Origin of the sequence: Streptomyces sp. NPDC048018 (genome assembly GCF_043202995.1) — a bacterium.
In the GTDB taxonomy this organism is placed as follows: Bacteria; Actinomycetota; Actinomycetes; order Streptomycetales; family Streptomycetaceae; genus Streptomyces.
The window spans coordinates 1-224,881 of sequence record NZ_JBIDBK010000002.1 but is presented as its reverse complement, the minus strand read 5'-3'; the positions used below and the strand labels follow the sequence as shown (position 1 = coordinate 224,881).

Here is a 224,881-nt window from a genome sequence, read left to right as displayed (position 1 = left end):
GGGCGAACTCATGCCCCGCCAGTGGCAGCTGCACAAGGGCATCGACGCCGACACCATCGCCGCCATCCACGACGAGCTCTACCGCCGCACCCTCCACGGCGGCTGGCCCGACGCCGTCCTCACCCCCGGCGTCCGGGTCCGCACCGCCGGCCGCGTCGCCACCACCAAGGTCGAGCTGCACCTGGAACACCTCCAGCAGTCCACCCGCTCCCGGCTCACCACCGACGCCGTCGTCCTCGCCACCGGCTACCGGGAGCGCCCCGTCGACCGCATGCTCGCCGGCCTCGACCCCTACCTCCGCCACGACTCCGCCGGCCGCGCCCGCATCGACGCCGACTACCGGCTGGTCCTCGACCCGTCGGTCACCGGATCGGTCTACGTCCAGAACGCCGAACGGCACACCCACGGCGTCGGCGCCCCCGACCTGGGCCTGGCCGCCTGGCGCAGCGCCGTCATCCTCAACTCGGTCACCGGCAAGGAGACCTACCCGCTGCCCCGCCGCACCGCCTTCACCAGCTTCGGCCTCGACGCGCGAGAGGCGCCCGGCATTCCGGCCCAGGGCCGGAAGCTGACGCCTCTCGCTCGCCACCTGTGACGCCCGCGCGCCACCCGTGACCCCTTGGCCCGGTCGTCGGAATCCCGCCTGCCCCGCGACGACACCTGACGCCGCGGGGCCGCCCTCCGGGCAACGACGGGAGTGTGACGACAGGACCTAGAAGACCGGCACGCCGTCCCGGGTCAGCTTCCAGTCCACCGACGCGAACGCGCCCGGGTCGACCGTCCCCTTCGCCTTCACCCACTGGATGATGGTGTTGCGGATCTCGTCCGAGTTCGCCCACAGCTGCTGCGCCTTGGCGACGTGCGGGAACGCGCCGCCACCACTGGCCCGGTAGTTGTTGACCGCGAGCACGAACTGCGCCGCCGGGTCCAGCGGCCTGCCCTGGAAGGTCAGGTTCGCGATCCGCTGACCGGCCGGCTTGGCGATGTCGATGTCGTAGGACAGACCCGACACCGCGTCGTAGTTGTAGTCCGGCGTGTTGTCCGCGTTGGTGAGCTTCGCGGTGTCCACGGGCGCGCCCGCAGGGGTCTGGACGTAGTACCGCGCCGAGTACTCCAGGTAGTCCCTGAGCTGGGCGCCCGTCATCAGACGGGCCTCCAGGGTGTTCTCGAAGGGATAGAGACCGGCGGCGTCCTTGATGGAGACCGCGCCGGCCGGGATGCGGGCCGTCCGGGAGAAGCAGGAGGCCTGCGACAGCACCGGCAGGTTCGCGTACGCACCGCCCGCCAGGGCGGCCTTCACGGTCTCGGCCTGGACGACGTTGATCAGATCGATGATCGGCTCGTCCTTCCACGGCGCGTCGGCCGTGGTCATGGCCGCGGTGGAGGTGCCGATGACCTGGTTGACGTACGCCACGACCTTCTTGTGCTCGTCCGCGAGCAGCCCGGTGATCTCCGGGTCCTCGGCCACCGTGTTGGAGTTGAGGACCGTGGCGCCGGCCTTCTCGACGACCCAGCGGCCCTTCTCCCACACCAGCTCGAAGTCGAAGAGGGTCAGACGCTGGCCCCACTTGAGCGGCTCGGACAGGACGACGTCCTTGCCGGTCGCCTTGTTCGTGACCCGGTACTCGGGGATCTCGGTGTGCGCGTGACCGACCAGGATCGCGTCGATGCCCGGGACCTGCTCGGCCACGAGGGCGGCCGCGTTCTCCACGTACGGCAGCTGGTCCCCGTACGAGGAGGTGCCGCTGGAGCCCGAGTGGGCGGACACGATCACCACGTCCGCGCCCATGGAACGCAGCTTCGGCACCCACTTCGCCGCCTGCTCCTCCAGGCCGGGGAAGACCATCTTGCCGGAGACGTTCGCCTTGTCCCAGATGGCGATGCCCGGGTTGGTCAGCCCGAGGACGGCGACCGTCACGTCCCGCCCGTGCGGGGTGCACAGGCGGTGGAGGCTGAACGGCGGGAAGGCCGGGCGCAGGGTCTTCGCGTCGAGCGCGTTCGCGCCGAGCAGCGGGAAGTCGCACTGCTGCTGGAACTTCCGCAGCACCGGGATGCCGTAGTTGAACTCGTGGTTGCCCAGCGCCGCGGCGTCGTAGCCGATGGCGTTCATGGCCTGCGCCATCGGGTGGACCGGGCCGCCGGCCTGGGTGATGGGGTCGACCTTGGCGTAGTAGTAGGACAGCTGGGTGCCCTGGATGGTGTCACCGGCGTCGATGAGCAGGGTGTTGCCCTCGCCCTTCGCCGCGCGCACCTGGTCGACCAGGGTGGAGATCTTGGCGAGGCCGACGTCGTTGTGGGCCTTGTCGTCGAACTCCTTGTCGGTGAAGTAGTCCCAGTTGAAGACGTTCCCGTGCAGGTCGGTGGTGCCCATCACGGTGAAGGAGTACCGCTTCCGCGGGTGCGGACGGCCGGCGCCGGCGGTCTGCTCGGCGGCCTCGGCGGGGGCGGTGACGGCCCCGGCGAGGGCCACACCGGCCCCGGCGGCGGCCGAGCGCTCCAGGAACGTCCTGCGGTTCAGCGGCATGAGTGTTTCTCCCCTTTTGTTCTGTGGCGCAGGCGCGTTCGTCGGCGCACAACGCGCGTAGATTCTGGCTCAGACCGCGCGGTCGCAACAGACCTTTCGAGTTACGGAGTGGGAAAGTGTTCGGTATGACGCAACAGCACCCCACCGCCGAGGCCCCCCAGGTGACGGTCCGCGGCGAGGGCCGCCTGGAGGTCGAACCCGAGCTCGCCCGGATCGGGGTCGCCGTGCGCGCCAGGGGCACCGACCGGAACGCGGTCCTGGCCGCCCTGACGGGCCGTAACGCCGAGGCCATCGCCCTCGTGAAGTCCTACGGCGACGCCGTCGCCGCACTGGAGACCGGCGCCCTGTCCGTCACCCCGGAGCCCGCCCGGCACGGCCGCGGCGAGCGGGCCCGCGGCTACCAGGGCTGGGTCCACCTCACGGCCGAACTCACCGACTTCACGGCCCTCGGCGAACTCGTCACCCGCCTCGCCGACCTGGAGTGGACCCGCGTCGACGGCCCCTGGTGGGCCCTGCGCCCGGACTCCCCGCAGCACGCCGAGGCCCGCCGACAGGCCGTACGGGAAGCCGTGCGCCGCGCACGCGAGTACGCCGAGGCGCTCGACACCTCCCTGGTGGCGCTGCTCGAACTCTCCGACACCGGACTCGGCCCGGGCATGCCCGCGCCGGCCGGCGGCATGCGCATGGCCTTCGCGGCCGAGACCGCGGAGGCGCCCGCTCCGCTGGACCTGGAACCACAGCGCCAGACGGTCACCGCGGAGGTCGCCGCACGCTTCACGATGGCCCCTCCCGCACTCTGAGACGAACGCCTATTCGGCCCGTCACGCGCTCATCGGAGCAACCCGGCGCACAAATTCAATACTTGTCAACAACCTTTCACGGAAAGGTTGTTGAGTAGTCATGCCCGGCCCCTTCGCTACCCGCTGGTAAGGCCTAGGCTCGTCCTATGCGCCGAGCAAAAATCGTCTGCACCCTAGGGCCCGCCACCGACACATACGACCAGATCAAGGCGTTGATCGAGGCCGGAATGGACGTCGCCCGCTTCAACCTCAGCCACGGCAGCTACCTCGACCACGAAGTGCGCTACCAGCACGTCCGCAAAGCCGCCGAGGAAACCGGCCGCAGCGTCGGCGTTCTCGCCGACCTTCAAGGTCCGAAGATCCGCCTCGGGCGATTCCGCGAAGGCCCCGTACTCCTTGAACGCGGCGACAGCTTCACCATCACCGTCGAACCGGTGGAAGGCGACCGCCACCAGTGCGGCACCACCTACGCCGGCCTCGCCGACGACGTCACCACCGGCGAACGCATCCTCGTCGACGACGGCCGCGTCACCCTGGAGGTCACCTCCGTCGACGGACCCCGCGTCCACACCCGGGTCGTCGAAGGCGGCATCATCTCCGACAACAAGGGCCTCAACCTGCCCGGCGTCGCCGTCTCCGTCCCCGCCCTCTCCGAAAAGGACGTCGACGACCTCCGCTGGGCCCTGCGCACCGGCGCCGACGTCATCGCCCTCTCCTTCGTCCGCAGCGGCCGCGACGTCGAGGACGTCCACCGCATCATGGCCGAGGAAGACCGCCGGATCCCGGTCATCGCCAAGATCGAGAAGCCGCAGGCCGTCGACAACATCGACGACATCGTCGCCGCCTTCGACGGCATCATGGTCGCCCGCGGCGACCTCGGCGTCGAAATGCCCCTGGAACAGGTGCCGATCGTCCAGAAGCGGGCAGTCAAACTCGCCAAGCGCAACGCCAAGCCGGTCATCGTCGCCACCCAGATGCTCGACTCGATGATCGACAACTCCCGGCCCACCCGCGCCGAGGCCTCCGACGTCGCCAACGCCGTCATCGACGGCACCGACGCCGTGATGCTGTCCGGCGAGACCAGCGTCGGCAAGTACCCCATCGAGACCGTGCGCACCATGAGCCGGATCGTCGAGGCGGCGGAAGAAGACGTCCTCGCCAAGGGCCTCCCGCCCCTGACCGACCGCAACAAACCCCGCACCCAGGGCGGCGCCGTCGCCCGCGCCGCCGCCGAGATCGGCGACTTCCTCGGCGCCAAGTTCCTCGTCGCCTTCACCCAGTCCGGCGACACCGTCAAGCGCCTCTCCCGCTACCGCTCCCCGATCCCCCTCCTCGCCTTCACCCCCGACCCGGCCACCCGCTCCCAGCTCAACCTCACCTGGGGCGTCGAGACCTTCCTCGGCCCGCACGTGGACTCCACCGACGCGATGGTCGCCCAGGTGGACGAGGAACTCCTGCGGATCGGACGCTGCAGGAAGGGGGACATCGTCGTCATCACGGCGGGCTCGCCCCCCGGCGTCGCGGGCTCCACCAACCTGGTCAGGGTCCACCACATCGGCGACCCGGTGGCCAACTGACGCTCAGTACTCGGGGCCGACGCGGTCGAGGGCGTCGGTGAGGAGCCGGATGATGTCGGCGGACGAGGTGGTGAAGAAGGAGCGGGGGTACTCGTACCGCTTCCGCTCGTGCCGTACGCCTGTTCCATGGAAGTGCATGCAGCCACTCTGTGTGATCCGATGTGGCTGCATGTAGCAAAAAGCGAAGACTCACGCGAACGTGAGCCTCCGCCTTCCATCGCTGTGCCGGGTGCGGGATTCGAACCCGCAAGCCTTTCGGCGCGGCCTTTTGAGGGCCGTGTGTATGCCGATTCCACCAACCCGGCAACGTTGCTTGTCGGAGTGTACCCGGTGACCGGCGCTTCCCTCAGCTGGGTAGGCTGCTGGCAGCAGCAGATCTGCCCTGGAACGAGGAGCCCCCGTGACCGCCCCCGAGTCGCCCCAGCCCGACGCCGATGACGCCGCCGCGTCCCACGTCCCGCCGCTGACGACCCGTGTCGTCATCGCCGAGGACGAGGCCCTCATCCGTCTCGACCTCAAGGAGATGCTGGAGGAGGAGGGCTACACCGTCGTCGGTGAGGCCGGCGACGGCGCCACGGCCGTGGAGCTCGCCCGGGAGCACCGTCCCGACCTGGTCATCCTCGACGTGAAGATGCCCGTCCTCGACGGCATCTCGGCGGCCGAGAAGATCGCCGGCGAGTCCATCGCCCCGGTCCTGATGCTGACCGCCTTCTCCCAGCGCGAGCTCGTCGAGCGGGCCCGGGACGCCGGGGCCATGGCCTACCTGGTGAAGCCGTTCAGCAAGAGCGACGTGGTGCCGGCGATCGAGATGGCCGTGTCGCGTTTCGCCGAGTTGCGCGCTCTGGAGCAGGAGGTCGCCGATCTCTCCCAGCGCCTGGAGACCCGCAAGCTCGTCGACCGTGCCAAGTCGATCCTGCAGACGCAGTACGGCCTGACCGAGCCGGCGGCGTTCCGCTGGATCCAGAAGACGTCGATGGACCGTCGCATGTCGATGCAGCAGGTCGCCGAGGCGGTCATCGAGGACGCCGAGGAGAAGAAGGCGGCCAGGGCCAAGGAGCAGTAGGAGGCTCCGTCCCGGACCGTGGCCCCGTACGCGGCGGTGACCCGCGGACACGGCGAAGGCCCGCCCCACGGCTGTGTGGGGCGGGCCTTCTGCTTGCGGGGTGGGGCTACTCCTCGCCGAGGTAGGTCTTGCGCACCTCGTCGTCGTGGAGCAGGTCCTGGCCCGTGCCGGACAGCTTGATCTTGCCGACCTCGAGCACGTAGGCGTGGTCCGCGAGCGAGAGCGCGGCCTGTGCGTTCTGCTCGATGAGCAGGATCGTCATGCCTTCGGACTTGAGGGTCGAGATGGTCTCCATGATCTTCTGCATCATGATCGGGGAGAGGCCCATCGACGGCTCGTCGAGCATCAGGAGCTTGGGCTGGGACATGAGTGCCCGGCCCATGGCCAGCATCTGCTGCTCTCCGCCGGAGAGGGTGCCCGCGGCCTGCTTGCGACGCTCGCCCAGGATGGGGAAGAGGTCGTAGGCCTTCTGGACGTCCCGCTCGATGCCGTCCTTGTCCTTGCGGAGGAAGGCGCCGAGCTGGAGGTTCTCGGCGATGGTGAGCCGGGGGAAGATGTGCCGGCCCTCGGGCGAGTGGGCGAGGCCGAGCGAGACCACCTTGTGGGCCGGGATGCCGTTGAGCCCCTGGCCGTCGAAGCTGATCTTGCCCGAGGTGGGCTTGATGAGTCCCGACAGGGTCCGCAGGGTCGTGGTCTTGCCGGCGCCGTTGGTGCCGATCAGGGCGACGACCTGGCCGGCCTCGACGGAGAAGGAGATGCCCTTGACGGCCTCGATCTTGCCGTAGGCGACCCTGAGGTCCTCGACCTCCAGAAGTGCGGTCACTTGGAGTCTCCTTCGGTGGTGCTGTCCGCTTCCGGGGAGGCGGGGGTCGCGGCTGCCTCGGCCGCGGGTTCGGGCTCACCCTCGCCGTCGGCGGCAGCCTCGGGCTCGGCTTCGGCAGCGGCTTCGGCGTCCGCGTCGGCCTCGGGTGCGGCCTCCGTGTCGGCGTGGGCCGCGGTCGCCTCGGCGTGGGCCTCGGCGGCCTCCACCTCGGCGAGCTCCTCGGCGCCCGGCGCGTCCTCGTAGGGGGTGCCCAGGTAGGCGGCCACGACGCGCTCGTCACCCTGGACGACCTCGGCGGTGCCCTCGACGAGCTTCTCGCCCTGGACGAGGACGGCCACCCGGTCGCACAGCTTGAAGATGAACTTCATGTCGTGCTCGATGACCAGGACGGCGATGCCGCGGTCGCGGATCGCGAAGACGAGCTCTTCGGTGGTGCGCGTCTCGGCCTGGTTCATGCCGGCCGTCGGCTCGTCGAGGAGCAGCAGGCCGGGGTCGCTGGCGAGCGCGCGGGCGATCTCCAGCTTGCGCTGTTCGCCGTAGGGCAGGTTGCGCGCGAGGTGCTCGGCCTTGGCGGCCAGGCCGACGAACTCCAGGAGTTCCATGGCCCGGGCGCGGGAGGCGGCTTCGGCCTTCTTGAAGCCGGGGCCGCGCAGCAGCGCGGACCACAGGCCCTCCTTGGTCCGGGTGTGGCGTCCGACGAGGACGTTCTCCAGGACCGTCATGTTGGAGAAGAGGCGGATGTTCTGGAAGGTGCGGGCGATGCCGGCCTGGGTGACCAGGTGCGGCTTCGGCGGCAGGACCGTTCCCTTGTAGCTGACCTGGCCCTCGGTCGGGACGTACAGACCGGTCAGGCAGTTGAAGAAGGTGGTCTTGCCGGCGCCGTTGGGGCCGATGAGGCCGACGATCTCGCCCTCGCGGACGGTGAGGTCGACGTTGCGGACGGCGGTCAGGCCGCCGAAGCGCATCGTGACGCCGCTGGCCTGGAGGACGGTGGCGGCCGTGGCCGTCGTGGTGCTGGTTTCGGTGGTGGTCGTCATGGCGTTCACGCCTCCGCCTTCGCCGTGCCGATGCCCGACTCCGCTTCCGCGGGCTGTCGTTGCTCCGGTACGTCGACCTGGTCGTCGTTCTCGTGGAATTCCAGCTTGGCCCGCTTGTTGGCGATGAGGCCCTCGGGGCGGAAGCGCATCAGCAGGATCAGGGCGATGCCGAAGCCGAGCAGCTGGTAGTCCTGGAGGAAGGAGAGCTTGGCCGGGATCAGGAAGAGCAGGGCGGAGCCGACGATGGGGCCGGAGATGGTGCCCATGCCGCCGAGGATGACCGCTGCGAGCAGGAAGGCGGAGTTCGGCGGGACGGGGCCGGCGAACACGTAGTTCTCGGGGACCACGGTGGTGTTGACGTGGGCCTGTACGGTGCCCGCGAGGCCGGCGAGGGCCGCGCCGAGGGCGAAGGCGACGAGCTTCACGCGGAAGCCGTTGATGCCCATGGCGGTGGCGGCGGTCTCGTCCTCGCGGATGGCGACCCATGCGCGGCCGATGCGGCTGTTGCCGGCCCGGGAGAAGACGACCACGACGAGCGCCATGATGAGGATCATGAGCAGGTAGTAGTTGGCGTAGGCACCGAGCTCGACACCGAGGACGGTGTGGGACTCGCCGAAGTTGTAGCCGAAGAACTCCAGCTGCGGGATGTTCGGGATGCCGTTGGGGCCGTTGGTGATCTGCGGGCCGGAGGTGCCGTCGAGGTTGCCCATGGCGATGCGGAAGATCTCTCCGAAGCCGAGGGTCACGATGGCGAGGTAGTCGCCGCGCAGTCGCAGGGTCGGGGCGCCGATGACGACACCGAAGACCAGGGAGGCGGCCATGCCGGTGAGGGCGGCGGCCCAGAAGGGGAACTGGACTCCGAAGGCGGAGGAGGTGGCGCCGGAGACCAGGGCCGCGGTGTAGGCGCCCACGCCGAGGAAGGCGACGTAGCCGAGGTCGAGCAGACCCGCGAGGCCGACGACGATGTTCAGGCCGAGGGCGACGGTCGCGAAGATCAGGATGTTGACCGCGATCAGCGTGTAGGTGTCGCCGCTCTGCTGGATGAACGGGAAGGCGATCGCCATGACCAGGCTGGCGGTGACCGTCACCTGGCGGTTGCGCGCGGTGATCTGGGAGAGGCGGGCGGTGAGACCCGACTTGACCAGCGCGGTGGTGGCGAAGGCGACCAGGATCAGGTAGGCGATGAAGAGCTGCGGCTCGGAGTCGTCGGTGTCGATGCCGAAGGTGACCACGAAGAGGCCCAGGGCGAAGACGGCGACGATGATCAGGACCTCGGCCCAGGACGGCAGCTGCTTGGCCGGGGCGGCCTTGCGGGTGTCGTCGGGCACGTTGTACGCGGCGACGGCCGGGACGGCGGCGGCGAGGACGGCGATGCCGGCGCCGGGCTCCAGGTCCACCAGGGCTCCGAGCTCCACGATGATCGAGAGCGCGGTGAACAGGGTGGTGGCGAAGGTGCCGAGGGCCAGGATCCACAGGGCCTTGCGGGAGCCGGTCGGGGAGAGCCAGCCGAGGCCCTTCACGCCGAGCGCGGAGAGCGCGTACAGCCCGGTGAGGACGGCTCCGACCAGCGTGAGCAGCTGGAGCGGGGCGGGGTTGCCGTAGATCGTGAGGTTGCCGGGGAAGGCGGTGGTCCACGTCCAGGCGAGGAAGGTGGAGGCGGCGGTCGCGACGGAGCCGGCGACGGCCGTCCAGAGGAGCCCGGTGGGGGCGCCGGAGGTGGTGGCCACGGTCTCGGTGGCCTCGGTGGTGAGGGTCTTCTCGCTCATGGTGCTCACGCCCTGTCCGCGACGCGCTCGCCCAGCAGGCCCTGTGGCCTGACGAGGAGTACGAGGATGAGGAGGACGAAGGCCCACACGTTGGACCAGGCACCGCCGCCGAGCTGCTGCATGCCGGGGATGTCCTCGATGTAGGCGATCGAGAGGGACTCGGCGATGCCGAGGACGACGCCGCCGACCATGGCGCCGTAGATGTTGCCGATGCCGCCGAGGACGGCCGCGGTGAAGGCCTTGAGGCCGAGGATGAAGCCCATCTCGAAGTTGATCTGGCCCTTGTCGAGGCCGTAGGCGACCGCGGCGACGGCGGCGAACGCGGCACCGATGGCGAAGGCCATGACGATGATGCGGTCGGTGTTGATGCCCATCAGCTTGGCGGTGTCCGGGTCCTGTGCGGTGGCCTGCATGGCGCGGCCGCTGCGGCTCTTCGAGACGAAGATGCCGAGGGCGAGCATGCACAGGGGGGCCAGGGCGAGCACGAAGGCGTCGGCGCGCTGGATCTGGAGGCTTTCGGTGATCTTGAAGGCCTCGCCCTTGAACTCGGGGAAGCTGACGGCCTTCTTGGCGTCCGGGTAGAACTGCCACACCAGCTGCTGCAGTGCGATGGACAGGCCGATCGCGGTGATCAGGGGGGCGAGCCGGGGCGCGTTGCGCAGCGGCCGGTAGGCGAACCTCTCGGCGGCGGTGGCGACGGCCACGGAGGCGATCGCGCCACCGACGATCATGAGCGGGATCGCCACCAGAAGGGACGTTCCGCTCGGCAGAGCGGTGTAGGTGGTGAGGGCGCCGAAGCCCCCGATCATGAAGATCTCGCCGTGGGCGAAGTTGATGAGCTGGACGATGCCGTAGACCATGGTGTACCCGATGGCTATGAGGCCATAAAGGGCACCGAGGGCAAGGCCGTTGGCCAGCTGTTGCGGCAGTTCGTGCACCGCAGGCCTCCGATGAGCTTGTCGGATAAGACTCCGCGCGAGGGCGCTGTTTGCGCCCTCGCGCGGCTGTGGTTCAGGTGGTGCGGGGCTCCCGGCCGGTGGCCGGGGGTGTGCTTACTGGTTGAAGGTGTCGCTCTTGACGTCGACCCACTTGCCGCCCTGGACCTTGTAGACCGTGAGCTGCTTGTTGGTGGTGTCGCCGTACTCGTCGAAGGAGACCTTGCCGGTCACACCGTCGAAGGAGACCTTGCCCAGGGCCTCGGTGACCTTGGCGCGGGCGTCGGTCGGGACCTTGCCGCCGTTGGCGGCGACGACGGCCTTGACGGCCTGGATGATCGCCCAGCCGGCGTCGTAGGAGTAGCCGCCGTAGGCCGCGTACGGGTCCTTGTAGCCGGCCGCGCTGTAGTCCGCGATGAACTTCTTGGCGGTGTCGAGCTTCTCGACCGGGTAGCCGATCGAGGTGGCGAGGTCGCCCTCGTTGGCCTCGCCGGAGGCGCTGATGAAGGCCGGGTCGTAGATGCCGTCGCCACCCATGACCGGGACCTTGGCGCCGGTCTTCTTGATCTGGTCGGAGAGCAGGCCGCCCTCGGGGTACTGGCCGCCGAAGTAGACGGAGTCGGCGCCGGTGCCCTTGACCTTGTCGGCGGTGGAGGAGAAGTCGGTCTCCTTCACGGTGACGTGGTCGGTGCCGACGACCTGGCCGCCGAGGCGCTTGAACTCGTCGGTGAAGATCGCCGCGAGGCCGGCGCCGTAGGTCTGCTTGTCGTCGACGACGAAGACCTTCTTCTTGCCGGCGTCCTTGAAGAGGTACTGGGCGGCGAACTTGCCCTGGACCACGTCGGTGGCGGCGGTACGGAAGTAGGTCTTGAAGGGGCGCTTGAACTCGCCCTTGCCCCAGTTGTCACCCTGCGACAGGGAGGGGTTCGTGTTGGCGGGGGAGACCTGCGCCAGGTTGGCGGCCGCGAAGACGCCCTGCATCTGCTGCGAGACGCCGGAGTTCAGCGGGCCGACGACACCGACGACGTCCTTGTTGCCGACCAGCTTGGTGGCGTTGGCCTGGCCGGAGGCGGGGACGGCCTGGTCGTCGAGGGCCTCGATCTTGAAGGTGACGCCCGGGACTTCCTTGTTCTTGTTGGCGGTCTGGACCGCCAGGTCCACGGAGTTCTTGATGCCCTGGCCGAGAGCGGAGAGCGAGCCGGTGAGCGGGGCGTCCACGCCGATCACGACGGTCGTGCCGCCGCCGGCGTTGTCGCCGCCGTTGCCCTTGTCGTCGCGCGAACCGCAGGCGGTGAGGGTGAGCGCTCCCGTGGTGAGCACGCTGGTCAGGATGAGCAAAGAACGGTGTCGCACGAAAAATCCTTTCCCTGGCGCGGCCCCCTCAAGCTGAGGCGGTGCCGTGAAGCTGTGTAGCTAGAGGTGCCGTTTTCGATGCCGGGCCGTACTGGTGGAGCAGGGCCGTGCAGAGGAAGCGCCCGGCGGCGCGGTGACTGGCCGTGACTCTAGGCGCAGCCGGGGAAGGTGGGGGAGCGCCCAGGTCAGGATGTGACTGTCTTGTTATGCCGACGGGGGGAACCGGTGTACGACCCATGGGCAAACCGGGTCATATGGGTCGGCAGTGCGGTGTTCACATAGTGAGAACGCCCAGTTCCGCTAAGGGGCTTGGGTAGATCATGGTCCTGACGAGCACGTCGAAAGGGTCTCCGGATATCGGACACATGCCCCATTGCCAGCGGACGGAGGGGGTGGCCGGGGCAGGCTGCCCCGACAGGGCGTGAATGTCACTCAGTGTCACGGCGAGGATGGCTGGGATCCGCTGGTAGGAACTCTCTGTTCGCTGGGCGGGCGCCAGTTCTCCGAACTGCCGGTCGCCCCCTTCGCCGCCTCGCAGCGCCGCCGCGTCTCCCGGTCGGTCAGTGCGAAGGCCGCCTCCCGGCCGTCGCGCCGCTCCTCCGTCCGGGCCGCGACCAGCACCTCGTCATGGATCGCGTACTGCTCGTTGGACATGCCCTTCTGCTCCCAGTCGAGCCCCGCCCATTTGCTGCCTTTCAGGGCCTCTTTCACCCAGTACGACACGAGATCGGTGCACACGTCGGCCGGTGTGCTCGCGCGCGGACCGGGGTCCCGCGGCGCCCCCTCGCACCCGGTGGCCAGGGCGAGGATCGTGAGGAGAGCGACCCCGCCCACCCCGATCCGCTTGCATATCACGGGAGTTGGGCGTACGTCCGGAGAAAGTCGCGGGCACCCGGCGTATCCAGCCGGTACGCCACGTTGGTCGCGTAACAGGGCGTGTCCCCGGTGATCGTGGTCGCCACGAGGGTGAACCGCCCGTCGACGGCCGCGAAGTTCGGGCCGCCCGAATCCCCGTAGCAGGCACCGCCGTTGCCCTGCGGAGCGGTCATGCCGAGCCGGATCCAGGACGGGTTCAGCGCATGGAACGTGACGGGCGCCTTCATCCGCACACCGCCCCCGGGATGCGTGTGCCCGCCGGGTCCGCGGCGCGCCTCCTGGGTGCCGTATCCGGCGACGAGAAAGCCGGTGTCGTCCAGTCCCCGGGGCACCGGCGCGTCCAGCGCACCCGCCTTCGGCAGCGAGGCCGGCGTGAAGGACCAGCGCTCCGCGATCCTCGCGGCAGGCAGTTCGATCACGGAGATGTCGTGCGAGTCGGAGGCGGGTCCCGGATACGCGGGGTGACTGTGGGCCGTGCCCTCGACGGCCACGGCGCGGGCCACGGCATCCGGCCGCCCGGGATACGCGGCGGCCGCCCGGTCGAGCTCCCCCTGCACGTCCTGGTCGAGCGACACGAAGAAACGCACGTTCTCCGGCCAGTCCGTCGTGCAGTGCGCCGCGGTCAGGAAGGTGTCCGCGTCGATCATGGTGCCGGAGCAGACCCAGTCCACCCGGTCCGGCGTCCCGGGATCGGCGTCGTCGTCCCAGGTCGCGACCAGGGCGCCCACCTCGGTGCGCTCGGGTGCGGGGGCGGCGTTGTACGAGTTGATCGCCGCTGACGGCGTCGCGGTGGCGAGCACGGCGGCGCAGGCGGCGGCGACCAGGATGGTGGCGCGTGGCGCGGTCACGGATGTCCCCTCGCTGTAGGAGTGGAACGTTAGTGAACCGGTTGGCCTCCGGGGCGACAAGAGGCCTGAAGGAAAAGGGAGTTGTGCCGGGGGAGAGGTGCGGCTTCGTCCGCTGCGGAGCGGGGGCCGGGGAAGCCGGTGGTGGGTGCGGCTCCCCCTCGGGGGCAGCCGGGCGCGGCGGGGACGGCGGGGACGGCGGGGACAGCCGGGCACGGGGCCCGGGGCGCAGTCGAGGTGAGGGGCGCCCGGAGGTGGCGGCGATCCTCTCGACCGGAGCCGGGGGCCCGCGGTCCCGGATCCCCGTCCCGGCGGAGGCCCGGGACCGCGCACACCCGCGGGTTCTCCGCGTCAGGCCACGCCCGCGCTGGCAGGCCGGGCCGATCCCGGGACGCCGGACCGGGGGTCAGGCGCCCTCGGCCCGGCCCGCGGCCGGCAGGCCGGGGGGTCAGGCGCCCTCGGCTTGGCCCGCGGCCGGCAGGTTGTCCGCGTCCTTGGCGCCGATCTCCCGCAGCATGCAGGTCAGCCGCGCCGAGCAGACCCGCTTGTCCTGCTCGTCCGTGATCACGATCTCGTACGTGGCCGTGGAGCGGCCGCGGTGCACCGGCGTGGCCACCCCCGTCACCAGACCGCTGCGGGCGCCCCGGTGGTGCGTGCAGTTCAGGTCCACGCCCACGGCGATCTTGGACACCCCGCCGTGCAGCATCGAGCCGATCGACCCCAGGGTCTCGGCGAGCACCGCCGAGGCGCCGCCGTGCAGCAGCCCGTACGGCTGGGTGTTCCCCTCCACCGGCATCGTGCCGACCACCCGGTCCGCCGACGCCTCCAGGATCTGCACACCCATCCGGTTCCCCAGGTGTCCGGCCGAGAAGAGGGCCGGCAGGTCCACACCGAGCGAGGCGTACTCGTCGATGACCTCCTGCGGGAACTTCACATGCTGCTGCTCACCCATGGCCCGGCTCCGTTCGTCTTCGTACGGCTGTCGATCACTGTCTACCGCCACCGCGCACCCACGCGCCACCACGGTGCTGAGCAAGCGCTTAGGCGGACGGCTTCGGGGATTCTTCCAGACGCACGATCACGGACTTGCTGGCGGGGGTGTTGCTGATGTCGGCCGTCGACCCCAGCGGCACGAGCACGTTCGTCTCCGGGTAGTACGCCGCAGCGCAGCCCCGGGCCGTCGGATAGTGCACCACCCGGAAGCCCGGCGCCCGCCGCTCGACGCCGTCGGTCCACTCGCTCACCAGATCCGCGTACGACCCGTCCGCGAAGCCCAGCGCCGCCGCGTCCTCCGGATGCACCAGGACCACCCGTCGCCCGCCGGTGATGCCCCGGTAGCGGTCGTCGAGACCGTAGATCGTGGTGTTGTACTGGTCGTGCGAACGCAGCGTCTGCAGCAGCAGCCGCCCCTCCGGGACCCTCGGGAACTCGACCGGCGCCGCCGTGAAGTTGGCCTTGCCCGTCGCCGTCGGGAACCGGCGCTCGTCCCGCGGCGCGTGCGGCAGCGCGAAACCGCCCGGACTGCCCGCGAGCCGCGCGTTGAAGTCCTCGAAGCCGGGGACCACCCGCGCGATGCGGTCGCGGATCACCGCGTAGTCCGCCTCGAAGTCCTCCCACGGCGTGGCCGAACCCTCGCCGAGCACGGCCCGCGCCATCCGCGCCACGATCGCCGGCTCGGACAGCAGCTGCGGGCCGGCCGGCGGCAGGTTGCCGCGCGAGGCGTGCACGAGGCCCATGGAGTCCTCGACCGTCACGAACTGCTTGCCGCTCTTCTGCACGTCCTTGTCCGTGCGCCCCAGCGTCGGCAGGATCAGCGCGCGCCTCCCGGTGACCGCGTGCGAGCGGTTCAGCTTCGTCGACACGTGCACCGTCAGACGCGCGTTGCGCATCGCCGCCTCGGTCACCTCGGTGTCCGGGGTCGCGCCCACGAAATTGCCGCCCATGGCGAAGAACACCTTCGCCTCGCCGTCGCGCAGCGCCTCGATCGACCGCACCACGTCGTAGCCGTGACGGCGCGGCGAGGTGATCCCGAACTCCTTGTCCAGGGCGTCCAGGAAGGCCGCCGCGGGCCGCTCGAAGATGCCCATCGTCCGGTCGCCCTGCACGTTGGAGTGCCCGCGCACCGGGCACACCCCGGCGCCCGGCCGGCCGATGTTGCCGCGCAGCAGCAGGAAGTTGACCACCTCGCGAATGGTCGGCACCGCGTGCTTGTGCTGGGTGAGGCCCATCGCCCAGCAGACGATGGTCCGCTCCGAGGCGAGCACCATCTCCAGGGCCCGCTCGATCTCCGCCCGGGAAAGACCGGTCGCCGCGAGCGTCTCGTCCCAGTCGGCCGCCTTCGCCGCCGCCGCGAACTCCTCGTACCCGTGGGTGTGCGCCCCGACGAACTCCTCGTCGACCGCCCCCGGCGTCTCCAGCACCAGCTTGTTGAGCAGCCGGAACAGCGCCTGGTCGCCGCCGATCCGGATCTGCAGGAACAGGTCCGTGAGCGCGGCGCCCCTGAGCATGCCCTGCGGCGTCTGCGGGTTCTTGAACCGCTCCAGGCCCGCCTCCGGCAGCGGGTTCACCGAGATGATCCGCGCCCCGGCCGCCTTCGCCTTCTCCAGGGCCGACAGCATCCGCGGGTGGTTCGTCCCCGGATTCTGCCCGGCGACCACGATCAGGTCGGCCTGGTGCAGGTCCTCCAGGGAGACGCTGCCCTTGCCGACGCCGATCGTCTCGTTGAGCGCGGAGCCCGAGGACTCGTGGCACATGTTGGAGCAGTCCGGCAGGTTGTTCGTGCCGAACTCGCGGGCGAACAGCTGGAGCAGGAACGCCGCCTCGTTGCTCGTGCGGCCCGAGGTGTAGAACAGCGCCTCGTCGGGCGAGGAGAGCGCGGTCAGCTCCTCCGCGATGATCGAGAACGCCCGCTCCCAGGAGACCGCCTCGTAACGGTCGGCGCCCTCGGGCAGATACACCGGCTGCGTGATCCGGCCCTGCTGGCCCAGCCAGTAGCCACTGCGGGTCGCGAGGTCCGCCACCGGGTGCGCGGCGAAGAAGTCCGGCGTCACCCGGCGCAGCGTCGCCTCCTCGGCGACCGCCTTCGCCCCGTTCTCGCAGAACTCCGCCACATGCCGCTTCTCGCCCTCGGGCCAGGCGCAGCCGGGACAGTCGAAGCCGTCCTTCTGGTTGACCTTGAGCAGGGTCCGCGCGGTCCGCCGCACGCCCATCTGGGCCTGGGCGATCCTCAGCGTGTGCCCGACGGCGGGCAGCCCGGCGGCCGCGTGCTGCGGCGCCGCGACCTGCGGCGCGTCCTGAACCGGATCGCCGACCGGCGGCTTGCTGACCATCGCGCTCTCCCTTGAGCGGTGAAGACCTCGTACGGCCCGATCCTGTCACGCCCCACCGACAACGGACCACGCACCGTCGGCCGACCGTCCCGCGGACCCTCCGTCAACAGGCGGCCGCTCGCGGTCACGGCCGGGGCGGGCGGAGGAGAGGAGTGGACGGGAATGTCGGTGGCGCGTGGCAGGATCGTCCCGTGGCCGAGACAGCAGCGAAGAAGACCGATATGACCGAAGAGAACCGCCCGCGCCTGCTCCTCATGGACGGGCACTCCCTGGCGTACCGGGCGTTCTTCGCGCTCCCCGCGGAGAACTTCACCACCGCGCTGGGGCAGCCGACGAACGCGATCTACGGATTCGCGTCGATGCTGGCGAACACGCTCCGCGACGAGGCGCCCACGCACTTCGCCGTCGCGTTCGACGTGTCCCGCAAGACCTGGCGCTCCGACGAGTTCCCCGAGTACAAGGCGAACCGCTCCAAGACCCCGGACGAGTTCAAGGGGCAGGTCGAGCTGATCGGCGAGCTGCTCGACGCCATGCACGCCCCGCGCTTCGCGATCGAGGGCTTCGAGGCGGACGACGTCATCGCCACCCTCGCCACCCAGGCCGAGGCCGCGGGCTTCGAGGTCCTCATCGTCACCGGCGACCGCGACTCCTTCCAGCTGGTCACCGAGCACACCACGGTGCTCTACCCCACCAAGGGCGTCTCCGAGCTGACCCGCTTCACCCCGGAGAAGGTCCAGGAGAAGTACGGACTCTCGCCCTCGCAGTACCCGGACTTCGCCGCCCTGCGCGGCGACCCGTCGGACAACCTGCCCGGCATTCCCGGCGTCGGCGAGAAGACCGCCGCGAAGTGGATCAACCAGTTCGGCTCCTTCGCCGAGCTGGTCGAGCGCGCCGAGGAGGTCAAGGGCAAGGCCGGACAGAACTTCCGTGACCACCTGGAGTCGGTGAAGCTCAACCGCCGCCTCACCGAGATGATCCGCGACGTCGAGCTGCCGAAGACCGTCCAGGACCTGGCCCGCGAGCCCTACGACCGCACGGCCGTCGCGCTCGTCCTCGACACCCTGGAGATCCGCAACCCGTCGCTGCGCGAGCGGCTCCTCGCCGTCGACCCCGGCGCAGCCGAGGAGGCCGCGCCCGCCCCGGCGCCCGGCGTCGAGCTCGACTTCACCGTCCTCGGCTCGGGCGAGCTCGCCGGCTGGCTCGCCGAGCACGCCGGACAGCCGCTCGGCGTCGCCACGGTCGACAGCTGGGGCCTCGGCACCGGCAGCGTCGCCGAGATCGCGCTCGCCTCGGGAGACGGCGCCGCCGCCTGGTTCGACCCGTCGCAGCTCGACGAGGCCGACGAGAAGGCCTGGGCCGAGTGGATCGCCGACCCGGCCCGCCCCAAGGTCATGCACAACGCCAAGGGCGCGATGCGGGTCTTCCCCGAGCACGGCTGGAGCGTCGCGGGCGTGACCATGGACACCGCGCTCGCCGCGTACCTGGTCAAGCCCGGCCGCCGCTCCTTCGCCCTGGACGCGCTCTCCGTCGAGTACCTGGGCCGCGAGCTCGCCCCCGCGGCGGCCACCGACGGCCAGCTCGCCTTCGGCGCCGACGACACCGCCGAGGCCGAGGCCCTGATGTCCCAGGCCCGGGCCGTGCTCGACCTCGGCACCGCCTTCGAGGAGAAGCTGGCGGAGGTCGGCGCCAAGGAGCTGCTCCACGAGGTCGAACTGCCGACCTCGGCCCTCCTGGCCCGCCTGGAGCGCCTCGGCATCGCGGCCGACCGGGACCACCTGGAGGCCCTGGAGCAGCAGTTCGCCGGTGCGGTGCAGCAGGCGGTGAAGGAGGCGCACGCCTCCGTCGGCCACGAGTTCAACCTGGGCTCGCCCAAGCAGCTCCAGGAGGTCTTCTTCGGCGAGCTCAACCTGCCCAAGACGAAGAAGACCAAGACCGGCTACACGACGGACGCCGACGCGCTCGCCTGGCTGGCCGCCCAGACCGAGCACGAGCTCCCGGTGATCATGCTCCGCCACCGTGAGCAGGCGCGTCTGCGCTCCACCGTCGAGGGCCTGATCAAGACGGTCGCGGCGGACGGACGGATCCACACCACCTTCAGCCAGACCGTGGCCGCCACCGGCCGCCTCTCCTCGACCGACCCCAACCTGCAGAACGTGCCGGTGCGGACGGACGAGGGCCGCGCGATCCGGCACGGCTTCGTCGTCGGCGAGGGCTTCGAGGCCCTGATGACCGCCGACTACAGCCAGATCGAACTGCGCGTGATGGCCCACCTCTCCGAGGACGAGGGCCTGATCGAGGCCTTCACCTCCGGTGAGGACCTGCACACCACGGTCGCCTCGCAGGTCTTCGGCGTGGAGCGGTCCGCCGTCGACGCGGAGATGCGCCGCAAGATCAAGGCCATGTCGTACGGCCTGGCCTACGGCCTCTCCGCCTTCGGGCTCTCGCAGCAGCTCAACATCGACCCGGCCGAGGCCCGCGGTCTGATGGACACCTACTTCGAGCGCTTCGGCGGCGTGCGCGACTACCTGCGCCGCGTCGTCGACGAGGCCCGGGCCACCGGCTACACCGAGACCATGCTCGGCCGCCGCCGCTACCTGCCGGACCTCAACAGCGACAACCGCCAGCGCCGGGAGGCGGCGGAGCGCATGGCCCTCAACGCCCCGATCCAGGGCACCGCCGCGGACATCGTCAAGGTCGCCATGCTCGGCGTCGACCGCGCCCTGACCGAGGCCGGCCTGGCGTCCCGGATGCTCCTCCAGGTTCACGACGAAATCGTCCTCGAGCTCGCCCCCGGCGAGCGCGAGCAGGTGGAGGCCATCCTGCGTGAACAGATGGCCAACGCCGCCGACCTCCGGGCCCCCCTGGACGTCTCGGTAGGCGTCGGCCCCAACTGGGACTCGGCCGCCCACTGACCGCCGGAGCCCCCGGCCCCGCGAAACGTCCGCCGGGCCGGCGGCCCCGCCCCGCCCCCGGTCGTCCCCCTGCCCTCCGCCACCACCCGGCCGGGGCCCGGTCTTGCGGGGGGCCGGGGCGCTGTGTGCGCCGGGCCCGGGCCTCCGGGCGGGCCCTGGGCCCTGCCGGGGGCCTGCGCCGCGGTTCTGCCGGGGCCAGGGCTCTGAGCGTGCCCGGGTCCTGCCGGAACTCCGCTTCCCTTCCCCCGGGGCCCGGTACCGCGGAAAGCCAGACCTCTGGGCGTGCCCAAGTCCTGCCGCGAGCCAGAGCTGGGCCTTCGGCCGGTCAGACTCCGCACGGCTTGGGCCGGTTGGACCAGTAGCGGGGCGCCGGGCGGGAAGGCGTCCTGACACTGGCCCCATGCCCGTGATCATGATCCGCCGCCCCCGGCTACGCGCCCTGGCCCTCACCGGCGCCCTCCTCGGCACCCTCGGCGCCACCGGCGCGGCGGCCCCGCCCAGCCTCCCCGCGGCGTCCCCACGCCCCGCTCCCGCGGCCTCCCCGGCATCCCGTACCGCCGGGGTCAGGGCGATCGCGGCGGGCAGGCCCACCACCGTCACCGGGGCGGCCACCACGGGCACGGCGAACGCCCCCGCCCCCGCCCTCTGCACCTCACCCCGCGACCCCACCCTCGCCGCCCGTCTCTCCGCGGACATCCGCGCCGCACTCAAGGGCCGCGACAGCACCGTCTCCCTCGCGGTCCACGACCCCGGACGGGGGCTGCGCTGCGCCCTCTCCGACCGGCGTCCCCACGACTCCGCCAGCATCGCGAAGGTCCTGATCATGGAGGCCGTCCTCGGCCGGACCGGGGAACTCGGCCGCGCCCCCACCCGGCAGGAGTCACAGCGACTCGAAGCGATGATCACCCGTTCGGACAACAAGGCCGCGACCGAGCTGTGGTCCGGTCTCTCCCGCGCCCGGCTGCGCCGTGTCCTGCGCGAGGCCGGCGCCACCGACACCGTCCTCGGCCACGACCGGTACTGGGGCCTGACCGCCACCACCGCCCGCGACCAGCTCACGCTGCTCGCCGCCGTCGCCCGCCGCCCCGCCGCCCTCGACCTCATGGGCCGGGTGGTCCGCGGGCAGGCCTGGGGGGTGACCGCGGGCGCCCCGCGCGGCGCGAAGGTGCACCTCAAGAACGGCTGGCTGCCCCGCGCCACCCACGGCTGGCGGGTCCACAGCCTCGGCATCGTCCGCGGCGGCGGCCGTGACTACCGGCTCGCGCTGCTCAGCCACGACAACGGGACCATGCGCTACGGCGTGCGGACGCTGGAGGGGATCGCGCTCGCCGTCCACCGGCGCCTCGGCGGCGGCCCGTCGGCGCGTGACTTCACGCCGGCCGAGCGCATCAGCGAGATCCCGGACGGGAGCGTTCCGGCGCCCGCCCCGCACCCGGCTCCTCCGAGCGGCCGCCCGGCTCACGCCTCTCCTCCGCGCGCCCTTCCGGCCGCGCCGACCACAGCCGGGCGCGCAGACCGGCCCCGTACAGCACCACCCCGAGGAACAACCCCGCGCCCGCCCCGAAGCAGAACGTCGGGATGATGTCCAGGGGCGTGTCGATCCTGCCCCAGTACGCGTACCAGCGCAGCACGCGATGGGCCGCGCCGGCCAGGACGCACGCCCCGATCACCGCGGCCGCGAGGCGCAGTCCGCGCCGGTCGAGGACCGGGACCGCGGCCGGCGGCGGCGTGTCCGCGGGCGCCGCGCGCAGCGCCCGTACCGTGCACCAGGCGAGCAGGAGCAACGCCAGCGCCGAGCCCCCGTACTGCGCGTACAGATAGACGGGGAGGCCGCCCACCACCTCGCCCAGGACCGGTATCAGCCGCGTGCCCCACCGGTCGAGGTGGGTGAACGCGTCCCACACGACGTGCGTCGTCGCCCCGATCACCGCCGAGACGCCGAACCAGGCGCCGAGCACCGCCGGACGGCGATCCCGCCACGGCCGCCCGCGGACGATCGCGTAGACCCGGCCGCGCCACCGGCGCGGCAGCAGCGCCACCAGCGGCTCACGCACCAGCAGCCACAGTCCCACCATGGCGGCCGTGATGATCACGTCGACGGTGACGACCCCGAGAAAGGAGTGCGTGACCTTCCCGAAGAACATCGCGTCGGGCACGGCCGTCGCCGCGAAGTACGTCATGTCGGGGGAGAAGGAACCGGCGACCAGCGCAGACGCCACCAGCGGACCGCGGGCCGTCCCGTTCCGGCGAATGCCCGGCAGGACCGCGGCGGCATGGCTGAGCGTGAACGGCACGAATCTCCCCCTCGTCCGATGTGCCCGGAGTGCGTCCAGTATTCAGGACGCACGGGCGGCGAACGGCCGGACGGCCAAGTGGTGACGAAACCGTGAAACACGGTCAGGACCCGGTGCCGGGGTGACGCGAGTTGGCATAGGGTCAGCAGTCGTACTCGCGCGGGGAGCGCGGAGGCGGGACATGGGGAGGGACCACACGTATGGCAGCGCACTTGGGCCGTCGGCTGCGCAGGGGAGCCACCAGCGGCGCGGTGGTGGCCGCGGCCGTCGCCGCGCTCGCCGCCTCGCAGGCGCCGGGCACGCCGCCGCCCGCGGACAACGCGAGCGGGGACCTGCCGATCGGCGCGGGTGACACGACCACGCCCCCGGACGGCTCGGCCTCCGGCGACACGCCGTACTACACCGACCTGCCTCCGCTGAACACCCCCAACAAGCCGGGCGCTCCCACCACTCTGCCCCTCATCACCGGCCCCGCGCAGGCCGGCATACCCGCGAGCGTCCTCGCCGCCTACCAGCGTGCCGAGCAGTCGATACGTTCCACCGACCCCGGCTGCAACCTGCCGTGGCAGCTCCTCGCGGGCATAGGCAAGGTGGAGTCCGGGCAGGCCCGTGGCGGCGCCGTCGACGCCAACGGCACCACCACCTCCCCGATCCTCGGTCCGGTCCTCAACGGTGTGGGCTTCGCCAACATCTCGGACACGGACAAGGGCGCCTACGACGGCGACGCCGTGCACGACCGCGCGATAGGCCCGATGCAGTTCATCCCGTCCACCTGGGCCACCTGGGGCCAGGACGCCAACGGCGACGGGAAGAAGGACCCGAACAACATCTACGACGCGGCCCAGGCCGCCGGTCTCTACCTCTGCGCCAACGACCGCAATCTCGCGGTCAAGGCCGACCTGGACCGGGCGATCCTCAGCTACAACCGCTCGACGGAGTACCTGAACACCGTCCTCTCCTGGTTCGAGTACTACAAGCGCGGCACCCACCAGGTGCCCGACGGCACGGGTGTGCTGCCCGGCGACCGCAGCGACAACCGGGGCGTCACCCCCGGCCGGACGACTCCGTCGCCGACGGCCCCCGTGAAGCCGGCGCCGGCGCCGAAGCCCACCACCCCGGCCAAGCCCAAGCCGACGCCGACCCCTCCGCCCGTCACCGACCCGGCGGCCAAGGTCGTACGGATCAAGAGCGCCACCGCCGGCACCCTCACCGCCACCGCGGGCCGTACCTTCGCGGACCGGCTCACGGTCCAGGCGCTGGACCTGGCGGGCAAGCCGGTCGCCGGCGTTCAGGTGCGCTTCCGGATCGAGGGGGACGGCGACACCCGCTTCTCCGTCGGCGCCCGTGAGGTCACCGCCGTCACGGCGAGCACCGGCAAGGCCGCCGCGCCGACCCTCAAGGCCGGCGAGCGGACGGGTGCCTTCAAGGTGAGCGCCACCGTGGTGGGCCGCAGCCTGACCGCGGTGTCCTTCACCGTGAACGTCACCGAGCGCGCCGCCGACACCCTCACCCGCCTCGACGCCAAGGACCTCGCGGCCACCACCGGCGGCGACTTCGCCGACGCGGTCCGGGTCAAGGCCACCGACGGCGGGACGATCGCCTCCGGCGTGGCCGTCACGGCGACGTTCGTCACCTCGGCGAGCGACCCGAAGCCCGCCACCGACGGTCCCTTCTTCAAGGCTGCCGACGGCACCGCGGTCCGCACTCTCACCGTGACGACCGATGCCGACGGTCTCCTCGTCCTGCCGAAGATCTTCGCGGGCGACCAGGCCGGCACCTTCACGCTGCGGCTGACCGCTCCCGGCGGTGGCACGGTGACCGTGGAGCTGAAGGTCACCACCCCGGAACCCGAGCCGACCCCGACGCCTTCCCCGTCCGGCTCGACCTCGCCGGACCCCTCGACGTCCGCCTCCACGCCGGCGGCCACGCCCTCCGCCTGACGTCGCCCTTCGGCGACCGCCACGTCCCGCCGCCCCCGTTCCCCTCGGACCGGGGGCGGCGGTGTGTTCTGAGTGCAACGTGTTCTCATCTCGCTGTCGCGTTGCTACGGTGCCCCCGTCCTGACGATGTATCAGATCGAGTCGCACCGGGAGGCCGGCCATGCGCGCCCTTGTCGCCGCCGTCATCGGACTCGTCCCCGTCCTCCTCTTCGTCCTGCTCGTCTCCCTGGTCGATCTGCCGCCGGACGGACCCACCTCGCCCAGGCCTCTGCTGACCGCCGATCCCGGCCCCAAGAAGTGAGGGACCGAGCCATGCGCCGCCGAGCCAGCCTCGTCCTGCTCGCCTTCGCCGTCTTCTTCGCCGCGATGGCCCCCACGATGCGCTGGTACGCCTTCCCGCGCCTCGCGAAGATCCCGCCGAACCAGTACCAGGAGACCGTCCTGGAGGCGAAGCCGGCCATCCTGCTCGACTACTCCACGCTGACGTCCGAGAAGGTCGACAAGATCACGATCGTCCAGACCCTCAAGGGCAACGTGGAGGAGTCGAAGAAGATCGAGGCCGACGCCGGCCGCGACGTCGTCGTCTGGGACTCCCTCTCCTACGTCCTCGGCCCCGACGGCAAGATGGTCTCCAAGATCCCCGAGCGCTACATCTTCGACGCCCACACCCAGGACCCCGTCCACGCCACAGGCGAGCAGGTCGACGGTGACCCGGTCCGGCGCGAGGGCATCGAGTTCAAGTGGCCCTTCCTCACCGAGAAGCGGGACTACCAGTACTTCGACGCCCAGACCCGCACCTCCGCCCCCATCCACTACCAGGGCACCCGCACCTTCCGCGGCCTGGACGTCTACTACTTCGAGCAGACCGTCCCCTGGACCAAGGTGCCCATGCCCAAGACGATGCCCGTCCAGGGCATCACCCCCGACGTCCTCGCCAAGACCGGCCTCACCCGCTGGTACACCACCAAGCGCATGTTCTGGGTCGACCCCGTCACCGGCGCCCCCGTCAACGGCGAGGAGATCCACAAGGAGGAGCTCCGCAACGCCCGTGCCCTCATGGGCAAGGACACCGTCACCGTCTTCGCGGGCCACGTGAAGATGCGTGAGGACTACATCACCTCCGTCGTCGACCTGGTCAAGAGCAACCGCCTGATGGTGCTGATGCTCGTCTCCTACCTTCCCTGGAGCTTCACCGTCCTCGCCCTCCTCCTGCTCGCCCTCTCCCTCTGGCTCGAAGCCCGCTCCCGCCGCCCCGCACCCGTGACCGGCACCGGCCCCGGTCCGACGGCCGGGCCGGTCCCGGTCAGCGCACCCGCCTGAGCCGGGCGCTCCGGCCGCCCGTCACCCCTCCCGCCTGAGCCGGGCGCTGGTGTACCGGGTGGGCTCCGCCGCCGACGGGTCCTCCGGCCACGGGTGCCGGGGATAGCGCCCGCGCAGCTCCGCCCGCACCGCGCGATACCCGTCCCGCCAGAACGAGGCCAGGTCGGAGGTCACCGCGGCCGGCCGCCCGGCGGGAGACAGCAGGTGCACCAGGACCGGCACGCCCGCCACCCGGGGCGTCTCGGCGAGTCCGAACATCTCCTGGAGCTTCACCGCGAGCACCGGTCGCTCCTCCTCGTACTCCACCCGTATCCGCGAACCACTCGGCACCTCGATCCGCTCCGGCGCCAGCTCGTCGAGCCGCGCCGCCTCGCCCGTCGCCCACGGCAGCAGCCGCCGCAGCCCCTCACCGGCGTCGATCCGGCCCAGATCCGCACGCCGCCGCGCCCGGGACAGCTCCGGCTCCAGCCACTCCCCGGCCCGCGCGAGCAGCGCCTCCTCCGACACGTCCGGCCACGGCTCGCTCAACTCCCGGTGCAGGAAGCCCAGTCGTCGCCGCAGCGCCTGCGCGTCCCGGCTCCACCGCAGCAGCGCCGTGCCCTCCCGGCCGAGCCCGTCGAGCAGCGCCTCGCGGACGAGCGCGGGATCGGCGTCCTCCCGCAGCGGGCGGACCGTGAGCTCCACCGCCCCCAGCCGCTCCACCGACCGCGCCACCACGTCCCCGTCCTCCCACTGGACCTCCTCACCCGTGCTCAGCAGATGGCCCGCCGCCCACCGCGCGATCCGCTCGTCCACCACCGCCGCCAGCCGCACCCGCGCCGTGGCGCTCTGCGCCGTCCGGTCCGCCACCGCCACGGCCAGCCACCCGCCGGCCGTCCCCAGCCGCGAGCCCTCGGCAAGCCGGGCCCCGGTGCCCGACACCATCAGATACCCGCCCTGCTCCCGGGCCCGTGCCACCCGCTCCGGGAAGGCGAGCGCCGTCACCAGACCGGCCACCGCGTCGTCCCCGGCCGTCGCGCCCACCTTCCGGCCACCCGCCCCGGGATCCCCCGTGGCGTCGCCGGGGCGCCCCTCCCCGGCCGACCGCTCCAGCCGCCGCACCTCCGCCTTCCAGCGCCCCGCGTACCCGTCGGCGCCCCGGCGCGCCTGGCGCAGGGCCGCCGCCAGATCGTCCCCGTACTCCCGCGGCGGCTCCTCGCTCAGCAGCGCCACCACCTCGGCCGCCCGCCGGGTGCCGACCTCGGCGGCGCCGTCGAGCAGCGCCCGGCCGAACCGCGGATGCAGGCCGAGCCGCGACATCCGCACGCCCCGGTCCGTCGCCCGGCCGTCCGCGTCGACGGCGCCGACCGCCGCGAGCACCGCGCGGGCCGCCGCCATCGCCCCGGCCGGCGGCGCGTCCAGGAGCGCCAGCCCGGCCGCCGTCGGATCCCCCCAGCAGGCCGCCCGCAGCGCGAAGTCGGTCAGATCGGCCACCTTGATCTCGGGGGAGGGGAACCGGGCCTGGCGCGCGTCCTCCGCCGCCGACCAGCAGCGGTACACCGTGCCGAAGCCCTCACGCCCGGCCCGGCCCGTGCGCTGCGTGGCGACCGCGACGGACACCGGCACCGTCGCCAGCGATCCGAGGCCCCGCGCGTGGTCCATCCGCGGCTCCCGCGCGAGCCCCGAGTCCACCACGATCCGCACCCCCGGCACGGTCAGGCTCGACTCCGCCACCGAGGTCGCCAGGACCACCCGCCGCCGCCCGCCGGGCTCCGGGCCCCGCAACACCGCGTCCTGCACCGCCGCCGGCGCCCGGCCGTGCAACTGGAGCACCTCCGCGTCCAGATCGGCGAGCAGCCCGGCCGTCCGGGCGATCTCGCCCGTCCCCGGCAGGAAACAGAGCAGGTCGCCCTCGTGCCGCTCCAGAGCCTCGCGGACCGTCGCGGCGACGTGGCGCAGCAGCGCGGGATCCACCCAGGTGCCGTGCGCCGGCCGCACGCCGGACGGCGGCGGGGCGAAGTGGATCGTCGAGCCGTGCATCCGGCCCTCGGCCCTGACGACGGGCGCCGGAGCCGCGCCGCCGTCCTGGAGCGTCAGCAGATCGGCCCACGCCTTCGCGTCGCTCGTCGCCGACGCGGCGATGAGCTTCAGCTCCGGCCGCAGTGCCGCCCGGACGTCCACCAGGAACGCCAGTGCCGTGTCCGCGTCCAGATGCCGCTCGTGGCACTCGTCGAGGAGCACCACGTCCACCCCGGCGAGCTCCGGATCGCGCTGGAGCCGCTGGAGCAGGACACCGGTGGTCACCACCTCGACCCGGGTCGCGGGCCCGGCCCGCCGCTCACCGCGGACCGAGAAGCCGACGGTCCCGCCGACCTCCTGGCCCAGCAGCCACGCCATCCGCCGCGCCGCCGCCCGCACCGCCATCCGGCGCGGCTCGGCCACCAGCACCCGGCGCTCCGGCCCGTCCCCTATAACGCCCGCGAGGGCGAGCGGGACCAGCGTGGTCTTGCCGGTGCCGGGCGGGGCGTGCAGCACCGCCGTGCCGCGCTCCTCGAGAGCGGTCAGCAGCTCGGGAACGGCATGGCGGACGGGGAGACGGTCGAGTGCGTCGTGTCGGATCACACGGCAAGTCTCGTACGCCGGGCCGACCCGGTGCGTCCCGTTGTCCACAGCCCCCACCTGTTCATATGACTAAAGGGGGACGTGGTCGGCCGGGAGGGCTGCCGGGCGTCCGTCAGTCGTCCGTCCGTTCGCAGACGAAGATCGCCGTACCCGGGATCAGGTTCCCCCGCAGCGGTGACCAGCCGCCCCACTCCTGGCTGTTCCAGGCCGGCCATTCCGGCTCCACCAGGTCGAGCAGCCGGAAGCCGCCGGCCACCACGTCCCGCACCCGGTCCCCGACGGTCCGGTGGTGCTCGACGTAGACCGCCCGGCCGTGCTCGTCCTGCTCGACGTACGGCGTCCGGTCGAAGTAGGAGGACGCCACCGACAGTCCCTCGGGGCCCGGCTCGTCCGGGAAGGCCCAGCGGATCGGGTGCGTCACCGAGAACACCCACCGGCCGCCCGGCCGCAGCACCCGGCGCACCTCTCGGAAGACCCGGACCGGATCGGCCACGAACGGCACCGCGCCGTAGGCGGAGCAGGCCAGGTCGAAGGAGCCGTCGCGGAACGGTAGGGCCCCCGCGTCGGCCTCCACCAGCGGCACGTCGCCGCCGATCCGCAGCGCGTGCTGCAGCTGCCGGTGCGAGAGGTCGAGGGCGACCGGCCGGGCGCCCTGGGCCGCCAGCCAGCGGGAGCACTGCGCCGCGCCCGCGCCGATCTCCAGGACGTCGCGTCCCTTCAGCGAGCCGGCCGGCCCCAGCAGCTCCGCGTCCGCCTCGTCCAGACCCTCGGGTCCCCAGACGAACCGGTCGTCCCCGAGGAACGCTCCGTGCTCGCTCTGGTACTCGTCCGCGTTCCTGTCCCACCAGCCCCGGCTGGCCCGGCTGCTCTCCGCGTCCCCGGCAGCACGCCGGGTCGCCTCCGCATCGTCCTCGGAGCCGTCTTCCTGTTCGTACTCTTGGTTCATCTCGCCCGTCGATGTAGTTTGCGCTCAGTGCCGCGCGCGGAGATGCGCCGCGGTCGCCCAGGATGGCCTGGGAGGACACGAGTTGTGCCGGGTATGCGGCGATCCGCCCCGGGTGTGCGCTTCGCGCATTGACCCTGTCCGGCCGTCCCCGTATGCTAAAGGTTGCGCTGCGGGCCTGCGCGCCTCAGACGGAGTAGGTCGCGCTCGCATCTGTTGTATGTCCCCTCGGTTTTCGAGGCGCTCCCGGTATTCGGGTCAGGTGCTTCTTTGGCTGTCCGGCTTCTTCAGCTGCGATACGGGTTCTCGGCGTAGCAGTACCTACGACTTCATGTCCGTACCGGAGCCCTTTCCCACATGACGAGCAGCACCGAGACCACCGCCACCACCCCGCAGGTTGCGGTCAACGACATCGGTAACGAGGAAGCCTTCCTCGCCGCGATCGACGAGACGATCAAGTACTTCAACGACGGCGACATCGTCGACGGCGTCATCGTGAAGGTCGACCGGGACGAGGTCCTGCTCGACATCGGTTACAAGACCGAAGGTGTCATCCCGAGCCGCGAGCTCTCGATCAAGCACGACGTCGACCCGAACGAGGTCGTCAAGGTCGGCGACGAGATCGAGGCCCTGGTTCTCCAGAAGGAGGACAAGGAAGGCCGCCTGATCCTCTCGAAGAAGCGCGCCCAGTACGAGCGCGCCTGGGGCACCATCGAGAAGATCAAGGAAGAGGACGGCATCGTCACCGGTACCGTCATCGAGGTCGTCAAGGGTGGTCTCATCCTCGACATCGGCCTCCGCGGCTTCCTCCCGGCCTCCCTGGTCGAGATGCGTCGCGTCCGCGACCTCCAGCCCTACGTGGGCAAGGAGCTCGAGGCGAAGATCATCGAGCTGGACAAGAACCGCAACAACGTGGTCCTGTCCCGCCGCGCCTGGCTCGAGCAGACCCAGTCCGAGGTTCGCCAGACCTTCCTCACGACCCTCCAGAAGGGTCAGGTCCGCTCCGGCGTCGTGTCCTCGATCGTCAACTTCGGTGCCTTCGTGGACCTGGGTGGCGTCGACGGCCTCGTGCACGTCTCCGAGCTGTCCTGGAAGCACATCGACCACCCGTCCGAGGTTGTCGAGGTCGGCCAGGAGGTCACCGTCGAGGTTCTCGACGTCGACATGGACCGCGAGCGTGTCTCCCTGTCGCTGAAGGCGACCCAGGAGGACCCGTGGCAGCAGTTCGCCCGTACCCACCAGATCGGCCAGGTCGTTCCGGGTAAGGTCACCAAGCTGGTTCCGTTCGGTGCGTTCGTCCGCGTGGACGAGGGCATCGAGGGTCTGGTCCACATCTCCGAGCTGGCCGAGCGCCACGTGGAGATCCCGGAGCAGGTCGTCCAGGTCAACGACGAGATCTTCGTCAAGGTCATCGACATCGACCTCGAGCGTCGTCGCATCAGCCTCTCGCTGAAGCAGGCCAACGAGTCCTTCGGTGCCGACCCGGCCTCGGTCGAGTTCGACCCGACCCTGTACGGCATGGCCGCGTCCTACGACGACCAGGGCAACTACATCTACCCCGAGGGCTTCGACCCCGAGACCAACGACTGGCTCGAGGGCTACGAGACCCAGCGCGAGGCCTGGGAGACCCAGTACGCCGAGGCGCAGCAGCGCTTCGAGCAGCACCAGGCTCAGGTCATCAAGTCCCGCGAGGCCGACGAGGCCGCCGCTGCCGAGGGTGGCGCCGCCGCTCCGGCCGGTGCCCCGGCGGGCGTCTCCGGTGGTTCGTACTCCTCGGAGTCGGACGACAACTCCGGCGCCCTGGCGTCGGACGAGGCCCTGGCTGCCCTCCGCGAGAAGCTGGCCGGCGGCCAGAGCTGAATCCGGCTCTCCGCTGAGCTCCAGTAGCCGGCACTGAGGCCCGCCTCCCTTCGGGGAGGCGGGCCTCAGTCATGTCCGCCGCGCCCTCCACGGCGGCATCTCGACGGCCTCCCTCGGTGCTTTCCCCTCCGTGGTCTTTTCGCCGCGGAGGCGGGAATGGGCGTGCGTCGGCCGACGTTGTGCTGGAAGAACGCGAGGAGGAGCGGAAATCGTGCTTGATCCCCAGGATTTGTACGAATGGGACCAGAAGGGTCTGGCCGTGGTGGACATGGCCCTGGCGCAGGAGTCGGCCGGGCTGGTCATGCTCTACCACTTCGACGGCTACATCGACGCAGGTGAGACCGGCGAGCAGATCGTCGACGGCCTGCTCGACACGCTCCCTCACCAGGTCGTGGCCCGCTTCGATCACGACCGGCTCGTGGACTACCGCGCCCGCCGCCCCCTGCTGACCTTCCGCCGCGACCGCTGGACCTCCTACGAGACGCCCTCCATCGAGGTGCGGATCGTGCAGGACGCCACCGGAGCCCCCTTCCTGGTGCTGTCCGGACCCGAGCCGGACGTCGAGTGGGAGCGGTTCGCCGCCGCCGTGCGCCAGATCGTCGAGCGCCTGGGGGTCCGCCTCGCGGTCAACTTCCACGGCATCCCCATGGGCGTCCCGCACACCCGCCCCGTGGGCCTCACGCCGCACGGCAGCCGCACCGACCTCATGCCCGGCCACCGGAGCCCCTTCGACGAGGCCCAGGTACCCGGCAGCGCCGAGTCGCTCGTCGAGTTCCGCCTCACCGAGGCCGGCCACGACACCCTCGGTGTCGCCGCCCACGTGCCGCACTACGTGGCCCGGTCGCCGTACCCGGACGCCGCGCTGACTGCTCTCGAGGCGATCACCGCCGCGACCGGTCTGGTGCTGCCCGAGGTCGCGCACGCCCTGCGCACCGAGGCCCGGCGCACCCAGACCGAGATCGAGCGCCAGATCGGCGAGGGCGACGAGGAGCTGACCACGCTCGTCCAGGGCCTTGAGCACCAGTACGACGCCGTCGCCGGCGCCGAGACCCGGGGCAGCCTGGTCGCCGAGCCCGTCGACCTCCCCTCCGCGGACGAACTGGGCCGCGAGTTCGAGCGCTTCCTGGCCGAACGGGAGGGCGACGCGTAGCGGCCCGGGAGCGGGATCTAAGCTGCCGCTCATGCTGAAGGTGGGTCTGACCGGTGGAATCGGCGCCGGCAAGAGTGAAGTGTCCCGGCTGTTCGTCTCGCACGGTGCCGTACTGATCGACGCCGACCGGATCGCCCGCGAGGTCGTGGAGCCGGGCACGCCCGGTCTCGCGGCCGTCGTCGCGGAGTTCGGCCCCGGGATCCTCACCGCAGAGGGCACCCTCGACCGGCCCAGGCTCGGCTCGATCGTGTTCAACGACCCCGACCGCCTGGCGGCGCTCAATGCGATCGTCCACCCGCTGGTCGGCGCCCGCTCCGCCGAGCTGGAGGGCCTCGCGGGCCCCGGGGACGTCGTCGTCCACGACGTCCCCCTGCTCGCCGAGAACGGCCTCGCACCCCTTTACGACCTGGTCGTCGTCGTGGACGCCGCCCCGGAGACGCAGCTCGACCGGCTCGTCCGGCTGCGCGGCATGACCGAGTCCGAGGCCCGCGCCCGGATGGCGGCCCAGGCCACCCGCGCGCAGCGCCGAGCCGTCGCCGATCTGATCGTCGACAACGACGGCCCGCTGGAGGACCTGGAGCCCCAGGTGCTCAGGATCTGGGCGGAGCTGCGCGAGCGGGCCGGGGAAAGCCGATAGTCAGGCGCCGGTCGATCGCCGTCCGGGCTGGGTAGGGATCGCAGAGGGCCGGGCGGGTCCGTGCGCCGTACGGAATACAGCCACAGGGCCCGACGTTGGACCAGCGCAGCGACGGAAAGGATGCCCGCGTGGCCGAGTCGAACCCGGAGACCCACGTCATCGCCTTCCGCGCGGCCGAGCAGTTGCTCGATGCTCGGGACCCGCGGGGCGCGATCAAGCTGCTCGACTCCGTCATCGAGGCGCACCCGGAGAGCGGCGCGGCGCGCCTGCTCAGGGCACGTGCGTACTTCGCGTCCGCCCAACTGCGCCGGGCCGAGCACGAGTTCCAGCACATCGTGGACCACGAGCCGGACAACGCGTTCGCGCACTTCGCGCTCGCCCGCACCTTCCAGCGCTCCGGCCGCCCGGACCAGGCCGCCCGCCACTTCCGCCTCGCCGCCGCGCTCGACCCGAAGCCGGAGTACCTGGAGGCGGCCCGGTTCGACACGACGGGGGAGTGAGCCGCCGCCGGCCGCGTCGAGCCCCGCCGTCCCTCCTCAGGGCCGGGGGCCCCGGCCTCCGCGTCCCCCGTGATCCGGCTCGTACGGCGGGATGTCACGCCCCGGCTGCCAGTGCGGACCCTGCCGGATGTGGCGGGTGACCAGCACCAGGTCGGTGGCGGCCACCACGAACAGCACACCGCACGCCGCCGCCCAGCCCGGCCGCTCCACGAGCGCGAACACCGTCGTGCCGAAGGCCGCCCACAGCGCCCCCCACAGGCTCAGCCAGAACCGCAGCCGCAGCGCACTGCGCGCGGTCGCCGGTTCACTTCCCGTACGCATGACGCCGCTCCCGGGTGCCCCCAGAGACCTCAGAGGGCACCTCCAGGATCCACCCACGGCGCGCGATCCGAAAGGCCCGCCGGCGGGGGACGGACCCGGGTGCCGGCCCGGCCCGCGACGGCCGGCGGGCGAAGCCCGTCAGTGGATGAAGCCCGTCAGTGGATGAAGCCGGTCAGTGGATGAAGCTGTAGCTGCGCCAGGGCAGGGTGCCCCGCGCGATCTCGTCGGTGGTGTTGGTCGCCACGTAGATGGGGTTCGGGTCGCGGCAGTCGCGGGTCCGGTAGAGCTGGAGGTCCACCAGCGTGTGGTTCTCGACCCGCGTCGCCCCCGTCGGCGCCAGGCGGTGGCATCCCTTCACGGAGGGGCTGGTCACGCTCACCACGAACTCACGCCCGGTCTCGTACGAGACGGGACCCACCGCGGTGCGGCCGAGACCCGAGCAGCCCGCGACCGCGAGCGAGAGCAGGACGGCCCCGGTGGCGGTGGTGAGACGCCGGTGAAGGGACATGGCGGAATCCTCGTCTTTCGGGCGTGGGCGGCCGCGACGCGATCGCGGCCGAAGCCTGTTCCCCGCCACAGTGCCGCCTCCCGGTGCCGCTGTCATGTCCTGTTGGGCCGGTCGGGGGAAGCGCCGGACAGGGCCGTTGTCAGACCCCACCCGTAAGGTCGGAGATCCAGTCGGAAATCCGTCGCGGACCGGGAGGTGAGCAGCGACGTGACATCTGCCCTGTTCGGCGCCGCCGTCTTCCTGCCCGCCGCCCTCCCCCGGGAGGGCCGGGTCGCCTTCTGGTCCCCCGACGGCGGGCCGCTGCCCGGCACGGGGCCGGGCCGGGACGCCCTGCCCGGCGCGGCCGAGCCGGGCGAGCTGACCGTCGTGCGGCGGCACGGCAGCGGGGTGCGCACCCGGACCGTGCCCGCCCTCCTGCTGCCCGTCGCGGAGGCCCTGCCCCACCTGGTCGCGGCCCGGAAGCACCCGGCCGCGCATCCCGCGGCCGCCTGCTGGGGCGCCGCCGCCCTGCACGCCCTGCACCTGATCGCCCGCGGCCGCCTGCTGCCGGGGCTCACCGCCGAGGACCACGACGCCTGGCGGGCCGGGCCGCTCGACGCCGACGACATCGCCCACCTGCGGGCCATCGCCGCCGCCATGCCGTACGAGGCGCACGCCGTGCCCGTTCCCGGCAGCGGCCCGCTCCGGCTGCCCGAGCCGGAGGCCCTGGTGCGCGCCTTCCTCGACGCCGTCGCCGACACCCTGCCCCGTACCCCCGCGGCGCCCCACGCGGCCGGCGCGCCGTTCGCCGCCCGTGAGCCCCGGCACCTGCCCCGCGCGCGGGCCTGGGCCGCCGAGGCCGCCGCCGGCATGGACGCCGGCGTCCGGGTCTCGATCCGACTCGACCTCTCCGGCTACGAGCTCTTCGACGTCTCGGCCGACGGCAGCGGCGCGGAGCGGCAGGCCGCCGCCGCGCTGCTCCAGGTGCACAGCCTCGCCGATCCCACCCTCGTCATCGACGCCGCCGCCCTGTGGGCGGGGGACGGCGAGGAGCACTTCGGGCCGCGCGCCCGTGTCGACGCCGTCCTCGCCCTGCGGCGGGCCGCCCGTGTCTGGCCGCCCCTCGGCCGCCTCATGGAGCGGGACGTGCCCGACGTCCTGGCCGTGTCCGAGGACGAGCTGTACGAACTGCTCGGTCCCGCCGCCACCCGGCTCGCCGACGCCGGGGTCGCCGTGCACTGGCCCCGGGACCTCGCCCGCTCCCTCACCGCGTCCGCCGTCGTCCGGCCCGCCCGCCCGGCGCCCGGCTCCGCCACCGACGGCACCACCTTCTTCGACAGCGAGGAGCTGCTGCGCTTCAACTGGCAGCTCGCCCTCGACGGCGACCCCCTCACCGCGCGTGAGATGGACGCCCTCGCCGAGGCCCATCGGCCCGTCGTCCGGCTGCGCGACCAGTGGGTGGTCGTGGACCCGGACCTCGTGCGCAAGGCCCGCAAGCGCGAACTCGGCCTTCTCGAACCGGTCGACGCGCTTGCCGTCGCCCTCACCGGCACCGCGGAGGTCGACGGGGAGACCGTGCCCGCCGTGCCCGTCGGCGCCCTCGCGACCCTGCGGGACCGGCTGCTCGCCGACCCCGAGGACATCCCGCCGCCGCCCGGCCTCGACGCCACCCTGCGCGACTACCAGCTGCGCGGCCTGGCCTGGCTCGACCTCATGACCTCCCTCGGCCTCGGCGGCTGCCTCGCCGACGACATGGGCCTGGGCAAGACCGTCACCCTCATCGCCCTCCACCTGCGCCGGGCCCGCAGCGCGCCCACCCTCGTCGTCTGCCCCGCCTCGCTCCTCGGCAACTGGCAGCGGGAGATCCGGCGCTTCGCGCCCGGCGTGCCCGTCCGCCGTTTCCACGGCCCCGACCGCACCCTGGAAGGCCTCGACGGCGGCTTCGTCCTCACCACCTACGGCACCCTGCGCACCAGCGCGCCCCAGCTCGCCGCGCAGGAGTGGGGCATGGTCGTCGCCGACGAGGCCCAGCACGTCAAGAACCCCTTCTCGGCGACCGCCAAGGCGCTGCGCACCGTCCCGAGCCCGGCGAGGGTCGCCCTCACCGGCACGCCCGTGGAGAACAACCTCTCCGAGCTGTGGGCGCTCCTCGACTGGACCACCCCGGGTCTCCTCGGCCCCCTGAAGGCCTTCCGCTCCCGGCACGCCCGCGCCGTCGAGAACAGCGAGGAGATCGAGAACGAGGAGGCGGTGGAGCGGCTCGCCCGGCTGGTCAGGCCGTTCCTGCTGCGCCGCCGCAAGTCCGACCCCGGCATCGCCCCCGAGCTGCCCCCCAAGACCGAGTCCGACCACCCCGTGGCCCTCACCCGCGAGCAGGTCACGCTCTACGAGGCGGTCGTGCGCGAGACGATGGCGCAGATCGAGGGCGCCGAGGGGATGGCCCGGCGCGGACTGATCATGAAGCTGCTGACCTCGCTCAAGCAGATCTGCAACCACCCGGCCCAGTACCTCAAGGAGCAGCCGCCCGGCACCCGTGCCCAGGCCGGGGCGCGGGCCCTGCGGCTCGCCGGCCGCTCCGGCAAGCTCGCCCTCCTCGACGAGCTCCTCGACACGATCGTCGCCGAGGACGGCTCCGTGCTCGTCTTCACCCAGTACGTGACGATGGCGCGGCTCCTCGCCGCCCATCTGGCCGCGCGGGGCATCGGCGCCCAGCTCCTGCACGGCGGCACGCCCGTCGCCGAGCGCGAGCGGATGGTCGACCGATTCCAGGCCGGCGAGATCCCCGTCTTCCTGCTCTCCCTGAAAGCGGCGGGAACCGGCCTCAACCTCACCCGGGCCGGACACGTCGTGCACTACGACCGCTGGTGGAACCCGGCGGTCGAGGAACAGGCCACCGACCGCGCGTACCGCATCGGGCAGACACAGCCCGTCCAGGTCCACCGCTTCATCGCCGAGGGCACGGTCGAGGACAGCATCGCCGAGATGCTGCGCGCCAAGCGGGCCCTCGCCGACGCCGTCCTCGGCTCCGGCGAGGCCGCCCTCACCGAACTGACCGACCGCGAGCTGGCCGACCTGGTGTCCCTGAGGAGGCCCGCATGAGCCCCGACGGCCCCGGCCTGCCCGGCCGCCCCCGTACCGCCCGGCTCCGCGCGGGCGGGGCCCGCGCCGCGCTGCCCCGCCACGACGACCGCCGCAGGACCTTCCCCCAGCTCCCCCCGCGCGAGGAGCCCGACGGCCGCTTCGCCGCCACCTGGTGGGGCAACGCCTGGGTGGACGCCCTGGAGGACACCGCCCTCGATCCGGCCCGGCTCGCCCGCGGCAAGGCGTACGCCCGGCGCGGCCATGTCGACGCGATCACCGTCACCCCCGGCCGCGTCGTCGCCTACGTCCACGGCAGCCGCCCCCGGCCGTACCGCACGGAGATCCGGCTGCGGACCCTCGGCGACGCCGACTGGGAGCGGTTCCTCGACGAGGCCGCCGCCCGGCCCGAGCACATCGCGGCTCTCCTCGACAAGGACGTGCCGCACGCCCTGGAGGCCGTCACCGGACTGCTGCCCGCCCCCGGCGACCTCGTCCCCGACTGCTCCTGCCCCGACGACGGCTATCCCTGCAAGCACGCCGCCGCCCTCTGCTACCAGTCCGCCCGCCTCCTCGACGAGGACCCCTTCGTCCTCTTCCTCATGCGCGGCCGCGGCGAGCAGGAGATCCTCGCCGACCTCACCCGGCGCAATGCGGCCCGTTCCGCCGCCGAGGGCGCCGGCGCCGCGCCCGCCCTGCCCACGGTTCCGGCCCGCGCCGCGCTCGCGCCGCTCACCGGCGGCCACGCCCTGCCGGACCTGCCTCCGCCGCTGCCCGCTCCCACGCAGCCGGGACGCCCCGCCGTCTTCCCGGCCGATCCCGAGGCGCCCGACCCGCTGGCCCTCGACCTGCTCGCCTCCGAGGCGGCGGCCCGCGCCCACACCTTCCTCACCACCGGGCACGACCCCGTGGCCGCCCTCACCCCCTGGCAGGACGCGGTACGGCTGGCGGCGGCGCATCCCGGCTCCGGTCTCACCGCCTCCACCCGCGCCCTCTACCGGGACCTGGCCTACGCCCTGGACCGCACCCCCACCGACCTGGCCCGCGCGGTCGCCGCCTGGCGCCAGGGCGGTGCCGCGGGGCTCGCGGTCCTGGAAGAGCCCTGGGATCCGCCCGCCGGTCCCTTCGACCGGGCCCGCCCTGCCCTTCTCGCCGCCGACCTGCCCGCCTTCCGCCCCTGGCGCAACCGCCTGTCCAGCAGCTCCCTCCAGCTCCGCTTCGGCCGCGACGGGCTCTGGTACGGCTACGAGTCGGACACCGACCGCGAGGACTGGTGGCCGCGAGGCACGCCGGACGCCGATCCGGTCGGTGTGATCACCGACCTGCTCGGAAGATGACCGAGAGGCTGGACGACGGACGACCGCCCGGGACGACCTGCTGCGCGCCGAACGGGACGGGGACGCCGCGGCCGTGGACGCGGCCCGGTCCGAGGCCCGCACCGAAGGGCGCGCCCGGATGCGCCGCAGCCTGCGCGCCGACCCGCCGCCGAGGAACTCCGGCCGTTCCTCGCCGAGTTGGCCGACGAGGACCGGGCTGCGGCGCCGCAGCCCGCGACGGGCGTCAACAACGGCATCGACGGAGGGGCCCAGGGCTTCGCCCTCCAGGTCGGCACCGTCGGCCGGCTGCGGATCCAGGGGGCGGTCGGACCCGGCGCCGCGGACGGCGGCGGGTCCCCGGACGCGCCGCGCCCCGATCCACGCCCGCCGCTGCCCGCGCCGTGCGGGAACGTGGCCAACTTCCCCTGTAGTGAACTGACTTCCCCGCCCCATGCGACGGGGCGCGAGATCCGCGTCTTCCTCCCGGGTCGGATCGCCCGCCTGCTCCTTCGGCGCCGACGGCGGCCGTGCGCCGCCCGGCACCCGCTTTCCGGCCGGCCCGGGCGGGGCGCGAACGCCCCGCGCCGGGGCGGGATCCGCTCCCGCACACTCCCTCGATGGAGTGAAACAGCCCGGTGGTCGGATCCGGCCGAGTCATGGATGGCGTTGTTTCGGGTACGGGCGAGTGCCCGTGAAGACATCCGGAAGGCAGGAAGCCATGAGGCACATTCGCCGAAGTGGTCTGGCCACACTGTTGGTCACCGGCGGCGCGCTGGCGCTCTCGGCGGGCGCCGCCCACGCCGACTCCGCGGCACAGGGCGCCGCCGTCGGTTCGCCGGGGGTCGGCTCCGGCAACACGGTTCAGCTGCCGGTGCACGTGCCCGTGAACGTCTGCGGCAACACGGTCAACGTCGTCGGCCTCCTCAACCCGGCGGCCGGCAACACCTGTGCCAACCGGTCCGCCGCGCCCGCCGGGCACGGCGCCGAGGGCCGCGGCCCGACCCACAAGGACCTGCCGGGCACCCCGCGGGGCGGCGGCTCCTCCGCCAACGGCTCCCGGGGCGGCGCGACGGCGGAGAGCCACACCTCGGGTTCCCCGGGCGTGCTCTCCGGCAACGGCCTCCAGCTGCCGGTCGACCTGCCCGTGAACCTCAGCGGGAACTCGGTCAACGTCGTCGGCATCGGCAACCCGGCCATCGGCAACACCTCGGTCAACGAGTCCGAGGAGGAGTGCGAGCACCCCGAGAACCCCACGCCGCGCCCGCAGCCCCCGGTCCGCCACCTGCCGCCCGCCTCCGCCGAGGCACCGCGGCCGGCCCCGCAGTCCAGCTCGGTCTCGCTCGCCAGCACCGGCTCCGACGCCGTCGGCTACGCGGCCCCGGCCGGCGCCGCGCTCCTCCTCGGCGGGGCGCTCCTCTACCGCCGTGCGCGCCGCACGGGGGGCGAGGCCTGACGCGGGCTCTCCGGCGTGCGGCCGGACGGCGCGTGCCCGAGCCCGCACGCCCCTGGTCCGGGCGGCCGGACGGCGCGTGCCCGAGCGCGCACCCCCCTCGTCCGGGCGGCCCGACGTGCACACCCCTCGCGGCACCCACCCGCGGTGCCCGCTGACGTGACGGCCAGGGGCCGGGGGGCCGAGGACACGACGCCCGCGGCGGCCGGCAGCCACGGGCACGGACACCATGCTCGCGGACGTGACGACCGGCGTGACCCGCGCCCGGGGCGGCGCCGGACGCTCCTCAGTCCGCACGCCAGGCCCGGAGCACCGCCTCGATGGTGGGGGCGACCCTCGCCCGGGCCTGGTGACGCGGCACCCCGGTCATGAGCAGCGTGTCGTACTCGGTGTCCACATGGCGTACGGCGGCGCGCACCGCGGCCGTGACCGCACCGCGGTCCAGTGCCCGGCCGGCTGCCGTGCGCCCCACCCGCCCGGTGCCCTTGGCCGAGGCGTGCGCGGCGATCCGTACGGCCCGATCGGCCGGGCAGCCCGGGAACAGGCGCAGGATCTCCTCCTCCAGGGCGGCCGTGACGGCGGCGTCCCGCTCGGCCCGGCGCGCCGCGTCCCGCGCCCGGCGCCTGGCCCGCGCCTCGGCGTCCGCGAGGCAGGCCGCCTCCGCCCGGGCCAGCGCCGGCTCCTCGACCAGCAGACCCTGGCGCTCGTAACGGGTCCGGCGCCGGTTGTGCCGGACCACCACGGCCCACAGTGAACTGCCCTCGCGTGCGCGGCGGGTGAGGGCGGCGTCGCCGCGGCGCAGGAAGACGAGATGGCCGAGATCGGCGCAGTCCAGACAGACGGGCGCGTTGAACTCGACGATCATCCGCTCCAGTGGCCCCTGGTGGCATTCCGAGCAGCGGCGTCGTCTGAGCGGTTCGACCACGACCGGGGCGACGAGATCCACGGCCCTGTTCTACCCGTGCGCGCCTCAGCGCACGCCCGGCGCGGCGGCCGCGACGAACCGGGCCAGGGCCTCCTTGGCCTCGTCCGAACGCCGTGCCCGGTCGGTGTCGTCCGCGGCCTCGTGCAGGCAGTGGGTCGTCTCGAAGGCGGACTGGGCGAGACCGCGCACGCGCGCGTCGTCGCAGACGAGCTGGACCCGGAAGAGCGCCTGGCGGGCGGCCGTGCGCTGCCGGTACGACGCGTGCCGGGACGCCTCCGCCTCCTCGGAGCCCGGTTCGAGCCGGGCTCTGAACCAGCGGTCGTTCTGGCTCTGCCGGTAGTCGACGACCGCGCCCGCGAACGCGCTGTAGATCGCGATCCGTTCCTGGCGCAGCTGCTCGGTCCTCGCGAGCGTCGCGGTGCGTTCGGCGGCGCGCCCCTGGAACCAGTGGGTGGCCACCACGCCCAGCAGGGTCCCCACGACGGCTATCAGCGCCGCATCCATGACGCATTCGCTCCTCGTACGCTCAACAGGCAGGAAAAACAGTTCGATTCGCCGGGCTCCGGCCTCTAGGGTCGGTGGCGTGGCAACGAAACTCAATCAGATCATCGCAGTCGAGAAAGGCGTCAAGTCCCGGGCGCATCAGGACCTGACCACCGCCCATCACGGGCTGCAGAAGCCCGCCCTGCTGGCCGGCATCGCCCGGACGTACCAGCCGAAGGACGAGGAGGGCGAGCAGCTGCCGCCCGAGTCGACCCTGGTGCAGGTGAAGGCCGAGGACGTGCTGCGCGACACCGCGCGGACGCTGACCCGTCTCTTCGACGTCACCGCCACGAAGGACTGGGCGAACTGCGAGGCCCGTGCCGACGTCACCGTCGACGGACGGGTCCTGGTGAGCGACGTGCCGGTCGCGTACCTGCTCTTCCTGGAGAAGCAGCTGACGGACATCCTCACCTTCGTCCGCAAGCTCCCGGTGCTCGACGCCGCCGAGTCGTGGACGCAGGACCCGTCGACGGACGCGTGGAAGACCGAGCCGGTCCGCACGGTGCGGACCAAGAAGGTGCCGCGCAACCACGTCAAGGCGGAGGCGACCGAGAAGCACCCGGCGCAGGTCGAGGTGTACTACGAGGACGTGCCGGTCGGGTACTGGACGACCGTGAAGTTCTCCGGCGCGCTGCCCGCCCGGCGGGTGAACGAGCTGACGGAGCGGGTCGAGAGGCTCCAGCAGGCGGTGAAGTTCGCCCGCGAGGAGGCGAACGGGAGCGAGGTCACCGACCAGCGGGTCGGCGACGCCGTCTTCGGCTACCTTTTCGGGTAGTCCCATGAACTCCCCGGCCGCGAGCGCGGCCGGGGTGCGCGAGGAGCGCAAAGCTGAAGCTGAGCCTTGTCGTGAAATCCGCGGTTCCAGTGGAGGTTCGAGTCCTCCTCCCGGCACTCGTCGTGCCGGGGTAGCCCAACCAGGCAGAGGCAGACCGCGATCAATCTCAGACTATTGCTCCAGATTCAGCATGCGCCGCTCATCGCCGGATCGACCGGGCCCGGGCCCTGGTGCGTCGAAATGCCAGTTCGAATCTGGTCCGCCGAGCTTTCGATCGGCGGTGGTCCAATGGCAGGACGCGACGCAATGACGACTGACCCGGGTCCTCAAGTGCGCCGGCGTGTGAAGAGGAGCGGCATCGACAGGGTCCGGGGGCAGGCTACGCCCTCGGACCCGCTGCCGTTCCGGGGCGATGCGGGCATCGGCCGCCGCCGCTCGGGCCGGGCCTCCCCGGGTCGTCGCCGCCCGGGCCGCCCCTGTCCACGCCCGCCCGCTCAGGCAGCCCTGGCAGGGCCCTCGGTCGGGCAGCCCCCGCCCCGCCGCTCCGCTGCGGGCTCCGTTGCTATTGCCGGTAGCCGCTCAGGAAGCGGCCGATGCGGCTGATCGCCGCGTCGAGATCGTCCGCGTACGGCAGGGTCAGGATGCGGAAGTGGTCCGGTCGCGGCCAGTTGAAGCCAGTGCCCTGCACGACCTGGATCTTCTCCCGCAGCAGCAGGTCGAGGACGAACTTCTCGTCGTCGTGGATGCGGTGCACGGCGGGGTCGAGGCGCGGGAAGGCGTAGAGCGCGCCCTTGGGCTTCACGCAGGTGACGCCGGGGATCTCGTTGAGCTTCTCCCAGGCCCGGTCGCGCTGTTCGCGCAGGCGGCCGCCCGGGGCGGTGAGCTCGTGGATGGACTGGCGGCCGCCGAGGGCGGCCTGAATGGCGTACTGGGCGGGGGCGTTGGGGCACAGCCGCATGGAGGCCAGCATCGTGAGGCCCTCCAGATAGCTCTTGGCGTGCTCCTGGGGGCCGGTGACGACCAGCCAGCCGGAGCGGAAGCCGGCCACCCGGTAGGTCTTGGACAGACCGCCGAAGGTGAGGACCACCAGATCGGGGGCGAGGGTGGCGACCGGGTGGTGGACGGCCTCGTCGTAGACGATCTGATCGTAGATCTCGTCGGCGAAGACCATCAGACCGTGCCGGCGGGCCAGGTCGAGGATGCCCTCGACGATCTCCTTCGGATAGACCGCGCCGGTGGGGTTGTTGGGGTTGATGATGACGACGGCCCGGGTGCGGTCGGTGATCTTCGCGGCCATGTCGTCGAGGTCCGGGTACCAGTCGGCGGACTCGTCGCACAGGTAGTGCACGGGCCGCCCGCCGGCCAGGGTCGTGACGGCGGTCCACAGCGGGTAGTCGGGGGCGGGGATGAGGACTTCGTCGCCGTCCTCCAGCAGGGCCTGGGTGGCCATGGAGATCAGCTCGGAGACGCCGTTGCCCAGGTAGACGTCGTCGACGTCCACGTCCGTCAGGCCCATCGACTGGTAGCGCTGGGCGACGGCGCGGCGGGCGGAGAGGATGCCGCGGGAGTCGGTGTAGCCGTGCGCCCTGGGGAGCATCCGGATCATGTCCTGGACGATCTCCTCGGGCGCCTCGAAGCCGAAGAGCGCGGGGTTGCCGGTGTTGAGGCGCAGGACGCTGTGGCCTGCCTCCTCCAGGGCGTTGGCGTGCTCGATGACCGGGCCGCGGATCTCGTAGCAGACCTCGCTCAGCTTGCTCGACTGCCGGAACTCCATGCGCCGACCTCCCCAGAAGTGTTGATGCTTGGTTTTACCAAGTTCAAGCTTGGAAAGTCCAACAACTTGTCTAGACTGCGTCGCATGCCACCTCAGTCACGCCAGGCACGTCAGTCCCGCCGCCGGAGCTACGACCAGTACTGCGCCGCGGCGCGCGCCCTCGACGCCGTCGGGGACCGGTGGACGCTGCTGATCGTCCGTGAACTCCTCGCGGGGCCCCGGCGCTACACCGATCTGCACGCCGACCTCCCGGGCGTCAGCACCGACATGCTCGCGGGCCGGCTCAAGGACATGGAGGGCGCCGAGCTCGTCACCCGCCGGCGGCTGCCGCCGCCCGTCTCCGCCGCGGTGTACGAGCTGACCGAGCGCGGCCGGGCGTTGCTGCCCGTCCTGCGCGCGCTCGCCGCCTGGGGCGCGCCCGCCCTCGACGAGCCGCGGCCCACCGACGCCGTCCGCGCGCACTGGTTCGCGATCCCGCTCCTCTCCGCCCTGGAGGGACTCGGGGCACGGGTCGTCCAGGTGACCCTGGACGAGGGGGAGTTCCACGTACGGTCCGGCGCCGGCGGCCAGGTGGCGTACGGGGACGGGCCGGCCGCCGACGCCGAGGTGCGGCTGCGGACCGACGCGGCCACCTGCCGCGCGCTCGCCGTCGGGGAGCTGACCCTGACGGAGGCGGTCGACTCCGGCCGCGCCGTCCTGGAGGAGCCGGTCCGCACGTCCTGAGCGCGCCGGCCCCGGGGCGCGCCGGGCCGGTCAGTCCACAGCCGGACCGGCCCCGGACGACGCGGTGCCGAGCGCCCCGGCAGCCGGCGCGGCGGGATCCCGGACCTCGGTGACGCACGGTGTGCCAGCCGCCGCGGCGGCTTCCCGGCGGGCCGCGGCGCTCGGTGTCCCGTCCTCCGTGCCGGCGGGGGAACGGTCCTTCGCGGTGTCAGCTGCCCGGGCTGTCGTGGCGGCTTCCCGGCGGGGCGCGGCGCTCGGTGTCCCGTCCTCCCTGCCGGCGGGGGAACGGTCCTGCGCGGTGTCAGCTGCCCGGGCCGTCGTGGCGGCGGCCAGGGCCGCGGCGAGCCGGTCCCGGGCCGCCGTCTGCGCGGCGATCCGCGCCTCCAGCACCGCGAGCCGCTCCCGGGCGATCTCGAGCCCCCGGGCGGAGGGCGCCGCCGCGGGGGCGTCCCCGTCGAGGCAGGCGGCGAACACCGCGACGTCGTCGAGGGTGAGACCCGCACCCAGGAAGGAACGGATGTTGGCGACACGGACCACGGCCCCCTCGTCGTACACCCGGTAGCCGTTGGCCGCGCGCACGGACGAGATCAGCCCCGCCTGCTCGTAGTGGCGCAGCGCGCGTGCCGTCGTCCCCGTCCGCCGGGCCAGTTCACCGATGCGCAAGGGCCCCCACCTCCTCGCGCAGTCGTATCACGAGACCAGGGCACCCCCGTCGACGGGAAGCACCGTGCCCGTCAGATACCCGGCGTCCGGTGCGGCCAGCGCGGTGATCGCCCAGGCCACCTCCTCCGGGCGGCCGATCCGTCCCAGCGGGATGTGCGCCAGCTGCCACTCCCGCAGCGCCTGCCGCCGCTCCGGACCGAGCCCCATGTGGTCGGCGATCGGCGTCTCGATCGCACCCGGCGCGACCGCCACGACCCGTACCCCGCGCGGTGCGAGCTCCACCGCCCAGCAGCGGGTCAGCGTCTCCAGGGCGCTCTTCGTCGCCGGATAGACGGAGTTGCCGGGCCAGCCGCGCTGCCCGACCGTCGTCGTCACGTTGACGACCACGCCCCCGGAGGCCTCGAGGGCCGGCACCGCCGCCTGGGTGAGCAGGACCGGGGCGACGAGGTTCGTCTCCAGAAGCGGCCCGATCACCTCGCGGCCCAGGGTGCCGAGCGGGCCGCCGCCGGCGATGCCCGCGTTGTTCACGAGGACGTCGAGCCGCCCGTACGTGTCGACCGCCGTGCGCTCGATCTCCTCGGGCGCGCCCGGCGCCGTGATGTCCGCGACCAGTGGCCGGATGCCCGGGAAGCCGGCCGCCGTCCCGTCGAGCGGCTCCGGCCTGCGCCCCACGGCGAGGACCGTCGCCCCCTGCCGCGCGAAGGCGCGGGCCGTGGCCCGGCCGATCCCCGTGCCCGCACCGGTGACCACGACGACGCGCTCGGTCCGACCGGTGCCCTGCTGCTGCGTGCTGGTGTCCATGCGCAGATCGTCGAACCCTGCCGTCAGTGGCAAGGTCAAGCCGGTGCGGCAGGATGGACGGATGCGATTCGAAGCGATCAGCTGGGAGCGTCTCGCCGAGGCCGTGGCAGACCGTGTCGACCGGGACGTGCCGGGCGACGGGAGCGACTGGCTCAAGGTGGGCGTCGACGGCGCGCCCGCCGCGCCGGGCGCGGAGTTCGCCGACCGGATCGCGGACGCGCTGAGGCTGCGCGGGCGGTCCGTGCTCGTGGTCGCGACCGGCGGCTTCCTGCGGCCGGCCTCGTTGCGCTTCGAGCACGGCAAGCAGGACCCGGACGCCTTCTACACCGACTGGTACGACACCGGGGCGCTGTGGCGGGAGGTCTTCGGCCCGCTGGAGCCGGGCGGCAGCGGGAAGGTGCTGCCCGACCTGTGGAACCCCGTCACCGACCGGGCCACCCGCAGCCCTGCCGTACCGCTGCCGCCCGGCGGGGTCCTCGTGGTGCACGGCCCGTTCCTGCTGGGCCACTGGTACCCCTTCGACCTCACGCTGCACCTGCGCCTCTCGCCCGGCGCACTCGCCCGCGGCACCGACCAGCCCTGGACCCTTCCAGCCTTCAGGCGCTACGAGCAGGAGGTCGGCCCCACCGATACGGCCGACGCCGTCATCCGCGCGGACGACCCGAGGCGTCCCGCCTGGACAGGGTTCGACCAGTAGGGGGTGTCCTCCGGCCTGTCCTCCGGGCGAGACGCCGGAGCCGGGGTGGGATCCCGTCACGGAGAGTGCCCTGTCAGGGTGCTGCTGCGCGCCGCGTACCCGCTTCCCGTCCGTGATCTGCTCACAGCGCCCTCAGCGCCGCGACTCCCGACGAGGACGGCGGCGAGGTGCGGCGCGACCTGATGGGTGAGGGTCGGCTTCAGGGTCCGCGTCGCCCGGCGGTGCCACTGCTTGAGCCGGTCGACGCACCGCTGCACCGCGTCGCGCCGCCGGTGCGCTGCCGCGCCGGACCCGGCGGTGGCCGCCGGCCCGCCTCGCCGCAGACGGCGGCCCACCAGCCCCCAGCCCCCGGCCGTCCGGCTCGACCCGGGCCCGGACCCGCACGCCCCCTAAGGCCGCCCGCCCACCCGGGTCACTGCTCGGGCGCCGGCACGGCAGCCCGACCGCGCTGCCCGGACGGGGTCCGCGCCCGCCACGCGGGCGGCCAGGAAGGCGCCGGTGAAGGCGTCGCCCGCGCCCGTGGAGTCCACCGGGCGGGCCGGCGGGGCCGTCACCCGGGCCGTCACGCGTCCTTCGCCGGCGAGCACGGCGCCCTCCGCGCCCAGGGTGACGGCGACCAGCGGGAAGCGCCGGCTGAGGGCCGCCGCGGCCTCGGCCGGGTCGGCGAGGCCGGTCAGGAAGCGGGCCTCGTCGGCGTTCGGCAGAAGGCACTCCGCGCCGTCCACGGCGGCCAGGAAGGGGGCCGCGCCCACGTCCGCGAGGAAGCCCGCCGAGGCGGGGTCCACGCTCACCGGGACCCCCGCCGCGGCCGCGTCGCGCAGCACCCGAGCGGCCGTCTCGCGGCTGGGGGCGGCGAAGAAGAGGTAGCCGGAGAGGTGCACCCGGGCGACCCCGTCGAGCAGTTCCGGCTTCCAGTCGCCGGGAGCGAGCCGCAGCGCCGCGCCGCTGTCGGTGAGGAAGGTGCGCTCCGCGTCCGCGCCGACCAGGGCGATCACCGACGCCGTGGGCGCGTCCGGATCGGGGACGAGCACCGGCCGGACGCCCGCGCCGCGCAGCGCCCGGTCGTGCCAGGAGGCGGAGTCGGTGCCCACCCGCGCCAGGAGCCGCACGTCCGGGCAGCCCGAACGCGCCGCCCAGCAGGCCACGTTCGCCCCGGCACCGCCCGGCAGCGTCCGGATCTCCGCCGCCGTGTCGGTCGCGGGCGCGAGCGCTGTGCGGTGCCGGGCGACGATGTCGGTGACGACGTCCCCGACGACCAGCAGCGCGCCGGGCCCCGTCACGGGCGGCCGCGGTCGGCCGCGGCGATGCGGGCCGCGAGCCCCACGTTGCCCCGAACGGCCGCCAGGTTCGCCTCCAGCGACGCCCCGCCCGTGTGCACCGTCAGGTACTCCAGCAGGAACGGCGTCACGGCCTGCCCCGTGATGCCCTTCTCCCGCAGCTCCGCCAGGCCCGCCGCGAGGACCCGGTCGTGGAGCGCGGGGTCGAGCTGCTGCCCGGCCGGGACGGGATTGCCGACGATCAGCGCCGACCGCGGTCCGCCGAGCGCGTCCCGGGCGCGCATCACCCCTGCCACGTCCTCCGGGCTCCCCACGGTCCAGTCGACGGGCTCGCCGGAGGAGGAGAGGTAGAAGCCGGGGAACCGGTCCGTCCCGTAGCCGATGACGGTCACGCCCAGGGTCTCCAGGCGCTGCAGCGTCGCCGGCACGTCGAGGATCGACTTCACGCCCGCGCACACCACCGTGACGCCGACCTGCGCGAGCAGGCGCAGGTCGGCGGACTCGTCCTGGGTCTCGGCCCACTCGCGGTGCACCCCGCCCAGGCCCCCGGTGGCGAAGACCCGCAGGCCCGCGGAGTCGGCGAGCCAGGCCGTCGCCGAGACGGTGGTCGCCCCCGTCGCCCCGGTCGCGAGCGCCGGCGCCAGGTCGCGGTGGCCGAGCTTGCGCACCGTCGGGTCCTCGGCGATCCGGGTCAGCCCCGCCTCGTCCAGGCCGATCCGGGCGACGCCGTCGAGGACCGCGATGGTCGCGGGCACGGCACCGCCGTCCCGCACCAGGTCCTCCAGCTCGCGGGCCACCGTGAGATTGCGCGGGCGGGGCAGGCCGTGGGCGATGATCGTCGACTCGAGCGCGACGACGGGCCGGCCCTCGTGGAGCGCCTCCCGTACCTCTTCGGACACCTGTGTGGACATGGGGGATCTCTGGCGCGCCCACCCGTCCCGCAAACCTCACCGGCGGACATCAGCCGCAGTGCGGCAGCCCGGGCAGCCGGGCCGCGTCCACGACCTGGATCACCGGCCGCGCGCCGCTCGCCTTCGCGTTCCCGAGGCTGAACGCGACGGCCAGCGCGTTCCCGGCGGCCGTCGCGTAGCCGTAGGCCGGCGTGATCCGCGCGTACGCGCCCGAGTCGAGGTCCAGCGCGTACGAGGTCTCCGGGGTGCGCCAGGTGACGAGCCGCCCGGCGATCCGCAGCTGGTCCATGCCGTCCACCGCGGGGGAGCCGGTCACGGCGGCCGTGGGCCGGGCCTCGCCCGTACGCCACACCATGAGCCGCGGTGCCGTCTCGCCCGCCACCCACGCCCACGTGGTGCCGTCGGAGACGAGGGCGCGGATGTCGCGCAGGGCGGCGATCGGCGGCGGCAGCGCGGCCGGGCGCCCGTCCCGCAGGGACACCGCGGCCGGCCGGGTGTGGTCGCCGTCGGCCTCCCGCCACACGAGGAGGCCGCCCGTCGTGAACGGCGTGTCGAGGACTCCCGTGTGCCACGTGCGCGCGGGCCCGCCGCCGGCCGGGGCGGCGAACACCGTGGCCTTCCCGGCGCCGGTGCCCTGCGCCCACAGCACGGTGCCGTCGTGGACGACCGGGCGGGGGAGCGGACCCGGCCGGTCGGCCCGGGCGAGCCGCCGGGTGGTGCCGCCGGTCAGGTCCGCCACGTACAGGCTCCACGGGCTGTCGAGGGTCCGGCCCTCAAGGACGGCGAACGCGGCCCAGCGGCGCCCGTCGAAGTCGGCGGCGAGCAGCTGGTGCTCGACGGGGTCGGCGAACCGCAGCAGCGTGCGCGGGGTCGGTTCACCGCCGCGGACGAGGACGGCGCGCCGCCCGCCGGAACCGGCGAGCCCTTCGGAGCCGGTCAGCTGGAGCGCCGTCCAGCCCGGTCCCGCGTCCGTGAGCACGGCGCGCTCCCCGCCCGGCGGACGGTACTCGCCCGTCGCGAACGCGGAGCGCCAGGCGGCCGGCAGGGCCACCTCGCAGGCCGCCGCCCGCGCCGGGGCACGGGTGGGCGCACGGCTCGGCGCGGGCGGCCGGTCGGTCCCGCCCGAGGAGCACCCCGCGAGCAGCAGGGCGCTCGTCAGGAGCGGGACCGGGAGGAGCAGGGCCGTCCGGAGACGCCGGCTACCAGACGTACCCACGGCCGCCCATGATGGTCGTGATGGTGTCGGACGAGATGTGCGCCGACTTCGGCACCGAGCCCGCCCACGAGATGACGCCGGTGCTCACCCCGCCGACCGGGTCGAGGTAGTTGACCTGCGCCGCGGCCGTGTCGGTGTTGTAGCCGTCGATCGCGACCCAGTGGAAGATCTCGATGTTGGGGTGTCCCACGAGGTGGGGGCCGCCCGGCACCTCCCAGGCGTTGCCGGCGATGGCGTAGTCGTTGTCGGTGTCGTGCGTGACGTGCTGCCGGAAGGTGGCCTTGTCGGCGGCCGTCGGGGTGTAGGCGAGTGCCCTCGGCACGTAGCCGGCTCCGGGGAGCCGGTAGTTGAGGGCGTCGGCCATCGGGTATCCGGTCGGGCCGGGCACGTTGATGTCGACGCCGTACCAGGCGGTGCCGCTCGTGTTCGCCTTCAGCAGCGTCGCCGCGTCCTGCTGCGAACGGCCCCCGACCCCGTCGTGGGCCGACTGGGTGATCACCAGGGTGGCGGGGCCGCACCAGTAGGACGTCTTCTGCGACTGGTGGATCGCGCCGGAGAGCTTGTATCCGGTGAGGGCGTTCGCGGTGCCGGGCGCGACGGCCCGCTCGTAGGTTCTCCGCGCCTCGGATTCCTTGGCGGCGGTGGTTCTCCACTGGCCCGGAGTCAGGCGCTGCGGCCCGAGGGTGTCGTGGGCGGCCTTGTAGTCGGCGCCGGGCGCGGGCTCGGGGGCCACCGCGGTCGCCGGGGCGGTGGCGGCGGGCGAGGCCGAGGCGGCGGGCGCGGTCGCGGCGGCGGCCAGCAGGGCGGCGGCGCCGAGGACGGCGGCGCGGAGGCGGGTGGGGGTGGGGGGCATCGCACTCTCCTGTCCGGACGGGGTGGGGAGGGGAGGAGCGGGAAGAGGTCCTGCGGTGGTGCGTGCGGGGAGTGTGACGCCCCCGCGGCCCGCCTGTCAGCGGACGTGACGCAATCCCCGGGACCGACATTGGGCCCACCAAAGGCGCTGCCCCGGAGCAGCGGCTTTGTGTCAGGGCGACACCCGGGCGGGGGACGGTTTTCGGCACATCGAGTGACGGGCATCGCGTCCGGATGGCCGAATCCGGTTCCCCGTGCGGTCGGGCCGGCGTTCCGTACGGCGGAATCCGTCCGGGCGCGCGCGACGGCCGGACGGGTGCGGAATCGGTGCCTCGCCGCCCGGTTCCGCGTCCCCGGGCGCCCGTGTGCGCGGCCGTCCGGCCGCAAAGCCCTCCTGCGGATTCCGTCGCGCCGAGCGGGCGGGAGAAGTGGCTGGTCGGGGCAGGAAACGGAGCTCAACGTTCCGTCGGGTCCCACCCCCGTACGAGGCCCCCCGGCCCGCTACAGTCACCGCCCATGACCACTCACGCGCAGCCCTCGTTCGCCGTTCACATCCCCGATGCCGAGCTCGAGGCCGAGCCGCTCGACCCCGCCCAGATCGTCTCCGGCACCCCCGAGGTGACGGGCAAGGTCCTGTGGGAGTCCGAGGACGGCAAGCAGGTCCGCGGCATCTGGCAGATCACCCCCGGAGTGGTCACCGACACCGAGGCCGACGAACTCTTCGTCGTTGTCAGCGGCCGCGCCACCGTCGAGGTCGAGGGCGGCGCGACCCTGGAGATCGGCCCCGGCGACGCCTGCGTGCTGCGCGAGGGGGACCGCACCACCTGGACCGTGCACGAGACGCTGCGCAAGGCCTACCACATCAGCCTCTGAACCCGGCCCGGGAGAAGGCGGGTTCGAGGATCGCCGGGAGGTGTCCGGCGGTACGCGCGGAGGTGCCGCCGACGCCGCGGCGGACGGCGCGGCGGACGGCGCGGCCGAGGGCGCCCGGGGTCTGGTAGGAAACTTTCCTGTCAGCTAGCATCCCGGGCGGCGGCTTGGCGCGGCGCCCGTTCCCCGCTCCCCCGGGGGAGCGGGCGTGACGCGCTCAGCGAGAGCTCTGACCCGGCCGCCGTGCACGCGCACGCCCCGTGGCGCCCGCCGTCACGGGGCCGGCCCGCGCTGCCCGCACCGGTGCCCAGCTCTCACCGTTCCCAGGCAAGGGAGTCACAGGTATGCACCCGCACGCCTCCGCCCCACCGCGCCGCACCACCACCCTGTCCCTGCTCCTCGCCGCCGTCCTGCTCGTCACCGGCGGCCTCGTCCTCGCCTCCACCGGCCACGCCGACGCGGCGGACCAGCTCCTCTCCCGCGGCAAGGCGGCCACCTCGTCCTCCGACGAGGACGCCACCCTCACCCCCGCCAAGGCCTTCGACGGCGACCCCGCCACCCGGTGGGCCAGCGCCGAGGGCTCCGACCCCCAGTGGCTGCGCGTCGACCTCGGCGCGACCGCCGCCGTCTCCCGCGTCCGGCTCTCGTGGGAGGCCGCCTACGGCAAGGCCTACCGCGTCCAGATCTCCGCCGACGGCGCCACCTGGACCACGCTCGCCACCGAGACCGCCGGCAACGGCGGCACGGACGACTGGACCGGACTCGGCGGCAAGGGACGCTACGTCCGCGTCTACGGCACCGCCCGCGGCACCTCGTACGGCTACTCCCTCTACGAGATGGAGGTCTACGGGACGCCCGACGGCACCACCCCGCCCACCACGCCGCCGCCCACGACCCCGCCGCCCACCACGGGCGCCTTCAGCGTCGTCGCCGCCGGTGACATCGCCGCGCAGTGCACCGCCTCCAGCAGCTCCTGCGCCCACCCCAAGACGGCGGCGCAGGCCCAGCGGATCGCCCCGAAGTTCTACCTGACGATGGGTGACAACCAGTACGACGACGCCCGGCTGTCCGACTACCGGAACTACTACGACAAGACCTGGGGCGCCTTCAAGGCCAAGACCCGGCCCGTCCCCGGCAACCACGAGACGTACGACCCGGCCGGCCCGCTCGCGGGCTACAAGGCGTACTTCGGCGCGATCGCCTACCCCCAGGGCAAGCCCTACTACAGCTACGACGAGGGCAACTGGCACTTCCTCGCCCTCGACTCGAACTCCTTCGACGACCCCGCCCAGATCCAGTGGCTCAAGGACGACCTCGCCCGCACCACCAAGGGCTGCGTCGCCGCCTACTTCCACCACCCCCTCTACTCCTCCGGCGGCCACGGCAACGACCCCGTCTCCAGGCCCGTCTGGCAGATCCTCTACGCCGCCAAGGCCGACCTGGTCCTCAACGGGCACGACCACCACTACGAGCGCTTCGCCCCGCAGGACCCCGACGGCCGGGCCACCGCCGACGGCATCGTCGAGATCGTCGGCGGCATGGGCGGCGCCGAGCCGTACCCCATCGAGACCGTCCAGCCCAACAGCCAGAAGCGGATCAGCGGCCCCTACGGCGTGCTGAAGCTGGACCTCACCGACACCACCTACACCTGGCAGTACGTCGGCACCGACGGCCAGGTCAAGGACACCGGCCCGACCTACACCTGCCACTGATGTACCTCGCGACCACCGGTCGCCGGGAAGCGCCGCCCGCCCCCACCGGGGCGCGGCGGCGCGTCTCCGCCACCGTCCTCGCCCTCGGCACCGTCAGCCTCGTCACCGACGTCTCCTCCGAGATGGTCACCGCCGTCCTGCCGCTCTACCTGGTCGTCGGCCTCGGTCTCACCCCGCTCCAGTTCGGCTTCCTGGACGGGCTCTTCACCGGCGCCACCGCCCTCGTCCGGCTCGTCGGCGGCCACGCCGCCGACCGCGGCGGCCACCACAAGGCGGTCGCCGGGACCGGCTACGCGCTCTCCGCCTGCTCCCGGCTCGGGCTGCTCCTCGCCGGCGGCGCGACCGGAGGGATCGCCGTCGCCCTCGCCGCCGACCGGCTCGGCAAGGGCATCCGCACCGCCCCGCGCGACGCCCTGATCACCCTCGACAGCCCGCCCGACGGCCTCGGCCGCGCCTTCGGCGTGCACCGCGCCATGGACACCACCGGCGCCCTCCTCGGCCCGCTGGCCGCCTTCGCCCTCCTGTGGGCCACCGCCGACGCCTACGACGCCGTCTTCGTGGTCAGCTTCTGCACCGGGCTGCTCGGGGTGCTGCTCCTCGTCGTCCTCGTCCCCGGCGGACGGCGCACGCCGGTCGGCGGCACCACGCACCGGGTGCGCGACCTCGCCGCCCCGCTCCGGCTGCCCGCCGTGCGCCGGGTCGTGCTCGGCGCGGCGCTCCTCGGCGCGGCCACCGTCGGCGACGCGTTCCTCTATCTGCTCCTCCAGCAGCGCACCGACCTTGCGGTCACCTGGTTCCCCTTCCTGCCGCTCGGCGCCGCCGGCGCGTACCTGCTGCTCGCCGTGCCGGCCGGACGGCTCGCCGACCGCGTCGGGCGCCGCCGCCCCTTCCTCTACGGGCACGGGGCCCTGCTCCTCGCCCTCGGCCTGCTCCTGGCCCCCGTGCCCGGGGCGGTGCTCCTCGTCGGCGTCCCCCTCCTGCTCGGGGTCTTCTACGCCGCCACCGACGGAGTCCTGATGGCACTCACCGGACCGCTCCTGCTGCCCGGGCGCCGGGCGAGCGGACTCGCGCTCGTCCAGACCGCGCAGGCCCTCGCCAAGGTGGGCGCCGCGGCCGGTTTCGGTGCCGCCTGGACCCTGTGGGGGCCCAGGACCGCGCTCCTCCTCGCCCTCACCGGTCTCACGGCGGCCCTGTGCGGCGCGAGCCGCCTGCTGCCGGCCGGGCGGACACCCGGATCCGGGCGGCCGCCTGCGGAGTCGGACGTCTCCGGAGGGTCCGAGCCGCCTTCGGGTTCCTCGTCGTCCTCCGGCTCCGGGCCGGTTCCGGACCCCGGGCCGGTCTCCGGCTCCGGGCCGGTTCCGGACCCCGGGCCGACCTCCGGCTCCGGGCCGACCTCCGGCTCCGGGCCGGGCCCGGATCCGGGGACGGCCTCCGGCTTCGGGCCGACCTCCGGCTCCGGGCCGGTCCCCGGACCCGGGACGCACCCGGATCCGGGGTCGGCCTCCGGACCCGGGCCGGGCCCGCTTTCCGAACCGGTCAGGGGACCCGGGCCGATCTCGGGTTCCGGGCCGGCTCCCGGATCCGCCTCGCAGAAGGAGTCCTCCGCATGACCGCAGTCACCGCCCCCGGCCGGCGCCGCCTCTGGGCGCTGGTCCTCGGGGTCCTGCTCCTCGCGGGCGGGGCCACCGCGTACACGCTGAGCGCCGCCGCAGGCCGCCACGACACCGCAGGAGTGGCCGCCGACACCGGTTTCACCCTCGACGGCGGCTCCCCGGGCGCGCTCTGGTTCCGCGACACCGCCACCGGTCGGGTGGCCCGCCAGGAGCCCGGCGCGCCCGGAGGACGGGTCGCGCTCGGGCCCCGCTGCGACCGCTTCCACGCGGCCGGGGACACCGCGCTCTGCCTGCAACTGCGGCCCGGGGTGCCGACCCGGTCGTACGTCCTCGTCCTCGACCGGAAGCTGCGCGAACTGCGCAGGATGAGCCTGCCGGGGATCCCCAACCGGGCCCGGGTCTCCGCCTCGGGCCGGGTGCTCGCGTGGACCACCTTCGCGAGCGGCGACTCCTACGCCACCTCGGCCTTCTCCACCCGGACCTCGATTCTCGACCTGCGCACCGGCTACCTGATCAAGAGCATCGAGCAGATCCCGCTCACCCTGGACGGGCGCCGCCACCACGCCCCGGACGTCAACTACTGGGGCGTCACCTTCGGCCGCGACGACAACCGCTTCTACGCCACGGTCGCCACCCAGGGGCGTACGTACCTGGTCGAGGGCGACCTGAGGAAGTGGACGGCGCGGGCGCTGAAGGAGAACGTCGAGTGCCCGTCGCTGTCGCCGGACGGCACCCGCATCGCGTACAAGAAGAAGGTCTCCACCGATCCCCGCGCCCCCTGGCGCCTTCACGTCCTCGACCTCTCCACCCTGCGCGAGCACCCGCTCGCCGAGGCGCGCTCCGTCGACGACCAGGCGGCGTGGACCGGCCCCGGCACCGTGGCGTACGCGTACGAGGGGGCGGTGTGGAGCGTGCCGGCCGACGGCACGGGAGCCCCGCGCCGAGTGGCGGCGGGGGCGACGTCCCCGGTGGTGCCACGGTGAGGGGTGCCACGGTGAGGCGATCCGGGCCGGCCTCGAATCCCGGGCCCGGAATCCCCGGGCCCGGGGCACGGAATTCCCGGGACCCCGGACCCCGGACTCCAGGCCCGGACCGGACCCCGGACTCCAGGCCCGGACCCGGAGCTCAGGCCCGCCGTACCGCGCCCCGCACCGCCAGCAGGGTCATCGGGAGCAGCAGGCAGGCCCCGACCACGTTCAGCCAGCCGTATCCCGCCTGGGAGACGATCAGGCCGGCCGCGAGGCCGCCGATGCCGGCCGAGGTGTTCATGATGAAGTCCGAGAGGCCCTGGACGGCGGCCCTGGCCGCGGTCGGGACCGAGTCGGTGAGGAGGGCCGAGCCGGAGACCAGCCCGGCCGACCAGCCGAGGCCCAGGACGAAGAGGCCGAGGGCGACCTGCCCGTGGCTCGCTCCGGCCGTGCCGGCGAGCAGGGCCGCCAGGGAGATCAGGGCCACCGCAAGCCCGATGACGGTGAGCCGCCCCAGGCGGTCGGAGAGCCAGCCCATGACGGGCGAGAAGGCGTACATGCCGGCGATGTGGCCGCTGATCACCAGGCCGATCAGCCGGATGCCCGCGCCGTGGTGGCTGAGCGCGACCGGGGTCATCGACATGATCGAGACCATCGCGGTGTGCGAGCCGGCCACCGTCACCAGGGCGAGCCGCGCGCGGGAGGAGTCCCGTACCGCCCGCATGCCGGCCTTCAAGGAGCGCCCGTCGGCCGCGGTGGCCTCCTCGGGGCCGGCCAGCTCCCGGGCGGTGAGCAGCGGGTCGGGCCGCAGCAGCAGGGACACCATGACGGCGGAGACCACGAACACCCCGGACGCCCAGACGAAGGGCCCGGCCGCCGCCGGGATGCCGAGACCGGACACGCTCTCGCCGGCCGGGGCGGCCACGTTGGGGCCGAGGACGGCGCCGATGGTGGTGGCCCAGACCACCGTGGAGATCGCCCGGGCCCGGCGGTCCGGCTCGGCGAGGTCCGCGGCGGCGAACCGGGCGGCGAGATTGGCCGAGGAACCGGCGCCGAAGCCGACGAGGCCGACCAGGAGCAGCGGGAAACTGCCGAGGACCGCGCCGAGGACGACGACCCCCGCGCCGAGGGCGCCCACGAGATAGGCGAGCACGAGTCCGGCGCGCCGGCCGCGGCGGGTCATCAGGGAGGCCAGCGGCATCGCGAGCAGCGCCGGTCCCGCCACGGCGGCCGTGGACGCCAGGCCCGACAGCGCCTCCGTACCGCTGACCTCCTTGGCGAGGACCGCGGCGAGCGCGATGCCGATGGCGATGCCGAGGCCGCCGAGGATCTGGGTGGCGATCAGCACCGCCTGGATGCGGCGGCGCAGGGCCGGCAGCGCCTCGGGGGAGACCGGGGCGGATATCGCGGTCGACAGGAGAGCGTCAGGAGCGTCGGGCGTGTGGGTCACTGACGCATAGTGCCAGCCGTCCCCGCAGGTGGGAACGTCCCGACCGCACACGTCCGCTCCGCCGGCCCGCCCCGCACGGGATCAGAACAGCGGTTCCGGCAGGACCCCCTCCAGGGCCAGGAGCCGCCGCTTCGTCTCCAGGCCGCCGCCGAAGCCGCCGATCCCGCCGTCGCTCCCCACCACCCGGTGGCAGGGCACCACCAGGGGCAGCGGATTCGACCCCATCGCCGCGCCCACCGCCTGCGCGGCCGCGGGCTGCCCGACGCGGCGGGCCAGGTCGCCGTACCCCACCACCGAGCCGTACGGGACGCCGTCCGCCAGCTCCCGCAGCACCTGACGGTGGAATCCGGTCACCAGCGTCCAGTCCAGCTTGACGTCGAAGCTCCGCAGCCCCCCGTCGAAATACGCCGCGAGCTGCCTGATCGGCTCGGCGAGCCGGCCCGAAGCGCTCTCCACGAGCTCCCCGCCGAGCGCCGCGGCCAGCCGCTCCAGCGCCCGCTGCCGCACCCGCTCGTCGGCGTGGAAGACCACGCTCACCAGACCCCGGTCGGTCGCGGCGAGCAGCAGCGGCCCGATGACACTGGGCACCACCGCCCACTCCACCCGGCCCGCCGGCCGCTGCGTCCCCGGCTTCTCATGCTCCATGCCGTCACCGTACGACCCGGCACCGACAACCCGGCGGACCAATTCCCGGACCCCATGGCCGGAGGGCCGCGCCGGGCGCCATAATCCGGTAGCACTACTCAGCGGTACCGACTGTTTTCGGACGACGTTGCACCAGGGGTGGAGGACAGACGCTCATGCAGGGCACGGTCGACGGATTCAGCTACGGACTCGTCACGCCGGTGGCGGCCTTCCTCATGGCCTGCCTGGGCGGGGCGCTGGGTCTGCGCTGCACCACCAGATCACTGCGCCATGACGACACCTTCAAGGCGGGCTGGCTCGCCCTCGGCGCCACCTCCATCGGCACCGGCATCTGGACCATGCACTTCATCGCCATGATGGGCTTCTCCGTCCGCCAGGCCCCGATCACCTACGACCGGCCCATCACCTTCGCCAGCCTGGGCGTCGCCGTCGTCATGGTCGGCATCGGCATCTTCATCGTCGGATACCGCGGCGCGACCGCGCTCACCCTGGTCACCGGCGGCACCATCACCGGCCTCGGCGTCGCGACCATGCACTACCTGGGCATGGCCGGGATGCGCCTGCACGGGCAGATCGAGTACGACACCCTCACCGTCGCCCTGTCCGTCGTCATCGCCGTCGTGGCCGCCACCACCGCCCTGTGGGCCGCCGTCTCCGTCCACGGCTTCCTGGCCAGCCTCGGCGCGAGCATGGTGATGGGCCTCGCGGTCAGCGGCATGCACTACACGGCCATGGCGGCCGTCGACGTCGAACTGCACGGCCCGGCCGCCGCCACGGGTACCGGCGACAGCGCCACCTCGCTGCTGCTGCCGATGCTGGTCGGACCGGGCGTCTTCCTGCTGCTCGCCGCCGTCGTGGTCATGTTCGACCCGCTGCTGGTCATGGGCGAGCCCGACTGGCAGAAGCCCAGCGTCCGCGGCGGCTACCGCCACGGCGCCCCCGGCGTGCCCGCTCCGCGCCGTGCCCCGGCCTACGGGGAGCCCGCGAACTGGTCCTCCGCCCGGCCCGCGGCCCGCGCCGGCCGCAGGGCCGCCCACCGCGACGCGTACCGCTCCCAGGACTGGTGAGCCGGCCGGCGGACCCGGCGCCGGGCCCATCACCCTCCGGCTGTCAGTGGCGGGCCGTACGGTGGGTGCATGCGGCCCGTTTCCCACATCGAACGTACGGTGGCGCCCTTCGAGGTCGTCAGTCCCTACCAGCCCAGCGGCGACCAGCCGGCGGCCATCGCCGAGCTCGACCGCCGCATCCGCGCCGGCGAGAAGGACGTGGTGCTGCTCGGCGCCACCGGCACCGGCAAGTCGGCGACCACGGCCTGGATGATCGAGCAGCTCCAGCGCCCCACCCTGGTCATGGCGCCGAACAAGACCCTTGCCGCCCAGCTGGCGAACGAGTTCCGCGAGCTCCTGCCGAACAACGCGGTCGAGTACTTCGTCTCGTACTACGACTACTACCAGCCCGAGGCGTACGTCCCGCAGTCGGACACCTACATCGAGAAGGACTCCTCCATCAACGAGGAGGTCGAGCGGCTGCGCCACTCGGCGACCAACTCGCTGCTGACCCGCCGCGACGTGATCGTGGTCGCGTCCGTCTCCTGCATCTACGGTCTCGGCACGCCGCAGGAGTACGTGGACCGCATGGTCACCCTCAAGGTGGGCGACGAGATCGACCGCGACCAGCTGCTGCGCCGCTTCGTCGACATCCAGTACACGCGCAACGACGTGGCGTTCACCCGGGGCACCTTCCGGGTCCGCGGCGACACCATCGAGATCTTCCCGGTCTACGAGGAGCTCGCCGTCCGCATCGAGATGTTCGGCGACGAGATCGAGGCGCTCTCCACCCTCCACCCGCTGACCGGCGAGGTCATCAGCGACGACCGCCAGCTGTACATCTTCCCCGCCAGCCACTACGTCGCCGGCCCCGAGCGCATGGAGCGGGCCGTCAACGACATCGAGCGCGAGCTGGAGCAGCGGCTCAAGGAGCTCGAGAAGCAGGGCAAGATGCTAGAGGCCCAGCGGCTGCGCATGCGGACCACCTACGACATTGAGATGATGCGCCAGATCGGCTCCTGCTCCGGCATCGAGAACTACTCGATGCACTTCGACGGACGCGAGCCGGGCTCCCCGCCGAACACCCTCCTCGACTACTTCCCCGAGGACTTCCTGCTCGTCATCGACGAGTCGCACGTCACCGTCCCGCAGATCGGCGCCATGTACGAGGGCGACGCCTCCCGCAAGCGCACCCTCGTCGACCACGGCTTCCGGCTTCCCTCGGCGCTCGACAACCGCCCGCTGAAGTGGGAGGAGTTCCAGAAGCGGATCGGCCAGACCGTCTATCTGTCCGCCACTCCCGGCACCTACGAGCTGTCCCGCTCGGACGGCTTCGTGGAGCAGATCATCCGTCCGACCGGCCTCGTCGACCCCGAGGTCGTCGTCAAGCCCACCGAGGGCCAGATCGACGACCTGGTGCACGAGATCCGGCTGCGCACCGAGCGGGACGAGCGGGTCCTCGTCACCACGCTCACCAAGAAGATGGCCGAGGACCTCACCGACTACTTCCTCGAACTGGGCATCCAGGTGCGCTATCTGCACAGCGACGTCGACACCCTGCGCCGCATCGAGCTGCTGCGCGAGCTGCGGGCCGGCGAGTACGACGTCCTGGTCGGCATCAACCTGCTCCGTGAGGGCCTCGACCTGCCCGAGGTCTCCCTGGTCGCCATCCTCGACGCCGACAAGCAGGGCTTCCTGCGCTCCGGCACCTCGCTCATCCAGACCATCGGCCGCGCCGCGCGCAACGTGTCCGGCCAGGTCCACATGTACGCGGACACCGTCACCCCGGCGATGGCGCAGGCCATCGACGAGACCAACCGGCGCCGTGAGAAGCAGGTCGCCTACAACACGGCCCACGGCATCGACCCGCAGCCGCTGCGCAAGAAGATCAACGACATCGTCGCGACCATCGCGCGCGAGGAGGTCGACACCGAGGAACTGCTCGGGACCGGCTACCGCCAGGGCAAGGACGGCAAGGGCGCCAAGTCCCCGGTCCCCTCGCTCGCCGCCCACGCGCCGAAGGGCAAGGGCAGGAAGACGGGGGCGACCGTCGAGCTGGGCGACCGCCCGGCGACCGAACTGGCCGGGATCATCGAGGAGATGACCGACCGGATGAAGGCCGCCGCCGCCGAGCTGCAGTTCGAGGTCGCCGCCCGGCTCCGCGACGAGGTGTCGGAGCTGAAGAAGGAACTGCGCCAGATGAAGGAGGCCGGGCTCGCCTGACCCGCCCACCCCACGCCCCGCGCGGACCGGCCCGGTGTGTTGCAAGAACGACACAAAACCGGGCCTGTCCGGGCAGGTTGTCAGTGCCCCTGCGTAGGGTGCTGCTCACACCGATGAGAGGGGCAGCGCGTGACGGTCAACATGACCAAGGGGCAGGCCATCAGCCTGGAGAAGAAGGACGGGGGGAGCCTGACCTCCGTGCGGATGGGTCTCGGATGGCAGGCGGCGCCCCGCCGCGGCCTGTTCGGCTCGCGCACCCGTGAGATCGACCTGGACGCCTCCGCCGTCCTCTTCGCCGACAAGCAGCCGGTCGACGTGGTCTTCTTCCGCCACCTCGTCAGCGACGACGGCTCCGTCCGCCACACCGGCGACAACCTGGTCGGCGGCGCGGGCCAGGGTGGTGACGACGAGTCGATCCTGGTGGACCTCCAGCGGATCCCCGTCCACATCACCCAGATCGTGTTCACGGTGAACTCCTTCACCGGCCAGACCTTCCAGGAGGTGCAGAACGCGTTCTGCCGTCTCGTGGACGAGACCAACGGCCAGGAGCTCGCCCGCTACACCCTGGACGGCGGCGGTCAGTACACGGCCCAGATCATGGCCAAGGTGCACCGGGCCGGCGCCGGCTGGCAGATGACGGCCCTGGGCAACCCGGCCAACGGGCGCACCTTCCAGGACCTCATGCCGTCGATCCTCCCGGTCCTCTAGCAGGACCCGGAACGGGGGCCCGGAGCGGGCCCGTTCAGCACAGGAACGCGTACGGAGAGACGGAGCAGATGACCGCCGAGCTGGTCCGGGGGCAGAACCGCCCCCTGCCCCACACCCGCCTGGAGATCCGGGTCTCGGCCGGTCATCCGGTCGTCGCCGCGGCCACCCTGGGCGACGAGCAGGGCCGGATCGCGGGCGCCGAGGCCTTCGCCCACCCCGGAGCCGCCGCGCTGCCGGGTGTGGAGGTGTCCCGGCAGGCCGCCACCGAGCACCGGCTCGCCGTCGACCTGGAAGCGGTGCGGGAGACCGTCCACCGCGTCTCCGTCCTCCTCGCGCTGCCCGTCGGTGTGGACGGCCCCACCCGCTTCGGGACCTCCGACGCGCCCGTCGTCACCGTCACCGGGACCGACGGCGCCGGCATAGCGAGCTACACGATCACCGGCCTGGACCGGGAGTCCGCACTGATCGCCCTGGAGCTCTACCGCCGTCAGGGCGCGTGGAAGGTCCGGGCCGTCGGCCAGGGCTACGAGGGCGGGCTCGCGGCGCTCCTCGCCGACCAGGGCCTCGACCGGCCCGCCGAGCTGGCCGGCTCCGTCCTGGACGCCGTCGCCCGGGGCCTGGCCCGCTCGGTCGCCACGCCGCCGCCGAAGGTCCCCGACACCGACCGCGCCCGCCGGCCCGCCCCGGCCCGGCCGGCGGCCCCGGTGCAGCCCACAGCCGCGGCCCAGCCCGGGCCGACCCCGCCCACGGCTTCCGCCGGCGGGCCCATCGACTACACCCACCCGAGCCGCCGCCCGGCCCCCGCCGCCGCTCCGCCGCCGGCACAGGACCCCGCCCCCGCCGCGTACCCGGCACCCGTCGCCGGGGACGCCACCGGCTGGTCGATGGACGAGCGGCTCTACAACCAGGTGTGGGGCATGTTCGAGGACCTGGCCCGCAGCGCCGCCGCCTATCGCAGCGCCTGCCAGTTCGCCGAGTCCCGGCTCGACCAGGAGCTCGACCGGGTCCTCTCGGACCCGCGCAGCAGGATCGGCGGGGCCGGCGACGCCGCCCGGGCCGAGGCGAGGGCCAGGCACGACGAGCTCACCGCCCGGGCCCAGGAGGCCCTGGACCGCGACCTCGCGCAGCTCGCGGCCGAGTCCGAGGTGGTCGAGCCCGCGCTGCCTCCCGCCTACGCCCGCTGGGACAACCCCGTCTGGCAGGCCTACCGGGTGCCCACGGAGGCGCCGATGGCGGTCCGGCTCGGCGATCTCCACCTGCCCGAGCGCACCGGGCTGCGCATTCCCTTCCTGGCCCGGCTGCCGCTGAGCAGGGGCCTGTGGGTGGACTCCGGGCGCGGCCACTCCGAGGCCGCCGGACTGCTCGACGACGCCGAGCTGCGCCGACTGGCGCTGGACAGCGCCGTCGCCCACGCGGTGCGGCTGCTCGCCGCGCACCCGGTGGACACCTTCCGGGTGCGGGTCGTCGACGCGGCCGGCGCGGGCGCCGCCGCGTTCGCCCCGCTGGTCGAGGCGGGCGTCCTCGTGGCGCCGCCCGCCGCCGGAGCAGCCGGGGTCTCGGCCGTCCTCGCCCAGGTCACCGAGCGGGTCGACCTGCTGCAGATGGCGCTGCGGGCCGGTGCGTCCGAGGACCTCCCGCCGGGTCTGGACACGGCCGAGGAACTGCTGATCGTGCACGACTTCCCGCACGGCTTCGACGACCGCTCGGTCAACCAGCTGCGCTACCTCGCCGACGAGGGGCCGGCGGTGGGCACCCATCTGCTGATGGTCGCCGACCGGGAGGACGCGTCGGCCTACGGGCCGGTGCTCGACCCGCTGTGGCGTTCCCTCATGCGGCTCACCCCGGTGCCCGACGACCACCTCGCGGATCCGTGGGTCGGCCACGCCTGGACGTACGAGCCGCCGGCCTTCCCGGCGGGGAGCGGCGTGCTGGGACAGGTGCTCGCGCGACTGGCCGAGGCCCGCGGGCCAGGGCGACCGTATCGCCACTGACCTGCGGTTTTGGCCTCGCTTTACCTATCTCTTTACCTTTTCTTGGTTCTTCGGGTAGTGTTCTTGGTGCGGAGGGGAGTACTCCCTATACGCGGCGTACCCGTCAATACGGACAGGTCAGACACCTGATCCCGGGGCGTCGGCCCGGACCCTCCCGGGTGGAAGAGACCTCCGGCAACGACGAGGCTGATCTTCAGCCGTACGACGCCGGAGGCGCAGTGGACGTTTCTGTGACCCTGTGGGTGCTGACCATTCTCGGTCTGGGCGCCCTGATCGCGGCCGACTTCTTCATCGGGCGCAAGCCCCATGACGTGTCGGTCAAGGAAGCCGGCATCTGGACCGTGGTCTGGATCGTTCTGGCCGTGCTGTTCGGACTGGGCCTGTTGGTCTTCGGCAGCAGCCAGGCCTCGGGCGAGTTCTTCGCCGGATTCATCACCGAGAAGTCGCTCAGTGTCGACAATCTCTTCGTCTTCGTCCTGATCATGGCGAAGTTCTCGGTGCCCTCCCACCTCCAGCAGCGCGTGCTGCTCGTGGGTGTGCTCATCGCCCTGGTGCTCCGCGCGATCTTCATCGCCGCCGGCGCCGCCATCATCGCGAGCTTCTCGTGGGTCTTCTACCTCTTCGGCGCGTTCCTGATCTACACCGCCTGGAAGCTCATCCAGGAGGCGCGCTCGGACGAGGAGGAGGACGAGTTCGAGGAGAACCGCCTTCTCCGGTCCATCGAGAAGAAGTTCGGGGTGGCCGACCGCTACCACGGCACGAAGCTCTTCATCCGTAACAACGGCAAGCGCGTGCTGACCCCCCTGATGGTCGTCATGCTCGCGATCGGCACCACCGACGTGCTGTTCGCCCTCGACTCCATCCCGGCGATCTTCGGCCTCACGCAGGACCCGTACATCGTCTTCACCGCCAACGCCTTCGCCCTGATGGGTCTGCGGCAGCTGTACTTCCTCATCGGCGGCCTGCTGAAGAAGCTGGTCCACCTGAGCTACGGCCTGTCGGTGATCCTCGGCTTCATCGGCGTGAAGCTGGTCCTGCACGCCCTGCACGAGTCCGGGGTGCACGTGCCCGAGATCTCCATCCCGTTCTCGCTGGCCGTCATCTGCGGTGTCCTGATCATCACCACGATCACCAGTCTCATCGCGTCGAAGAAGCAGGCCCAGCGCGAGGCGGCGGAAGCCGCGGAGTCCGCCGGGGCCGCGCGGAGCGGCGAGACCGGCGAGCCCGAGAAGGACAGCGTCGGGGCCTGACCCCCGGCCGCGAGGGCCGGTGCGGGCGGCAGACAGCCGCCCGCACCGGCCCTTCGCCATGCCGGCTCCGGCTCCGTCATGCCGCGCCGACCACCCGTCCGTCACCCCGGTTGCGGGGGCGCTCGGAGGCGCCGGGGTCATCGCCCGCGCGCGGAGGTCACCAGCCGCGCTCGTGCCACGCCGCGAGGTGCGGGCGCTCGTCACCGAGCGTGGTGTCCTTGCCGTGGCCCGGGTAGATCCAGGTCTCGTCCGGCAGCACGGCGAAGAGCTTGGTCTCCACGTCGTGGATCAGGCTCGCGAAGGCCTCCGGGTCCTTCCACGTGTTGCCGACGCCGCCGGGGAACAGGCAGTCGCCGGTGAAGACGTGGGGGTGTCCGTGCGGGTCGTCGTAGATCAGCGCGATCGAGCCCGGGGTGTGCCCCACGAGCCGGCGGGCGGTGAGCTCGACCCGGCCGACCGTGATCGTGTCGCCGTCCTCGACGGGGACGTCGGTCCGGACGGGGATGCCCTCGGCGTCGTACCGCCCCGCGTACGTCGTGGCGTCCGTCGCCTCGGCGACCTCGGCCAGGGCCTGCCAGTGGTCACCGTGGCGGTGGGTGGTGACGACGGACGCGATGCCGTCGTCACCGATCAGCGTGAGGAGGGTGCCGGCGTCGTTCGCCGCGTCGATCAGCAGCTGCTCGCCGGTGGCCCGGCAGCGCAGCAGGTACGCGTTGTTGTCCATCGGGCCGACCGCGACCTTCGAGATCATCAGGTCGGTCAGCTCGTGCACGTCGGCGGGCCCGCCGACCTTCACCACTCCGCTGTACGTCATGGCCTCAGCCTAGCCCCGGGCGGCCGGGCCGTGTCTCCCGGATCGGGCCGGGCCCGCGGCGCCCCCGAGCCGGCCCGGACCGCGGGCCACGGCCGCCGGCCACGGCCGGCCCGGGGGCCGGCAGGGGCTAGAGCGGAGGGAGATCGGGAAGGCCGTCGCCGGACAGGACGGCGAGGTGGGCGCCCTTGTCGCCGCGGCCGGACAGCCAGCCGAGGAGTTCGGCGGCCGTGCCGCCCAGGACCACCGGCGTGCCCTCGGCGCCGCCGGTCCGCCAGGTGGGGTCGCCCTCGTCGAAGCCGAGGCGCAGGGTCACCGGGGGCACCTCGGGGCGGCCGGACCAGCGGTCGGCGAGGAACCCGATCTCCCGCAGGAGGAACTCCTCGGGGAGGTCGGCCAGGTCGTAGCCGGCGTCCAGGTCCACGTGGTGCAGGTCCACCTCGACCCAGCGGCGGAACGGCACCCGGGCGGCCCGGTCGGTGACGCCGTTGCGCAGCTCCACGGTGCGCTCCCAGTCGGCGGGCTCGCGGCACACCTCCTCGAAGCGGTCGGCGGTCGCGCGCAGGTCGGCGAGCTGGACGTCGAGGGGCCGGCCGGCGTCCCGCTCGATGTCCGCGTCACGGGTCTCGGCGTCCTTGTACATCGGCAGGCCCCGGAGGACGTTCACGAGGGCGTCGGCGTTGCGGGACAAGTGGGCCAGGACGTGACCGCGGGTCCAGCCCGGAAGCCGTGACGGCTCGGCCAGCGCCGCGTTGTCCAGGGAGGCGGCCGCGGAGAGCAGACGGTCGGTCGCCGCGCGCACGGCGGCGATGTCAGACGCATGGTCGATCATGGCGCTGACCCTAGGGGGTGCGGGGGCGGTCCGGCCAGCGGTTCCGGAGCTCCGACCAGGGAGGCAGTGCCGGGGCGGGCCACTCGTTCGGGTGAAGCAGGCGACGAACGGCCGGAAATCGAATGTGCGTGCTATAGGCTCGATGGAAGCATCCGGCATCCTGGGTTGTTGGGTGTTCAGGCACATCCGCTCTCTCAAGAAAGGTGCGGACCGGCGTGACCGACCGTCTCATCGTTCGTGGCGCTCGCGAGCACAACCTCAAGAACGTCTCGCTCGACCTGCCCCGTGACTCGCTCATCGTCTTCACCGGGCTCTCCGGGTCGGGCAAGTCGTCCCTCGCGTTCGACACGATCTTCGCCGAGGGGCAGCGCCGGTACGTCGAGTCGCTCTCCTCCTACGCCCGGCAGTTCCTCGGCCAGATGGACAAGCCGGACGTCGACTTCATCGAAGGTCTGTCGCCCGCGGTCTCCATCGACCAGAAGTCGACCTCGCGCAATCCGCGCTCGACGGTCGGCACGATCACCGAGGTCTACGACTACCTCCGCCTGCTCTTCGCGCGCATCGGCAAGCCGCACTGTCCCGAGTGCCGCCGGCCGATCTCCCGCCAGTCGCCGCAGGCCATCGTCGACAAGGTCCTGGAGCTGCCCGAGGGCAGCCGCTTCCAGGTCCTGTCCCCGCTGGTGCGCGAGCGCAAGGGCGAGTTCGTCGACCTCTTCGCCGACCTCCAGACCAAGGGCTACAGCCGCGCCCGGGTCGACGGGACGACGATCCAGCTCAGCGAGCCGCCGACGCTGAAGAAGCAGGAGAAGCACACGATCGAGGTGGTCATCGACCGCCTCACCGTGAAGGACGGCGCCAAGCGCCGCCTCACCGACTCCGTCGAGACCGCGCTCGGCCTCTCCGGCGGCATGGTCGTGCTCGACTTCGTCGACCTCGCCGAGGACGACCCCGAGCGCGAGCGGATGTACTCGGAGCACCTCTACTGCCCGTACGACGACCTCTCCTTCGAGGAGCTGGAGCCGCGCTCCTTCTCCTTCAACTCGCCCTTCGGTGCCTGCCCGGACTGCACCGGCATCGGCACCCGCATGGAGGTCGACCCGGAGCTGGTCGTCCCCGACGAGGAGAAGTCCCTCGACGAAGGGGCCATCCACCCCTGGTCGCACGGGCACACCAAGGAGTACTTCGGCCGGCTGATCGGAGGCCTCTCCGAGGCCCTCGGCTTCCGTACCGACATCCCCTACGCCGGACTGCCGCAGCGGGCCAAGAAGGCCCTGATGTACGGCCACAAGACCCAGGTCGAGGTCCGTTACCGCAACCGGTACGGCCGCGAGCGCGCCTACACCACCCCGGCCTTCGAGGGCGCCGTCTCCTTCGTGAAGCGGCGGCACAGCGAGGCCGAGAGCGACTCCAGCCGGGAGCGCTTCGAGGGGTACATGCGCGAGGTGCCCTGCCCCACCTGTGAGGGCACGCGCCTGAAGCCGATCGTCCTCGCGGTCACCGTGATGGAGAAGTCCATCGCCGAGGTATCCGCCATGTCGATCAGCGACTGCGCCGACTTCCTCGGACGGCTCACCCTCAACGCCCGCGACAAGAAGATCGCCGAGCGCGTCCTCAAGGAGGTCAACGAGCGGCTGCGCTTCCTCGTCGACGTCGGCCTCGACTACCTCTCGCTCAACCGCGCGGCCGGCACCCTGTCCGGCGGCGAGGCCCAGCGCATCCGGCTGGCCACCCAGATCGGCTCCGGCCTGGTCGGCGTGCTCTACGTGCTCGACGAGCCGTCCATCGGCCTCCACCAGCGCGACAACCACCGGCTCATCGAGACCCTGGTGCGACTGCGCGACATGGGCAACACCCTCATCGTGGTCGAGCACGACGAGGACACCATCAAGGTCGCGGACTGGGTCGTCGACATCGGCCCCGGCGCCGGCGAGCACGGCGGCAAGGTGGTCCACTCCGGCCCCTTGAAGGAGCTCCTGGCCAACAAGGAGTCGATGACCGGGCAGTACCTGTCGGGCCGCAAGGCCATCGACACCCCGGACATCCGCCGTCCCGTGGACCCGGGGCGCCGGCTGACCGTGCACGGCGCCCGTGAGAACAACCTGCAGGACATCGACGTCTCCTTCCCGCTGGGCGTCCTCACCGCCGTCACCGGAGTCTCCGGCTCGGGCAAGTCGACCCTCGTCAACGACATCCTCTACACCCACCTGGCGCGCGAGCTGAACGGCGCCAAGTCGGTCCCCGGGCGGCACACGCGCGTGGACGGCGACGACCTCGTCGACAAGGTCGTGCACGTCGACCAGTCGCCCATCGGCCGCACCCCGCGCTCGAACCCGGCGACGTACACCGGCGTCTTCGACCACGTCCGCAAGCTCTTCGCGGAGACCATGGAGGCGAAGGTCCGCGGCTACCTCCCCGGCCGCTTCTCCTTCAACGTCAAGGGCGGCCGCTGCGAGAACTGCTCCGGCGACGGCACGATCAAGATCGAGATGAACTTCCTCCCGGACGTCTACGTCCCGTGCGAGGTCTGCCACGGCGACCGGTACAACCGGGAGACCCTGGAGGTCCACTACAAGGGCAAGTCCATCGCCGAGGTCCTGGACATGCCGATCGAGGAGGCCCTGGACTTCTTCGAGGCCGTCCCGACCATCGCCCGCCACCTGCGCACGCTCAACGAGGTCGGCCTCGGCTACGTCCGGCTCGGCCAGTCCGCGCCGACCCTCTCCGGCGGCGAGGCCCAGCGCGTCAAGCTCGCCTCCGAGCTCCAGAAGCGCTCCACGGGCCGCACGGTCTACGTCCTGGACGAGCCGACCACGGGCCTCCACTTCGAGGACATCTCGAAGCTGATCAAGGTCCTGTCCGGCCTCGTCGACAAGGGCAACTCGGTGATCGTCATCGAGCACAACCTGGACGTCATCAAGACCGCGGACTGGGTCATCGACATGGGTCCCGAAGGCGGCAGCGGCGGTGGCCTGGTCGTCGCCGAGGGCACGCCCGAGGAGGTCGCGTCGGTGCCGACCAGCCACACCGGCAAGTTCCTGCGCGAGATCCTGGGCGCCGACCGCATCAGCGACGCGCAGGTCCCGGCCGCGCGCGGCGCCAGGAAGGCCCCGGCGAAGAAGACGGCGGCCACCAGGGCGACGGCCGCCAAGAAGGCCGCGCCCGCGAAGAAGACCGCCGCCAAGAAGACGACCAGCCGGGCCCGCAAGGCCTGACGGACGTCGACACCGGCCCCGAGGAGGGCATCCCGCCGCCGCGGGATGCCCCCCTCAGGCGTCGCCCAGCTCGTGCGCGTACGGAGGCTCCGCGCCCGCCCGCGTACAGGTGACCGCCGCCGCCCGCGCCGCGAAGGACAGCAGCTCCCGCCAGTCCGCCCGGGACAGCGCGGCCGGCTCCCGGCCGGCGAGCGCGTGCAGCAGGGCCGCGTTCACCGTGTCGCCCGCGCCGATCGTGTCCGCCACCCGCACCCGCACGCCCGGCACCGACACCTCGTACCCGGGGGTGAAGACCGTCAGGCCCCCGGCGCCCCGGGTCAGCACCACCGCGGCCGGGCCCGCAGCCAGCCACTCCTCCGGGCCGCCGCCCAGCCAGGCCGCGTCCTCCTCGGAGAGCTTCAGGAGCGAGACATCAGGCAGCCAGCCCGCGAACCGCTCCCGGTACGCCACCGGGTCCGGGATGAGCCCCGGCCGGATGTTCGGGTCCAGCAGGGTGAAGGCGCCCTCCCGCGAGGAGCGCCGCAGCAGGGCCTCGTACGCGCTCGCGCCCGGCTCCAGAGCCAGGGAGCAGGTTCCGAACGCCACCGCCCGCACCCCCTCCGGCAGCCGCTCGGGGACCGTGAAGAGCCGGTCCGCCGTGCCCTCCACGTAGAAGCCGTAGCGCGCGGAGCCGTCCGGGCCCACCGAGGCCACCGCCAGCGTCGTCGGCTCCGGTCCGCGCTGGACGAGACCGGTCCCGACCCCCGCCGCCCGCAGCCCGGCCACCAGCGCCTCCCCGAAGGCGTCCGTCGAGACCCGGGAGCAGAAGGCCACGTCCGCGCCGATCCGCCCGAGGGCCACCGCCGTGTTGTACGGGCCGCCGCCCGGGCGGGGCAGCAGCGGGGCGAGAGGGCCCGGCGCCCCGTCGGGGACCAGGTCGATCAGGGACTCACCTGCGACGACGATCACGTACGGAACGTAACCCATGCCGACCCGTCGGGACAGGCCCCGCCGCAGGTGCCCGCGGGGCCGCCGGTATCGTCGGTTCGGTCCCCACTCACGACGTCTTGTCCCCGACCCGACCGATGGAGCACTCATGTCCGGCCAGACCCCTCGCCGCACCGTACTGAAAGGCGCCGCCCTCGCCGGGGCCGCCGGGCTGGGTGTCGCCGCCTGCTCCACCGACTCCAAGCTGGGTCACGCCGAGAACCCCACGCCGACCGCCCCGGTGACCCTCGGCGCGGCCGACGAGGTCCCCGTCGGCGGCGCCAAGCTCTACCGCGAGCAGCGGGTCCTCGTGCACTGCCCCGCCGAGGGCCGGTACAAGGCCTTCAGCGCCCAGTGCACCCACGCCGGCTGCCTCCTCGACAAGATCGAGAAGGACGAGGGCCACTGCCCCTGCCACGGCAGCCGCTTCGACGTCACCACCGGCCGGGCCGTCCAGGGCCCGGCGACCGTGCCGCTGCCCGAGGTCCCGGTGCGGGTCGAGAACGGCCGGCTGATCGCGGGCCCGAAGGCCTGAGGCCCGTCCTCCGGACCAGGCCGGGATCGGTGGTGTCCGGCACGCGCGTCTGCCGCGTCGCCGTCGGTCGCCACGGCATGGCTCCCTGCACGGCGCCTTGCGGCTGCACGCACCAGCCGCGTCCTCGATCTCACGGGGCCGTGCACCCGGCCCGGCGGCCGCCTCAGGCCCAGTCCCAGTCGATGCCCAGGATGCCCGGGCGCACCCCCTGCTCCACCAGGTGCACCGCCCGGTGCCGGCCGGTCAGGGTCAGCTCGGACCGCCCGCCGCGCGGTGCCCCCGTGGACGCCTGGGCGAAACGGCGGCACCGCACCGGAAGGGCGGCCTCGTCGAAGCGGACCTGCAGCACGTACTGCCCGCCCGCGAAGCTGAAGCCGCGCACGTACTCCCGGCTCGGTCCGCCCGTGCCGTCCTCAAAGCCGTACGAGAAGACGTAGGTGTCCCCGGCCCGCAGCCGGGCGTCGAAGAGCAGCTCGGCGACCAGCACCCCGGTCCCCGCGTGCCGGCGGACCCGCCCCACCCGGCAGTTCTCCGCCGCCCGCACCTCCACCCGGTCCGGATCGCAGCCCGGATCGCCCCGGTGGATCGCCAGATAGCGGTCGATCCCGTCCCGGTGTGCCCGCACCACCTGCTGCGAGTCCCGCCCGAGCAGCTCCCGGCCCGCCCCGATCCGCACCCGCTCCTGGTGCCCCACCGTGTGCAGCCCGCCGTCGGTCGGGGACTCCAGCTCGGCCAGCAGCTCCTCCACGACCCCCGAGGCCTCGACCAGCGAGCGGTACGAGCGGGCCGCCGGGCGCTCCACCTCCGCGCGGACCGCGGCGTCCTCGGCGAGCAGCCGGATCAGCGAGTTGCCCGGCAGCTGCAGCACCTCCTCCAGGGCCCGCACCGCCTTCATCGACTCCGGCCGCTGCGGCCGGCGGGCCCCCTGCTGCCAGTAGCTCAGGGACGTCACACCGACCTTCACGCCCCGGTGCGCCAGATGGTGCTGGACCCGCTGCAGCGGCAGCCCGCGCACGGCGAGCGCGGTGCGCAGCGCCAGATGGAAGGGACCGGTGTGCAGCAGCTGCACCAGATCGGCCTCGGTGTGGCCCACGAGGTCTCCTCAGTGAACGTTCACGGTGGGGGAGGCGGCGCGTCGGGGCGCCCCGGCGGTCGGGCAGGTGGACCGGCGACGGCCGTTCACACCCCGCCCCCACCGTTCACAGCTCGTCGTCACCCCGCATTGAAGCGTGTTGACCCGATCCGGACAACGCCCGATGCTCCAGACCAGCGTCCGGACGCGCTCCTCTCCTCCGACTCCCCACATCCCCACACCGGGAGGAACGCGATGCGCACCAGAAAGACCCTCGCGGCACTCGCCGCGGCAGCCGCCCTCTTCGCCGTCCCCGCCCCCTCGGCGTCCGCCGCGCCGACGGCCGGTCCGGACGGCGCCGCGGACGGCGTGTCCGCTCTCGCCTCCAAGCGCCTGAACATCACCATGCAGGCCCAGCAGAAGACCAACTGGTGCTGGGCCGCGAGCGGCAACACCATCGCCACCTGGTACGGCCGGAACTACAGCCAGAACCAGTTCTGCAACGCCGCCTTCGGCCGTCAGCAGGGCTACGACTGCCCCAACTGGCAGGCCGACCTGGGCAACGTCCAGAACGGGCTCAGCTGGGCGGGCATCAGACCCGGTTCGTACGTGACCGGCTGGCTGCGGTACTCGACCGTGCAGACCGAGATCAACGCCGGGCGCCCCGTGGAGACCCGGATCCAGTGGTCCGGCGGTGGCGGGCACATGCACGTCGTGTACGGCTACGACGACGCCGACAGCTGGGTCTACTGGGGCGATCCCTGGCCCTCCAGCGACCGCTACAACTGGGCCTCCCACGCCTGGTACGTGAACAACAGCACCTTCTCCTGGACCCACTCGCTCTACCGGATCGGGGCGTGACGACGATGGACCTTCGTACCCGTGCCCTGGGGGCCGGTCTGCTGGCCGCCGCCGCCCTCGTCGCCCTGGGGGCGGTGCCGGCCCACGCGACCGGCGGCCCCGGTGCCGGCGGGGCGCTTCCGGTCGCACCGACGCCCGAGAAGGCGGCCGCCGCGCCGCGCACGCTGGACACCGTCGCCCGTTTCTTCGCCCGGGACGACGCCGCCTCCGCCCGTGCGGCGGCTTCGCCCCGCATCGAGGGAGCGTCGGTGCCCGTACGGCTCCTGTCGCCCGACTTCGTGGCCGGGAAGCCGGGCGCGCCGGTGGCCCGCGTCGAGTTCCACGCCAGCAAGGCGGTCGCCGCGGACGGCCGGACTGCCTCGCTGTGGTCCGTGCGCGGTCCGGGCGGCGGCTGGCAGGTGGTCAACATCGCCACCGGCGACGACGAGGTCCGCTACACGGCGCAGGGGCTGCGGCTGCTGCCGGGCGGGACCGTCTTCCGGGAGCCGCAGATCGACGCGTGGTACGTCCAGAAGGGCGCGAAGGTGCTGCCGCTGGACGAGGACGCGGTGCGGGCGGTGGGGCGGAACGGGACGTCGCTGGACGCCTATCGGGTGCGTGTGACGAAGGCGTACGGGGACAAGCTGCCCGGTTCCGCGTACGCCCGCCGGGGTGCGGCCGGGGGGTACGACACCGGGGCCCACGCCCCCGTGGCCGCCCCGGCCGCGTCCGCGCACGACGAGCCCGCCGTGACCGCCGCGGCGGCGGGCGGTGCGGGTGCGCTGCTGGCCCTGGCCCTCGCCGGCGGCGCGGCCGTCCGCCGCCGCACCCGGTAGCGCCGGCCCGCGGCCCGTCGGCCCCGCCCGGGGGATCCCCGGGCGGGGCCGACGGGCTCAGCGGAACGCCGGGCCTCGCCGCGCCCGCGCACCTACCGCTCCGACCCGGGCCGGGAGGGCCGGCGCCGTGGTGGTACGGGGAGGCGCAGCGGGCGGAACGCGCCGCTCGGACGCGGTCCCGCGGGCCCGTCCGTGCCGCCCCGGCAGGACGGTCGGCCCCACGGAGTGAGGCGCGAAGCCCGCACGGCCGCCGTGCGTGCCCCCGCCGTACGGGCCGCCCCGGGGGGCGGGCAGGGGTCGCTACTGGGCCAGGTAGCCGCCGTCCACCGGGAGGATCGCGCCGGTGACGAAGGAGGCCTCGGGGGAGGCGAGGAAGAGGATGGCCGCGGCGACCTCCTCGGGGCGGCCGAAGCGGGCCATCGGGTGGGCCCTGGCGACCGTGTCGAGGTACTCCGGGCCGCCCGGCTCGTCGCGGACGGCGGCCACGCGTTCCGTCTCGATCGTGCCCGGGGCGACCGCGTTGACGCGGATGCCGTGCGCCGCCCACTCCACCGCCAGGTGCTTCGTCAGGCCCGTCGCCACGAACTTGGCCGGGCCGTAGACCGCCTGCCGGGCCTGGCCCGCGACGCCCGAGACGGACGAGGTGCACACGATCGCCCCGCCGCCCGCACCCCGCATCGCCTCGATCGCGTACTTGCAGGTGAGGAACGTGCCCCGGCCGTCGACCGCCATCACCTCGTCGAAGTCGGCGGCGCTCGCCTCGGTGATGTCGAGCAGCGGGATCACACCGGCGTTCGCCACGAGGACGTCGATGCGTCCGAAGCGCTCCACCGCGGTGGTGATCATGCGGCGGGCGTCCGCGTCGACCGAGACGTCGCCCACCACCGTCACCACCCCGTCGCCGAGCGTGCCCAGCCGCTCCGCGTTCACGTCCGCCGCCACCACCCGCGCGCCCTCCGCGGCGAAGCGCAGCGCCGTCGCCCGGCCGATGCCGTCCGCCGCGCCCGTCACCACGCACACCTGTCCGGCGAGCCGTCCTGAAGAACCCTGGTTCGTCATGTCCGGCCAACGAGCGCACGCGGCCTGAGTGTCGGTCCCCGCCAGTAGGGTGGGAGCCATGGCCGACCCCTCCAGCTACCGCCCCAGGCCGGGACAGATCCCCGACTCGCCGGGGGTCTACAAGTTCCGCGACGAGCACCGCCGGGTGATCTACGTCGGGAAGGCGAAGTCCCTGCGCCAGCGCCTGGCGAACTACTTCCAGCCGCTCGCGAGCCTGCACCCGCGTACGGCGACGATGGTGACCACGGCGGCCTCCGTGGAGTGGACCGTCGTGGCGACCGAGGTCGAGGCGCTGCAGCTGGAGTACTCCTGGATCAAGGAGTTCGACCCCCGGTTCAACGTGAAGTACCGGGACGACAAGAGCTACCCGTATCTCGCCGTCACCCTCGACGAGGAGTTCCCGCGGGTCCAGGTCATGCGGGGGCACAAGAAGAAGGGCGTGCGCTATTTCGGGCCGTACACGCACGCGTGGGCCATCCGCGAGACCGTCGACCTGATGCTCCGGGTGTTCCCGGTGCGCACGTGTTCCGCGGGGGTCTTCCGCAACGCCGCGTCGGCCGGGCGGCCCTGCCTGCTCGGCTACATCGGGAAGTGCTCCGCGCCCTGCGTCGGCCGGGTCGACGCGCAGGAGCACCGCGAACTGGCCGAGGACTTCTGCGACTTCATGGCCGGCCGCACCGGCACCTATCTGCGCCGCCTGGAGAAGCAGATGATGATCGCGGCCGAGGACCTGGAGTACGAGAAGGCCGGCCGGCTGCGCGACGACATAGAAGCCCTGCGCAAGGCCATGGAGAAGAGCGCGGTGGTGCTCGCCGACGCCACCGACGCCGATCTGATCGCGCTCGCCGAGGACGAGCTGGAGGCCGCCGTGCAGATCTTCCACGTGCGCGGCGGCCGGGTCCGCGGCCAGCGCGGCTGGGTCACCGACAAGGTCGAGGCCGTCGACACCGCCGGGCTCGTCGAGCACGCCCTCCAGCAGCTGTACGGCGAGGAGAGCGGCGACGCCGTCCCCAAGGAGGTGCTCGTCCCCGCGCTGCCGGAGGACACCGAGGCGGTCACCGCCTGGCTGTCCGGGCGCCGCGGGTCGAACGTGTCCCTGCGCATCCCGCAGCGCGGCGACAAGAAGGCCCTCATGGAGACGGTCGCCCGGAACGCCCAGCAGTCCCTGGTGCTGCACAAGACCAAGCGGGCCAGCGACCTCACCACCCGCTCCCGGGCCCTGGAGGAGATCGCCGAGGCCCTCGACCTGGACTCGGCGCCGCTGAGGATCGAGTGCTTCGACATCTCGCACCTGCAGGGCGAGGACGTCGTGGCCTCCATGATCGTCTTCGAGGACGGGCTGCCGCGGAAGAGCGAGTACCGCCGCTTCCAGATCAAGGGCTTCGAGGGCCAGGACGACGTCCGGTCCATGCACGAGGTGATCAGCCGCCGCTTCAAGCGCTATCTCGCCGAGAAGGAGAAGACCGGCGAGTGGGGGGACGGGGAGGTGCCCGCCGAGACCGGCGGGCGCGACGAGGACGGGCGGCCCAGGCGCTTCGCCTACCCGCCGCAGCTCATCGTCGTCGACGGCGGGCAGCCCCAGGTCGCCGCGGCCCGCCGCGCCCTGGACGAGCTCGGCATCGACGACATCGCCGTCTGCGGCCTTGCCAAGCGCCTGGAGGAGGTCTGGCTGCCCGGCGACGACGACCCGGTCGTGCTGCCGCGCTCCAGCGAGGGCCTGTACCTCCTTCAGCGGGTACGTGACACGGCTCACGACTTCGCCATCCGCTACCAGCGGTCCAAGCGCACCAAGCGCATCCGCAGCAGCCCCCTGGACGCCGTCCATGGCCTGGGGGAGACGCGCAAACAGGCGCTCATCAAGCATTTCGGCTCGGTCAAACGGCTCCGGCAGGCGACAATCGAGCAGATCTGCGAGGTCCCCGGCATGGGCCGCAAGACGGCCGAGGCCGTGGCGGTGGCCCTCGCGCAGGCGGCCCCGGCCGCGCCCGCCGTGAACACGGCAACAGGAGAGATCATGGAAGACGACGGGGGCAGCACCGCATGACCACGCACGACGCGCACGAACAAGAGAACGAGTACGAAGGCGGAGCACCAGACATGAGTACGGGCACGACGGAGCCCGACGGCGAGAACAACGCCGACGCGGCCATCCCCGAGCTGGTGATCATCTCCGGCATGTCCGGGGCCGGGCGGTCCACCGCGGCGAAGTGCCTGGAGGACCTCGGCTGGTTCGTCGTGGACAACCTGCCGCCCGCGCTGATCCCCACCATGGTCGAGCTGGGCGCCCGATCCCAGGGCAACGTGGCCCGGATCGCGGTCGTCGTCGACGTCCGCGGCCGGCAGTTCTTCGACAATCTGCGCGAATCCCTGGCCGATCTCGACGCCAAGCAGGTCACCCGCCGCATCGTGTTCCTGGAGTCCTCCGACGAGGCCCTGGTCCGGCGCTTCGAGTCGGTCCGCAGGCCGCACCCGCTCCAGGGCGACGGCCGTATCGTCGACGGCATCGCCGCCGAGCGGGACCTGCTGCGCGAGCTGCGCGGCGACGCCGACCTGGTGATCGACACCTCCAGCCTCAACGTGCACGAGCTGCGCGCCAAGATGGACGCCCAGTTCGCCGGCGACGAGGAGCCCGAGCTGCGGGCCACCGTGATGTCCTTCGGCTTCAAGTACGGGCTGCCGGTCGACGCCGACCTCGTCGTCGACATGCGCTTCCTGCCGAACCCGCACTGGGTCCCCGAGCTGCGCCCCTTCACCGGCCTGAACGACGAGGTCGCCAACTACGTCTACAACCAGCCCGGGGCCAAGGAGTTCCTGGACCGCTACACCGAGCTGCTCCAGCTGATCGCCGCCGGCTACCGCCGCGAGGGCAAGCGCTACGTGACGATCGCCGTCGGCTGCACGGGCGGCAAGCACCGCTCCGTCGCCACCGCCGAGAAGCTGGCCGCCCGCCTGGCCTCGGAGGGCGTCGAGACCGTCGTCGTGCACCGGGACATGGGGCGCGAGTGAAACCGTACCGCCGGCGTACGTCCACCCTCTCGGTGCGGCGTACGCTCCGCAGGCGCGGCGCCCAGCCCAAGGTCGTCGCGCTCGGCGGCGGCATGGGCCTGTCGGCCTCCCTCGCCGCCCTGCGCCGCATCACCGGCGACCTGACCGCCGTGGTCACCGTCGCCGACGACGGGGGCTCCAGCGGCCGGCTCCGTGAGGAGCTGGGCGTGCTGCCGCCGGGAGACCTCCGCAAGGCGCTCGCCGCGCTGTGCGGCGACGACGACTGGGGCCAGACCTGGGCCCGGGTCATCCAGCACCGCTTCCAGTCCAAGGGCGAGATGCACGGCCACGCCGTGGGCAATCTGCTGATCGTCGCCCTCTGGGAGCAACTGGGCGGCGACCCCGTGCAGGCCCTCGACCTGGTCGGCAAGCTGCTCGGCGCGCACGGCCGGGTGCTGCCCATGTCCGCCGTGCCGCTGGAGCTCCAGGCCCTGGTCAAGGGCCACGACCCGGCGCGGCCGCACGACGTGGACACCGTCCGCGGCCAGGCCACGGTGGCCCTCACCCCCGGCGAGGTGCAGTCCGTGCACCTGGTGCCGCACGACCCGCCGGCCGTGCCCGAGGCCGTGGCCGCGGTCCTGGACGCGGACTGGGTCGTGCTCGGTCCCGGGTCCTGGTTCTCCTCGGTGATCCCGCACCTCCTGGTGCCCGAGCTGCTCGACGCCCTCGTGGAGACGAAGGCCCGTCGGGTGCTCTCGCTGAACCTCGCGCCGCAGCCCGGAGAAACAGAGGGCTTCTCCCCGCAGCGTCATTTGGAGGTTTTGGCACGACACGCCCCTAAACTCGCCCTGGACGTGGTGCTGGCCGACGAGGCCGCCGTGCGCGACGTGTCTGCCAGGGAACCTCTCACCGATGCCGCCAAGCGGCTCGGCGCCGAGGTCGAGCTGGCGCCGGTCGCCAGACCCGACGGTGCTCCGAAGCACGATCCGGAGCTGTTGGCCGCCGCGTACGACCGTATTTTTCGGATGCATGGAAGGATCGGCCCATGGCGATGACGGCAGCGGTGAAGGACGAGATCTCCCGGCTCCCCGTCACCCGGACCTGCTGCAGGAAGGCAGAGGTCTCGTCGATCCTGCGGTTCGCCGGCGGGCTGCACCTGGTGAGCGGCCGGATCGTGATCGAGGCGGAGCTGGACACCGCGATGGCGGCCCGCAGACTCAAGCGGGACATCCTCGAGATCTTCGGGCACAGCTCCGAGCTGATCGTGATGGCCCCCGGCGGGCTGCGCCGCGGCTCGCGCTTCGTGGTGCGCGTGGTCGCCGGCGGCGACCAGCTGGCCCGCCAGACGGGCCTCGTGGACGGCCGGGGACGCCCCATCCGGGGCCTGCCCCCGCAGGTGGTCTCCGGGGCCACCTGTGACGCGGAGGCCGCCTGGCGCGGGGCCTTCCTGGCGCACGGCTCGCTGACCGAGCCGGGCCGCTCCTCCTCCCTGGAGGTCACCTGCCCGGGCCCCGAGGCCGCGCTCGCCCTCGTCGGCGCCGCGCGCCGGCTGTCGATCGCGGCCAAGGCCCGCGAGGTCCGCGGGGTGGACCGGGTCGTGGTCCGGGACGGCGACGCCATCGGCGCCCTGCTCACCCGGCTCGGCGCGCACGAGTCGGTGCTGGCGTGGGAGGAGCGGCGGATGCGGCGCGAGGTCCGCGCCACCGCCAACCGCCTGGCCAACTTCGACGACGCCAACCTGCGCCGCTCGGCCCGGGCCGCGGTCGCCGCGGGCGCCCGGGTGCAGCGCGCCCTGGAGATCCTCGGCGAGGAGGTGCCCGAGCACCTCGCCGCCGCGGGCCGGCTGCGCATGGAGCACAAGCAGGCCTCCCTGGAGGAGCTGGGCGCGCTCGCCGACCCGCCGCTGACCAAGGACGCCGTGGCCGGCCGGATCCGCCGCCTGCTCGCGATGGCGGACAAGCGGGCCCAGGACCTGGGCATTCCCGGGACGGAGTCCAACCTGACGGAGGAGCTGGACGACAGCCTCGTCGGCTGAGAACGCCAACTCCCCACTGCCGGTGCCTTTCTGAGGTACCGGCAGTTTCGTTGGGCGGGCTTCGGCCGACGCGCCGGAGGCACCCTTGACAGGGGTATGAGCCGCCACGAATCTGGCGTCCGTTCACATTCGTGGCAGACGACAGCAAGGGGGGCTGATGAGGCGCACCGCGAGATCGATCCTCGCCGTGGCATCACTGCTGATCGCGGGTCTGGCGACGGCGCCCGGCGCCGGGGCGCGGACCGGGGGCGACGGCGGGGACGCCGAGCAGCTCTCCGTCTGGCGGGCGACGGTCACCAGGGAGCAGGTGCCGCTGCTGCTCGACGCGGGCACCGACGCCCACGAGCTGACCGAGCAGGTGCCCGCCAGGGGCGCCGCGACCGTCGAGCTCTATCTCACCGGGAGGCAGGCCGGGCAGCTGCGCCGGCAGGGCGTCGCGCTCACGGAGCACACCCTGACCGCACAGGCCGGGAAGCGGGTCGCGAGCGCCGGCGACGGCGTCTTCCGCCCGTACGGCGGCAAGGGCGGCCTCAAGGAGGAGATCCTGGACACGGCCCGGACCCACCCGGGGCTCACCAAGGTCGTCTCCATCGGCAGGACGGTCAAGGGGCAGGACATCCTGGCCCTGAAGGTCGGCAAGGACGCCCGCAGGTCCCGGGACGGCAGCAGACCGGCCACCCTGTACCTGTCCAACCAGCACGCCCGCGAGTGGATCACCCCCGAGATGACCCGCCGGCTGATGCACCACTATCTGGACGAGTACGGCAGGGACCCGCGGATCACGCGGATCGTCGACACCACCGAACTGTGGTTCGTGCTCTCCGCCAACCCCGACGGCTACGACTTCACCCACGCCGACCCCGCCCACCGCCAGTGGCGCAAGAACCTGCGTGACAACGACGGCGACGGGCGGATCGAGTCCGGCGACGGCGTCGACCTCAACCGCAACTTCGCCTACAAGTGGGGCTACGACGACGAGGGCTCGTCGCCCGACCCGGCCGACGAGACCTTCCGCGGCAGCGGCCCCATGTCCGAGCCCGAGACCCGGGCCCTGGACGCCTTCCAGAAGCGCATCGGCTTCCGCTACGCGGTCAACTACCACTCCGCCGCCCAGCTGCTGCTCTACGGGGTCGGCTGGCAGGTCGCCACCGACACTCCCGACGACGTGGCCCTCAGGGCGCTCGCCGGCACCCCGCAGAAGCCCGCGGTGCCCGGCTACCGGTCGCAGGTCTCCTCCGAGCTCTACATCACCAACGGGGAGGCCGACGGACACGCCGCGAACGTCAACAGGACGCAGATGTTCACCCCGGAGATGTCGACCTGCGCCACCGCCTCCCGGGTCGACCCGGACGACGCCTGGGATCCGGCCGACTGCGCGTCCGTCTTCACCTTCCCCGACGACGAGAAGCTGATCCAGGCCGAGTTCGCGAAGAACATCCCCTTCGCGCTCGCCGTCGCCGAGACCGCCGCGCACCCCGACCGTCCGGTCTCCCCGGTCGGCATCGAGGCGCCGGACTTCACCCCGGACGCCTTCGCCACCTCCTACGCCCGGGGGGCCGGCCAGGAGGTGTCCGTCACCGCCCGCAGGTCGCTGCGCGGCAAGACCCTGAACTACCGGATCAACGGCGGCCCCACCCGGCGCGAGGGTCTGGAGCCCTGGAAGGGCGGCGAGACCTACGGCGGCGGGGACAACCTCTACTTCGACGAGTACCGCGCGACGGTCGAGGGCGCGAGGACCGGCGACACGGTCGAGGTCTGGTACACCGCCCGCACCCGCGAGGGCGGGGCGACCGCGTCGACCCCGTTCACGTACACCGTGGCCGAGCGTCCCCGCGCCGACGTCCTCGTCCTCGCCGACGAGGGCGGCACCACCGCCGCCCGGCACGCCGGCGCCTATGTGCGGGCGCTCGCCGCGAACGGGCGCCGAGCCGCCGTCTGGGACGTCGCCACCCAGGGTGCCCCGCACGCCCTGGCCGTGCTGGGCCACTTCCGTACCGTCGTCTGGTACTCCGGCGCCGAGCAGCCCTCGGGGGCCGCTCTCCAGGCCGTCCGGGCCTATCTCAACGAGGGCGGCAAGCTGATCGACATGGGCGAGAAGTCCGGCGGCTTCGCCCAGGTCGGCCGTGCGCAGTCCAACGACTTCGCCCAGTACTACCTCGGCGCGTACCAGCGGGCGGGCCTCGACGGTCCGGCCTCCTTCGCCGGAGCCGGCCGCCTCGGCACCACCGGCACGCCCCTCGCCGCCGCGGCGGACAACCCGCTCGACAACGCCGGCGCGTACACCGTCACCTCCGACATCCTGAGGCCCGACCGCTTCCCGCAGTTCGCGAGCAGCGCGCCGGCGGGCGACTACCCGGGCGTCCGCACCCCCTTCGAGCCCTACGCGGGCAGCCGCTTCGCCGCGCTGCGGCACGCGGACGGCACCTGGGGCCGGCTGAGCCGGACCGTCGACCTGACCGGCGTCGCCGCCGCCTCGAAACCGAGTCTGACCTTCCAGGTCAGCTACGACACCGAGCCGGGCTACGACAACCTGGTCGTCGAGGCCCACACGGTCGGCCAGGACGACTGGACCACCCTGCCCGACGCCAACGGCGGCACCTCCGCGGAGCCGCCCGCCGACTGCGGGGAGGGCTACTACGTCCGGGAGCACCCCTTCCTGGCCCACTACCTGACCGTCGGCGCGGACGGCTGCACCGCCACCGGCACCACCGGCGCCTGGCACGCCTTCACCGGAGCCTCCAACGGATGGCGTCAGGCGAGCGTCGACCTGAGCGCCTACGCCGGCCGGAAGGTCGAGCTCGCGGTCTCCTACGTCTCCGATCCGGGCACCGGGGAGACGGGCGTCTTCCTCGACGAGCTCCGTCTCACGGCCGGGTCGGTGAGCGACACCGAGGGCTTCGAGAGCGGAATGGGCGATTGGTCCGTACCCGGGGCGCCGGCCGGCAGTCCCGGGAACACGAATGACTGGAAGAGTTCCGCGGCCCTCTTCCACTCGCGGGCAGCGGTCACCACCCGTGACACCGTCCTCATCGGCTTCGGGCTCGAGCACGTCCCGAATGCGGCGGATCGGGCGAATCTTCTCGGAAGGGCTCTTACTTCGCTCCGACGCTGAATCGGGCGCTCAGGCGAGCACCGGAAAATGTCACTCTCCGTAGCGGAAACCGGGGTGCGCGGAGGGTCCGTACCCGTTGGTAGGCAAGGGCTGTAGGCCTTTTTCCAGCACTTTCCGGGCGTGTACGACCGCACCAGATGTCACGCGTAGCCATCTGGAGAGGTAGGGTCGTAAGCGGTCGGGGACATCCCAAAAAGAAGCTCGCCGGGCGTCGAAACCCGGCGTACCTAACGAGGAGATCGGTTCGTGACGATCCGCGTAGGCATCAACGGCTTTGGCCGTATCGGTCGCAACTACTTCCGCGCGCTCCTTGAGCAGGGTGCCGACATCGAGGTCGTGGCCGTAAACGACCTGGGTGACACCGCGACCACGGCCCACCTGCTGAAGTACGACACCATCCTGGGCCGCCTCAAGGCCGAGGTGACCCACACCGCCGACACGATCACCGTCGACGGCCACACCATCAAGGTGCTCTCCGAGCGCAACCCGGCCGACATCCCGTGGGGTGAGCTGGGCGTGGACATCGTCATCGAGTCCACCGGCATCTTCACCAAGCGCGAGGACGCCGCCAAGCACCTCGCCGGCGGCGCGAAGAAGGTCCTCATCTCGGCTCCGGCCAAGGACGAGGACATCACCATCGTGATGGGCGTCAACCAGGACAAGTACGACGCGGCCAGCCACCACGTCATCTCCAACGCGTCGTGCACCACCAACTGTGTCGCCCCGATGGCCAAGGTCCTCGACGAGAACTTCGGCATCGTCCGCGGTCTCATGACCACGGTCCACGCGTACACCAACGACCAGCGCATCCTGGACTTCCCGCACAAGGACCTGCGCCGCGCCCGCGCCGCCGCGGAGAACATCATCCCGACCACCACGGGTGCCGCCAAGGCCACCGCGCTGGTCCTCCCGCAGCTCAAGGGCAAGCTCGACGGCATGGCCATGCGCGTCCCGGTCCCGACCGGCTCGGTCACCGACCTGGTCGTGGAGCTCTCCCGCGAGGTCACCAAGGACGAGGTCAACGCCGCGTTCAAGAAGGCCGCCGACGGCGAGCTCAAGGGCATCCTGTTCTACACCGAGGACGAGATCGTCTCCTCGGACATCGTGAGCGACCCGGCCTCCTGCACCTTCGACTCGTCGCTGACGATGGTCCAGGAGGGCAACTCGGTCAAGGTCCTCGGCTGGTACGACAACGAGTGGGGTTACTCCAACCGTCTCGTCGACCTCACCGTCTTCGTCGGCGGTCAGCTCTAAGCTCTAGGGCGGGCTTTCGATATGAAGCAGGGCTCGGGCAGCGCGAAGACGCGCTGTACGGGCCCTGTGTCGTGTGCTCCATCGCGTGTACCAAGGAGTCAGGAACAGATGAAGACGATCGACGAGCTGCTCGCCGAGGGCGTCTCCGGCAAGCGGGTGTTCGTCCGCGCCGACCTCAACGTGCCCCTCGACGGCACGACCATCACCGACGACGGGCGCATCCGCGCCGTCGTCCCCACCGTCAAGGCGCTCGCCGACGCGGGCGCCCGCGTGGTGGTCGCCTCGCACCTGGGCCGCCCCAAGGGCACCCCGGACCCGGCGTTCTCGCTCGCCCCGGCCGCCGCGCGGCTCGGCGAACTGCTGGGCGCCGACGTGGCGTTCGCGACCGACACCGTCGGCGAGTCGGCCACAGCGACCGTCGCGGGCCTCGACGACGGCCAGGTGGCCGTCATCGAGAACCTCCGCTTCAACCCGGGCGAGACGTCCAAGGACGACGCCGAGCGCGGCGCCTTCGCGGACCAGCTCGCCCGGCTCGCCGACCTCTACGTCGGCGACGGCTTCGGTGCGGTGCACCGCAAGCACGCCTCGGTCTTCGACCTCCCGGGCAGGCTGCCGCACTCCGCCGGCTACCTCATCGCCACCGAGGTCGGCGTCCTGAAGAAGCTCACCGAGGACGTCAAGCGCCCCTACGTCGTCGTCCTCGGCGGCGCCAAGGTGTCCGACAAGCTCGGGGTGATCGACCACCTGCTGGAGAAGGCCGACCGCATCCTCGTCGGCGGCGGCATGGCCTACACCTTCCTCAAGGCCAAGGGGCACGAGGTCGGCATCTCGCTGCTCCAGGCGGACCAGATCCCGGCCTGCCTGGACTACCTGGCCCGCGCCGAGAAGCGCGGCGTGGAGTTCGTGCTCCCGGTCGACGTCCTGGTCGCGCCCGAGTTCCCCGACCTGAAGACCAAGGCTCCGGCCCACCCCACCACGGTCGCCGCGGACGCCATCCCGGCCACCGAGGAGGGCCTGGACATCGGCCCGAAGACCCGTGAGCTCTACGCGGCCAAGCTGGCCGACGCGGGCACCGTCTTCTGGAACGGTCCGATGGGCGTCTTCGAGCACCCCGACTACGCGAACGGCACCCAGGCCGTCGCCCAGGGCCTGCTCGACTCGTCGGCCTTCACCGTGGTCGGCGGCGGCGACTCGGCCGCCGCCGTCCGCCTGCTGGGCTTCGACGAGAATGCATTCGGCCACATCTCGACCGGCGGCGGCGCCTCCCTCGAATACCTCGAGGGCAAGCAGCTCCCCGGCCTCGTCGCACTGGAGGACTGACCCCCTTATGAGCACCCGCACCCCGCTGATGGCGGGCAACTGGAAGATGAACCTCAACCACCTCGAGGCCATCGCCCACGTCCAGAAGCTCGCCTTCGCGCTGACCGACAAGGACCACGACGCCGTGGAGGTCGCGGTCCTCGTGCCCTTCACCGACCTGCGCTCCGTGCAGACCCTGGTCGACGGCGACAAACTGAAGATCAAGTACGGCGCCCAGGACCTCTCGGCGCACGAGTCCGGCGCGTACACCGGCGAGATCTCCGGCCCGATGCTGGCCAAGCTGAAGTGTGCCTTCGTGGCCGTCGGCCACTCGGAGCGCCGCCAGTACCACGCCGAGACCGACGAGCTCTGCAACGCCAAGGTGAAGGCGGCCTTCCAGCACGGCCTGACCCCGATCCTCTGCGTCGGCGAGGAGCTGGACGTGCGCGAGGCCGGCAACGCCGTCCCGCACACCCTGGCCCAGGTCGAGGGCGGCCTGAAGGACGTCCCGGCCGAGCACGCCGAGTCCGTCGTGATCGCCTACGAGCCGGTGTGGGCCATCGGCACCGGCAAGGTCTGCGGTGCCGAGGACGCCCAGGAGGTCTGCGCGGCGATCCGCGGCAAGCTCGCCGAGCTGTACTCGCAGGAGCTGGCCGACAAGGTCCGCATCCAGTACGGCGGCTCCGTCAAGGGCGGCAACGTGGCCGAGATCATGGCCCAGGCCGACATCGACGGCGCGCTGGTCGGCGGTGCCTCGCTGGACGCGGACGAGTTCGTGAAGATCGTGCGCTTCCGCGACCAGTGATGATGTAGAGCGGCGGACGCGATCCGTCGTACCCTTGCGGGGGTCGGGCAGGTACCCTGTCCGGCCCCCGTCCGTATAAGTCCGAGGAAGTTGGTCCAGCCGTGGTTATGGGGTTCTCGATCGCCCTGATCGTCTTCAGTGCGCTGCTGATGCTGCTCGTGCTGATGCACAAGGGGAAGGGCGGCGGCCTCTCCGACATGTTCGGTGGCGGCATGCAGTCGTCCGTCGGTGGCTCCTCGGTCGCCGAGCGCAACCTGGACCGCATCACCGTGGTGGTCGGTCTGCTGTGGTTCGCGTGCATTGTCGTACTTGGGCTGCTGATGAAGATGGACGGGTAACTCCAATCACTGGACGCGCGTTGGGCCTTACGTAGACTGGGGCATCTTCGAGCACCATCACGCAGGGAGTTACGACCGTGGCAAGTGGCAACGCGATCCGGGGAAGCCGGGTCGGAGCGGGGCCGATGGGGGAGGCCGAGCGGGGCGAGTCGGCACCGCGCCTCCGCATCTCCTTCTGGTGCTCGAACGGGCACGAGACGCAGCCGAGCTTCGCCAGTGACGCACAGGTTCCGGACACCTGGGACTGCCCGCGCTGTGGCTTCCCGGCCGGCCAGGACCGGGACAACCCGCCGGACCCGCCGCGCACCGAGCCCTACAAGACGCACCTCGCGTACGTACGGGAGCGGCGCAGCGACGCGGACGGCGAGGCGATCCTCGCCGAGGCGCTCGCCAAGCTCCGCGGCGAGATCTGAGCACGGCGTGACGACGTAGAGCGTGAGGAACGGGCGCCGCCCGCGAACCGGATTCGCGGGCGGCGCCCGTTCGCCGTTCCGGCCCGCTGCCCGCGTGCCCGTCGGCGTTGCGCGCGGTGAGCGCGAGGGCGGCCGTCGCCCGCGAGGAGGTCGGCTGCGCCACGCGCGCGTAGAGGCAGTCGAGGATCGGCAGCACCGGGTGCCGGGTGCCGAAGCCGCCGTGCCGGAAGCCGGTCGGGGCGGCCGTGGAGGTCGGGTGGACGCCGGCCGTGCGGGCCGCCGGGGACCGCGGGTCCCCGGTCACGGGGCGACCGTCGTGGCCCCCGCTCGCCGGGACTCGCCGACCGGCTGTACGCCCTCGCCACGCCCCGGTCCCAGGACCTGTTCGTCATCATCCCCCCACTCCGGCGTCAGCACCGCCGTCGTCGACCTCGCGCTCAAGGTGACCGGGGCCCGGCATCCGCTCGTCGCGCCGACCTCCCTGGAGCACCCGCACGCCGTCCCCGCCCGCCACCGCGGCGGGCGCCGAACACGTTTCACACACCGCATCAATTAGGTTGGAGGTGCAGCGGGGCACACACGCAGGACACGGAGAAACACGAAGAAATGGGCGAAGTCGAGATGACGAACGCGGGACGTACCAGGCTCAACCAGCTGCCCGAGTGGGCGGCCCTCGGCAAGCACCGCGAGCAGCTGGGCGACACCCACCTGCGCGAGCTGTTCGCCGCCGACGCACGGCGCGGCACCGACTACACGCTGCGCGTCGGCGACCTGTATCTGGACTACTCCAAGCACCTGGTGACGGACGAGACCCTGGCGCTGCTGCGCGAACTCGCGGCCGCCACCGGGGTCGCCGAGCTGCGCGACGCCATGTTCCGCGGCGAGAAGATCAACAACACCGAGCACCGCGCGGTGCTCCACACCGCGCTGCGCGCCCCGCGCGGGGCGGTCGTCGAGGTGGACGGCGTCGATGTGGTCCCCGAGGTGCACGCCGTCCTCGACAAGATGGCCGGCTTCGCCGACAAGGTCCGGGCCGGCGAGTGGACCGGCCACACCGGCAAGCCCATCAAGAACATCGTCAACATCGGTATCGGCGGCTCGGATCTCGGCCCCGCCATGGCCTACGAGGTCCTGCGCTCCTTCACCCGGCGCGACCTGACGTTCCGTTTCGTCTCCAACGTCGACGGCGCCGACCTGCACGAGGCCGTCCGCGACCTCGACGCCGCCGAGACCCTCTTCGTCGTCGCCTCGAAGACCTTCACCACCATCGAGACGATCACCAACGCCACCTCCGCCCGCAACTGGCTCCTCACCGAGCTGAGGGCCGGTCAGGAGGCCGTCGCCAAGCACTTCGTGGCCCTGTCGACCAACGCCGGGAAGGTCGAGGACTTCGGCATCGACACGGCGAACATGTTCGGGTTCTGGGACTGGGTCGGCGGCCGCTACTCCTTCGACTCCGCCATCGGGCTGTCCCTGATGATCGCCGTCGGGCCGGCCGCCTTCCGCGAGATGCTCGACGGATTCCACCTGGTCGACGAGCACTTCCGCACGGCCGCCCCCGAGGAGAACGCGCCGCTGCTCCTCGGCCTCCTCGGCATCTGGTACGGCGCCTTCTTCGACGCCCAGTCGCACGCGGTGCTCCCGTACTCGCACTACCTGTCGAAGTTCACCGCGTACCTCCAGCAGCTCGACATGGAGTCGAACGGCAAGTCCGTCACCCGCGACGGACAGCCGGTCGACTGGCAGACCGGACCCGTCGTCTGGGGCACCCCCGGCACCAACGGCCAGCACGCCTACTACCAGTTGATCCACCAGGGCACCAAGGTCATCCCGGCAGACTTCATCGGCTTCGCCGAGCCCGTCGCCGATCTGCAGCCCGGCCTGGTCGCCCAGCACGACCTGCTCATGGCCAACTTCTTCGCCCAGACCCAGGCGCTCGCCTTCGGCAAGACGCCCGACGAGGTCCGCGCCGAGGGCGTCCCGGAGGAACTCGTCCCGCACAAGACCTTCCAGGGCAACCACCCCACCACCACGATCCTGGCCGACGCGCTGACGCCGTCCGTGCTCGGCCAGCTCATCGCGCTGTACGAGCACAAGGTCTTCGTCCAGGGCGCCGTCTGGAACATCGACTCCTTCGACCAGTGGGGCGTCGAGCTCGGCAAGGTCCTCGCCAAGAAGATCGAGCCGGTGCTGACCGAGGGCCGGGGGGCCGAGCAGCTCGACTCCTCCACCGCGGGGCTCGTCGCCGCCTACCGCTCGCTGCGTGGCCGGAACCGAAAGGCCTGAGGGAGGTGACGGGGGAGAACGCGGTCCGGCTGCGCCCGCCCAGGAACGCCCTCGACCGGCGGGCCGTCGGCTGGTGGCGGGTGCAGCTGCTGGTCGCCACCGCCGTCCCGGCGGGCGTCCTGGGGGTGCTCGGCGCCTTCATCGGGCCGGCCAGGACCTGGCTCCTGGGTGCCGCCGCCGCGGTGGCGCTGCTCGGGCTCGCCGCGACCGCGTTCCTCCCCGCCTGGTGGTTCCGGGTGCACCGCTGGGAGGTCACGGACGACGCCGTGTACGTCCGTACCGGAGCCCTCCGGCAGGAGTGGCGGATCGCCCCCATGTCCCGGATCCAGACCGTCGACACCGTACGCGGCCCACTGGAACGGGCCTTCCGGCTCGCCACCGTCACGGTGACCACGGCCTCCTCCAGGGGGGCGATCCGCATCGAGGGCCTCGACCACGAGCTCGCCGCCGGACTCGCCGAACGGCTCACCGCGATCACCCGGGCCACCCCCGGGGACGCGACATGAGCACCGCCGGGCCGGAGGAGGACTGGCGGCGGCTCGCCCCGCGCACCCTGCTCGCCGGCGTCGCCGTCCTGTGCGGCGTCGCCGGCGGCGCCGCGGTCCCCGCCTTCCTCAGCCTCTCCTCCGGCTCCCGGCCGCTGTGGCAGGCCGCCGCCTGGGTCCTGGCCGGGGCCGTCCTGATCGTCGGCGGCGGCTGCGCCGCCGACCTGGTCCGGCTGCGCCGCACCCGCTACCGCGTGGGTCCCGACCGGGTCGACCTCCACACCGGGCTGCTGGTCGTCAAACGGCGCTCCCTGGCCCGCGAACGCATCCGCAGCGTCGACCTCACCGCGAACCCGCTGGAACGCCTCCTCGGCCTGGTCAAGGTGCGGATCGGCACCGGCGAGCACACCGACGGCGAGTCCACCCTCGCCCTCGACCTGGTCACCCGGGCCGAGGGTGAGCACCTCCGCCGCACCCTGCTCGCCCGCGCCGCCGGCCCGTCGGCCGACCCCGCGCACGACGGCGTCCTCGCCCTGCTCGACCCGCGCTGGATCCGCTACGCCCCGGTCTCCTTCGTCGCCCCGCTGCTCGGCGGGGCCGCGGCCGGTGCCGTCCTGCAGGTGAGCGACTGGTTCGGCGCGCAGAAGCAGGTCATCCACTGGATAGGCGACCGGTTCGAGGACGTGTCCCTGCCGTGGATGATCGTCGACCTGGCGCTGCTCGCCGTCGTCGCCGGGATGATCGGCGCCCTCGGGCTGTGGATCGAGATGTGGGGGGACTACCGCCTGGAGCGCGAACCCGGCGGCACGCTCCGGGTCCGGCGCGGCCTGCTCACCGCCCGTTCCGTCTCCCTGGAGGAACGCCGGCTGCGCGGCGTCGAGCTCGTCGAGCCCCTCGGCGTACGCCTCCTGCACGCCGCCCGCGTCGACGCCGTGGCCACCGGCCTCGCCCAGGACGACGACGACCGGCACGGCGACCTCAAGAACCTGCTGCCGCCCGCGCCCCGGGCCGTCGCCCTGCGGGTCGCCGCCCGGGTGCTGCAGGAGGCCGAACCGCCCTTCGGGGCACCGCTCGCCGCCCATCCCCGTGCCGCCCTCGCCCGGCGGGTGCGCCGGGCACTGTGGGCCGGGCTCGGTCCGGCGGCCCTCCTCGCCGTCCTCGGCCTCCGCCTCACCCCCGTGCTGCTGTACGTCGCGGCCGGTGTCGGCGCGGTGCTCACCCCGGTCGCCCTGCTGCTCGCCCGCGATGCCTACCGCAGCCTCGGACACGGCATCAGCGGTGCCTGTCTGGTGGCCCGTTCGGGGACCGTCCGCCGCTCCACCGTGGCCCTGCGGCGGGACGGGATCATCGGATGGACCGTGCGGCAGTCCTGGTTCCAGCGCCGCGCCGGAGTGCTCACGCTCAGCGCGACGACGGCCGCCGGAGACGGCGCGTACGACGTCCACGACGCCGGCGAGAGCCAGGGCCTGGCCTTCGCCGCCGAGGCCGTGCCGGGTCTCCTCGCGCCCTTCCTGGAAACGCCGGAGGCCCGGTCCACCGAGCGGTGAACCGGGCCTCCCGGACGAGCCCGAGGCTCAGGCCGAGGCCGGCGGATACAGGCTCCGCGGCAGTTCCGACGCGGCCGCCGCGTCGAGCAGCCACAGCGTGCGCGAACGCCCGTAGGCGCCCGCCGCCGGGGCCTGCACCTCGCCGGCGCCGGACAGCGCGATGGCCGCGGCCTTCGCCTTGTCCTCGCCGGCCGCGAGCAGCCAGACCTCCTTCGCGGCGCGGATCGCCGGCAGCGTCAGCGAGACGCGGGTCGGCGGCGGCTTCGGCGCGCCGTGCACGCCCACCACCGTCAGCTCGGTCTCGCGGACCGCCGGGAGCTCCGGGAAGAGCGAGGCCACGTGCGTGTCCGGGCCGACGCCCAGCATCAGCACGTCGAAGGTCGGCACCCCGCCATGGTCGCCGGGACCGGCCGCCGCGGCGAGCTCGGCCGCGTAGGCCGCGGCCGCGGCGTCCACGTCCGAGCCGTGCGGACCGTCCGAGGCCGGCATCGCGTGCACCCGTGCCGGGTCCAGCGGCACGCTGTCGAGCAGCGCCTCGCGGGCCTGGGTGACATTGCGCTCCGGGTCACCGGACGGCAGATACCGCTCGTCGCCCCACCACAGGTCCAGCCGCGTCCAGTCGATCGCGTCCCGGGCGGGTGCCGCGCGCAGGGCAGCGAGCAGCCCGTTGCCGTTGCGTCCGCCGGTGAGCACGATCGAGGCGGAGCCGCGGGCGGCCTGGGCGTCGACGATCTTGGTGATCAGCCGGGCCGCGGCGGCCTCGGCCATCAGTTCCTTGTCGCGGTGGACGACCAGCTGAGGGGTGCTCACTTGGCCGCCGCCTTCTTGGCCGGGGCCTTCCTGGCGGCCCGCTTGGGGGCCTCCTCGGCCTCCGCCCCGGCCCCGGCGACCTCCTCGACCTCGGTGGCGTCCCCGGCCTCGGTGGCGTCCCCGGCCTGCGGCGCGGGCATCGCGGGGGCGGTGGTGGCCGCCTCCTCGTCGAGCCGCTCCAGGCCGAAGCGCAGCGCCGAGGCGTAGGTGTCGTCCGGGTCGAGCCGGCGCAGCTCCTCCGCGATCAGCTCGGCCGTCTCCCGGCGCTTGAGCGCCACGGCCCGGTCCGGCTGTCCCATGATCGAGAGCGTCGCGAGCGAGCCGTCCGGCCGGTCGAGCACGATCGGCCCGGTGTTGGTCTCCAGCCGCACGGAGGTGAGACCGGGGCCGGCCGACTTCGAACGCCGCACCGGAATGGTGAGCCGGTCGGCCAGCCACATCGCGAGCAGCTCGACGCTCGGGTTGAACTCCTCGCCCTCGACCTCGGCCGAGGTCACCTCGCAGGCGACCTGGTCGAGCGCGGCGGCCAGCATCGAACGCCACGGGGTGATCCGGGTCCACGACAGGTCCGTGTCGCCCGGGGTGTACGCGTCCGCGCGCGCGGTCAGCTCATGGATGGGCTGCTCGGCGGCGTACGTGTCGGTGACACGGCGCTGGGCGAGGGCGCCCAGCGGGTCGTTCGCCGGGTCGGTCGGCGCGTTCACCGGCCACCAGACGACGACGGGCGCGTCCGGCAGCAGCAGCGGCAGGACCACCGACTGGGCGTGGTCGACGACCTCGCCGTACAGCCGGAGCACCACCGTCTCGCCGGTGCTGGCGTCGGCGCCGAGGCGGACCTCGGCGTCGAGCCGCGCCTTGGCGCGGTCCCGCGGGGTCCGCGAGACCCGCTTGATGACGACGAGGGTCCGCGAGGGGTGCTCGCGGGACGCCTCGTTGGCCGCCTTGAGCGCGTCGTAGGCGTTCTCCTCGTCGGTGACGATGACGAGGGTGAGCACCATGCCGACGGCCGGGGTGCCGATGGCCCGCCGCCCGAGCACCAGCGCCTTGTTGATCTTGGAGGACGTGGTGTCCGTCAGGTCGGTCTTCATGGCCGGCGCCAGCTCCTGCCGTCTCGTGCGAGCATCTCGTCCGCCTCGACCGGACCCCAGGTCCCGGACTCGTACTGCGCGGGCTTCCCGTGCGCGTCCCAGAACTGCTCGATCGGGTCGAGGATCTTCCAGGACAGCTCGACCTCCTCCACGCGCGGGAAGAGGTTGGAGTCGCCGAGCAGGACGTCGAGGATGAGCCGCTCGTACGCCTCGGGGCTGGACTCGGTGAAGGACTCGCCGTACGCGAAGTCCATCGAGACGTCCCGGATCTCCATCTGCGTGCCCGGAACCTTCGAACCGAACCGCACCGTGACGCCCTCGTCCGGCTGGACCCGGATGACGATGGCGTTGCGGCCGAGCTCCTCGGTCGCGGTGTGGTCGAACGGGGAGTGGGGCGCGCGCTGGAAGACCACCGCGATCTCGGTGACGCGGCGGCCGAGCCGCTTGCCGGTGCGCAGGTAGAAGGGGACGCCCGCCCAGCGGCGGTTGTCGATCTCCAGCTTGATCGCCGCGAAGGTGTCGGTCTTCGACTGCGGGTCGATGCCGTCTTCCTGCAGATAGCCGACGGCCTTCTCGCCGCCCTGCCACCCGGCCGCGTACTGGCCGCGGACCGTCGACTTCGCCAGGTCCTTCGGCAGCTTCACCGCGCCGAGCACCTTGGTCTTCTCCGCGGCGAGCGCGTCGGCGCCGAAGGAGGCGGGCTCCTCCATCGCGGTCAGCGCGAGCAACTGGAGCAGGTGGTTCTGGATGACGTCACGGGCGGCGCCGATGCCGTCGTAGTAGCCGGCGCGGCCGCCGATGCCGATGTCCTCGGCCATGGTGATCTGCACGTGGTCGACGTACGACCGGTTCCAGATCGGCTCGAAGAGGGTGTTGGCGAAGCGGAGCGCCAGGATGTTCTGGACGGTCTCCTTGCCGAGGTAGTGGTCGATGCGGAAGACCGCCTCGGGCGGGAAGACCTCGTGGACGACCTCGTTCAGCTCCTTGGCCGAGGCGAGGTTGTGGCCGAAGGGCTTCTCGATGACCGCACGGCGCCAGGAGCCGTTCTTCTGGTCGGCCAGGCCGTGCTTCTTGAGCTGCTGGACGACGAGCGGGAAGAACTTCGGCGGCACCGAGAGGTAGAACGCGAAGTTGCCGCCGGTGCCCTGCGCCTTGTCCAGCTCCTCGATGGTGGCCTTCAGCTGCTCGAAGGCGTCGTCGTCGTCGAAGTCGCCCTGGACGAAGCGCATCCCCTGGATCAGCTGCTGCCACACCTCCTCGCGGAACGGGGTGCGGGCGTGCTGCTTGACGGCGTCGTGGACCTCCTGCGCGAAGTCCTCGTCCTGCCACTCACGGCGGGCGAAACCGATCAGCGAGAAGCCCGGCGGCAGCAGACCCCGGTTGGCGAGGTCGTAGACGGCAGGCATCAGCTTCTTACGGGACAAATCGCCCGTGACACCGAAGATCACCAGACCCGACGGCCCCGCGATGCGCGGGAGCCGTCGGTCTGCGGCGTCACGGAGCGGGTTGGCTCCGGTGACTGCGCTCAAGGTGACTAACCCTCCGAGGGTGCGCGGCGGGCGAGCTCCGCCTCGGTCGACTTCAGCAGGTCGTTCCAGGACGCCTCGAACTTGTCGACGCCCTCGTCCTCCAGGAGCTGGACGACGTCGTCGTACGACACGCCCAGCGCGGCCACGTCGTCGAGGAGCGAACGGGACTCGTCGTACGTGCCGTGGATGGTGTCGCCGGAGACCTCGCCGTGGTCGGCGGTGGCGTCCAGGGTCGCCTCCGGCATGGTGTTCACGGTGTTCGGGGCGACCAGGTCCACCACGTACAGGGTGTCCTTGTAGGCCGGGTCCTTCACGCCGGTCGAGGCCCACAGCGGACGCTGCTTGTTGGCCTGCGCCTTGTCCAGGGCGGCCCAGCGCTCCGAGCCGAAGACCTCCTCGTACGCCTGGTAGGCCAGGCGCGCGTTGGCGAGGGCCGCCTTGCCCTTGAGGGCCTTGGCCTCGTCGGTCCCGATGGCGTCCAGGCGCTTGTCGATCTCGGTGTCCACGCGGGACACGAAGAAGGACGCGACGGAGTGGATCTTCGACAGGTCCAGGCCGCGCTCGCGCGCCTTCTCCAGACCGGCCAGGTAGGCGTCCATCACCGCGCGGTAGCGCTCGAGGGAGAAGATCAGCGTCACGTTGACGCTGATGCCGAGACCGATGACCTCGGTGATCGCCGGCAGACCCGCCTTGGTGGCCGGGATCTTGATCAGCGTGTTCGGACGGTCCACCAGCCAGGCCAGCTGCTTGGCCTCGGCGATGGTGGCCGCCGTGTCGTGGGCGAGCCGGGGGTCGACCTCGATGGAGACCCGGCCGTCCTGGCCCTGCGTCGCGTCGAAGACGGGACGCAGGATGTCGGCGGCGTCCCTCACGTCAGCCGTCGTGATCATCCGGATGGCCTCGTCCACGGTCACCTTGCGGGCGGCCAGGTCGACGAGCTGCTGCTCGTAGCCGTCACCCGAGGAGATCGCCTTCTGGAAGATGGACGGGTTGGTGGTCACGCCCACCACATGGCTCTGGTCGATGAGCTCGGCCAGATTGCCGGACGTGATCCGCTTGCGCGAGAGGTCGTCCAGCCAGATCGCGACGCCTTCGTCGGAGAGGCGCTTGAGAGCGTCTGTCATGAGAGTTGCATCTCCATTAAGTCGTACGTATGTGCGTCAGCGCGCGGCGGCGTCGAGGGATTCCCGCGCGGCGGCGACGATCGCCTCCGGCGTGAACCCGAACTCGCGGAACAGGACCTTGGCGTCGGCCGAGGCACCGAAGTGCTCCAGCGAGACGATCCGGCCCGCGTCGCCGACGTACCTGTGCCAGGTCAGACCGATGCCGGCCTCGACCGCGACCCGCGCCCTGACCGACGGCGGCAGGACGGCGTCCTTGTACTCCTGCCCCTGCTCCTCGAACCACTCCACCGACGGCATCGAGACCACACGGGTCGGGACGCCGGCCGCCTGCAGCTGCTCCCGGGCCTCGACGGCCAGGTGCACCTCGGAACCGGTGGCGATCAGCACCACCTGCGCGTCGCCGTCGGCGTCGAACAGCACGTAGCCGCCCTTGGCCGCGTCCTCGTTCGGCGCGTAGGTCGGGACACCCTGACGGGTGAGCGCCAGACCGATCGGGGTGCCCTTGCCGAACTCCTTCGTGTGGCGCTGGGTGATCTCGCGCCAGGCGATCGCCGTCTCGTTGGCGTCGGCCGGGCGGACGACCGTGAGGCCCGGGATCGCGCGCAGGGAGGCCAGGTGCTCCACCGGCTGGTGGGTCGGGCCGTCCTCGCCGAGACCGATCGAGTCGTGCGTCCAGACGTACGTCACCGGCAGGTGCATCAGCGCGGAGAGGCGCACCGCGTTGCGCATGTAGTCGGAGAACACCAGGAAGGTGCCGCCGTACACGCGGGTGTTGCCGTGCAGGGCGATGCCGTTCATCTCCGCGGCCATGGAGTGCTCGCGGATGCCGAAGTGGATCGTCCGGCCGTACGGGTCCGCCTCGGGCAGCGGGTTGCCCTTCGGGAGGAAGGAGGACGTCTTGTCGATCGTGGTGTTGTTCGAGCCGGCGAGGTCGGCCGAGCCGCCCCACAGCTCGGGGATCACCGAGCCGAGCGCCTGCAGCACCTTGCCGGAGGCGGCACGGGTCGCCACGCTCTTGCCCGCCTCGAAGACCGGGAGCTTCTCGGCCCAGCCGGCCGGCAGCTCGTTGGCCTCGATGCGGTCGAACTCGGCCGCCCGCTCCGGGTTGGCGGTGCGCCACTCGGCCAGCGACTTCTCCCACGCGGCGCGGGCCTCGCGGCCGCGGTCGCCGAGGGCGCGGGTGTGCGCGATGACCTCGTCGGAGACCTCGAAGGACTGCTCCGGGTCGAAGCCGAGCACCCGCTTGGTGGCCGCGACCTCGTCGTCACCGAGCGCCGAGCCGTGGGCGGCCTCGGTGTTCTGGGCGTTCGGGGCCGGCCAGGCGATGATCGAGCGCATCGCGATGAAGGAGGGGCGCTCCGTCTCGGCCTCGGCGGCCTTGATCGCGGCGTACAGGGCGGCCGGGTCCAGGTCGCCGTTGGCCTGCGGCTCCACACGCTGGACGTGCCAGCCGTACGCCTCGTACCGCTTCATCGTGTCCTCGGACACGGCGGTCTCGGTGTCGCCCTCGATCGAGATGTGGTTGTCGTCCCACAGCAGGATCAGGTTGCCGAGCTTCTGGTGCCCGGCGAGCGAGGACGCCTCGGCGGAGATGCCCTCCTGGAGGCAGCCGTCACCGGCGATCACGTAGATGTGGTGGTCGAACGGAGAGGTGCCCTGCGCGGCCTCGGGGTCGAACAGACCGCGCTCGAAGCGGGCGGCCATCGCCATGCCCACCGCGTTCGCGACGCCCTGGCCGAGCGGACCGGTCGTCGTCTCGACACCCGCCGTGTGGCCGTACTCCGGGTGGCCCGGGGTCTTCGAGCCCCAGGTGCGGAAGGTCTTCAGGTCGTCGAGCTCGAGACCGAAGCCGCCCAGGTAGAGCTGGGTGTAGAGGGTCAGGGACGAGTGCCCGGCGGAGAGCACGAACCGGTCGCGGCCCACCCACTCCGGGTCGGCGGGGTCGTGCCGCATCACCTTCTGGAAGAGGGTGTAGGCGGCGGGCGCGAGGCTCATGGCCGTACCGGGATGGCCGTTTCCGACCTTCTGAACGGCGTCGGCGGCCAGGATGCGGGCGGTGTCCACGGCCCGCTGGTCCAGTTCGGTCCACTCGAGGTCTGTGGTCGTCGGCTTAGTGCTCACCCTGAGTCAGGGCTCCTCTCCGCATGTCTTGAGCCGGTGACTGAGGGTGTCCCGGCGATGTCGAGCCTACCCCTGGAATTCGCCCCTCTTTTCGTGTCCATGCCCCTCATATGAGCGCTCTCCCTGCAAGACTGCCGCCGGGCGTGGCAGTTCGCCTCCCGAGGCGAGCGGGGCCGGTGTCCGCCCTTCGGGACACGCGTCGGGCGAGCCCCGCCAACACGACCCCACCCCCGCGAAGATCGGGCTATGGGCAACGTCTACAGTGGCGTGGTACGCGCAAGTCTTCACCCCGTCCTCATCCGGGTGGCTTGCTGGGAAATTCTCTGTCAGGGGTGTGCGTGACGGCCGTCGAGTCCCGACCCGCAGGGGTCGTCTTGACTCCCAGCCCGGGGGGCCGTAGGCCGTTCGGGGCCCGCGTCAAGGCGTTCGTGGCGCTGACCAAGCCGCGGATCATCGAGCTGCTGCTCATCACGACCGTTCCGGTGATGTTCCTCGCCGAACAGGGCGTGCCCGACCTGTGGCTGGTGCTCGCCACCTGCTTCGGCGGCTATCTGTCCGCGGGCGGCGCCAACGCCCTCAACATGTACATCGACCGCGACATCGACGCCCTGATGGACCGCACCTCCCAGCGTCCGCTGGTGACCGGCATGGTCTCGCCGCGCGAGGGACTGGTCTTCGGCATCACCCTCGCGGTGGTCTCGACGCTCTGGTTCGGGCTGCTCGTCAACTGGCTGTCCGCCTGGCTGTCGCTCGGCGCGCTGCTCTTCTACGTGGTCGTCTACACGATGATCCTCAAGCGGCGCACCAGCCAGAACATCGTCTGGGGCGGCATCGCCGGATGCATGCCGGTGCTCATCGGCTGGTCCGCGGTCACGAACTCGATGTCCTGGGCCGCCGTCATCCTCTTCCTCGTCATCTTCTTCTGGACGCCGCCGCACTACTGGCCGCTGTCGATGAAGGTGAAGGAGGACTACGCGCGGGTGGGCGTCCCCATGCTCCCGGTGCTCGCCTCCAACAAGGTCGTCGCGAAGCAGATCGTCCTCTACAGCTGGGTCATGGTGGCGGTCTCGCTGCTGCTCACCCCGCTGGGCTACACCGGCTGGTTCTACACCGCCGTGGCGCTGCTGACCGGCGGCTGGTGGCTCTGGGAGGCGCACGGGCTGCTCAACCGGGCCAAGTCCGAGGTGACGGGCGCGAAGCTCAAGGAGATGCGCCTCTTCCACTGGTCCATCACCTACGTCTCGCTGCTCTTCGTGGCGGTCGCGGTGGACCCCTTCCTGCGCTGACCCCCGTACGACGTCTTCCCCTGCCGGCGGCCGGGGTGCGTGGCCCACGCCACGTGCCCCGGCCGTCGCCAGTGGATCTACCCACGAGTAGGCTCTTTCCCATGGCAGACACGAAGCAGGCGGAGCGCAAGGCGGCCAAGCTGGCCAAGGAGATCAGGGCCTTCTCCGGGAAGCACGGCGGCGCCGAGGGACAGCTGGCCCACATCGGTCAGGCGGGCACCCGCATCGTCCTCGTCGGTGAGGACGGCGGCTGGGGCGACCTGGTGGCCCCGACCTACGCGATCGCGGAAGCGGCCGCCGAGAAGGCCGGTCTCACGCTCCACGAGGAGTTCGACGGCGAGTTCGCCGCCAAGGTCGTCACCGGCCCGTACGAGTGGACCCGGATGGCCGGTATCCAGATCGGCGGCCCGGCCAACGCCTGACGCCGCCGGGGCTCCGGAGGCAACAACCTCACGCGGGGCTCACCCGTTAGGAACGGTGAAGCCCGTCCTCACGTGGGAGCCCCCCGAATGATCGACACTCCGAGCCTGGTGGACCAGTACTGCCACGGGGTGCTCCGTACGGAGCTCGGCCTCGGCACCTTCGAGACCCGTCTCGCCCCGGCCGAGGCCCCACCCGCCGCCGGCACCACCTTCTTCGACACCCAGGCCGGCTTCGCCGTCCGCCGCTGGTGTCCGCCGCTCCTCGGCCTCGAACCGCACTGCCCGCCGGCCCGCTATCTCGCGCGGCGCCGTGAACTCGGCGTCCTCGAAGCGGGGCGGCGGCTGCTGCGCGCCTCCGGCATCGCCACCTACCTGGTCGACACCGGGCCGCCCGGCGATCTGACCGGGCCCGCCGAGCTCGCCGCCACGGGCGGCGCCGCCGCGCACGAGATCGTCCGGCTCGAACCCCTCGCCCAGCAGGTCGCCGACACCTCGGGCACCGTCGACGCCTTCCTCGCCCACCTCACCGAGGCCGTCCACGGGGCCGCCGCGGGCGCCGTCGCCTTCACCTCGGTGGCGGGGGCACGGGGCGGGCTCACGGCCGTCCCCGAGCCGCCCGGACCCGGTGAGGTGCGCGGCGCGGCGGGGCGCTGGCTGGCCCGGCGCACGGCCGGCCAGGCACTGGACGACCCGGTGCTGCTGCGCCATCTGCTGTGGGTCGCGGTCGGGGCGGGTCGCCCGCTCCAGCTGCACGTGGGGGAGCGGGACCCGGGCACCCTGGCCGGCTTCGCGGCCGCCACCGGCGGCCACGGCGCCGACCTGGTGCTGCTGCACGCCTACCCGTACCACCGTCAGGCCGCCCGGCTCGCCGGGCACTTCCCGCACGTCTACGCGGACCTGGGCCCGGTCGTCGCCCGCACCGGGGCGAGGGCGGCCGCGGTGCTGGCGGAGTTCCTGGAGCTGGCCCCCTTCGGCAAGCTGCTCTTCTCCAGCGGCGCCCGCGGCCTGCCCGAGCTCCATGTGGTGGCGGCCAGCGTCTTCCGCGGGGCGCTCGCCCGGGTGCTCGGCGAGTGGGTCGGCGACGGCTCCTGGTCCCGGCCGGACGCCCAGCGGGTCGCCGGCCTGATCGCCGCGGGGAACGCGCGGCGGGTGTACCGGCTCGGCTAGCGCTTCCCCGGTCCAGGCCGCCGCGACGCCGGACCGGGGCCGGGCCGGCAGCGCGGCGCGCGGGACGGGCCCGGCCGGTTTTCGCTCAGGCCTTGGCGAGTGCGGCGTCCGGCTGGGCCGGGACGGCGGCCGTGGCCGCCGGGCGCTCGCGCAGGCTCAGGGCGAGGCGCAGCACGGCGATCCACAGGAGCGCCGAGCCGAGCATGTGCGCGGCGACCATCAGTTCGGGGACGCCCGTGAAGTACTGGACGTAGCCGATGGCACCCTGCGCGAGCAGCACGATCAGCAGCTCGCGGGCGCGGGCCCGGGTGTCGTCCGGGGCGTCCACCACCCGCAGGACCAGCCACATCGCGAGGGCCAGGGCGCAGACCACCCAGGCGGCGACGGCGTGGACGTGTGCCGCGTCGGTCCAGTCCCAGGGCATGCGCGGCACGTCGCTGCTGTCGCCGGCGTGCTTGCCGGCGCCGGTCACGGTCGTACCGAGCGCGATGAGCAGCGCGGAGACTCCGGTGATGGCCCAGGACAGCTTGCGCACCGGTCCCGGGACCCGCGGCTTCGGGGCGGTGTCCGCCTCGGCGGTGCGGTGCCAGGTGATCACGGCCACCGTGAGCAGTGCGTTGGCGGCGAGGAAGTGGCCGGCCACGGTCCACGGGTTGAGGCCCATCCAGACGGTGACGCCGCCGATGACGGCGTTGCTCATCACCATCCAGAACTGCGCCCAGGCGAGCCGGGTGAGCGGGCGGCGGCGGGGCTTGGCGGACCGGGCGGCGACGATCGCCCAGCCGACCGCGGCCGACAGGACGTAGGTCAGCATCCGGTTGCCGAACTCGACCAGGCCGTGGAAGCCCTGCTCGGCGGTGACGATGAGGCTGTCGTCCGTGCACTTGGGCCAGGTGTCGCAGCCGAGACCGGAGCCGGTCAGCCGGACCGCGCCGCCGGTGACGATGATGACGACGCTCATCACGACGGCGGAGAGCGCGGCACGCCGGACGACCCGGAGGGAGGGGGTCCAGCGCTGGGCGATGAAGGCGAGGGGGGTCTGCACGGTCCACATCGTAGGCGGGGCCTTGTGCACGCTTTCACGAGGGGGTGCTTACGGGGCGAGTCACCCCGAAACGTCACCGGTCCGCTACTCCCGGCGTCACTCCCAGCGGAAGAACCGCGCCGCCGCGCCGAGGCCGAGCACCGCCCAGACCGCGAGGACCAGCGCGTCGCCCCACGGCATCGCGGCGCCGTGCTGCAGCACGTCCCGCAGCCCGCCGGAGAGCGCGGAGATCGGCAGGTACGCGAGCACGTCCCCCGCGGCGCCGAACTTCTCCAGCGGCACCATCACGCCGCCGCCGACGAGCAGCAGCAGGAAGACCAGGTTGGCGGCGGCCAGCGTGGCCTCCGCCCTGAGGGTGCCGGCCATCAGCAGACCGAGCCCGGAGAACGCCGCCGTGCCGAGGACGAGCAGTACGGCCACCGAGAGCGGGTTGCCGTGCGGTGACCAGCCGAGCGCCAGGGCGATCACGGTCAGGAGCGCCACCTGGAGCACCTCGGTGACGAGCACCGCCAGGGTCTTGGCGCTCATCAGCGCCCAGCGCGGCAGCGGCGAGGCGGCGAGCCGCTTGAGCACCCCGTAGCGCCGCTCGAAGCCGGTGGCGATCGCCTGCCCGGTGAAGGCGGTGGACATCACGGCGAGCGCGAGGACGCCCGGGGCGAGGAAGTCGACGGCCTCGCCGGCGCCGGTGTCGACGATGTCCACCGTCGAGAAGAGCACCAGCAGGAGCGAGGGGATGATCACCGTGAGGAGCAGCTGCTCGCCGTTGCGCAGCAGCATCCGGGTCTCCAGGGCGGCCTGCGCGGCGATCATCCGCCCCACCGGTGCGGCCCCGGGCCTCGGCGCGTACGTACCCGTGCTCATCCGCGCAGCTCCTTGCCGGTCAGTTCGAGGAAGACGTCTTCGAGGGTGTGGCGCTCGACGGAGATCCGGTCGGGCATCACGCCGTGCTGGGCGCACCAGCTGGTCACGGTGGCGAGCAGCTGGGGGCCGACCTCGCCGGTGATCCGGTAGCTGCCGGGCAGCGGCTCGGCGGCGGAGCTGCCGTCGGGCAGCGCCTTCAGCAGCGAACCGAGGTCGAGGCCGGGGCGTCCGGTGAAGCGCAGGGAGTTCTCGGCGCCGCCGCGGCACAGCTCCTCGGGGCTGCCCTGGGCGACGACCCGGCCGCCGTCCACGATGGCGACGTCGTCGGCGAGGTCCTCCGCCTCGTTCATGAAGTGGGTGGTCAGGACGACCGACACGCCGTCGGCGCGCAGCTCGCGGACCAGCTCCCAGGTGGCGCGGCGGGCCTGCGGGTCGAGTCCGGCGGTCGGCTCGTCCAGGAAGACCAGCTCGGGCCGGCCGACGACCGCCATGGCGAGCGAGAGGCGCTGCTGCTGGCCGCCGGACAGGCGCCGGTAGGTGGTGCGGCCGCAGGAGCCGAGGCCGAGGCGCTCGACCAGCGCGTCCACGTCCAGCGGGTGGGCGTGCAGCCGGGCCATGTGGCGGAGCATCTCGTCGGCGCGGGCGCCGGAGTAGACGCCGCCCGACTGGAGCATCACGCCGATCCGGGGCCGCAGGGCGGCGGCGTCGGCGAGGGGGTCGAGGCCGAGGACGCGGACGGTGCCGGCGTCCGGCCGCCGGTAGCCCTCGCAGCTCTCGATGGTGGTCGTCTTGCCCGCCCCGTTGGGTCCGAGGACGGCGGTGACGGTGCCCTCGCGGACGTCGAGGTCGAGGCCGTCGACGGCGGTCTTGGTTCCGTACCGCTTGACCAGGCCCCGGACCCGGACCACGGACTCGCCGGACTCGTTTCGCATGCCGGGAAGTCTAAGGACCCGCCGGGACCCCCCGACGCGCGGCCCCGGACGGGGGCTGGATCCGGCCGGAGCGGGCATCCGCCCGGTATGGCGGTGTTCGTCGGCACGTCCGGCTGGCAGTACCGGGACTGGCGGGGCGTGCTGTATCCGGAGGGCGTGCCCCAACGGTTGTGGCTGGAGGAGTACGCGCGGAGCTTCGCGGCGGTCGAGAACGACAACGTGTTCTACCGGCTGCCCGAGCGCGCGACCTTCGCCGCGTGGCGGGAGCGGACGCCGGAGGGCTTCGTCATGGCGGTCAAGGCCAGCCGGTACCTCACCCACGTCAAGCGCCTGAAGGACCCCGGGGAGCCGGTCCGCCGTCTGATGTCCCGCGCGGACGGCCTCGGCGGCCGGCTGGGCCCCGTCCTGCTGCAGCTGCCGCCGACGCTGCGGGCCGATGCCGGGCTCCTGGACGCGGTGCTCGGCTGCTTCCCGGCGGAGGTGCGGGTGGCGGTCGAGCCGCGGCACGACTCGTGGTGGACGGAGCGGACCGCGGAGGTGCTGTCCGGTCACGGTGCCGCGCTGTGCTGGGCCGACCGGGGCTCGCGGCCGGTCGCCCCGCTGTGGCGGACGGCCGACTGGGGGTATCTGCGGCTGCACGGGGGCCGGGCGCGGCCCTTGCCCTCGTACGGCCGTCAGGCCCTGCTGACCTGGGCCGACCGGCTCGCCGGGACCTGGCGCGAGCAGGACGAGGTCTTCGTGTTCTTCAACAACGACACGGGCGGCGCGGCCGTACGCGGCGCGGAATCTTTCGTCCGTGTCCTGGGAGCCCGCGGGCGTACCGCAGTGGCACCGGCGGGTCGCGCCGAGTAGCCGGAAACCGCTGGTCAGAGAGGCGTCATTCGTCCCATGAATGATCGTTTCCGCAGGTCAGGTAAGCCTTACCTGCGTGATGTACCGCACCGCCCGCCGCGCCGGCCTCGCTTGTCAGTCCCCGATTAATTACGCAACAATGGCGTTGTGAAAAACGTCGGTGAGGCTCCTGCGGAGGAACTCGCGACCGGTGAGCGATCGACGCGCAACCGGGTCGCGCGCTCCATCCTGGATCACGGACCCTCGACCGTCGCCGACCTGGCCCAGCGGCTCGGCCTCACCCAGGCCGCCGTCCGCCGCCACCTCGACTCGCTGGTCGCCGACAACGTGGTGGAAGCGCGCGAGAAGCGGGTCTACGGCGCCCGGACCCGGGGCCGCCCGGCGAAGGTCTTCGCGCTCACCGACTGCGGCCGGGACGCCTTCGACCAGTCGTACGACACGCTGGCCGTGGAGGCGCTGCGCTGGATCGAGCGCAACGCCGGCGGAGAGGCGGCCGTCGCCGCCTTCGCCCGCGACCGGATCGAGGCGCAGGCCGAGTCGTACCGCGCCGCCGTCGAGTCCGCCGACCCGGACCAGCGCACCGAGGCCCTCGCCAAGGCGCTGACCGCCGACGGGTACGCTGCCACTGCGCGGAACGCGCCGGTCGGCGAGCAGCTCTGCCAGCACCACTGCCCGGTCGCCCACGTCGCCGAGCAGTACCCGCAGCTGTGCGAGGCGGAGACGGAGATCTTCTCCCGCCTCCTCGGGACCCACGTCCAGCGCCTGGCCACCATCGCGCATGGTGACGGCGTCTGTACGACCTTCATCCCGCACGGCGCCCCACAGACCACTTCATCCACAGCATCTGCCAGCACGGCCGGGAGGAACCCCGCATGACCACCGAGATCAGCCACCCCGAGCTCGAGGGCCTGGGTCGGTACGAGTACGGCTGGGCCGACTCGGACGCGGCAGGCTCCGCCGCCAAGCGAGGCCTCTCCGAGGACGTCGTCCGCGACATCTCCTCGAAGAAGAACGAGCCCGAGTGGATGCTGAAGCTGCGGCTCAAGGGTCTGAAGCTCTTCGGCAAGAAGCCCATGCCGACCTGGGGCTCCGACCTGTCCGGCATCGACTTCGACAACATCAAGTACTTCGTGCGGTCCACCGAGAAGCAGGCCGAGTCCTGGGAGGACCTGCCGGAGGACATCAAGAACACGTACGACAAGCTCGGCATCCCGGAGGCGGAGAAGCAGCGCCTCGTCGCCGGTGTCGCGGCCCAGTACGAGTCCGAGGTCGTCTACCACCAGATCCGCGAGGACCTGGAGGAGCAGGGCGTCATCTTCGTCGACACGGACACCGCGCTGAAGGAGCACGAGGAGCTCTTCAAGGAGTACTTCGGCACCGTCATCCCGGTCGGCGACAACAAGTTCGCCTCCCTGAACACGGCCGTGTGGTCCGGCGGATCCTTCATCTACGTCCCCAAGGGCGTGCACGTCGAGATCCCCCTGCAGGCCTACTTCCGTATCAACACGGAGAACATGGGCCAGTTCGAGCGGACGCTGATCATCGTCGACGAGGACGCCTACGTCCACTACGTCGAGGGCTGCACCGCCCCGATCTACTCCTCCGACTCGCTGCACTCCGCGGTCGTCGAGATCATCGTGAAGAAGGGCGGCCGCTGCCGCTACACGACGATCCAGAACTGGTCGAACAACGTCTACAACCTGGTGACCAAGCGCGCCGTCGCGTACGAGGGCGCCACCATGGAGTGGGTCGACGGCAACATCGGCTCCAAGGTCACCATGAAGTACCCGGCCGTCTACCTGATGGGCGAGCACGCCAAGGGCGAGACGCTCTCCATCGCCTTCGCGGGCGAGGGTCAGCACCAGGACGCGGGCGCCAAGATGGTCCACATGGCCCCGAACACCTCCTCCAACATCGTCTCCAAGTCGGTGGCGCGAGGCGGCGGCCGCACCTCCTACCGCGGTCTCATCGAGATCGGCGAGGGTGCCCCGGGCGCCAAGTCCAACGTGCTCTGCGACGCCCTGCTCGTCGACACGATCTCCCGCTCGGACACGTACCCGTACGTGGACGTCCGCGAGGACGACGTCTCCATGGGCCACGAGGCCACCGTCTCCAAGGTCTCCGAGGACCAGCTCTTCTACCTGATGAGCCGTGGCCTCACCGAGTTCGAGGCGATGGCCATGATCGTCCGCGGCTTCGTCGAGCCCATCGCGAAGGAGCTGCCCATGGAGTACGCGCTGGAGCTGAACCGGCTGATCGAGCTGCAGATGGAAGGCGCGGTCGGCTGAGCACCGACCCCGTCCCGAACGCAGCGACTGATCTCCTTTTGACGCAGGAAGAGAGCAACACGACAGCCATGGCTGAGGCTCAGAACATCCCGGCGGGCTCCACCACCGCCGGCTCGATCGCGGTGGCCGCCGAGTCCACCGTCGCCACCCGCATGAGCGCCCCGCCGTCCTTCGACGTCGCGGACTTCCCCGTGCCGCACGGCCGCGAGGAGGAGTGGCGCTTCACCCCGCTGGAGCGGCTCCGCGGTCTGCACGACGGCACCGCCGTCGCCACCGGCGAGGGCGTCCGCGTCGAGGTCGAGGCCCCCGAGGGCGTCACCGTGGAGACCGTCGGCCGTGACGACGCGCGCCTCGGCAAGGCCGGCACGCCGGTCGACCGGGTCGCCGCCCAGGCGTACTCCTCCTTCGAGAAGGCCTCGGTCGTCACCGTCGCCAAGGAGGCCGTGCTCAGCGAGCCGATCCGCATCGCCGTGCACGGCGAGGGCGGCGTCGCCTTCGGCCACCAGGTGATCGAGCTCGGCGCCTTCGCCGAGGCCGTCGTGGTCATCGACCACACCGGCGACGCGGTGCTCGCCGCCAACGTCGACTACGTGCTCGGCGACGGCGCCAAGCTCACCGTGGTCTCCGTCCAGGACTGGGACGAGAAGGCCGTCCACGTCGCCCAGCAGAACGCGCTGGTCGGCCGCGACGCCTCCTTCAAGTCCGTCGTGGTGACCTTCGGCGGCGACGTGGTCCGCATCCACCCGCGCGTCACCTACGCGGCCCCCGGCGGCGAGGCCGAGCTCTTCGGCCTGTACTTCACCGACGCCGGGCAGCACCAGGAGCACCGCCTCCTGGTCACCCACAACGTCCCGCACTGCAAGTCCAACGTGGCCTACAAGGGCGCGCTGCAGGGCGAGGGCGCGCACGCCGTGTGGATCGGCGACGTCCTCATCGAGGCCAAGGCCGAGGGCACCGACACCTACGAGCTCAACCGGAACCTGGTCCTCACCGACGGTGCCCGGGTCGACTCGGTGCCCAACCTGGAGATCGAGACCGGTGAGATCGCCGGCGCCGGCCACGCCTCCGCCACCGGCCGCTTCGACGACGAGCAGCTCTTCTACCTGATGTCGCGCGGCATCCCGGCCGCCGAGGCCCGCCGCCTCGTCGTCCGCGGCTTCTTCGCCGAGCTGGTCCAGCAGATCGGGCTGCCGGACGTCGAGGAGCGCCTCATCGCCAAGATCGAGGCCGAGCTGGAGGCGTCCGTCTGATGGCCTTCGTCCGCGTCTGCGCGCTGAGCGAGCTGGAGACCGACACCCCCAGGCGGGTCGAGGTCGACGGCACGCCGGTGTCCGTCGTCCGGACCGACGGCGAGGTGTTCGCGATCAACGACATCTGCTCGCACGCGAACGTCTCCCTGTCGGAGGGCGAGGTCGAGGACTGCGCCATCGAGTGCTGGCTCCACGGCTCCAGCTTCGACCTCCGCACCGGCAAGCCGTCCGGCCTTCCCGCGACGCGCCCCGTCCCCGTATACCCCGTAAACATCGAAGGGGACGATGTGCTCGTCTCCGTCACCCAGGAGTCCTGAGTCACCCATGGCAACGCTTGAAATCCACGACCTGCACGTCTCCGTCGAGGCCGAGAACGGTCCGCGTGAGATCCTCAAGGGTGTCGACCTGACCATCAAGCAGGGCGAGACCCACGCCGTCATGGGCCCGAACGGCTCCGGCAAGTCGACCCTGGCGTACTCGCTGGCCGGCCACCCGAAGTACACGATCACCGGCGGCACCGTCACCCTCGACGGTGAGGACGTCCTGGAGATGTCGGTCGACGAGCGCGCCCGCGCCGGTGTCTTCCTGGCCATGCAGTACCCGGTCGAGGTCCCGGGTGTCTCGGTCTCCAACTTCCTGCGCACCTCCGCCACCGCCGTCCGCGGCGAGGCCCCCAAGCTGCGCACCTGGGTGAAGGAGGTCAAGGAGGCCATGGAGCAGCTCCAGATGGACCCGGCCTTCGCCGAGCGCAACGTCAACGAGGGCTTCTCCGGCGGTGAGAAGAAGCGCCACGAGATCCTCCAGCTCGAACTGCTCAAGCCGCGGATCGCCATCCTCGACGAGACCGACTCCGGCCTCGACGTCGACGCGCTGCGCATCGTCTCCGAGGGCGTCAACCGCGTCCGCGAGACCGGTGAGGTCGGCACCCTGCTGATCACCCACTACACGCGGATCCTCCGCTACATCAAGCCCGACTTCGTGCACGTCTTCGCGAACGGCCGCATCGTCGAGTCCGGCGGTGCCGAGCTCGCCGACCAGCTGGAGAACGAGGGCTACGACAAGTACGTGAAGGGTGGCGCATCCGCGTGACTTCCGCCCATCAGGGGCTGACCGGCCTCCTCGACACCGAGGCGATCCGCAAGGACTTCCCGCTGCTGGATCGTCTGGTCCACGACGGCAAGAAGATCGTGTACCTGGACTCCGCGGCGACCTCGCAGAAGCCTCGCCAGGTCCTCGACGCGCTCAACACGTACTACGAGCGGCACAACGCGAACGTGCACCGAGGCGTCTACACGGTCGCCGAGGAGGCCACCGCGCTGTACGAGGGTGCCCGCGACAAGGTCGCCGCCTTCATCAACGCGCCGAGCCGCGACGAGGTGATCTTCACCAAGAACGCCTCCGAGTCGCTCAACCTCGTGGCCAACATGCTGGGCTGGGCCGACGAGCCCTACCGCGTGGACCACGAGACCGAGATCGCCATCACGGAGATGGAGCACCACTCCAACATCGTGCCGTGGCAGCTGCTCGCGCAGCGCACCGGCGCGAAGCTGAAGTGGTTCGGTCTCACCGACGACGGCCGTCTCGACCTCTCGAACATCGAAGAGGTCATCACCGAGAAGACCAAGATCGTCTCCTTCACGCTGGTCTCGAACCTGCTGGGCACGATCAACCCGGTCGAGACGATCATCCGTCGCGCCCAGGAGGTCGGTGCGCTCGTCTGCATCGACGCCTCCCAGGCGGCGCCGCACATGGTGCTCGACGTGCAGGCACTGCAGGCCGACTTCGTGGCCTTCACCGGCCACAAGATGTGCGGCCCGACCGGCATCGGCGTGCTGTGGGGACGGCAGGAGCTCCTGGAGGACCTGCCGCCGTTCCTCGGTGGCGGCGAGATGATCGAGACGGTCTCGATGCACTCCTCCACCTACGCGCCGGCCCCGCACAAGTTCGAGGCGGGTACGCCCCCGATCGCCCAGGCCGTCGGCCTCGGCGCGGCCGTGGACTACCTCTCGGCGATCGGCATGGAAAACATCCAGCGCCACGAGCACGCGATCACCGAGTACGCCGTCCAGCGCCTCCTGGAGGTGCCGGACCTGCGGATCATCGGCCCCACCACGGCCGAGGACCGAGGCGCGGCGATCTCGTTCACCCTCGGGGACATCCACCCGCACGACGTGGGCCAGGTCCTCGACGAGGAGGGCATCGCGGTCCGGGTCGGGCACCACTGCGCCCGCCCGGTGTGCCTGCGGTACGGAATTCCCGCGACCACGCGAGCGTCGTTCTATCTGTACTCCACTCCGGCCGAGGTCGACGCCCTGGTCGCGGGCCTGGAGCACGTCCGTAACTTCTTCGGATAGGGCGGCTGACCTGTGAAGCTGGATTCGATGTACCAGGACGTCATCCTGGACCACTACAAGCACCCGCACGGGCGGGGCTTGCGGGACGGCGACGCCGAGGTGCACCACGTCAACCCGACCTGTGGCGACGAGATCACCCTCCGCGTGAAGTACGAGGGCGAGCGCATCGCGGACGTGTCGTACGAGGGTCAGGGCTGTTCCATCAGCCAGGCGTCGGCCTCCGTCCTCAACGAGCTGCTCGTCGGCAAGGAGCTGGCCGAGGCGCAGAAGATCCAGGGCACCTTCCTGGAGCTGATGCAGTCCAAGGGCCAGATCGAGCCGGACGACGCGATGGAGGAGATCCTGGAGGACGCGGTCGCGTTCGCCGGTGTCTCGAAGTACCCCGCCCGGGTGAAGTGCGCGCTGCTCAGCTGGATGGCGTGGAAGGACGCGACGGCCCAGGCGCTGGGCTCCGACGCGGAGAGGAAGTCCGTATGACCGAGAACGCCGAGGCCACGATGAAGCCGGCCTCCGAGGAAGAGATCCGCGAGGCGCTGTACGACGTCGTCGACCCCGAGCTGGGCATCGACGTCGTCAACCTCGGCCTGATCTACGGCATCCACATCGACGACTCCAACGTCGTCACGCTGGACATGACCCTGACGTCGGCGGCCTGTCCGCTGACCGACGTGATCGAGGACCAGGCGAAGGCCGCCACCGACGGCATCGCCAGCGAGCTGAAGATCAACTGGGTCTGGATGCCGCCGTGGGGTCCGGACAAGATCACGGACGACGGCCGCGAGCAGCTCCGCGCGCTCGGCTTCAACGTCTGAGACCGCCCGCGTACGCGAAGGCCCCCGGTGTGCGCACCGGGGGCCTTCGCGCGTCGTCGGCAGGGGCGGGCACCCACCGGCGACCGGCGGCCTCCCGCGCGGAGGCCCCGCCGGGCGGCCGCCGGGGGACCGGAAGGGGGCGGCGCGAGAGCGGCGGGGGATCGCCAGACCGCGGGGAATCGCGGGCCGAAAGCGCGTTCCCGGGGCCGGGGGACGCGGCATCCGGCAGACTTCCCCCATGTCCGTTCGCATGTACCACCTCGTCGTCGACTCCCACGACCTGCCCGCCCAGGCCCGCTTCTGGGCCGAGGTGCTGGACTGGCGGATCCTGTACGAGGACGAGCACGAGATCGTCATCGGCGCCGACGAGCGCGCGCTGCCGGGCATGTGCTTCCTTCCCGTGTCCGAGAGGAAGACGGTCAAGAACCGCCTGCACATCGACCTGACGCCCGACGACCGGGACGCCGAGGTCGAGCGGATCATCGCGCTCGGGGCGACCCGGGTGGACGTGGGTCAGGGCGAGGACGCCACCTGGGTGGTCCTCGCCGATCCCGAGGGCAACGAGTTCTGCGTGCTCCGGCCCAAGGCCACGCTCATCGACTGACGGGCGGTCCCGCCGCGGTCTGCGCCAGCAGCGGGGCCAGGTTCTCCCTGCGGATGCGCTGGTCGATGTAGACGAGACCGGAGATGAGCGGCGGGAACGGTGCCGCGATCGCCTGGACGAGGAGCTGGGCGATCATGAGCGCCACGAAGAAGCCGCCGAGCGCGGCGACGACCTCGGCAGGGGTCGGGTTCTGGCCGAAGTCCACCGAGGCCAGCGGGGCCGAGCCCAGCTGCGCGATGACCTGCTGGAGCACGCTGCTGGCGATGCCCACCATCAGGCCCGCGCCGATCGTGCAGCCGAAGACCCGCCACCAGGAGCCCTTCACCAGGGCGGCGGAGCGGCGCAGGGAGGCCACCGCACCCTGCTCCTCGATCACGGCGACGGTCGGGGCGAGACTGAACCTGATCATGATCCAGAGCCCCAGCGGGACGAGGGCGAGGGCGCCGAGGAAGAAGAACAGGCCCATGATCGCGAAGCCGGAGCCGTCCTCGGCGTGGCCCTCGGAGCCGGCCATGCCGGTGACGACGCCCACCATCACCAGGCTGAAGCCGGCGAAGAAGACGACCATCGGCAGGAACGTGGCCAGCATGGTCAGCGCGACCGAGCCGATCACCGCGCCGAGCCGTGACCAGGCGCGGCGCCAGGCGGCGCCGAAGGTGACGGGGTGCCCCAGCACCGCCTGCTGGAGCACGGCCGGGACGGCCGCGGCGACGAGTCCGCCGCACAGCACGTAGACGACGACGGCCAGCAGCCAGACGCACACGAAGGCCACGATCAGCGGCTGGAAGTCGGAGAAGGCCGGGTCCTCGCCCGCGGGCAGGTCGCTCAGCCGCCGGATGTCGTCCCCGACCGCGGCCCAGGCGACCAGGAGCGCCGCGACGACGAGGACGCCGGCCGCGGCGTAGGCGCTCACGGCGACGCCGAGCAGCGGCTTCCAGTAGCGCCCGTAGGTGGTGAAGGCGCCGGTCAGCATGTCGCTGAAGCTCAGCGGCGCCAGGGGTATGACGCCGGGCTTGGGCGGTGGTGGCGGGGGAGCGTAGCCGTATCCGTACGGCCCCGAGGGGTATGTCATGCGCACACCGTAGCGGCAGATTTTGTGTACGCGCGTACACACCATGCGTACACTCGTACACATGGGATACGGACTCCTCGCGGGAGCCATAGCGGCCGAGATCGTCGCCACCACCTCCATGAAGTACAGCGAGGGATTCACCCGGCTCGCGCCCTCGCTGATCACCGGCGCCGGCTACCTCCTCGCCTTCGCCCTCCTCGCCCAGGCGCTCAAGACCCTCCAGGTCGGGACCGCCTACGCGATCTGGTCCGGAGTCGGCACCGCCGCCGTCGCGGCCATCGGCGCCCTCTTCCTCGGCGAGTCCCTGGGCCTCGCCAAGATCGCCGGCGTCCTGCTGATCATCGCCGGGGTCGCCGTCCTCAACCTCGGCGGCGCGCACTGATGGCGCGGCCCCGCCGCCACGACCCCGACCGGCGCGAGCGGATCGTCGACGCGGCCCTCCGGGTCGTCGGACGGGACGGGATCGCCGGGCTGAGCCACCGCACGGCGGCCGCCGAGGCCGATGTGCCGCTCGGCTCCACCACGTACCACTTCGGCTCCCTCGACGAACTCCTCGTCGCCGCCCTGCGCCGGACCAACGGTGTCTTCGGGCGGACCCTGCGCGAGAGCCCCGAGCTCGCCGACCCGGACCTGGACCTCGCCACCGCACTCGCCCGCGTCATGGGCCGGTGGCTGGGCGAGGACCGCGCGGAACTCGAACTCGCCTACGAGCTCTACCTCGCCGCCCTGCGCCGCCCCGCCCTGCGCCCCGTCGCCGAGGAGTGGGCCGGTGAGGTCCGCACCGCGCTCGCCGGCCGCACCGACCCCGCCACCGCCGGCGCGCTCGTCGCGATGACGGACGGCCTCTGCCTGATGTACCTGCTCGGCGGCCGGCCCTACCAGGAGGAACACGCGCGCACCATGCTGGCGCGGGTGCTCGGCGAAGGCTCCGAAAACCCCGCCGTCCCCTTGGCGGAAGCGCCGACGGAGCCGACCGGCACCTGAGACCGGTTGGCCCGCGCCGGGCCCCGACCGTTAGGTTTTCCCTCATGACCACTGCTCCTCGCACCACCGGCGCCGTCGCCGCCGGCCTCGCCACCATCGCCGGCGACGGCACCGTTCTCGACACCTGGTTCCCCGCCCCCGAGCTGACCGACGCCCCCGGCCCCGCCGGCACCGAGCGTCTGAGCGTCGACGAGGCCGTCAACGCGCTGGGCGAGGGCGCCGCCAAGGCCCTCGGCGTGGACGCCCGCCGCGGTGTCGAGGTGGTCGCCGTCCGCACCGTCATCGGCTCGCTCCTCGACAAGCCGCTCGACGCCCACGACGCGTACCTGCGGCTGCACCTGCTCAGCCACCGCCTGGTCGAGCCGCACGGCCAGAGCCTGGACGGCCTCTTCGGGCTGCTCGCGAACGTCGCCTGGACCTCGCTCGGCCCGGTGGCCGTCGACGACATCGAGAAGGTGCGCCTCAACGCGCGCGCCGAGGGCCTGCACCTGCAGGTCACCTCGATCGACAAGTTCCCCCGCATGACCGACTACGTCGTGCCCGCCGGCGTCCGCATCGCCGACGCCGACCGCGTCCGCCTCGGCGCGCACCTCGCCGCCGGCACCACCGTCATGCACGAGGGCTTCGTCAACTTCAACGCCGGCACCCTCGGCACCTCGATGGTCGAGGGCCGCATCTCCGCCGGCGTCGTCGTCGGCGACGGCTCCGACATCGGCGGCGGCGCCTCCACCATGGGCACCCTGTCCGGCGGCGGCAACGTGATCATCTCCATCGGCGAGCGCTGCCTCATCGGCGCCGAGGCGGGCGTCGGCATCGCGCTCGGCGACGAGTGCGTCGTCGAGGCCGGTCTCTACGTCACCGCCGGCACCCGGGTCACCATGCCCGACGGCGAGGTCGTCAAGGCCCGTGACCTCTCCGGCGCCTCGAACATCCTCTTCCGCCGCAACTCGGTCACCGGCGCCGTCGAGGCCCGCCCGAACAACGCGGTCTGGGGCGGCCTCAACGAGATCCTGCACAGCCACAACTGATCCCGTGCGCCGTGTACGGCCCGCCGCCCCGGAGACGGGACGGCGGGCCGTACGGCGTCCTCGGGGTGATCGGCCGACTGATCGCCACTCCTGGTTCGACGGGGTGGCGGGCGCCGGCGCCGCCGAGGAGCACGTGGCCCCGGTCGTGCCGCCGCGCCGGGTGGGCCGCCCGGAGGGCATCGCGGAGGCCGTCCACGACCTGGCGAACGCCCCGTGCCTCACGGGCGAGATGCTGCCCGTGGACGGCGGCGGGCCCGGCCGGGCCGAGCGGGAGGCCTACCGGGCCTACCGGGCCTGGAGGGCCAGCTTGAAGCCGTCGTGGCTGCGGGCGAAGCCCAGGGACGCGTAGAAGCGGTGCGCGTCGGTCCTGGTCTTGCTGCTGGTGAGCTGGACGAGCGCGCAGCCGCGGGCCCGGGCCCGCGCCACCGACCGCTCCAGCAGCTCCCGGCCGAGTCCGCCGCCGCGCCGGTCGGCCCTGATCCGGACGGCCTCGATCAGGGCCCGCTCGGCGCCGCCCCTGCCCAGGCCCGGGATGTACGTGGCCTGCAGGCAGCCGACGACCTGGCCCCCGCCCTCGGTGTCGTCGACGAGCACCAGCATCTCGTTGCGCGCGTCGGCCTCGATGTCCGCGAACGCCCGCTCGTGCGCGGGGGTCACGGTCACCGAGGCCGGGTCGACCACGCGCTCCTCGTCGGCGAGGAGCGCGAGGACGGCGGGCAGTTCGGCGCGGGTGGCGGGACGCAGGATCACGGCCGCAGTCTCGCACGCCCGCGCGTTCCCCCGGTCAGGGGCGGAAGCGCAGCACCTGCGGGTCGTGGTCGCTGTTCTGGTCCGCGAACTCCGCGTTGATGTGCACGCTGTCGTACTCGAAGTGGTGCACGCCGGGGCTGGTCAGGATCTGGTCGAGGACCTGGCTGTTGCCCTGGTAGACGTACGAGTAGCGCTCGCTGAGCGGCAGCGACTTGACGGCCGGGAACAGCGCGCCGCCGTCGGTCAGCGCCTTGGTGGTGCCGGAGAACTCGAAGTCGTTGATGTCGCCGAGGACCAGGACGTCGGCCTGCTTGTCGACGGCGACGACGTCCTTGACGAAGGCGTTGACGGCCTGCGCCTGGAGCAGTCGCTTGACCTCGGAGGAACGGGCCGGCGGCTGGTGGTGCGAGACGATCGACTCGTCGCCGCCCTTGGAACCGAAGTGGTTGGCGACCACGAGGACCGTACGGCCGCGGAAGACGAACTCGCCGGCGAGCGGCTTGCGGCTGTTCTCCCAGGCGGTGTTCGCCGGGTCGATGCGGCCGGGGGAGACGGTCAGGTGGGCGTCGCCCTTGGTGCCGGTCACCGTGGTCGCGGTGGTCGCGTCGCCGCCCGGGCGGTCGACGAAGGAGACCCGCTGGGGGTTGAAGAGGAAGACCTGACGGATGTTGCCGCCGGGCTCGCCGCCGTCCTTGTTGTTCTCCGGGTCGATCGAGCGCCACTCGTAGGCCGGGCCGCCGGCCGCCGCGATCGCCGCCGTGAACTTCTTCAGCGTCTCGCCGGCCGTGACCGTGCCGTCGTTCTTGGCGCCGTTGTCGTCCTGGATCTCCTCCAGAGCGACGATGTCGGGCGAGGCCAGGTTCTCGACGACCGCCTTGGCGAGCGCGTCGAACTTCTCCTGCGGGTCGGTCGGGTCGAGGTTCTCCACGTTGTACGTGGCGACCGCCAGCTCGTTCTTGTGCTGCTTGTCGGTCACCTCGCGCTCCAGCCCGAGGTCCACGTGCTCGCCCAGGGTGTTCGCCACCAGGGTGTAGCCGCCGAACTGGTTGAAGTCCAGCGGGCCCTCGGTGCTGCCGACCAGCCAGTCGCCGACGTTCGCCTTCGGGAAGGGCTGCTGGGCGATCGGGGCCAGCTGCTGGATCTGGAGGCGGCCGGTGTTCTGCGCGTCGTACGAGCCGTAGACCGTGCCGCCGCGGAAGTTGGAGTTCTCGAACGGCTTCACCGACACCCAGAGCTCCGCGTACGGGTCGGTCGCGCCGACCACCCGCGAGGAGCCGATGCGGATGTTGGTGCCCTCCAGGGACTCGTAGTAGTCCAGGGCGTAGGTCTTCGGGGCCAGGGTGAGGCCGTTGATCGAACCGCCGGCGGCCGGGTCGCCCGCGGGGGCGTAGGCGCCCGGCACCGAACCCGCCCAGACGGTGACCGGGGCCGGCACCGTGTTGCCCTTCGAGAGCACGGTGACGACCGGCTTGGAGAGCTGCGTCAGCGACTGGTTGCCGGAGGTCAGACCGCCCGGGACGTACTCGGTGACCGTGCCGTTGACGCTCACCGCGTCGCCGACGGCGACGGTCGGGACGGAGCTGGTGAAGACGAAGATGCCCTCACTCGTGGCCGGGTCGGCGTCGGCCTCCGGGTCCTGGATCCAGAAGCCGCGCGAGCCGTAGGTGCGCACACCGGTGACGATGCCCGTCACTCCGGTGACCTGCTTGCCGACCAGCGGCGAGACCCGGGTGCTGCCCTGGATGTCGTGGATCCGGACGGGGGCCGCGGAGGCGGTCGCCTCGTCGGCGGAGGCGGCACCGCCACCCAGCAGACCGGCGGCGAGAGCGGCGGTGACGACGGCGGCGACGGCGGCCGATCTCGGTATGGAGGAAGACATCAAGGAGCTCCGTGGGGGCTTGGACGAACGATCGAAGGATCTACGCGCGTCAATTTCGTTGCATGGCGGCTCACTTGTCAAGGGTCGACGGGTGTACGAAGGCTGACGCCTCCGTGAACCGCCGGACCGCTCCCCGAATGCGTCTACGCTGAAGGCCGCTCGAAGCACACCCACAGCCTTCCCGCCGAGGAGTAGACCCCAGATGGCACCGGACCGCCCGACCCTTCCCCCCGTTCGGCTGCGCGCGGACGCGGAACTGGCGCGGGACGCCCTGGCCGCCCCCCTCCTCACGCGCGCCGTGCGGCTCGCGCGCTGGGCCGGCCCCGAGACCCGGGTGGGCGCCGGAGGAGAACTCGTCGACGAGCAGCTGCCCGCCGCCGCCGAGGTCCTCGGCCTGAGCGCCGACGAGGACGGCGAGGTGGACGCGAGCGAGGCCTGGCGGCTCGCCGTCGACACCGGCCTCGTCGAGGTCGAGGACGGCGCGGGCGACGACGAGCCCGGCCGGGCCGCCCCCGGCGAGAACCTCGCCCTGCTCACCGGCGGTTCGCCCCAGGACGTCCTCGCCATCTGGCTCGACGGCTTCGAGGCCGTCTTCGCCGACGCCGCCGCGCCCCTCTTCGACGACCTCGACGCGATCGTCGGACCGGACGGAGAGATCGACTTCGAGGCGCTCGGCTGGGACCCGGAGGCCGAGGCCGAGTTCCTGGAGGGCGTCCTCGGCAACCTCTACCTGCTGACCGTCAGCGAGGGCGGGGCCGGCGAGGGGCCCGTACCGCTGCCGGCGCTCGCCGCGTCGATGGTCGTCCCCGACGACATGCACGAGCCCACGGACGACGTCCTGGAGCAGGTCTCCGACGCGATGATGCGGCTCGACGAGCAGTTCCGGATCCTGGAGTCCATCGGCCTCGTGGCGTACCGGCCGGTCGACGAGGCCCTGATGGCCGAGGAGGGCGAGGAGCCCGCACCGCCGGTCGACGAGGAGGACGTCAGCCGCTACGGCATGGTCCGGCTCACCCCGCTCGGCCTGTACGGCGTCCGCGCCCGGATGCTGGAGGCCGGCCTCGTCGTCCCCGCCGTCGGCGAACTCGCCGACAAGGGCGCCGACGTGCTCCTCGACGGCATCGCCCGCTACCCGCAGGACGCGGCGCGCGCCGAGACCACCGGCTGGCTCGCCGGCCGGGACGCCCTCGGCGCCGCCCGCGAGCTGCTCGCCGCCGCGCGCGGCAGCGACCCCGGCGCCCCGCTGCGCCGGCTGCACGCCCAGCAGGCCCTGTCCCTCGTCGGCGCCGAGGCCGAACCGGCCGTCCGCGAGGTCCTGGACGACGCCGAGCTGGGCGGCCTCGCCCGGGTCTGGCTCGCCGAGCGCGGCGCGGCCGACGTGCCCGCACCGCCGGAGTCGATGATCTTCTGGCTGGCCGTCGACACCATCGCCGCCCACCTCGACGCCGACGGGGACCTGGAGGAACTCCAGGACCTCATCGAGGGTCTGACGGGCCGCCACGGCGGCTTCTTCGAGGCGGCCTGGCGCGTCGAGCACCCCGCGACGGCGGACGTCCTGGAGGCGATGGGCCGCCTCCACCGCGACAAGCCCTCGGCGAAGGAGGCCCGCAAGGCGGCCTTCAAGGCGCGGTCCCGGCGCGGCTGAGCCGCGCCGGCGGCCGAGCCCGGGACCGTGCGCCCGGAGCGAGTCCGGGGCCGTGGGCGGGTGGCCGAGTCCGGGGCCGTGGGCGGGTGGCCGAGTCCGGGACCGTGGGCCGGGCGGCTGATTGCGGCACCCCGTCCGAGCCCGGCACCGTAGGCCGGGCGGCCGGTCGCGGCACCCGGCGGGCGGGCGTCCCGGGGGGAGGCGGGCGGACCCGCCCGCCGCCCTCTCAGGTCCGCAGATACGAGGCCCCGTTCATGTCCAGGACCGTGCCCGAGGACCATTCCGCCTCGGGTGAGGCCAGCCACAGGACCGCCGCCGCGATCTCCTCGGGACCGGCCACCCGGCCGAAGGGGCTCTGGGCCCGGATGGCCTCGCCCTCCGGGCCGGTCAGGCGCGGGGCGACGCGTTCGGTGGCGAAGAAGCCGGGGGCGACCGAGGCCACCCCGATGCCGTGCGGGGCGAGCGCGACGGCCAGGGACTGCCCGAGTGCGTGCACGGCCGCCTTCGTGGCGCCGTAGGCCGGGTGGTCCGGCTCGCCCCGGAAGGCGCCCCGGGAGCCGATGTTGACGATCCGTCCGCCCGTGCCCGCCTCGATCATCCGGGCGGCGACCCGGTGGCTCAGGTACGCCGTGCCCAGCAGGTTCACCGAGACGTGGCGCTGCCACAGGGCCACCCACTCCTCGTAGGGCGTGGTCGCCGGCGGATGCGGCAGGTTGACGGCCGCGTTGTTGACCAACACGTCGAGCCCGCCGAGCGCCTCGGCCGCCGCATCGGCGACGTGGGCCGCGCCGGCGGGCTCCGACAGGTCGCCCGGCACCAGGGCGTGGCCGGTGCCGTCGAGGGAGTCGAGGGTCTCGCGCGCCTCGTCGGCGCGCGAGCCGTAATGGACGACGACGCGGTCGCCGCGGGCCGCGAAGGCCCGGGCCACCGCGCGGCCCAGACCGCGCGACGCGCCGCTGACGAGGACACGCCGTCCGTGGGTCGGCAGGTTCATGGGAGATCGCCTTTCTGTTCAATCGCCGTTTATACGGGGGCGCGACCGTGTGCCGGGACACCGGGTGACGACAGGAAGAAGACCGTCATGTCCCTCAACCGCAGAGAGTTCACCAAGCAGTCCGCCGCCGCGGGCGCCGCGCTCGCCCTCACCGGCGCCGTCGGCACGCTGGCGACCGCGCCGCAGGCGCTGGCCGCCGAGGACCACGAGGACGGGCACGCGCACGGGCACGGCCACCGCCTCGGCTACGGCGAACTGGTCCCCGACCCGGACGGCGTCCTCGCGCTGCCCGAGGGCTTCACGTACCGCGTCATCACCCACAGCGGCGTCACCCGCCTGGAGTCGGGTGAGTTCACCCCCTCGCACCACGACGGCACGGCCACCTTCGCCGGCCCGCGCGGCACCACGTACCTGGTGAACAACCACGAGCTCAAGGGCCCCCGGGCGAACTGGGCCCACCCGGTCCCGCTCACCGAGGCCCTGGTCTACGACCCGGCGGCCGCCGGCGGCTGCACGGTCGTCGAGGTGCACCGCGACGGCACCGTCGCCGAGTGGGTCGGCATCGCCGGCACCTCCACCAACTGCGCGGGCGGCCGCACCCCCTGGGGCACCTGGCTCACCTGCGAGGAGACCGAGGACCTGGCCGGCAAGAACGGCATGACCAAGGACCACGGCTACGTGTTCGAGGTCGACCCGCAGCACCACCGGGCCAACCGCGACCCGAAGCCGGTCAAGGCCTTCGGCCGCTACGCCCACGAGGCCGTCGTCATCGACCCCAAGCGCGGCCACGCCTACCTCACCGAGGACGCCTCCGGCCCCAACGGCCTCTTCTTCCGGTGGGTCCCGCCGCAGGGCTTCGAGCACGGCCGCGGGCAGCTCGGCCGGCTCGCCGACGACGCCGGCCTGCTGCAGGCCCCCAAGTGCTTCGACTCGGCGGGCCGGTACGTCGACGACCTCTCCCGCGCGACGAGGATCGGCACCGTCTACGGCGTGGACTGGGTGGACGTGCCCGACCGTGACGCCCGCAAGGTCTCCGTCCGCAAGCAGTTCGCCGAGGGCGAGATCACCCGCGCCCGCAAGCTGGAGGGCATGTGGTGGGCGGACGGCGGCGCCTACCTCGTCTCCTCGTACGCCCGTGAGGAGAGCCCCGGCACCCCGCACGACGGCCAGGTCTGGTTCTACGACCCGCGCCGCCGGACCCTCACCCTCCAGGTCCTGCTCGGCGTCAACGCCGCCCCGGACGACGACGGCGCCTTCGACGGCCCCGACAACATCACCGTCTCCCCCTACGGCGGGCTCGTCATCGCCGAGGACGGCGAGGGCGTCCAGCACCTCTTCGGCGCGACCGAGAGCGGCCGCACCTACCCGATCGCCCGCAACGACCTGAACGACAGCGAGTTCACCGGCGTGGTCTTCTCGCCCGACGGCGACACCCTGTTCGCCAACATCCAGGATCCGGGCATCATGGTCGCGATCACCGGTCCCTGGCGCCGCCAGCCCCGCCGCTGAACCTGGTGCGGTCCATGAACTGACATCCGACATGTCAGTTCATGGCCGTCTTACGGCCCGTGAGCCGGACCCTGCTGCGTGACCGGGCGTACGAGACGCTGCGCGACGCCATCGTGCGCGGTGACCTCGCACCCGTTTCCGTGGTCAGGGACACCGAAGCGGCCGAACGACTCGGGCTCTCCCGCGCCCCCGAGAGGAGACGGGCCGGCCCGCGGAGGGGCTCAGAGGGCCTGCGCGGCGGGCTTCACCATGCCCCGGACGGTCCGGGACTTCACGAACTCGCCCATCGCCGTCATCTCCCACTCGCCGGAGAACTGCTTGATCAGCTTGGCCATCATCACGCCCGTCTGGGGCTCGGCCGTCGTCAGGTCGAAGCGGACCAGCTCCTCGCCGCTGGCGGCGTCGATGAGCCGGCAGTACGCCTTGGCGACCTCGGTGAACTTCTGGCCGGAGAAGGAGTTGACGGTGAAGACCAGGCCGGTGGTGTCGGCGGGCAGCCGGCCCAGGTCGACCACGATGACCTCGTCGTCGCCGGCGCCCTCGCCGGTGAGGTTGTCGCCGGAGTGCTTGACGGCGCCGTTCAGGATGGACAGCTTGCCGAAGTAGCAGCTGTCGATGTGGTTCCGCTGGGGGCCGTAGGCGATCACGGAGGCGTCGAGGTCGATGTCCTTGCCGCGGAAGGCCGGCTCCCAGCCGAGGCCCATCTTGACCTGGGACAGCAGCGGGCGGCCGCCCTTGACCAGGGACACGGTCTGGTTCTTCTGCAGGCTGACCCGGCCCTTGTCCAGATTGATCTTCCCGCCGCCGGCCGGCGGCACCGGGGGAGCGGCCGGCGGGGCCGGCGGGGCGGCCGGCGCGGCGGGGGCCGCCACCGGGGCCGTGGCGGCCGGGGCGGCCGTGGGCGTGGCGGCCGAGGGCTCCTCGTCCACGCTCACGCCGAAGTCGGTCGCGATCCCGGCGAGGCCGTTCGCGTACCCCTGGCCGACCGCGCGGGCCTTCCACGCACCGTTGCGGAGATAGATCTCCATGACGACGAGGGCCGTCTCGGTGCCGAGCTGCGGCGGGGTGAAGGTGGCGAGCACGCTGCCGTCGTCGGCATTGCGCAGGGTGGCGGTGGGCTCGATGCCCTGGAAGGTCTGGCCCGCGGCGTCGGGGCTCGCGGTCACCACGATCTTCTCGATGCCGGCCGGGACGGCGCCGGTGTCCACCAGGATGGCGTCGGGCGCGGCCCCGCCGCCGGACCGGTAGGTGACACCGGGTCCCGCGGGCTGGTTGTAGAAGATGAAGTCGTCGTCGGAGCGCACCTTGCCGTTGGCGCCGAGCAGCAGGCCCGAGACGTCGAGCCGCACCGGGGCGGCGACGTCCACCGCCACGCGCGCGGCGGTGAGAGGGATGTTCGAGCCGGGGGTCATAGCGGTCATGCCCGGGGTAACGATCGAGGTGCCTTTGCCGTTCCCTTACCTTCGTCCGGTTCGGCCACTCCGGTTACGCGGGTGGTCGCGGGCGGCCCGCTCGTTGCCGAACTTGTACGAGCCGGTCCAGCGGGCCATGACCAGCTGAGGGTCCCCGGCGGCGACCTCCGCGAGGAACTTCTCCGCGCGGCCGCCGCGCAGGGTGGCCGCGGTGCGGCCGTGGTGGGTGATGACGACCGTGCCGTCCGGGCGCCGGTCGTGGACGAATCCGCGAGGTGGTGGCATGCCGGGCATCCTGCCGTTCCCGGTCACGTCCGTCATATGAATATTCTTTCGGATCGTGGGTGGGAGCTCTTTCCGGACGCGGGACGTGGACGAGGCGCGTGAGGAGATCGACGCGCGCTATTACGCCAACTTCATGGACGTGATCGAGAGGGGGGACCGCCCGTTCGCCGCGCGCTTCGACACCGTCGGCCTCGGACCGCTGATGATCGGCGACCTGAGCTGCGGTGCGGACGTGCGGATGCGCTTCGGCGAACTGGGCGCGTTCCACGTCAACGCGCCCGTGAGCGGGACCATGGAGCTGCGCCAGGGCCGTGGCGGGGACCGGCTGCTGGCCACCTCGCAGGAGGCGGTGCTGCTCGACCCTGCCGGGGACACCAGCCTCGACCGGTGGAGCGGGGACTGCCGGGTGCTCTCGGTCAAGATCGACGCGGCGGCGCTCCGGCACCGCCTGGAGCAGCTGCTCGGCCGCGCCCCCGGGCGCGGGCTCGCCCTCGGTCCCCGTCTGGACATCACCCGGGGACCGGGGCTGAGCTGGGTGAGCTTCGCCCGGCAGGTGGCCGCCGGGGCGCTCGCGGGGGACGGCTTCGCCACCCATGAACTGGTGGCGCGCCCGCTCCAGGAGGCGCTGCTGAACGGCCTGCTCCTGGCCGCCGAGCACCCCTGGCGGGACGAGCTGGCGCACCCGGGCGGGCCGGTGCGTCCGGCGCCGGTCAAGCGGGCCATGGACGCGGTGCGGGCCCGCCCCGAGCACCCCTTCACCAGCGGCGAGCTGGCGGCCCTCGCCCGGGTGAGCGTGCGCCGCCTGCAGGAGTCGTTCCGCCAGTACGTGGGCATGTCCCCGATGGCGTACGTGCGCGAGGTGCGTCTGGAGCGGGTCCGCGAGGAGCTGCGGACGGGCGACCCGGACGGCCTGAGCGTCGGGGACGTGGCCTGGCGCTGGGGGTTCACCCACCCGGGGAGGTTCGCGGCGCAGTACCGGGCCCGCTTCGGGGAGTCGCCGTCGCGCACCCTGCGGGGGTGATCCTCCCCCGGAGCGGAAGCGTTGACTCCTGTTGACTTCCGGTGGTGTGGACGCGTCGCGTTTTGTGGACAGGCGTCGCGTTCCGCGGCTCGCGACGATCTTGACCGAAACGTATCGTCGGATCGTCCGCGTGCGTCGTATGCCGCACGCGTCGACCCGGGCCCCGGCCGGCTCCCCCGCATTGTCCGGCCGGGCCCTGTGCCCTCCGGCGCACCGGTCGCGGCGCGTCCGCGATCGGTGCGCCGTGATCAGTGCGCCGTGATTCAGTGCGGCCAGAGCGGCGGGTCCACGCAGAACCGTCCGCCCAGGTGCACGTCGTCGGCGCTGCCCGGGGCGGGCAGCCCCCGCTCCGCGATGATCTGCGCGGCGTACCTCTCGGAGTCGTCCTCCGGCTCGTAGCCGAGCGCCCGCGCCGTCGACAGGTCCCACCACTCGCGGGTGTTGGCGGAGGAGCCGTGGACGACGGTGTGGCCGACCCCGGGCGCGGTGAGCGCCGCGTGCAGCAGCCGGGCGCAGTCGCCTGGGCTCAGCCACAGGGAGAGCATCCGCACCGAGGTGGGCTCGGGGCGGCAGGAGCCGATCCGCACGGAGACGGTCTCGACGCCGTGCCGGTCCCAGTAGAACTGGGCCAGGTCCTCTCCGAAGGCCTTGGAGAGGCCGTAGAAGGTGTCGGGGCGGTGCGGGGTGTCGACGGGCACCGGGGGTTCGCCGGGGCGCGGCCGGGGGGTGAAGCCGATGGCGTGGTTGCTGGAGGCGAAGACGACCCGCGGCACGCCCTGCTCGCGCACCGCCTCGTAGAGATGGTGCAGGCCGGTGATGTTGGCGGCCGTGATCCGGTCGAACTCGGCCTCCAGGGAGATCCCGGCGAGATGCACCACGGCGTCGACGCCCCGCACCGCCTCCCGCAGCGCGTCGCGGTCGGCGAGGTCGGCGAGGATCGCGTCGGGCGCGCCGGGGACGGGGACCACGTCGAGCGGGCGGAGCGCGTAACCGTAGGCGGGCAGCCGTTCCCTCATGAGGGTGCCGACGCCGCCGGCGGCCCCGGTGAGCAGGACGGTTCGGGGGGCGGGGTTCAAGGAGGTGTCTCCGTCCGTAGACCGCATTCACGCACACGGATGCGGGCGTCACGCTAGGCACCGCTCCAGGGGGCGTCAAGAACCCGCGCCACGTGGGGACTTCGTTTCCTGACCGTCCCTTCCGCCCCGCCTCGACGTGAGATCGTTCAAGAACATGGACAATGGTCAAGATCTCGTCCGCCAGGGAGTGCCCCGTACGACAGGGAGTGCCCGTGACCACGCCCCCGCTCGTCAACCGGCTCGACGGCCTGCTCTTCTTCCCCGTCACCGCCTTCGGCCCGGACGGCGGCCTCGACCTCGACGTCTTCCGCGCCCACGTCCGCGCCGGGATCGACGCGGGCGCGGGCGCGGTCTTCGCCTGCTGCGGCACCGGTGAGTTCCACGCCCTCACCCCCGAGGAGTTCCGCGACTGCGTCGCCGCCGCGGTCGCCGAGGCCGGGGGCCGGGTCCCCGTCCTCGCCGGCGCCGGATACGGCACCGCCCTCGCCGTCCGCTACGCGGTGCTCGCCGAGGAGGCCGGCGCCGACGGGCTGCTCGCCATGCCCCCGTACCTCGTCGTCGCCGACCAGGCGGGCCTGCTGCGCTACTACACCGCACTCGCCGCCGCCACCTCCCTCGACGTCATCGTCTACCAGCGCGACAACGCCGTCCTCACCCCCGAGACCGCCGTGGCCCTCGCCCGCACCCCCGGCGTCATCGGTCTCAAGGACGGCCTCGGCGACCTCGACCTCATGCAGCGCATCGTCAGCGCCGTCCGCTCCGCCGGCCTCGACCTGCGCTACCTCAACGGCCTGCCCACCGCCGAACTCACCGCCCCCGCCTACCGCGGCATCGGCGTCACCCTCTACTCCTCCGCCGTCTTCTGCTTCGCGCCCGACATCGCCCTGGCCTTCCACCGGGCCCTCGCCACCGGCGACGACGCCACCGCGCACCGCCTCGTCGACGCCTTCTACCGCCCGCTGGCCGAACTCCGCTCCCGCGGGCGCGGCTACGCCGTCTCCCTCGTCAAGGCCGCGGTCCGGATGACCGGACTGGACGTCGGCGAGGTCCGTCCCCCGCTCAGCGAGCCCCGCCCCGAGCACCTGGAGGAACTCGCCGCGATCGTCGAACGCGGCCGGGCCGCCCTCGCCGGGAGGACACGCTGAGACCGCCACGCCCGGTCACCGCGCCGATCGGCGGGCGGGTGGTGGCCAGGAGCGCCGCCCCCATGGCGCCCGCGACGCCGAGCACCGGCAGCAGTACCCGCACGTCCAGCACCCCCATGAGGGCGGCCCCCAGGGCGAGCGCCACCGCGTTCGGCACGAAGACCAGGGTGTGGGCGGTGCCGGCCGCCCGGCCCACCGCCTCCGCGGGCACCTGCCGCTGGACCGCCGTCGTCGTCGCGATCAGCACCCACGGCAGCCCCAGCCCGATGAGCACGCTCGCCGCGAGTGCCACCGGGTCGTACGGCAGCGCCCTGGCCGCGGCCCCCAGCGCGAACAGGCCGAGCCCCGCCGCCGCGAGCCCCCGCTCCGGCACCCGCCGCAGCAACGGCCCGGCGGTGAGACCGGCCACCACGGAACCCGCGCCCTGCATCGCGTACAGCACACCGGCGTACGCGGGGGAGTGGCCGAGGCCCCGGTCCACCACGGCGTAGATCGCGGCGCCGTTGAGCCCCGCGAGCAGCATCGTGAAGCCGCCCGCGAGGACCAGCGGCCGTAGCACCGGCGACTCCCGCAGCAGCCGGACGCCGTCGGCCACCCGGGGCCGCGCCCCCGGCACGGGCCGCTCCTCCCGCACCCGCAGCAGGGCGAACGCGCCCGCCGCCACGGCGAAGGTGACCGCGTCGAGCAGGGCCACCGGGCCGCCCCCGTACCGGGCGAAGAGCCCCGCGGCGACGAGCGGGGCGACCAGCTTCACGGCCTCGCCGACGGTCATCCGCAGCCCGTTGAGGTCGCCGAGCCGGTCCGGGTCGAGCGCCCCGGCCGCGAGCGCCGCCTCCGCGGCGTCGTGCGCCGCGCCCTGCGCGCCGTACACGACGAGCACGGCGAACAGCAGCCACACCCGGTCCGCCCGGTCGACCCACAGGAGCAGGGGGAGGAGCCCGGCCATGGCCAGGTTCGCCGCCACGAGCAGGGCGCGGCGTCCCACCCGGTCGACGAGGGCGCCGAGCACCGGCCCGAGCAGGGCCGGTGCCCACAGGGCGAAGGCGGTGAGGGCCGCCAGACCGTCGGAGCCGGTCAGGGACTTGACCCAGATCCCGGAGACGAGCCACATCGCCGTCGTGCCGAAGCCGGACACGAGTACGGCGGTCAGATAGAGGGATACGCGCATGACCGCAGACTCGCGCCTGAGGCGGCCCGCCCGGATCGGGCAGATGCCTTAGTGCCGTCCGGCCCCGGCGTTCCGTTCCCCGGCGGGGCGGGTGGCGTGCGCCACGCGGCGGTGGGCGCGCCGGAGCATCAGGCGGGCCGCGTAGGGGTGGAGGGGGCGGACCAGGGCGAAGTAGAGGCGGCCGCGCGTGTTGTGCAGGCGTACGGCGCTGACCAGGGTGACCGACTCGTCGTCCAGCAGGAGGGAGGCGCGGTAGTCCAGATGGGAGGCGTCCTCGCCGAGCATCAGCTCGTGCTCGGCCCGGCCCTGGACGGGGGCGGGCAGGACGTGCCGCCAGGCTCCGGGGTCGCGCTCCATGCCGGGGCGCAGCGGCATGCGCCAGGCGTCGGCGAAGTCGGGCCGTGCGACGGCGTCGTGCAGCAGCCGGGCGTCCTCGGGGACGGGGACGGCGACCGGCCGCGCCCAGAAGAGGCGGTTGAGCAGGAGCGCGCGGGGCGTGCGGCGGGCCGGCGGGTGGGGCAGGCGGCCGAGGACGGCCCGCTCCACGTTGTCGAGGATCTCCTCGACCATGGTGTCGTGCACGGGTTGGATCGCCAGCTTCCACACGGCGAACGTCCGTGTCCCCATGGTCAGTTCCAGGGCGTGGGTGACCCGGCAGCGGTCCGGGCCGAGGGGTTCGACGTCGAACCGGTGGTGGCCCTCGCCGATGCCGGGGTCGGTGGTGTCGAAGCGTACGGACCGTCCCGGCTCGTAGGCGGTGACCCGGTAGCGGACCCGGCCGTGCCCGCCGTCGGCGCCGACGCCGAGCGGACGGTCGAGGACCATCCCGGGCCAGACCGGGGTGGGGAAGAGCGGGTCGTCCGGCGTGGCGAGCCGGTCGAGGAGGGCGCCGACCGTGCCGGCCGGGGCCGAAACGATTCTCTGGTGGACGTTGCGAACCGTGCGCGTGCGACGCATAACCGCACCTCCATACGGGAGCGTATGTTCCGACCGTACGGTACCGTACGGAAACATGCGCGAGACCCCGGACCCCAAGGAACGCCGCACCCGCCGGCGCCTGACCGCCGACGACTGGGCGGACGCCGCCCTCGCCGCCCTCGCCGAACGCGGTCTCGCGGCGGTCGCGGTGGAGCCCCTCGCGACCCGCCTCGGCGCGACCAAGGGCAGCTTCTACTGGCACTTCGCCAACCGGGACGCGCTCGTCGCGGCGGCCCTCGCACGCTGGGAGGAGCTGTCCACCGAGCGGATCATCACCGCCATGGAGGTCGCCGAACCCGACCCCGGGGCACGCCTCGTCGCGCTCCTGCGCGCCGCGACCGCCTCCGCCGCCGAGGGCCCGCTGGAGGTGCGGCTGCTCGCCGCGAGCGACCACCCCGAGGTGGCGGCGGCCCTCGCCCGCGTCACGGAGCGCCGGGTCGGTTACCTCTCCCACCTCTTCGAACTGCTCGGCTTCCCGCCGCCCGAGGCCCGCCGCCGCGGCGTCCTCGCCTATACCGGCTACGTGGGTCATGCCCAGCTGGCACACGCCGTCCCGGGCTTCCTGCCGGCCGACCAGGCCTATCTGGCCACGGTGACCGACGCGCTGCTCACGCGCTGACCCGGGACGCCCGCCGGGACTCGTACCGCAGCGCCGCCCCCGTCACCACGGCGCCGATCCCCTCCCACAGGCCCACGCCGACGAAGCCGGAGGGGGCGCGGCCGGTGACGACGGCGAGCGTGAAGACGGTGCAGGTGAGGAGACGGAAGGGGACCGTCCAGCGGAAGAAGGACTTCCAGTCGGCCAGGGCGGCCAGGACGTAGTACACGCCCATGTTGAGGGCGGCCATCGAGGAGGCCGTCAGGAAGAGCAGGGTGTGGTCGTCATCCGCACGGCTCGCCCCGGACAGGGGCGTCAGGCCCATGAGGCTGATCATCGTGTCCGGGGATATCAGCCCCACCACGCCCAGGCCGGCGGCGAGGACGCCGAAGACGGCCATGGACCAGCCGGACGGGGAACGGGGCAGACGCGCGTTCGAGAGCATGCCCCCTGCATATCGCGAAGCGGGGGCGGCGTTCCCACCGGCCCCCGCTTCACGTCGCTTCGGCCGCGCCTAGTTCAGGGCGGCCTTCATCATCTTCTGCGCCACCGGCGCCGCGAGCCCGTTACCGCTGACCTCCGAGCGCGCGGCGCCCGAGTCCTCGATCATCACCGCGACCGCGACCTCCTTGCCCGTGCTCGGATCCTTCGCGTACGAGGTGAACCAGGCGTACGGCGTCTTGCTGTTGTTCTCGCCGTGCTGGGCCGTGCCGGTCTTGCCGCCGACCTCCACCCCGTCGATCGCCGCGTTGGTGCCGGTGCCCTCGTCGACCACGGTCCGCATGGCGCTGCGCAGCTGCTCCGCCGTCGAGGAGGAGACGATCCGCCGGGTGTCCCCGTCCCGGAAGCTCTGCAGCGCGTCGCCGTCGGAGTCGACCACCTGGGAGACCATGTGCGGGCTCGCCATGAGGCCGTCGTCGGCAAGAGCCGCCGACACCATGGCCATCTGGAGCGGGGTGGCCGTGACATCGAACTGGCCGATGCCCGTCAGGGCCGTCTGCGCCTTGTCCATGCCGGACGGATACACACTCGCGTAGGCGCGGACGGGGACGTCCCGCTCCTGGTCGTTGAAGCCGAACTTCTCCGCCGTCGCCTTCACCTTGTCCTGGCCCAGGTCCACGGCCATCTTGGCGAAGACGTTGTTGCAGGAGTAGCGCAGCGCGGTGCGGATGGTCGCGTTCTCGCAGGGCGCGGAGGCGTTCTCGTTCTTCAGCACGGTCCGCGTGCCGGGCAGCGTGTACGGGTTCGGGCTGTCCGTCGGCGTGTCCACGGAACCGTAGAGCCCGTCCTCCAGGGCCGCCGCCGCGACCACCAGCTTGAAGGTCGAGCCCGGCGGCAGCGGCTGTCGCAGCGCCCGGTTGACCAGCGGCTTGTCCTCGTCCTCGGTGAGCCGCTGCCACTCGTCCCCGTCCGTCAGGCCGGCGATCTTCGAGGGGTCGTACGAGGGCGTCGACACCATCCCGAGGATCCGGCCCGTCCTCGGGTCGATCGCGACGGCCGCGCCCTTCTTCTTCCCGAGCGCCTTGTAGCCCGCCTTCTGCACGGCCGGGTCGATCGTCGTCACGACCGTGCCCGGCTTCGCCTGCTCGCCGGTGAGCGCGTTCACCGGGTTCTTCAGCCGGCTGTCGGTGCCGTCGAGGACGTCGGCGTAGATGCCCTCCAGCTGGGTCGCCCCGTAGGCCTGCGAGCTGTAGCCCGTGACGGCCGCGTACAGCGAGCCGTCGGTGTAGTCGCGCTTGTACGCGAGGTCGCCGCCCTTCGTCTCCTTCGATCCGGTGACCGGCGAACCGGCCACGACGATGTTCCCGAGCGGCTGCGCGTACTGCGCGATGACCTTCCGCCGGTTGTTCTTGTCGTTCGCGAGGGCCTTGCCTTCGTACGCCTGCACCCAGGTGGCCCGGCCGAGCAGGGCGAGCACCAGGAGAAGCGAGAAGACCGAGGCGCGCCTGATCGTCTTGTTCATCCCATATGCGGGACGAACGGACCGGCGGGCGGCGTTCCGGATGTGTCCGGTTTCTCAGCGAACCTTCATGTGGGAACCCGTCAGGCGTTCGGCCGGACGAAGCCCGACTCGTACGCCGCGATCACCGCCTGCGTCCGGTCCCGGGCGCCCGTCTTCGCGAGCACCGCGGCCACATGGGTCTTCACCGTCGCCGGACCGACGCCCAGGCCCGCGGCGATCTCCGCGTTCGTCAGCCCCTTCGCCATCTGCCGCAGCACCTCCGCCTCGCGCTCGGTGAGCCGGGCCGCCCACGCGGGGGCCGTCGGCGGATTGCGGCGGGCGTGCTCGGCGGCCAGCCCGCGGACCGCCGCCGGATAGAGCAGCGAGTCGCCGGCGGCGACCAGGCGGACCGCGCTCACCAGCTCCTCCGGCGCGGCCCGCTTGAGCAGGAAACCGGCCGCCCCCACCCGCAGCGCGTCGTAGACGTAGGCGTCGTTCTCGAAGGTGGTGACGACGACGATCCGCGGCGCCCCGGGCCCGGCCAGAATCCGCCGGGTCGCCTGGATCCCGTCGATCTCCGGCATCCGGACGTCCATCAGCACCACGTCGGGCCGCAGCTCGCGCACCACCGACACGGCCCCGGCGCCGGTGGCCGCCTCCCCGACGACCTCCAGGTCGGGCTCCGCGTCCAGGATCACGCGCAGCGCCGTCCGCACCATCCGCTCGTCGTCCGCGAGCACGATCCTGATCACCGCCCACCTCCCACGGGCAGCCGTGCGGCGAGCCGCCACACGCCGTCCACCGGCCCCGCCTGGGCCGTACCGCCGAGCAGCCGGGCCCGCTCGGCGACGCCGCGCAGCCCGCGGCCCCCGTCCGGGCGGGCCACCGGCACCGCGCCGGGCAGCGGATTCTCCATCGTGATCTCCAGTTCGTCCCCCGACAGCGCGACCCGCGCCGTCACCGTCTCCTCCCGTGCGTGGCGCACGGCATTGGTCAGGCCCTCCTGCACGATCCGGTAGGCCTCGCGCGACACCGGCTCCGGCAGCCTCGCCAGATCCCCGCGGACGGTCAGGGCCACCCGCGGCCCGGCCCCCCTCACCAGCGCGTCGAGCGCGTCCAGACCGGGCGCCCCGAGGTCACCGTCGTCCTCGCCCCTGCGCAGCAGACCGAGCACGGAGTCGAGCTCGCCGACCGTGCGGCGGGTGGTCTCCTCGATGGCCGTGAGCGACTCCCGTACGAAGTCGAGGTCGGCGCTCCCGTCTCGGCGGGCGCTCGCGTCCAGGACCCGCCGGGCCGCTCCCGCCTGGAGGGTGACGGCGCTCAGCGCGTGCCCCACCGAGTCGTGCAGTTCGCGGGCGAGCCGGTTGCGTACGGCCAGTTCGGCGGCGCGCCGCTCGGCCGCGGCGAGCCGGTCGGCCGCGCTCGGCCCGAGCAGCCGGGTCGCGGCACCGGCCAGCAGCGCCCCGGCCGCCGCCGCGGCGGCGGCGAGGCCGAGCAGCATGAGGACGCCGAGCGGCAGCCCGGCCCAGCTGAGCCAGGGCCGGTCCAGGCCCCAGAAGCCGCCGAAGTCGGAGGCCCGCAGCTCCGCCGAGAACGGCAGCGCCGCCACGGCGAACGCGAAGGGCGGCAGTGCCAGCGACGCGCCGCTGACGAGCGCTCCCACACCGAGGTGCAGCGTGTACCAGCCGACCGTACGGGCCTTCGCCGCACGTCCGCGGGCCGGGCCGGCCGCGAAGCGCTCGCCCGGCACCCCGCACAGGGCCCGGGCCGCCGCCACCGACATCGGACGGGTCAGCGGGAAGAGCGCCGTGACCGAGGCCAGCGGCAACCCGACGGCGTAGGCGGCGAACTGGGCGGCGAGGCTGCCCCCGAACGTCGGCCCACCGCCGGTGACGGAGCCGACGGCGACGGTGCCCACCAGCCAGTACGGCATGAACAGGGCACCGCCCAGGACGAGATGGAGCCACCGCCGCCGGGCCCGCTGCCCGAACAGGGCGCCGCCGAGCCGTCTCATGCCGTCCGGCTCCGCCGGCTCACGACCACGGCCAGGCAGCCGGCCAGCAGGAACCCGATGATCATTTCGCCAGCGTAGGCGCTGACCATGGGGATCGTCGGCTCTTTCCCGCCATCGGTCTGCGGCATCAGCGCGACCAGCGTCATGTACGCGCCCCAGCACCCGGCCGCACCCGAGCCCACCCAGGCCGCCGCCAGCGCGGCGCGCAGCCGCAGACCGGCCGGACGGCGCAGGGCGAGGGCGAGACCGGCGAGGCAGGCGACGAGCAGGAGGACGGCGCGCAGGACGTCGACGACCGCCTTGTCGGGGTCGTAGCCGTCGGCGTAGTCGGGGGCGAGCCCCCACGTCGCGCCGGCGGCCCACAGGACGTGGAGGGTGACCGGTGCCAGGGCGAGCACGGCGGCCGCGACCGTGCAGGCGCGGACGGCCGGCCCGCTCACGTCGGCGGGCAGCTCGCCGAGGCGGCCGGCCCAGACGTGGCCCCAGCGGTCCCGGGCGTAGAGGACGAAGAGGATGCCGAGGCTCAGGCCCTGGACGATGAAGCCCCCGTAGACGACGGGGAAGACCCAGGTGTCGAGGAAGTCCGGCACGGGCGCGGCGGCCGGGCTGGTGTCGGCCGTGGCGAAGAGGGACACGACGAGCTGGGCCGGGTAGCCCGCCATGATCGGGGCGATCAGGCCGGTCGCCGCCCACACCGGGAGGAGCAGCAGCCAGGCCCGCACCCGCAGGCCCCACGGGCGGGTCAGGAGCAACGCGAGCAGCACGACGACCGCGTCGGCGATCACGGAGGCGCCGTTGGCGACGCGCATCGTCGTCGGATGGTCGAGCAGGACGCTGCCCTCGGGGATGCCGACCGTGCTGCCGGCCACCCAGGCGACCTTGAGGACGATGTACGGGAGGCAGCCGAGAGCGGCCAGGCCGCCCAGCGTCCGGCGGAGCGGGCTCGCGGGAGCGGCGGGTGCCGCGGTGGGGACGGGAAGCGTCGGTGTCGTCATGCCCCCACCCTCGTGCCGGGGTCCGCCCCGGCACCTCCTGCCTGACGACGAACCCCCTCCGCCGCGCGGGGGAGACGGTCCGCCGTGCGGGATCACGCCGTGACCGGCCGCGGGGGAGGGGAGGGTCTCCTGGCGGCGCCCCGTACGGAGGGAGCATGGCGGGTGCGGGACCGGGGCCCCGCCCCGTAGCGGATCAGAGCCGGCGGGTCGCGAGGGCGAGCCGGTCGCGGGCGTCGAACAGGGCGTCCTTGATGAGCTGTTCGTGGCCCGGGGTCAGCCGGGCCACCGGCACCGAGCAGCTGACGGCGTCGCGCGACGGGGTGCGGTACGGGATCGCGATGCCGAAGCAGCGCAGGCCCAGGGTGTTCTCCTCGCGGTCCACCGCGTACCCCTGTTCGCGGATGGCGCGCAGCTCCTCGATCAGCTGCTCGCGGTCGGTGACCGTGTGCTCGGTCAGCGCGGGCAGCGTCTCCGGGAGCAGCTTGCGGACCTGCTCGTCGCTGTGGGTGGCGAGCAGCGCCTTCCCGAGGGAGGTCGAGTGGGCGGGCAGCCGGCGTCCGACCCTGGTGAACGGGCGCAGGTAGTGCTGGGACTGGCGGGTCGCCAGGTAGACCACGCTGGTGCCGTCGAGCCGGGCGAGGTGGATGGTCTCGGTGGTGTCGTCGGAGAGCCGGTCGAGGGTGGGCCGGGCGGCGGCCACCACCTCGTCGCCGTCGATGTACGAGGTGCCGACGAGCAGTGCGCGCACCCCGATGCCGTACCGGGTGCCGGTCGCGTCCGTCTCGACCCAGCCGAGCTCGACGAGGGTGCGCAGCAGCATGTACAGGCTGGACTTGGGGTAGCCGACGGCCTCCTGGACGGCGGCGAGGGAGTGCATGCCGGGTCGCCCGGCGAAGTACTCCAGCAACTCCACGGTCCGCACCGCGGACTTGACCTGGGCCCCGCCCGCGTCGTTGGTCCCCATCGCCCTCGCCCCTCTCCGGGGGCGATCCGTCCGGAAGCCCCATGAAGCCTCTTGTGGAGACGGCTCGGCCGTCCCTAGAGTCCCGATGTCGGATTCACCTACAGGGACAGCGTTCAGAATAGCGAACAACGTGGGCGAGGGGCGTGTCGTGGCAGAACCAGTGTGGAGTGTGGACCCCCGGACGGGGAAGCCGCGAGAGCAGGTCGCGGTGGAGGCCACGGACGAGGAACTCGACCAGGCCGTACGGGCCGCGCACGCCGCCCGGCCCGCGCTCGCCGACCGCACCACCCGTGCCGCGCTGCTGCGCACCGCGGCCGACCTGATGGACGAGGCGTGCGATCACGTCGTCGAGGCGGCCGATGCCGAGACCGCTCTCGGACCGGTCCGGCTGACCGGAGAACTCGCGCGCACCACCGCGCAGTTGCGCTTCTTCGCCGACATCGTCGACGAGGGTGCCTTCCTCGACGTGCGGATCTCCCGCGCCGATCCCACCACCACGCCACCCACCCCCGACCTGCGGCGCATGAAGATCCCGCTCGGGGTCGTCGCGGTCTACGCGGCAAGCAACTTCCCCCTCGCCTTCTCCGTCCCGGGCGGAGACACCGCGAGCGCACTCGCCGCCGGCTGTCCCGTCGTCGTCAAGGCGCACCCCGACCACCCGGCCACCTCCGAGCTCTGCGCCTCCCTGCTGCGCCGGGCCGCCGTCAGCACCGGACTCCCCGAGGACGTCGTCTCCCTGGTGCACGGCTTCGAGGCCGGCGTCCGACTCGTCCGCCACCCGCTGGTCGCCGCCGCCGGCTTCACCGGCTCGGTGCGCGGCGGACGGGCGCTCTTCGACGCGGCCACCGCCCGCCCGGTCCCCATCCCCTTCCACGGCGAACTCGGCTCGCTCAACCCGGTGGTGATCACCGAGGCGGCGGCCGGGGAACGGGCCGAGGAGCTCGGCGCGGGACTCGCCGCCTCCATGACCCTCGGGCAGGGACAGTTCTGCACGAAGCCCGGCCTCGTCCTCGCACCGGCCGGAGAGGCCGGCGACCGGTTCGTCACGGCCCTCACGGCCGCCGTGAGCGAGACGGAGCCCGGCGTGATGCTCGACCGGCGGATGCGCGGCGCCTTCCTCGACGGCGTCCGCGAGCGGGCCGCGCTGCCCGGTGTGACCGCGTCCGTCACCCCCGGAGCCGGCGGCGAACACACGGTCAGCGCCGGGGTGCTCACCGTCGACGCGGGGCTGCTCGCCGAGGGGCGGGGGGAGCCGCTCCTGGAGGAGTGCTTCGGGCCGCTGACGATCGTCGCGCGCTACGGCTCGCGCGAGCAGCTCTCCGCCGTCCTCGGTCCGCTGCCCGGCAACCTCACCGCCACCCTGCACATGGCAGACGATGACCCGGAGGCCGCCTCGCTGCTCGCCGAACTCACCCCGCTCGCCGGCCGGGTGCTCGTCAACGGCTGGCCGACCGGCGTGGCCGTGGCGGAGGCCCAGCACCACGGCGGCCCCTACCCGGCCACCACCTCGCCCTTCACCTCGGTCGGCGCCACCGCGATCGAACGCTGGCTGCGGCCGGTCGCCTACCAGTCGACCCCGCAGCACCTGCTCCCCCCGGAACTCCGGGACGACGCCCCGCGGGGCGTGCCGCCGCGCCGGCCTCAGTGAGGGATCCGCACCACGATCCTCCCGGTGTGCGTGTTCGACTCCATCAGCCGGTGGGCGTCGGGCCGCGACTCCAGACGCTCGACGATCTCCGCGATCACCGGCGCCGGCGAGCCGTCGCGCAGCCCCGAGCCGATGAGACCGCCCCTCCGGGCGCGCCCCTCGGCGGTCCGGACCACCGCGCCGTCGGCGTAGCCGCGCACGGTCAGCGGCCACTGCACCGGCACCTCGGCCGGTGGTCCAGTCGGCCGGAGGGCACCGCGGTGCCCTCCCCGCGCACCCCTGGACGGTCGAGGAGCTGGGCGCCCTCGGCGGGCTCTCCCGCGCCGCCTCCGCCCGCCGCTCGACCGCCCTGGTGGGCCTGCCCCCGCTCGCGTACCTCACCTGGCGGCGGATGACGACGGCCGGCCGGCCGCTCCGCACCGACGACCGGCCCTACACGCGGGAGCGGTGGCGCGGCAGGCGCAGCGAGGCGAGCGTGGTGAGAGCGAGCAGGACCGCGCTGATCAGCAGCGAGACGCGCAGGCTCGACTCCACGCCGGCGGCGGCGAAGGAGCCGAAGACGGCGATGGCCAGGGCGCCCGCTGTCTGCCGGATCGCGTTCAGCAGGCCCGCCGCCGTGCCCGCCCGCTCGGCCGGGACGGCCTCCAGCATCGAGGCGATCAGCGGGGGCAGGGAGAAGCCGGCCCCCAGCGCCAGCGGTACGAGCAGCAGCGCCTGCGCCGCGAGCGGGGTGCCCGCGTCCACCGTCAGCAGGCCGAGCAGCCCGGCCACCGCCACCACCTGGCCCACCACGATCGGCAGCCGGGCACCGTACCGGGCCGCGACGCGGGCCGACAGCACGTTCACCCCGGCGAGCAGCGCGGTCATCGGCAGGAACATCAGGCCGGCGCCCAGTGCCGACAGGCCCAGGACCTGCTGGAAGAAGAGGCTGAAGACGAAGATCATGCCGTAGAACGCCACGCTGTTCGCCGAGCCCGCCGACACCGCCACCAGGACCGTCCGGTCGCGGAAGAGCCCCAGCGGCACCATCGGGTGGGTCCGCCGCGCCTCCACGACGAGGAAGGCGGCGAAGCAGAGCACCGCGACGCCCAGCGCCCACCACGCGCGCGCCCCGCCCTCGATGGCGGCGAAGGTCAGCGCGCCGAGCGCGACCACGGCCGTCAGCTGGCCCGGCAGGTCGAGCGGCGCGGGCCGGCGGGCCGAGCGGGCCACCCGGGTGAGAAGGACCAGCGCGAGCAGGCCGAGCGGCAGATTGATGAAGAAGATCCCGCGCCAGCTCCACGCGGTGGTCAGCGCCCCGCCCGCGACCGGGCCGAGCGCCACGGCGACCGTGCCGCCCGCCGCCCACAGCGACACCGCGCGCGCCCGCCGCGCCGGGTCCCCGTAGGCCTCACGGACGAGCGCGAGGGAGGCCGGCAGCATCACGGCGGCCGCGACGCCCTGCACCGTACGGGCCGCGAGGAGGGCGGGGAGGCCCGGGGCCAGGCCGCAGGCGGCTGAGGCCAGGGTGAAGACGACGACCCCGGCGCCGTAGGCCCGGCTCGCGCCGATCCGGTCGGCGAGCGCGCCGCTCGACAGCAGCAGGGCCGCGAAGGCCAGTGTGTAGGAGTCGACCACCCACTGGAGGCCGGACATGCCGGCCCGCAGGTCGGCGCCGATCGCGGGCAGCGCCACGTTCACGACCGAGGTGTCGAGCGTGATGAGGGCGAAGCCCAGCATCGCGGCGGCGAGGGCGGGACCGGGGGAGGGCGCGGCGGAGGGCACGGGGGAGCGGGCGGCGGTGCCGGCCGCGTCAACGGGGGTGCGGGCGAGATCGGTTGGGCTCATGCGCCCAGCTTCGTGAGCGAGCCGGCCGTACAGTAGTGGCCTGAATGCCATATGCCCGGAGGTTCTGGCCATGTCCCGTGTCCGGCGCGTCGCCGTCATCGCCGCCCCGCCCGTCTCGATGTTCAACCTCGCCATCCCGGAGATGCTGTTCGGCAAGGTCGAGGTCGACGGCGGCCCCGGCTACGAGACCGTGATCTGTGCGCCCGACCCCGGGCCCGTCACCACGAGCGGCGGTCTCGACCTGCACGTCCCGCGCGGCCTGGACGCCGTCGAGGACGCGGACACCGTGATCCTGGCCGGCAGCGGCAGCTACCACGATCCCGACCCGCGCATCATCGACACGCTGCGCCGGGCCGGCGCGGCGGGCAAACGGATCGCGTCCATCTGCACCGGCTCCTTCGCGCTCGCGGCCGCCGGACTCCTCGACGGCCGCGCGGCCACCACCTACTGGGCCTACCGCGAACTCCTCGCCGAACGGCACCCCGCCGTCGACCTCCAGGACGACGTGCTCTTCGTCCAGGACGGCCCGGTGCTGACCTCCTCCGGCTACGCCGCCGGCATCGACCTGTGCCTGCACGTCATCCGTACCGACCACGGCGCCGCCGTCGCCAACACCGTCGCCCGGCTCGCCCTCGTCGCGCCCGTACGGCCCGGAGGCCAGGCCCAGTTCACGCTGACCCCGCTGCCGCCCGAGCGCGGCGCGTCCTTCGGCGCGACGCGCGCGTGGGCCATGGAACACCTCGACGAGCCGCTCACCCTGAGCGACCTGGCCCGGCACGCGGGGGTGTCCGTGCGCACGCTGTCGCGCCGCTTCCACGCCGAGACGGGGGTCAGCCCGCTCCAGTGGCTGCTCCACCAGCGCGTCGAGCGGGCCAAGGAACTGCTGGAGACCACCGCGCTGCCGATGGACCTGCTGGCGCGGGCGTCCGGCCTCGGCACGGCGGACTCCCTCCGCCAGCACGTGCTGCGCCGGACGGGACTCACCCCGAGTGCCTACCGGGCCACCTTCAGCCGCCTCGCGGGCGGGACCCCCGGATCCGCCGTGGCGCCCCGACCGGAAGCCGCGGCCCCGTCCCCGCCCCCGTCCCTGCCCGCCTCCCTGTCCGCGTCCCCGTCCCCGTCCCCTCTCCCGTCTCCGTCCGCGTCGGGAGCCGTGCCCGTGGCCTCCATGTCCCGGTAGTCCGTGACCGGCCCCCTCTCCGCCTCCGCACCGCGACCCCGGCCGGCCTCGACGCCGTCGCCGAGCTCCCTGCCGGGACCGGTCGCGCGGCCGGGGAGCACCGCCCGCCTGGAGGTGATCGACGCGAACGAGCGCGGATCGACGGGAACGAGCGCGCCGAGGCCCTCCACGCCGCCCGGAGCCGGATTCCGTACCCCGGCACCCCGGGCGGTGGCAACCAGGTGGTGCTCCGCCTCACACCGCCGTCCGCCGCGGAATGATTCCGGCGGGGCGGGACGTTCCCGTCACGGAACCCCCGCCCACCACCCCGTCCAGGAGAGAAGCCACACCATGCGCGTCGAGATCTGGAGCGACATCGCCTGCCCCTGGTGCTACATCGGCAAGGCACGCTTCGAGAAGGGGCTCGCGGCCTTCGCCCACCGCGACGACATCGAGGTCGTGCACCGCTCCTTCGAGCTCGACCCCAACCGCCCGAAGGGCGACTCCGGCCCGGTCCTGGAGATGCTCGCCAAGAAGTACGGCCGCACCCTCGACGAGGCCCGCGCCATGGAGGCCCACGTCGCCTCCAACGCCCGCTCCGAGGGTCTCGAGTACCGCACGGAGGGCCGTGACCACGGCAACACCTTCGACATCCACCGCCTGCTGCACCTGGCGAAGGACCGCGGCCGGCAGAACGAGCTCCTGGACCTCGCCTACCGGGCCAACTTCGCCGAGGAGCGCTCGGTCTTCGACGCCGAGACCCTGGTGACCCTCGCCGTGGAGGCCGGTCTCGACGAGACCGAGGTCCGTACGGTGCTCGCCGACGGGACCGCCTACGCGGACGCCGTGCGCGCCGACGAGCGCGAGGCCGCCGAACTGGGCGCCAACGGCGTGCCGTTCTTCGTCCTCGACCGGAAGTACGGGGTCTCGGGCGGGCAGCCCGCCGAGGTCTTCACCCAGGCCCTGGAGCAGGCCTGGGCCGGCCGCAGCCTGCAGCCGGTCGGCGGGGACGCCGCCGCCTGCGACGTCGACGGCACCAACTGCTGAACCGGCCGCCCGACCGGCCGCGCAGGACGCGGCTCCGGGGACTCCCCGTGATCGCCGCCGATTGACGGAAGATCGCGGGGAATCCAGGCTGGGCGCATGGATTCCCTGGAGCCCCTGGGCGGAGCCGAGTTCGCCCCCACGTCGACGTATCTGAACACCTCCGCCTGCGGCCTGCTGCCCCGCCGCACGATCGAGGCGGTCGTCCTCCTCGCCGAGGAGACCGCGGCCGGCCGGGCCGAGGGCGCCGGCAGCTTCGGCATCGTCGACGAGGCCCGGGCCGCCTTCGCCCGCCTCGCCCACGTCACCCCCGACCGGGTCGCGGTCGGCAGCTCGGTCTCCGTGCACGTCGGCATGGTGGCGCAGTCCATGCCGGCCGGCGCGGAGATCCTCATTCCGGAGGGCGAGTTCTCCTCCGTCATCACCCCGTTCACCGTCCGCGGCGACCTGAAGATCCGCTTCGTGCCGCTGGAGCGGCTCGCGGAGTCCGTACGGCCCGGGACCGGGCTCGTCGCCTTCTCCGCGGTGCAGTCGTCCGACGGGCGCACCGCCGACTTCGCCGCGATCCGCGCCGCCGCGGCCGCCCACGGCGCCCGCACCCTGCTCGACGCCACCCAGTCGGCGGGCTGGCTGCCGCTGTTCGCCGGGGACTGGGACTTCACCGTCTCCGGCGGCTACAAGTACCTGCTCTGCCCGCGCGGCGCGTCCTTCCTGACCGTCACGGAGGAGGCGCAGGACGCGCTGACGCCCATCCACGCCGGCTGGGTGACCGGCGAGGAGCTGTGGGTCAACAGTTACGGACCGGTGCGCGAACTGGCCCACTCCGCACGGCGGTTCGACGAGCCCCCGGCCTTCATGTCGTACCACGGCGCGGCCCGCTCGCTCGCCCTCCTGGAGGAGATCGGCATCGAGCGCATCGAGGCCCACAACAAGGCCCTCGCCGCCCGCTTCCGGGACGGGCTCCTCGCGCTCGGCCACGTCCCCGTCGCGGACGACTCGACGGTCGTCGGCATCCCCGGCCTCGGCGACCGCCGCGATGCGCTCGGTGAGGCGGGCGTCCTGCTCTCGGCCCGCGACGGCAAGCTGCGGGCCTCGTTCCACCTCTACAACTCCTCGGCGGACGTGGACCGGGCGCTGGAGGTCCTGGCCGGCTGACCCGCCCCCCGGCCGGGCGACCGGTGCCGCGACCGTCTAGAGCGCCGTCGCCACTCGGGGTGCCTCCGCCGGCTCCGGCGGCCCGGCCGGTTCCGTCCCGCACTCGCCCGCCTCGTGGCAGAGGTTCTCCTCCAGGCGGGCGAGCAGCCGGGCGAGGTCCGCGCGTTCGGCGGGGGTGAGACCGGTCAGGGAGTGCCCCTCCAGGTCGTGCCAGACGCCCTCGACGCGGGCGCGCAGCGCCTCGCCCTCCTCCGTCGCCTCGACGAGCACGGCCCGCCGGTCGGCCGGGTCGGGGCGGCGGCGTACGTGCCCGCACTGCTCCAGGCGCTGCAGCATCTTCGTCACCGTCGACGGGTCGAGTCCGAGCGACCGGATGAGGACGGACTGCCGCACCGGCCCGCAGTCCCACAGCGCCATCATCAGGAACTCCTGGCCCGGATAGAGACCCAGCTCCTTCAGTCGCCGACCCGCCGCGATCCGGTGCAGCCGGGCCACCCGGGACAGCGCGTGGCTCACCGGCCCGCCGCGGGCGGCTGAGGGCAGATGGTCCACCGGGGTGGTACAGAAGGGGTCGGTTCCGGACATCGCGGGCTCACTCCTCGGGCGCGGTCTCGTCATGCGAGCTCTTTCCCCAAGATTACCTTGGCTGGCCAAGTAAATGGGTTACAGTGGCGTCGCGGCCAGATAGTTGGCCGACCACATATTTCCTGAGGGGACAGCTATGACCACCGCCTTCGACCCCGTCGACCTCGCCGGCACCCGCCTCGTCAACCGCATCGCCATGGCGCCCATGACCCGGAGCCGGGCCGAGGCCGCACGCCGTGTCCCCACCCAGCTGACCGCCGAGTACTACGCCCAGCGCGCCTCCGCCGGCCTGATCATCACCGAGGGCGTCCAGCCCACGGCCGTGGGCCAGGGCTACCCCGCCACCCCCGGACTGCACAGCGCCGAGCAGATCGCCGCCTGGCGCGAGGTCACCGACGCCGTCCACGAGCGCGGCGGAAGGATCTTCGCCCAGCTGATGCACGCGGGCCGGATCAGCCACCCCGACGTCCTCGGCGAGGGCCTCCACCCGGTCGGCCCGTCCGCCGTCGCCCCCGCCGGGCAGCTCTTCACCGGGACCGGGCTCACCGACTTCGTCGCCCCGCGCGAGCTCACGGCCGACGAGGTGCGCGAGACGATCGAGGGCTTCGCCGCCGCCGCCCGCAACGCGGTCGAGGCCGGCTTCGACGGGGTCGAGGTGCACGGCGCCAACGGCTACCTCGTCCACCAGTTCCTCGCCACCGGCTCCAACCACCGTACGGACGAGTGGGGCGGCCCGGTCGAGAACCGCATCCGCTTCGCCGTCGAGGTCGTCAAGGCCGTCGCCGACGCCATCGGCCCCGAGCGCACCGCGCTGCGCATCTCCCCGGCCAACCCGTACAACGACATCGCCGAGAGCGACACCGACGAGCTCTACCCGGCCCTCGTCACCGCGATCGACCCGCTCGGCATCGCCTACCTGCACGTCACCGAGGCGGTGCCCGCGATCCGCGAACTGACCCTGGACCTGCGCAAGCGGTTCTCCGGCACCTTCGTGCTCAACCCGCACACCGAGGGCCCCACCGGCCCCGAGGCCCTCACCCTGATCGAGGACGGCACCGCCGACATCCTGGCGTACGGCGCCCTCTTCCTCGCCAACCCGGACCTGCCGGCCCGGCTCCTGGCCGGCGGCCCGTACAACACCCCCGACCCCGCCGGCTTCTTCGGCGGCGACCACCGCGGCTACACCGACTACCCGTCGCTGTAGCCTCCGCCGGGGCGGTCGCCGGGGCTACCAGGCCTCCGTGACCGCCCGGCCCGCGCCCTCCAGGTCCACCGTGCGGCCCGTCTCCGCGAGCGCCGTACCCAGCGCCGCCAAGGAGGAGCGCACCACGCCCGGGGCCGCGTCCACGCCGTAGTGGTTCACCCGGATCATCTCCTTGGCCAGCGTGCCGCCGCCCGCGATCAGCGGCAGCGACGGGTCCGCGGCCAGCGCCCTCGCCACCAGCTCGGAGGCGTCCACCCCGGCCGGCGCGCGCAGCGTCGTCGCGACCGGCGCCGCGTCCGCCGCCGCGTGCACGTACGGCTCCAGGCCGCCGCCCAGCGCCAGCGCACCCGCGCGGGTCGCCGCCGCGGCCGAGGCGTGCCGTGCCATCAGCGCGTCCAGACCCTCGGCCTCGATCCGCTCCATGCAGGCCTCCAGGGCCAGCATCTCCAACTGCGCCGGCGCGTGCAGCAGCGCCTTGCGGCCGCCGTCGATCCAGCGCTCCTTCCAGTCCAGGAGGGACAGGTACGAGCGGCGCGGCGCGGCCGGGTTGGCGGCGAAGCGCTCCCAGGCCCGCTCGCTCACCGACACCGCGGAGACGCCCGCCGGGCCGCCCATCGCCTTCTGCGCGCCGATGATGCACATGTCGACGCCCCACGCGTCCGGCAGCACCGGCTCGGCGCCGATCGACGCCACCGCGTCCAGGTAGAACAGCGCGTCGTGCGCCCGCACCACCTCGCCGATCTCCGCGACCGGATTGGTGTTGCCCGTCGCCGCCTCCGCGTGCACCAGCGACACGAAGTCGATCTCCGGGTGCTGCTCGAAGGCCCGCGCCACCTGCTCGGCCGTCACCGCGGTGTGGAACGGCACCTCCAGGTCCACGACCGTGGCGCCGCAGTCCCGCAGCCAGTTGCCGAAGGTCTGCCCGTACGGACCGGTGACGACGTTCAGCGCCGTCGAGCCCGCCCGCGCCCCGCTGCGGATGCAGCCCTCCAGCGGCAGCAGCGCCTCGCCCTGGGTGATCACCACGTCCTGCTCGGTGGAGAGCAGCGCGGCGACCCGCCGCTCGATCGACGCGAACTGCGCGGCGGTCAGCGGGGCCAGGTCCAGAAGCGGGTGTGTCACGGTCACGGCGGTGCCTTCTTCGGGGTCGAACGCGTGGTGCGTACATCGGGATCGGGCTGGTGCCAGCGTACGGGCTCGGACCCGCCGCCCCGCGGGCCGCCCGGACCGCCGCACGCCACGGTCGGCGGGACACCCGCACCGCCGCCCGCCCCGGTCCCGGGACCGTCCGCCGTCACGGCGCCGTCCGGAACGTGTCACAGGGCGCGCACCGCCGGGCTCCGCCGCTTCCCCCGGCGCCGGGTCGGTGGGATGTTGCGGCCGGAGCGGCCCGCAGGGGCCGCCGGAGGAGACGGGGTGGACAGCATGGTGCGGAGCAACGGCAGAACCGGCGGAACCGGCGGAACCCACGGAGCCGGCCGTACCGGCGCGAACGGCCGGACCCGGGCGCGCCGGACGGCCCTGGTCGCCGCGGCGCTCGCCGTCACCGGGCCGCTGGCCCTCGGCGCCGTGGGCACCGCCGGAGCCGCGGCCGGGCCGGGGACGGCCGCCGTACCGGCGGCGGTGCGGGCGGCCGCCGGGTCCGGAGCGCCGCGGCCGGCCGCGGACCGCCCGATCGTCTTCGCCCGCTACAGCGCGGCGGCCTCCATCGAGGACCTGTACGCGATCGCCCCGACCGGCGGCGCCCCCGTCAAGCTCACCCACACCCCCACCGTCAGCGACGTGATGCCGAGCTGGTCGCCCGACGGCAAGCGGGTGGCGTTCCTCCGCTACGGGGCCGGCGGCGCGATCGACGGCATCTGGACGATGAAGAGCGCCGGCGGCGACCTGAAGCCCGTGCCCGGCACCGAGGGCGCATCCGACCCGGCGTGGTCCCCGGACGGCAAGCGGATCGCCTACTCCAGGCCGGCCGGCAGCCAGCGCGAGATCTACGTGGCCGACGTCGACGGCACCCCCGCCACCCGGCTCACCCACACCGCGGCGGACGAGTTCCACCCGACCTGGTCCCCGGACGGCGGGTCCCTCGCCTACAGCCGCGCGGACGCGTCGGGGAACAGCAGACTGATGCGGATCCAGCTGTCCACCCTCGTCCAGACCCCCGTCACCCTGGCCGGCTCCCACGACTGGACGCCCGACTGGTCGCGCGGCAACCGGATCGTCTTCAGCCGGGTGGACTCCTCCGGCTTCGCCCACCTCTACGTCGTCCGCCCCGACGGCGCGGGAACGCACCGCATCACCTCGGCCCGCGCCCACGACAAGAACCCCTCCTGGGCGCCGGACGGCAGGCGTCTGGTCTTCACCCGCGGCGGCACCGACGACGCCGACCCCGAGCACCTCTTCCTGGTCCGGGCCGACGGCAGCGGGCTCACCCAGCTCACCAAGGCCGACACGCACGACCTGCAGGCCGACTGGCGCCCGTAGGAGAGCGGACGGGCACCGCGTGAACGTGACGGACATCGCCGCCCGGGTCCCGGGCGGCGGCTCGTAGAGTGCGGGTATGAGCGATCACGTGGTGCTGCGGGTGAAGGGGCGGGTGCTCGTCGGCCCGGAGGACGTCCGGGACGAACTGTGGTGCGTGGACGGGCGCGTCACCTTCGAGCGGCCCCCCGGCCCGGCCCGGGACGTCCTGACCGTCGAGGGCTGGGTGCTGCCCGGTCTCGTCGACGCCCACTGCCACGTCGGACTCGACCGGCACGGACCCGTCGACGAGGCCACCGCCGAGAAGCAGGCCCTCACCGACCGGGACGCCGGCACCCTGCTCATCCGTGATGCGGGCTCGCCCTCCGACACCCGCTGGATCGACGCGCGGGAGGACCTGCCGAAGATCATCCGGGCGGGCCGGCACATCGCCCGCACCCGCCGCTACATCCGCAACTACGCCCACGAGATCGAGCCGGACCAACTCGTCGCCTACGTGGGCCGGGAGGCGCGGCGCGGCGACGGCTGGGTCAAGCTGGTCGGCGACTGGATCGACCGCGACCTCGGCGACCTGGCCCCGTCCTGGCCGCGCGCCGAGGTCGAGGCGGCCATCGCCGAGGCGCACCGGCTCGGCGCCCGGGTCACCGCGCACTGCTTCGCCGAGGACTCGCTGCGCGACCTGGTCGAGGCGGGCATCGACTGCATCGAGCACGCGACGGGCCTCACCGAGGAGACCATCCCGCTCTTCGCCGAGCGCGGGGTCGCCATCGTCCCCACGCTCGTCAACATCGCGACCTTCCCGCACCTCGCGGACGGCGGCCAGGAGAAGTTCCCGCGCTGGTCGGCCCACATGCGCCGGCTCCACGAGCGCCGTTACGACACGGTCCGTGCCGCCTGGGACGCGGGCATCCCGGTCTTCGTCGGCACCGACGCGGGCGGCTCCCTCGCGCACGGGCTGGTCGCCGCCGAGGTCGAGGAGCTGACCAAGGCGGGCATCCCCGCCCTCGACGCCCTCTCGGCCACCGCCTGGCGCGCCCGCTCCTGGCTCGGGCGCCCGGGTCTGGAGGAGGGCGCCCCGGCCGACCTCGTCGTCTACGGCGAGGACCCGCGCGCCGACGTCCGGGTCCTCGCGGCGCCCCGGCGGGTGATCGTCAACGGCCGGGTGATCGGCTGAGCCGGGCCGGTCGCGGCGGGCTGTACGGCCGGGTCGTGACCGGCGGGCGGCGAGCCGTGCGGCCGGGCGGGGCGCGCCCGGGGCCATGGGTGGCCGGGCGGCTGGTCCTGGGCCGGGCATGTGGTCCTGGGCCGGCATGTGGTCCTGGGCCGTGAGGCCACCGCCGGGCGTCCTGGGCCGGGCCGGGCGTCCTGGGCCGGGCCGGGTGGTCCCGGGCCGGGCGGCCACCGCCGGGCGCACAGCCCGCCGGGGCCACGGCCGGGCTCCGGTCAGGCCCTGCTGTAGAAGGCCAGCCGCGCCTCCTTCGCCGGGATGAACACCTCGGGCAGGTCCACCTCCGGCAGCACGACCTCCGGGCCCAGCTCGAACCCGGCCCGCACGAGCCGGGCGATCGCCTTCTCGTTGGCGGCGTCCGGCTCGCCCACGATCCGGGTGCGCCCGGTCAGCGCGAAGTCGATCAGCGCCGTGAGCAGCCCCTCCGTGAAGCCCCGCTCAGGGGCGGCCGAGGGCGCGACGAACAGGTGCACGCCGATGTCGCCCGGCCGTGCCTCGTAGCACTCGGAGACCCGGTCGGCCTCGGGGTCGTAGGTCTGGAAGATGCCGACCGGCTCGTCGTCCCGGTGCACCAGGAAGCCGTGATGGGTGGTGAGCGAGTCGAGGTGCGCGTAGATCTCCCGCACCTGCTCGACGCTCGTGCCGTGCATGCCCCAGAAGCGGGCGCGCTCCTCGTTCACCCAGCCGTGGACGAGTTCGGCGTGGCGTTCCGGGTCGATGCGGTCGACGCGGACGGTTCCGAAGCCCTCGACGGCCTGGACGTGCTCAGTTCTGCTCATGGTCTTCCTTCACGAGGTCGTTCCAGTCGGTGACGACGGGGGCGAGTTCGCCCCGCAGCCAGAGGGGGAGCTGGTCGCGGTGGTGCGGGTCGCCCGGCACCCCGGAGGCGCCGAACGGCACGACCCACAGGCTCCGTTCGCGGTCCGCCAGGTCCCACACGTAGCGGGCGGCGGACGCGCGGGCGCTGCGGTCGGTGAAGCCGGGGACGCTGGACGTCGACAGCACGCAGTCGTGGTCGCCGGCGAGGCCCGGCCACCGGGCGTCCGCGGTGCCGTCGGCGTCCGGCAGCGCCTGCCAGGGCGCCAGCCGGTGCGTCACACCCCAGGCGGGCGGGGGGTCGCCGGCCCCGACCTCTTCCAGCGCCTCGCGCACGATCCGGCGTACGTCCCCGGGCGGCACGGGTCCGGCGACGAGCAGCGTCTCCAGGGCGTACGCGACCCGCGCGCCGAGCGCGAGCCAGGGCCGGAACACCTCGGGACAGGGCTCCGGTTCGCGCAGGGCGGCGAACGCCTCGTGCGCGGCGAGCCGGCGGACGACCGCTCCGCGCACCGCCGCGTAGAGACCGGCGTCCGTGCTGTCGGCCGCCATCCGCCGGTCCCAGGCGAGCAGCGTGCCGCGGACGGCACGGGCCGCGGCGGACAGCCCGTCCTCGTCCGCCTCCTCGACCGCCCGGAGCAGCCGGCGCGCGGACGGGTTGTCGGTGTCGGTGTGGACGGCGGCCGTCGCGGCGGGCGTCCAGGACGTGGAGGCGTCCAGCAGCGCGGCGATCCGCCCGGCCCGGTGGGACGGGGCGAACTCGACGCCCAGCGGCGCGGCGAGCCCCCGCGCGTTGGCCATCACCGCGTATCCCCCGACCTCGGCGCGGGGGGTCGGCGCGGGTTCCGGCGCCCAGTCGTGCCCCGCGTCCCAGGCGGGCACGACGCGCAGGGAGTTGGCCCGGTCGCGCACGGGCACCCATCCGGCGACCCGGTGCAGCAGCCCGCCGTCGGCATCGGCGGCCTGGACGACGTTGACGGGTTCGACCCAGCGGTCCTGTGCCCGGTCCACGTCCGCCACGGTGCGCGCGGCGAGCAGCGCGGGCAGCGCGGAGAAGCCCAGTTCGCCGGTGACACGCGGCGGGTGGCGCAGGCTGATCGCCTGCCACTCGACGACGTCGCCGAGGGCCTCGCCGGCGGAGGCACCGGCGGGTTCCGGGCCGGCGGCCGCCGCCCGGCCGTCGCCCCCGGCACCGATGATCACCGGACCGCGGGCCGTCTCGACCACCTCGACACGGACCGGTGCGTCCGCGTCCTTCACGCGCACCGACTCGGTGTGTGCGGAGGCCGGTTCCCAGCCCTCCGGGCCCAGGGCCTCGACGCGGCCGTCGGGGTGGCGGCGCAGCCGCTCGCGGTAGAGGTCCTGGTAGTCGGCCATCGCGTTGGTGATGGCCCAGGCGACCCGGCCGGTGTGGCCGAAGTGGGCGAGGCCGGGGATGCCGGGGACGGCCAGGCCGAGGACGTCGTACTCGGGGCAGGCGAGCCGGATCTGCTGGTAGACGCCGGGCGCCTCGACGAAGCGGTGCGGGTCGCCGGCGACGAGCGGTGCGCCGCTCGCGGTGCGGCTGCCGGAGACGACCCAGCCGTTGGAGCCGGCGGTGCCCGGGCCGTCGGTGGCGAAGAGCTCCGTCCACTCCTCGCCGAGCCGCCGCGCGACCTGTTCCCGCCATAGCTTGGTGGGGAATCCGGCGAAGAGGATGTGGGTGGAGAGCCACACCGCGAGCGGGGTCCAGGGTTCCCAGCGGCCCGGCCGCAGGCCGGTGCGGGCGAATTCCGGCGCGCGGGCGGCGCCGGCCGCCAGGCCCTCGTTGACGCCGTCCACGTAGGCACGGACCCACGCCGCCGTGTCCGGATCCAGCCGGTCGTGGCAGCGGCGCGCGGTGTCGGCCAGCCGTGCCTGGCGGACGAAGGTGTCCCAGCCGGTCTCCGCCGCGCCGAGGAACGCCGCCGTCGTGCCCCGGGCCCGGTGCCGCTCGACCTCCAGCTGCCAGGCCCGGTCCCGGGCGGTCACCAGGCCCTGGGCGCGGGCGAGTTCACGGGGGTCGGCGGCGCGCAGATGCGGGACGCCCCAGGCGTCCCGGTGGACCTCGATGCTCACGGCGTACCGCCCCGATCGGCTCATGGTTTCTTAGGTTAGGCTGACCTAAATTAACCTACAGGACGTCCGGGGGGCGCTGCGGGTGGTGCCGGACCCGGACGGGGGGCGCTGGTCCCGGACGGGGAGGGTGCCGGCCCCGGACGGGGAGGGCGCCGGCCTCGGACGGGGGGGTGTGGGCCCCGGACTGTTCCGCCGCGGGGTCCCGGGTCCGCGCCGGCGGCGGCGCGCGGGGTGCGGCAGGTTGACGGTCCGTTACCCCGGCCCAGCGCCTGTCGTTTTCACTTTTCGCAGGTGGGCGCCCTGACCTCCGGTGGCACCGCTACGCACGGGGCGGGCGAGAACGCCTGTGTCGAAAGATTCGAAAATGAGCGCGGAAACCACCCTTTGGGGTGAACTCACGCCGGGTGTCTGCCGGTTCACCCACAGTGCGTAAAGATTCCGGTGTCTCAAGTCGCCGACGCCGCGCCGACCCACAGTCCCCGTGGCGAGCGGCCGGCGACGCCATGTCTCTCGTGGGGGTTCCACGTCGTGAACAGCAACACCTTCCGCCTGCCCGCACGCCGCACCGCCGCCGCGGCCGCCGTCGCCGCCCTGGCCGTCGGCCCCCTGGCCCTCGCGGTCCCGGCCGCCCACGCCACGGGCGGCACCGCGGGCGACGGCGGCGAAGGCCACGCCACCGCGGTCGTCCTGCGCACCACCCTCGACGTCGACCTGCTCGACAAGACGGTCGACGTGCCCGTGCGCGCCTCCCTCAACGAGGTCGAGGCGCCGGCCAGCGCCGGGAAGACCGCGCTCAGCGTGAAGGTGCAGGGAGCCGAGGAAGGACAGCCCGTCGACATCCTCAAGGCGGACGTCGCCACCTCCGAGGCGACCGTCGAGGGGACCACCGCCAAGGGCTACGTCAACCTGGCGAAGGCCCGTATCCACGTCCCCGGGCTTCCGCTCCTCTCCCTGATCGAGCTGGAGAAGGTCACCTCCAAGGCCGTCTGCGAGGCGGGCAGGCACCCGGTCGCCGAATCCAACCTGCTCGGCCACGTCACCGTCCTCGGCAAGAAGACCACCCTGTCGACCGCCGGACAGACCAAGGTGGCCGTGCCCGGCGTCGGAGAGGTCGTGCTCGACCTCTCCCGCACCTCCACCACCTCCCGCACCGCCGCCGCCACGGCGCTCGAACTGTCGGTGGAGGTCAACCCGCTCAAGCTCAACGTCGCCGAGGTCAAGGGCAGGATCACGCTCGCCGAGGCCACCTGTGCGACCCCGGCCGGAAACAGGCCGACCCAGCGGCCCAGCGAGCAGCCCACGCAGCAGCCCACCCAGCAGCCCACGACACGGCCCAGCCACGGCACCGGTGTGACCACGAACAACGGCGGCACCACACCCACCGGGAATCTCGCCGAGACCGGCGGCAGCTCCACCACCCCCTACCTGGCCGGCGGAGCGATCGTCCTGCTCGGGGTGGGCGGCGGAGCCCTCGTCCTGGCCCGCGGCCGGGCCCGCGCCCGCGGCTGACCGGCCCGAGGGGACCACGGACCGGGGGGTCGAGGGGAACGGCAGAGGGGCGGTGCCGCGGACGGCACCGCCCCTCGTCCCCGCCGGTGAGCTCCGGTCAGCCCAGCAGCAACAACGCCTGGTCCAGTGCCTGCAGGAAGCGGTTCGTCGTCACCCGGTCCCGCACCGCCAGCCGCAGCCAGTTCCGGTCGAGCCCCGGGAAGGTGTCCCCGCGCCGCGCCGCGAAGCCCAGCGACCGCAGCCGCTCCCGCACCGCGTCCGCCCGCTCGATCCGGACCAGCACGAACGGCGCCTCGGCCGCCGCCACCGCCCGCACCTCGTCGAACTCCGCGAGGCCCGCGAGCAGGTGCGCCCGCTCCACACCGATGCGGTGCGCCGCCTCCTCCGCCTCCATGAGCGCCAGCGGCGCCATGCAGGCCTCCGCCGCCACCAGCGCCGGCGTCGACACCGGCCACAGCGGCTGGACCCGCTCCAGGGCGGCGACGGTCTCCGGCTCGGCCAGTACGTAACCGATCCGCAGCCCGGCGAGGCCCCACGTCTTCGTCAGACTGCGCAGCACCACCAGACCCGGCACGTCCGTCCGCGAGGCCAGCGACTCCCGCTCGCCCGGTACCGCGTCCATGAACGCCTCGTCCACCACCAGCCACCGTCCGGGCCGGGCGAGCGCCGCGATCGCGGCCGCAGGGTGCAGCACGGAGGTCGGGTTGGTCGGATTGCCGATCACGACGAGATCCGCGTCCTCCGGCACCGCCGCCGGATCCAGCCGGAACCCGTCCTCCTCGCGCAGCAGCACCCGCTCCACCTCGTGCCCGGCGTCCCGCAGTGCGGCCTCCGGCTCGGTGAACTGCGGATGCACCACGACCGGACGCCGCACCGGCAGCGCCCGCGCGAGCAGCACGAACGCCTCCGCGGCGCCCGCCGTGAGCAGCACCCGGCGGGCCGGCAGATCGTGCCGTTCGGCTACGGCCGCCCGCGCCGCCCGGCCGTCCGGATATGCCGCGAGGCCCGTGAGGGAGTCGGCGATGCGCTGCCGCAGCCACTCCGGCGGTGTGTTCGTCCGCACGTTCACCGCGAGGTCGGTCAGCTTCTCGTCCCGGACCTCGGCGTCGCCGTGGTGTCTGAGATCGTGCGCGTCAGCAGAAGTGTGGGTGTCCATGGCCGCCGTCGTGTGGGGGGTGGGGATGGGGATGGCGCGTGTGGGGGATGTCTGGCGCTCGCCACCGATGTACCCGTGAGTATCGGGCAACAACCGTACGCTTGGGGAGACTTCGTTCGGACGAAGTGGTACGGATCGGGCAATGGCGCAGGTCACACGCCTGCTCTTCCGCTTCGGCACCAGCAGCACCGCACCCGGCCCGGCCCCGCGCAGCGCCGCCGCCTCCGCCACCGACGGAGTGCCCGTCGCCGCCAGCGCCGGCGCCGCCGGATGCGGCACCTCCACCGCCGCGAGTTCCGCGCTCCCGAACGCCCGCACCGGCACCCCGAGCCGGGCCGCCGCCCCGGCGATCCCCGGCTCCGCGGCCCGCACGTCGAGCGTCGCGAGCGCCAGCACGCTCCCGGCGGCCGGTCCCGCCTCCCGCAGCGCCGCCCCGACCAGGTCGAGCACCTCGTCCGCGCCGACCCCCGGCCGGGCGCCGACACCGACCACGACCGGCGCTCCGAGGTGCGCGGGAGAGCCGTGATCGGATAGCAAAGGCCCATGGCTGTAGTCGTCGCGCTCGGCGCGTTCCTCATGACGCTGTTCGGCGGCTGGACGGCCCAGCGCGTCACCGACCGCCGCCACCTCGTCCTCGGTCTGGCCGGCGGACTCATGCTCGGCGTGGTCGGACTCGATCTGCTCCCCGAGGCCCTGGAGGCCGCCGGCGAGAAGGTCTTCGGCGTCCCCGAGGCCCTGCTGCTCTTCGTCGGCGGCTTCCTCTTCGCCCATGTGGTGGAGCGCCTCCTCGCCGTCCGCCGCGCGGCCCACGGTGTCGAGGCCGGGGACCGCGTCCCGCAGGTCGGCCTCACGGCCGCGGCGGCCATGGTCCTCCACAGCCTCATGGACGGCATCGCGCTCGGCGCGGCCTTCCAGGTCAGCGGCGGCATGGGCGTCACCGTCGCGCTCGCCGTCATCACCCACGACTTCGCCGACGGCTTCAACACGTACACGATCACGACGCTCTACGGCAACGCCCGCCGCAAGGCCGTCGCCATGCTCGTCGCCGACGCCGCCGCCCCGGTGGCCGGTGCCGCCCTCGCGACCCTGTTCACCCTTCCGGCCGAACTCCTCGGCGCCTATCTCGGCTTCTTCGGCGGTGCCCTGCTCTACTTCGCCGCCGCGGAGATCCTCCCCGAGGCCCACCACGAACACCCCGCCCGCACCACCCTGCTGTGCACGGTGGCGGGCGTGGCCTTCATCTGGCTCGTGGTGGGTCTCTCCGGCGGCTGAGCTCACCCGCAGCGCTCCACGAAACGCGCGGCGACCGCCGGCGCTCCCGCCCAGTGGGTGTGCACGTAGCTGGCGTGGACCCCGCCCTGGACGAAGCCCTCGACCCGCGGCTCCGGCTGCCGCAGCCCCCACGCCGGCTGCGCTCCGGCGCCCGGCTCGATGACGGTGCGGTGGAACTCGTGCCCCCGCAGCCGCGTCCCGGCGGGCGCGAGCACGCCGTCGCTCACGGCGACCGCGTCGCGGTACCCGAGCGTGAGCCGCGGGGACATCCGGGCCTCCGCGTCGAGCACCCCGCACATCGGGTGCCCGTCCAGCGACCGCGCGAGGTAGAGCAGCCCGGCGCACTCGGCGGCGACCGGCGCGCCGGACGCGGCGAGCTCGGCGACCGCCTTGCGCAGCGCCTCGTTGGCGGACAGCTCCTCGCCGTACATCTCGGGGAACCCGCCCCCTATGACGAGCCCGCGCGTCCCCTCCGGAAGGGCCTCGTCCCGGAGCGGGTCGAAGGCCACGACCTCGGCGCCCGCGGCGGTGAGCAGCTCCGTGTGCTCGGCGTACGAGAACGTGAACGCCGCCCCGCCGGCCACGGCGACGACGGGCCTGTGGCCCGGCCCGTGCGCGGCCAGCGGCCCGGTGGCGGCGCCGGCGTCGCCCGGGCCCCCGGCGTCCTGCGGAACGCCGTGCCGCGACGCGGCGGCGTCCCAGGGTTCGGCGTGCAGGTCCGGCGCGCTCCGTGCGAGCGCCAGCAGCCCCTCCAGGTCGCACCCCTGACGCACCTGCTCCGCCTGCGCCGCCACCGCCTCGACGGCGGCCGCCTGCCGCTCGGCGACGGGCACCAGACCGAGGTGCCGCGACGGCGTGGCGACGGCGGGCGCGCGCCGCAGGACGCCGAGCACCGGCACCCCCGACTCCTCCAGCGCCTCCCGCAGCAGCGTCTCGTGCCGGTCGGTGGCGACCTTGTTGAGGATCACCCCGCCCAGCCGCACCTCCGGGTCCCAGGACGCGAAGCCGTGCACGAGCGCGGCGACCGACCGGGACTGCGAGGAGGCGTCCACGACGAGCACCACCGGCGCCCGCAGCAGCTTCGCCACCTGCGCCGTGGAGGCCAGTTCGCCCTGGCCCGCGGCCCCGTCGTACAGGCCCATCACGCCCTCGACGACCGCCAGGTCGCAGCCCCGCGCGCCGTGCGCGAAGAGCGGAGCGATCTGCTCCGTGCCGCACATGTACGCGTCGAGGTTCCGGCCCGGGCGGCCGGTGGCGAGCGCGTGGTAGCCCGGGTCGATGTAGTCCGGGCCGACCTTGTGCGGGGAGACCGCCAGACCACGGCCGGCGAACGCGGCCATCAGGCCCGTCGCGACCGTGGTCTTGCCCGCGCCCGAGGACGGGGCGGCGATGACGAGACGTGCTACCACTCGATGCCCCGCTGGCCCTTCTGACCCGCGTCCATCGGGTGCTTCACCTTCGACATGTCGGTCACCAGGTCCGCGAAGTCCAGCAGCTCCTGCGGGGCGTTGCGGCCGGTGATGACGACGTGCTGCCGACCCGGACGGTCCCGCAGCACCTCGACCACCTCCTTGGTGTCGATCCAGCCCCAGTGCAGCAGGTAGGCGAACTCGTCGAGGACGTAGAACGCGTACTTCTCCTCGGCGAGGTCCCGCTTGACCTGCTCCCAGCCCTCGCGCGCCTTCTCCTCGTGCGACTGCTCGCCCTCGGCGACCTCGCGCTGGATCCAGGACCAGCCCTCGCCCATCTTGTTCCAGACGACCGTGCCGCCCTTGCCGGTCTCACCGAGCGCCTTCAGGGCGTTCTCCTCGCCGACCCGCCACTTGGCGGACTTGACGAACTGGAACACCCCGATCGGCCAGCCCTGGTTCCAGGCGCGCAGCGCCATGCCGAAGGCGGCGGTGGACTTCCCCTTGCCGACGCCCGTGTGCACCATCACCAGCGCACGGTTGCGACGCTGACGGGTGGTCAGACCGTCGTCCGGAACGACGGTCGGCTGTCCCTTAGGCATTACGCGGCCCTCCTGGCGCCAGAGTGGTTGCCTTGTACGTCCCTGACGAGCCCGGCGATCGAGTCGGCCCGCAGCTCGTCCAGGGTGACGGCGGTGCCGTCCAGTTCACGGGCGAGGTTCCCGGCGAGGCCGAGCCGCACCGGTCCCGTCTCGCAGTCCACGACCACCGCGGCCGTGCCGTCGGCGGCGTGCAGGCGCGCCGCGCGCGCGGCCAGCGCCACCGGGTCGGCTCCGCCGCCGGTCGCCCGGCCGTCGGTCACGACGACCAGCAGCGGGCGGCGCGAGGGGTCGCGCAGCCGCTCCACGCGCAGCACGTCGTGCGCCTTGAGCAGGCCGGCGGAGAGCGGCGTACGGCCCCCGGTGGGGAGCTGTTCGAGCCGGGCCGCGGCCGCGTCCACGGACGAGGTGGGCGGCAGCGCGACCTCCGCGGCCCGGCCGCGGAAGGTGATCAGGCCGACCTTGTCGCGCCGCTGGTAGGCGTCGAGCAGCAGGGACAGGACCGCGCCCTTGACGGCGCTCATCCGCTGCCGCGCCGCCATCGAGCCGGAGGCGTCGACGACGAACAGGACCAGATTGCCCTCCCGGCCCTCCCTGGTCGCCTGCCGCAGGTCGTCCCGGCGCACCACCAGGCCCGGGCCCGAGCGCCCGCGCGCCCTCTGGTGCGGGGCTGCGGCCTGCACCGTCGCGGCGAGGTGGAGCTTGGTCAGCGCGCCCCTCGGGCGGACCGCGCCGGTGGTCCGGCCGTGCTCGGTACGGGCCCGGGACCGGCGCCCGGCCGCGCCCTCGCCGAGCCCGGGCACGCTGAGCATCTTCGTACGGAAGGGCTCGGCCGCCTTGACGGCGGTGCGCTCCCCGGCGTCGCCCCCGCCGTTTTGGGGCGCGGGTGCGGGGGAGTTCCCGGGGGCGTCCGCGGGGGCGTCGGAGGCGTCCCCGGGCGCGGGCCCGTCCCCCTGCGGCGGAACACCCCCGCCGCCACCGCCGGGACCCCCGTCGCCCGGGCCCTGCGGGTCCGGGTCGTCGTCCGGCTCGTCGTCGCCCCTGAACCGCTCCAGGGTCTCGTCGAGCTTGTCCTGGTCGAGGCCGGGCGCGTCGAAGGGATTGCGCCGGCGCCGGTGGGGGAGGGCCAGCAGGGCGGCCTGGCGCACGTCGTCGGAGGTGACCTCCGTGCGTCCCGCCCAGGCCGCGAGCGCGGTCGCCGTCCGGGCCATCACGATGTCGGCGCGCATGCCGTCCACCTCGAAGGCGGCGCAGGTCGCCGCGATCTGCAGCAGCACCGCGTCCCCGAGCGTCACCTCCGGCAGCAGCGTCCGCGCGGCGACGATCCGCCCGCGCAGCGCGGTCTCCTCCTCGGCCCAGCGTGCGGCGAAGGCGGCCGGGTCGTCCTCGAAGGCGAGCCGCCGGCGCACGACCTCCACCCGCTGCTCGGGCTCCCGGGAGGCCGCGACCTCCACGGTCAGCCCGAAGCGGTCGAGCAGCTGCGGCCGCAGCTCGCCCTCCTCGGGGTTCATCGTGCCGACCAGCAGGAAGCGGGCGGCGTGCCGGACGGAGACCCCCTCGCGCTCGACGTACGAGGAGCCCATGGCGGCGGCGTCGAGCAGCAGGTCGATGAGGTGGTCGTGCAGCAGGTTGACCTCGTCGACGTACAGGATGCCCCGGTGCGCGGCGGCGAGGAGCCCCGGCTCGAAGGCCTTCACGCCCTCCGCGAGCGCCCGCTCGATGTCCAGCGCGCCGACCAGCCGGTCCTCGGACGCACCGACCGGCAGCTCGACCATCCGCGCGGGCCGCGCCTCCCGCGCCCCCTCGCCGTGCGGGCCGTCCGGGCAGCCGGGGTCGGGCGAGGCCGGGTCGCAGCTGAAGCGGCAGCCCGCGACCACCGCGACCTCCGGCAGGAGCTCCGCGAGCGCGCGGACCGCCGTGGACTTGGCGGTGCCCTTCTCACCGCGGACGAGCACACCGCCCACCGCGGGGCTGACGGCGTTCAGCAGCAGCGCGAGCCGCAGGTCGTCCATGCCGACGACGGCGGTGAACGGAAAGCGGGTACTCATCGGGCGGTCACTCCTTCGAGTCGTGCGGAGGTCGGGGCGGGCGGTGCGATCGGGGCGGTCACGGAGCCCCCGGCGGCACGAACGGCAGCCCCTCCGGTGCGCCCCGCTCGATCAGACGGAGCAGCGCGTCCGTGTCGGCGTGCTGCTCGATCAGGTCGCCGAGGCGGTCGAGCTGCTCCTCGCGGAGGGTGCCGAAGGAGGTGTCGGGAGCCGGGACGAAGCGGCGCCCGGCCGCCGCCGCGACCTCGCGGAGGAAGGCGCGGCGGAAGGCGTCGCTCTCCAGGGAGCCGTGCCAGTGGGTGCCCCAGACCGCACCGACGCGGCAGCCGTCCAGGAACGGCTCGCCGCCCAGGACCTCCGCCACGCCGTGGTGGATCTCGTAGCCCTCGACCCGCTCGCCGAGCGCCTCGCCCACCGGCCTGGCCAGGGTCTTCTCCTGCGCGAAGCGCACCCGTACGGGCAGCAGGCCGAGGCCGTCGACGGTGCCCGCCTTCGACTCGACCTCGTCGTCGATGCGCTCGCCGAGGGCCTGGAAGCCGCCGCAGATGCCGAGCACCGGGCGCCCCTCGGCGGCCCGCCGGGCGAGCGCGCCGGCGAGACCGCGCTCGCGCAGCCAGGCGAGCGCCCTGACGGTGCCCCGGGTCCCCGGCACGACGACCAGGTCGGCGTCGACGAGTTCCTCGGGCCGGTCCACGAAGCGGACGACGACCCCGGGTTCGGCGGCGAGCGCGTCCACGTCGGTGAAGTTGGACATCAGCGGGACGGCGCAGACCGCCACCCGCAGCACGTCCTCGCCCAGCGGCGGCGCCACGACCGACTCGCGCACCGCACCGCGCAGGGACACCCGCAGGCCGTCCTCCTCGTCGATGCCGAGACCGTGCGCGTACGGCAGGACGCCGAAGGTCCGGCGCCCGGTGAGGCCGTGCAGCATGTCGAGGCCGGGTTCGAGCAGGCTCACGTCACCGCGGAACTTGTTCACCAGATAGCCCGCGACGAGCTCCTGGTCCTCGGGCGCGAGCAGCGCCGTCGTCCCGAAGAACTGGGCGAACACGCCGCCCCGGTCGATGTCGCCGACCACCACGACGGGCAGCCGGGCGGCCCGCGCGACGCCCATGTTCACGATGTCCGTGCGCCGGAGGTTGATCTCCGCCGGACTGCCCGCGCCCTCGCAGATCACGGCGTCGTACGTGCCCCGCAGCTCCTCCAGGCAGGCGAGGACCGGCTCGAAGAGCTCCTCCCGCCGGCCACCGGTCAGACCCTTTCCGGAGGTCGACCCGTTCCCGAAGAACCCGCGCGCGCTGAGCTCGCCGACCGGCCTGCCCATGAGCACGACCTGGCTGGAGCGGTCGCTGCCGGGCTTCAGCAGCACCGGGTTCATCAGCGCGCTCGGCTCGACCCGCGCGGCCTGTGCCTGCATGGCCTGCGCGCGTCCGATCTCCGCGCCGTCCCGGGTGACGAAGGAGTTGAGGGACATGTTCTGTCCCTTGAACGGCGCGACCTTCACGCCCTGCCGGACCAGCCACCGGCAGATGCCGGCCGTCACGACGCTCTTGCCCGCGTCTGACGTGGTCCCGGCGACGAGCAGCCCCCCACCCCTCATACGTTCCTCCGCTTCCTCAGCGCACTCGCGATCATGCGGCCGCCCGCACAGGCGGCCAGGGTCAGCCAGGTCACCCGGCGGGACAGCGCGACCGCCCGGTCGATGTCGGCCACCTCGACGGCGCGCCCGGTCGCGTTGAGGACGGGCCGGTGCTCGATCCGCCCGCCGTACGACAGGGTCCCGCCGAGCCGTACGCCCAGGGCCCCGGCGAACGAGGCCTCCACCGGGCCCGCGTTCGGGCTCGGATGCCTCCCGGCGTCCTCGCGCCAGGCCTTCACCGCCCCGCGCGGGTCGCCGCCGGCGACGGTGGTGAGGACGGCGGTGAGCCGGGCGCCCGGCCAGCCGGCGAGGTCGTCCAGCCGGGCCGAGGCCCAGCCGAAGCGCCGGTACCGGGGGGACCGGTGGCCGACCATGGCGTCCAGGGTGTTCACCGCCCGGAAGCCGAGCAGGCCCGGCACGCCCGCGACGGCGCCCCAGAAGAGGGCGCCCACGACGGCGTCGGACGTGTTCTCGGCGACGGACTCGACGACCGCGCGGGCCATCGCGGGTCCGTCGAGCGCCTGCGGGTCGCGGCCGACCAGGTGCGGCATCCGCTCCCGGGCCACCTCCACGTCGCCGGCCCGGAGCGCCCCGCCGATCGCGCGGGCCTCGCGGCCGAGGGTCGTACCGCCGACGACGGCCCACACGGAGGCGGCGGTCAGGGCGAGGGAGGCGGCGCGGCTGTTCCGCGCGGTACGGGCGGCGAGGACGCCGAGCGCCACGGTGCCGCCGGCGCAGACGGCGGTGTGCAGGGCGCCCCGGCCGCGGTCGTCGCGCCACAGCACGCGTTCGACGGCGCCGGCCGCCCGGCCGAAGGCGGCGACGGGGTGGCCGCGGCGCGGGTCACCCACGAGCAGGTCGACGGCGAGGCCGGCGGCCGCTCCGTACGCGAAGACGCGCGCGGCGGGGGCGGGAACGGGCGTGCGGGCACGGGAAGATCGGGGGCCGCGGCCGGGCATGGCACTGTGTCCTCACTCAGGGTCCGCGCCCTGGCTCGACGTGACCGGCGGCGAGAGTTCCTGACTCCCGGCCCCTGGGGACCGGTCACAGTGGCGGGACCGTGCCGGATTCGCACCGGACTTCCTCTGCTTGCCGCCGTAATGGCCTCGGCAGTCCACCACGCCCCGCGAACAGCCGTCAACTCACCCTTGACCTGCGTCGCGTCACTGTGCGAAGCACCACAAACACGGCGGCCGGGCGGCCCCGCACCCGAAGGTGGGGACCGCCCGGCCGGACGGTGCGCCGCGCGTCAGACGACGATCAGGTAGATGCCGTACGCCACGGCCGCCGCGCACAGGGCGAAGCAGAGGTAGGCGCCGGTGCGGGCCAGGGTGGCGGAGCCGCCGTTCGCCGCGGCCTCCTCCTGCTTGCCGAGCCCGACGACACCGAGGGTGAAGAGGCCCACGAGCGCGACGGTGGCCACGAGGCTGACTCCGAAGACGGAGCCGAGAGCTGCCCAGTCGATCTTCATGCTTGCTTCCAGTTCCTTAGACCGCGGCGGCGGGGGCCGGGGGAGCGGCGGGGTCCGCCGGTGCCGGGGCGGGGATGGTGGTCCTCAGGTCCTCGTCCACGACGGCGGCCACGGCGCCGGCCGGCGGCGGGGTGACGGCCGCGATGGCGGTGGTGACGACGCCCGCGGGCTCGGCGTCGTCCAGGTCGTCCGCGGTCACGTTGTGGTGGTCGACCGGCTTGCGGCGGGACAGCGACCAGATGACGCCGGAGCCCGCGACCAGGAGGACCGCGACCGCGGCGATGCCCCAGGTGCCCTGCTTGGTGAGGAACTCGGCGGCGGCGCCGACCAGGCCCGCGGCGGGCAGGGTCAGGCCCCAGGCGACGAACATCCGGGTGGCGGTGGACCAGCGGACGACACCGCCCTTGCGGCCGAGGCCGGCGCCCATCACGGCACCCGAGCAGGACTGGGTGGTCGAGAGGGAGAAGCCCAGGTGGGACGAGGCCAGGATGACCGTCGCGGCGCTGGTCTGGGCGGCGAAGCCCTGCTGCGGCTGGAGGTCGGTGAGGCCCTTGCCCATGGTGCGGATGATGCGCCAGCCGCCGAGGTAGGTGCCGAGCGCGATCGCCATGCCGGCGGACACGATGACCCACAGCGGAGGGTTGGAGCCGGGGGCGAGGACGCCGCCGGTGACCAGGGCGAGGGTGATGATGCCCATCGTCTTCTGGGCGTCGTTGGTGCCGTGGGCGAGGGAGACGAGACCGGCGGAGGCGATCTGGCCGGCCCGGAAGCCCTTGGCCGTGGCCTTCGACCCGGGCTTGGCGCCGAGGCGGTACGTCAGCTTCGTGGCGGCCATCGCGGCGAGACCGGCGACGATCGGGGCGGCGACCGCGGGGATGAGGACCTTGGTGACGATGGTCGGACCGTTGACGGCCGACCAGCCGGCCGACATCACGGCGGCGCCGATGAGGCCGCCGAAGAGCGCGTGGGAGGAGCTCGACGGGAGGCCGAGGAGCCAGGTCAGGAGATTCCACAGGATGGCGCCGACGAGCGCCGCGAAGATCACTTCGGTGCGAATGCCCTCTTCGTTGATGATGCCGCCGGAGATCGTCTTGGCGACCTCCACGGAGAGGAACGCACCGACGAGGTTCAGCACGGCGGACATGGCCACCGCCGTCTTGGGCTTGAGGGCACCGGTCGAGATGGTCGTGGCCATCGCGTTGGCGGTGTCGTGGAAACCGTTCGTGAAATCGAACACGAGAGCTGTCACGACCACAATGGCGAGCAGCAGCGTGATGTGTTCCATTTACCCAGGCAATCGTTTGACGTCAGTGGCAGGTTGAACGTAGGCAACCTGGGTGAACGGAAGGTGAACTGGGTCGGGCGACGTGGTGACCCGAAGCAGGGTCCGCGGATTCCGTTTACGGCTCGGACGGACTCGCTGTCCACGATGTGGTCCCCGCGCGACCCCGGGTAAACCGTGCCGTTCCGGGCCCGGCGCAACGCGCGTAGCTTCCTCCCCCCTCGCCCCGTATCGCCCCGTGGACCGCTCCGGCCCCACGGAGGACCCCGGGGACGAGACCCACGTCACTCCGGAAGGCCCCCGCCCGGTGGCACGTCGCGGGCGGGCTGCCGACACTGGGAGCGTGCGCCCGGCTACAGCGACGGCAGCGGCCGTCACCACAGTGATCGGTCTCGGCGCGGCCGCGGTGGCGGCCGGCCGGTACGCCAGCGACGTCGCCCTCAAGGTGCCCTCCGGGCGCCCCTTCCCCGGCGATCCCCGGCTCACCGTGCACAGCACGGGACCGGGCAGGATCTCCCTCACCCGCAGCCTGGCCTCCCTGCGCCCCGGCACCTACGGGATCGAGGCCGACGGTCTGCACGCCGTGGTCGGACCGGTCCTCGACCGGGTCCCGCACACCGCCGACACCGTCGTACGCCGCCTCGAACGCGTCGAGCTCGGCACCCTCGGCCCCGGGGTCCGGGTCCGCTTCACCCCCCAGCTGCACTGCGGCACCCCCGAGACCGCCCTCGGCATCGCCTACGAGGACGTCGAGATCCCCGGCGAGCTCGGCGCCCTGCCCACCTGGCTCGTCCCCGGCGCCCGTCCCACCTGGGTGATCGCCCTGCACGGCCTCGGCACCACCCGCGAGCAGCCGCTCAATCTGCTCCCCTTCCTCCACCGCCGGCAGATCCCCGTCCTCGTCCCCGCCTACCGGGGCGACGCCGGAGCGCCTCCCGCCCCCGACGGTCTCGGGCACCTCGGCGACTCCGAGTGGCGCGACGTCGACGCCGCCATCCGCTACGCCGTCCGGCGCGGCGCCGCCCAGGTCGTCCTGCACGGCTGGGGCTCCGGCGCGGCCATGGCCCTGCACGCCGCCGCGAGCTCCGGCGTCCGCGACCGCATCCGCGGCCTCGTCCTCGACTCCCCGGTCCTCGACTGGGAGGCCACCCTGCGCAACCTGGCCGCCGCCCACCGCGTGCCGGGCCCGCTGCTCCCGCTCGCGGTCCGCGCCGCCCAGGGCAGGACCGGATTCCACGGCGACCGCCTCCAGGAGGCCGCCGCCCCCGGGGCGCTGCGCGTGCCCACCCTGCTCTTCCACGGCCCCGACGACACCATCGCCCCCTGGGCCCCCTCGCAGCGCCTCGCCGAACTCCGCCCGGACCTCGTCACCCTCACCACGGTCCGCGCCGCCCCCCACGCCGCCATGTGGAACGCCGACCCCCTCCGCTACGAGGAGGCCCTCCGCCGCTTCCTGACCCCGCTCGTCTAGGTGTCCTGATCACGAGCGTGGTCACCGGGCCGGGCCCCCGGGACCCGGACGATCGGCCGGGCACGGCTCGGGGCGCCCCTCCGGCAGGCCCCGCCGGGACGGGGAGGCACCGGTCCGGGACGCGCCTTCAGGGGCCGGGAGGCCCTCGGGTCCGGGAGGCATCCCCGGGGGTCGGGAGGGCCCCGTGCCGCCCGTACCCGGGCCGCCGCCGCGGGCGAACCCCCGGCGGCGCGGCGGCGTTGCCGATTCCGATTGGGCTTTCGGGCCGTCAGCGGGAAGACTGCCCCCGTGACGTCTCGAAAGCCCGATGAACCATTGGCGCGCAACTCCAGACTCCGACTCGTCCGTCCGCGGGCCCTCGCCACCGCGCGCAAGGCCGTGACGACCCGGCGTACCCGCCCGGCACCCCGGCCGCCGGAGGGCACGCCGCCCCGCGCGGAACTGGCCCTTCAGGCGCGGGCCCTACTCGCCGACGCGGTCCGGATCGCCCGCTGGGCGGCCGTCGACCGGCAGGCCGAGACCGCACCCCCGGACGGGGAACGGGCCGCCGCCGCACTGGATCTGACGCCCGGGCAGGTCAGGGCCGGCTGGGACCGCGCCCGGCTCGCCGGTCTCGTCGAGCTTCACGGCGACACCGCCCGCCCCGGCTGGCGGCTGCAGGCCTGGGACCGGGACGACTCCGCCGTGCTGCGCGGCTGGGTCGCGCTCTTCGACGCCTGGTCCCTGGTCCACCCGGCGCCCGAGGACGTGGCGCCCGGCGCCGTCGCCGAGGTCGTCGAGGCCGTGCCCCAGGTCCTCTCGCTGCTCCAGCTCTCCGCCGGGCCGGTGGCGGTGCCCAGCCTGCTCGACCTGCTCCGGCAGCGCGTCGACGAGCTGCGCGAGGAACGCTGCGAGGTCCCGGCCCCCGACGCCGCCGTCGAGCCGGCCCCGGCCGCCGAGGGCCTGCCCCCGCTGCTCGACTGGGCACTGGAGGGCCTGGCCGCCGTCGGCGCGCTCACCCTCGGCACGAGCCCGGAGGGCGGCCGGCAGGCCACCCTGACCCCGCTCGGCAACTGGGCGGTCTGGGTCAAGCTGGAGCAGATCTGCGTCGCCGCCCAGAGCCCGGCGGGCAACATCGAGCAGTCGGCCGGGGACATGCTCCGCGGCTGCGCCCGGCTCACCCCGGGCCCGGCCCGCGACGAGTACCGCGCCTGGCTCGCCGCCCGCACGCTGTCCAGCGCGGTCGCCGAGCTGCTCGCCGTCGCCCGGGGCGAGGACGCCCTGCTGCGCGGTCTCGCCTTCGAGGCCCTGCGGGTGGTCGGCGCCCCGGCCGAGCCCGAAGTGCGCGCCGCCGTCGCGGAGCCCTGCCTCCGCCCGTACGCGCTGCTGTGGCTCGCCGAGTACGAGGGCACCGACCCGGACGACGCCCCCGAGGTGCTGACCCGCGAGGAGGCCACCTGGCTCTGGGTGGACACCGCGGCGGCCGTGGCCGACCACGGCGAGAGCGCCCTGCTCGTGCGTCACCTGGACTCCGCCGTCCAGGGCACCGTGCCCGCCCTCCTCGACGAGGTCCGGGCCGTCGGCCATCCGCGCACCGTCCAGGTCCTGGTCGCCCTCGCCGCCGCCCACCCCGACCCGTCCCTCGCGAAGGCGGTCCGCCGCGCCGCCTTCCAGGTCCACACGGGCGGCGCCTGAGCCGGCCGGGGCCGGTGAGCGGCCGGAGCTATCCCGTGGCGCCGGGGGCGTACGTCCCGAAGCTCCAGACGTTGCCCTCGGCGTCGCGGGCCATGTAGTCCCGCGAGCCGTAGTCCTGGTCGGTCGGCGGCATCACGATCTCCGCGCCCCGGGCGACCGCGCGGGCGTGGTGGTCGTCGACGTCCGTGACGCGGACGTAGACCCCGGCCGGGCCCGCGCCCCTCATCAGGCGGTCGAACCGGCTCTCCGTGCCCTTGCTGCCGAGCATCACCCTCCCGTTCCCGTAGGACAGCTCCGCGTGCGTCACGCGCCCGTCCTCCCCCTCGTACACGGCGTCGGCGGTGAAGCCGAAGGCCTCGGTGAGCAGCCGGATCGCGGCCTTCGCGTCCTCGTACCTGAGCGTCGGACAGATGTCGGGGGACTCGCCCATCCCGATCACTCTCCTCTCCTCCGCGGGTGGTCCCGCGGTGTCGGTGGGGTGTGCTCCGGGCGCGCCCTCGGCCCGGCCCGGGCCCCGGTCCGGGGCCGCCGCACGACGGTGCCGGGTCCGGCCGGGCGCCCGCGGGTCAGCGGAAGGTGTTGCAGCGCGCCATGTCGCCCGTGGCGTAGCCGGTCGAGAACCACTGCCGGCGCTGTGCGGCCGAGCCGTGCGTCCAGCTCTCCGGAGTGACCCGGCCCTGGAACCGCTCCTGGATCCGGTCGTCGCCGACCGCGGCCGCCGCGTCGAGGCCGTCGCGGACGTCGTCCTCGGTGAGCCGGGTGAGCAGCGGGCGGCCGGTCCTGTCGTCGGGCGTGGTGGTGGCGTGCCGGGCCCAGACGCCGGCGTAGCAGTCGGCCTGGAGCTCGACCTTCACCGCGTTGGAGTTCGCGCCGGTGCGCCCGTCCTGGGCGCGGGCCAGCGTCCCCATCATGTTCTGCACGTGGTGGCCGTACTCGTGCGCCACCACGTACGCCTGGGCGAAGGGCCCGCCGGTCGAGCCGAACTTCGTGCGCAGCTCCTCGAAGAACCCCAGGTCCAGATAGACCCGCCGGTCGCCGGGGCAGTAGAACGGGCCGACCGCCGAGGTCGCCGCGCCGCAGGCGGTCGGGACCCGCTCGCTGAACAGCACCGTCGTGGCGTCCCCGTACCGCCCGCCGCGGCGGGCGTACTCGGCCCGCCAGAAGTCCTGCAGGCTGTTGACGACCGCCACGGCCCGGCAGTCCTCGCGGCGGTTCGCGTCCGCGCCGGTCCGGCAGCTCCGGTTCACCTGGGCGGCCGACGAGGAGGTCGCGGCCGGCTCCTCGCCGCCGGAGGACAGGCCCAGCTGCTCGGGCCCCACGCCGAAGAGCAGGCCCAGGACCAGGGCGATGACACCGATGATCCCGCCGCCGACCGTGGCCCTGCCACCCGGGATGCGGCTGCCCCGGACGTCGTCGACCTCCGAGGTGTCCAGGTTGGCGTCGTCGTCGAACTGCATGGCCACCGCCCTCCGCGTCTGTGCCGAGTATCGATCGGCCGAGCGCGGATCACCCCTTTTGCGAAGCATGCGAGGGAGGCGAGGAGAGTGCCCCATGTCGGCAAAGGTGTGAGATGGGGCACCTGTGATCTGTGGCCTAAAAGCAGTTGCGGCGGCCCGTTAGACTGGCCGCATGGCCATTCTCCCCGTGCATTAGCGGCGTCGAAGCCCCGCTCAGCCGTCCTTCCGCCGTTACCCATCGCCCTGGAGTCTGTCCGTGATCACCGCCTCCGGCATCGAGCTGCGCGCCGGTGCCCGTGTCCTCCTCGAGTCCGCTTCCTTCCGTGTCGCCAAGGGCGACCGCATCGGCCTGGTCGGCCGAAACGGAGCGGGCAAGACGACCCTCACCAAATGCCTCGCGGGCGAGGGGCAGCCGGCCGGCGGCACCATCGCCCGCTCCGGCGAGGTCGGCTACCTTCCGCAGGACCCGCGCACCGGCGACCTCGACGTGCTCGCTCGCGACCGCATCCTCTCCGCCCGCGGCCTCGACGTGCTCATCCGCAAGATGCGCCAGAACGAGGAGCGCATCGCCACCGGCGCCGGCGCCACCCGCGAGAAGGCGCTGCGGCAGTACGAGCGCCAGGAGACCGAGTTCCTCACCAAGGGCGGCTACGCGGCCGAGGCCGAGGCCGCCACCATCGCCGCCGCCCTCGGCCTGCCCGATCGGGTCCTCGGGCAGCCGCTGCACACCCTCTCCGGTGGTCAGCGCCGCCGTATCGAGCTCGCCCGCATCCTCTTCTCCGACGCGGACACCCTGCTCCTCGACGAGCCCACCAACCACCTCGACGCCGACTCGATCGTCTGGCTGCGGGACTACCTGAAGACGTACCGCGGCGGGTTCATCGTGATCTCCCACGACGTCGACCTGGTCGAGACCGTGGTGAACAAGGTGTTCTACCTGGACGCCAACCGCTCCACGATCGACGTCTACAACATGGGCTGGAAGCTCTACCAGCAGCAGCGCGAGGCCGACGAGAAGCGCCGCAGGCGCGAGCGCCAGAACGCGGAGAAGAAGGCCGCCGCGCTCAACTCGCAGGCCGACAAGATGCGCGCCAAGGCCACCAAGACCGTGGCCGCGCAGAACATGGCCAAGCGGGCCGAGCGCCTGCTGTCGGGCCTGGACGCGGTCCGCGTCTCCGACAAGGTCGCCAAGCTCCGCTTCCCGGAGCCCGCGCCCTGCGGCAAGACCCCGCTCACCGCCGAGGGCCTGTCCAAGTCGTACGGGTCCCTCGAAATCTTCACCGATGTGAATCTCGCGATCGACAAGGGCTCGCGCGTGGTCATCCTCGGCCTCAACGGCGCGGGCAAGACCACCCTGCTCCGGCTGCTCGGCGGCGTCGAGCAGCCGGACACCGGCGAGGTCACGCCCGGCCACGGTCTCAAGCTCGGCTACTACGCCCAGGAGCACGAGACGCTGGACCCCGAGCGCACGGTCCTGGAGAACATGCGCTCGGCCGCGCCCGACCTGGACCTGGTCGAGGTCCGCAAGGTGCTCGGTTCCTTCCTGTTCTCCGGCGACGACGTGGACAAGCCGGCCGGAGTCCTCTCCGGCGGTGAGAAGACCCGCCTCGCGCTCGCGACCCTGGTCGTGTCCTCCGCGAACGTGCTGCTCCTCGACGAGCCGACCAACAACCTGGATCCGGCCAGCCGCGAGGAGATCCTCGGCGCGCTGCGCACGTACAAGGGCGCGGTCGTGCTCGTCACCCACGACGAGGGCGCCGTCGAGGCCCTCGACCCGGAGCGGATCATCCTGCTCCCGGACGGCGTGGAGGACCTGTGGGGCGCCGACTACGCGGACCTGGTCGCCCTGGCCTGAGTCCGGCGAGCGGGCCGGGTGATCACCCCGGGCTGGATCATTCGGCTCATGGGTGATCCTTCATATGAGTGAGTGAGTCTCGTACCTTCGGCGCGGGGTCTGCGGAATCCTTCCGTCAGGCCCCGCGCCGCACTCGTGTTCGCGTAGGGGCGCTGACCTGGCACTTCCCGGTGAACCGGGAGGAGGGGCGGGTTTCCGACCCAGCGGAACGATCAATTCCGGTCGTGGCGGTCCGCGGCGCTCGGCCCAAGGGAATGGCACGGACCTTGTCGAATGGGTGGCCAGGACGTCCGAGAGGGGTGATCATGAGAAGTCCAGAGCGCACTTCCCATGAGGAGGCACGGGTGGCCGAGACTCTGAAGAAGGGCAGCCGGGTGACCGGCGCCGCGCGCGACAAGCTCGCGGCAGACCTGAAGAAGAAGTACGACTCCGGTGCGAGCATCCGGGCGCTGGCCGAGGAAACCGGCCGCTCCTACGGGTTCGTCCACCGGATGCTCAGCGAGTCCGGAGTCACGCTGCGGGGACGCGGCGGAGCGACACGGGGCAAGAAGGCTGCCTCGGCCTGACATCGGGGCGGCCTGTCCGGCCCACCGGGTCTTCCGGTGGCCACCCGGTCGGTCGTGTGGTCGACCGGGTGGTTACTGTGCAGTCACTTAGCATCGGATGCAGTGCTGCACCGGAACCGGAGGCGCCCCATGACTTCGCTCCACGACTCTGAGCACGCAGAGCTCGTTTTCGACAAGGACGGTGTACGACTCACCGTCGAGGACGCCGTTGCCACGGTGACCCTGACCCGACCGGCGAAGCGCAACGCCCAGTCTCCCGCTCTGTGGCGGGCGTTGACGGAGGCCGGCCGGTCACTGCCGGGCAGCGTGCGGATCGTGGTCCTGCGCGGTGAGGGCAAGTCCTTCTCCGCGGGCCTCGACCGGCAGGCCTTCACGCCCGAGGGCTTCGACGGAGAGCCGTCCTTCCTCGACCTCGCGCGCGGTTCCGACGCGGACCTCGACGCGGTCATCGCCGAGTACCAGGAGGCGTTCACCTGGTGGCGCCGCAGCGACATCGTGTCGATCGCGGCCGTCCAGGGGCACGCCATCGGCGCGGGCTTCCAGCTCGCGCTCGCCTGCGACCTGCGGGTCGTCGCCGACGACGTGCAGTTCGCCATGCGCGAGACCAGCCTGGGCCTCGTCCCGGACCTGACCGGGACGCACCCGCTCGTCTCCCTGGTGGGCTACGCACGCGCCCTGGAGATCTGCGCCACCGGGCGTTTCGTGCACGCCGAGGAGGCGGAGCGCATCGGCCTGGCCAACCTCTCCGTGCCCGCCGCCGAACTCGACGGCGCCGTACGGGACCTGGGTGCCGCCCTGCTCGCCGCCCCCCGCTCGGCCGTCATCGAGACCAAGGCCCTGCTCCAGGGCGTCTCCGGGCGCTCGTACGAGGAGCAGCGCGTCGCCGAGCGGGCCGCGCAGGCCCGGCGGCTGCGCGACCTGGCCGGCCTCGGCGACTGAGCCGTACCCGGCCCGTCAGCGCAGCTCCGACACCAGCACCGTGACCGCCGTCGCCTCCGGGGCGGCGGCGGTCACCGCCGTCCGGACCGCGCGCACCACGTCCAGCGGGCGCCGGCCCCGGGTGACCGCGAGCTCGACGCGCAGCATCCCCTCCCTCTGCTGCAGCGGAGTGCCGAAGACATCGGTCAGGGCCGCGACGCCCGCGACCGCCAGGGCGGCGAGCGCCGCGGGGGAGCCGGGGGCGGGCGGCGTCGTTCGCCCGGGTGGCGGTACGGGGGGCGTCGGATCGGGGGCGGCGGCCAGCAGCTCCGTCACCCGCAGGTTCACGGACTCGACCGGGAGCCCGAGCCCGTCCTCCGCCGCCTGCAGCAGCGCGGCCCGGAGCCGGTCCGCGAGCACGGGCAGCGGGCGGCCCGGCACCGCGGCGAAGTCCAGCGACACCTCCAGTGCCCCGGGCGGGAGACCCCCCGGCGGTACGGGCAGCGGCGTCGCGGCCGCCCGGGCGAGCCGGAACCGGGGGCGGCCCGGCACCACGCCCCGCACCTCCGTCGCCGTCGTCACGAGCAGGTCCCGTACCGTCCGCTCCGCGATCCACGCACCGTCCGCCGCCTCACCGAGCGGCAGCAGCCGGTCCGTCGTGCGCCACACCTCAGCAGTCGTCATTGCTCCAGCCTGCCGCATTCCCGGCGCGAGACCGGGTAACTCGCCTTAATGTGGGCAAACCAGATGAAAGCGGAGAGAAGGGATGGCTGGCGATGGCCGACAATCCGCGTTCCGAGCAGCAGAACCCCAACCCCGTGACCAAGCGCGGGGGAGGTGACCCGGCGGCCCGGGGACGCACCACGATCGCCGACGGCGTCGTCGAGAAAATCGCCGGCATGGCCGCCCGCGACGTCGTCGGCGTCCATGCCATGGGCAGCGGGTTCTCCCGCACCCTCGGCGCGGTCCGTGACCGCGTCCCCGGCGGCGGCACGAAGTCCGGTGTGACCCGCGGCGTGAAGGCCGAGGTCGGAGAGCTGCAGACCGCACTCGACCTGGAGATCGTCGTCGACTACGGCGTGTCGATCTCCGAGGTGGCCGGCGCCGTCCGGGAGAACGTCATCGCGGCCGTCGAGCGTATGACCAGCCTGGAGGTCGTCGAGGTCAACATCGCCGTCAGCGACGTCAAGCTGCCGGAGGAAGAGGAAGAGGAGCCGGAGAGCCGGCTTCAGTAGACGACGGTCCTACGGCGGAAAGGGCTCAGCATGAGCATGGCGGTGGTCGGTCTGGTGGCCGGCATGGCGCTCGGCTTCGCCGGGTACTTCGGTGGCTTCGGCGCGTTCGTCCTGGTCGCGGCCCTCGGCGCGATCGGCTTCGTGGTCGGGCGCTTCCTGGAGGGCGACCTGGAGTTCGGCGATCTGTTCCGGGGCCGCGAGCGCGGCGACCGGCGGCGGTGACGGCCGGTGGCGGACCTGGTGAAGGACCGGGTGGGCGCGGCGACCCGGGGAGCGACGACGATCGCCGACCGGGTCGTCGCGAAGATCGCTGCCCAGGCGGCACGCGAGGCGCTCGACGCGCTGCCCAAGGAGGGCTCCGCGCCGCACGCCACGGTCGTCGTGCACCGTGACGTCGCCCGGGTCGCGGTCACTCTCGAACTCGACTATCCCGCCGACATCGGGCGCCAGTGCGGCGCCGTGCGCGGCCGGGTCCGGCAGCGGGTCGAGACCCTGGTGGGCATCGAGGTGCACGAGGTGTCCGTCCACGTGGAACGGCTGCACTCCGTGCACACCGCCCATGACCACAGACGGGGGCGCCTGAAGTGACCACCGACACCGTCCCCGTCCGCCAGGACGATCACGACCCGCCGTCCCCCGCGCCCACCCCGCGGCGCTTCTGGGCCGTGCGGCGGATCCCCGCCGCGATCCTCGCCGTCGTGCTGCTCGGCGGCGCGGGGCTGCTGCTGTACGACGTGGCCGCCGTACGGGCGGACCACACCGCCATGGCCTGGCGCAGCACCCTCGCCGACGACCTGGCCACCTGGCACCTCGACGACGTCTGGGTCCTCGCCGGGGCCGCGCTCGCCGTGGCGCTCGGACTCTGGCTGCTCGTCCTGGCGGCCACTCCCGGCCTGCGGGCCGTGCTGCCCATGCGGCGCGAGCACACCGACGTACGGGCCGGGCTGGACCGCAAGGCCGCCGGGCTGGCCCTGCGCGACCGGGCCGTGGAAGTGTCCGGCGTGCAGTCCGTACAGGTCAGGATGGGCCGGTCCAAGGTGAAGGTGAGGGCCGTCTCCCACTTCCGCGAACTCGACGTGGTCCGCGCCGACCTGGAGGGCGTCCTCGGCGGCGGCATCGAAGAACTGGGGCTCGCCCACCCGCCGGCCCTGACCGTACGGGTGGCCCGGCCGCCCAGGAAGGGGTGACGCCGTGACCGTCGTGCTCCGACGCGTCAACCGGATCGTGCTGGCCCTGGTCGGGCTGCTGCTCGTGGTGGGCGGCGGCGCCGTCCTGGCGGCCGGCCTCGATCTGCCCGTGCCCCCCTGGTGGCCCTGGTCGGGGCCGGACGACGTGCTGCTCACCCGTGCCGAGCGTCAGCACTGGCGCGACGAGAGCTGGTGGTGGCCGGTGGTCATCGCCGTGCTCGGGGTCCTCGTGCTGCTCTCCCTGTGGTGGCTGATCGCCCAGTTCCGGCGGGCCCGGCTCCGGGAGGTGCTCGTCGACAGCGGCGACGGCGAGGAGGCCGTGGTGCGCGGCCGGGCCCTGGAGGCCGTCCTGGAGGCCGACGCGGCCGCGCAGGAGGGAGTGGCCCGGGCCCGGGTCGCCCTCACCGGGCGTCGCGCCGCGCCGCGGACCCGGGTCGCCCTGCAGCTGGAGCCGTACGCTTCCCCGGCCGACGCGCTGACCGCGCTGTCCGAGCAGGCCCTGGCCCATGCCCGTACGGCGACGGGGATCCCCGCCCTGCCCACCGAGGCCCGGCTGCGCGCGGTCAAACACCGGGCCCGGCGGGTGGCTTAGGCCCTCCTCGCGGATCCGGCCGGTCCTGGGCCCGCCGGCGCGGGGAACCCGAGCCCGCGTCAGAAGCCGCTGCGCGCGCCGCCGTCCACCGGGAGCATCACGCCCGTGAGGTACGAGGCGGCCGGAGAGAGCAGGAACGCGGCCGTGCGGCCGAACTCCTCCGGGGTGCCGTAGCGGCGCAGGGGGATCCGCGCCTCGTTCGCCACGCGCGTCGCGTCCGCGTCCCCGGACAGTCCGTCCAGGTAGCGCACCCGGTCGGTGTCGATGCGGCTCGGCAGCAGGCCGACGACCCGGATGCCGCGCGGGCCGACGTCGTTGGAGAGGGACTTGGCGAAGCCGGCCAGGCCGGGGCGCAGGCCGTTGGAGATGGCCAGGCCCTGGATCGGCTCGTGCACCGAGCCGGACAGCACCAGGCCGATGACCCCGCCCTCGGTCAGCGTCTCCGCCGCCGCGCGGGCCAGCCGCACGGCGCCCAGGAAGACGGTGTCGAAGGCGGTCGCCCACTCGGCGTCGGTGTTGTCGGCGCCGAAGCCCGGTGCCGGGCCGCCCACGCTGATGAGGATGCCGTCGAAGCCGCCGAACCGGGACCGCGCCTCCGCGATCAGCCGGGCCGGGGTCTCCGGGTCGGCGTTGTCGGCGGCGACACCCGCCGCGTTCGGCCCGAGTTCGGCCGCCGCCTCGGCGACGGTCTTCTCCTCGCGCCCGGTGAGCAGCACCTTCGCGCCCTCGGCGAGCAGCGCCTCCGCCGAGGCGCGGCCGAGCCCTCGGGTCGCGCCGGTCACCACGTACACACGGTCCTTCAGCCCAAGATCCATGGCCCGATTCTAGGTTGCCGCCCCCGGGCCCGCCGGTGACACCCGTACGGTGTGCGGCATGAGCGACATCACCGACTACTGGTCCTCGCCCCCCGACCGTACGGTGCACGGCGGGTTCGGCCGCTGTGACATCACGATCCTGCTGCCTCCCTTCGACGTGGACGCCCGGAGCCTTCCGGCCAACGATCCATCGAGGGCGCGGGAGTTGGTCCGTTCCTTCGGCACCGTGGAGGAGGTCGTCGAGGAGCTGGGAGCGAGAGGCGCGAACGAGGTGCCGTATCCGGTCGAGCGGACGGACCTCGACGTGGTCCTGGCCGGGGCGTGGGGGAACGTCCTGGGCATCAGCGACCCCGCGCTCGCCGACGACGGCAACGACGAGCCGCTGCGGCGCGAAGTGGACGGGCTCCGGCGGCGGTTCACCGACGCGCGGATCTTCGGCCGGGTGGCGTTCGACTGCGGCGACTCCCACACCGAGGACCTCGTGTCGCTGCCGGACGGCACGCTGTTCCACGCCTCCGGCTGGCCGGGGACGGAGCCGTGGGAGGTCACCGGCGATCCGCACGAGGTCGCCGCCGCACTCGGGATCACGCGCGGGATGCTGGCGGACGCCGAGGTGGATCTGGCGGCCGAGCCGGAGGAGGTGGAGTGGGGGGCCTTCGTCTCCCTCGCCCTCGGGAACGCCGACCCCTGGCCGTGGGCGGAGTCCCGGATCGGAGCGTTCCGGGTGCGGCACACCGAGGCGTACACGCGCCGTATGGAGGAGCTCTTCCTTCCGCATGTGTGACAACTCGACTGTTCCTTCGCCGGATTGACACGCCGGTGCGGGCATGACCCTGTCATCTCTGTCGGTGGGGCGGTCTAGGGTGAGCCGGGGGCGGCGCTCACGTCACGGGGGCCATGCGCCGCCCCTCACCCCCTGACGCCCCCTCGACGAGGGAAGACAAAGCATTGTGAACAGGGCGATACGCATACCCAACCGGTGGCGGCTGGTCGCGCGCTTCGCGGCCGCTCTCGGCCTGGCCGGGGCCGTCACGCTCACCGGACTGCCCGGTGTCCCGGTCGAACACTCCGAAGCCGCGCCCGTCACGGCCAAGCTGCGGCCGGGCACCGGGAAGCGGTGCGACTCCAAGCACCTGGGCAAGTCCTACGGCACCACTCCGCGGAACTCCGGTTTCCCCACGACCCCGGGAACCAACTTCGACGCGTGGAAGGGTGATCCGAAGAACTTCAACTACCCGCTGCCGAGCAAGGCGTTCGACGGACTGAAGGCGCCGACGGCCGCCGAGGAGGCCAAGGCCCTCTCCAAGGTGCCGGGCGACCGGACGAAGAACGTCGAGGCGTGGAAGAAGCAGGCCGCGGCGACGGGGGACCCCGCCGACCGGGCGATGGAGATCTACGCCCGCTTCCTGGAGAAGCCGCGTCCCAAGGGCTTCGACCACTTCTTCCGGGGCCTCGTCACCAACGAGAGCAACCGGACCAAGGGAGACGCGTTCGAGAGGCAGGTGGTCAGGGACTTCCGGCTGATCGGGCCGGACTGGCTGTGCGAGGTCTACGTCGACCTCTTCGACGCGGACGGAAAGCCGGCCGGGTACCGGAAGTACGACGCGTACAACCAGCGCACCAAGGAGTTCAACGAGTTCAAGTCCAACAGCAAGCCGGAGCTGTCGCAGCTGCGCAAGGACCGGGTCATCGCGAAGTCGATGCCCGATCACACCTTCCGCTTCGTCGGCGCGAAGAACTTCGAGGCCAAGCACCGCAAGCTCGTCGACGACTTCAACCGTGACGTCGAGCGGATGCGGCCCGGCAGAACCAACCAGGTCCGCGGCTTCCAGCGGCAGTACAACCTCATCCCGCAGACCAAGCCCATCCCCGGCTACTCGCGCTACGACACCTGGTTCGCGCCCGGCTGCCAGGGCGGCCCGGCCGGTCAGCCGCGACTCGCTGCCGCCGGTGCCGGCACCTGCGGCAGCAGGGGACCGCTCAACGACCGGGTCAACGGCTCCGGCCGCACCCTGAACGAGGCCCGGCAGATCCAGGCCGAGGCCCGCCGGCTCGACACCCGCGGCACCATGCCGCGTGGCGGACCGGGCGGCATCGACTTCACCACCCTCGAACTGCGCTACGTCGGCGGCCTCGCCAAGGGCAAGGGCATGCAGTACTCGATGAAGGCCGACATGATGCCCGACCCGGACGAGGACCCGGGCTTCGGCGGCCAGGAGAAGGTGCAGCTCGCCTCCGACGCACTCTTCACCTGGCTGGCGCTCACGCCGGACAAGTTCTGGGTCAACCTGAACCCCGACGAGCCGAACCGCGTCATGGACGCCAAGTTCGCCTCGACGGACGCGGGCCGGGTGCTGCTGGAGGCCGACCTCCAGATGAAGCACGACTTCTTCAAGGCCATGGACCCCAAGACGGACCTCGGCAAGCGCTACTGGGCCGCCCTGCCCAAGGACAACGGCAACCCCTGCATGCCCGGCCTGCGGAACTGGATCGAGCCCAAGCCCGCCCAGGTCCGCGAGCAGGACGGCGGCATCTACATCCTGGACGCCCCGCTGGCCCTGAAGTCCACCGCGCAGAAGACCGTCACGCACGGTCCGGGCGAGCCGATCTGCGACCCCGGCCCGGAGCAGGTCAAGGCGGCGCAGAAGGTCGTCGACGCGCTGATCGTCCCCGAGGTCGAGAAGATCATCAACACCGCGCCGCAGTACGCCGACCTGCGCCGCGTCTACACCTCCCGGGTCGCCGCCGAGTGGATCCGGCAGCAGGACGCGAAGCAGGAGAGCGACTTCCGGAAGATCATCGGCAGCGATGACGTGAAGCGCTGGCCGCTCCGCGCGCCCCACGAGAACTGGGACAAGGACGAGCTCTTCAAGCGCTACCGGAAGATCTTCATCGACGGTGAGTTCACGTACGACGTGGACACCGACCACGGCGTCCGGGTCTACATCGTCGGCGGTGTCGACTTCTCGAAGCAGCCGAAGAAGAACATCAGCAAGGTCCGCTTCGTCACCGAGAACCGCACGCTCGACACGACCACCACGACGTCGATGCGGTCGGACGACACCTCCTACCGGGACACCGACATCCTCTACATCGGCGGTGACTCCTCCGGCGACACCGGCGGCGGCAACCCGACGCCCACCCCGTCGCCGAAGCCGACGACGCCGAAGCCGACCGGGGAACCCACCGTGACCCCGACGGCCCAGCCCTCGCACACGCCGGCCCCCACCGCCACTCCCGGCCGTCCGGGCGGCGACCTCGCCCACACCGGCTCCGACACGCCGATCGGGACCATCGCGGGCGTGGCCGCCGCGGTGATCGCCGTCGGCGCGGGACTCGTGTGGTGGATGCGCCGCCGCCGGTCCACCACGGGCTGACCCCCGGCACCCGCCGGTCCACCGGGCCCCGCTCTCACACGGGTACGTGAGGGCGGGGCCCTCCCCATCGCCGCTGGGCGGGGGCAGGCCGTCGCCGGGGGAGGCCGGGGACCCGCCGGGGCCGCCCGGGTCGCGCGCCGAACCTCCCGGGGCCGCCCCGCTCCGGCCCGGCCCGCTCAGGCCCCGCCCGCTCCGGCCCGGCCCGCCCAGGCCCCGCCCCGCTCCGGCCCCGCCCCGCTCAGGACTCCTCGGCCGCCAGCTCGATCGCGGTGCCCACGAGGCCGATGTGGCTGAAGGCCTGCGGGAAGTTCCCGAGCTGACGCCGGCCCGCCGGGTCGTACTCCTCGGCCAGCAGCCCGACGTCGTTGCACAGCCCGGTCAGCCGCTCGAACAGCTCGCGCGCCTCCTTCACCCGGCCGGTCATCCGCAGGGCGTCCGCCAGCCAGAACGAGCAGACCAGGAAGGTGCCCTCCTGGCCCGGCAGTCCGTCGACCGAGGCGCCCTCCGTCGAGTAGCGGCGGACGAGCCCGTGCTGCGTCAGCTCCGCCCGTACCGCGTCGACCGTGCCCACCACCCGGGGATCGTCCGGCGGCAGGAAGCCCACCCGCGGGATCAGCAGGGTCGCCGCGTCCAGCTCGGTCGAACCGTAGGCCTGGGTGAAGGTGTTCCGCTCCGGGTCGTAGCCCTTCGCGCACACCTCCGCGTGGATCTCGTCCCGCAGCGTCCGCCAGCGCACCGGGTCGCCCGGCAGCGAGGGATCGTCCTCCAGGGTCCGTACCGCCCGGTCGGCCGCCACCCACGCCATCACCTTGGAGTGCACGAAGTGCCGGCGCGGCCCGCGCACCTCCCAGAGCCCCTCGTCGGGCTCGCGCCAGGTCGACTCCAGGAACCCGAGCAGGCTCAACTGCAGGTTCCAGGCATGCCGCTGCGCCGGGATCCCGGCCTCCCGGGCCCGGAAGAGCGAGTCGATCACCTCGCCGTACACGTCCAGCTGGAACTGCTCCACGGCCGCGTTCCCGATCCGTACGGGCGCCGAGTCCGCGTAGCCGCGCAGCCAGGGCAGGGTGGTCTCGGGCAGTCGGCGCTCCCCGGCGGGGCCGTACATGATCTGCAGGTCGGCCGGGTCGCCGGCCACCGCGCGCAGCAGCCAGTCGCGCCAGGCCTCCGCCTCCTCGACGTACCCGGCGGACAGCAGCGCGTTGAGCGTGAGAGAGGAGTCGCGCAGCCAGCAGGCGCGGTAGTCCCAGTTGCGCACGCCGCCGAGCTCCTCGGGCAGGGAGGTGGTGGCCGCGGCCACGATCCCGCCGGTCGGGGCGTAGGTGAGCGCCTTCAGGGTGATCAGGGAGCGCAGGACCGTCTCCCGGAAGGGCCCCTCGTACGTGCAGCGGGACGCCCACGCCCGCCAGTCGGCGAGCGACTGCTCCAGGGACGCGAAGGGGTCGACGAGGTCGGGGCGCGGCTCGTGGGAGGGGTGCCAGGTGAGGACGAACGCCACCTTCTCGCCGGCGGTGACGGTGAACGCCGAGCAGGTCGCGAACTGCTGGCCCCAGGTCTTCACCGGGGGCTCGCTGCGCAGCCACACCGAGTCGGGTCCGGCGATCGCCACCCGGTGTCCGTCGGTCCGGCGCACCCACGGCACGATCGAGCCGTAGTCGAAGCGCAGGCGCAGCACCGAGCTCATCTCCACGCGCCCGCGGACGCCCTCGACGATCCGGACGACGTCGGGCGCCCTGTCGCGCTGCGGCATGAAGTCGATCACCTTGACCGCGCCGGTACGCGTCTCCCACACGGTCTCCAGGACCAGGCTGTTCTCCGCGTAGCGCCGGCTCGTGCAGGTCACGGCGCCCTCGGGGGCGATACGCCAGTGGCCGTTGTTCTCGTCGCCGAGGAGCGCGGCGAAGCAGGCGGCCGAGTCGAACCGGGGCAGACACAGCCAGTCGATCGACCCGTCGCGGCCGACGAGCGCGGCGGTCTGGAGATCGCCGATCAGGGCGTAGTCGTCGATACGTTGCGTCACGCTTCGGCCTGTTCCCGCAAGTGGCGGTGGTCAATCAACTCCGGGTGGGCGCACCGGAGGTCTTCAGGCGGTCGCCCCGGCGGGCTCGGGGGTCCCCGCCGCCGAACCGGACTCCCCGGCCGCCGCCTCCCGGTCGCGCTTCTCGCGCCGGACGAGGATCACCCAGCCGACCGGAACGCCGGACGAGAAGAGCCACCACTGCACGGCGTACGCCATGTGCGCGCCGATCGAGTCGTGGTCGGGGTCGGGGATCGGCTCGGGGGTGCCGCCGGCCGGTTCGGGGGCCGTCTGCTCCAGATAGCCGCCGAGGACGGGGCGCCCGATGAGCTGGGTCTGCTGCGCGCTGGAGATCAGCATGACCTGACGGTCCGGCAGGCCCTTGAGGTCCTTGATGCCGCTGGCGCCGGTGGTCTCGTCGGCCATCAGCCGGCCGGTGACGGTGACCTCGCCCCGGGGGGCGGGCGGCACCCGCGGATAGGCGCGCTGGTCGTCCGCCGCCTCGATCCAGCCGCGGTTCACCAGCACGACCTTGCCGTCCTTCAGGACCAGCGGGGTCAGTACGTGCACGCCGACCCGCTCGTCGGACGAGACGCGGCGGCGCACGACGACCTCGTGCGCGGTGTCGAAGGTGCCGGTGGCGGTCACGTGGCGCCAGTAGTCGGCGCGGGGGACGGTGTGCCCGGGGGAGGTGAGCTCCTCGACCGGGACGGGCTTCGTCGCGAGGTTGTCCGCGATCAGGGTGTTCTGGGCCACCCGGCGTTCGTGCCGGTGGAACTGCCAGAAGCCCAGCTCGATCATCACGGGGATGAGGACGAGGGTCAGGAGGGTGAGGATCACCCACTGCCGGGACAACAGGAAGCGGTACACCCCACGACCGTACATGCGAGGCCGTGGGGCGACCGCACGGGGGTTCCGGTCACCGGGGCGAGTGACCAGAGGATCGTTTCGTCACACTTTGTCGACGATGCCCACCCTCCCCTCCGCGCGGGCGCAGTGGCCGCCGCAGTACCAGTTGCCCCCGACCTCGACGCCCTGTCCGATGATCTGGACCCGGCAGTGCTCGCAGATGGGCGCCATGCGGTGGATGGCGCAGGCGAAGCAGTCGAAGACGTGCACCGCGCCCTGCGCGTGCACCTCGAAGGACATGCCGTAATCGTTTCCGCAGACCTCACAACGTGCCATGCGCCACAGGGTGCGGCCGCGCGCGGGCGAAGGCCGGGCGGCGCGCCCGGCCGTCACCCGTCTGCCGCCGTCAGCCGTCGGCCGGGGCCACGTCGCGCAGCAGCTGCGTGTAGGCGGCCTCGTCGACGACCGGGGTGCCGAAGGCCTTCGCCTTGACGGTCTTGGAGGTGGCGGAGTCCGGGTCGTTGGTGACGAGCAGGCTGGTGAGCCGCGACACACTCGACGCGACGTGCAGCCCGGCCTCGACCGTCCGGTCCTCCAGGAGTTCACGGTCGACCGAGGTGTCGCCGGAGAACGCCACGCGCATGCCCTGCTTGAGCGGTTTGTCCGACTCGTAACGCCCGGGGTTCGGGTACGGACACGCCGGCCGCTTGCGCGAGGGGCGCCAGCCGTTCGTCCGGTACGAGGCCTGGTGGCCGATCCGCGGCTGCGCCGGGGCCGAGGCCCACTCGGTCAGCGGCCGGCACTCCAGCAGCGGCAGCCGCACCTGGCGCTCGGCGGCCGCGTGCAGGCTCGGCCGGAACGCCTCCGCGAGCACCCGGGCGTCGTCGAGCGCGTTGTGCGCGCGCTGCTGCACCACGCCGAAGTGCGCGGCGAGCGACTCCAGCTTGTGGTTCGGCAGCGGCAGCGACAGCTCCTTGGACAGCGCGATCGTGCAGAGCCGCTGCCGCACGGGCGCGGCGCTCTCGGCCCGCGCGTACTCGCGGGCGATCATCTGCCAGTCGAACATCGCGTTGTGCGCGACGAGCACCCGGCCGTCGAGCCGCGCGGAGAACTCCTCGGCGATCTCGGGGAACAGCGGCGCCCCCGCGAGCACGTCGCTCGTCAGTCCGTGGATCCACACCGGCCCGGGGTCCCGCTCGGGGTTGACCAGCGTGTACCAGTGGTCCTCGACGTTCCCCTGCGCGTCCAGCCGGTAGACGGCAGCCGACACTATCCGGTCGTCGCGGGCGAGTCCGGTGGTCTCCACGTCGACGACCGCGTACCCCTGCGGGTAGGCGGCCGGCCACGTCGCTGCTGTCGTACGGTCGTCGAGCATGGTCACTGAGAATACGGGTCCCCGCCGACAGCCGGGTGCCCGGTGCCCGACCGGTGACCGGAACCGGTCGTCCCGGCGACCGTCTCGGGGGTCGCCGGACCGGCGAGCAGTCCCGTCACCAGGGCCCGTGCGGAGGCGTGGAAGAGCGCCTCCGTGTCGATCGCCGCCGCCAGGGCACCGGCCAGGGCCGGGTCCGCCGCCGTCGTCCCGGCGGCGGCCTCCGCGGCCCACAGGTCCGTCTCCGCCGGCGACTGCGCCGGGGCGCGCTCGCGGTTGCGTTCCACCAGGACGTGGCCGACGACGTGGAACTGGACGGCGCGGACCAGTTCGGCGGCGCGGGCGCCGCGCAGGCCGGCCTCGTGGGCCTCGTGGACGAGGGCGCGCTGGGCGGGCAGGAACATGCGTTCCGTGAGGCCGCGTTCGTGGACCAGCGCGACGAGGTGCGGGCGCTCGCGCAGTGCGCGGCGCAGGAGCAGGGCGACGGAGACGATCCGCTCGGCGGGGCCGGCGCCGCGGGGGCGGAGGGTGCCGAGGTCGGCGACGGTGCGTTCGACGAGGGCGTCGAGGAGCGACTCGCGGTTGCCGACGTGCCAGTAGATCGACGTGACGGCGGTGCCGAGTTCGGCCGCGAGGCGGCGCATGGTGAGCGCGGCCGGGCCGTGCTCCTTGACCAGCGCCGCGGCGGCGTCCAGGACCTCGTCGCGGGTCAGCGCGGTGCGTGCCATCGGATCGATCCCCCAACTCGCTTGTCTGTCACGCCTCTTTACCCTTCCGGGCGGTCGGTGTAACTGTGTTACAGGCCGATACGTTCCCGGAAGGCGGTACGTCATGGCACGAGTACGGTACGGGGCGCGCACCGCGGCGGAGCTCGCCGCGACCCGCGAGAAGAGCGCCGCGATCCCCGACATCTGGTCCACCGGAGTGGTCGCCGTCTGGGAGACCGATCCCGACGTCGTGGCGGCCGTCCTGCCGCCCCCGCTCAAGCCCACCGGGCGCCCGCTCGTCCGGGCCGCCATCAGCAGGGTGGACCTCCCCGGCTATCCGCTCGGCGCCGGCTCCGTGGCCGTCGCCGCCGCCCACGGCGACCGCGAGGGCTGGTATCCGCTGGTCATGCCGATGACCCACGAACGTGCCCTGACCGGCGGGCGCGAGGTCTTCGGCGAGCCGAAGAAGCTCGGCGAGGTGCGCGTCGAGCGGGACGGTCTCGTCGTGACCGCCTCCCTCGCGCGGCACGGCATCGCCTTCGTCGAGGTGCGCGGCGCCGTCTCGTCGGACCTGCCGCTGCCCGAACCCACCGAGAAGACCGACTTCTACTTCAAGTTCCTTCCCGCGGTGGACGGTTCGGGCTTCGACGGCGACCCCGTCCTGGTCCACTGCGTGCGCCACGAGAAGGTGCGCAGGCTGGAGCGGATCACCGGCGACGTCGTCCTGCGGGAGTCGGTGTACGACCCGGTCGCCGACCTCCCGGTGCGCCGGCTCGTCGAGATCACCATCGGCGAGAAGAGCACCGACCAGAAGGGACGGGTCGTCGAACGCGTCGACGCCCGGGAGCTCCTGCCCTATCTGCACCAGCGCTACGACGACCCGCGACAGGCACTCGACGCCCCGCCGGAAGGGAGCCACGCCTGATGGAACTGGGTGAGGGACAGGTCGCCGTCGTCACCGGCGCCGCGAGCGGCATCGGCCTCGCCATGGCCCGCCGCTTCGCCGGCGAGGGCCTCGCCGTCGTCATGGGCGACGTCGAGGAGGGCCCGCTCGCCAGGGCCGCCGAGGAGCTCATGGAGGGCGGGGCCCAGGTCCTCGCCCGGATCGTCGACGTCAGCGAGCCCGACTCCGTACGGGGCTTCGCCGACTCCGCGTACGAGACCTTCGGCGCCGTCCACGTGCTGTGCAACAACGCCGGGGTCGGCTCCGGGGCGGAGGGGCGCATGTGGGAGCACGAGCCCAACGACTGGAAGTGGGCCTTCGCGGTCAACGTGTGGGGCGTCTTCCACGGCATCCAGGCCTTCGTGCCCCGGATGATCGCGGGCGGCGAGCCCGGCCACGTCGTCAACACCTCCTCCGCCGACGGCGGCATCGCCCCGCTGCCCACGGCCTCCGTGTACGCCGTCACCAAGTCCGCCGTCGTCACCATGACCGAGTCGCTCTACGCGCACCTGAAGGCGGAACGGGCCCGGGTCGGCGCCTCCGTGCTGTTCCCCGGGCCGCACATGCTGCGCACCGGCCTGTGGGAGTCGCACCGCAACCGGCCCGGGCGCTACGCCAAGGAGCGCCCCCGCAGGACCCCGTACCGCAGTCTCGACCAGTGGGAGGCCGCGATGAAGGAGGCCGGGCACGAGGTCGCCTTCACCCCGGTCGAGGAGGTCGCCGAGCAGGTCGTCGACGGGATCAGGGCCGACCGGTTCTGGATGCTTCCGCCGAGCGAGCACAGCGACCGGCAGATCAGGGCGCGTTCGCAGTCGATGCTCGACCGCGCCGACCCGTCGTACCTGGAGAGCTTCATCCTCGACTGACCGGCCTGAGGGGGCTGTACGCACCATGAGCCACGACGACCCGTATCTGATCATCTCCTCCGACTGTCACGCCGGGCTGCCCACCGAGGAGTACCGGCCCTATCTGGAGTCCCGCTTCCACCGCGCCTTCGACGAGTTCCTCGCCGGGCGCGAGGCCCGCCAGGAGGCCATGACCCGGCTCGGGGTCCGCAACGAGGACTTCGCGAACAAGTGGTTCAGCGACCACGAGGAAGGCCTGCGGGGCGGCTGGGACGCCGCCCAGCGGATCAAGGAGCTCGACGGCGACGGAGTGGCCGCCGAGGTGGTCTTCCCCGACGCGGACGCCGTCGACAGCCGGACCGCCGCGCCCTTCGGCGTCGGCCTCGGCCTCTCCGGCGACCAGGACCCCGAGCTCGGCATGGCGGGCGCGAAGGCACACAACCGCTGGCTCGCCGAGTTCGTCGGCCGGCACCCCGAACGCCACTGCGGGGTCGCCCTGCTGCCCGTCACCGCCGAGCCGGCCGAGGTCGTCGCGGAGATCCACCGCGCCAGGGAGTCCGGCCTCGGCGCGCTGATGATCCCGTCCATGTGGGTGGACAGGGAGCCGTACCACGACCCGCGTTACGACCCCGTCTGGGCGGCGGCCGCCGAGACCGGCATGCCGGTGGTCACGCACTCCGGTGCCGCGCCGCGCCAGGAGTACGGCGACCACCTCGGCATCTACGTCTCCGAGGTCACCTGGTGGCCGGCGCGACCGCTGTGGTTCCTGCTGTGGTCCGGGGTCTTCGAGCGCCACCCGGGGCTGCGCTTCGGCGTCGCCGAGTCGGGCTGCTGGTGGCTGCCGAACCTGCTGTGGTTCATGGACCGCCTCTACCTCGGCGCGCACGGCGGCAAGAAGCTCTCCCCGTTCGCGGAGCTGAAGCGCCCGCCGAGCGAGTACCTGGACCGGCAGGTCTTCGTCTGCGCCACCAACACCAAGCGGCGGGAGCTCGCCCAGCGCTACGAGATCGGCGTCGACAACATCCTGTGGGGCTCCGACTTCCCGCACCCGGAGGGCACCTGGCCCAGCACGCGCGCCTGGCTGCGGAACACCTTCCACGACATCCCGGTGACGGAGACCCGGCGGATGCTGGGGCTGGCGGCCGCGGAGGTCTTCGGATTCGACGTCCGGAAACTGGATCCGATCGCCCGGCGGATCGGTCCCACCCCCGCCGAACTCGGCCAGCCCGCCGACCAGGCGTCCGTCGAGGCCTCCTGGGCCCGCTCGCGCGAGGTCGGCCGGCACTGGCTCACCGAGCACGACTTCCCGGTCCTGGGGGTGAACCCGTGACCGACCGCTACACGGTCGTCTCGGCCGACTGCCACGCCGGCGCCGACCTCCTCGACTACCGGCCCTATCTGGAGAAGAAGCACCACGACGACTTCGACGCCTGGGCGGCCGGATACGTCAATCCGTACGAGGACCTGCTCGCCGACACCGCCGACCGCAACTGGAACTCGCGGCGGCGGCTCAGCGAGCTGGAGGCGGACGGCATCGTCGCCGAGGTCGTCTTCCCCAACACCATCCCGCCCTTCTTCCCCCAGGCCTCGCTGATGGCCCAGCCGCCGAGCCGGGCCGAGTACGAGCGGCGCTGGGCCGGACTGCAGGCGCACAACCGCTGGCTCGCCGACTTCTGCGCGGAAGCGCCGGGCCGGCGGGCGGGTGTGGCGCAGATCCTGCTCAACGACGTGGACGCGGCGGTCGCGGAGATCCGCCGCACCCGCGAGGCCGGGCTCACCGGCGGCATCCTGCTGCCCGGCGTCCCGCCCGGCTCGCCGGTCCCCGAGCTGTACGCGGAGGCGTACGACCCGATCTGGGCGGTCTGCGCCGAGCTCGACGTGCCGGTCAACCACCACGGCGGCTCCGCCTCGCCGCCGCTCGGCGACGAACCCGCCGCCCGGGCGGTGTTCATGGTGGAGACCACGTGGTTCTCGCACCGGGCGCTCTGGCACCTGATCTTCGGCGGCGCCTTCCGGCGCCACCCGGGGCTCAAACTGGTCCTCACCGAGCAGGGCTCGGGCTGGATCCCGGGCGTGCTCGACATGCTGGACTACTACCACGGGCGGCTCGTCTCGGCCGCGACGAGGGCCGCCACGGCAGAGTCCAGGTTCGGCGCGGGGCTCGCCGCGTCGATGGGCAGGGGGCCGCGCGAGGTCTGGCGGGAGAACTGCTTCGTCGGCGCGAGCTTCATGCGCCCGCACGAGGTGCCGCTGCGCGAGCGGATCGGCCTCGACAAGATCATGTGGGGCAGCGACTACCCCCATGACGAGGGCACGACACCGTACTCCCGCGAAGGCCTCCGCATCGCCTACGCGGGCCTGCCGCGCGAGGAGGTCGCCGCGATGGTGGGCGGCAACGCCGCCCGGGTGTACGGCTTCGACCTCGGCTACCTGGACACCCTGGCCGCCGTGCACGGCCCGACCGTCGAGGAGATCGCCGAACCCCTGAAGGAGGTGCCGGCGGGCGCGACGAGTCCCGCGTTCGCGCCGGGCGGGTCGGTCCGCGTGTGGTGACGCACCGGGTGCGACCCTCCTGGGGTGACCGAAGTCCCCGCACACGACGAGGCCCACGACGGCGGCCTCGGCTCCCGGCTCAACTGGCTCCGGGCCGCCGTGCTCGGAGCCAACGACGGAGTCGTCTCCACCGCGGGCCTCGTCGTCGGCGTCGCCGGCGCCTCCGACTCCCGTTCCGCCCTGCTCACCGCGGGCCTCGCCGGCCTGCTCGCCGGCTCGATGTCGATGGCGGCGGGGGAGTACGTCTCCGTCTCCACCCAGCGCGACTCCGAGCGGGCCGCGCTCGCGGAGGAACGCCGCGAACTGCGCGAGCAGCCCGAGGCCGAACTCGCCGAACTCACCGAGCTCCTCGCCCGCCGCGGCCTCAGCCCCGACGTGGCCGGCGAGGCCGCCGCCCAGCTCACCGAACGCGACGCGTTGCGCGCCCACGCGCGCGTGGAGCTCGGCATCGACCCGGACGACCTGACCAACCCCTGGCACGCCGCCGGTGCCAGCTTCCTCGCCTTCACCGTCGGCGCCCTGCTCCCGCTCCTCGCGATCGTGCTGCCCCCGGCCGCGTACCGCCTCTGGATCACCGTCCTGTCGGTGCTCGCCGCCCTCGCCCTCACCGGCTGGTGGTCCGCCCGCCTCGGTGCCGCCCCGGCTGCCCGAGCCGTCCTGCGCAACGTCGGCGGAGGCGCGCTCGCCATGGCGGTGACGTACGCGGCCGGGTCGCTCCTGGGGGCGGCGGGAATCTAGCCCGCGGCCCCCGGGACCGTACGGCCCCCGGGACTGTCCGGCCTCCGGGCGCGCGCCCCCGGGACCGTCCGGCCCCCGGCCGGCCTCCTCCTCCGGGCCGACCCGGTCAGCCCCCTTCGGGCAGCCCCGGTCGGCCCCCCTCGGGCCGTCCCCGGCTGCCGGCCCCCGGCTTCCGGGTCATGCTGACCTACATCGGCGCGGCACCCGCTGACCGGGAGCACCCCGCGCTCGATGTACGGTGAACGTCGTACAACCCTCTGAGCGCCGCTCAGCACAGCACAGCGAGGACCCATGCGCGCCACCACCATCCACGCCCCCTTCGACATGCGCGTGGAGGACGTGCCCGACCCCGCGGTCCAGGAGCCCACGGACGTCGTGGTCCGCGTCCTCCGCGCCTGCATCTGCGGCAGCGACCTGTGGGCCTACCGCGGCGAGTCGGCCCGGCAGCCCGGCCAGCGCATCGGCCACGAGTTCCTCGGCATCGTGGAGGAGGCGGGCGCCGACGTCCGCGGCTTGCGCGCAGGCGACCTCGTCGTGGCGCCCTTCGTCTGGTCCGACGGCAGCTGCGACTACTGCGCCGAGGGCCTCCAGACCTCCTGCCCCAACGGCGGCTTCTGGGGCTCCGTCGGCTCCGACGGCGGCCAGGGCGAGGCCGTCCGCGTCCCCTACGCCGACGGCACCCTCGTCAAGCTGCCCGCCGCGGCCGCCGGCGACGACCGCCTGCTCACCGCGCTGCTCGCGCTCTCCGACGTCATGGGCACCGGCCACCACGCCGCCCTCGGCGCCGGCGTGACCAAGGGCTCCACGGTCGCCGTGGTCGGCGACGGTGCCGTCGGCCTGTGCGGCGTCCTCGCCGCCAGGCGGCTGGGCGCCGAGCGGATCATCGCGCTCGGCCGGCACACCGTCCGCACCGACATCGCCCGCGCCTTCGGCGCCACCGACGTCGTCGCCGAGCGCGGCGAGGCCGCCGAGGCCGCCGTGCGCGAGCTCACCGGCGGCCAGGGCGCCCACGCCGTCATCGAGGCCGTCGGCACCGAGCAGTCCATGCGCACCGCCGTGAACATCACCCGCGACGGCGGCTCCATCGGCTACGTCGGCGTCCCGCACGGCAGCGGCACCGGCCTCGACCTGTCCGTCATGTTCGACCGGAACATCGCCCTGCGCGGCGGCGTCGCCCCCGTCCGCGCCTACATCCCCGAGCTGCTCCCGGACGTCCTCGACGGGACGATCGACCCGTCCCCGGTCTTCGACCTGAGGGTCGGCCTGGACGGCGTCCCCGGCGGCTACCGGGCGATGGACGAGCGCACCGCCCTGAAGGTCCTCGTCACTCCGTGAGCCAGGCGGGGGCGTCGGCCCCCGCGACGCCCGGCGGGCGCGACCAGTCCGCCGGGCCGCCCTCGTACGACACGGGGGAGCGGGCGTACCGCAGCCGGCCCAGCGGACCGTCCGACTCACTCAGGTGACGCTCCGGATCGTGGCGCGGCAGGCCGTGCGTCAGCCAGTGCCCGGTCTGCGCGAGCGCGAGCCGGACGAGGCGGCTGCCGCCCTCCCGGTCCTGCTCCGTCAGCGACCGCAGGACGGCCGCCGCCAGCAGATAGCCCGAGCCGTGGTCGAGGGCCTGGGCCGGCAGCGCGCCCGGCTCCGCCGCCGAGCCCTCCACGGCCGCGATGCCCGTCGCCACCTGCACCAGGCTGTCGAAGCCGCGCCGCTCGCCCCAGGGGCCGTAGTCGCCCCAGGCCGACAGCCGGGCGGTCACCAGACCCGGCCGGCTCAGGTCGAAGCGGTCCAGGGCGCCGGGCCGGTAGCCGGTCACCAGCACGTCGGCCGCGTCGAGGAGCTCGCCGGCGGTGCGCCGGCCCGAGGGGCTGTCCAGGTCCAGCGCCGCCGTCCGCTTCCCGACGTCGGTGTCGGCGTGCTGGTCCGGCAGCTCCGGGTTGTCCGGCGGATCGATCCGCAGCACGTCGGCGCCGAGCAGGGCCAGCGTCCGGGTGGCGACCGGGCCCGCGAGCACCCGGGTCAGGTCCAGCACCCGCAGCGGCCCGCCCGCCCGCCGGCGCGGCGCCGCGTCGTCGAGCCGCTCCCGGGTCAGCAACGGGCGCGCGGCGACCTCCCGGCCCTGCTCGTGGGCCGCCCACTCCCCAGGCGTCCGCAGGGCGACGGCCAGGCCGCCGGCCGCGTAGACCGCCGTCTCGACCTCGACCGCCCTCCGCTCGGCGATCGTCCCGGCCACTCCCTCCACGGAGTCGGCCGTCCCCAGGGCGCTCAGCAACGCGGCCTTGTGGTGCGGGTAGTTGGCGTGGGTGCGGACCCAGCCGTCGGAGGCCCGCCAGAAGCGCGACAGGGGCGCGAAGCTCACCGGCGCCCGGCCGTCCACCCGCAGGTGCCGCTCGCTGGTGAAGGCGGTGGCCACCGCTCCGTCGTCCACCCGGACCGGCCCCGGCGCGCCGGCCCGTTCGGCCGCGGCGAGACCGGCCACGGCGACCGTGGCCCGCGCCAGGTCCATCACCGGCAGCCGGGCCGGCAGCAGACCCGAGGGGCCGCCGTAGGCCACCCGGTCGAGCAGGGCGGGATCGCCGCCGAGAGCCGACCACAGCAACGCGGTACCCGTACGAACGGTATTGTCCATACAGGCACTATGGCACCGCGTGCCATGCGAAAGGGCCCCGCCGTGGCGCACCACACCGGGGCCCTTCGAGGATCGGTTACCTGCGGACCGCGGCGAGCGCGTCCACGATGCCGGCCCCGTAGAAGCCGTTCTTGTTCGTGCCGCCCTCGCAGACCGCGTCGACCTTGCCGTCCCCGTTGATGTCGTACGGGTCGGTGCACGCGTGGTCGTCCGCCTGGGCGTACAGCAGCGCCTTCAGGGCCGCCGGGCTCGCCTTCGGGTGGGTCGACTTGAGCAGCGCGAGGACGCCCGCCACGTGCGGCGAGGCCATCGAGGTGCCGGCCTTGTAGTTGTAGCCGCCGTTGACCGTGGTCGACAGGATGCGGCCGTTGACCGCCGGGGCGTCCGGGGTCTGGTACTCGGTGCGGTCGCCGCCGGGCGCCGCCACGTCGATGACGCCGTCACCGTAGTTGGAGTACGAGGCCTTCAGGCCCTTGGCGCCGGTCGCGGAGACCGTCACCACGCCCGGCAGCATGGCCGGGTAGTCGAAGCACTCCTTCGGGTCGATCACCCGGTCGCCCGGAGTGGTGTCGTTCGGGCTGCTGTTGTCGAGGATCGAGTCGGCCGCCAGGTCGAACGAGGAGTTGCCGGCCGCCGCCACGTTGACCGTGCCCTTGTGCTCCGCGTAGCGGGTGGCACGGGTGACCGCCTCGATGAGGGCCTTCTGGTCCTCGTCGTTCTTGCAGGCGAACATCCACGGGTCGGTGTAGTAGCTGTTGTTGGTGACGTCGATTCCGTGCTCGGCCGCCCACACGAAGCCGCAGACCACGGCCTCGGTGTAGAAGAAGCCGTCCGGGGTCGAGACCTTGATGCCCGCGAGCTTCACGCCGGGCGCGACGCCGGTGACGCCGATGCCGTTCTTGGCCGCGCCGATGGTGCCCGCCACGTGCGTGCCGTGGTCGCTCTCGCCCGGGTTGGGGCGCCACGAGCCGGGGGTCGTGTCGGCCTTGCCGCTCACGCAGTTCGCGGAGGCGGCGGCGTCGAAGTTCGGCGCGAGGTCCGGGTGGGTGTCGTCCACACCGGTGTCGATGATGCCGACGGTCACCCGCTTGCTGCCGAGCGTCTTCTGGTGGGCCTTGTCGGCCTTGATCGCCGGGAGGTCCCACTGCAGGGGCTCCAGCGGGTCCTGCTCGTCCGTGGCGGCGGCCGCGGCGGCCTTGATCTCGGCCGGCGTCAGCGCCTGGGCGCTCTCGCCGACGGAGTCCTCGGACTGCACGCTCAGCGGGGCCGTGCGGGTCGCGCCGGCCGAGATCACCCCGCGCGCGGTACGGATCGTCTTCGCGAAGTCCGGGTTCTGCGAGTGGACGACGATGACGCCTATCCGGTCGTAGGACACGACCACCTCGCCGCCGGCGGCGGCTATCGCCTTCTTCACCGACGCGGCCGTCCAGCGGCCGTTGCCGACGTTGACGACGTACGACAGCTTCGGGCCGTCGGTGGCCACGGTCGCCGTCGGAGCGTCGCTCAGTTCCGCGGCGGAGGCGGCGCCGGAGGGAAGGAATCCGAGCGAGGCCGTGAGCGCGAGACCAGCCGGCAGAGCGAGTACTCGGCCGCGCCTCGATCCCAGATGAGCCATGGGTTCTCCACATCATCCGTATGTACTGTCCGCACGCCGATTGCGCGTGGACAGGTGCATGACGAGTGAAGCTATCGCCGATCTTCCCCGCTCATCAATGAGTTGAGAAGACTTCATGAAGATCCGCCTGAAGAAATCCACTCGGGTGAACCGCTTCGCCGCGCCCTCCGTGCCGTTGTGCAGGGGAGGAGCCCCGTACCGGACTCCGTTTCCCGCACCCCTGGTGAGGCCCCCTTGACCCAGCCGTCCGCCCCCGCGTCACGAGGAGAGTCCGTGGCTACCGAAGCACCGCCGCCGCCGAGAGACGGAGCGGAGACCGCCCCCGGTCCCGTCCAGCCCACGACGGAGCAGTTCACCGAGGTCCAGGAAGGCGAGGAATTCGGCGAACTGCGCCGTACGTACCGTTCCTTCGCCTTTCCGCTGACGATCGCCTTCATCGCCTGGTACCTGCTGTACGTGCTGCTCTCCAACTACGCGGGCGACTTCATGGGGACCAAGCTGTTCGGCAACGTCAACGTGGCGTTCGTCCTCGGCCTCGGCCAGTTCGCCACCACGTTCCTCATCGCCTGGCTCTACTCGCGGCACGCCGCGGCCAAGCTCGACCCGAGGTCCGAGGCCATCAAGTCCCGTATGGAGGGCGACGCATGAGCAGCCCGGCACCCCTCGCGCACACCGTGCTCGCCGCCTCCTCCACCGAGCACCGGCCCCTGATCATCACCCTGTTCGCGGTGTTCGTCGCGGCCACCCTCGGCATCACCGTATGGGCCGGCCGGCAGACCCGGAGCGCCTCCGACTTCTACGCGGGCGGACGCCAGTTCACCGCGTTCCAGAACGGGCTCGCGGTCTCCGGCGACTACATGTCCGCCGCCTCCTTCCTCGGCATCGCGGGCGCCATCGCCCTCTTCGGCTACGACGGCTTCCTCTACTCGATCGGCTTCCTCGTCGCCTGGCTGGTCGCACTCCTGCTCGTCGCCGAGCCGCTCCGCAACTCCGGCCGCTACACGATGGGCGACGTCCTCGCGTACCGGATGAGGCAGCGTCCCGTCCGCACCGCCGCCGGCACCTCCACCATCGTCGTGTCGATCTTCTACCTGCTGGCACAGATGGCCGGCGCCGGCGTCCTCGTCTCGCTGCTGCTGGGGATCACCAGCAGCGCCGGCAAGATCCTCATCGTGGCCCTGGTCGGCGTGCTGATGATCGTCTACGTGACCATCGGCGGCATGAAGGGCACCACCTGGGTCCAGATGGTCAAGGCGGTGCTGCTCATCGCGGGCGCGCTGCTGATGACCTTCCTGGTGCTGCTCAAGTTCGACTTCAACGTCTCCGACCTGCTCGGCGCCGCCGCCGGGCAGAGCCCCAAGGGCGCGGCCTTCCTGGAGCCCGGCCTCAAGTACGGCGTCAGCGCCACCTCCAAGCTCGACTTCCTCTCGCTCGGCATCGCGCTGGTGCTCGGCACGGCGGGCCTGCCCCACATCCTGATCCGCTTCTACACGGTGCCGACGGCCAAGGCCGCCCGTAAGTCCGTGAACTGGGCGATCGGCATCATCGGCGCCTTCTACCTGATGACGATCGCCCTCGGCTTCGGCGCCGCCGCCCTGGTCGGACCGGCCGCGATCAAGGCCCAGAACCCGGCGGGCAACACGGCCGCACCGCAGCTCGCCGAGTACCTCGGCGGCGGGGTCGGCACCACCGGCGGCGCGATCCTGCTCGCGGTCATCTCGGCGGTCGCCTTCGCCACCATCCTCGCCGTCGTCGCGGGCCTCACCCTCGCCTCCTCGTCCTCCTTCGCGCACGACATCTACGCCAACGTCATCCGCAAGGGGAAGGCGACCGAGAAGGAGGAGATGCGGGCCGCCCGCTGGGCCACCGTGTTCATCGGCGCCGTCGCCATCGTCCTCGGCGCCTTCGCCCGCGACATGAACGTGGCCGGGCTCGTGGCCCTCGCCTTCGCGGTCGCCGCCTCCGCGAACCTCCCGACGATCCTCTACAGCCTCTTCTGGAAGCGCTTCACGACCACCGGCGCCCTCTGGTCGATCTACGGCGGCCTGGCCAGCTCCGTCTTCCTGGTGCTGTTCTCGCCCGTGGTCTCCGGCAACCCGAAGACCTCGATGTTCAAGGGCGTCGACTTCCACTGGTTCCCGCTGGAGAACCCCGGCCTCATCTCCATCCCGCTCGGCTTCCTGCTCGGCTGGCTCGGCACCCTCCTGTCCAAGGAGGAGGCGGACAAGGGCAAGTACGCGGAGCTCGAGGTCAAGTCCCTCACCGGCGTCGGAGCGCACTGAGCCGTATACGTTCCGCTGCACACCACCGGCCGCGTCGTAGAGTTCTACGACGCGGCCGGTCCGGTCCTCGTGACAATCGGCCCGTGCCCGTGTCGGAGCGGTCACGTAGGCTCGAACACGAAGCGAACCGGAAGAAGGGGAGGGGTCCTCGTGCTCATCGACACCTACGGCCGGGTGGCCACGGACCTGCGGGTCTCCCTGACCGACCGGTGCAACCTGCGCTGCACGTACTGCATGCCGGAGGAAGGCCTGCAGTGGCTGGCCAAGCCCGACCTGCTCACCGACGACGAGATCGTCCGCCTGGTGCGGGTCGCCGTCACCGACCTCGGCGTCACCGAGGTCCGCTTCACCGGCGGCGAGCCGCTGCTGCGCCCCGGCCTCGTCGGCATCGTCGAGCGCTGCGCCGCCCTGACGCCCCGCCCCCGGATGTCCCTCACGACCAACGGCATCGGGCTCAAGCGCACCGCCGCCGCCCTGAAGGCGGCCGGACTGGACCGGGTCAACGTCTCCCTCGACACCCTGCGCCCCGACGTCTTCAAGACCCTCACCCGCCGCGACCGGCACCGGGACGTCCTCGACGGCATGACAGCCGCCCGCGAGGCCGGCCTCACGCCGGTCAAGGTCAACGCGGTCCTGATGCCCGGGCTCAACGCGGACGAGGCCCCCGACCTGCTCGCCTGGGCGGTCGAGGAGGGTTACGAACTCCGTTTCATCGAGCAGATGCCGCTCGACGCCCAGCACGGCTGGAAGCGCGAGGGCATGATCACCGCCGGCGACATCCTGGCCTCGCTGCGCACCCGCTTCGACCTGACCCCCGAGGGCTCCGGGGAGCGCGGCTCCGCCCCCGCCGAGCGCTGGGTCGTCGACGGCGGCCCGCACACGGTCGGTGTCATCGCCTCCGTCACCCGCCCGTTCTGCCGGGCCTGCGACCGCACCCGCCTCACGGCCGACGGCCAGGTGCGGACCTGCCTCTTCGCCACCGAGGAGACGGACCTGCGGGCGGCGCTCCGCTCCGACGCCTCGGACGCGGAGATCGCCGATCTCTGGAAGAAGGCGATGTGGGGCAAGAAGGCCGGCTCGGGCCTGGACGACCCGAGCTTCCTCCAGCCCGAGCGCCCGATGTCGGCGATCGGCGGCTGACTCCCCGCCACGGCCGGGCCGGGGGCCCCTCGGCTCAGGCCGGGTCCCACTCGCTCAGCAGCACGACATCCTTCAGGAATCCCCGTACACCCAGGAACTGGGAGAGGTGCTCGCGGTGCTCCTCGCACGCGAGCCAGGTCTTGCGCCGCTCGGGCGTGTGCAGCTTGGGGTTGTTCCAGGCGAGGACCCAGACGGCGTCGGCCCGGCACCCCTTCGCGGAACAGATCGGCTTCTCGTCACTCACCTGATCATTGTCCAGCAAGGGCGATGCCGAGCAGCCACGGGGGGAGCTGCCCGGCATCGGTCCGTCGCTCCGACGGGGGATGCGGAGCGCGTAGGCAGTATGTCACGGGGACTGGGGTGCGGTGCACCGGAACTTCATGATTGATCTGAGCATTTCTTGAGCTTCGCGCTCACGCTGCGTGATCATTCTTCTGGTCCCGGGGTTCCGTTTCCGCCTCCAGTGCGGGGCGCACCGGAGGGGGCAGGAAGCTGGAGGGGAGGGAGGGCGCCGACTCGCGGCCCGCGTTGGCGACCACCACCGCGATGTAGGGCAGCACCGCCCCGACCACGAGCGCCACGATGGCCACGTACCGCTCCACGTTCCACAGTGACGCCGCCGCGATCACGGAGAGCGTGCGGATCGTCATCGACACGACGTACCGCCGCTGCCGGCCGCGGACGTCCGCGGCCAGGCCCTGCCGGGCACCCGTGATCCGGAAGACCTCGGTTCCGCCACGCTTCCGCATCACATTCCACCACCCACGAGCCGTGCCGGACTCCCCGGTCCGTACCTGACTCCACGGTACGCCCGTCCTGCCCGGTGGTGGAGAGCGGGGCACGTATGGAGTCGCCCGGCGTGCGCCCTATGACCGATACCTCAAGACTGATCACACCTGCGCACGAGGAGGCGACGATGGGTTGGTTGTGGGCGATCATTGTGGGCTTGGTCCTGGGTCTGATCGCGAAGGCGATCCTCCCGGGCAAGCAGCAGATCCCGCTCTGGCTGACGACCGTGTTCGGCATTCTGGGCAGCGTGCTCGGCAACGCGGTCGCGACCTGGATCGGGGTCAACGACACCAAGGGCATCGACTGGACCCGTCATCTGCTCCAGCTCATCGGCGCCGTCGCCGTGGTCGGGGTGGGGGACATGCTGTGGACCTCGATCCGCGGCAGCAGGCAGCGGGCCTGACCGCCCGCCCGCGGACACACCGGAGGCCCGGTACGGCGCACCGCGCGCGTACCGGGCCTCCGGTCGTGTCCGTACGGGGCAGGGCCCCGCGGCCGGCCGTGCGTCAGCCGGCGACCAGCTCGATCGCCGCCAGGTTCTTCTTTCCGCGGCGCAGCACCAGCCAGCGTCCGTGCAGCAGCTCGTCCGCCGACACCTCGGCGTCCTCGGCGGTCACCTTGACGTTGTTCACGTAGGCGCCGCCCTCCTTGACCGTGCGGCGGGCCGCCGACCGGCTCGGCGCGAGACCGACCTCGGTGAACAGGTCCACGACCTGGCCGAGCTCCGTCACGCGCGCGTGCGGCAGCTCCGACAGGGCCGCCGCCAGCGTCGCCGGGTCCAGCTCCGCCAGCTCGCCCTGACCGAACAGCGCCTTGGAGGCGTCGATGACGGCCCGGCACTGCTCGGCGCCGTGCACCAGGGCCGTGAGCTCCTCGGCGAGGGCCCGCTGGGCCGTCCGCGCCTGCGGCCGCTCGGCCGTCAGGGCCTCCAGCTCCTCCAGCTCCGCGCGGGACTTGAAGGAGAGGATCCGCATGTAGGTGGAGATGTCCCGGTCGTCCACGTTCAGCCAGAACTGGTAGAACGCGTACGGCGTGGTCATCTCCGGGTCCAGCCACACGGCACCGCTCTCGGTCTTGCCGAACTTGGTGCCGTCCGCCTTCACCATCAGCGGCGTCGCCAGCGCGTGGACCTGCGCCTCCGGCTCCAGCCGGTGGATCAGGTCGAGGCCCGCCACCAGGTTGCCCCACTGGTCGGAGCCGCCCTGCTGGAGCGTGCAGCCGTAACGCCGGTACAGCTCCAGGAAGTCCATGCCCTGCAGCAGCTGGTAGCTGAACTCGGTGTAGCTGATGCCCTGCTCGGACTCCAGGCGCCGGGCCACGGAGTCCTTGGTCAGCATCTTGTTGACCCGGAAGTGCTTGCCGATGTCCCGCAGGAACTCGATCGCCGACAGGCCGGCGGTCCAGTCCAGGTTGTTCACCATGACCGCGGCGTTCTCGCCCTCGAAGGACAGGAACGGCTCGATCTGCGAACGCAGCCGGTTCACCCAGTTCGCGACCGTCTCCGGGTCGTTCAGGGTGCGCTCGGCGGTCGGCCGCGGGTCGCCGATCTGGCCGGTGGCCCCGCCGACCAGCGCCAGCGGCCGGTGCCCGGCCTGCTGGAGCCGGCGCACGGTGAGGACCTGCACCAGGTGGCCGACGTGGAGACTGGCCGCGGTCGGGTCGAAACCGCAATAGAACGTGACGGGACCGTCCGCGAGCGCCTTGCGCAGGGCCTCTTCGTCGGTGGACTGGGCGAAGAGCCCACGCCACTTCAGCTCGTCGACGATGTCCGTCACGTCGTCCGTCTCCTCGTGGTGATCACTGGTGCCTGGGGGAAAGAGTTGTCCCGGTCAGTCTATGGGGGTCAGACCCCCTGGCTGACCGAGCTCATGTTGAAGTCCGGCACGCGCAGGGCCGGCATGGCGGCCCGGGTGAACCAGTCGCCCCACTCGCGCGGCAGCGTCTTCTCGGTCCGGCCCGCCTCGGTGGCCCGCGACAGCAGGTCGACCGGGGACTCGTTGAACCGGAAGTTGTTCACCGCGCCGACCACCTCCCCGTTCTCGACGAGATAGACGCCGTCCCGGGTCAGTCCGGTGAGCAGCAGCGTCGCCGGGTCCACCTCGCGGATGTACCAGAGGCAGGTCAGCAGCAGCCCGCGCTCGGTGGCGGAGACCATCTCCTCCAGCGAGCGCTCGCCGCCGCCGTCCAGGATCAGGTTCCCGGCCCCGGGCGCGACGGGCAGCCCGGTGAGTCCCGCGGTGTGCCGGGTGGTGACCAGGTGCGCCAGCTTCCCGTCCCGCACCCAGTCCACGGGGGAGATCGGCAGGCCGTTGTCGAAGACGGAGGAGTCGTCGCCCGAGGAGTGGGCGATCACGAACGGGGAGGACTCCAGGCCGGGCTCGTGCGGGTCGCTGCGCAGGGTCAGCGGCAGCGGCGAGAGCGTCTCGCCGAGCCGGGTGCCACCGCCGGGCTTGGAGAAGACCGTACGGCCCTCCGCCGCGTCCCGGGCCGTCGAGGACCACATCTGGTAGATCAGCAGGTCGGCCACCGCGGTCGGCGGGAGCAGCGTCTCGTAGCGTCCGGCGGGCAGCTCGATCCCGCGCTCGGCCCAGCCGAGCCGGGTGGCGAGCTCGGCGTCCAGCGCCGCCGGGTCGACGTCCTTGAAGTCCCGGGTCGAGCGCCCGGCCCACGCGGAGCGGCTGCGGTCGGGCGACTTGGCGTTGAGCTCCAGGGTGCCGTTGGGCTGGTCGTGCCGCAGCCGCAGCCCGGTCGAGGTGCCCACGTAACTGGAGGTCAGCTCGTGGTTGGCGAACCCGTACAACTCGCGGCCGCCGGCCCGGGCCCGGGCGAAGGCCTCGCCGAGGGCCGGCGCGAAGGCGTCGAAGACGGCGGACGAGGTCTCCGCCGGGGCGTCGGTGAAGTCGGGCGACGCGGGCACCCCCGTCACCAGCGGCTGGGCGTCCTCGGCGGGGCCCGCGGCCCGCGCCGCGGCCTCGGCGGCGCGCACCAGCGGCTCCAGGTCCCCGGCGGTCACCGCCGAACGCGACACGACACCGGAGGCGGTGCCCTGGGCGCCGTCCACCGTGGCGATCACGGTCAGCTGACGCCCCCGGGTGACCCCGTTGGTGGTCAGCGCGTTGCCCGCCCAGCGCAGGTTGGCCGAGGACTGCTCGTCGGCGATGACGACGCACCCGTCCGCGCGGGACAGCTCCAGGGCCCGCTCGACGATCTCGTACGGCTTGCTGACGCGGCTCATCGACCGGCCTCCTGCGTGGTGTTGAGGATGTTCACACCCCGGAACAGGGCGGACGGGCAGCCGTGCGAGACCGCGGCGACCTGGCCCGGCTGGGCCTTGCCGCAGTTGAACGCGCCGCCGAGGACGTACGTCTGGGGGCCGCCGACCTGCTCCATGGAGCCCCAGAAGTCGGTGGTCGTCGCCTGGTAGGCGACGTCCCGCAGCTGCCCGGCCAGGCGCCCGTTCTCGATGCGGAAGAAGCGCTGCCCGGTGAACTGGAAGTTGTAGCGCTGCATGTCGATCGACCAGGAACGGTCGCCGACCACGTAGATGCCCCGCTCCACGCCGCCGATCAGGTCCTCCGTGGAGAGCCCGCCCGGGTCCGGCTGCAGCGACACGTTCGCCATCCGCTGGACCGGCACATGGCCGGGGGAGTCGGCGAAGGCGCAGCCGTTGGAGCGTCCGAGACCGGTCAGCTTCGCGATCCGGCGGTCCAGCTGGTAGCCGACGAGCGTGCCGTCCCTGACCAGGTCCCAGGACTGCGCCTCGACGCCCTCGTCGTCGTAGCCGACGGTCGCGAGGCCGTGCTCGGCGGTCCGGTCACCCGTCACGTTCATGACCGAGGAGCCGTACGCCAGCTTGCCCAGCTGGTCGAAGGTGGCGAAGGAGGTGCCCGCGTAGGCCGCCTCGTAGCCCAGCGCGCGGTCCAGCTCGGTGGCGTGGCCGATCGACTCGTGGATGGTCAGCCACAGGTTGGAGGGATCGACCACGAGGTCGTAGCGCCCGGCCTCGACGCTCGGCGCCCGCATCTTCTCGGCGAGCAGGGCGGGGATCTCCTCCAGCTCGCTGTCCCAGTCCCAGCCGGTGCCGGTCAGGTACTCCCAGCCCCGGCCGGCGGGCGGCGCGATCGTCCGCATGGAGTCGAACTCGCCGGTCGTGCCGTCCACGGCGACCGCCGTGAGCTCCGGGTGCAGCCGCACCCGCTGCTGGGTGGTGACGGTGCCCGCGGTGTCCGCGTAGAACTTGTTCTCGAAGACGGTGAGCAGCGAGGCGTCCACGTGCGCCACACCCTCCGCCCGCAGCAGCCGCGCGCTCCAGTCGGCGAGCAGCCCGCTCTTCTCCTCGGCGGAGACGGTGAAGGGGTCGACCTCGTAGGAGGAGATCCACACCTTGTCCGCGTGCACCGGCTCGTCGGCGAGCTCGACGCGCTCGGCCGACCCGGCCGCGGCGATCACCTTCGCCGACAGCTTCGCCATGGCCACCGCCTGCGAGGCGACCCGCGCGGCGGCGTCCATGGTCAGATCGACGCCCGACGCGAAGCCCCAGGCCCCGCCGTGCACGACGCGCACCGCGTAGCCGAGGTCCGTGGTGTCGGAGGAACCCGACGGCTTGGCGTCCCGCAGCCGCCACGCGGCGCTGCGCACCCGCTCCAGGCGGAAGTCGGCGTGCTCCGCGCCGAGCGCCCGCGCCCGCGCGAGCGCCGCGTCGGCCAGGGCCCGCAACGGGAGCTGGGTGAAGGCTTCGTCGAGGGAATGCGGCCCAGATTGCACAGCTGTCTCCTGTCGTGTGAGACCGGTCGCCCCCGATCATGTCGTGCTTTCGGCCGCGATGCCCAGACCTTTCTGTAGGGACCCGACAGTGACATCCGTACGCCACTGTCAGGGCCCGATTCTCTGGATCGTGGAGGGGACCGATAGGTTTTCGACGTACCAGACCGCTTATCGAAAGGGTGATCCGTTGAGCCGCTCGGTTCTCGTCACCGGAGGCAACCGGGGCATCGGCCTCGCCATCGCCCGCGCGTTCGCCGAGGCCGGCGACAAGGTCGCGATCACGTTCCGCTCGGGCGACCCGGCGGAGCTCGAGAAGCAGGGCTTCCTCGCCGTCAAGTGCGACATCACCGACGCCGAGCAGGTGGACCAGGCGTACAAGGAGATCGAGGAGAGGCACGGTCCGGTGGAGGTCCTCGTGGCCAACGCCGGCGTGACCAAGGACCAGCTCCTCATGCGCATGTCCGAGGACGACTTCACGTCCGTCCTCGACACCAACCTCACGGGCACCTTCCGGGTCGTGAAGCGTGCCAACCGCGGCATGCTGCGCGCCAAGAAGGGCCGCGTCGTGCTGATCTCCTCGGTCGTGGGTCTGCTCGGCTCGGCGGGTCAGGCGAACTACGCCGCCTCGAAGGCCGGACTGGTCGGTTTCGCGCGGTCCCTCGCCCGGGAGCTCGGTTCGCGCAACATCACCTTCAACGTCGTCGCGCCCGGTTTCGTCGACACCGACATGACCGCCGTGCTGACCGACGAGCAGCGCGCCGGGATCGTCTCCCAGGTGCCGCTGGGCCGTTACGCCCAGCCCGGGGAGATCGCCGCCGCGGTGGAGTTCCTCGCCTCGGACGACGCCTCGTACATCACTGGAGCCGTCATCCCGGTTGACGGCGGACTGGGAATGGGTCACTGATCACCATGGCTGGAATCCTCGAGGGCAAGAAGATCCTCATCACCGGTGTGCTGATGGAGTCCTCCATCGCCTTCCACGCCGCGAAGCTGGCCCAGGAGCAGGGCGCGGAGATCATCCTCACCGCCTGGCCGCGCCCCACGCTGACCGAGCGCATCGCCAAGAAGCTCCCCAAGCCCGAGAACGTCAAGGTCCTGGAGCTCGACGTCTCCAACGACGAGCACCTCGCCCGTCTGGAGGGCCAGGTCCGCGAGCAGCTGGGCGACCGCCTCGACGGCGTCGTCCACTCCATCGGCTTCGCGCCGCAGGACGCGCTCGGCGGCAACTTCCTGAACACGCCGTTCGAGTCGGTCTCGACCGCCATGCACGTCTCGGCCTTCTCCCTGAAGTCCCTGACCATGGCGCTGCTGCCGCTGATGAGCGAGGGCGGCTCGGTCGTGGGCCTCACCTTCGACGCGAAGTTCGCCTGGCCGCAGTACGACTGGATGGGCCCGGCCAAGGCCGCCCTGGAGGCCACCAGCCGCTACATGGCCCGTGACCTGGGCAAGCAGAACATCCGCTGCAACCTGGTCTCGGCCGGTCCGCTCGGCTCGATGGCCGCGAAGTCCATCCCGGGCTTCGGCGAGCTGGCGAGCGTCTGGGACTCCCGCTCCCCGCTGGAGTGGGACCTGTCCGACCCGGACCCGGCCGGCCGCGCCATCGTGGCGCTGCTCTCCGACTGGTTCCCGAAGACGACCGGCGAGATCGTCCACGTGGACGGCGGTCTGCACGCCATCGGCGCCTGACGGCTCCGGAGGACCTGCGAAGGGCCGGGTGCCCGCCCCCGCGGCGGGCGCCCGGCCCTTGTCGTTCCCGGGGTCCGCCGCCCCGACTCGAAAAGTCTGCCGAATCCCCGCAGACTGGGTCAGAGCGTGACATTCCGGCTACTGACGGGGAGGAGGTACGGGTATGCGCGTGCCGCGATCCAGGGCCCCCGCGTTCCTCTCGACCGCCGCACTCCTCGCGGGTCTGGCCGGCCTCGCCGTCGCCGCCGAGGTCCGCGCCGCTCCCGCCCCCGCCGCGGACGCCACCGCGGGCACCGTGTCCGCCGCCGCCCCCGCGGCCGGGCCGGACGACACCGTCGGCGCCTCCTGCCGCACCCTCGTCCAGGGCTCCCTCGTCACCGCCCACTGCCAGAACCCGTATCCGCGCACCGACCGCGTCCGCCTCCACGTCGAGTGCGACCGCTGGTGGGACGTGGACACCGACAGCGCCCCCGTCGAGGTGGGCCCCGCCGACTACGCCCAGGTCACCGCGCGGTGCTGGAAAGAGGTGCGCTCGGCCTGGATCACCCACGAGCCGGCGGCTCAGGGCTCCTGAGGCGCGGCCGGCTCCGGGCTCCGCAGGCACAGGAAGGGATAGCTCGCCGCCTCCGCGGCCGCCCGGTCGGCGTCGCCCGCGCGGATCGCCTCCACCAGGCGCGCGTGGTCCATGTGGTTCTCCGGCCGCAGCTCCCGGCCCACGTCGTCGCGCAGCCATGCGCGCAGGACGTGCCCGAGGTCCGCGTAGAGCTCGGTGAGCACGTCGTTGTGCGAGGCCACCACCACGGCGTGGTGGAAGACCGCGTCCGCCGTCACGAAGGCCTCGGCGTCACCGGACCGCCAGGCCTCCTCGCGCTTCAGGAGCAGGGCGTCCAGCTGCTTCAGGTCCCGGTCGGTGCGGCGCTGCGCGGCGAGCCGTGCCGCCGAGGACTCCAGCGTGGAGCGCAGCTCCGCCACGTCCCGCGGCTCGGAGCCGGCGAACCGGCGGTGCATGACCCCGGCCAGCTCGCTCGTCGCCACGACGTACGTCCCCGAGCCCTGCCGGATGTCCAGCAGCCCGTTGTGCGCGAGCGCGCGGACGGCCTCGCGGACGGTGTTGCGGGCGACGCCCAGCTGCTCGACGAGCTCCGGCTCCGTCGGGATCCGCGACCCCACCGGCCACTCGCCGGAGGTGATCTGGTTCCGCAGCTCGGCGATCACCTGATCGGAGAGCCCGGTACGCCGGGGATGGCCGAGCGCCATGGCCGCGCCTTTCGTTCGTCTTCCGGTCGGTCGTCTCCCGGGCGGCCCGCTGGGGGCCGGGGCCGTGGAGAGCGATCGTTCGAGATTGGACAACCAATCATCCCATGATTCTATGATGGTTCCATGCCTGACGAGCCGCAGACCCTCGACACCGCCACGAAACAGCCCCGTCGCGTCACGAGAGCGGCCGGATCCGCCGCGCCCGCCGCGCCCGCGGGGCCCGCCCGCTGGGTCACCCGGCTCGTCGTCGTCGCACTCGTCCTCGCCGCGCTCAACCTGCGCCCGGCCATCACCAGCCTCGGCGCCCTGCTCGAAGAGGTCAGCGGGGACCTGCACATGAGCGGCACCGTGGCAGGCGTCCTCACCTCCGTGCCGCCGCTGTGCTTCGCCGTCTTCGGCATCGCCGCCCCCCGCCTCGCCCGCCGCTTCGGCCCCGCCGCCGTCGTCTGCGCGGGCATGGCCGCGATCTTCGCCGGTCTGCTGCTGCGCCCCTTCGCGGGCGGCACCGCGGGCTTCCTCGCCGCGAGCGCCCTCGCCCTCATGGGCATCGCGCTCAGCAACGTCCTCATGCCCGTCCTGGTCAAGAAGTACTTCCCGCACCGCATCGGCAGCGTGACCGGCCTCTACTCCATGGCGCTCGCGCTGGGCACCTCCGTGGCCGCCGCCGCGACCGTTCCCGTGACCGAGGCGCTCGGCGGCGGTTGGCGGCTGGGCCTGGGCATCTGGGCGGCCCTGGCCGCCGTCGCCGTCCTTCCCTGGCTCCCGCTGGTCCGCGACCGCGCCGCCACCGCCGTCACGACGGAGGGGGCCACCGCGGGCACGGGCGGGGGAGCGGCCGGGAAGGCGGGCACGGACAGGGGCGCGGCCGGGGGTGCGGGCACGGGCAGGGGCACGGCCGGGGGTGCGGCGCCCGCCGCCGGGCCCAGGGTCACCCGCAGCCGCACCGCCTGGGCCCTCGCCGTGTTCTTCGGGCTCCAGGCGACCGGCGCCTACATCACCATGGGCTGGATGCCGCAGATCTTCCGCGACGCCGGCGTGCCCGCCTCGACCGCAGGCGTGCTCCTCGCCGTCACCATGGTCATGGGCGTCCCGCTCGCCTTCGTCATCCCCGGCCTGGCCGGCCGGATGAAGAACCAGGGCCCCATCGTCGTCGCCCTGGGCCTGTGCGGCCTCACCGGCTACACCGGCCTCTTCCTCGCCCCCGCCGGCGGCGCCTGGCTCTGGGCCGTGCTCCTGGGCATCTCCAACTGCTCCTTCCCGCTCGCCCTCACCATGATCGGGATGCGCTCCCGCAGCGGCCCCGGCGTGGTGAGGCTCTCCGCCTTCGCGCAGAGCACCGGCTACCTCATCTCCATCCCCGGCCCGCTCCTCGTCGGCGTCCTCTACCAGCACAGCGGCGGCTGGGGGCTGCCCATCGCCCTCATGGGCGGCCTGATGATCCCCCAGATGATCGTGGGCACCCTCGCGGGCAGGGACCGCATCGTCGAGGACGAATGCTGAGATGCGAGACTGATCCCATGCCCGTACTCGAACCGAATCCCCCGAACGGCCAGAGGAAGCTCCTCCTCGTCTTCGGCGCCATGATCGGCATCACCGTCGTCATCGGCGTCATCGCCTCCTTCGCCTCCCCGTGAGCCCGGCCGGCGGCCGGCCCGCCGGTGCCGCCGCCGGCAGCCGCCGTCCCCCGGCACCGCACGGTAGGGCTGTCCCCCGTATCCCTTAGGGGGCGGGTCTCAGGGTGAAGTGGGTGGATCACCTGATGGGCCGGAAGGCCCGCGCTCCGTAGCGTGGAAGCACCGCAGCAGAAGCGGTCATCCCATCCCACGGAGGCGGCCATGACGGCGCGAACCCCCACCGGCGACCCGGCTGCCCGGACGATCTCCTCCGGCGTCGACACCCGGCTTCCCTGGTGGGCGCTGACCCTGCCCGTCGCCGCGTTCATCGCCCTCTTCCTCCTGATCACGGGGCCGGGAGAGGCGCGGGCGCTGAGCGGGGGGACCGGGCTCGGACCCCTCCTGGAGCACATCCGGCAAACGCTGTCGCTCTGAGCCGGGTCCGCCCGATTCGTGCGAAGCTGTGGAACATGAGCGTCGACACACCCCGCAGGATCGTGCTGCTCCGACACGCCAAGGCGGACTGGCCCCAGACCTCCGACCACGAGCGCCCGCTCGCCGAGCGCGGCCGCACGGACGCCCCCGTCGCGGGCCGGAAGCTCGCCGACACCGGCATCGCCTTCGACCTGGCCCTCTGCTCGACCGCCGTCCGCACCCGGGAGACCTGGAAGCTCGCCGTGCACGAGCTGCCCCAGCGCCCCAAGACCCGGTACGAGGACCGCCTGTACGAGGCCTCCCTCGGCGAGCTCATCGCCCTGGTCAACGAGACCCCGGACACCGTCACCAACCTGCTGCTCATCGGCCACAACCCCGGCATGCACGCGCTCGCCGACGCCCTCGCCGGCGAGGCCGAGGGCGACACGCGCGCGCGGATGAACGGGAGCGGTTTCCCCACCTCCGCCTTCGCCGTGGTGTCCTTCGACGGCTCGTGGAAGACGGTCGAGCACGGCATGGCCGGCACGCTGGTCGACTTCTGGACCCCGCACGACTGAGCGGTCCGCCCGCGCGGGCCCGGGCGAGCCGCCCGCCGCGCTGATTCCCGGCCGGTCGTCCGCGGCCGCCTGTCCGCGCCTGTCCGCCGGACCCCTTCACGGGTGAGGGCCCGGCCGTCGTCCGACGGCCGGGCCCTTTCTCGTACCCGTCCCGGGTACCCGGGGCTCGGTGGCCCCGGGTACGAGGGGCTCAGTGCAGCAGGTCGCCCGTGCCGCCGTCCGCCGCCTCGACCTCTTCCCGGGTGATGCCCAGGAGGTAGAGAACGGTGTCCAGGAACGGCACGTTGACCGCGGTGTCCGCGGCCCGCCGCACCACCGGCTTGGCGTTGAAGGCCACCCCGAGACCGGCCGCGTTCAGCATGTCCAGGTCGTTGGCGCCGTCGCCGATCGCGACCGTCTGCTCCAGCGGGACCCCGGCCTCCTCGGCGAAGCGGCGCAGCAGCCGCGCCTTGCCCGCGCGGTCCACGATCATCCCGGTGACCCGGCCGGTCAGCCTGCCGTCCACGATCTCCAGGGTGTTCGCCTGGGCGAAGTCGAGCCCCAGCTTCTCCTTGAGGTCGTCGGTGACCTGGGTGAAGCCGCCGGAGACCACGCCCACCTGGTAGCCGAGCCGCTTGAGCGTGCGGATCAGGGTGCGTGCACCCGGGGTCAGCCGCACCTCGTCGCGGACCTTGTCCACCACCGACGCGTCGAGGCCCTCGAGCAGCGCCACCCGGGCGTGCAGCGACTGCTCGAAGTCCAGCTCGCCGCGCATCGCCGCCGCCGTCACCTCGGCGACCTTGTCCTCGCAGCCGGCGTGGGCCGCGAAGAGCTCGATGACCTCGTCCTGGATGAGCGTCGAGTCGACGTCCATGACGACGAGCCGCTGGGCCCGCCGGTGCAGCCCGGCGGAGACCACGGCCACGTCCACGCCGACCGAGTGCGCCTCGGTGGCCAGCGCGGTGCGCAGCGGTTCGGTCTCACAGCCCGAGACGGCGAACTCGACCGCCGTCACCGGATACTTGGCCAGCCGGAAGATGCGGTCGATGTTGCCGCCGGCACCGGCGATCCTGGCCGCTATGGCCGCCGTCTGCTCGGCGGTCAGCGGGTGTCCGAGGACGGTGACGTGCGAGCGTCCCTCGCCGCGCGGACGGTTGTCGCCCGTACCCGAGATGATCTCGGCCTGCAGCTTCATGGACTCGGCCCAGCTGTGCACGGTCGCGCGCAGCTCGCCCTGCGGGACGACGGTCGGCTCGGTGACGAGCGCGCACAGGACGAGCCGGCCGCGGGACACGACCTGCTCGATGTCCACGACGTCGACCGAGAAGGCGGCGAGGGTGTCGAAGAGTCCGGCGGTGATCCCGGGACGGTCCTTCCCGAAGATCTTGACGAGAAGAGTGGGAACGTCCGCGGTGGGAACGTCCGATGTCTGCGATGCGCTCATGGTGCTTCCACCGTATCGGGCACCGGGTGCCACCGGACTCCCCGTCCCGCCTGACGGACACCCGCACGGCCCCGGAGCCGCCCCCGGCGGGTGTCCGGTGCGGGCGTGCGCAAGCTCTTCACGCGGCCCGACTTTCGGATACGGGCCGGGGCCTGAAATAGTTCCCCAGGATGTTCACCATCCCTGGGCTCCCGTCGACGGGGGTGCATCGGGGGACAAGTAGTGGGGCATGGAGTGCCAGAACTCGTACTGGAATTGAATGGAAGGACCTGGACCCTCGATCCGTCCAGGTCGTACACCCTGGGCCGTGATCCCCAGGGCGACCTGGTGATCGACGACGCCAGGGTCTCGTGGCGGCACGCCACCATCAGCTGGGGCGGCCGGAGTTGGGTCATCGAGGACCACGGCTCCACCAACGGCACGTTCGTGCAGGGCCAGCGGGTCCACCAGGTGGAGATCGGTCCGGGCTCGGCCGTCCACCTCGGCAACGCCACCGACGGCCCGCGGCTGAACCTCGCCGCCGCCGGCGCCCCGGCCGCGCAGCAGGCCGTCCCGCAGCAGCAGGTGCCGCAGGCCGCCCAGCAGCCCGCCCACCTCGGGGTGCACCAGGAGGCCACCCACCAGGGGCCGCCGCAGCAGCCGCAGCAGGGCTGGCAGCAGCAGGGCCGGGCCCCGCAGCCGGTGCCGCACCAGCAGCCGCACCAGGCCGCGCCGCAGGTCCCGCACCAGCAGCCCGGCCCGCAGGGCGGCTTCCCGGTGCACGGGGACCGCAGCCCCACCACGTTCCACCAGCTGAACCTCGGCCGCGTCATGACCATCGGTCGTGCGCTGGAGAACGAGCTGGTCGTCTCGGACCTCCAGGTCTCGCGCCAGCACGCCAAGTTCAACGCGACGCCCGACGGCCGCTTCGAGATCAGCGACCTCGGCTCGCACAACGGCACGTACGTCAACGGTCAGCCGATCCCCAAGGGCGGCACCGTCCTCATCGGCCCCAACGACATCGTCGGTGTCGGTCACTCGACCTTCCGGATCGTCGGCAACCAGCTCGAGGAGTTCGTCGACACCGGCGAGGTCTCCTTCTCGGCCCGCCACCTCACGGTCACCGTCGAGGGCGGCAAGCAGATCCTCAAGGACGTCACCTTCGGCGTCCCCGAGAAGTCGCTCATCGGTGTGATCGGCCCCTCCGGCTCCGGCAAGTCCACCCTGCTCAAGGCGCTCACCGGCTACCGGCCCGCCGACCAGGGTGACGTCCTCTACGACAACCGGAGCCTCTACAAGCAGTTCGCCGAGCTGCGCCAGCGCATCGGTCTGGTCCCGCAGGACGACATCCTGCACAAGGAGCTGACCGTCCAGAAGGCCCTGCGCTACGCGGCCAAGCTGCGCTTCCCCGGCGACACCGCCGTGGCCGAGCGCGAGGCCCGGATCGACGAGGTGCTGCGCGAGCTCAAGCTCGACATCCACAAGGAGAAGAAGGTCACCTCCCTCTCCGGTGGCCAGCGCAAGCGCGTCTCCGTGGCCCTGGAGCTGCTCACCAAGCCGTCGCTGATCTTCCTGGACGAGCCGACCTCCGGCCTCGACCCGGGCATGGACCGCGACGTCATGCAGCTGCTGCGCGGCCTCGCCGACGACGGGCGCACCGTCCTCGTCGTCACCCACTCGGTGGCCGAGCTCGCCCTGTGCGACAAGCTGCTCGTGATGGCGCCCGGCGGCTCGGTGGCCTACTTCGGTCCGCCGGACGAGGCGCTGAACTTCTTCGGCTACTCCACCTGGGCCGACGTCTTCTCCGCCTTCGAGAACTACCGCGACTACGACTGGGCGGGCCGCTGGAAGGGCTCGCAGCACTACCAGATGTACGCGGCGGAGATCGACGCCGTCGCCGCCCAGCCGGTGCAGATGCCGCAGCAGGCGCAGCAGGCGATGACCAAGCCCCCGAAGCCGCAGGGCTGGGGCTCCCAGCTGTGGACGCTGATCCGCCGCTACGTCTCGGTGATCGCCTCCGACAAGGGCTTCCTGGCCCTGATGGTGATCCTGCCGGCGGTCCTCGGCGCGGTCTCGGTGGTCATCCCCGCGGACTTCGGCCTCGGCCGCCCGAAGCCGCCGTCCCGCTTCAACGGTGACGCCGGCACGATCATGCTGATCCTCGCGGTCGGCATGTGCTTCTCGGGTGCCGCCAACTCCGTACGAGAACTGATCAAGGAACGGGTCATCTACGAGCGGGAGCGCGCCACCGGCCTGTCCCGCTCCGCGTACCTGATGTCCAAGGTCATCGTGCTCGGCGTGATCACCGCCTTCCAGGGCGTGATCATCTGCGGCATCGGGTTCTCCACCCGTGAGCTGCCCGAAGAGGGCCTGTTCATGCCGCCGGCGATCGAGCTCTGCGTGCAGGTCATCGCGCTCGGCCTGACCTCGATGATGGTGGGCCTGGTCATCTCCGCCCTGGTGAAGACCGCCGAGAAGACCATGCCGCTGCTGGTCATGTTCGCGATCATCCAGGTCGTGTTCACCGGCATCCTCTTCCAGGTCTACGGCTCGCCCGGCCTGGAGCAGTTCGCCTGGCTGATGCCGTCCCGCTGGGGCATCGCCGGCGCCGGCACCACGCTCGACCTGGCGCACCTCATGCCGCCGTGGGACCACAAGAACCCCGACAACACCGACGCGCTGTGGGAGCACACCGTCGGCCAGTGGAGCCTCGACCTCGGTGTCCAGCTGCTCATGGCCACGGTCTGCTGCGTCCTCGTGGCGCGGCTGCTGCGCCGCCACGAGCCGGAGGTCATGCGGAAGTAGCCACGGCTCCCCGAGCCGCACGACGCCCGAGGGCGGCACCCCTGCACGGGGTGCCGCCCTTCGGCGTGTCCGAGGTGGCTCAGTACGCGCTGTTGACGTTGTCGATCGAGCCGTAGCGGTCGGCCGCGTAGTTGCAGGCGGCGACGATGTTGGCGACCGGGTCGTACTGGTCGAACTTGGTTCCGGCGATGTGGTACGTCTTGAAGGTCGGGTAGATGACCTGCAGCAGACCCTTGGACGGGACGCCGTTGATGGCGTTGATGTCCCAGTTGTTGATCGCGTACGGGTTGCCGCTGGACTCACGCATCACGTTCTTGTAGATGCCGTGGTACGTGCCCGGGATGTCGTGCTTGTCCATGATGAACAGCGCCTCGCGGATCCAGCCGTCGAGGTTGTTCGTGAAGACGGGCTTGCGGGCGGCGGCACGGCTCGCGGCCGCCTTCGCCGCGGCGCGCTTCTTGGCGGCGGCCTTCGCCTTGGCGGCGGCCTTGGCCTTGGCGTCCGCCTTGGCCTTCGCCTCGGCCTTGGCCTTGGCGGCGGCGGCAGCGGCCTTGGCCTTCGCGTCGGCCTCCTGCTTCGCCTTGAGGGCGAAGGTCGAGCTCTGCTCGGCGAGGCCGGCGGCCAGGGCCTTGGCCTGCGGGCTGTTCGCGTTGTACGACCACGCGACCTGCTGGGTGTTCGCGAGGGCCTGGGGCTCGGTCTCGGTGGAGCCACCGTTGCCCTGGACGAGAGAGAAGCCGAGCGCCGCGGCGCTCAGAGCGGCGACGCCGGCGATGGTGGCCTTGTGGGTCTTCTTCAGACCACGACTGTGGCCGGGAGTGTTCGCAGACATGCAGGACTACCTCTTCGAATCGCTGGGGGTCGCTCAGGCCGGGGCGGCGCTGCGCCTGCTCGGCGGCGACGGACGCAATTCTTAGCGGCAGCAAAATGCCGTGGCAAAGGTGTGACGTACGATCCCGGGTAGTGGATCAGGGGGCCCGCGAGGAGGCCGCCGGACCGGTCTCTGACCAGTCCCGACGGCCCCATCTGTCCCTTATCTGTCCACTAGGGTGGTTCGTAAGTGATGTGGGTCCTATGTGCGGGCTCACATCGGGCGGGTAACGGTCTCACCAGACGTTGCGTCAGCAATGCGCACAGTGAGGGTCCTCCTCCGGGAGGACGAGGTGGACGTCCCCGAACTCGTGCCAGAGGTACCGCTCCTGCACCGCCGCGGCGTACGCCCGCCGCAGTGCGGGCCGCCCCGCCACCGCCTCCAGCATCAGCAGATGCGAGGCCTCGGGCTCGTGCAGCCCGGTCAGCAGCCCGTCCACCACCCGCACCCCCCGCTGTGGCGTGACGACCAGATCCGTCCACCCGGAGGCGGCCCGCACCACCCCTCCCTCCCCGGCCGACTCCAGCGCCCGCACGGCCGTGGTGCCGACCGCGAGGACCCGCCCCCCGCCGGCCCGCGCCGCGTTCACCAGCCAGGCCGTCGTGGCCGGCACCGAGAAGCGCTCCGGATACGGCGGCTCCTGCACCTCCGCCGACGCCACGCCCGTGTGCAGCACCACCGGGGCGAACTGCACCCCCCGGCGGACCAGGTCCGCCACCAGCCGCGCCGTGAAGGGCCGCCCCGCACTCGGCATCTCCGCCGAGCCCGCCCCGTCCGGCGAGGGCAGCGCGAACACCGTCTGATAGGCGGCCGGCGGCTGGTCCCGCTCCGTGTACCCGTAACGGATGGGCCGCCCGTACCGGGCCAGCAGCCCCGGCACCTCCGTGTCCGGCCGCGCCCACCACAGCCGGCTCGTCCCCGGCACCAGGGGCTCCTCGAGCACCAGCCGCGCCCCGCCCGGCAGCCGCACCACCGCACCCGCCGGCCCGCCCGGCCGCGGCAGGGTCGTCCCGGGCCCGCGCCCGGCCCCCGTCCGGTGCCCCCTGGCCGGCTCCCGCAGCTCCACCGCCCACCGGCCGTCGTCGCCCCGCGTCGAGAAGTGCACGACCACCGGCACCCCGCCCGGCTCGGCGCCGAGCCGCCCGTCCACGGCCGCGGCCAGCGTCACGGAGGTGTTCACCACCAGCACGTCCCCGGCCCGCAGCAGCCCCGGCAGCTCACGGAACGCCCGGTGCGCCACCTCCGTCCCCCGCGACACCAGGAGCCGTACGTCGTCCCGGCCGCGCCCCGGACCCCGCTGCTCGGCCGGCACCCGCGCCGACAGCTCCTCCGGGACGCGCAGCCCCTCCAGCGCCACGCTCACCCCTCCACCTCCTCCGCGGGCTCCCCGGACGCCGCCGCCGGCTCCGCCGCCGCGTAGCGGCCGCTCGCGGGACGCCGCTCCAGCAGCGCCAGGAAGCCGGGCACCACCGTCTCCGGTGCCGGACGCGGGCCGCGATCGTCCGGCACCGCCGCCGCGTACAGATCCGTCGCCATGTCGCCCGGGTCCACCGCCCACACCCGCAGTCCCGGCTCCTCCACCGCCAGGACCGCCGCCAGCTGCTCCAGCGCCGCCTTCGAGGCCCCGTACCCGCCCCACGTCCCGTACGCCTCCGCCGCCGCGTCCGAACTCACCACCAGCACCGTCCCCGCCGCGCTCTCCCGCAGCAGCGGCAGGCCCTCCTGCACGAGCCCCAGCGCGGCCACCGCGTTCGTCTCGAACGCCGCCCGCAGCCCGTCGAGCGGCAGCGCGTCCAGCCGCACCAGCGGCTCCGCGCCCAGCGCGCTCGCGTTGCTCACCAGCAGATCGAGCCCGCCAAGACCCCGCGCCGCCGCCACCAGCTCCGCGCGGTGCCCCGGGTCCGTGACATCGCCCGCGACCGCCACCACCCGTGCGCCACGCGCGCGTGCGGCCTCCGCGCTCTCCTCCAGCACCTTCGCCGTACGGGCGTCGAGCACCAGGTCCCAGCCGCGCCCGGCCAGACCGGCCGCCAGCGCCCGCCCGAGCCCCTTCGACGCCCCCGTGACGATCGCGACAGGCATCCGCCCCATCCCCTTCCCATCCGTCCCTCGTGGTCCCCGACGGAATCCAGCCTCATCGCCCCCCGCCCCCGCCGCCTCGTCCGGCGGCCCGGACCGCCCAGGGAACTTCGACCTAGGCCCCCGGTCCCGGTCCACCGCCGTCCCCGGGCGGATACGGACCGTCACACCCCGCCGGTACGGTGAACGCATGAGCCATCGACCGAGCTCCGGACTGGCCGCCGTGAGCAGCGCCCTGCTGGCCATGAACCGCCAGATGGAGGTCCGCGACGTCCTCAAGACGATCGTCGCCTCGGCCCGCGAGCTGCTCGACGCCGAGTACGCGGCGCTCGGCGTCCCCGACGACCACGGCGGCTTCGCCCAGTTCGTCGTCGACGGCGTCAGCGAGGAGCAGTGGCGCGCCATCGGCCCGCTGCCCCGCCAGCACGGCATCCTGGCCGCCATGCTCCACAAGGCCGAGCCCGAGCGCCTCGTCGACGTCCGCCAGGACCCCCGCTTCGAGGGCTGGCCCGACGCCCACCCCGAGCTCTCCGACTTCCTCGGCCTGCCCGTCCGTGACGGCGACGAGATCCTGGCCGCCCTCTTCCTGGCCAACAAGCGCTGCCCGAAGCCGGGCGGCGGCTGCGGCTTCACCGCCGAGGACGAGGCACTCCTGTCGATCCTGGCCCAGCACGCGGCCATCGCCCTCACCAACGCCCGGCTCTACGAGCGCAGCCGCGAGCTCACCATCGCCGAGGAGCGCTCCCGCCTCGCCCACGAACTGCACGACGCGGTGAGCCAGAAGCTCTTCTCCCTCCGGCTCACCGCCCAGGCCGCCGCCGCCCTCGTCGACCGCGACCCGGCCCGCGCCAAGGACGAGCTGCAGCAGGTGGCCGAGCTCGCCGCCGAGGCCGCCGACGAGCTGCGCGCCGCCGTCGTCGAGCTGCGGCCCGCCGCCCTCGACGAGGACGGCCTCGTCCACACCCTGCGCACCCAGATCCAGGTCCTCGACCGGGCCCACACCGCCCGGGTCGGCTTCGAGAGCGCCGGCTTCCGCGCCCTGCCCTCCGCCCAGGAGGAAGCCGTGCTGCGGGTCGCCCAGGAGGCCCTCCACAACGCCCTGCGCCACTCCGGCGCCGAGCACGTCACCGTCTCCCTCGGCCGCAGCGGTCAGGGGGCCCGGCTCACCGTCACCGACGACGGCAAGGGCTTCGACCCCACGACCGTACGCAGCGCCGGCCGCCACCTCGGCCTGGTCTCCATGCGCGACCGGGCCGGCGGAGTCGGCGGCAGGCTCACCGTGACATCGGCCCCCGGGCGGGGCACCACGATCGAGATGGAGGTCCCCGGTGGCTGAGAAGATCCGGGTCCTGCTGGTCGACGACCACCAGGTCGTCCGCCGCGGCCTGCGCACCTTCCTGGAGGTACAGGACGACATAGAGGTCGTGGGGGAGGCCGCCGACGGCACCGAGGGCGTCACCGCCACCGAGGAGCTGCGGCCCGACGTCGTCCTCATGGACGTGAAGATGCCCGGGACCGACGGCATCGAGGCGCTGCGTCGGCTGCGCGAGCTCGGCAACCCCGCGCGGGTCCTGATCGTCACCAGCTTCACCGAGCAGCGCACGGTCGTCCCCGCGCTGCGCGCCGGCGCGTACGGGTACGTCTACAAGGACATCGACCCGGACGCCCTCGCCGGTGCCATCCGCTCGGTGCACGCCGGGCACGTGCTGCTCCAGGCCGAGGTCGCCGGCGCCCTGCTCAGCCAGGACGAGCACGGGCAGAGCGGCGGCTCGGGCCGCGGCTCCACCCTCACCGAGCGGGAGCGCGAGGTCCTCGGGCTGATCGCCGACGGGCGCTCCAACCGGGAGATCGCCCGCGCGCTCGTCCTCTCCGAGAAGACGGTCAAGACGCACGTCTCGAACATCCTCATGAAGCTGGACCTCGCCGACCGGACCCAGGCCGCGCTCTGGGCCGTACGGCACGGCCTCACGACGTAGGGACGATCGTTCGCCTTTTCATACCGTCGTGTGGATGTCCCCCGTTCGGCGTAACCCGGCGGGGGCGGCGGCGTTCTCCAGGGCGTGCCGCGGCGGACCGGCCGCGGCGACGACCAGGAGGAACCCGAAGTGAACAAGCTCAAGAAGGCCGCTGCCCTCACCATGGTCGCCGGTGGCATCGTCGCCGCCGGTGCCGGTGTCGCCTCCGCCCACGGCGGTGCCGACGCCCACGGGCAGGCCGTCGGCTCGCCGGGCGTCGCCTCCGGCAACCTGGTGCAGGTCCCGGTCCACGTCCCGGTGAACGTCTCCGGCAACACGGTCAACGTGATCGGCCTGCTCAACCCGGCCTTCGGCAACGGCGCCGTCAACCACTGACCCGCCCGCCCGACCACCGGCCCCCGGACGACCCCCCGGGGGCCGGGCCCGTTTCCGGCCCGCCCGCGCGTCACGGCGCCCGACGGGCGCGCCCGCGGGGACGCCGCCACGCCGCCGGGCACGCCGACCGCGCCCGCGGGGACGCCGCCGCGCCGCCGCGCACGCCGACCGCGGCCCCCACGGGCGGGCCGCCGGGCGACGCCGCCGCGCCGCCGCGCACGCCGACCGCGGCCCCCACGGGCGGGCCGCCGGGGCGCTCCTAGAAGCCCCGCTCCCGCTCCCGCTCCTCCACATACGCGTTGTACGCCGCCACCTGCGCCCGCCGCGCCACCCGCTCCACGGGCCGCAGCGCCTCCCCCCGCGCCGCCATCTCCGCCGCGCTCACCGCGCCGCCGTGACCGTGGTCGTAGGCCAGGTCCACGAGGAGCCCGATGCGCCGGGCCAGCTCCAGGACCCGGACCGCGCGAGCCGGATAGCCCGGGGCCAGCACCTCCCCGCCCCCCTCCGCCCGAGCCCGGTAGGCGTCCCGGGCCGCGTCGGCGGCCGGACCCGCGGCGGCCACGTCGAGCCGGGTCAGGACGGTCGTCGCCTCGCGCAACGCGTCCGACAGCTCCCGCTCCGCCTCGCCCAGCGACGGCACGTCCGCCGGTGGAGCCTCCCGCACCGTCAGGCAGTGCCACACCACCTCGACGTGCAGATCGCCCACCGGACCCGCCTCCGACACCGCCGGCACCAGACCGTACGGCGCGCCGAAGCCGACCGCCGCCTCCTCCGCCTCGAGCGCCCGCGCGTTGAACTCCGGCGGGCCGCTCAGCCCGAGCGGATGCCCCGGCGCGGGAAGGGCCACCCGCCACCCGGTCACCCCGAGCCGCCGCAGCCGCCCGAGCGCCAGCGTCAGGCCCACCGGCCCCGCCTCGCCCGGCAGCCCCTCCACGCGGTGCACCGCGTCCTCCCCGACAATGGCGAGCGCCGCGTCGTCCGGCGACACCGCCCCGGCCAGCAGGGCATTGCCCCAAGCGGCCAGACGTCCTGAGCGTGGTTCCGAAAGCATGCCCCCCAGCGTAGGGACTCCCACCGGCCCCGAGGCGCAAAGCAAGCCCTAAGGACCGGCCCGGCCGCCCGGTGGCGTAGGTTTTCCCTGGACGCCGCGCCCACAGGCGCAAGGCGGTGACACGACTCGACCCCAAGGGGAGACAACACGACCATGAGCGATGTACTGGAGCTGGTGGACGTATCCGTGGTCCGCGACGGACGCGCTCTGGTGGACGAGGTCTCCTGGTCGGTCAAGGAGGGGGAGCGCTGGGTCATCCTCGGCCCCAACGGTGCCGGCAAGACCACCCTCCTCAACATCGCCTCCAGCTACCTCTTCCCCACCAAGGGCACCGCCACGGTCCTCGGCGAGCGCCTCGGCGGCGTCGGCACCGACGTCTTCGACCTGCGCCCCCGCATCGGCGTGGCCGGCATCGCCATGGCGGAGAAGCTCCCCAAGCGCCAGACCGTCCTCGAGACCGTCCTCACCGCCGCCTACGGCATGACCGCCACCTGGCACGAGGACTACGACCCGGTCGACGAGCAGCGCGCCAAGGCCTTCCTCGACCGCCTCGGCATGACCGACTACCTGGACCGCAGGTTCGGCACCCTCTCCGAGGGCGAGCGCAAGCGCACCCTCATCGCCCGCGCGATGATGACCGACCCCGAGCTGCTGCTCCTGGACGAGCCCGCCGCCGGTCTCGACCTGGGCGGCCGCGAGGACCTCGTCCGCCGCCTCGGCCGGCTCGCCCGCGACCCGATCGCCCCCTCGATGATCATGGTGACCCACCACGTCGAGGAGATCGCCCCGGGCTTCACCCACGTCCTGATGATCCGTCAGGCCAAGGTGCTCGCCGCCGGCCCCATGGAGACCGAGCTGACCTCCCGCAACCTCTCCCTCTGCTTCGGCCTGCCGCTCGTCGTCGAGCACGTCGGCGACCGCTACACCGCGCAGGGCCTGCCGCTGAAGTGACGTCAGGGGCGCGGTGACCGCACAGAATCGCGCCCTGTCCCGTACAGCCCCACCGCCCTACCATGACCATGTGGACATCGACGCATGGATCTGGTGGCTGATCGGCGCGGTGGGGCTCGGCATTCCCCTCGTTCTCACCGCGATGCCCGAGTTCGGCATGCTGGCCGTCGGCGCCGTCGCGGGAGCCGTCACCGCGGCCCTCGGCTTCGGCATCGTCGCCCAGGTCGTCGTGTTCGCCGTCGTGTCCGTCGCCCTCATCGCCGCGGTCCGCCCCATCGCCGCACGGCACCGCGACGGCCGCCCCGGACTCGCCACCGGCATCGACGCCCTGAAAGGACGTCAAGCCGTCGTGCTGGAGAGGGTCGACGGCTCCGGAGGACGTATCAAGCTGGCCGGCGAGGTCTGGTCCGCCCGCACCCTCGACTCCGCACAGAGCTTCGATCCCGGCGAACAGGTCGACGTCGTCGACATCGACGGAGCCACGGCCGTCGTGATGTGACCGAACCTCGCCCATGACCCTCCGCGGTCTGGGAAACTCGATCATCGAGATCATCATCTGGTCATCTACCCGGCAGCGAAGGGCACAGGGAACACGATGTCAGCAGTCATCATCGTCCTGATCATTCTGGTGGTGCTTGTCTTCATCGCCCTGATCAAGACCATCCAGGTCATCCCGCAGGCGAGCGCCGCGATCGTGGAGCGCTTCGGGCGCTACACCCGCACGCTCAACGCGGGCCTGAACATCGTCGTCCCGTTCATCGACCGCATCCGCAACCGGATCGACCTCCGCGAGCAGGTCGTCCCCTTCCCGCCGCAGCCGGTCATCACGCAGGACAACCTGGTCGTCAACATCGACACCGTCATCTACTACCAGGTGACCGACGCCCGCGCCGCCACCTACGAGGTCGCCAGCTACATCCAGGCCATCGAGCAGCTCACCGTCACCACCCTCCGCAACATCATCGGCGGCATGGACCTGGAGCGGACCCTCACCTCCCGCGAGGAGATCAACGCGGCCCTCCGCGGCGTCCTCGACGAGGCCACCGGCAAGTGGGGCATCCGCGTCAACCGCGTCGAGCTCAAGGCGATCGAACCGCCCACCTCCATCCAGGACTCGATGGAGAAGCAGATGCGCGCCGACCGCGACAAGCGCGCCGCGATCCTCACCGCCGAGGGCATCCGCCAGTCGCAGATCCTCACCGCCGAGGGCGAGAAGCAGTCCGCGATCCTGCGCGCCGAAGGCGAGGCCAAGGCCGCCGCGCTCAAGGCCGAGGGCGAGGCCCAGGCCGTCCGCACGGTCTTCGAGGCCATCCACGCGGGCGACCCCGACCAGAAGCTCCTCTCGTACCAGTACCTCCAGATGCTCCCGAAGATCGCCGCAGGCGACGCCAACAAGCTCTGGATCGTGCCCAGCGAGATCGGCGACGCCCTGAAGGGCCTCTCCGGCGCCTTCGGCAACGTCGCGCCCGGCGTCCCCGGCTTCAACACCAAGAGCTCCCCGTCCGTCGACATCCCCGCCCGCCGCGAGGAACCCCCCGTTGACTGACACGTACACGTAATCTCGTGCATGATCGGTGCGAGCCCCTCGACCCCGGATCCCCCGGAGCGGGGAGGCGACTCACCGAACCCGTAAGGAGATGGCTTTGTCCATCTGGGACATGCTCGCGGTCTTCGCGGCAGGCACAGCCGCCGGCACCATCAACACCATCGTGGGATCGGGAACGCTGATCACGTTCCCGGTCCTCCTCGCCACCGGCCTCCCCCCGATCACCGCGAACGTCTCCAACGCCCTCGGCCTCGTCCCCGGATCCATCAGCGGAGCCATCGGCTACCGCAGCGAACTCAAGGGCCAGACCACCCGCGTCCTCCGCCTCGGCACCGCCGCCCTCCTCGGCGGACTCGTCGGCGCCGTCCTGCTCCTGGCCCTGCCGTCCGACGCCTTCGACGCGATCGTCCCCGTCCTCATCGGCATCGCCCTGGTCCTCGTCCTCCTGCAGCCCCGCATCGCGGCCGCCGTCCAGCGCCGCCGCGAGGCCAAGGGCACCGAGGCCCACCCCGACGGCGGCCCCGCCCTCCTCGTCGGACTCTTCCTCGCCAGCATCTACGGCGGCTACTTCGGCGCCGCCCAAGGCGTCCTGTACCTCTCGCTGATGGGCCTGCTGCTCCACGACACCCTGCAGCGCGTCAACGCCGTCAAGAACATCCTCGGCGCCGTCGTCAACGGCGTCGCCGCCGTCTTCTTCCTCTTCGTCGCCGACTTCGACTGGACCGCCGTCCTCCTCATCGCCGTCGGCTCCACCATCGGCGGCCAGATCGGCGCCAAGGTCGGCCGGCGCCTGCCGCCCACCGTCCTGCGCGGGGTCATCATCGCCGTCGGCATCGTCGCCATCCTCCAACTCACCCTGAGGTGACCCCCCGGAAACGACGGAGGGCCCGCCCCGGAAGGGGCGGACCCTCACGCCGTACGCACAGCGCCCGACACAGCGGAAGCGCGCGACTCACCGCACCGGCACAGCCGCACGACAGAGCCGACGCCCCGCCCTACGCGGCCTGCCCGGCCAGCCAGTCCGGCAGCTCCGACCGCTCGGCCGCCCTCAGCGCCAGCAGCATCGCGTCCTGCGGCGTCGGCACGAACGGCTGGTGCAGCAGCGGCATCCCCGCCTGCTCCGGAGTACGGTCCGCCTTGCGGTGGTTGTCCTCCGCGCACGAGGCGACCGTGTTCAGCCAGTGGTCCCCGCCCCCCTGCGCCCGCGGCACCACATGGTCCACGGTCGTGGCACGCTTCCCGCAGTACGCGCACCGGTGCTGGTCCCGCACCAGCACCCCCCGCCTCGACCACGGAGCCTGTCTTCGGAACGGCACCCGTACGTAGCGGCAGAGCCTGATCACACGGGGCACCGGCATGTCCACGGCGGCCGCCCGCACCCGAAGGCCGGGATGCTCCTGCTCCACGACGGCCTTGTCCTGCAGGACAAGCACCACCGCACGGTTGAGTGTCACCGTCGAAAGCGGCTCGAAGCTCGCGTTCAGTACCAGCGTGTCCCGCATTGTGCCCACCTCCCGTGTGCCGGCCCCAGCCCCCCGTCTAGAGGCTCCGGGCTTGGATCAACTCTGGCCGGGCGCGCCGGGTAGGACAACGCAATATCCGCGCAAAGAAAGATGCCCGCTTCTGATCTCTCCAAGACCAGAAGCGGGCAAACAAGAAGCGAAGCTCTCCCTACGCGGGAATCTCGTACTCCGCGACGAGCTGGGCACGCCCCAGGGTGTGGAAGCGCAGATGGAAGCCGACGGCGGCCGGCGAGGTGTCGGCGTCGGGGCCGAGCTTCTCCCGGTCCACCGCGTACACCGTGAAGACGTAACGGTGCGGACCGTCCCCGGGCGGCGGGGCCGCCCCGCCGAAGTCCCGGGAGCCGTAGTCGTTCCGGGCCTGCACGGCACCCGCCGGCAGCCCCTCGAACGCGCCCGTACCCGCGCCCGCCGGCAGCTCGGTCACCGACGCCGGGATGTCGAAGACCACCCAGTGCCAGAAGCCGCTTCCCGTCGGCGCGTCCGGGTCGAAGCACGTCACCGCGAAGCTCTTCGTCTCCGCCGGGAAACCCTCCCAGCGCAGCTGCGGAGAGGTGTTCCCCTCCGCGTACACCTGAGCGTCCTTCAGGACCCCACCCTCGACGACGTCGTCGCTCACCACCGTGAACGACGCCACCGGCGGGTGGAAGTCATGGGGAAGCGGAGCCCTCTTGCCCTCGGCCACGTCTCAACCTCCTGTCGCTAGCTGCCCTACGGCACCGAGCCTAGAGCCAGTTGCGACGCCCGCCGACCTCCGCCAGCCACTGGTTCAGATACGCCGCCCAGTCGGTGGTGTGGAAGTCGTGCAGGCCGACCGTGAAGGAGCGGTACGAGTCACTGCCCTCGCTGAAGAGGCCCGGCTTCTTGTCCATCTCCAGGACGACGTCCATCTCCCGGTCGTCCGCGACGAAGGTCACCTCGACCTGGTTCAGCCCCCGGTACTGCGCCGGCGCGAAGAACTCGATCTCCTGGTAGAAGGGCAGCTTCTGCCGCGTCCCGCGGATGTGACCGCGCTCCATGTCCGCGTTCTTGAAGCGGAAGCCCAGCTGGATGAAGGCGTCCAGGATGGCCTGCTGCGCCGGCATCGGGTGCACGTTGATCGGGTCCAGGTCGCCCGAGTCCACCGCGCGGGCGATCTCCAGCTCCGTCGTCACCCCGATGTGCATCCCGCGCAGCTGCTGGCCCGCGATCGCGGTGACCGGCGTCTCCCAGGGGATCTCCAGACCGAACGGCACCACGTGCACCGCGCCGGCCTGCACCTCGAAGGCCCCGCCGAGACGCACCTTCACGAACTCGACGTCCTGCTTGTACTCCTGGTCGTTGCCCTCGACCTCGACGCGCGCCTGCAGACCGACGGAAAGCCCCTCGATCTGCTGGGCGACCGAGCCGCCCTGGATCCGCACCTCACCCTGGACGACGCCACCCGGGACGACGTTCTCCTCGGTGAGCACAGTCTCCACGGACGCCCCGCCGGCACCCAGGCTCGCGAGCAGCTTCTTGAACCCCATGTCCTGCGTCCTCTCCTTGATGGTCTGACCTCTTCATACGCGCAACGAAGGTAGCCGGTTCCCCGTACCCTCGGACGCCATGAGCGAGAGCCCCGACCGTACGCCGCTCCCGCGGAGCTTCTTCGACCGCCCGGTACTGGAGGTCGCCCCCGATCTGCTCGGCCGCATCCTCGTACGTAACGCCCCCGAAGGGCGTGTGGAACTCCGCCTCACCGAGGTGGAGGCCTACGCCGGCGCGGTCGACCCCGGCTCCCACGCCTTCCGCGGCCGCACCGCCCGCAACGCCGTCATGTTCGGACCACCCGGACACGCGTACGTCTACTTCACCTACGGCATGTGGCACTGCCTGAACCTGGTGTGCGGTCCCGAGGGCGAGGCGAGCGGAGTCCTGCTCCGCGCGGGGGAGATCCTCACGGGCACGGAAGAAGCCAGGAAACGACGCCGCTCGGCCCGCTACGACAACGAGCTCGCGAAGGGGCCGGCCCGGCTCGCCACCGCCCTCGACGTCGCCCGCAGCCTCGACGGCACCGACGCCTGCGCCGGCCCGGACGCCCCCCTGGCCCTGCTCGCCGGCTCGCCGCCGCTCCCCGACCTGGTCCGCAACGGTCCCCGGACGGGAGTGGGCGGCGACGGCGCCCCCCATCCCTGGCGCTTCTGGATCGACGGCGACCCCACGGTGAGTCCCTACCGCGCCCACACACCGAGGAGGCGCGCGGCCTCGGGCTCGGCTTGACTCGGGTCCCGGAGATGCGTAATGTGGCCCGAGCCGCTTGAGACGGGAAGTGCTTGCTCAAGCCTCCTGGAAGCGGCCATCCACTACTTACAACGATTCCCGACGGGGCCTATTTCGGCATTCCGAAATCTGTTCCAAGTGGCTCGATTATGAGTCGCCAGGGAAATCCGCTAACGTAGTGGACACGCCGGAAGGCCTCGGAAAGGAAGACGAAAGTCGGAAATCCAAGACCGGAAAGCACCGAGGAAATCGGGTCGGAAAGATCTGATAGAGTCGGAAACGAAGGAAGCGCCCGGAGGAAAGCCCGAGAGGGTGAGTACGAAGGAAGCGTCCGCACCTTGAGAACTCAACAGCGTGCCAAAAATCAACGCCAGATTAGTTGATACCCCGTCCATCTTCGGATGGTCGAG

Annotated in this window: 205 protein-coding genes, 1 tRNA gene, 3 pseudogenes and 1 riboswitch (1 of these 210 cut by a window edge); of the genes and pseudogenes, 114 read left to right on the top strand and 95 right to left on the bottom strand. The window is 72.9% G+C overall.

Going from position 1 to position 224,881, the window contains the following annotated elements; genetic code table 11:
- Positions 1-595 carry the end of a lysine N(6)-hydroxylase/L-ornithine N(5)-oxygenase family protein gene (locus tag ACGF1Z_RS06855; protein ID WP_393000759.1) on the top strand. Its footprint begins 821 nt before the window's first position, so 595 of the gene's 1,416 nt are visible here — the last part of the coding sequence; the start codon falls outside the window, past its left edge; the stop codon is at positions 593-595.
- Positions 596-712: 117 nt separating this feature from the next.
- Here the strand turns inward: ACGF1Z_RS06855 and ACGF1Z_RS06850 are convergent, their stop codons facing one another.
- Entirely contained in the window at positions 713-2,524 is a 1,812-nt protein-coding gene (locus ACGF1Z_RS06850; protein WP_393000757.1) for a bifunctional metallophosphatase/5'-nucleotidase, read from the bottom strand.
- Between the two features lie 125 nt (positions 2,525-2,649).
- Between ACGF1Z_RS06850 and ACGF1Z_RS06845 the strand changes: the two genes are divergently transcribed.
- A complete protein-coding gene (locus ACGF1Z_RS06845) occupies positions 2,650-3,324 on the top strand; it encodes an SIMPL domain-containing protein (protein ID WP_393000755.1) in 675 nt (224 codons plus the stop codon).
- Between the two features lie 146 nt (positions 3,325-3,470).
- Positions 3,471-4,901 (top strand): pyruvate kinase, encoded by a 1,431-nt coding sequence (gene pyk / locus ACGF1Z_RS06840; protein ID WP_393000753.1) that lies wholly within the window; start codon positions 3,471-3,473, stop codon positions 4,899-4,901.
- 3 nt (positions 4,902-4,904) lie between these two features.
- Here the strand turns inward: pyk and ACGF1Z_RS06835 are convergent, their stop codons facing one another.
- Together ACGF1Z_RS06835 and ACGF1Z_RS06830 are read right to left on the bottom strand one after the other, a co-directional pair.
- Positions 4,905-5,039, bottom strand: coding sequence for a hypothetical protein (locus ACGF1Z_RS06835; protein ID WP_393000751.1), 135 nt, complete (start codon positions 5,037-5,039; stop codon positions 4,905-4,907).
- An 85-nt stretch (positions 5,040-5,124) separates the two neighbouring features.
- Positions 5,125-5,206: transfer RNA gene (locus ACGF1Z_RS06830), tRNA-Leu, on the bottom strand.
- A 95-nt stretch (positions 5,207-5,301) separates the two neighbouring features.
- Between ACGF1Z_RS06830 and ACGF1Z_RS06825 the strand changes: the two genes are divergently transcribed.
- Complete coding sequence (locus ACGF1Z_RS06825) at positions 5,302-5,964, top strand: ANTAR domain-containing response regulator (RefSeq protein WP_393000749.1); 663 nt, start codon at positions 5,302-5,304, stop codon at positions 5,962-5,964.
- Positions 5,965-6,070: 106 nt separating this feature from the next.
- On the opposite strand, the gene ACGF1Z_RS06820 is transcribed toward ACGF1Z_RS06825, so the two are convergent.
- The 9 genes from ACGF1Z_RS06820 to ACGF1Z_RS06780 form a co-directional block, all read right to left on the bottom strand.
- Entirely contained in the window at positions 6,071-6,787 is a 717-nt protein-coding gene (locus ACGF1Z_RS06820; protein ID WP_393000747.1) for an ABC transporter ATP-binding protein, read from the bottom strand.
- Positions 6,784-7,824: an ABC transporter ATP-binding protein gene (locus tag ACGF1Z_RS06815; protein ID WP_393000745.1), complete on the bottom strand. Its 1,041-nt coding sequence runs from the start codon at positions 7,822-7,824 to the stop codon at positions 6,784-6,786. Before ACGF1Z_RS06815 ends, ACGF1Z_RS06820 begins: the two co-directional genes overlap by 4 nt.
- Positions 7,825-7,829: 5 nt before the next feature.
- Positions 7,830-9,590, bottom strand: coding sequence for a branched-chain amino acid ABC transporter permease (locus ACGF1Z_RS06810; protein ID WP_393000743.1), 1,761 nt, complete (start codon positions 9,588-9,590; stop codon positions 7,830-7,832).
- 5 nt (positions 9,591-9,595) lie between these two features.
- On the bottom strand, positions 9,596-10,528 hold the full coding sequence (locus ACGF1Z_RS06805) for a branched-chain amino acid ABC transporter permease (RefSeq protein WP_393000741.1): 933 nt from the start codon (positions 10,526-10,528) through the stop codon (positions 9,596-9,598).
- A gap of 114 nt (positions 10,529-10,642) precedes the next feature.
- Positions 10,643-11,878: a branched-chain amino acid ABC transporter substrate-binding protein gene (locus ACGF1Z_RS06800; RefSeq protein ID WP_393000739.1), complete on the bottom strand. Its 1,236-nt coding sequence runs from the start codon at positions 11,876-11,878 to the stop codon at positions 10,643-10,645.
- A 438-nt stretch (positions 11,879-12,316) separates the two neighbouring features.
- Positions 12,317-12,616, bottom strand: a complete 300-nt coding sequence (locus tag ACGF1Z_RS06795; protein WP_393000737.1) for a hypothetical protein — start codon at positions 12,614-12,616, stop codon at positions 12,317-12,319.
- Between the two features lie 113 nt (positions 12,617-12,729).
- Entirely contained in the window at positions 12,730-13,602 is an 873-nt protein-coding gene (locus ACGF1Z_RS06790) for a trypsin-like serine protease (protein WP_393000735.1), read from the bottom strand.
- Between the two features lie 445 nt (positions 13,603-14,047).
- The gene (locus tag ACGF1Z_RS06785; protein ID WP_393000733.1) at positions 14,048-14,551 is read right to left on the bottom strand and encodes a PaaI family thioesterase; all 504 of its coding nucleotides are present in this window, start codon (positions 14,549-14,551) and stop codon (positions 14,048-14,050) included.
- Positions 14,552-14,639: 88 nt separating this feature from the next.
- A complete protein-coding gene (locus ACGF1Z_RS06780) occupies positions 14,640-16,928 on the bottom strand; it encodes an FdhF/YdeP family oxidoreductase (RefSeq protein ID WP_393000731.1) in 2,289 nt (762 codons plus the stop codon).
- 191 nt (positions 16,929-17,119) lie between these two features.
- Between ACGF1Z_RS06780 and polA the strand changes: the two genes are divergently transcribed.
- Together polA and ACGF1Z_RS06770 are read left to right on the top strand one after the other, a co-directional pair.
- Complete coding sequence (polA, locus tag ACGF1Z_RS06775) at positions 17,120-19,840, top strand: DNA polymerase I (RefSeq protein ID WP_393000729.1); 2,721 nt, start codon at positions 17,120-17,122, stop codon at positions 19,838-19,840.
- Between the two features lie 400 nt (positions 19,841-20,240).
- Positions 20,241-21,095 (top strand): annotated as a pseudogene (locus tag ACGF1Z_RS06770) (serine hydrolase); the annotation flags it as partial.
- A 133-nt stretch (positions 21,096-21,228) separates the two neighbouring features.
- Here ACGF1Z_RS06770 and ACGF1Z_RS06765 read toward each other — a convergent pair.
- A complete protein-coding gene (locus tag ACGF1Z_RS06765) occupies positions 21,229-22,134 on the bottom strand; it encodes a DUF4184 family protein (RefSeq protein WP_393000727.1) in 906 nt (301 codons plus the stop codon).
- A 200-nt stretch (positions 22,135-22,334) separates the two neighbouring features.
- Between ACGF1Z_RS06765 and ACGF1Z_RS06760 the strand changes: the two genes are divergently transcribed.
- From ACGF1Z_RS06760 to ACGF1Z_RS06750, 3 genes are all read left to right on the top strand, one after another.
- The gene (locus tag ACGF1Z_RS06760) at positions 22,335-24,074 is read left to right on the top strand and encodes a lytic transglycosylase domain-containing protein (protein WP_393000725.1); all 1,740 of its coding nucleotides are present in this window, start codon (positions 22,335-22,337) and stop codon (positions 24,072-24,074) included.
- Between the two features lie 160 nt (positions 24,075-24,234).
- Positions 24,235-24,375, top strand: a complete 141-nt coding sequence (locus ACGF1Z_RS06755) for an SPW_0924 family protein (protein WP_393000723.1) — start codon at positions 24,235-24,237, stop codon at positions 24,373-24,375.
- Positions 24,376-24,386: 11 nt separating this feature from the next.
- Entirely contained in the window at positions 24,387-25,394 is a 1,008-nt protein-coding gene (locus ACGF1Z_RS06750; protein WP_393000721.1) for a DUF3068 domain-containing protein, read from the top strand.
- A gap of 21 nt (positions 25,395-25,415) precedes the next feature.
- On the opposite strand, the gene hrpB is transcribed toward ACGF1Z_RS06750, so the two are convergent.
- Positions 25,416-27,995, bottom strand: a complete 2,580-nt coding sequence (gene hrpB, locus ACGF1Z_RS06745) for an ATP-dependent helicase HrpB (RefSeq protein WP_393000719.1) — start codon at positions 27,993-27,995, stop codon at positions 25,416-25,418.
- Positions 27,996-28,107: 112 nt separating this feature from the next.
- Positions 28,108-28,941, bottom strand: a complete 834-nt coding sequence (locus tag ACGF1Z_RS06740; RefSeq protein ID WP_393000717.1) for a class I SAM-dependent methyltransferase — start codon at positions 28,939-28,941, stop codon at positions 28,108-28,110.
- A 354-nt stretch (positions 28,942-29,295) separates the two neighbouring features.
- Between ACGF1Z_RS06740 and rpsA the strand changes: the two genes are divergently transcribed.
- The 4 genes from rpsA (at position 29,296) to ACGF1Z_RS06720 (ending at position 33,085) form a co-directional block, all read left to right on the top strand.
- Entirely contained in the window at positions 29,296-30,798 is a 1,503-nt protein-coding gene (gene rpsA / locus ACGF1Z_RS06735; RefSeq protein WP_019885395.1) for a 30S ribosomal protein S1, read from the top strand.
- Between the two features lie 211 nt (positions 30,799-31,009).
- A complete protein-coding gene (locus tag ACGF1Z_RS06730) occupies positions 31,010-31,948 on the top strand; it encodes a PAC2 family protein (protein WP_393000714.1) in 939 nt (312 codons plus the stop codon).
- A gap of 31 nt (positions 31,949-31,979) precedes the next feature.
- Positions 31,980-32,585 carry a dephospho-CoA kinase gene (gene coaE, locus ACGF1Z_RS06725; protein WP_393000712.1) on the top strand — a complete coding sequence of 202 codons (606 nt, stop codon included), beginning with the start codon at positions 31,980-31,982 and terminating at the stop codon, positions 32,583-32,585.
- A gap of 128 nt (positions 32,586-32,713) precedes the next feature.
- Complete coding sequence (locus ACGF1Z_RS06720; protein WP_393000710.1) at positions 32,714-33,085, top strand: tetratricopeptide repeat protein; 372 nt, start codon at positions 32,714-32,716, stop codon at positions 33,083-33,085.
- Positions 33,086-33,121: 36 nt separating this feature from the next.
- Here the strand turns inward: ACGF1Z_RS06720 and ACGF1Z_RS06715 are convergent, their stop codons facing one another.
- Complete coding sequence (locus ACGF1Z_RS06715; protein ID WP_393000708.1) at positions 33,122-33,406, bottom strand: DUF6343 family protein; 285 nt, start codon at positions 33,404-33,406, stop codon at positions 33,122-33,124.
- 172 nt (positions 33,407-33,578) lie between these two features.
- Positions 33,579-33,914, bottom strand: coding sequence for a hypothetical protein (locus tag ACGF1Z_RS06710; RefSeq protein WP_393000706.1), 336 nt, complete (start codon positions 33,912-33,914; stop codon positions 33,579-33,581).
- Between the two features lie 207 nt (positions 33,915-34,121).
- On the opposite strand from ACGF1Z_RS06710, the gene ACGF1Z_RS06705 reads away from it, so the two are divergent.
- The 3 genes from ACGF1Z_RS06705 (at position 34,122) to ACGF1Z_RS06695 (ending at position 39,740) form a co-directional block, all read left to right on the top strand.
- On the top strand, positions 34,122-36,992 hold the full coding sequence (locus ACGF1Z_RS06705) for a DEAD/DEAH box helicase (protein ID WP_393000704.1): 2,871 nt from the start codon (positions 34,122-34,124) through the stop codon (positions 36,990-36,992).
- Positions 36,989-38,308: an SWIM zinc finger family protein gene (locus tag ACGF1Z_RS06700; RefSeq protein WP_393000702.1), complete on the top strand. Its 1,320-nt coding sequence runs from the start codon at positions 36,989-36,991 to the stop codon at positions 38,306-38,308. Before ACGF1Z_RS06705 ends, ACGF1Z_RS06700 begins: the two co-directional genes overlap by 4 nt.
- A 697-nt stretch (positions 38,309-39,005) precedes the next feature.
- On the top strand, positions 39,006-39,740 hold the full coding sequence (locus tag ACGF1Z_RS06695; RefSeq protein WP_393000700.1) for a chaplin: 735 nt from the start codon (positions 39,006-39,008) through the stop codon (positions 39,738-39,740).
- 283 nt (positions 39,741-40,023) lie between these two features.
- Here the strand turns inward: ACGF1Z_RS06695 and ACGF1Z_RS06690 are convergent, their stop codons facing one another.
- Together ACGF1Z_RS06690 and ACGF1Z_RS06685 are read right to left on the bottom strand one after the other, a co-directional pair.
- The gene (locus ACGF1Z_RS06690; protein ID WP_393000698.1) at positions 40,024-40,683 is read right to left on the bottom strand and encodes a DUF2293 domain-containing protein; all 660 of its coding nucleotides are present in this window, start codon (positions 40,681-40,683) and stop codon (positions 40,024-40,026) included.
- Positions 40,684-40,707: 24 nt separating this feature from the next.
- Positions 40,708-41,166, bottom strand: coding sequence for a hypothetical protein (locus ACGF1Z_RS06685; protein WP_393000696.1), 459 nt, complete (start codon positions 41,164-41,166; stop codon positions 40,708-40,710).
- Between the two features lie 79 nt (positions 41,167-41,245).
- Here ACGF1Z_RS06685 and ACGF1Z_RS06680 point away from each other — a divergent pair, with 79 nt between their 5' ends.
- Positions 41,246-41,980, top strand: coding sequence for a hypothetical protein (locus ACGF1Z_RS06680; RefSeq protein WP_393000694.1), 735 nt, complete (start codon positions 41,246-41,248; stop codon positions 41,978-41,980).
- A gap of 562 nt (positions 41,981-42,542) precedes the next feature.
- Here the strand turns inward: ACGF1Z_RS06680 and ACGF1Z_RS06675 are convergent.
- On the bottom strand, positions 42,543-43,754 hold the full coding sequence (locus tag ACGF1Z_RS06675) for a pyridoxal phosphate-dependent aminotransferase (protein ID WP_393000692.1): 1,212 nt from the start codon (positions 43,752-43,754) through the stop codon (positions 42,543-42,545).
- Between the two features lie 84 nt (positions 43,755-43,838).
- On the opposite strand from ACGF1Z_RS06675, the gene ACGF1Z_RS06670 reads away from it, so the two are divergent.
- The gene (locus ACGF1Z_RS06670) at positions 43,839-44,477 is read left to right on the top strand and encodes a winged helix-turn-helix transcriptional regulator (RefSeq protein WP_393000690.1); all 639 of its coding nucleotides are present in this window, start codon (positions 43,839-43,841) and stop codon (positions 44,475-44,477) included.
- A 309-nt stretch (positions 44,478-44,786) separates the two neighbouring features.
- On the opposite strand, the pseudogene ACGF1Z_RS06665 reads toward ACGF1Z_RS06670, so the two are convergent.
- Both ACGF1Z_RS06665 and ACGF1Z_RS06660 read right to left on the bottom strand, forming a co-directional pair.
- Positions 44,787-45,140, bottom strand: a pseudogene (locus ACGF1Z_RS06665) (MerR family transcriptional regulator); the annotation flags it as partial.
- Between the two features lie 27 nt (positions 45,141-45,167).
- Positions 45,168-45,941: an SDR family NAD(P)-dependent oxidoreductase gene (locus ACGF1Z_RS06660; RefSeq protein ID WP_393000688.1), complete on the bottom strand. Its 774-nt coding sequence runs from the start codon at positions 45,939-45,941 to the stop codon at positions 45,168-45,170.
- Positions 45,942-46,002: 61 nt separating this feature from the next.
- Here ACGF1Z_RS06660 and ACGF1Z_RS06655 point away from each other — a divergent pair, with 61 nt between their 5' ends.
- The gene (locus tag ACGF1Z_RS06655) at positions 46,003-46,638 is read left to right on the top strand and encodes a uridine kinase (protein WP_393000686.1); all 636 of its coding nucleotides are present in this window, start codon (positions 46,003-46,005) and stop codon (positions 46,636-46,638) included.
- A 389-nt stretch (positions 46,639-47,027) separates the two neighbouring features.
- Here the strand turns inward: ACGF1Z_RS06655 and ACGF1Z_RS06650 are convergent, their stop codons facing one another.
- The 4 genes from ACGF1Z_RS06650 to ACGF1Z_RS06635 are packed head-to-tail and all read right to left on the bottom strand — an operon-like array spanning position 47,028 to position 50,895.
- A complete protein-coding gene (locus tag ACGF1Z_RS06650; protein ID WP_393000684.1) occupies positions 47,028-47,918 on the bottom strand; it encodes a carbohydrate kinase family protein in 891 nt (296 codons plus the stop codon).
- Positions 47,915-48,826 carry a pseudouridine-5'-phosphate glycosidase gene (locus tag ACGF1Z_RS06645; protein ID WP_393000682.1) on the bottom strand — a complete coding sequence of 304 codons (912 nt, stop codon included), beginning with the start codon at positions 48,824-48,826 and terminating at the stop codon, positions 47,915-47,917. Before ACGF1Z_RS06645 ends, ACGF1Z_RS06650 begins: the two co-directional genes overlap by 4 nt.
- A 49-nt stretch (positions 48,827-48,875) precedes the next feature.
- A complete protein-coding gene (locus ACGF1Z_RS06640) occupies positions 48,876-50,042 on the bottom strand; it encodes a hypothetical protein (protein WP_393000680.1) in 1,167 nt (388 codons plus the stop codon).
- Positions 50,026-50,895, bottom strand: a complete 870-nt coding sequence (locus ACGF1Z_RS06635) for a hypothetical protein (RefSeq protein WP_393000678.1) — start codon at positions 50,893-50,895, stop codon at positions 50,026-50,028. Before ACGF1Z_RS06635 ends, ACGF1Z_RS06640 begins: the two co-directional genes overlap by 17 nt.
- Before the next feature lie 515 nt (positions 50,896-51,410).
- On the opposite strand from ACGF1Z_RS06635, the gene ACGF1Z_RS06630 reads away from it, so the two are divergent.
- From ACGF1Z_RS06630 to ACGF1Z_RS06615, 4 genes are all read left to right on the top strand, one after another.
- Positions 51,411-51,767, top strand: coding sequence for a cupin domain-containing protein (locus tag ACGF1Z_RS06630; protein ID WP_393000676.1), 357 nt, complete (start codon positions 51,411-51,413; stop codon positions 51,765-51,767).
- 341 nt (positions 51,768-52,108) lie between these two features.
- Positions 52,109-53,476, top strand: a complete 1,368-nt coding sequence (locus ACGF1Z_RS06625) for a discoidin domain-containing protein (protein ID WP_393000674.1) — start codon at positions 52,109-52,111, stop codon at positions 53,474-53,476.
- Entirely contained in the window at positions 53,476-55,086 is a 1,611-nt protein-coding gene (locus ACGF1Z_RS06620; RefSeq protein WP_393000672.1) for an MFS transporter, read from the top strand. Before ACGF1Z_RS06625 ends, ACGF1Z_RS06620 begins: the two co-directional genes overlap by 1 nt.
- Positions 55,083-56,072, top strand: a complete 990-nt coding sequence (locus tag ACGF1Z_RS06615; protein WP_393000670.1) for a hypothetical protein — start codon at positions 55,083-55,085, stop codon at positions 56,070-56,072. The genes ACGF1Z_RS06620 and ACGF1Z_RS06615 overlap by 4 nt, the downstream gene beginning before the upstream one ends.
- 142 nt (positions 56,073-56,214) lie before the next feature.
- Here ACGF1Z_RS06615 and ACGF1Z_RS06610 read toward each other — a convergent pair whose 3' ends face one another.
- Positions 56,215-57,507, bottom strand: a complete 1,293-nt coding sequence (locus ACGF1Z_RS06610; RefSeq protein ID WP_393000668.1) for an MFS transporter — start codon at positions 57,505-57,507, stop codon at positions 56,215-56,217.
- Between the two features lie 81 nt (positions 57,508-57,588).
- The gene (locus tag ACGF1Z_RS06605; protein ID WP_393000666.1) at positions 57,589-58,152 is read right to left on the bottom strand and encodes a methylated-DNA--[protein]-cysteine S-methyltransferase; all 564 of its coding nucleotides are present in this window, start codon (positions 58,150-58,152) and stop codon (positions 57,589-57,591) included.
- Positions 58,153-58,307: 155 nt separating this feature from the next.
- On the opposite strand from ACGF1Z_RS06605, the gene ACGF1Z_RS06600 reads away from it, so the two are divergent.
- From ACGF1Z_RS06600 to ACGF1Z_RS06580, 5 genes are all read left to right on the top strand, one after another.
- A complete protein-coding gene (locus tag ACGF1Z_RS06600; protein WP_393000664.1) occupies positions 58,308-59,219 on the top strand; it encodes an MHYT domain-containing protein in 912 nt (303 codons plus the stop codon).
- Between the two features lie 69 nt (positions 59,220-59,288).
- Entirely contained in the window at positions 59,289-61,421 is a 2,133-nt protein-coding gene (gene uvrB, locus ACGF1Z_RS06595; RefSeq protein WP_393000662.1) for an excinuclease ABC subunit UvrB, read from the top strand.
- A 129-nt stretch (positions 61,422-61,550) separates the two neighbouring features.
- Positions 61,551-62,129, top strand: a complete 579-nt coding sequence (locus ACGF1Z_RS06590) for a TerD family protein (RefSeq protein ID WP_393000660.1) — start codon at positions 61,551-61,553, stop codon at positions 62,127-62,129.
- A 68-nt stretch (positions 62,130-62,197) separates the two neighbouring features.
- Positions 62,198-64,120, top strand: a complete 1,923-nt coding sequence (locus ACGF1Z_RS06585) for a TerD family protein (RefSeq protein WP_393000658.1) — start codon at positions 62,198-62,200, stop codon at positions 64,118-64,120.
- Between the two features lie 218 nt (positions 64,121-64,338).
- A complete protein-coding gene (locus tag ACGF1Z_RS06580) occupies positions 64,339-65,370 on the top strand; it encodes a TerC family protein (protein ID WP_393000656.1) in 1,032 nt (343 codons plus the stop codon).
- A 157-nt stretch (positions 65,371-65,527) separates the two neighbouring features.
- On the opposite strand, the gene ACGF1Z_RS06575 is transcribed toward ACGF1Z_RS06580, so the two are convergent.
- Positions 65,528-66,184: an MBL fold metallo-hydrolase gene (locus ACGF1Z_RS06575; RefSeq protein ID WP_393000654.1), complete on the bottom strand. Its 657-nt coding sequence runs from the start codon at positions 66,182-66,184 to the stop codon at positions 65,528-65,530.
- 127 nt (positions 66,185-66,311) lie between these two features.
- A complete protein-coding gene (locus ACGF1Z_RS06570; RefSeq protein WP_393000652.1) occupies positions 66,312-67,013 on the bottom strand; it encodes a maleylpyruvate isomerase family mycothiol-dependent enzyme in 702 nt (233 codons plus the stop codon).
- Positions 67,014-67,228: 215 nt separating this feature from the next.
- Here ACGF1Z_RS06570 and uvrA point away from each other — a divergent pair, with 215 nt between their 5' ends.
- Positions 67,229-70,225, top strand: coding sequence for an excinuclease ABC subunit UvrA (gene uvrA, locus ACGF1Z_RS06565; RefSeq protein ID WP_393000650.1), 2,997 nt, complete (start codon positions 67,229-67,231; stop codon positions 70,223-70,225).
- A gap of 54 nt (positions 70,226-70,279) precedes the next feature.
- Here the strand turns inward: uvrA and ACGF1Z_RS06560 are convergent, their stop codons facing one another.
- Positions 70,280-71,173 (bottom strand): carbohydrate kinase, encoded by an 894-nt coding sequence (locus ACGF1Z_RS06560; protein ID WP_393000648.1) that lies wholly within the window; start codon positions 71,171-71,173, stop codon positions 70,280-70,282.
- Positions 71,174-71,300: 127 nt separating this feature from the next.
- Here ACGF1Z_RS06560 and ACGF1Z_RS06555 point away from each other — a divergent pair, with 127 nt between their 5' ends.
- A complete protein-coding gene (locus tag ACGF1Z_RS06555) occupies positions 71,301-71,726 on the top strand; it encodes a Rieske (2Fe-2S) protein (protein ID WP_393000646.1) in 426 nt (141 codons plus the stop codon).
- A gap of 163 nt (positions 71,727-71,889) precedes the next feature.
- Here ACGF1Z_RS06555 and ACGF1Z_RS06550 read toward each other — a convergent pair whose 3' ends face one another.
- Entirely contained in the window at positions 71,890-72,819 is a 930-nt protein-coding gene (locus tag ACGF1Z_RS06550; protein ID WP_393000644.1) for a hypothetical protein, read from the bottom strand.
- A gap of 234 nt (positions 72,820-73,053) precedes the next feature.
- Here ACGF1Z_RS06550 and ACGF1Z_RS06545 point away from each other — a divergent pair, with 234 nt between their 5' ends.
- On the top strand, positions 73,054-73,659 hold the full coding sequence (locus ACGF1Z_RS06545) for a papain-like cysteine protease family protein (RefSeq protein WP_393000642.1): 606 nt from the start codon (positions 73,054-73,056) through the stop codon (positions 73,657-73,659).
- Positions 73,660-73,664: 5 nt separating this feature from the next.
- Positions 73,665-74,474, top strand: coding sequence for a hypothetical protein (locus ACGF1Z_RS06540; RefSeq protein WP_393002399.1), 810 nt, complete (start codon positions 73,665-73,667; stop codon positions 74,472-74,474).
- Between the two features lie 300 nt (positions 74,475-74,774).
- Here ACGF1Z_RS06540 and ACGF1Z_RS06535 read toward each other — a convergent pair whose 3' ends face one another.
- A complete protein-coding gene (locus tag ACGF1Z_RS06535; protein ID WP_393000640.1) occupies positions 74,775-75,533 on the bottom strand; it encodes an SDR family NAD(P)-dependent oxidoreductase in 759 nt (252 codons plus the stop codon).
- A gap of 58 nt (positions 75,534-75,591) precedes the next feature.
- Here ACGF1Z_RS06535 and uvrC point away from each other — a divergent pair, with 58 nt between their 5' ends.
- The 13 genes from uvrC (at position 75,592) to ACGF1Z_RS06470 (ending at position 92,092) form a co-directional block, all read left to right on the top strand.
- Positions 75,592-77,577, top strand: coding sequence for an excinuclease ABC subunit UvrC (gene uvrC, locus ACGF1Z_RS06530; protein ID WP_393000638.1), 1,986 nt, complete (start codon positions 75,592-75,594; stop codon positions 77,575-77,577).
- Positions 77,574-78,539 carry an RNase adapter RapZ gene (gene rapZ, locus ACGF1Z_RS06525; protein ID WP_393000636.1) on the top strand — a complete coding sequence of 322 codons (966 nt, stop codon included), beginning with the start codon at positions 77,574-77,576 and terminating at the stop codon, positions 78,537-78,539. Before uvrC ends, rapZ begins: the two co-directional genes overlap by 4 nt.
- A complete protein-coding gene (yvcK, locus tag ACGF1Z_RS06520; protein WP_393002397.1) occupies positions 78,428-79,573 on the top strand; it encodes a uridine diphosphate-N-acetylglucosamine-binding protein YvcK in 1,146 nt (381 codons plus the stop codon). The genes rapZ and yvcK overlap by 112 nt, the downstream gene beginning before the upstream one ends.
- A complete protein-coding gene (gene whiA / locus ACGF1Z_RS06515; protein ID WP_030205188.1) occupies positions 79,564-80,553 on the top strand; it encodes a DNA-binding protein WhiA in 990 nt (329 codons plus the stop codon). Before yvcK ends, whiA begins: the two co-directional genes overlap by 10 nt.
- A gap of 157 nt (positions 80,554-80,710) precedes the next feature.
- Positions 80,711-83,665 (top strand): M14 family zinc carboxypeptidase, encoded by a 2,955-nt coding sequence (locus ACGF1Z_RS06510; RefSeq protein ID WP_393000634.1) that lies wholly within the window; start codon positions 80,711-80,713, stop codon positions 83,663-83,665.
- A gap of 246 nt (positions 83,666-83,911) precedes the next feature.
- Positions 83,912-84,919, top strand: a complete 1,008-nt coding sequence (gene gap / locus ACGF1Z_RS06505; protein WP_393000632.1) for a type I glyceraldehyde-3-phosphate dehydrogenase — start codon at positions 83,912-83,914, stop codon at positions 84,917-84,919.
- A gap of 108 nt (positions 84,920-85,027) precedes the next feature.
- Positions 85,028-86,239 (top strand): phosphoglycerate kinase, encoded by a 1,212-nt coding sequence (locus ACGF1Z_RS06500; protein WP_393000630.1) that lies wholly within the window; start codon positions 85,028-85,030, stop codon positions 86,237-86,239.
- Between the two features lie 7 nt (positions 86,240-86,246).
- Positions 86,247-87,023 (top strand): triose-phosphate isomerase, encoded by a 777-nt coding sequence (gene tpiA, locus ACGF1Z_RS06495; protein ID WP_393000628.1) that lies wholly within the window; start codon positions 86,247-86,249, stop codon positions 87,021-87,023.
- A gap of 107 nt (positions 87,024-87,130) precedes the next feature.
- A complete protein-coding gene (gene secG / locus ACGF1Z_RS06490) occupies positions 87,131-87,361 on the top strand; it encodes a preprotein translocase subunit SecG (protein WP_265866124.1) in 231 nt (76 codons plus the stop codon).
- Between the two features lie 77 nt (positions 87,362-87,438).
- Entirely contained in the window at positions 87,439-87,774 is a 336-nt protein-coding gene (locus ACGF1Z_RS06485) for an RNA polymerase-binding protein RbpA (RefSeq protein WP_003957010.1), read from the top strand.
- 621 nt (positions 87,775-88,395) lie between these two features.
- The gene (gene pgi / locus ACGF1Z_RS06480) at positions 88,396-90,060 is read left to right on the top strand and encodes a glucose-6-phosphate isomerase (RefSeq protein WP_393002395.1); all 1,665 of its coding nucleotides are present in this window, start codon (positions 88,396-88,398) and stop codon (positions 90,058-90,060) included.
- Positions 90,061-90,065: 5 nt separating this feature from the next.
- Complete coding sequence (locus ACGF1Z_RS06475; RefSeq protein ID WP_393000625.1) at positions 90,066-90,566, top strand: PH domain-containing protein; 501 nt, start codon at positions 90,066-90,068, stop codon at positions 90,564-90,566.
- The gene (locus tag ACGF1Z_RS06470; RefSeq protein ID WP_393000623.1) at positions 90,563-92,092 is read left to right on the top strand and encodes a PH domain-containing protein; all 1,530 of its coding nucleotides are present in this window, start codon (positions 90,563-90,565) and stop codon (positions 92,090-92,092) included. Before ACGF1Z_RS06475 ends, ACGF1Z_RS06470 begins: the two co-directional genes overlap by 4 nt.
- A 27-nt stretch (positions 92,093-92,119) precedes the next feature.
- Here the strand turns inward: ACGF1Z_RS06470 and pgl are convergent, their stop codons facing one another.
- Genes pgl through tkt form a run of 5 tightly spaced genes read right to left on the bottom strand, consistent with a single transcriptional unit; the run spans position 92,120 to position 98,764 of the window.
- On the bottom strand, positions 92,120-92,902 hold the full coding sequence (pgl, locus tag ACGF1Z_RS06465) for a 6-phosphogluconolactonase (protein WP_393000621.1): 783 nt from the start codon (positions 92,900-92,902) through the stop codon (positions 92,120-92,122).
- Positions 92,899-93,990: a glucose-6-phosphate dehydrogenase assembly protein OpcA gene (opcA, locus tag ACGF1Z_RS06460; protein WP_393000619.1), complete on the bottom strand. Its 1,092-nt coding sequence runs from the start codon at positions 93,988-93,990 to the stop codon at positions 92,899-92,901. The genes pgl and opcA overlap by 4 nt, the downstream gene beginning before the upstream one ends.
- On the bottom strand, positions 93,987-95,519 hold the full coding sequence (gene zwf, locus ACGF1Z_RS06455) for a glucose-6-phosphate dehydrogenase (RefSeq protein WP_393000617.1): 1,533 nt from the start codon (positions 95,517-95,519) through the stop codon (positions 93,987-93,989). Before zwf ends, opcA begins: the two co-directional genes overlap by 4 nt.
- Before the next feature lie 5 nt (positions 95,520-95,524).
- Positions 95,525-96,643, bottom strand: coding sequence for a transaldolase (tal, locus tag ACGF1Z_RS06450; protein WP_393000615.1), 1,119 nt, complete (start codon positions 96,641-96,643; stop codon positions 95,525-95,527).
- A gap of 36 nt (positions 96,644-96,679) precedes the next feature.
- The gene (gene tkt / locus ACGF1Z_RS06445) at positions 96,680-98,764 is read right to left on the bottom strand and encodes a transketolase (RefSeq protein WP_393000613.1); all 2,085 of its coding nucleotides are present in this window, start codon (positions 98,762-98,764) and stop codon (positions 96,680-96,682) included.
- A gap of 332 nt (positions 98,765-99,096) precedes the next feature.
- Between tkt and ACGF1Z_RS06440 the strand changes: the two genes are divergently transcribed.
- The 3 genes from ACGF1Z_RS06440 to ACGF1Z_RS06430 all read left to right on the top strand — a co-directional run bounded on the left by ACGF1Z_RS06440 (position 99,097) and on the right by ACGF1Z_RS06430 (position 101,639).
- Positions 99,097-100,050, top strand: coding sequence for a heme o synthase (locus tag ACGF1Z_RS06440; RefSeq protein WP_393000611.1), 954 nt, complete (start codon positions 99,097-99,099; stop codon positions 100,048-100,050).
- 101 nt (positions 100,051-100,151) lie between these two features.
- Positions 100,152-100,472, top strand: coding sequence for a hypothetical protein (locus tag ACGF1Z_RS06435; RefSeq protein WP_393000609.1), 321 nt, complete (start codon positions 100,152-100,154; stop codon positions 100,470-100,472).
- An 87-nt stretch (positions 100,473-100,559) separates the two neighbouring features.
- Entirely contained in the window at positions 100,560-101,639 is a 1,080-nt protein-coding gene (locus ACGF1Z_RS06430) for an amidohydrolase (protein ID WP_393000607.1), read from the top strand.
- Between the two features lie 85 nt (positions 101,640-101,724).
- Here the strand turns inward: ACGF1Z_RS06430 and ACGF1Z_RS06425 are convergent, their stop codons facing one another.
- The 3 genes from ACGF1Z_RS06425 to ACGF1Z_RS06415 all read right to left on the bottom strand — a co-directional run bounded on the left by ACGF1Z_RS06425 (position 101,725) and on the right by ACGF1Z_RS06415 (position 104,477).
- Positions 101,725-102,693, bottom strand: a complete 969-nt coding sequence (locus ACGF1Z_RS06425; protein WP_393000605.1) for a heme A synthase — start codon at positions 102,691-102,693, stop codon at positions 101,725-101,727.
- An 87-nt stretch (positions 102,694-102,780) separates the two neighbouring features.
- Positions 102,781-103,545: an ABC transporter permease gene (locus ACGF1Z_RS06420; RefSeq protein ID WP_393000603.1), complete on the bottom strand. Its 765-nt coding sequence runs from the start codon at positions 103,543-103,545 to the stop codon at positions 102,781-102,783.
- Complete coding sequence (locus ACGF1Z_RS06415) at positions 103,542-104,477, bottom strand: ABC transporter ATP-binding protein (protein WP_393000601.1); 936 nt, start codon at positions 104,475-104,477, stop codon at positions 103,542-103,544. Before ACGF1Z_RS06415 ends, ACGF1Z_RS06420 begins: the two co-directional genes overlap by 4 nt.
- An 87-nt stretch (positions 104,478-104,564) precedes the next feature.
- On the opposite strand from ACGF1Z_RS06415, the gene ACGF1Z_RS06410 reads away from it, so the two are divergent.
- The 10 genes from ACGF1Z_RS06410 (at position 104,565) to ACGF1Z_RS06365 (ending at position 112,637) form a co-directional block, all read left to right on the top strand.
- On the top strand, positions 104,565-105,329 hold the full coding sequence (locus ACGF1Z_RS06410; protein WP_393000599.1) for a DUF72 domain-containing protein: 765 nt from the start codon (positions 104,565-104,567) through the stop codon (positions 105,327-105,329).
- A 147-nt stretch (positions 105,330-105,476) separates the two neighbouring features.
- Entirely contained in the window at positions 105,477-106,205 is a 729-nt protein-coding gene (locus tag ACGF1Z_RS06405; RefSeq protein ID WP_393000597.1) for a helix-turn-helix transcriptional regulator, read from the top strand.
- On the top strand, positions 106,202-107,617 hold the full coding sequence (sufB, locus tag ACGF1Z_RS06400) for a Fe-S cluster assembly protein SufB (RefSeq protein WP_365341525.1): 1,416 nt from the start codon (positions 106,202-106,204) through the stop codon (positions 107,615-107,617). Before ACGF1Z_RS06405 ends, sufB begins: the two co-directional genes overlap by 4 nt.
- A 68-nt stretch (positions 107,618-107,685) precedes the next feature.
- Positions 107,686-108,867, top strand: a complete 1,182-nt coding sequence (sufD, locus tag ACGF1Z_RS06395) for a Fe-S cluster assembly protein SufD (RefSeq protein WP_393000595.1) — start codon at positions 107,686-107,688, stop codon at positions 108,865-108,867.
- Positions 108,867-109,184 (top strand): bifunctional 3-phenylpropionate/cinnamic acid dioxygenase ferredoxin subunit, encoded by a 318-nt coding sequence (locus tag ACGF1Z_RS06390; RefSeq protein WP_393000593.1) that lies wholly within the window; start codon positions 108,867-108,869, stop codon positions 109,182-109,184. The genes sufD and ACGF1Z_RS06390 overlap by 1 nt, the downstream gene beginning before the upstream one ends.
- Before the next feature lie 7 nt (positions 109,185-109,191).
- The gene (gene sufC, locus ACGF1Z_RS06385; RefSeq protein WP_393000591.1) at positions 109,192-109,956 is read left to right on the top strand and encodes a Fe-S cluster assembly ATPase SufC; all 765 of its coding nucleotides are present in this window, start codon (positions 109,192-109,194) and stop codon (positions 109,954-109,956) included.
- Positions 109,953-111,221 carry a cysteine desulfurase gene (locus tag ACGF1Z_RS06380; RefSeq protein ID WP_393000589.1) on the top strand — a complete coding sequence of 423 codons (1,269 nt, stop codon included), beginning with the start codon at positions 109,953-109,955 and terminating at the stop codon, positions 111,219-111,221. The genes sufC and ACGF1Z_RS06380 overlap by 4 nt, the downstream gene beginning before the upstream one ends.
- 12 nt (positions 111,222-111,233) lie before the next feature.
- Positions 111,234-111,698, top strand: a complete 465-nt coding sequence (gene sufU, locus ACGF1Z_RS06375; protein ID WP_393000587.1) for a Fe-S cluster assembly sulfur transfer protein SufU — start codon at positions 111,234-111,236, stop codon at positions 111,696-111,698.
- On the top strand, positions 111,695-112,033 hold the full coding sequence (locus ACGF1Z_RS06370; protein ID WP_352186260.1) for a metal-sulfur cluster assembly factor: 339 nt from the start codon (positions 111,695-111,697) through the stop codon (positions 112,031-112,033). Before sufU ends, ACGF1Z_RS06370 begins: the two co-directional genes overlap by 4 nt.
- 238 nt (positions 112,034-112,271) lie before the next feature.
- Positions 112,272-112,637 (top strand): VOC family protein, encoded by a 366-nt coding sequence (locus tag ACGF1Z_RS06365; protein ID WP_393000585.1) that lies wholly within the window; start codon positions 112,272-112,274, stop codon positions 112,635-112,637.
- Here the strand turns inward: ACGF1Z_RS06365 and ACGF1Z_RS06360 are convergent.
- The gene (locus tag ACGF1Z_RS06360) at positions 112,627-113,709 is read right to left on the bottom strand and encodes an oxidoreductase (RefSeq protein WP_393000583.1); all 1,083 of its coding nucleotides are present in this window, start codon (positions 113,707-113,709) and stop codon (positions 112,627-112,629) included. The two genes, ACGF1Z_RS06365 and ACGF1Z_RS06360, sit on opposite strands and share 11 nt — an antisense overlap.
- 61 nt (positions 113,710-113,770) lie before the next feature.
- Between ACGF1Z_RS06360 and ACGF1Z_RS06355 the strand changes: the two genes are divergently transcribed.
- Genes ACGF1Z_RS06355 through dapD form a run of 3 tightly spaced genes read left to right on the top strand, consistent with a single transcriptional unit; the run spans position 113,771 to position 115,721 of the window.
- Positions 113,771-114,091, top strand: coding sequence for a DMT family transporter (locus ACGF1Z_RS06355; protein WP_393000581.1), 321 nt, complete (start codon positions 113,771-113,773; stop codon positions 114,089-114,091).
- On the top strand, positions 114,091-114,693 hold the full coding sequence (locus ACGF1Z_RS06350) for a TetR/AcrR family transcriptional regulator (protein WP_393000579.1): 603 nt from the start codon (positions 114,091-114,093) through the stop codon (positions 114,691-114,693). Before ACGF1Z_RS06355 ends, ACGF1Z_RS06350 begins: the two co-directional genes overlap by 1 nt.
- Positions 114,694-114,737: 44 nt before the next feature.
- Entirely contained in the window at positions 114,738-115,721 is a 984-nt protein-coding gene (dapD, locus tag ACGF1Z_RS06345) for a 2,3,4,5-tetrahydropyridine-2,6-dicarboxylate N-succinyltransferase (RefSeq protein WP_393000577.1), read from the top strand.
- 285 nt (positions 115,722-116,006) lie between these two features.
- Here the strand turns inward: dapD and ACGF1Z_RS06340 are convergent, their stop codons facing one another.
- Positions 116,007-116,471 (bottom strand): GNAT family N-acetyltransferase, encoded by a 465-nt coding sequence (locus ACGF1Z_RS06340; protein WP_393000575.1) that lies wholly within the window; start codon positions 116,469-116,471, stop codon positions 116,007-116,009.
- Positions 116,472-116,505: 34 nt separating this feature from the next.
- Entirely contained in the window at positions 116,506-118,350 is a 1,845-nt protein-coding gene (locus ACGF1Z_RS06335) for an endonuclease/exonuclease/phosphatase family protein (RefSeq protein WP_393000573.1), read from the bottom strand.
- 202 nt (positions 118,351-118,552) lie between these two features.
- Between ACGF1Z_RS06335 and ACGF1Z_RS06330 the strand changes: the two genes are divergently transcribed.
- Positions 118,553-119,995, top strand: coding sequence for a hypothetical protein (locus ACGF1Z_RS06330; protein ID WP_393000571.1), 1,443 nt, complete (start codon positions 118,553-118,555; stop codon positions 119,993-119,995).
- Between the two features lie 226 nt (positions 119,996-120,221).
- On the opposite strand, the gene ACGF1Z_RS06325 is transcribed toward ACGF1Z_RS06330, so the two are convergent.
- Complete coding sequence (locus ACGF1Z_RS06325; protein WP_393000569.1) at positions 120,222-120,989, bottom strand: SDR family NAD(P)-dependent oxidoreductase; 768 nt, start codon at positions 120,987-120,989, stop codon at positions 120,222-120,224.
- A gap of 87 nt (positions 120,990-121,076) precedes the next feature.
- Between ACGF1Z_RS06325 and ACGF1Z_RS06320 the strand changes: the two genes are divergently transcribed.
- Both ACGF1Z_RS06320 and ACGF1Z_RS06315 read left to right on the top strand, forming a co-directional pair.
- Positions 121,077-122,498 (top strand): alkaline phosphatase PhoX, encoded by a 1,422-nt coding sequence (locus ACGF1Z_RS06320; protein WP_393000567.1) that lies wholly within the window; start codon positions 121,077-121,079, stop codon positions 122,496-122,498.
- 41 nt (positions 122,499-122,539) lie between these two features.
- A pseudogene (locus ACGF1Z_RS06315) lies at positions 122,540-122,731 on the top strand (GntR family transcriptional regulator); the annotation flags it as partial.
- Here the strand turns inward: ACGF1Z_RS06315 and ACGF1Z_RS06310 are convergent.
- Together ACGF1Z_RS06310 and ACGF1Z_RS06305 are read right to left on the bottom strand one after the other, a co-directional pair.
- A complete protein-coding gene (locus ACGF1Z_RS06310; protein ID WP_393000565.1) occupies positions 122,720-123,919 on the bottom strand; it encodes a TerD family protein in 1,200 nt (399 codons plus the stop codon). The pseudogene ACGF1Z_RS06315 and the gene ACGF1Z_RS06310 sit on opposite strands and share 12 nt — an antisense overlap.
- 36 nt (positions 123,920-123,955) lie before the next feature.
- Complete coding sequence (locus ACGF1Z_RS06305) at positions 123,956-124,195, bottom strand: hypothetical protein (protein ID WP_393000563.1); 240 nt, start codon at positions 124,193-124,195, stop codon at positions 123,956-123,958.
- A 55-nt stretch (positions 124,196-124,250) separates the two neighbouring features.
- Between ACGF1Z_RS06305 and ACGF1Z_RS06300 the strand changes: the two genes are divergently transcribed.
- Positions 124,251-125,216, top strand: coding sequence for an AraC family transcriptional regulator (locus ACGF1Z_RS06300; protein WP_393000561.1), 966 nt, complete (start codon positions 124,251-124,253; stop codon positions 125,214-125,216).
- A gap of 263 nt (positions 125,217-125,479) precedes the next feature.
- Here the strand turns inward: ACGF1Z_RS06300 and ACGF1Z_RS06295 are convergent, their stop codons facing one another.
- A complete protein-coding gene (locus ACGF1Z_RS06295; protein WP_393000559.1) occupies positions 125,480-126,319 on the bottom strand; it encodes an NAD-dependent epimerase/dehydratase family protein in 840 nt (279 codons plus the stop codon).
- A gap of 185 nt (positions 126,320-126,504) precedes the next feature.
- On the opposite strand from ACGF1Z_RS06295, the gene ACGF1Z_RS06290 reads away from it, so the two are divergent.
- A complete protein-coding gene (locus ACGF1Z_RS06290; protein WP_393000557.1) occupies positions 126,505-127,437 on the top strand; it encodes a 5-dehydro-4-deoxyglucarate dehydratase in 933 nt (310 codons plus the stop codon).
- Here ACGF1Z_RS06290 and ACGF1Z_RS06285 read toward each other — a convergent pair.
- The gene (locus tag ACGF1Z_RS06285; protein ID WP_393000555.1) at positions 127,352-128,605 is read right to left on the bottom strand and encodes an MFS transporter; all 1,254 of its coding nucleotides are present in this window, start codon (positions 128,603-128,605) and stop codon (positions 127,352-127,354) included. The genes ACGF1Z_RS06290 and ACGF1Z_RS06285 overlap by 86 nt on opposite strands.
- Positions 128,606-128,653: 48 nt before the next feature.
- Positions 128,654-129,562 (bottom strand): DUF2867 domain-containing protein, encoded by a 909-nt coding sequence (locus ACGF1Z_RS06280; protein WP_393000553.1) that lies wholly within the window; start codon positions 129,560-129,562, stop codon positions 128,654-128,656.
- A 55-nt stretch (positions 129,563-129,617) separates the two neighbouring features.
- On the opposite strand from ACGF1Z_RS06280, the gene ACGF1Z_RS06275 reads away from it, so the two are divergent.
- Entirely contained in the window at positions 129,618-130,202 is a 585-nt protein-coding gene (locus tag ACGF1Z_RS06275) for a TetR/AcrR family transcriptional regulator (protein WP_393000551.1), read from the top strand.
- On the opposite strand, the gene ACGF1Z_RS06270 is transcribed toward ACGF1Z_RS06275, so the two are convergent.
- The 6 genes from ACGF1Z_RS06270 to ACGF1Z_RS06245 all read right to left on the bottom strand — a co-directional run bounded on the left by ACGF1Z_RS06270 (position 130,192) and on the right by ACGF1Z_RS06245 (position 136,096).
- Positions 130,192-130,626: a hypothetical protein gene (locus ACGF1Z_RS06270; RefSeq protein WP_393000549.1), complete on the bottom strand. Its 435-nt coding sequence runs from the start codon at positions 130,624-130,626 to the stop codon at positions 130,192-130,194. The genes ACGF1Z_RS06275 and ACGF1Z_RS06270 overlap by 11 nt on opposite strands.
- 69 nt (positions 130,627-130,695) lie before the next feature.
- Positions 130,696-132,144, bottom strand: a complete 1,449-nt coding sequence (locus ACGF1Z_RS06265) for a peptidoglycan D,D-transpeptidase FtsI family protein (RefSeq protein ID WP_393000547.1) — start codon at positions 132,142-132,144, stop codon at positions 130,696-130,698.
- A gap of 80 nt (positions 132,145-132,224) precedes the next feature.
- Positions 132,225-132,842 carry a response regulator gene (locus ACGF1Z_RS06260; RefSeq protein WP_393002393.1) on the bottom strand — a complete coding sequence of 206 codons (618 nt, stop codon included), beginning with the start codon at positions 132,840-132,842 and terminating at the stop codon, positions 132,225-132,227.
- Between the two features lie 29 nt (positions 132,843-132,871).
- A complete protein-coding gene (locus ACGF1Z_RS06255; protein WP_393000545.1) occupies positions 132,872-134,137 on the bottom strand; it encodes a sensor histidine kinase in 1,266 nt (421 codons plus the stop codon).
- Positions 134,134-135,132 carry a hypothetical protein gene (locus ACGF1Z_RS06250; RefSeq protein WP_393000543.1) on the bottom strand — a complete coding sequence of 333 codons (999 nt, stop codon included), beginning with the start codon at positions 135,130-135,132 and terminating at the stop codon, positions 134,134-134,136. Before ACGF1Z_RS06250 ends, ACGF1Z_RS06255 begins: the two co-directional genes overlap by 4 nt.
- A 193-nt stretch (positions 135,133-135,325) precedes the next feature.
- Positions 135,326-136,096 (bottom strand): IclR family transcriptional regulator, encoded by a 771-nt coding sequence (locus ACGF1Z_RS06245; protein WP_393000541.1) that lies wholly within the window; start codon positions 136,094-136,096, stop codon positions 135,326-135,328.
- 85 nt (positions 136,097-136,181) lie between these two features.
- Between ACGF1Z_RS06245 and ACGF1Z_RS06240 the strand changes: the two genes are divergently transcribed.
- Positions 136,182-137,744, top strand: coding sequence for an aldehyde dehydrogenase (NADP(+)) (locus ACGF1Z_RS06240; protein ID WP_393000539.1), 1,563 nt, complete (start codon positions 136,182-136,184; stop codon positions 137,742-137,744).
- On the opposite strand, the gene ACGF1Z_RS06235 is transcribed toward ACGF1Z_RS06240, so the two are convergent.
- Together ACGF1Z_RS06235 and ACGF1Z_RS06230 are read right to left on the bottom strand one after the other, a co-directional pair.
- Positions 137,738-137,962: a hypothetical protein gene (locus tag ACGF1Z_RS06235; protein ID WP_393000537.1), complete on the bottom strand. Its 225-nt coding sequence runs from the start codon at positions 137,960-137,962 to the stop codon at positions 137,738-137,740. The two genes, ACGF1Z_RS06240 and ACGF1Z_RS06235, sit on opposite strands and share 7 nt — an antisense overlap.
- A 214-nt stretch (positions 137,963-138,176) precedes the next feature.
- Positions 138,177-139,571: an MFS transporter gene (locus ACGF1Z_RS06230; RefSeq protein ID WP_393000535.1), complete on the bottom strand. Its 1,395-nt coding sequence runs from the start codon at positions 139,569-139,571 to the stop codon at positions 138,177-138,179.
- Positions 139,572-139,641: 70 nt separating this feature from the next.
- On the opposite strand from ACGF1Z_RS06230, the gene ACGF1Z_RS06225 reads away from it, so the two are divergent.
- From ACGF1Z_RS06225 to ACGF1Z_RS06215, 3 genes are all read left to right on the top strand, one after another.
- Positions 139,642-140,751 carry a GlxA family transcriptional regulator gene (locus ACGF1Z_RS06225; RefSeq protein WP_393000533.1) on the top strand — a complete coding sequence of 370 codons (1,110 nt, stop codon included), beginning with the start codon at positions 139,642-139,644 and terminating at the stop codon, positions 140,749-140,751.
- Between the two features lie 330 nt (positions 140,752-141,081).
- On the top strand, positions 141,082-141,777 hold the full coding sequence (locus ACGF1Z_RS06220) for a DsbA family oxidoreductase (RefSeq protein ID WP_393000531.1): 696 nt from the start codon (positions 141,082-141,084) through the stop codon (positions 141,775-141,777).
- A 96-nt stretch (positions 141,778-141,873) separates the two neighbouring features.
- Positions 141,874-142,929, top strand: coding sequence for an aminotransferase class V-fold PLP-dependent enzyme (locus tag ACGF1Z_RS06215; RefSeq protein ID WP_393000529.1), 1,056 nt, complete (start codon positions 141,874-141,876; stop codon positions 142,927-142,929).
- A gap of 36 nt (positions 142,930-142,965) precedes the next feature.
- Here ACGF1Z_RS06215 and ACGF1Z_RS06210 read toward each other — a convergent pair whose 3' ends face one another.
- On the bottom strand, positions 142,966-143,514 hold the full coding sequence (locus ACGF1Z_RS06210; protein WP_393000527.1) for a MarR family winged helix-turn-helix transcriptional regulator: 549 nt from the start codon (positions 143,512-143,514) through the stop codon (positions 142,966-142,968).
- A 136-nt stretch (positions 143,515-143,650) separates the two neighbouring features.
- On the opposite strand from ACGF1Z_RS06210, the gene ACGF1Z_RS06205 reads away from it, so the two are divergent.
- A complete protein-coding gene (locus ACGF1Z_RS06205; protein WP_393000525.1) occupies positions 143,651-144,718 on the top strand; it encodes an alkene reductase in 1,068 nt (355 codons plus the stop codon).
- Positions 144,719-144,742: 24 nt separating this feature from the next.
- On the opposite strand, the gene ACGF1Z_RS06200 is transcribed toward ACGF1Z_RS06205, so the two are convergent.
- Positions 144,743-145,840 (bottom strand): pyridoxal-phosphate-dependent aminotransferase family protein, encoded by a 1,098-nt coding sequence (locus ACGF1Z_RS06200; protein ID WP_393002391.1) that lies wholly within the window; start codon positions 145,838-145,840, stop codon positions 144,743-144,745.
- 294 nt (positions 145,841-146,134) lie between these two features.
- Here ACGF1Z_RS06200 and ACGF1Z_RS06195 point away from each other — a divergent pair, with 294 nt between their 5' ends.
- A complete protein-coding gene (locus ACGF1Z_RS06195; RefSeq protein WP_393000523.1) occupies positions 146,135-147,199 on the top strand; it encodes a hypothetical protein in 1,065 nt (354 codons plus the stop codon).
- Positions 147,200-147,275: 76 nt separating this feature from the next.
- Positions 147,276-148,370 (top strand): amidohydrolase family protein, encoded by a 1,095-nt coding sequence (locus ACGF1Z_RS06190; RefSeq protein WP_393000521.1) that lies wholly within the window; start codon positions 147,276-147,278, stop codon positions 148,368-148,370.
- Between the two features lie 269 nt (positions 148,371-148,639).
- Here ACGF1Z_RS06190 and ACGF1Z_RS06185 read toward each other — a convergent pair whose 3' ends face one another.
- Positions 148,640-149,203, bottom strand: a complete 564-nt coding sequence (locus tag ACGF1Z_RS06185; protein ID WP_393000519.1) for a GNAT family N-acetyltransferase — start codon at positions 149,201-149,203, stop codon at positions 148,640-148,642.
- Positions 149,190-151,361 carry a penicillin acylase family protein gene (locus tag ACGF1Z_RS06180; RefSeq protein ID WP_393000517.1) on the bottom strand — a complete coding sequence of 724 codons (2,172 nt, stop codon included), beginning with the start codon at positions 151,359-151,361 and terminating at the stop codon, positions 149,190-149,192. The genes ACGF1Z_RS06185 and ACGF1Z_RS06180 overlap by 14 nt, the downstream gene beginning before the upstream one ends.
- 504 nt (positions 151,362-151,865) lie before the next feature.
- Here ACGF1Z_RS06180 and ACGF1Z_RS06175 point away from each other — a divergent pair.
- Positions 151,866-152,846 (top strand): SCO1860 family LAETG-anchored protein, encoded by a 981-nt coding sequence (locus ACGF1Z_RS06175; protein ID WP_393000515.1) that lies wholly within the window; start codon positions 151,866-151,868, stop codon positions 152,844-152,846.
- A gap of 97 nt (positions 152,847-152,943) precedes the next feature.
- Here the strand turns inward: ACGF1Z_RS06175 and cobC are convergent, their stop codons facing one another.
- Positions 152,944-154,494, bottom strand: a complete 1,551-nt coding sequence (cobC, locus tag ACGF1Z_RS06170) for an Rv2231c family pyridoxal phosphate-dependent protein CobC (RefSeq protein WP_393000513.1) — start codon at positions 154,492-154,494, stop codon at positions 152,944-152,946.
- A 51-nt stretch (positions 154,495-154,545) separates the two neighbouring features.
- Between cobC and ACGF1Z_RS06165 the strand changes: the two genes are divergently transcribed.
- Positions 154,546-155,274: a ZIP family metal transporter gene (locus ACGF1Z_RS06165; protein WP_393000511.1), complete on the top strand. Its 729-nt coding sequence runs from the start codon at positions 154,546-154,548 to the stop codon at positions 155,272-155,274.
- A 2-nt stretch (positions 155,275-155,276) separates the two neighbouring features.
- Here ACGF1Z_RS06165 and ACGF1Z_RS06160 read toward each other — a convergent pair whose 3' ends face one another.
- The 7 genes from ACGF1Z_RS06160 to ACGF1Z_RS06130 all read right to left on the bottom strand — a co-directional run bounded on the left by ACGF1Z_RS06160 (position 155,277) and on the right by ACGF1Z_RS06130 (position 163,725).
- Complete coding sequence (locus ACGF1Z_RS06160) at positions 155,277-156,683, bottom strand: cobyrinate a,c-diamide synthase (RefSeq protein ID WP_393000509.1); 1,407 nt, start codon at positions 156,681-156,683, stop codon at positions 155,277-155,279.
- Entirely contained in the window at positions 156,677-157,285 is a 609-nt protein-coding gene (gene cobO, locus ACGF1Z_RS06155; RefSeq protein WP_393000507.1) for a cob(I)yrinic acid a,c-diamide adenosyltransferase, read from the bottom strand. The genes ACGF1Z_RS06160 and cobO overlap by 7 nt, the downstream gene beginning before the upstream one ends.
- A complete protein-coding gene (locus ACGF1Z_RS06150) occupies positions 157,285-159,330 on the bottom strand; it encodes a putative cobaltochelatase (protein ID WP_393000505.1) in 2,046 nt (681 codons plus the stop codon). Before ACGF1Z_RS06150 ends, cobO begins: the two co-directional genes overlap by 1 nt.
- A gap of 58 nt (positions 159,331-159,388) precedes the next feature.
- Complete coding sequence (locus ACGF1Z_RS06145; protein ID WP_393000503.1) at positions 159,389-160,930, bottom strand: cobyric acid synthase; 1,542 nt, start codon at positions 160,928-160,930, stop codon at positions 159,389-159,391.
- Positions 160,927-161,928 carry a cobalamin biosynthesis protein gene (locus ACGF1Z_RS06140; RefSeq protein WP_393000501.1) on the bottom strand — a complete coding sequence of 334 codons (1,002 nt, stop codon included), beginning with the start codon at positions 161,926-161,928 and terminating at the stop codon, positions 160,927-160,929. Before ACGF1Z_RS06140 ends, ACGF1Z_RS06145 begins: the two co-directional genes overlap by 4 nt.
- A 54-nt stretch (positions 161,929-161,982) precedes the next feature.
- A riboswitch (cobalamin riboswitch) is annotated at positions 161,983-162,056 on the bottom strand.
- Between the two features lie 162 nt (positions 162,057-162,218).
- Positions 162,219-162,440, bottom strand: a complete 222-nt coding sequence (locus tag ACGF1Z_RS06135) for a hypothetical protein (protein WP_393000499.1) — start codon at positions 162,438-162,440, stop codon at positions 162,219-162,221.
- A gap of 16 nt (positions 162,441-162,456) precedes the next feature.
- Complete coding sequence (locus ACGF1Z_RS06130; protein ID WP_393000497.1) at positions 162,457-163,725, bottom strand: anion permease; 1,269 nt, start codon at positions 163,723-163,725, stop codon at positions 162,457-162,459.
- Between the two features lie 340 nt (positions 163,726-164,065).
- Between ACGF1Z_RS06130 and ACGF1Z_RS06125 the strand changes: the two genes are divergently transcribed.
- Positions 164,066-165,193, top strand: coding sequence for an alpha/beta hydrolase (locus ACGF1Z_RS06125; RefSeq protein ID WP_393000495.1), 1,128 nt, complete (start codon positions 164,066-164,068; stop codon positions 165,191-165,193).
- A gap of 288 nt (positions 165,194-165,481) precedes the next feature.
- Positions 165,482-166,867 (top strand): hypothetical protein, encoded by a 1,386-nt coding sequence (locus tag ACGF1Z_RS06120; RefSeq protein WP_393000493.1) that lies wholly within the window; start codon positions 165,482-165,484, stop codon positions 166,865-166,867.
- A gap of 28 nt (positions 166,868-166,895) precedes the next feature.
- Here the strand turns inward: ACGF1Z_RS06120 and ACGF1Z_RS06115 are convergent, their stop codons facing one another.
- Both ACGF1Z_RS06115 and ACGF1Z_RS06110 read right to left on the bottom strand, forming a co-directional pair.
- Positions 166,896-167,297 (bottom strand): VOC family protein, encoded by a 402-nt coding sequence (locus ACGF1Z_RS06115; protein WP_393000491.1) that lies wholly within the window; start codon positions 167,295-167,297, stop codon positions 166,896-166,898.
- 136 nt (positions 167,298-167,433) lie between these two features.
- Entirely contained in the window at positions 167,434-168,324 is an 891-nt protein-coding gene (locus tag ACGF1Z_RS06110; protein ID WP_393000489.1) for a neutral zinc metallopeptidase, read from the bottom strand.
- A 256-nt stretch (positions 168,325-168,580) separates the two neighbouring features.
- Here ACGF1Z_RS06110 and ACGF1Z_RS06105 point away from each other — a divergent pair, with 256 nt between their 5' ends.
- The 3 genes from ACGF1Z_RS06105 to ACGF1Z_RS06095 all read left to right on the top strand — a co-directional run bounded on the left by ACGF1Z_RS06105 (position 168,581) and on the right by ACGF1Z_RS06095 (position 171,684).
- Positions 168,581-170,179 carry an ABC-F family ATP-binding cassette domain-containing protein gene (locus tag ACGF1Z_RS06105; protein WP_393000487.1) on the top strand — a complete coding sequence of 533 codons (1,599 nt, stop codon included), beginning with the start codon at positions 168,581-168,583 and terminating at the stop codon, positions 170,177-170,179.
- 344 nt (positions 170,180-170,523) lie between these two features.
- A complete protein-coding gene (locus tag ACGF1Z_RS06100; RefSeq protein ID WP_006123601.1) occupies positions 170,524-170,745 on the top strand; it encodes a helix-turn-helix domain-containing protein in 222 nt (73 codons plus the stop codon).
- A 129-nt stretch (positions 170,746-170,874) separates the two neighbouring features.
- Complete coding sequence (locus tag ACGF1Z_RS06095; protein WP_393000485.1) at positions 170,875-171,684, top strand: enoyl-CoA hydratase/isomerase family protein; 810 nt, start codon at positions 170,875-170,877, stop codon at positions 171,682-171,684.
- Between the two features lie 15 nt (positions 171,685-171,699).
- Here ACGF1Z_RS06095 and ACGF1Z_RS06090 read toward each other — a convergent pair whose 3' ends face one another.
- On the bottom strand, positions 171,700-172,347 hold the full coding sequence (locus tag ACGF1Z_RS06090) for a hypothetical protein (protein WP_393000483.1): 648 nt from the start codon (positions 172,345-172,347) through the stop codon (positions 171,700-171,702).
- Between the two features lie 92 nt (positions 172,348-172,439).
- Here ACGF1Z_RS06090 and ACGF1Z_RS06085 point away from each other — a divergent pair, with 92 nt between their 5' ends.
- The 5 genes from ACGF1Z_RS06085 to amaP are packed head-to-tail and all read left to right on the top strand — an operon-like array spanning position 172,440 to position 174,677.
- Positions 172,440-172,898 (top strand): Asp23/Gls24 family envelope stress response protein, encoded by a 459-nt coding sequence (locus tag ACGF1Z_RS06085; protein WP_393000481.1) that lies wholly within the window; start codon positions 172,440-172,442, stop codon positions 172,896-172,898.
- A 30-nt stretch (positions 172,899-172,928) separates the two neighbouring features.
- A complete protein-coding gene (locus ACGF1Z_RS06080) occupies positions 172,929-173,120 on the top strand; it encodes a hypothetical protein (RefSeq protein ID WP_376629834.1) in 192 nt (63 codons plus the stop codon).
- A gap of 6 nt (positions 173,121-173,126) precedes the next feature.
- A complete protein-coding gene (locus tag ACGF1Z_RS06075) occupies positions 173,127-173,486 on the top strand; it encodes an Asp23/Gls24 family envelope stress response protein (RefSeq protein ID WP_393000479.1) in 360 nt (119 codons plus the stop codon).
- Positions 173,483-174,085 (top strand): DUF6286 domain-containing protein, encoded by a 603-nt coding sequence (locus tag ACGF1Z_RS06070; RefSeq protein WP_393000477.1) that lies wholly within the window; start codon positions 173,483-173,485, stop codon positions 174,083-174,085. Before ACGF1Z_RS06075 ends, ACGF1Z_RS06070 begins: the two co-directional genes overlap by 4 nt.
- A gap of 4 nt (positions 174,086-174,089) precedes the next feature.
- Positions 174,090-174,677 carry an alkaline shock response membrane anchor protein AmaP gene (gene amaP, locus ACGF1Z_RS06065; RefSeq protein ID WP_393000475.1) on the top strand — a complete coding sequence of 196 codons (588 nt, stop codon included), beginning with the start codon at positions 174,090-174,092 and terminating at the stop codon, positions 174,675-174,677.
- Positions 174,678-174,736: 59 nt separating this feature from the next.
- Here the strand turns inward: amaP and ACGF1Z_RS06060 are convergent, their stop codons facing one another.
- Positions 174,737-175,492, bottom strand: coding sequence for an SDR family oxidoreductase (locus ACGF1Z_RS06060; protein WP_393000473.1), 756 nt, complete (start codon positions 175,490-175,492; stop codon positions 174,737-174,739).
- Between the two features lie 58 nt (positions 175,493-175,550).
- On the opposite strand from ACGF1Z_RS06060, the gene ACGF1Z_RS06055 reads away from it, so the two are divergent.
- Both ACGF1Z_RS06055 and ACGF1Z_RS06050 read left to right on the top strand, forming a co-directional pair.
- A complete protein-coding gene (locus ACGF1Z_RS06055) occupies positions 175,551-176,276 on the top strand; it encodes a DUF6333 family protein (RefSeq protein WP_393000471.1) in 726 nt (241 codons plus the stop codon).
- Between the two features lie 166 nt (positions 176,277-176,442).
- Complete coding sequence (locus ACGF1Z_RS06050) at positions 176,443-178,869, top strand: LAETG motif-containing sortase-dependent surface protein (RefSeq protein ID WP_393000469.1); 2,427 nt, start codon at positions 176,443-176,445, stop codon at positions 178,867-178,869.
- A 238-nt stretch (positions 178,870-179,107) separates the two neighbouring features.
- Here ACGF1Z_RS06050 and ACGF1Z_RS06045 read toward each other — a convergent pair whose 3' ends face one another.
- The 5 genes from ACGF1Z_RS06045 to ACGF1Z_RS06025 all read right to left on the bottom strand — a co-directional run bounded on the left by ACGF1Z_RS06045 (position 179,108) and on the right by ACGF1Z_RS06025 (position 183,832).
- Complete coding sequence (locus tag ACGF1Z_RS06045) at positions 179,108-180,886, bottom strand: glycoside hydrolase family 15 protein (RefSeq protein WP_393000467.1); 1,779 nt, start codon at positions 180,884-180,886, stop codon at positions 179,108-179,110.
- 63 nt (positions 180,887-180,949) lie between these two features.
- Complete coding sequence (locus ACGF1Z_RS06040; protein WP_393000465.1) at positions 180,950-181,753, bottom strand: SURF1 family protein; 804 nt, start codon at positions 181,751-181,753, stop codon at positions 180,950-180,952.
- A gap of 81 nt (positions 181,754-181,834) precedes the next feature.
- Complete coding sequence (locus ACGF1Z_RS06035; protein ID WP_393000463.1) at positions 181,835-182,068, bottom strand: hypothetical protein; 234 nt, start codon at positions 182,066-182,068, stop codon at positions 181,835-181,837.
- Between the two features lie 70 nt (positions 182,069-182,138).
- Entirely contained in the window at positions 182,139-183,113 is a 975-nt protein-coding gene (locus ACGF1Z_RS06030; RefSeq protein WP_393000461.1) for a DEDDh family exonuclease, read from the bottom strand.
- Positions 183,110-183,832: a TetR/AcrR family transcriptional regulator gene (locus ACGF1Z_RS06025; protein ID WP_393000459.1), complete on the bottom strand. Its 723-nt coding sequence runs from the start codon at positions 183,830-183,832 to the stop codon at positions 183,110-183,112. Before ACGF1Z_RS06025 ends, ACGF1Z_RS06030 begins: the two co-directional genes overlap by 4 nt.
- Positions 183,833-183,935: 103 nt before the next feature.
- Here ACGF1Z_RS06025 and ACGF1Z_RS06020 point away from each other — a divergent pair, with 103 nt between their 5' ends.
- The 6 genes from ACGF1Z_RS06020 (at position 183,936) to ACGF1Z_RS05995 (ending at position 190,225) form a co-directional block, all read left to right on the top strand.
- Entirely contained in the window at positions 183,936-184,736 is an 801-nt protein-coding gene (locus tag ACGF1Z_RS06020; RefSeq protein WP_393000457.1) for an acetoacetate decarboxylase family protein, read from the top strand.
- Positions 184,736-185,620, top strand: a complete 885-nt coding sequence (locus tag ACGF1Z_RS06015) for an SDR family NAD(P)-dependent oxidoreductase (protein ID WP_393000455.1) — start codon at positions 184,736-184,738, stop codon at positions 185,618-185,620. The genes ACGF1Z_RS06020 and ACGF1Z_RS06015 overlap by 1 nt, the downstream gene beginning before the upstream one ends.
- Before the next feature lie 25 nt (positions 185,621-185,645).
- Positions 185,646-186,929, top strand: coding sequence for an amidohydrolase family protein (locus tag ACGF1Z_RS06010; protein ID WP_393000453.1), 1,284 nt, complete (start codon positions 185,646-185,648; stop codon positions 186,927-186,929).
- Positions 186,926-188,152 carry an amidohydrolase family protein gene (locus tag ACGF1Z_RS06005; RefSeq protein ID WP_393000451.1) on the top strand — a complete coding sequence of 409 codons (1,227 nt, stop codon included), beginning with the start codon at positions 186,926-186,928 and terminating at the stop codon, positions 188,150-188,152. The genes ACGF1Z_RS06010 and ACGF1Z_RS06005 overlap by 4 nt, the downstream gene beginning before the upstream one ends.
- 24 nt (positions 188,153-188,176) lie before the next feature.
- Positions 188,177-188,890, top strand: coding sequence for a VIT family protein (locus tag ACGF1Z_RS06000; RefSeq protein WP_393000449.1), 714 nt, complete (start codon positions 188,177-188,179; stop codon positions 188,888-188,890).
- 291 nt (positions 188,891-189,181) lie between these two features.
- Entirely contained in the window at positions 189,182-190,225 is a 1,044-nt protein-coding gene (locus tag ACGF1Z_RS05995) for a zinc-dependent alcohol dehydrogenase family protein (protein WP_393000447.1), read from the top strand.
- Here ACGF1Z_RS05995 and ACGF1Z_RS05990 read toward each other — a convergent pair.
- Positions 190,215-191,516, bottom strand: a complete 1,302-nt coding sequence (locus tag ACGF1Z_RS05990; protein WP_393000445.1) for a CoA transferase — start codon at positions 191,514-191,516, stop codon at positions 190,215-190,217. The two genes, ACGF1Z_RS05995 and ACGF1Z_RS05990, sit on opposite strands and share 11 nt — an antisense overlap.
- A gap of 76 nt (positions 191,517-191,592) precedes the next feature.
- Positions 191,593-193,131, bottom strand: coding sequence for a S8 family serine peptidase (locus ACGF1Z_RS05985; protein ID WP_393000443.1), 1,539 nt, complete (start codon positions 193,129-193,131; stop codon positions 191,593-191,595).
- A gap of 273 nt (positions 193,132-193,404) precedes the next feature.
- Between ACGF1Z_RS05985 and ACGF1Z_RS05980 the strand changes: the two genes are divergently transcribed.
- The 3 genes from ACGF1Z_RS05980 to moaA all read left to right on the top strand — a co-directional run bounded on the left by ACGF1Z_RS05980 (position 193,405) and on the right by moaA (position 196,553).
- Entirely contained in the window at positions 193,405-193,779 is a 375-nt protein-coding gene (locus ACGF1Z_RS05980; RefSeq protein WP_393000441.1) for a DUF485 domain-containing protein, read from the top strand.
- A complete protein-coding gene (locus ACGF1Z_RS05975) occupies positions 193,776-195,413 on the top strand; it encodes a cation acetate symporter (RefSeq protein ID WP_393000439.1) in 1,638 nt (545 codons plus the stop codon). The genes ACGF1Z_RS05980 and ACGF1Z_RS05975 overlap by 4 nt, the downstream gene beginning before the upstream one ends.
- Before the next feature lie 150 nt (positions 195,414-195,563).
- Positions 195,564-196,553 carry a GTP 3',8-cyclase MoaA gene (moaA, locus tag ACGF1Z_RS05970; RefSeq protein WP_393000437.1) on the top strand — a complete coding sequence of 330 codons (990 nt, stop codon included), beginning with the start codon at positions 195,564-195,566 and terminating at the stop codon, positions 196,551-196,553.
- 34 nt (positions 196,554-196,587) lie between these two features.
- Here the strand turns inward: moaA and ACGF1Z_RS05965 are convergent, their stop codons facing one another.
- Together ACGF1Z_RS05965 and ACGF1Z_RS05960 are read right to left on the bottom strand one after the other, a co-directional pair.
- On the bottom strand, positions 196,588-196,854 hold the full coding sequence (locus tag ACGF1Z_RS05965; RefSeq protein ID WP_382480588.1) for a hypothetical protein: 267 nt from the start codon (positions 196,852-196,854) through the stop codon (positions 196,588-196,590).
- A gap of 112 nt (positions 196,855-196,966) precedes the next feature.
- Complete coding sequence (locus ACGF1Z_RS05960) at positions 196,967-197,302, bottom strand: DUF3099 domain-containing protein (RefSeq protein WP_393000435.1); 336 nt, start codon at positions 197,300-197,302, stop codon at positions 196,967-196,969.
- A 167-nt stretch (positions 197,303-197,469) separates the two neighbouring features.
- On the opposite strand from ACGF1Z_RS05960, the gene ACGF1Z_RS05955 reads away from it, so the two are divergent.
- Positions 197,470-197,745, top strand: a complete 276-nt coding sequence (locus tag ACGF1Z_RS05955; RefSeq protein ID WP_393000433.1) for a GlsB/YeaQ/YmgE family stress response membrane protein — start codon at positions 197,470-197,472, stop codon at positions 197,743-197,745.
- A 103-nt stretch (positions 197,746-197,848) separates the two neighbouring features.
- On the opposite strand, the gene tyrS is transcribed toward ACGF1Z_RS05955, so the two are convergent.
- The 3 genes from tyrS to ACGF1Z_RS05940 form a co-directional block, all read right to left on the bottom strand.
- Positions 197,849-199,117: a tyrosine--tRNA ligase gene (gene tyrS, locus ACGF1Z_RS05950; RefSeq protein ID WP_393000431.1), complete on the bottom strand. Its 1,269-nt coding sequence runs from the start codon at positions 199,115-199,117 to the stop codon at positions 197,849-197,851.
- A gap of 68 nt (positions 199,118-199,185) precedes the next feature.
- The gene (locus ACGF1Z_RS05945) at positions 199,186-200,577 is read right to left on the bottom strand and encodes a metallopeptidase TldD-related protein (RefSeq protein WP_393000429.1); all 1,392 of its coding nucleotides are present in this window, start codon (positions 200,575-200,577) and stop codon (positions 199,186-199,188) included.
- Positions 200,574-202,106 (bottom strand): TldD/PmbA family protein, encoded by a 1,533-nt coding sequence (locus ACGF1Z_RS05940; protein WP_393000427.1) that lies wholly within the window; start codon positions 202,104-202,106, stop codon positions 200,574-200,576. Before ACGF1Z_RS05940 ends, ACGF1Z_RS05945 begins: the two co-directional genes overlap by 4 nt.
- A gap of 187 nt (positions 202,107-202,293) precedes the next feature.
- On the opposite strand from ACGF1Z_RS05940, the gene fabG reads away from it, so the two are divergent.
- The 3 genes from fabG (at position 202,294) to ACGF1Z_RS05925 (ending at position 204,366) form a co-directional block, all read left to right on the top strand.
- Positions 202,294-203,010, top strand: a complete 717-nt coding sequence (gene fabG, locus ACGF1Z_RS05935) for a 3-oxoacyl-[acyl-carrier-protein] reductase (RefSeq protein WP_393000425.1) — start codon at positions 202,294-202,296, stop codon at positions 203,008-203,010.
- Between the two features lie 5 nt (positions 203,011-203,015).
- Positions 203,016-203,792: an enoyl-ACP reductase FabI gene (gene fabI / locus ACGF1Z_RS05930; RefSeq protein WP_393000423.1), complete on the top strand. Its 777-nt coding sequence runs from the start codon at positions 203,016-203,018 to the stop codon at positions 203,790-203,792.
- A gap of 163 nt (positions 203,793-203,955) precedes the next feature.
- Positions 203,956-204,366, top strand: coding sequence for a hypothetical protein (locus tag ACGF1Z_RS05925; RefSeq protein WP_393000421.1), 411 nt, complete (start codon positions 203,956-203,958; stop codon positions 204,364-204,366).
- Here ACGF1Z_RS05925 and ACGF1Z_RS05920 read toward each other — a convergent pair.
- Complete coding sequence (locus tag ACGF1Z_RS05920; RefSeq protein ID WP_393000419.1) at positions 204,354-205,049, bottom strand: FadR/GntR family transcriptional regulator; 696 nt, start codon at positions 205,047-205,049, stop codon at positions 204,354-204,356. The genes ACGF1Z_RS05925 and ACGF1Z_RS05920 overlap by 13 nt on opposite strands.
- 123 nt (positions 205,050-205,172) lie before the next feature.
- Between ACGF1Z_RS05920 and ACGF1Z_RS05915 the strand changes: the two genes are divergently transcribed.
- From ACGF1Z_RS05915 to ACGF1Z_RS05900, 4 genes are all read left to right on the top strand, one after another.
- The gene (locus ACGF1Z_RS05915; RefSeq protein WP_393000417.1) at positions 205,173-206,549 is read left to right on the top strand and encodes a CynX/NimT family MFS transporter; all 1,377 of its coding nucleotides are present in this window, start codon (positions 205,173-205,175) and stop codon (positions 206,547-206,549) included.
- Between the two features lie 17 nt (positions 206,550-206,566).
- On the top strand, positions 206,567-206,683 hold the full coding sequence (locus tag ACGF1Z_RS05910; protein ID WP_393000415.1) for an SGM_5486 family transporter-associated protein: 117 nt from the start codon (positions 206,567-206,569) through the stop codon (positions 206,681-206,683).
- 201 nt (positions 206,684-206,884) lie between these two features.
- Entirely contained in the window at positions 206,885-207,097 is a 213-nt protein-coding gene (locus ACGF1Z_RS05905) for a hypothetical protein (RefSeq protein WP_393000413.1), read from the top strand.
- 35 nt (positions 207,098-207,132) lie between these two features.
- Positions 207,133-207,654, top strand: a complete 522-nt coding sequence (locus ACGF1Z_RS05900; protein ID WP_393000411.1) for a SixA phosphatase family protein — start codon at positions 207,133-207,135, stop codon at positions 207,652-207,654.
- A 190-nt stretch (positions 207,655-207,844) separates the two neighbouring features.
- Here ACGF1Z_RS05900 and serB read toward each other — a convergent pair whose 3' ends face one another.
- Entirely contained in the window at positions 207,845-209,077 is a 1,233-nt protein-coding gene (serB, locus tag ACGF1Z_RS05895) for a phosphoserine phosphatase SerB (protein ID WP_393000409.1), read from the bottom strand.
- A 222-nt stretch (positions 209,078-209,299) separates the two neighbouring features.
- On the opposite strand from serB, the gene ACGF1Z_RS05890 reads away from it, so the two are divergent.
- A complete protein-coding gene (locus tag ACGF1Z_RS05890; RefSeq protein WP_393000407.1) occupies positions 209,300-211,861 on the top strand; it encodes an FHA domain-containing protein in 2,562 nt (853 codons plus the stop codon).
- Between the two features lie 79 nt (positions 211,862-211,940).
- On the opposite strand, the gene ACGF1Z_RS05885 is transcribed toward ACGF1Z_RS05890, so the two are convergent.
- The 3 genes from ACGF1Z_RS05885 to ACGF1Z_RS05875 all read right to left on the bottom strand — a co-directional run bounded on the left by ACGF1Z_RS05885 (position 211,941) and on the right by ACGF1Z_RS05875 (position 214,814).
- Positions 211,941-212,693, bottom strand: coding sequence for a transglycosylase SLT domain-containing protein (locus ACGF1Z_RS05885; RefSeq protein ID WP_393000405.1), 753 nt, complete (start codon positions 212,691-212,693; stop codon positions 211,941-211,943).
- 289 nt (positions 212,694-212,982) lie between these two features.
- Positions 212,983-214,095: an S-adenosylmethionine:tRNA ribosyltransferase-isomerase gene (locus ACGF1Z_RS05880; protein WP_393000403.1), complete on the bottom strand. Its 1,113-nt coding sequence runs from the start codon at positions 214,093-214,095 to the stop codon at positions 212,983-212,985.
- The gene (locus ACGF1Z_RS05875; RefSeq protein WP_393000401.1) at positions 214,092-214,814 is read right to left on the bottom strand and encodes an SDR family NAD(P)-dependent oxidoreductase; all 723 of its coding nucleotides are present in this window, start codon (positions 214,812-214,814) and stop codon (positions 214,092-214,094) included. Before ACGF1Z_RS05875 ends, ACGF1Z_RS05880 begins: the two co-directional genes overlap by 4 nt.
- Before the next feature lie 187 nt (positions 214,815-215,001).
- Between ACGF1Z_RS05875 and ACGF1Z_RS05870 the strand changes: the two genes are divergently transcribed.
- The 3 genes from ACGF1Z_RS05870 (at position 215,002) to ACGF1Z_RS05860 (ending at position 217,162) form a co-directional block, all read left to right on the top strand.
- Positions 215,002-216,147, top strand: a complete 1,146-nt coding sequence (locus ACGF1Z_RS05870; RefSeq protein ID WP_393000399.1) for a GAF domain-containing sensor histidine kinase — start codon at positions 215,002-215,004, stop codon at positions 216,145-216,147.
- Complete coding sequence (locus ACGF1Z_RS05865) at positions 216,140-216,787, top strand: response regulator (RefSeq protein ID WP_393000397.1); 648 nt, start codon at positions 216,140-216,142, stop codon at positions 216,785-216,787. The genes ACGF1Z_RS05870 and ACGF1Z_RS05865 overlap by 8 nt, the downstream gene beginning before the upstream one ends.
- Positions 216,788-216,916: 129 nt before the next feature.
- The gene (locus tag ACGF1Z_RS05860; RefSeq protein ID WP_393000395.1) at positions 216,917-217,162 is read left to right on the top strand and encodes a chaplin; all 246 of its coding nucleotides are present in this window, start codon (positions 216,917-216,919) and stop codon (positions 217,160-217,162) included.
- 259 nt (positions 217,163-217,421) lie between these two features.
- Here ACGF1Z_RS05860 and ACGF1Z_RS05855 read toward each other — a convergent pair whose 3' ends face one another.
- Positions 217,422-218,213, bottom strand: a complete 792-nt coding sequence (locus ACGF1Z_RS05855) for a hypothetical protein (protein WP_393000393.1) — start codon at positions 218,211-218,213, stop codon at positions 217,422-217,424.
- Between the two features lie 153 nt (positions 218,214-218,366).
- On the opposite strand from ACGF1Z_RS05855, the gene ACGF1Z_RS05850 reads away from it, so the two are divergent.
- From ACGF1Z_RS05850 to ACGF1Z_RS05835, 4 genes are all read left to right on the top strand, one after another.
- Positions 218,367-219,164 carry an ABC transporter ATP-binding protein gene (locus ACGF1Z_RS05850; protein ID WP_393000391.1) on the top strand — a complete coding sequence of 266 codons (798 nt, stop codon included), beginning with the start codon at positions 218,367-218,369 and terminating at the stop codon, positions 219,162-219,164.
- A gap of 70 nt (positions 219,165-219,234) precedes the next feature.
- Positions 219,235-219,663: an NfeD family protein gene (locus tag ACGF1Z_RS05845; RefSeq protein WP_393000389.1), complete on the top strand. Its 429-nt coding sequence runs from the start codon at positions 219,235-219,237 to the stop codon at positions 219,661-219,663.
- 96 nt (positions 219,664-219,759) lie between these two features.
- Positions 219,760-220,710, top strand: coding sequence for an SPFH domain-containing protein (locus ACGF1Z_RS05840; RefSeq protein ID WP_393000387.1), 951 nt, complete (start codon positions 219,760-219,762; stop codon positions 220,708-220,710).
- A 91-nt stretch (positions 220,711-220,801) separates the two neighbouring features.
- On the top strand, positions 220,802-221,575 hold the full coding sequence (locus tag ACGF1Z_RS05835) for a sulfite exporter TauE/SafE family protein (protein WP_393000385.1): 774 nt from the start codon (positions 220,802-220,804) through the stop codon (positions 221,573-221,575).
- Between the two features lie 130 nt (positions 221,576-221,705).
- Here the strand turns inward: ACGF1Z_RS05835 and ACGF1Z_RS05830 are convergent, their stop codons facing one another.
- The 3 genes from ACGF1Z_RS05830 to ACGF1Z_RS05820 form a co-directional block, all read right to left on the bottom strand.
- Entirely contained in the window at positions 221,706-222,212 is a 507-nt protein-coding gene (locus ACGF1Z_RS05830; protein ID WP_384413332.1) for an HNH endonuclease, read from the bottom strand.
- A gap of 169 nt (positions 222,213-222,381) precedes the next feature.
- Positions 222,382-222,915, bottom strand: a complete 534-nt coding sequence (locus tag ACGF1Z_RS05825; RefSeq protein ID WP_393000382.1) for a YbhB/YbcL family Raf kinase inhibitor-like protein — start codon at positions 222,913-222,915, stop codon at positions 222,382-222,384.
- Between the two features lie 40 nt (positions 222,916-222,955).
- Positions 222,956-223,738: a sporulation protein gene (locus tag ACGF1Z_RS05820; RefSeq protein ID WP_393000380.1), complete on the bottom strand. Its 783-nt coding sequence runs from the start codon at positions 223,736-223,738 to the stop codon at positions 222,956-222,958.
- Positions 223,739-223,817: 79 nt separating this feature from the next.
- On the opposite strand from ACGF1Z_RS05820, the gene ACGF1Z_RS05815 reads away from it, so the two are divergent.
- Positions 223,818-224,471, top strand: coding sequence for a DNA-3-methyladenine glycosylase (locus ACGF1Z_RS05815; protein WP_393000378.1), 654 nt, complete (start codon positions 223,818-223,820; stop codon positions 224,469-224,471).
- Positions 224,472-224,881: the final 410 nt, after the last annotated feature.

Excerpts from the sequence above, each read along its gene's own strand:
- ACGF1Z_RS06255 (WP_393000545.1), bottom strand. The coding sequence starts at position 134,137 with ATGAGACGGCTCGGCGGCGCCCTGTTCGGGCAGCGGGCCCGGCGGCGG.
- ACGF1Z_RS06165 (WP_393000511.1), top strand. The coding sequence starts at position 154,546 with ATGGCTGTAGTCGTCGCGCTCGGCGCGTTCCTCATGACGCTGTTCGGC.
- ACGF1Z_RS06500 (WP_393000630.1), top strand. The coding sequence starts at position 85,028 with ATGAAGACGATCGACGAGCTGCTCGCCGAGGGCGTCTCCGGCAAGCGG.
- ACGF1Z_RS06365 (WP_393000585.1), top strand. The coding sequence starts at position 112,272 with ATGTCCGTTCGCATGTACCACCTCGTCGTCGACTCCCACGACCTGCCC.
- secG (WP_265866124.1), top strand. The coding sequence starts at position 87,131 with ATGGGGTTCTCGATCGCCCTGATCGTCTTCAGTGCGCTGCTGATGCTG.
- ACGF1Z_RS06715 (WP_393000708.1), bottom strand. The coding sequence starts at position 33,406 with ATGCGTACGGGAAGTGAACCGGCGACCGCGCGCAGTGCGCTGCGGCTG.
- ACGF1Z_RS05995 (WP_393000447.1), top strand. The coding sequence starts at position 189,182 with ATGCGCGCCACCACCATCCACGCCCCCTTCGACATGCGCGTGGAGGAC.
- ACGF1Z_RS06230 (WP_393000535.1), bottom strand. The coding sequence starts at position 139,571 with ATGAGCCCAACCGATCTCGCCCGCACCCCCGTTGACGCGGCCGGCACC.
- ACGF1Z_RS06545 (WP_393000642.1), top strand. The coding sequence starts at position 73,054 with ATGCGCACCAGAAAGACCCTCGCGGCACTCGCCGCGGCAGCCGCCCTC.
- ACGF1Z_RS06635 (WP_393000678.1), bottom strand. The coding sequence starts at position 50,895 with ATGCCCCCCACCCCCACCCGCCTCCGCGCCGCCGTCCTCGGCGCCGCC.
- ACGF1Z_RS06085 (WP_393000481.1), top strand. The coding sequence starts at position 172,440 with ATGGCCGACAATCCGCGTTCCGAGCAGCAGAACCCCAACCCCGTGACC.
- ACGF1Z_RS06845 (WP_393000755.1), top strand. The coding sequence starts at position 2,650 with ATGACGCAACAGCACCCCACCGCCGAGGCCCCCCAGGTGACGGTCCGC.
- ACGF1Z_RS05870 (WP_393000399.1), top strand. The coding sequence starts at position 215,002 with ATGAGCCATCGACCGAGCTCCGGACTGGCCGCCGTGAGCAGCGCCCTG.
- ACGF1Z_RS05840 (WP_393000387.1), top strand. The coding sequence starts at position 219,760 with ATGTCAGCAGTCATCATCGTCCTGATCATTCTGGTGGTGCTTGTCTTC.
- ACGF1Z_RS06320 (WP_393000567.1), top strand. The coding sequence starts at position 121,077 with ATGTCCCTCAACCGCAGAGAGTTCACCAAGCAGTCCGCCGCCGCGGGC.
- ACGF1Z_RS06420 (WP_393000603.1), bottom strand. The coding sequence starts at position 103,545 with ATGAGCACGGGTACGTACGCGCCGAGGCCCGGGGCCGCACCGGTGGGG.
- ACGF1Z_RS05900 (WP_393000411.1), top strand. The coding sequence starts at position 207,133 with ATGAGCGTCGACACACCCCGCAGGATCGTGCTGCTCCGACACGCCAAG.
- ACGF1Z_RS05815 (WP_393000378.1), top strand. The coding sequence starts at position 223,818 with ATGAGCGAGAGCCCCGACCGTACGCCGCTCCCGCGGAGCTTCTTCGAC.
- coaE (WP_393000712.1), top strand. The coding sequence starts at position 31,980 with ATGCTGAAGGTGGGTCTGACCGGTGGAATCGGCGCCGGCAAGAGTGAA.
- ACGF1Z_RS06025 (WP_393000459.1), bottom strand. The coding sequence starts at position 183,832 with ATGGCACGCACCGCGCTGACCCGCGACGAGGTCCTGGACGCCGCCGCG.
- ACGF1Z_RS06010 (WP_393000453.1), top strand. The coding sequence starts at position 185,646 with ATGAGCCACGACGACCCGTATCTGATCATCTCCTCCGACTGTCACGCC.
- sufB (WP_365341525.1), top strand. The coding sequence starts at position 106,202 with ATGACCACCGAGATCAGCCACCCCGAGCTCGAGGGCCTGGGTCGGTAC.
- ACGF1Z_RS06130 (WP_393000497.1), bottom strand. The coding sequence starts at position 163,725 with ATGGAACACATCACGCTGCTGCTCGCCATTGTGGTCGTGACAGCTCTC.
- dapD (WP_393000577.1), top strand. The coding sequence starts at position 114,738 with ATGACCACTGCTCCTCGCACCACCGGCGCCGTCGCCGCCGGCCTCGCC.
- ACGF1Z_RS06850 (WP_393000757.1), bottom strand. The coding sequence starts at position 2,524 with ATGCCGCTGAACCGCAGGACGTTCCTGGAGCGCTCGGCCGCCGCCGGG.
- ACGF1Z_RS06785 (WP_393000733.1), bottom strand. The coding sequence starts at position 14,551 with ATGGGTGAGCAGCAGCATGTGAAGTTCCCGCAGGAGGTCATCGACGAG.
- ACGF1Z_RS05925 (WP_393000421.1), top strand. The coding sequence starts at position 203,956 with ATGCGCGTGCCGCGATCCAGGGCCCCCGCGTTCCTCTCGACCGCCGCA.
- tal (WP_393000615.1), bottom strand. The coding sequence starts at position 96,643 with ATGACAGACGCTCTCAAGCGCCTCTCCGACGAAGGCGTCGCGATCTGG.
- ACGF1Z_RS06685 (WP_393000696.1), bottom strand. The coding sequence starts at position 41,166 with ATGGATGCGGCGCTGATAGCCGTCGTGGGGACCCTGCTGGGCGTGGTG.
- ACGF1Z_RS06645 (WP_393000682.1), bottom strand. The coding sequence starts at position 48,826 with ATGTCCACACAGGTGTCCGAAGAGGTACGGGAGGCGCTCCACGAGGGC.
- pyk (WP_393000753.1), top strand. The coding sequence starts at position 3,471 with ATGCGCCGAGCAAAAATCGTCTGCACCCTAGGGCCCGCCACCGACACA.
- ACGF1Z_RS06815 (WP_393000745.1), bottom strand. The coding sequence starts at position 7,824 with ATGACGACCACCACCGAAACCAGCACCACGACGGCCACGGCCGCCACC.
- ACGF1Z_RS06425 (WP_393000605.1), bottom strand. The coding sequence starts at position 102,693 with ATGTGGACCGTGCAGACCCCCCTCGCCTTCATCGCCCAGCGCTGGACC.
- ACGF1Z_RS06555 (WP_393000646.1), top strand. The coding sequence starts at position 71,301 with ATGTCCGGCCAGACCCCTCGCCGCACCGTACTGAAAGGCGCCGCCCTC.
- ACGF1Z_RS05910 (WP_393000415.1), top strand. The coding sequence starts at position 206,567 with ATGCCCGTACTCGAACCGAATCCCCCGAACGGCCAGAGGAAGCTCCTC.
- ACGF1Z_RS06140 (WP_393000501.1), bottom strand. The coding sequence starts at position 161,928 with ATGCCCGGCCGCGGCCCCCGATCTTCCCGTGCCCGCACGCCCGTTCCC.
- ACGF1Z_RS06535 (WP_393000640.1), bottom strand. The coding sequence starts at position 75,533 with ATGACGAACCAGGGTTCTTCAGGACGGCTCGCCGGACAGGTGTGCGTG.
- ACGF1Z_RS05915 (WP_393000417.1), top strand. The coding sequence starts at position 205,173 with ATGCCTGACGAGCCGCAGACCCTCGACACCGCCACGAAACAGCCCCGT.
- ACGF1Z_RS05975 (WP_393000439.1), top strand. The coding sequence starts at position 193,776 with ATGAGCAGCCCGGCACCCCTCGCGCACACCGTGCTCGCCGCCTCCTCC.
- ACGF1Z_RS06470 (WP_393000623.1), top strand. The coding sequence starts at position 90,563 with ATGAGCACCGCCGGGCCGGAGGAGGACTGGCGGCGGCTCGCCCCGCGC.
- ACGF1Z_RS06410 (WP_393000599.1), top strand. The coding sequence starts at position 104,565 with ATGGCGGTGTTCGTCGGCACGTCCGGCTGGCAGTACCGGGACTGGCGG.
- ACGF1Z_RS06145 (WP_393000503.1), bottom strand. The coding sequence starts at position 160,930 with ATGAGGGGTGGGGGGCTGCTCGTCGCCGGGACCACGTCAGACGCGGGC.
- ACGF1Z_RS06350 (WP_393000579.1), top strand. The coding sequence starts at position 114,091 with ATGGCGCGGCCCCGCCGCCACGACCCCGACCGGCGCGAGCGGATCGTC.
- ACGF1Z_RS06390 (WP_393000593.1), top strand. The coding sequence starts at position 108,867 with ATGGCCTTCGTCCGCGTCTGCGCGCTGAGCGAGCTGGAGACCGACACC.
- ACGF1Z_RS06370 (WP_352186260.1), top strand. The coding sequence starts at position 111,695 with ATGACCGAGAACGCCGAGGCCACGATGAAGCCGGCCTCCGAGGAAGAG.
- ACGF1Z_RS06760 (WP_393000725.1), top strand. The coding sequence starts at position 22,335 with ATGGCAGCGCACTTGGGCCGTCGGCTGCGCAGGGGAGCCACCAGCGGC.
- ACGF1Z_RS06660 (WP_393000688.1), bottom strand. The coding sequence starts at position 45,941 with ATGGACACCAGCACGCAGCAGCAGGGCACCGGTCGGACCGAGCGCGTC.
- ACGF1Z_RS06055 (WP_393000471.1), top strand. The coding sequence starts at position 175,551 with ATGAGCGACATCACCGACTACTGGTCCTCGCCCCCCGACCGTACGGTG.
- ACGF1Z_RS06095 (WP_393000485.1), top strand. The coding sequence starts at position 170,875 with ATGACTTCGCTCCACGACTCTGAGCACGCAGAGCTCGTTTTCGACAAG.
- ACGF1Z_RS06415 (WP_393000601.1), bottom strand. The coding sequence starts at position 104,477 with ATGCGAAACGAGTCCGGCGAGTCCGTGGTCCGGGTCCGGGGCCTGGTC.
- ACGF1Z_RS05955 (WP_393000433.1), top strand. The coding sequence starts at position 197,470 with ATGGGTTGGTTGTGGGCGATCATTGTGGGCTTGGTCCTGGGTCTGATC.
- ACGF1Z_RS06570 (WP_393000652.1), bottom strand. The coding sequence starts at position 67,013 with ATGATCGACCATGCGTCTGACATCGCCGCCGTGCGCGCGGCGACCGAC.
- ACGF1Z_RS06265 (WP_393000547.1), bottom strand. The coding sequence starts at position 132,144 with ATGAACAAGACGATCAGGCGCGCCTCGGTCTTCTCGCTTCTCCTGGTG.
- ACGF1Z_RS06110 (WP_393000489.1), bottom strand. The coding sequence starts at position 168,324 with ATGCAGTTCGACGACGACGCCAACCTGGACACCTCGGAGGTCGACGAC.
- ACGF1Z_RS05820 (WP_393000380.1), bottom strand. The coding sequence starts at position 223,738 with ATGGGGTTCAAGAAGCTGCTCGCGAGCCTGGGTGCCGGCGGGGCGTCC.
- ACGF1Z_RS06675 (WP_393000692.1), bottom strand. The coding sequence starts at position 43,754 with ATGGAGTTCCGGCAGTCGAGCAAGCTGAGCGAGGTCTGCTACGAGATC.
- sufC (WP_393000591.1), top strand. The coding sequence starts at position 109,192 with ATGGCAACGCTTGAAATCCACGACCTGCACGTCTCCGTCGAGGCCGAG.
- ACGF1Z_RS06360 (WP_393000583.1), bottom strand. The coding sequence starts at position 113,709 with ATGACATACCCCTCGGGGCCGTACGGATACGGCTACGCTCCCCCGCCA.
- ACGF1Z_RS06810 (WP_393000743.1), bottom strand. The coding sequence starts at position 9,590 with ATGAGCGAGAAGACCCTCACCACCGAGGCCACCGAGACCGTGGCCACC.
- ACGF1Z_RS06080 (WP_376629834.1), top strand. The coding sequence starts at position 172,929 with ATGAGCATGGCGGTGGTCGGTCTGGTGGCCGGCATGGCGCTCGGCTTC.
- ACGF1Z_RS06245 (WP_393000541.1), bottom strand. The coding sequence starts at position 136,096 with ATGGGGACCAACGACGCGGGCGGGGCCCAGGTCAAGTCCGCGGTGCGG.
- ACGF1Z_RS06285 (WP_393000555.1), bottom strand. The coding sequence starts at position 128,605 with ATGCGCGTATCCCTCTATCTGACCGCCGTACTCGTGTCCGGCTTCGGC.
- uvrC (WP_393000638.1), top strand. The coding sequence starts at position 75,592 with ATGGCCGACCCCTCCAGCTACCGCCCCAGGCCGGGACAGATCCCCGAC.
- ACGF1Z_RS06625 (WP_393000674.1), top strand. The coding sequence starts at position 52,109 with ATGCACCCGCACGCCTCCGCCCCACCGCGCCGCACCACCACCCTGTCC.
- ACGF1Z_RS05985 (WP_393000443.1), bottom strand. The coding sequence starts at position 193,131 with ATGGCTCATCTGGGATCGAGGCGCGGCCGAGTACTCGCTCTGCCGGCT.
- rpsA (WP_019885395.1), top strand. The coding sequence starts at position 29,296 with ATGACGAGCAGCACCGAGACCACCGCCACCACCCCGCAGGTTGCGGTC.
- ACGF1Z_RS06615 (WP_393000670.1), top strand. The coding sequence starts at position 55,083 with ATGACCGCAGTCACCGCCCCCGGCCGGCGCCGCCTCTGGGCGCTGGTC.
- ACGF1Z_RS06225 (WP_393000533.1), top strand. The coding sequence starts at position 139,642 with ATGTCCCGTGTCCGGCGCGTCGCCGTCATCGCCGCCCCGCCCGTCTCG.
- ACGF1Z_RS06695 (WP_393000700.1), top strand. The coding sequence starts at position 39,006 with ATGAGGCACATTCGCCGAAGTGGTCTGGCCACACTGTTGGTCACCGGC.
- ACGF1Z_RS05920 (WP_393000419.1), bottom strand. The coding sequence starts at position 205,049 with ATGGCGCTCGGCCATCCCCGGCGTACCGGGCTCTCCGATCAGGTGATC.
- ACGF1Z_RS06740 (WP_393000717.1), bottom strand. The coding sequence starts at position 28,941 with ATGAACCAAGAGTACGAACAGGAAGACGGCTCCGAGGACGATGCGGAG.
- ACGF1Z_RS05830 (WP_384413332.1), bottom strand. The coding sequence starts at position 222,212 with ATGCGGGACACGCTGGTACTGAACGCGAGCTTCGAGCCGCTTTCGACG.
- sufD (WP_393000595.1), top strand. The coding sequence starts at position 107,686 with ATGGCTGAGGCTCAGAACATCCCGGCGGGCTCCACCACCGCCGGCTCG.
- ACGF1Z_RS06655 (WP_393000686.1), top strand. The coding sequence starts at position 46,003 with ATGCGATTCGAAGCGATCAGCTGGGAGCGTCTCGCCGAGGCCGTGGCA.
- serB (WP_393000409.1), bottom strand. The coding sequence starts at position 209,077 with ATGAGCGCATCGCAGACATCGGACGTTCCCACCGCGGACGTTCCCACT.
- ACGF1Z_RS06275 (WP_393000551.1), top strand. The coding sequence starts at position 129,618 with ATGCGCGAGACCCCGGACCCCAAGGAACGCCGCACCCGCCGGCGCCTG.
- cobO (WP_393000507.1), bottom strand. The coding sequence starts at position 157,285 with ATGCCTAAGGGACAGCCGACCGTCGTTCCGGACGACGGTCTGACCACC.
- ACGF1Z_RS05875 (WP_393000401.1), bottom strand. The coding sequence starts at position 214,814 with ATGCCTGTCGCGATCGTCACGGGGGCGTCGAAGGGGCTCGGGCGGGCG.
- ACGF1Z_RS06630 (WP_393000676.1), top strand. The coding sequence starts at position 51,411 with ATGACCACTCACGCGCAGCCCTCGTTCGCCGTTCACATCCCCGATGCC.
- ACGF1Z_RS06035 (WP_393000463.1), bottom strand. The coding sequence starts at position 182,068 with ATGGCACGTTGTGAGGTCTGCGGAAACGATTACGGCATGTCCTTCGAG.
- ACGF1Z_RS06240 (WP_393000539.1), top strand. The coding sequence starts at position 136,182 with ATGTCGGATTCACCTACAGGGACAGCGTTCAGAATAGCGAACAACGTG.
- ACGF1Z_RS06620 (WP_393000672.1), top strand. The coding sequence starts at position 53,476 with ATGTACCTCGCGACCACCGGTCGCCGGGAAGCGCCGCCCGCCCCCACC.
- pgi (WP_393002395.1), top strand. The coding sequence starts at position 88,396 with ATGACGAACGCGGGACGTACCAGGCTCAACCAGCTGCCCGAGTGGGCG.
- ACGF1Z_RS06670 (WP_393000690.1), top strand. The coding sequence starts at position 43,839 with ATGCCACCTCAGTCACGCCAGGCACGTCAGTCCCGCCGCCGGAGCTAC.
- ACGF1Z_RS06210 (WP_393000527.1), bottom strand. The coding sequence starts at position 143,514 with ATGTCCGGAACCGACCCCTTCTGTACCACCCCGGTGGACCATCTGCCC.
- ACGF1Z_RS06325 (WP_393000569.1), bottom strand. The coding sequence starts at position 120,989 with ATGAACCTGCCGACCCACGGACGGCGTGTCCTCGTCAGCGGCGCGTCG.
- ACGF1Z_RS06205 (WP_393000525.1), top strand. The coding sequence starts at position 143,651 with ATGACCACCGCCTTCGACCCCGTCGACCTCGCCGGCACCCGCCTCGTC.
- ACGF1Z_RS06185 (WP_393000519.1), bottom strand. The coding sequence starts at position 149,203 with ATGAGCAGAACTGAGCACGTCCAGGCCGTCGAGGGCTTCGGAACCGTC.
- uvrB (WP_393000662.1), top strand. The coding sequence starts at position 59,289 with ATGCGGCCCGTTTCCCACATCGAACGTACGGTGGCGCCCTTCGAGGTC.
- ACGF1Z_RS06585 (WP_393000658.1), top strand. The coding sequence starts at position 62,198 with ATGACCGCCGAGCTGGTCCGGGGGCAGAACCGCCCCCTGCCCCACACC.
- ACGF1Z_RS05905 (WP_393000413.1), top strand. The coding sequence starts at position 206,885 with ATGACGGCGCGAACCCCCACCGGCGACCCGGCTGCCCGGACGATCTCC.
- ACGF1Z_RS05965 (WP_382480588.1), bottom strand. The coding sequence starts at position 196,854 with ATGCCGGGCAGCTCCCCCCGTGGCTGCTCGGCATCGCCCTTGCTGGAC.
- ACGF1Z_RS06135 (WP_393000499.1), bottom strand. The coding sequence starts at position 162,440 with ATGAAGATCGACTGGGCAGCTCTCGGCTCCGTCTTCGGAGTCAGCCTC.
- whiA (WP_030205188.1), top strand. The coding sequence starts at position 79,564 with ATGGCGATGACGGCAGCGGTGAAGGACGAGATCTCCCGGCTCCCCGTC.
- ACGF1Z_RS06270 (WP_393000549.1), bottom strand. The coding sequence starts at position 130,626 with ATGCTCTCGAACGCGCGTCTGCCCCGTTCCCCGTCCGGCTGGTCCATG.
- ACGF1Z_RS06090 (WP_393000483.1), bottom strand. The coding sequence starts at position 172,347 with ATGACGACTGCTGAGGTGTGGCGCACGACGGACCGGCTGCTGCCGCTC.
- ACGF1Z_RS06260 (WP_393002393.1), bottom strand. The coding sequence starts at position 132,842 with ATGGTGCGGACGGCGCTGCGCGTGATCCTGGACGCGGAGCCCGACCTG.
- rapZ (WP_393000636.1), top strand. The coding sequence starts at position 77,574 with ATGACCACGCACGACGCGCACGAACAAGAGAACGAGTACGAAGGCGGA.
- tpiA (WP_393000628.1), top strand. The coding sequence starts at position 86,247 with ATGAGCACCCGCACCCCGCTGATGGCGGGCAACTGGAAGATGAACCTC.
- ACGF1Z_RS05945 (WP_393000429.1), bottom strand. The coding sequence starts at position 200,577 with ATGAGCCGCGTCAGCAAGCCGTACGAGATCGTCGAGCGGGCCCTGGAG.
- ACGF1Z_RS06295 (WP_393000559.1), bottom strand. The coding sequence starts at position 126,319 with ATGCGGTCTACGGACGGAGACACCTCCTTGAACCCCGCCCCCCGAACC.
- ACGF1Z_RS06510 (WP_393000634.1), top strand. The coding sequence starts at position 80,711 with ATGAGGCGCACCGCGAGATCGATCCTCGCCGTGGCATCACTGCTGATC.
- ACGF1Z_RS06015 (WP_393000455.1), top strand. The coding sequence starts at position 184,736 with ATGGAACTGGGTGAGGGACAGGTCGCCGTCGTCACCGGCGCCGCGAGC.
- ACGF1Z_RS06060 (WP_393000473.1), bottom strand. The coding sequence starts at position 175,492 with ATGGATCTTGGGCTGAAGGACCGTGTGTACGTGGTGACCGGCGCGACC.
- ACGF1Z_RS06280 (WP_393000553.1), bottom strand. The coding sequence starts at position 129,562 with ATGCGTCGCACGCGCACGGTTCGCAACGTCCACCAGAGAATCGTTTCG.
- ACGF1Z_RS05990 (WP_393000445.1), bottom strand. The coding sequence starts at position 191,516 with ATGGACAATACCGTTCGTACGGGTACCGCGTTGCTGTGGTCGGCTCTC.
- ACGF1Z_RS05835 (WP_393000385.1), top strand. The coding sequence starts at position 220,802 with ATGGCTTTGTCCATCTGGGACATGCTCGCGGTCTTCGCGGCAGGCACA.
- ACGF1Z_RS06330 (WP_393000571.1), top strand. The coding sequence starts at position 118,553 with ATGGCACCGGACCGCCCGACCCTTCCCCCCGTTCGGCTGCGCGCGGAC.
- ACGF1Z_RS06115 (WP_393000491.1), bottom strand. The coding sequence starts at position 167,297 with ATGGGCGAGTCCCCCGACATCTGTCCGACGCTCAGGTACGAGGACGCG.
- ACGF1Z_RS06250 (WP_393000543.1), bottom strand. The coding sequence starts at position 135,132 with ATGACGACACCGACGCTTCCCGTCCCCACCGCGGCACCCGCCGCTCCC.
- ACGF1Z_RS06435 (WP_393000609.1), top strand. The coding sequence starts at position 100,152 with ATGGCAGACACGAAGCAGGCGGAGCGCAAGGCGGCCAAGCTGGCCAAG.
- ACGF1Z_RS06335 (WP_393000573.1), bottom strand. The coding sequence starts at position 118,350 with ATGTCTTCCTCCATACCGAGATCGGCCGCCGTCGCCGCCGTCGTCACC.
- ACGF1Z_RS06310 (WP_393000565.1), bottom strand. The coding sequence starts at position 123,919 with ATGACCGCTATGACCCCCGGCTCGAACATCCCTCTCACCGCCGCGCGC.
- ACGF1Z_RS06190 (WP_393000521.1), top strand. The coding sequence starts at position 147,276 with ATGAGCGATCACGTGGTGCTGCGGGTGAAGGGGCGGGTGCTCGTCGGC.
- ACGF1Z_RS06305 (WP_393000563.1), bottom strand. The coding sequence starts at position 124,195 with ATGCCACCACCTCGCGGATTCGTCCACGACCGGCGCCCGGACGGCACG.
- ACGF1Z_RS06755 (WP_393000723.1), top strand. The coding sequence starts at position 24,235 with ATGCGCGCCCTTGTCGCCGCCGTCATCGGACTCGTCCCCGTCCTCCTC.
- ACGF1Z_RS05960 (WP_393000435.1), bottom strand. The coding sequence starts at position 197,302 with ATGCGGAAGCGTGGCGGAACCGAGGTCTTCCGGATCACGGGTGCCCGG.
- ACGF1Z_RS06220 (WP_393000531.1), top strand. The coding sequence starts at position 141,082 with ATGCGCGTCGAGATCTGGAGCGACATCGCCTGCCCCTGGTGCTACATC.
- opcA (WP_393000619.1), bottom strand. The coding sequence starts at position 93,990 with ATGAAGACCGACCTGACGGACACCACGTCCTCCAAGATCAACAAGGCG.
- fabI (WP_393000423.1), top strand. The coding sequence starts at position 203,016 with ATGGCTGGAATCCTCGAGGGCAAGAAGATCCTCATCACCGGTGTGCTG.
- ACGF1Z_RS06780 (WP_393000731.1), bottom strand. The coding sequence starts at position 16,928 with ATGGTCAGCAAGCCGCCGGTCGGCGATCCGGTTCAGGACGCGCCGCAG.
- ACGF1Z_RS06600 (WP_393000664.1), top strand. The coding sequence starts at position 58,308 with ATGCAGGGCACGGTCGACGGATTCAGCTACGGACTCGTCACGCCGGTG.
- ACGF1Z_RS06540 (WP_393002399.1), top strand. The coding sequence starts at position 73,665 with ATGGACCTTCGTACCCGTGCCCTGGGGGCCGGTCTGCTGGCCGCCGCC.
- ACGF1Z_RS06430 (WP_393000607.1), top strand. The coding sequence starts at position 100,560 with ATGATCGACACTCCGAGCCTGGTGGACCAGTACTGCCACGGGGTGCTC.
- ACGF1Z_RS06835 (WP_393000751.1), bottom strand. The coding sequence starts at position 5,039 with ATGCACTTCCATGGAACAGGCGTACGGCACGAGCGGAAGCGGTACGAG.
- ACGF1Z_RS05850 (WP_393000391.1), top strand. The coding sequence starts at position 218,367 with ATGAGCGATGTACTGGAGCTGGTGGACGTATCCGTGGTCCGCGACGGA.
- ACGF1Z_RS06700 (WP_393000702.1), top strand. The coding sequence starts at position 36,989 with ATGAGCCCCGACGGCCCCGGCCTGCCCGGCCGCCCCCGTACCGCCCGG.
- ACGF1Z_RS05885 (WP_393000405.1), bottom strand. The coding sequence starts at position 212,693 with ATGTCTGCGAACACTCCCGGCCACAGTCGTGGTCTGAAGAAGACCCAC.
- ACGF1Z_RS06215 (WP_393000529.1), top strand. The coding sequence starts at position 141,874 with ATGGATTCCCTGGAGCCCCTGGGCGGAGCCGAGTTCGCCCCCACGTCG.
- ACGF1Z_RS06605 (WP_393000666.1), bottom strand. The coding sequence starts at position 58,152 with ATGGAGCATGAGAAGCCGGGGACGCAGCGGCCGGCGGGCCGGGTGGAG.
- ACGF1Z_RS05855 (WP_393000393.1), bottom strand. The coding sequence starts at position 218,213 with ATGCTTTCGGAACCACGCTCAGGACGTCTGGCCGCTTGGGGCAATGCC.
- ACGF1Z_RS06020 (WP_393000457.1), top strand. The coding sequence starts at position 183,936 with ATGGCACGAGTACGGTACGGGGCGCGCACCGCGGCGGAGCTCGCCGCG.
- ACGF1Z_RS06180 (WP_393000517.1), bottom strand. The coding sequence starts at position 151,361 with ATGAGCCGATCGGGGCGGTACGCCGTGAGCATCGAGGTCCACCGGGAC.
- ACGF1Z_RS06750 (WP_393000721.1), top strand. The coding sequence starts at position 24,387 with ATGCGCCGCCGAGCCAGCCTCGTCCTGCTCGCCTTCGCCGTCTTCTTC.
- ACGF1Z_RS06355 (WP_393000581.1), top strand. The coding sequence starts at position 113,771 with ATGGGATACGGACTCCTCGCGGGAGCCATAGCGGCCGAGATCGTCGCC.
- ACGF1Z_RS06575 (WP_393000654.1), bottom strand. The coding sequence starts at position 66,184 with ATGACGTACAGCGGAGTGGTGAAGGTCGGCGGGCCCGCCGACGTGCAC.
- ACGF1Z_RS06710 (WP_393000706.1), bottom strand. The coding sequence starts at position 33,914 with ATGTCCCTTCACCGGCGTCTCACCACCGCCACCGGGGCCGTCCTGCTC.
- ACGF1Z_RS06150 (WP_393000505.1), bottom strand. The coding sequence starts at position 159,330 with ATGAGTACCCGCTTTCCGTTCACCGCCGTCGTCGGCATGGACGACCTG.